195 protein-coding genes, 1 tRNA gene, 6 pseudogenes and 1 riboswitch (2 of these 203 cut by a window edge) are annotated in these 224,872 nt (G+C 70.1%); of the genes and pseudogenes, 81 read left to right on the top strand and 121 right to left on the bottom strand.

Annotation, left to right across the window (positions count from 1 at the left end; genetic code table 11):
• On the bottom strand, positions 1-74 hold the start of the coding sequence (locus tag KYK13_RS33265; RefSeq protein ID WP_223638051.1) for a LysR family transcriptional regulator. 880 nt of this gene lie to the left of the window's left edge; only the first 74 of its 954 coding nucleotides appear in the window; the start codon lies at positions 72-74; its stop codon lies off the left edge, out of view.
• 133 nt (positions 75-207) lie between these two features.
• On the opposite strand from KYK13_RS33265, the gene KYK13_RS33260 reads away from it, so the two are divergent.
• On the top strand, positions 208-921 hold the full coding sequence (locus KYK13_RS33260) for an SDR family oxidoreductase (RefSeq protein ID WP_223638048.1): 714 nt from the start codon (positions 208-210) through the stop codon (positions 919-921).
• A 98-nt stretch (positions 922-1,019) separates the two neighbouring features.
• Here the strand turns inward: KYK13_RS33260 and KYK13_RS33255 are convergent, their stop codons facing one another.
• Positions 1,020-3,218 (bottom strand): M4 family metallopeptidase, encoded by a 2,199-nt coding sequence (locus KYK13_RS33255; RefSeq protein WP_223638045.1) that lies wholly within the window; start codon positions 3,216-3,218, stop codon positions 1,020-1,022.
• A gap of 289 nt (positions 3,219-3,507) precedes the next feature.
• Between KYK13_RS33255 and KYK13_RS33250 the strand changes: the two genes are divergently transcribed.
• Positions 3,508-4,401: an AraC family transcriptional regulator gene (locus tag KYK13_RS33250; protein ID WP_223638043.1), complete on the top strand. Its 894-nt coding sequence runs from the start codon at positions 3,508-3,510 to the stop codon at positions 4,399-4,401.
• 61 nt (positions 4,402-4,462) lie between these two features.
• On the opposite strand, the gene KYK13_RS33245 is transcribed toward KYK13_RS33250, so the two are convergent.
• Both KYK13_RS33245 and KYK13_RS33240 read right to left on the bottom strand, forming a co-directional pair.
• A complete protein-coding gene (locus KYK13_RS33245; protein ID WP_223638041.1) occupies positions 4,463-6,766 on the bottom strand; it encodes a glycosyltransferase family 39 protein in 2,304 nt (767 codons plus the stop codon).
• A 61-nt stretch (positions 6,767-6,827) separates the two neighbouring features.
• On the bottom strand, positions 6,828-8,291 hold the full coding sequence (locus KYK13_RS33240; RefSeq protein ID WP_223646883.1) for an ERAP1-like C-terminal domain-containing protein: 1,464 nt from the start codon (positions 8,289-8,291) through the stop codon (positions 6,828-6,830).
• A 221-nt stretch (positions 8,292-8,512) separates the two neighbouring features.
• On the opposite strand from KYK13_RS33240, the gene KYK13_RS33235 reads away from it, so the two are divergent.
• Entirely contained in the window at positions 8,513-9,199 is a 687-nt protein-coding gene (locus KYK13_RS33235; protein ID WP_223638040.1) for a penicillin-binding transpeptidase domain-containing protein, read from the top strand.
• A 345-nt stretch (positions 9,200-9,544) separates the two neighbouring features.
• Here KYK13_RS33235 and KYK13_RS33230 read toward each other — a convergent pair whose 3' ends face one another.
• Positions 9,545-10,021 carry a hypothetical protein gene (locus KYK13_RS33230; RefSeq protein ID WP_223638038.1) on the bottom strand — a complete coding sequence of 159 codons (477 nt, stop codon included), beginning with the start codon at positions 10,019-10,021 and terminating at the stop codon, positions 9,545-9,547.
• A 299-nt stretch (positions 10,022-10,320) separates the two neighbouring features.
• Between KYK13_RS33230 and KYK13_RS33225 the strand changes: the two genes are divergently transcribed.
• Complete coding sequence (locus KYK13_RS33225; protein ID WP_255654082.1) at positions 10,321-10,782, top strand: helix-turn-helix domain-containing protein; 462 nt, start codon at positions 10,321-10,323, stop codon at positions 10,780-10,782.
• Positions 10,770-11,357, top strand: coding sequence for a transposase (locus tag KYK13_RS33220; protein ID WP_370645454.1), 588 nt, complete (start codon positions 10,770-10,772; stop codon positions 11,355-11,357). Before KYK13_RS33225 ends, KYK13_RS33220 begins: the two co-directional genes overlap by 13 nt.
• A gap of 604 nt (positions 11,358-11,961) precedes the next feature.
• Here the strand turns inward: KYK13_RS33220 and KYK13_RS33215 are convergent.
• The 4 genes from KYK13_RS33215 to KYK13_RS33200 all read right to left on the bottom strand — a co-directional run bounded on the left by KYK13_RS33215 (position 11,962) and on the right by KYK13_RS33200 (position 14,453).
• The gene (locus KYK13_RS33215; RefSeq protein ID WP_223634905.1) at positions 11,962-13,461 is read right to left on the bottom strand and encodes an IS66 family transposase; all 1,500 of its coding nucleotides are present in this window, start codon (positions 13,459-13,461) and stop codon (positions 11,962-11,964) included.
• Between the two features lie 46 nt (positions 13,462-13,507).
• Positions 13,508-13,873 carry an IS66 family insertion sequence element accessory protein TnpB gene (tnpB, locus tag KYK13_RS33210; RefSeq protein WP_223634903.1) on the bottom strand — a complete coding sequence of 122 codons (366 nt, stop codon included), beginning with the start codon at positions 13,871-13,873 and terminating at the stop codon, positions 13,508-13,510.
• Positions 13,874-13,877: 4 nt separating this feature from the next.
• Complete coding sequence (locus KYK13_RS33205; protein ID WP_223634902.1) at positions 13,878-14,189, bottom strand: IS66 family insertion sequence element accessory protein TnpB; 312 nt, start codon at positions 14,187-14,189, stop codon at positions 13,878-13,880.
• Positions 14,190-14,255: 66 nt separating this feature from the next.
• Entirely contained in the window at positions 14,256-14,453 is a 198-nt protein-coding gene (locus tag KYK13_RS33200; RefSeq protein ID WP_223638034.1) for a hypothetical protein, read from the bottom strand.
• Positions 14,454-14,837: 384 nt separating this feature from the next.
• Here KYK13_RS33200 and KYK13_RS33195 point away from each other — a divergent pair, with 384 nt between their 5' ends.
• The 4 genes and pseudogenes from KYK13_RS33195 to KYK13_RS33180 form a co-directional block, all read left to right on the top strand.
• A complete protein-coding gene (locus KYK13_RS33195) occupies positions 14,838-15,152 on the top strand; it encodes a hypothetical protein (protein WP_223638032.1) in 315 nt (104 codons plus the stop codon).
• An 8-nt stretch (positions 15,153-15,160) separates the two neighbouring features.
• Positions 15,161-15,421, top strand: coding sequence for a hypothetical protein (locus tag KYK13_RS33190; RefSeq protein ID WP_223638029.1), 261 nt, complete (start codon positions 15,161-15,163; stop codon positions 15,419-15,421).
• 633 nt (positions 15,422-16,054) lie between these two features.
• On the top strand, positions 16,055-16,900 hold the full coding sequence (locus KYK13_RS33185) for a GC-type dockerin domain-anchored protein (RefSeq protein WP_223638026.1): 846 nt from the start codon (positions 16,055-16,057) through the stop codon (positions 16,898-16,900).
• A gap of 179 nt (positions 16,901-17,079) precedes the next feature.
• Positions 17,080-17,556: pseudogene (locus KYK13_RS33180) on the top strand (IS3 family transposase); the annotation flags it as partial.
• Here the strand turns inward: KYK13_RS33180 and KYK13_RS33175 are convergent.
• From KYK13_RS33175 to KYK13_RS33165, 3 genes are all read right to left on the bottom strand, one after another.
• Positions 17,535-17,870 carry a hypothetical protein gene (locus KYK13_RS33175; protein ID WP_223638021.1) on the bottom strand — a complete coding sequence of 112 codons (336 nt, stop codon included), beginning with the start codon at positions 17,868-17,870 and terminating at the stop codon, positions 17,535-17,537. The pseudogene KYK13_RS33180 and the gene KYK13_RS33175 sit on opposite strands and share 22 nt — an antisense overlap.
• Positions 17,871-18,012: 142 nt before the next feature.
• Positions 18,013-18,645 carry a glutathione S-transferase family protein gene (locus KYK13_RS33170; RefSeq protein WP_223638018.1) on the bottom strand — a complete coding sequence of 211 codons (633 nt, stop codon included), beginning with the start codon at positions 18,643-18,645 and terminating at the stop codon, positions 18,013-18,015.
• A gap of 302 nt (positions 18,646-18,947) precedes the next feature.
• Positions 18,948-19,958, bottom strand: a complete 1,011-nt coding sequence (locus KYK13_RS33165) for an NAD(P)-dependent oxidoreductase (RefSeq protein WP_223638014.1) — start codon at positions 19,956-19,958, stop codon at positions 18,948-18,950.
• A gap of 136 nt (positions 19,959-20,094) precedes the next feature.
• Here KYK13_RS33165 and KYK13_RS33160 point away from each other — a divergent pair, with 136 nt between their 5' ends.
• The 3 genes and pseudogenes from KYK13_RS33160 to KYK13_RS33150 all read left to right on the top strand — a co-directional run.
• Entirely contained in the window at positions 20,095-20,685 is a 591-nt protein-coding gene (locus KYK13_RS33160; RefSeq protein WP_223638011.1) for a TetR/AcrR family transcriptional regulator, read from the top strand.
• A gap of 844 nt (positions 20,686-21,529) precedes the next feature.
• Positions 21,530-22,897, top strand: coding sequence for a delta-60 repeat domain-containing protein (locus KYK13_RS33155; RefSeq protein ID WP_223638008.1), 1,368 nt, complete (start codon positions 21,530-21,532; stop codon positions 22,895-22,897).
• Positions 22,898-22,949: 52 nt separating this feature from the next.
• Positions 22,950-23,096 (top strand): annotated as a pseudogene (locus KYK13_RS33150) (deoxyhypusine synthase family protein); the annotation flags it as partial.
• A 513-nt stretch (positions 23,097-23,609) separates the two neighbouring features.
• Here the strand turns inward: KYK13_RS33150 and KYK13_RS33145 are convergent.
• A complete protein-coding gene (locus tag KYK13_RS33145) occupies positions 23,610-24,518 on the bottom strand; it encodes a LysR family transcriptional regulator (protein ID WP_223638006.1) in 909 nt (302 codons plus the stop codon).
• A 118-nt stretch (positions 24,519-24,636) separates the two neighbouring features.
• On the opposite strand from KYK13_RS33145, the gene KYK13_RS33140 reads away from it, so the two are divergent.
• The 3 genes and pseudogenes from KYK13_RS33140 to KYK13_RS39405 form a co-directional block, all read left to right on the top strand.
• Positions 24,637-25,380, top strand: coding sequence for a type 1 glutamine amidotransferase domain-containing protein (locus tag KYK13_RS33140; protein WP_223638004.1), 744 nt, complete (start codon positions 24,637-24,639; stop codon positions 25,378-25,380).
• 24 nt (positions 25,381-25,404) lie between these two features.
• Positions 25,405-26,055, top strand: a complete 651-nt coding sequence (locus tag KYK13_RS33135; protein WP_223638002.1) for an NADPH-dependent F420 reductase — start codon at positions 25,405-25,407, stop codon at positions 26,053-26,055.
• A 71-nt stretch (positions 26,056-26,126) separates the two neighbouring features.
• A pseudogene (locus tag KYK13_RS39405) lies at positions 26,127-26,277 on the top strand (NUDIX hydrolase); the annotation flags it as partial.
• 2 nt (positions 26,278-26,279) lie between these two features.
• Here KYK13_RS39405 and KYK13_RS33125 read toward each other — a convergent pair.
• Positions 26,280-27,467, bottom strand: coding sequence for a kelch repeat-containing protein (locus KYK13_RS33125; protein ID WP_223638000.1), 1,188 nt, complete (start codon positions 27,465-27,467; stop codon positions 26,280-26,282).
• 319 nt (positions 27,468-27,786) lie between these two features.
• Here KYK13_RS33125 and KYK13_RS33120 point away from each other — a divergent pair, with 319 nt between their 5' ends.
• Complete coding sequence (locus KYK13_RS33120) at positions 27,787-27,924, top strand: hypothetical protein (protein ID WP_223637998.1); 138 nt, start codon at positions 27,787-27,789, stop codon at positions 27,922-27,924.
• Between the two features lie 122 nt (positions 27,925-28,046).
• Here the strand turns inward: KYK13_RS33120 and KYK13_RS33115 are convergent, their stop codons facing one another.
• Together KYK13_RS33115 and KYK13_RS33110 are read right to left on the bottom strand one after the other, a co-directional pair.
• A complete protein-coding gene (locus tag KYK13_RS33115) occupies positions 28,047-28,526 on the bottom strand; it encodes a hypothetical protein (RefSeq protein ID WP_223637996.1) in 480 nt (159 codons plus the stop codon).
• A 13-nt stretch (positions 28,527-28,539) separates the two neighbouring features.
• Positions 28,540-31,365, bottom strand: coding sequence for a hypothetical protein (locus KYK13_RS33110; protein WP_223637994.1), 2,826 nt, complete (start codon positions 31,363-31,365; stop codon positions 28,540-28,542).
• Between the two features lie 235 nt (positions 31,366-31,600).
• On the opposite strand from KYK13_RS33110, the gene KYK13_RS33105 reads away from it, so the two are divergent.
• Positions 31,601-31,981, top strand: coding sequence for a hypothetical protein (locus KYK13_RS33105; protein WP_223637993.1), 381 nt, complete (start codon positions 31,601-31,603; stop codon positions 31,979-31,981).
• 19 nt (positions 31,982-32,000) lie between these two features.
• Here the strand turns inward: KYK13_RS33105 and KYK13_RS33100 are convergent, their stop codons facing one another.
• The 3 genes from KYK13_RS33100 to KYK13_RS39400 form a co-directional block, all read right to left on the bottom strand.
• Positions 32,001-33,077, bottom strand: coding sequence for a peptidylprolyl isomerase (locus KYK13_RS33100; RefSeq protein WP_223637991.1), 1,077 nt, complete (start codon positions 33,075-33,077; stop codon positions 32,001-32,003).
• Positions 33,078-33,202: 125 nt separating this feature from the next.
• Entirely contained in the window at positions 33,203-34,231 is a 1,029-nt protein-coding gene (locus tag KYK13_RS33095; RefSeq protein ID WP_223637989.1) for a hypothetical protein, read from the bottom strand.
• 132 nt (positions 34,232-34,363) lie between these two features.
• On the bottom strand, positions 34,364-34,498 hold the full coding sequence (locus KYK13_RS39400; protein ID WP_370645202.1) for an MYXO-CTERM sorting domain-containing protein: 135 nt from the start codon (positions 34,496-34,498) through the stop codon (positions 34,364-34,366).
• Between the two features lie 143 nt (positions 34,499-34,641).
• Here KYK13_RS39400 and KYK13_RS33090 point away from each other — a divergent pair, with 143 nt between their 5' ends.
• Together KYK13_RS33090 and KYK13_RS39395 are read left to right on the top strand one after the other, a co-directional pair.
• Entirely contained in the window at positions 34,642-34,851 is a 210-nt protein-coding gene (locus KYK13_RS33090) for a hypothetical protein (RefSeq protein ID WP_223637987.1), read from the top strand.
• Positions 34,848-34,934 (top strand): annotated as a pseudogene (locus KYK13_RS39395) (NUDIX hydrolase); the annotation flags it as partial. The gene KYK13_RS33090 and the pseudogene KYK13_RS39395, both read left to right, overlap by 4 nt.
• A gap of 73 nt (positions 34,935-35,007) precedes the next feature.
• Here KYK13_RS39395 and KYK13_RS33080 read toward each other — a convergent pair.
• Positions 35,008-36,168 carry a hypothetical protein gene (locus tag KYK13_RS33080; protein WP_223637985.1) on the bottom strand — a complete coding sequence of 387 codons (1,161 nt, stop codon included), beginning with the start codon at positions 36,166-36,168 and terminating at the stop codon, positions 35,008-35,010.
• Between the two features lie 39 nt (positions 36,169-36,207).
• Complete coding sequence (locus KYK13_RS33075; RefSeq protein WP_223646879.1) at positions 36,208-37,779, bottom strand: serine hydrolase domain-containing protein; 1,572 nt, start codon at positions 37,777-37,779, stop codon at positions 36,208-36,210.
• 71 nt (positions 37,780-37,850) lie between these two features.
• Here KYK13_RS33075 and KYK13_RS33070 point away from each other — a divergent pair, with 71 nt between their 5' ends.
• From KYK13_RS33070 to KYK13_RS33060, 3 genes are all read left to right on the top strand, one after another.
• Entirely contained in the window at positions 37,851-38,147 is a 297-nt protein-coding gene (locus KYK13_RS33070) for a sterol desaturase family protein (protein ID WP_223646877.1), read from the top strand.
• A gap of 366 nt (positions 38,148-38,513) precedes the next feature.
• A complete protein-coding gene (locus KYK13_RS33065; protein WP_223637983.1) occupies positions 38,514-39,089 on the top strand; it encodes a hypothetical protein in 576 nt (191 codons plus the stop codon).
• A gap of 164 nt (positions 39,090-39,253) precedes the next feature.
• Complete coding sequence (locus KYK13_RS33060) at positions 39,254-40,096, top strand: alpha/beta fold hydrolase (protein WP_223637981.1); 843 nt, start codon at positions 39,254-39,256, stop codon at positions 40,094-40,096.
• Between the two features lie 11 nt (positions 40,097-40,107).
• Here the strand turns inward: KYK13_RS33060 and KYK13_RS33055 are convergent, their stop codons facing one another.
• Together KYK13_RS33055 and KYK13_RS33050 are read right to left on the bottom strand one after the other, a co-directional pair.
• A complete protein-coding gene (locus KYK13_RS33055; protein WP_223637979.1) occupies positions 40,108-40,848 on the bottom strand; it encodes an SDR family oxidoreductase in 741 nt (246 codons plus the stop codon).
• A gap of 164 nt (positions 40,849-41,012) precedes the next feature.
• On the bottom strand, positions 41,013-42,341 hold the full coding sequence (locus tag KYK13_RS33050) for a DUF418 domain-containing protein (RefSeq protein ID WP_223637976.1): 1,329 nt from the start codon (positions 42,339-42,341) through the stop codon (positions 41,013-41,015).
• 92 nt (positions 42,342-42,433) lie between these two features.
• Between KYK13_RS33050 and KYK13_RS33045 the strand changes: the two genes are divergently transcribed.
• Positions 42,434-42,784, top strand: a complete 351-nt coding sequence (locus KYK13_RS33045; RefSeq protein WP_223637973.1) for a zinc-binding dehydrogenase — start codon at positions 42,434-42,436, stop codon at positions 42,782-42,784.
• Between the two features lie 28 nt (positions 42,785-42,812).
• Here the strand turns inward: KYK13_RS33045 and KYK13_RS33040 are convergent, their stop codons facing one another.
• Both KYK13_RS33040 and KYK13_RS33035 read right to left on the bottom strand, forming a co-directional pair.
• Entirely contained in the window at positions 42,813-43,217 is a 405-nt protein-coding gene (locus tag KYK13_RS33040) for a hypothetical protein (protein ID WP_223637970.1), read from the bottom strand.
• A gap of 173 nt (positions 43,218-43,390) precedes the next feature.
• Complete coding sequence (locus tag KYK13_RS33035; RefSeq protein ID WP_223637967.1) at positions 43,391-43,795, bottom strand: S46 family peptidase; 405 nt, start codon at positions 43,793-43,795, stop codon at positions 43,391-43,393.
• A 124-nt stretch (positions 43,796-43,919) separates the two neighbouring features.
• On the opposite strand from KYK13_RS33035, the gene KYK13_RS33030 reads away from it, so the two are divergent.
• Positions 43,920-45,428: an aldehyde dehydrogenase family protein gene (locus KYK13_RS33030; protein WP_223637963.1), complete on the top strand. Its 1,509-nt coding sequence runs from the start codon at positions 43,920-43,922 to the stop codon at positions 45,426-45,428.
• Positions 45,429-45,430: 2 nt separating this feature from the next.
• Here KYK13_RS33030 and KYK13_RS33025 read toward each other — a convergent pair whose 3' ends face one another.
• The 4 genes from KYK13_RS33025 to KYK13_RS33010 all read right to left on the bottom strand — a co-directional run bounded on the left by KYK13_RS33025 (position 45,431) and on the right by KYK13_RS33010 (position 50,628).
• Positions 45,431-46,036, bottom strand: a complete 606-nt coding sequence (locus KYK13_RS33025; RefSeq protein ID WP_223637961.1) for an HMA2 domain-containing protein — start codon at positions 46,034-46,036, stop codon at positions 45,431-45,433.
• A gap of 9 nt (positions 46,037-46,045) precedes the next feature.
• Positions 46,046-46,294 carry a hypothetical protein gene (locus KYK13_RS33020; RefSeq protein WP_223637960.1) on the bottom strand — a complete coding sequence of 83 codons (249 nt, stop codon included), beginning with the start codon at positions 46,292-46,294 and terminating at the stop codon, positions 46,046-46,048.
• The gene (locus KYK13_RS33015) at positions 46,291-49,272 is read right to left on the bottom strand and encodes a cation-transporting P-type ATPase (RefSeq protein WP_223637958.1); all 2,982 of its coding nucleotides are present in this window, start codon (positions 49,270-49,272) and stop codon (positions 46,291-46,293) included. Before KYK13_RS33015 ends, KYK13_RS33020 begins: the two co-directional genes overlap by 4 nt.
• Before the next feature lie 153 nt (positions 49,273-49,425).
• Positions 49,426-50,628, bottom strand: coding sequence for a hypothetical protein (locus KYK13_RS33010; protein WP_223637956.1), 1,203 nt, complete (start codon positions 50,626-50,628; stop codon positions 49,426-49,428).
• Between the two features lie 400 nt (positions 50,629-51,028).
• On the opposite strand from KYK13_RS33010, the gene KYK13_RS33005 reads away from it, so the two are divergent.
• Both KYK13_RS33005 and KYK13_RS33000 read left to right on the top strand, forming a co-directional pair.
• Positions 51,029-52,132, top strand: a complete 1,104-nt coding sequence (locus KYK13_RS33005) for an efflux RND transporter periplasmic adaptor subunit (protein ID WP_223637954.1) — start codon at positions 51,029-51,031, stop codon at positions 52,130-52,132.
• A gap of 20 nt (positions 52,133-52,152) precedes the next feature.
• Entirely contained in the window at positions 52,153-55,260 is a 3,108-nt protein-coding gene (locus KYK13_RS33000; protein ID WP_223637952.1) for an efflux RND transporter permease subunit, read from the top strand.
• A gap of 296 nt (positions 55,261-55,556) precedes the next feature.
• On the opposite strand, the gene KYK13_RS32995 is transcribed toward KYK13_RS33000, so the two are convergent.
• Positions 55,557-56,417, bottom strand: coding sequence for a class I SAM-dependent methyltransferase (locus tag KYK13_RS32995; RefSeq protein ID WP_223637950.1), 861 nt, complete (start codon positions 56,415-56,417; stop codon positions 55,557-55,559).
• Between the two features lie 75 nt (positions 56,418-56,492).
• Between KYK13_RS32995 and KYK13_RS32990 the strand changes: the two genes are divergently transcribed.
• Positions 56,493-56,921 carry a helix-turn-helix domain-containing protein gene (locus tag KYK13_RS32990; protein WP_223637948.1) on the top strand — a complete coding sequence of 143 codons (429 nt, stop codon included), beginning with the start codon at positions 56,493-56,495 and terminating at the stop codon, positions 56,919-56,921.
• A 4-nt stretch (positions 56,922-56,925) separates the two neighbouring features.
• Here KYK13_RS32990 and KYK13_RS32985 read toward each other — a convergent pair whose 3' ends face one another.
• The 3 genes from KYK13_RS32985 to KYK13_RS32975 form a co-directional block, all read right to left on the bottom strand.
• The gene (locus tag KYK13_RS32985) at positions 56,926-57,558 is read right to left on the bottom strand and encodes a glutathione S-transferase N-terminal domain-containing protein (protein WP_223637945.1); all 633 of its coding nucleotides are present in this window, start codon (positions 57,556-57,558) and stop codon (positions 56,926-56,928) included.
• Between the two features lie 56 nt (positions 57,559-57,614).
• A complete protein-coding gene (locus KYK13_RS32980) occupies positions 57,615-58,841 on the bottom strand; it encodes a serine hydrolase (RefSeq protein ID WP_223637942.1) in 1,227 nt (408 codons plus the stop codon).
• A 368-nt stretch (positions 58,842-59,209) separates the two neighbouring features.
• The gene (locus KYK13_RS32975; protein WP_223637939.1) at positions 59,210-60,004 is read right to left on the bottom strand and encodes an AraC family transcriptional regulator; all 795 of its coding nucleotides are present in this window, start codon (positions 60,002-60,004) and stop codon (positions 59,210-59,212) included.
• A gap of 77 nt (positions 60,005-60,081) precedes the next feature.
• On the opposite strand from KYK13_RS32975, the gene KYK13_RS32970 reads away from it, so the two are divergent.
• Positions 60,082-60,573 (top strand): DUF1772 domain-containing protein, encoded by a 492-nt coding sequence (locus KYK13_RS32970; RefSeq protein WP_223637937.1) that lies wholly within the window; start codon positions 60,082-60,084, stop codon positions 60,571-60,573.
• Positions 60,574-60,663: 90 nt separating this feature from the next.
• A complete protein-coding gene (locus tag KYK13_RS32965; protein WP_223637934.1) occupies positions 60,664-62,211 on the top strand; it encodes a putative metal-binding motif-containing protein in 1,548 nt (515 codons plus the stop codon).
• 1 nt (position 62,212) lies between these two features.
• Here the strand turns inward: KYK13_RS32965 and KYK13_RS32960 are convergent, their stop codons facing one another.
• Positions 62,213-62,620, bottom strand: coding sequence for a DUF3224 domain-containing protein (locus tag KYK13_RS32960; RefSeq protein WP_223637931.1), 408 nt, complete (start codon positions 62,618-62,620; stop codon positions 62,213-62,215).
• A gap of 142 nt (positions 62,621-62,762) precedes the next feature.
• On the opposite strand from KYK13_RS32960, the gene KYK13_RS32955 reads away from it, so the two are divergent.
• Positions 62,763-63,563 (top strand): intradiol ring-cleavage dioxygenase, encoded by an 801-nt coding sequence (locus KYK13_RS32955; RefSeq protein ID WP_223637928.1) that lies wholly within the window; start codon positions 62,763-62,765, stop codon positions 63,561-63,563.
• 107 nt (positions 63,564-63,670) lie between these two features.
• Complete coding sequence (locus KYK13_RS32950) at positions 63,671-63,841, top strand: hypothetical protein (RefSeq protein WP_223637925.1); 171 nt, start codon at positions 63,671-63,673, stop codon at positions 63,839-63,841.
• Between the two features lie 14 nt (positions 63,842-63,855).
• Here the strand turns inward: KYK13_RS32950 and KYK13_RS32945 are convergent, their stop codons facing one another.
• Positions 63,856-64,299, bottom strand: a complete 444-nt coding sequence (locus tag KYK13_RS32945; protein ID WP_223637922.1) for a DUF4437 domain-containing protein — start codon at positions 64,297-64,299, stop codon at positions 63,856-63,858.
• Between the two features lie 102 nt (positions 64,300-64,401).
• On the opposite strand from KYK13_RS32945, the gene KYK13_RS32940 reads away from it, so the two are divergent.
• Positions 64,402-65,325, top strand: a complete 924-nt coding sequence (locus KYK13_RS32940) for a LysR family transcriptional regulator (protein WP_223637919.1) — start codon at positions 64,402-64,404, stop codon at positions 65,323-65,325.
• Positions 65,326-65,714: 389 nt separating this feature from the next.
• On the opposite strand, the gene KYK13_RS32935 is transcribed toward KYK13_RS32940, so the two are convergent.
• The 6 genes from KYK13_RS32935 to KYK13_RS32910 all read right to left on the bottom strand — a co-directional run bounded on the left by KYK13_RS32935 (position 65,715) and on the right by KYK13_RS32910 (position 70,753).
• The gene (locus tag KYK13_RS32935; protein WP_223637917.1) at positions 65,715-66,269 is read right to left on the bottom strand and encodes a hypothetical protein; all 555 of its coding nucleotides are present in this window, start codon (positions 66,267-66,269) and stop codon (positions 65,715-65,717) included.
• A 23-nt stretch (positions 66,270-66,292) separates the two neighbouring features.
• Complete coding sequence (locus KYK13_RS32930; RefSeq protein ID WP_223637913.1) at positions 66,293-66,877, bottom strand: hypothetical protein; 585 nt, start codon at positions 66,875-66,877, stop codon at positions 66,293-66,295.
• A gap of 110 nt (positions 66,878-66,987) precedes the next feature.
• Positions 66,988-67,746: an ABC transporter ATP-binding protein gene (locus tag KYK13_RS32925; protein ID WP_223637911.1), complete on the bottom strand. Its 759-nt coding sequence runs from the start codon at positions 67,744-67,746 to the stop codon at positions 66,988-66,990.
• Positions 67,743-68,714 carry an iron chelate uptake ABC transporter family permease subunit gene (locus KYK13_RS32920; RefSeq protein ID WP_223637908.1) on the bottom strand — a complete coding sequence of 324 codons (972 nt, stop codon included), beginning with the start codon at positions 68,712-68,714 and terminating at the stop codon, positions 67,743-67,745. The genes KYK13_RS32925 and KYK13_RS32920 overlap by 4 nt, the downstream gene beginning before the upstream one ends.
• The gene (locus KYK13_RS32915; protein WP_223637905.1) at positions 68,704-69,777 is read right to left on the bottom strand and encodes an ABC transporter permease; all 1,074 of its coding nucleotides are present in this window, start codon (positions 69,775-69,777) and stop codon (positions 68,704-68,706) included. Before KYK13_RS32915 ends, KYK13_RS32920 begins: the two co-directional genes overlap by 11 nt.
• Positions 69,740-70,753: a siderophore ABC transporter substrate-binding protein gene (locus KYK13_RS32910; protein ID WP_223637902.1), complete on the bottom strand. Its 1,014-nt coding sequence runs from the start codon at positions 70,751-70,753 to the stop codon at positions 69,740-69,742. Before KYK13_RS32910 ends, KYK13_RS32915 begins: the two co-directional genes overlap by 38 nt.
• A gap of 161 nt (positions 70,754-70,914) precedes the next feature.
• On the opposite strand from KYK13_RS32910, the gene KYK13_RS32905 reads away from it, so the two are divergent.
• Positions 70,915-72,504, top strand: coding sequence for a family 43 glycosylhydrolase (locus KYK13_RS32905; protein ID WP_223637899.1), 1,590 nt, complete (start codon positions 70,915-70,917; stop codon positions 72,502-72,504).
• A gap of 30 nt (positions 72,505-72,534) precedes the next feature.
• Here the strand turns inward: KYK13_RS32905 and KYK13_RS32900 are convergent, their stop codons facing one another.
• The 4 genes from KYK13_RS32900 to KYK13_RS32885 all read right to left on the bottom strand — a co-directional run bounded on the left by KYK13_RS32900 (position 72,535) and on the right by KYK13_RS32885 (position 75,500).
• A complete protein-coding gene (locus KYK13_RS32900) occupies positions 72,535-72,771 on the bottom strand; it encodes a hypothetical protein (protein ID WP_223637896.1) in 237 nt (78 codons plus the stop codon).
• A gap of 188 nt (positions 72,772-72,959) precedes the next feature.
• Positions 72,960-73,598 carry a hypothetical protein gene (locus KYK13_RS32895; protein WP_223637894.1) on the bottom strand — a complete coding sequence of 213 codons (639 nt, stop codon included), beginning with the start codon at positions 73,596-73,598 and terminating at the stop codon, positions 72,960-72,962.
• Positions 73,599-73,758: 160 nt separating this feature from the next.
• Entirely contained in the window at positions 73,759-75,174 is a 1,416-nt protein-coding gene (locus tag KYK13_RS32890; protein ID WP_223637892.1) for a hypothetical protein, read from the bottom strand.
• A gap of 53 nt (positions 75,175-75,227) precedes the next feature.
• Complete coding sequence (locus KYK13_RS32885; protein ID WP_223637890.1) at positions 75,228-75,500, bottom strand: DUF2277 domain-containing protein; 273 nt, start codon at positions 75,498-75,500, stop codon at positions 75,228-75,230.
• A gap of 135 nt (positions 75,501-75,635) precedes the next feature.
• Here KYK13_RS32885 and KYK13_RS32880 point away from each other — a divergent pair, with 135 nt between their 5' ends.
• The 3 genes from KYK13_RS32880 (at position 75,636) to KYK13_RS32870 (ending at position 77,815) form a co-directional block, all read left to right on the top strand.
• A complete protein-coding gene (locus KYK13_RS32880) occupies positions 75,636-76,040 on the top strand; it encodes a hypothetical protein (RefSeq protein WP_223637888.1) in 405 nt (134 codons plus the stop codon).
• A 98-nt stretch (positions 76,041-76,138) separates the two neighbouring features.
• Positions 76,139-76,558, top strand: a complete 420-nt coding sequence (locus KYK13_RS32875; RefSeq protein ID WP_223637886.1) for a hypothetical protein — start codon at positions 76,139-76,141, stop codon at positions 76,556-76,558.
• 189 nt (positions 76,559-76,747) lie between these two features.
• Positions 76,748-77,815: a ferrichrome ABC transporter substrate-binding protein gene (locus tag KYK13_RS32870; RefSeq protein ID WP_223637884.1), complete on the top strand. Its 1,068-nt coding sequence runs from the start codon at positions 76,748-76,750 to the stop codon at positions 77,813-77,815.
• On the opposite strand, the gene KYK13_RS32865 is transcribed toward KYK13_RS32870, so the two are convergent.
• Together KYK13_RS32865 and KYK13_RS32860 are read right to left on the bottom strand one after the other, a co-directional pair.
• Positions 77,809-79,128: a hypothetical protein gene (locus tag KYK13_RS32865; protein WP_223637882.1), complete on the bottom strand. Its 1,320-nt coding sequence runs from the start codon at positions 79,126-79,128 to the stop codon at positions 77,809-77,811. The genes KYK13_RS32870 and KYK13_RS32865 overlap by 7 nt on opposite strands.
• A gap of 78 nt (positions 79,129-79,206) precedes the next feature.
• Positions 79,207-79,836 (bottom strand): histidine phosphatase family protein, encoded by a 630-nt coding sequence (locus KYK13_RS32860; RefSeq protein ID WP_223637879.1) that lies wholly within the window; start codon positions 79,834-79,836, stop codon positions 79,207-79,209.
• Between the two features lie 393 nt (positions 79,837-80,229).
• On the opposite strand from KYK13_RS32860, the gene KYK13_RS32855 reads away from it, so the two are divergent.
• From KYK13_RS32855 to KYK13_RS32845, 3 genes are all read left to right on the top strand, one after another.
• Entirely contained in the window at positions 80,230-82,110 is a 1,881-nt protein-coding gene (locus tag KYK13_RS32855; protein WP_223646875.1) for a nucleoside-diphosphate sugar epimerase/dehydratase, read from the top strand.
• A gap of 755 nt (positions 82,111-82,865) precedes the next feature.
• Positions 82,866-84,194: a hypothetical protein gene (locus KYK13_RS32850; protein ID WP_223637876.1), complete on the top strand. Its 1,329-nt coding sequence runs from the start codon at positions 82,866-82,868 to the stop codon at positions 84,192-84,194.
• 123 nt (positions 84,195-84,317) lie between these two features.
• On the top strand, positions 84,318-85,469 hold the full coding sequence (locus KYK13_RS32845) for an aminotransferase class I/II-fold pyridoxal phosphate-dependent enzyme (RefSeq protein ID WP_223637873.1): 1,152 nt from the start codon (positions 84,318-84,320) through the stop codon (positions 85,467-85,469).
• Here the strand turns inward: KYK13_RS32845 and KYK13_RS32840 are convergent.
• The 6 genes from KYK13_RS32840 to KYK13_RS32815 all read right to left on the bottom strand — a co-directional run bounded on the left by KYK13_RS32840 (position 85,390) and on the right by KYK13_RS32815 (position 93,381).
• Entirely contained in the window at positions 85,390-86,136 is a 747-nt protein-coding gene (locus tag KYK13_RS32840; RefSeq protein WP_304504072.1) for a sugar transferase, read from the bottom strand. The genes KYK13_RS32845 and KYK13_RS32840 overlap by 80 nt on opposite strands.
• A gap of 68 nt (positions 86,137-86,204) precedes the next feature.
• Complete coding sequence (locus KYK13_RS32835; protein WP_223637870.1) at positions 86,205-87,524, bottom strand: lipopolysaccharide biosynthesis protein; 1,320 nt, start codon at positions 87,522-87,524, stop codon at positions 86,205-86,207.
• Positions 87,521-88,744 carry a glycosyltransferase family 4 protein gene (locus KYK13_RS32830; RefSeq protein ID WP_223637868.1) on the bottom strand — a complete coding sequence of 408 codons (1,224 nt, stop codon included), beginning with the start codon at positions 88,742-88,744 and terminating at the stop codon, positions 87,521-87,523. Before KYK13_RS32830 ends, KYK13_RS32835 begins: the two co-directional genes overlap by 4 nt.
• A 1-nt stretch (position 88,745) precedes the next feature.
• Positions 88,746-90,029 carry an O-antigen ligase gene (locus KYK13_RS32825; RefSeq protein WP_223646873.1) on the bottom strand — a complete coding sequence of 428 codons (1,284 nt, stop codon included), beginning with the start codon at positions 90,027-90,029 and terminating at the stop codon, positions 88,746-88,748.
• A 32-nt stretch (positions 90,030-90,061) separates the two neighbouring features.
• Complete coding sequence (locus tag KYK13_RS32820) at positions 90,062-92,239, bottom strand: polysaccharide biosynthesis tyrosine autokinase (RefSeq protein WP_223637866.1); 2,178 nt, start codon at positions 92,237-92,239, stop codon at positions 90,062-90,064.
• Between the two features lie 17 nt (positions 92,240-92,256).
• Positions 92,257-93,381 (bottom strand): polysaccharide biosynthesis/export family protein, encoded by a 1,125-nt coding sequence (locus KYK13_RS32815; RefSeq protein WP_304504071.1) that lies wholly within the window; start codon positions 93,379-93,381, stop codon positions 92,257-92,259.
• Positions 93,382-93,738: 357 nt separating this feature from the next.
• On the opposite strand from KYK13_RS32815, the gene KYK13_RS32810 reads away from it, so the two are divergent.
• Entirely contained in the window at positions 93,739-94,587 is an 849-nt protein-coding gene (locus KYK13_RS32810; RefSeq protein ID WP_223637862.1) for a GNAT family N-acetyltransferase, read from the top strand.
• A gap of 30 nt (positions 94,588-94,617) precedes the next feature.
• Positions 94,618-95,484 carry a hypothetical protein gene (locus KYK13_RS32805; protein ID WP_223637860.1) on the top strand — a complete coding sequence of 289 codons (867 nt, stop codon included), beginning with the start codon at positions 94,618-94,620 and terminating at the stop codon, positions 95,482-95,484.
• Here KYK13_RS32805 and KYK13_RS32800 read toward each other — a convergent pair.
• On the bottom strand, positions 95,460-95,672 hold the full coding sequence (locus KYK13_RS32800; RefSeq protein ID WP_223637858.1) for a hypothetical protein: 213 nt from the start codon (positions 95,670-95,672) through the stop codon (positions 95,460-95,462). The genes KYK13_RS32805 and KYK13_RS32800 overlap by 25 nt on opposite strands.
• A 143-nt stretch (positions 95,673-95,815) precedes the next feature.
• On the opposite strand from KYK13_RS32800, the gene KYK13_RS32795 reads away from it, so the two are divergent.
• Together KYK13_RS32795 and KYK13_RS32790 are read left to right on the top strand one after the other, a co-directional pair.
• A complete protein-coding gene (locus tag KYK13_RS32795) occupies positions 95,816-96,661 on the top strand; it encodes a helix-turn-helix transcriptional regulator (RefSeq protein ID WP_223637855.1) in 846 nt (281 codons plus the stop codon).
• A gap of 66 nt (positions 96,662-96,727) precedes the next feature.
• The gene (locus KYK13_RS32790; RefSeq protein WP_223637852.1) at positions 96,728-97,930 is read left to right on the top strand and encodes a hypothetical protein; all 1,203 of its coding nucleotides are present in this window, start codon (positions 96,728-96,730) and stop codon (positions 97,928-97,930) included.
• A gap of 13 nt (positions 97,931-97,943) precedes the next feature.
• Here the strand turns inward: KYK13_RS32790 and KYK13_RS32785 are convergent, their stop codons facing one another.
• A complete protein-coding gene (locus KYK13_RS32785; protein ID WP_223637849.1) occupies positions 97,944-98,348 on the bottom strand; it encodes a hypothetical protein in 405 nt (134 codons plus the stop codon).
• 76 nt (positions 98,349-98,424) lie between these two features.
• A complete protein-coding gene (locus KYK13_RS32780; protein WP_223637847.1) occupies positions 98,425-99,747 on the bottom strand; it encodes a hypothetical protein in 1,323 nt (440 codons plus the stop codon).
• A 228-nt stretch (positions 99,748-99,975) separates the two neighbouring features.
• On the opposite strand from KYK13_RS32780, the gene KYK13_RS32775 reads away from it, so the two are divergent.
• Positions 99,976-101,001: a serine hydrolase gene (locus tag KYK13_RS32775; protein ID WP_223637845.1), complete on the top strand. Its 1,026-nt coding sequence runs from the start codon at positions 99,976-99,978 to the stop codon at positions 100,999-101,001.
• Between the two features lie 6 nt (positions 101,002-101,007).
• Here the strand turns inward: KYK13_RS32775 and KYK13_RS32770 are convergent, their stop codons facing one another.
• On the bottom strand, positions 101,008-101,997 hold the full coding sequence (locus KYK13_RS32770) for a hypothetical protein (RefSeq protein WP_304504070.1): 990 nt from the start codon (positions 101,995-101,997) through the stop codon (positions 101,008-101,010).
• Between KYK13_RS32770 and KYK13_RS39155 the strand changes: the two genes are divergently transcribed.
• Positions 101,987-102,541, top strand: a complete 555-nt coding sequence (locus KYK13_RS39155) for a hypothetical protein (protein WP_304504069.1) — start codon at positions 101,987-101,989, stop codon at positions 102,539-102,541. The genes KYK13_RS32770 and KYK13_RS39155 overlap by 11 nt on opposite strands.
• Before the next feature lie 116 nt (positions 102,542-102,657).
• Here KYK13_RS39155 and KYK13_RS32760 read toward each other — a convergent pair whose 3' ends face one another.
• Positions 102,658-103,563, bottom strand: coding sequence for a HEAT repeat domain-containing protein (locus tag KYK13_RS32760; RefSeq protein ID WP_223637839.1), 906 nt, complete (start codon positions 103,561-103,563; stop codon positions 102,658-102,660).
• Positions 103,564-104,394: a C80 family cysteine peptidase gene (locus tag KYK13_RS32755; RefSeq protein ID WP_223637837.1), complete on the bottom strand. Its 831-nt coding sequence runs from the start codon at positions 104,392-104,394 to the stop codon at positions 103,564-103,566.
• Here KYK13_RS32755 and KYK13_RS32750 point away from each other — a divergent pair.
• Complete coding sequence (locus KYK13_RS32750) at positions 104,372-104,743, top strand: hypothetical protein (protein WP_223637835.1); 372 nt, start codon at positions 104,372-104,374, stop codon at positions 104,741-104,743. The two genes, KYK13_RS32755 and KYK13_RS32750, sit on opposite strands and share 23 nt — an antisense overlap.
• 238 nt (positions 104,744-104,981) lie before the next feature.
• A complete protein-coding gene (locus KYK13_RS32745) occupies positions 104,982-106,502 on the top strand; it encodes a chitinase (RefSeq protein WP_223637832.1) in 1,521 nt (506 codons plus the stop codon).
• Between the two features lie 56 nt (positions 106,503-106,558).
• Here the strand turns inward: KYK13_RS32745 and tal are convergent, their stop codons facing one another.
• Positions 106,559-107,677, bottom strand: coding sequence for a transaldolase (tal, locus tag KYK13_RS32740; RefSeq protein WP_223637829.1), 1,119 nt, complete (start codon positions 107,675-107,677; stop codon positions 106,559-106,561).
• 209 nt (positions 107,678-107,886) lie between these two features.
• Here tal and KYK13_RS32735 point away from each other — a divergent pair, with 209 nt between their 5' ends.
• Entirely contained in the window at positions 107,887-109,794 is a 1,908-nt protein-coding gene (locus KYK13_RS32735) for a transketolase (RefSeq protein WP_255654079.1), read from the top strand.
• A gap of 163 nt (positions 109,795-109,957) precedes the next feature.
• Positions 109,958-111,307: a cytochrome-c peroxidase gene (locus tag KYK13_RS32730; protein WP_223637823.1), complete on the top strand. Its 1,350-nt coding sequence runs from the start codon at positions 109,958-109,960 to the stop codon at positions 111,305-111,307.
• Between the two features lie 10 nt (positions 111,308-111,317).
• Here KYK13_RS32730 and KYK13_RS32725 read toward each other — a convergent pair whose 3' ends face one another.
• Together KYK13_RS32725 and KYK13_RS32720 are read right to left on the bottom strand one after the other, a co-directional pair.
• Positions 111,318-111,857 carry an ankyrin repeat domain-containing protein gene (locus KYK13_RS32725; RefSeq protein WP_223637820.1) on the bottom strand — a complete coding sequence of 180 codons (540 nt, stop codon included), beginning with the start codon at positions 111,855-111,857 and terminating at the stop codon, positions 111,318-111,320.
• Positions 111,858-111,875: 18 nt separating this feature from the next.
• Positions 111,876-113,345 carry a catalase gene (locus KYK13_RS32720; protein ID WP_223637817.1) on the bottom strand — a complete coding sequence of 490 codons (1,470 nt, stop codon included), beginning with the start codon at positions 113,343-113,345 and terminating at the stop codon, positions 111,876-111,878.
• 131 nt (positions 113,346-113,476) lie between these two features.
• Between KYK13_RS32720 and KYK13_RS32715 the strand changes: the two genes are divergently transcribed.
• Positions 113,477-114,415, top strand: coding sequence for a LysR substrate-binding domain-containing protein (locus KYK13_RS32715; RefSeq protein ID WP_223637814.1), 939 nt, complete (start codon positions 113,477-113,479; stop codon positions 114,413-114,415).
• Here KYK13_RS32715 and rraA read toward each other — a convergent pair.
• Positions 114,390-114,887 (bottom strand): ribonuclease E activity regulator RraA, encoded by a 498-nt coding sequence (gene rraA / locus KYK13_RS32710; RefSeq protein ID WP_223637811.1) that lies wholly within the window; start codon positions 114,885-114,887, stop codon positions 114,390-114,392. The two genes, KYK13_RS32715 and rraA, sit on opposite strands and share 26 nt — an antisense overlap.
• 361 nt (positions 114,888-115,248) lie before the next feature.
• Between rraA and KYK13_RS32705 the strand changes: the two genes are divergently transcribed.
• Positions 115,249-115,431, top strand: a complete 183-nt coding sequence (locus KYK13_RS32705) for a hypothetical protein (RefSeq protein ID WP_223637810.1) — start codon at positions 115,249-115,251, stop codon at positions 115,429-115,431.
• A gap of 16 nt (positions 115,432-115,447) precedes the next feature.
• Here the strand turns inward: KYK13_RS32705 and KYK13_RS32700 are convergent, their stop codons facing one another.
• From KYK13_RS32700 to KYK13_RS32690, 3 genes are all read right to left on the bottom strand, one after another.
• Positions 115,448-116,503 carry an alcohol dehydrogenase catalytic domain-containing protein gene (locus tag KYK13_RS32700; RefSeq protein ID WP_223637809.1) on the bottom strand — a complete coding sequence of 352 codons (1,056 nt, stop codon included), beginning with the start codon at positions 116,501-116,503 and terminating at the stop codon, positions 115,448-115,450.
• A 19-nt stretch (positions 116,504-116,522) separates the two neighbouring features.
• Positions 116,523-117,818 (bottom strand): universal stress protein, encoded by a 1,296-nt coding sequence (locus KYK13_RS32695; protein ID WP_223637808.1) that lies wholly within the window; start codon positions 117,816-117,818, stop codon positions 116,523-116,525.
• Between the two features lie 97 nt (positions 117,819-117,915).
• Positions 117,916-118,485, bottom strand: a complete 570-nt coding sequence (locus KYK13_RS32690; RefSeq protein ID WP_223637807.1) for a flavodoxin domain-containing protein — start codon at positions 118,483-118,485, stop codon at positions 117,916-117,918.
• A gap of 214 nt (positions 118,486-118,699) precedes the next feature.
• Between KYK13_RS32690 and KYK13_RS32685 the strand changes: the two genes are divergently transcribed.
• The gene (locus KYK13_RS32685; protein ID WP_223637806.1) at positions 118,700-119,902 is read left to right on the top strand and encodes a cation transporting ATPase C-terminal domain-containing protein; all 1,203 of its coding nucleotides are present in this window, start codon (positions 118,700-118,702) and stop codon (positions 119,900-119,902) included.
• Entirely contained in the window at positions 119,899-122,736 is a 2,838-nt protein-coding gene (locus tag KYK13_RS32680; RefSeq protein ID WP_223637805.1) for a PAS domain-containing sensor histidine kinase, read from the top strand. Before KYK13_RS32685 ends, KYK13_RS32680 begins: the two co-directional genes overlap by 4 nt.
• A 7-nt stretch (positions 122,737-122,743) precedes the next feature.
• On the opposite strand, the gene ppsA is transcribed toward KYK13_RS32680, so the two are convergent.
• Entirely contained in the window at positions 122,744-125,095 is a 2,352-nt protein-coding gene (ppsA, locus tag KYK13_RS32675; protein WP_223637804.1) for a phosphoenolpyruvate synthase, read from the bottom strand.
• Positions 125,096-125,204: 109 nt separating this feature from the next.
• Between ppsA and KYK13_RS32670 the strand changes: the two genes are divergently transcribed.
• The 3 genes from KYK13_RS32670 (at position 125,205) to KYK13_RS32660 (ending at position 130,056) form a co-directional block, all read left to right on the top strand.
• The gene (locus KYK13_RS32670) at positions 125,205-127,103 is read left to right on the top strand and encodes a bifunctional acetyl-CoA hydrolase/transferase family protein/GNAT family N-acetyltransferase (RefSeq protein WP_223637802.1); all 1,899 of its coding nucleotides are present in this window, start codon (positions 125,205-125,207) and stop codon (positions 127,101-127,103) included.
• Between the two features lie 117 nt (positions 127,104-127,220).
• Positions 127,221-128,579, top strand: coding sequence for a universal stress protein (locus tag KYK13_RS32665; RefSeq protein ID WP_223637799.1), 1,359 nt, complete (start codon positions 127,221-127,223; stop codon positions 128,577-128,579).
• Positions 128,580-128,589: 10 nt separating this feature from the next.
• Complete coding sequence (locus tag KYK13_RS32660; RefSeq protein ID WP_223637796.1) at positions 128,590-130,056, top strand: glycosyltransferase; 1,467 nt, start codon at positions 128,590-128,592, stop codon at positions 130,054-130,056.
• On the opposite strand, the gene KYK13_RS32655 is transcribed toward KYK13_RS32660, so the two are convergent.
• The 3 genes from KYK13_RS32655 to KYK13_RS32645 form a co-directional block, all read right to left on the bottom strand.
• Positions 130,049-132,865, bottom strand: coding sequence for an HAD-IC family P-type ATPase (locus KYK13_RS32655; RefSeq protein ID WP_223637793.1), 2,817 nt, complete (start codon positions 132,863-132,865; stop codon positions 130,049-130,051). The two genes, KYK13_RS32660 and KYK13_RS32655, sit on opposite strands and share 8 nt — an antisense overlap.
• A gap of 178 nt (positions 132,866-133,043) precedes the next feature.
• Positions 133,044-133,460, bottom strand: a complete 417-nt coding sequence (locus KYK13_RS32650) for a DUF1036 domain-containing protein (protein WP_223637790.1) — start codon at positions 133,458-133,460, stop codon at positions 133,044-133,046.
• A gap of 28 nt (positions 133,461-133,488) precedes the next feature.
• A complete protein-coding gene (locus KYK13_RS32645) occupies positions 133,489-133,800 on the bottom strand; it encodes a hypothetical protein (protein ID WP_223637787.1) in 312 nt (103 codons plus the stop codon).
• Between the two features lie 420 nt (positions 133,801-134,220).
• Positions 134,221-134,293, top strand: a riboswitch (S-adenosyl-L-homocysteine riboswitch).
• A gap of 88 nt (positions 134,294-134,381) precedes the next feature.
• On the opposite strand from KYK13_RS32645, the gene ahcY reads away from it, so the two are divergent.
• Complete coding sequence (ahcY, locus tag KYK13_RS32640; RefSeq protein WP_223637784.1) at positions 134,382-135,812, top strand: adenosylhomocysteinase; 1,431 nt, start codon at positions 134,382-134,384, stop codon at positions 135,810-135,812.
• 67 nt (positions 135,813-135,879) lie between these two features.
• Here the strand turns inward: ahcY and sthA are convergent, their stop codons facing one another.
• On the bottom strand, positions 135,880-137,277 hold the full coding sequence (sthA, locus tag KYK13_RS32635; protein WP_223637782.1) for a Si-specific NAD(P)(+) transhydrogenase: 1,398 nt from the start codon (positions 137,275-137,277) through the stop codon (positions 135,880-135,882).
• A gap of 272 nt (positions 137,278-137,549) precedes the next feature.
• Positions 137,550-137,999: a cupin domain-containing protein gene (locus tag KYK13_RS32630; protein WP_223637781.1), complete on the bottom strand. Its 450-nt coding sequence runs from the start codon at positions 137,997-137,999 to the stop codon at positions 137,550-137,552.
• 83 nt (positions 138,000-138,082) lie between these two features.
• Between KYK13_RS32630 and KYK13_RS32625 the strand changes: the two genes are divergently transcribed.
• Positions 138,083-139,525 (top strand): PLP-dependent aminotransferase family protein, encoded by a 1,443-nt coding sequence (locus tag KYK13_RS32625; protein WP_223637779.1) that lies wholly within the window; start codon positions 138,083-138,085, stop codon positions 139,523-139,525.
• Between the two features lie 62 nt (positions 139,526-139,587).
• On the opposite strand, the gene KYK13_RS32620 is transcribed toward KYK13_RS32625, so the two are convergent.
• On the bottom strand, positions 139,588-140,601 hold the full coding sequence (locus KYK13_RS32620) for an NADP-dependent oxidoreductase (RefSeq protein ID WP_223637777.1): 1,014 nt from the start codon (positions 140,599-140,601) through the stop codon (positions 139,588-139,590).
• Complete coding sequence (locus KYK13_RS32615; RefSeq protein WP_223637774.1) at positions 140,598-141,191, bottom strand: DUF2239 family protein; 594 nt, start codon at positions 141,189-141,191, stop codon at positions 140,598-140,600. The genes KYK13_RS32620 and KYK13_RS32615 overlap by 4 nt, the downstream gene beginning before the upstream one ends.
• Positions 141,192-141,298: 107 nt before the next feature.
• Between KYK13_RS32615 and KYK13_RS32610 the strand changes: the two genes are divergently transcribed.
• From KYK13_RS32610 to KYK13_RS32600, 3 genes are all read left to right on the top strand, one after another.
• Entirely contained in the window at positions 141,299-142,807 is a 1,509-nt protein-coding gene (locus tag KYK13_RS32610; RefSeq protein ID WP_223637772.1) for an acetyl-CoA acetyltransferase, read from the top strand.
• A 110-nt stretch (positions 142,808-142,917) separates the two neighbouring features.
• Positions 142,918-143,454: a DUF4833 domain-containing protein gene (locus tag KYK13_RS32605; protein WP_223637770.1), complete on the top strand. Its 537-nt coding sequence runs from the start codon at positions 142,918-142,920 to the stop codon at positions 143,452-143,454.
• Between the two features lie 273 nt (positions 143,455-143,727).
• Positions 143,728-143,804: transfer RNA gene (locus tag KYK13_RS32600), tRNA-Asp, on the top strand.
• A gap of 354 nt (positions 143,805-144,158) precedes the next feature.
• Here KYK13_RS32600 and KYK13_RS32595 read toward each other — a convergent pair.
• From KYK13_RS32595 to KYK13_RS32580, 4 genes and pseudogenes are all read right to left on the bottom strand, one after another.
• Positions 144,159-144,536 (bottom strand): annotated as a pseudogene (locus KYK13_RS32595) (transposase); the annotation flags it as partial.
• A 63-nt stretch (positions 144,537-144,599) separates the two neighbouring features.
• Entirely contained in the window at positions 144,600-144,818 is a 219-nt protein-coding gene (locus KYK13_RS32590; protein WP_223637768.1) for a hypothetical protein, read from the bottom strand.
• Entirely contained in the window at positions 144,805-145,044 is a 240-nt protein-coding gene (locus KYK13_RS32585; protein ID WP_223637765.1) for a hypothetical protein, read from the bottom strand. The genes KYK13_RS32590 and KYK13_RS32585 overlap by 14 nt, the downstream gene beginning before the upstream one ends.
• Positions 145,045-145,432: 388 nt before the next feature.
• Complete coding sequence (locus KYK13_RS32580) at positions 145,433-147,271, bottom strand: glycoside hydrolase family 15 protein (RefSeq protein ID WP_223637763.1); 1,839 nt, start codon at positions 147,269-147,271, stop codon at positions 145,433-145,435.
• A 520-nt stretch (positions 147,272-147,791) separates the two neighbouring features.
• On the opposite strand from KYK13_RS32580, the gene KYK13_RS32575 reads away from it, so the two are divergent.
• The gene (locus KYK13_RS32575; RefSeq protein WP_223637760.1) at positions 147,792-148,130 is read left to right on the top strand and encodes a putative quinol monooxygenase; all 339 of its coding nucleotides are present in this window, start codon (positions 147,792-147,794) and stop codon (positions 148,128-148,130) included.
• A 39-nt stretch (positions 148,131-148,169) separates the two neighbouring features.
• Here the strand turns inward: KYK13_RS32575 and KYK13_RS32570 are convergent, their stop codons facing one another.
• The 5 genes and pseudogenes from KYK13_RS32570 to KYK13_RS32555 all read right to left on the bottom strand — a co-directional run bounded on the left by KYK13_RS32570 (position 148,170) and on the right by KYK13_RS32555 (position 152,310).
• Entirely contained in the window at positions 148,170-149,132 is a 963-nt protein-coding gene (locus KYK13_RS32570; protein WP_255654076.1) for a DJ-1/PfpI family protein, read from the bottom strand.
• A pseudogene (locus KYK13_RS39390) lies at positions 149,133-149,240 on the bottom strand (hypothetical protein); the annotation flags it as partial.
• A 49-nt stretch (positions 149,241-149,289) separates the two neighbouring features.
• Positions 149,290-150,360 (bottom strand): GlxA family transcriptional regulator, encoded by a 1,071-nt coding sequence (locus tag KYK13_RS32565; protein ID WP_223637756.1) that lies wholly within the window; start codon positions 150,358-150,360, stop codon positions 149,290-149,292.
• A 96-nt stretch (positions 150,361-150,456) separates the two neighbouring features.
• Positions 150,457-151,416 carry a hypothetical protein gene (locus KYK13_RS32560; RefSeq protein ID WP_223637755.1) on the bottom strand — a complete coding sequence of 320 codons (960 nt, stop codon included), beginning with the start codon at positions 151,414-151,416 and terminating at the stop codon, positions 150,457-150,459.
• A 93-nt stretch (positions 151,417-151,509) separates the two neighbouring features.
• Positions 151,510-152,310, bottom strand: a complete 801-nt coding sequence (locus KYK13_RS32555) for a hypothetical protein (RefSeq protein WP_223637754.1) — start codon at positions 152,308-152,310, stop codon at positions 151,510-151,512.
• A 531-nt stretch (positions 152,311-152,841) separates the two neighbouring features.
• On the opposite strand from KYK13_RS32555, the gene KYK13_RS32550 reads away from it, so the two are divergent.
• The gene (locus KYK13_RS32550) at positions 152,842-153,984 is read left to right on the top strand and encodes a hypothetical protein (protein WP_223637753.1); all 1,143 of its coding nucleotides are present in this window, start codon (positions 152,842-152,844) and stop codon (positions 153,982-153,984) included.
• Positions 153,981-154,217 (top strand): hypothetical protein, encoded by a 237-nt coding sequence (locus KYK13_RS32545; protein ID WP_223637752.1) that lies wholly within the window; start codon positions 153,981-153,983, stop codon positions 154,215-154,217. The genes KYK13_RS32550 and KYK13_RS32545 overlap by 4 nt, the downstream gene beginning before the upstream one ends.
• An 8-nt stretch (positions 154,218-154,225) precedes the next feature.
• Here the strand turns inward: KYK13_RS32545 and KYK13_RS32540 are convergent, their stop codons facing one another.
• Together KYK13_RS32540 and KYK13_RS32535 are read right to left on the bottom strand one after the other, a co-directional pair.
• Positions 154,226-155,506 (bottom strand): amidohydrolase family protein, encoded by a 1,281-nt coding sequence (locus KYK13_RS32540; RefSeq protein ID WP_223637751.1) that lies wholly within the window; start codon positions 155,504-155,506, stop codon positions 154,226-154,228.
• Positions 155,507-156,309: 803 nt separating this feature from the next.
• Positions 156,310-157,911: a cell wall anchor protein gene (locus tag KYK13_RS32535; protein WP_223637749.1), complete on the bottom strand. Its 1,602-nt coding sequence runs from the start codon at positions 157,909-157,911 to the stop codon at positions 156,310-156,312.
• Positions 157,912-158,106: 195 nt separating this feature from the next.
• Between KYK13_RS32535 and KYK13_RS32530 the strand changes: the two genes are divergently transcribed.
• Positions 158,107-158,700, top strand: a complete 594-nt coding sequence (locus tag KYK13_RS32530) for a DUF938 domain-containing protein (protein ID WP_223637747.1) — start codon at positions 158,107-158,109, stop codon at positions 158,698-158,700.
• Positions 158,701-158,748: 48 nt separating this feature from the next.
• Here KYK13_RS32530 and KYK13_RS32525 read toward each other — a convergent pair whose 3' ends face one another.
• The 5 genes from KYK13_RS32525 to KYK13_RS32505 all read right to left on the bottom strand — a co-directional run bounded on the left by KYK13_RS32525 (position 158,749) and on the right by KYK13_RS32505 (position 163,265).
• On the bottom strand, positions 158,749-159,327 hold the full coding sequence (locus KYK13_RS32525; protein ID WP_223637744.1) for a hypothetical protein: 579 nt from the start codon (positions 159,325-159,327) through the stop codon (positions 158,749-158,751).
• Between the two features lie 147 nt (positions 159,328-159,474).
• A complete protein-coding gene (locus tag KYK13_RS32520; RefSeq protein WP_223637742.1) occupies positions 159,475-161,262 on the bottom strand; it encodes a tetratricopeptide repeat protein in 1,788 nt (595 codons plus the stop codon).
• Between the two features lie 337 nt (positions 161,263-161,599).
• Complete coding sequence (locus KYK13_RS32515) at positions 161,600-162,046, bottom strand: hypothetical protein (RefSeq protein WP_223637740.1); 447 nt, start codon at positions 162,044-162,046, stop codon at positions 161,600-161,602.
• On the bottom strand, positions 162,043-162,633 hold the full coding sequence (locus KYK13_RS32510) for a hypothetical protein (RefSeq protein WP_223637738.1): 591 nt from the start codon (positions 162,631-162,633) through the stop codon (positions 162,043-162,045). Before KYK13_RS32510 ends, KYK13_RS32515 begins: the two co-directional genes overlap by 4 nt.
• Positions 162,630-163,265: an RNA polymerase sigma factor gene (locus KYK13_RS32505; RefSeq protein WP_223637735.1), complete on the bottom strand. Its 636-nt coding sequence runs from the start codon at positions 163,263-163,265 to the stop codon at positions 162,630-162,632. Before KYK13_RS32505 ends, KYK13_RS32510 begins: the two co-directional genes overlap by 4 nt.
• Positions 163,266-163,408: 143 nt before the next feature.
• On the opposite strand from KYK13_RS32505, the gene KYK13_RS32500 reads away from it, so the two are divergent.
• Positions 163,409-164,416 (top strand): hypothetical protein, encoded by a 1,008-nt coding sequence (locus KYK13_RS32500; protein ID WP_223637732.1) that lies wholly within the window; start codon positions 163,409-163,411, stop codon positions 164,414-164,416.
• A gap of 61 nt (positions 164,417-164,477) precedes the next feature.
• Here KYK13_RS32500 and KYK13_RS32495 read toward each other — a convergent pair whose 3' ends face one another.
• A complete protein-coding gene (locus KYK13_RS32495) occupies positions 164,478-165,236 on the bottom strand; it encodes a DUF1338 domain-containing protein (RefSeq protein WP_223637729.1) in 759 nt (252 codons plus the stop codon).
• A 158-nt stretch (positions 165,237-165,394) separates the two neighbouring features.
• Between KYK13_RS32495 and KYK13_RS32490 the strand changes: the two genes are divergently transcribed.
• Positions 165,395-165,544: a hypothetical protein gene (locus tag KYK13_RS32490; RefSeq protein ID WP_223637727.1), complete on the top strand. Its 150-nt coding sequence runs from the start codon at positions 165,395-165,397 to the stop codon at positions 165,542-165,544.
• Between the two features lie 175 nt (positions 165,545-165,719).
• Here KYK13_RS32490 and KYK13_RS32485 read toward each other — a convergent pair whose 3' ends face one another.
• Both KYK13_RS32485 and KYK13_RS32480 read right to left on the bottom strand, forming a co-directional pair.
• Positions 165,720-167,267 carry a hypothetical protein gene (locus KYK13_RS32485; RefSeq protein WP_223637725.1) on the bottom strand — a complete coding sequence of 516 codons (1,548 nt, stop codon included), beginning with the start codon at positions 167,265-167,267 and terminating at the stop codon, positions 165,720-165,722.
• Positions 167,268-167,439: 172 nt separating this feature from the next.
• Positions 167,440-170,190 (bottom strand): pitrilysin family protein, encoded by a 2,751-nt coding sequence (locus tag KYK13_RS32480; RefSeq protein WP_223637723.1) that lies wholly within the window; start codon positions 170,188-170,190, stop codon positions 167,440-167,442.
• Positions 170,191-170,463: 273 nt separating this feature from the next.
• Here KYK13_RS32480 and KYK13_RS32475 point away from each other — a divergent pair, with 273 nt between their 5' ends.
• Both KYK13_RS32475 and KYK13_RS32470 read left to right on the top strand, forming a co-directional pair.
• Positions 170,464-171,000 (top strand): hypothetical protein, encoded by a 537-nt coding sequence (locus KYK13_RS32475; RefSeq protein ID WP_223637720.1) that lies wholly within the window; start codon positions 170,464-170,466, stop codon positions 170,998-171,000.
• A 70-nt stretch (positions 171,001-171,070) separates the two neighbouring features.
• Positions 171,071-171,607 (top strand): hypothetical protein, encoded by a 537-nt coding sequence (locus KYK13_RS32470; protein WP_223637717.1) that lies wholly within the window; start codon positions 171,071-171,073, stop codon positions 171,605-171,607.
• 7 nt (positions 171,608-171,614) lie between these two features.
• Here the strand turns inward: KYK13_RS32470 and KYK13_RS32465 are convergent, their stop codons facing one another.
• Together KYK13_RS32465 and KYK13_RS32460 are read right to left on the bottom strand one after the other, a co-directional pair.
• Positions 171,615-172,367, bottom strand: coding sequence for a ferritin-like domain-containing protein (locus KYK13_RS32465; RefSeq protein WP_223637714.1), 753 nt, complete (start codon positions 172,365-172,367; stop codon positions 171,615-171,617).
• A gap of 108 nt (positions 172,368-172,475) precedes the next feature.
• Entirely contained in the window at positions 172,476-173,420 is a 945-nt protein-coding gene (locus KYK13_RS32460; protein WP_223637712.1) for an AraC family transcriptional regulator, read from the bottom strand.
• A 149-nt stretch (positions 173,421-173,569) separates the two neighbouring features.
• Here KYK13_RS32460 and KYK13_RS32455 point away from each other — a divergent pair, with 149 nt between their 5' ends.
• The gene (locus KYK13_RS32455) at positions 173,570-174,310 is read left to right on the top strand and encodes an SDR family oxidoreductase (protein ID WP_223637711.1); all 741 of its coding nucleotides are present in this window, start codon (positions 173,570-173,572) and stop codon (positions 174,308-174,310) included.
• Between the two features lie 267 nt (positions 174,311-174,577).
• Here the strand turns inward: KYK13_RS32455 and KYK13_RS32450 are convergent, their stop codons facing one another.
• From KYK13_RS32450 to KYK13_RS32410, 9 genes are all read right to left on the bottom strand, one after another.
• Positions 174,578-178,045, bottom strand: a complete 3,468-nt coding sequence (locus tag KYK13_RS32450; protein WP_223637710.1) for a methylmalonyl-CoA mutase family protein — start codon at positions 178,043-178,045, stop codon at positions 174,578-174,580.
• A gap of 75 nt (positions 178,046-178,120) precedes the next feature.
• Positions 178,121-179,104 carry a methylmalonyl Co-A mutase-associated GTPase MeaB gene (gene meaB, locus KYK13_RS32445; RefSeq protein ID WP_223637709.1) on the bottom strand — a complete coding sequence of 328 codons (984 nt, stop codon included), beginning with the start codon at positions 179,102-179,104 and terminating at the stop codon, positions 178,121-178,123.
• Positions 179,101-181,287: a methylmalonyl-CoA mutase gene (gene scpA / locus KYK13_RS32440; protein ID WP_223637707.1), complete on the bottom strand. Its 2,187-nt coding sequence runs from the start codon at positions 181,285-181,287 to the stop codon at positions 179,101-179,103. Before scpA ends, meaB begins: the two co-directional genes overlap by 4 nt.
• Complete coding sequence (locus KYK13_RS32435) at positions 181,287-183,170, bottom strand: methylmalonyl-CoA mutase family protein (protein WP_223637705.1); 1,884 nt, start codon at positions 183,168-183,170, stop codon at positions 181,287-181,289. Before KYK13_RS32435 ends, scpA begins: the two co-directional genes overlap by 1 nt.
• Positions 183,171-183,253: 83 nt before the next feature.
• Complete coding sequence (locus tag KYK13_RS32430) at positions 183,254-183,454, bottom strand: agmatine deiminase family protein (protein ID WP_223637703.1); 201 nt, start codon at positions 183,452-183,454, stop codon at positions 183,254-183,256.
• A gap of 32 nt (positions 183,455-183,486) precedes the next feature.
• Complete coding sequence (locus KYK13_RS32425; RefSeq protein WP_223637701.1) at positions 183,487-184,926, bottom strand: efflux transporter outer membrane subunit; 1,440 nt, start codon at positions 184,924-184,926, stop codon at positions 183,487-183,489.
• 21 nt (positions 184,927-184,947) lie between these two features.
• On the bottom strand, positions 184,948-188,049 hold the full coding sequence (locus KYK13_RS32420; protein ID WP_223637698.1) for a multidrug efflux RND transporter permease subunit: 3,102 nt from the start codon (positions 188,047-188,049) through the stop codon (positions 184,948-184,950).
• On the bottom strand, positions 188,046-191,150 hold the full coding sequence (locus KYK13_RS32415) for a multidrug efflux RND transporter permease subunit (RefSeq protein ID WP_223637695.1): 3,105 nt from the start codon (positions 191,148-191,150) through the stop codon (positions 188,046-188,048). Before KYK13_RS32415 ends, KYK13_RS32420 begins: the two co-directional genes overlap by 4 nt.
• Complete coding sequence (locus KYK13_RS32410; RefSeq protein ID WP_223637693.1) at positions 191,150-192,484, bottom strand: MdtA/MuxA family multidrug efflux RND transporter periplasmic adaptor subunit; 1,335 nt, start codon at positions 192,482-192,484, stop codon at positions 191,150-191,152. The genes KYK13_RS32415 and KYK13_RS32410 overlap by 1 nt, the downstream gene beginning before the upstream one ends.
• A gap of 149 nt (positions 192,485-192,633) precedes the next feature.
• Between KYK13_RS32410 and KYK13_RS32405 the strand changes: the two genes are divergently transcribed.
• Positions 192,634-192,900 (top strand): hypothetical protein, encoded by a 267-nt coding sequence (locus KYK13_RS32405; RefSeq protein ID WP_223637689.1) that lies wholly within the window; start codon positions 192,634-192,636, stop codon positions 192,898-192,900.
• Here the strand turns inward: KYK13_RS32405 and KYK13_RS32400 are convergent.
• A complete protein-coding gene (locus KYK13_RS32400) occupies positions 192,865-193,713 on the bottom strand; it encodes an NmrA family NAD(P)-binding protein (protein WP_223637687.1) in 849 nt (282 codons plus the stop codon). The genes KYK13_RS32405 and KYK13_RS32400 overlap by 36 nt on opposite strands.
• Positions 193,710-194,144: a nuclear transport factor 2 family protein gene (locus KYK13_RS32395; RefSeq protein WP_223637685.1), complete on the bottom strand. Its 435-nt coding sequence runs from the start codon at positions 194,142-194,144 to the stop codon at positions 193,710-193,712. The genes KYK13_RS32400 and KYK13_RS32395 overlap by 4 nt, the downstream gene beginning before the upstream one ends.
• Positions 194,145-194,250: 106 nt before the next feature.
• On the opposite strand from KYK13_RS32395, the gene KYK13_RS32390 reads away from it, so the two are divergent.
• Positions 194,251-195,210: an AraC family transcriptional regulator gene (locus tag KYK13_RS32390; protein WP_223637681.1), complete on the top strand. Its 960-nt coding sequence runs from the start codon at positions 194,251-194,253 to the stop codon at positions 195,208-195,210.
• Between the two features lie 438 nt (positions 195,211-195,648).
• Here the strand turns inward: KYK13_RS32390 and KYK13_RS32385 are convergent, their stop codons facing one another.
• A complete protein-coding gene (locus KYK13_RS32385) occupies positions 195,649-196,239 on the bottom strand; it encodes a TetR/AcrR family transcriptional regulator (RefSeq protein WP_223637678.1) in 591 nt (196 codons plus the stop codon).
• A 96-nt stretch (positions 196,240-196,335) separates the two neighbouring features.
• Here KYK13_RS32385 and KYK13_RS32380 point away from each other — a divergent pair, with 96 nt between their 5' ends.
• Positions 196,336-197,208: an oxidoreductase gene (locus KYK13_RS32380; RefSeq protein WP_223637676.1), complete on the top strand. Its 873-nt coding sequence runs from the start codon at positions 196,336-196,338 to the stop codon at positions 197,206-197,208.
• Between the two features lie 3 nt (positions 197,209-197,211).
• Here the strand turns inward: KYK13_RS32380 and KYK13_RS32375 are convergent, their stop codons facing one another.
• Entirely contained in the window at positions 197,212-197,586 is a 375-nt protein-coding gene (locus tag KYK13_RS32375) for a GFA family protein (RefSeq protein ID WP_223637673.1), read from the bottom strand.
• Between the two features lie 181 nt (positions 197,587-197,767).
• On the opposite strand from KYK13_RS32375, the gene KYK13_RS32370 reads away from it, so the two are divergent.
• From KYK13_RS32370 to KYK13_RS32360, 3 genes are read left to right on the top strand one after another with little or no spacing between them, the layout of a single operon-like run.
• Positions 197,768-198,055: a hypothetical protein gene (locus KYK13_RS32370; RefSeq protein ID WP_223646871.1), complete on the top strand. Its 288-nt coding sequence runs from the start codon at positions 197,768-197,770 to the stop codon at positions 198,053-198,055.
• On the top strand, positions 198,052-198,339 hold the full coding sequence (locus tag KYK13_RS32365; RefSeq protein ID WP_223637671.1) for a hypothetical protein: 288 nt from the start codon (positions 198,052-198,054) through the stop codon (positions 198,337-198,339). Before KYK13_RS32370 ends, KYK13_RS32365 begins: the two co-directional genes overlap by 4 nt.
• Positions 198,336-199,892: a PepSY domain-containing protein gene (locus KYK13_RS32360; RefSeq protein WP_223637668.1), complete on the top strand. Its 1,557-nt coding sequence runs from the start codon at positions 198,336-198,338 to the stop codon at positions 199,890-199,892. Before KYK13_RS32365 ends, KYK13_RS32360 begins: the two co-directional genes overlap by 4 nt.
• A gap of 1,597 nt (positions 199,893-201,489) precedes the next feature.
• Here the strand turns inward: KYK13_RS32360 and KYK13_RS32355 are convergent.
• The 7 genes from KYK13_RS32355 to KYK13_RS32325 all read right to left on the bottom strand — a co-directional run bounded on the left by KYK13_RS32355 (position 201,490) and on the right by KYK13_RS32325 (position 213,047).
• The gene (locus tag KYK13_RS32355) at positions 201,490-203,721 is read right to left on the bottom strand and encodes a TonB-dependent siderophore receptor (protein ID WP_223637665.1); all 2,232 of its coding nucleotides are present in this window, start codon (positions 203,719-203,721) and stop codon (positions 201,490-201,492) included.
• Positions 203,722-203,912: 191 nt separating this feature from the next.
• Positions 203,913-207,656, bottom strand: coding sequence for an isoleucine--tRNA ligase (ileS, locus tag KYK13_RS32350; protein ID WP_223637662.1), 3,744 nt, complete (start codon positions 207,654-207,656; stop codon positions 203,913-203,915).
• 130 nt (positions 207,657-207,786) lie between these two features.
• Entirely contained in the window at positions 207,787-209,373 is a 1,587-nt protein-coding gene (locus KYK13_RS32345; RefSeq protein WP_223637660.1) for an SDR family NAD(P)-dependent oxidoreductase, read from the bottom strand.
• Positions 209,374-209,451: 78 nt separating this feature from the next.
• Complete coding sequence (locus KYK13_RS32340) at positions 209,452-210,618, bottom strand: hypothetical protein (protein WP_223637658.1); 1,167 nt, start codon at positions 210,616-210,618, stop codon at positions 209,452-209,454.
• A 39-nt stretch (positions 210,619-210,657) separates the two neighbouring features.
• The gene (locus KYK13_RS32335; RefSeq protein WP_223637656.1) at positions 210,658-211,569 is read right to left on the bottom strand and encodes a hypothetical protein; all 912 of its coding nucleotides are present in this window, start codon (positions 211,567-211,569) and stop codon (positions 210,658-210,660) included.
• A gap of 183 nt (positions 211,570-211,752) precedes the next feature.
• Positions 211,753-212,178 carry a YciI family protein gene (locus tag KYK13_RS32330; RefSeq protein WP_223637655.1) on the bottom strand — a complete coding sequence of 142 codons (426 nt, stop codon included), beginning with the start codon at positions 212,176-212,178 and terminating at the stop codon, positions 211,753-211,755.
• 107 nt (positions 212,179-212,285) lie between these two features.
• Complete coding sequence (locus KYK13_RS32325) at positions 212,286-213,047, bottom strand: SDR family oxidoreductase (RefSeq protein WP_223637652.1); 762 nt, start codon at positions 213,045-213,047, stop codon at positions 212,286-212,288.
• Positions 213,048-213,149: 102 nt separating this feature from the next.
• On the opposite strand from KYK13_RS32325, the gene KYK13_RS32320 reads away from it, so the two are divergent.
• Both KYK13_RS32320 and KYK13_RS32315 read left to right on the top strand, forming a co-directional pair.
• The gene (locus KYK13_RS32320; protein WP_223646869.1) at positions 213,150-214,178 is read left to right on the top strand and encodes an AraC family transcriptional regulator; all 1,029 of its coding nucleotides are present in this window, start codon (positions 213,150-213,152) and stop codon (positions 214,176-214,178) included.
• The gene (locus KYK13_RS32315) at positions 214,171-214,758 is read left to right on the top strand and encodes a regulatory protein RecX (protein ID WP_223637650.1); all 588 of its coding nucleotides are present in this window, start codon (positions 214,171-214,173) and stop codon (positions 214,756-214,758) included. Before KYK13_RS32320 ends, KYK13_RS32315 begins: the two co-directional genes overlap by 8 nt.
• A gap of 12 nt (positions 214,759-214,770) precedes the next feature.
• Here the strand turns inward: KYK13_RS32315 and KYK13_RS32310 are convergent, their stop codons facing one another.
• Entirely contained in the window at positions 214,771-215,520 is a 750-nt protein-coding gene (locus KYK13_RS32310; RefSeq protein ID WP_223637648.1) for a hypothetical protein, read from the bottom strand.
• A gap of 282 nt (positions 215,521-215,802) precedes the next feature.
• On the opposite strand from KYK13_RS32310, the gene KYK13_RS32305 reads away from it, so the two are divergent.
• Positions 215,803-216,339, top strand: a complete 537-nt coding sequence (locus KYK13_RS32305) for a YceI family protein (protein ID WP_223637645.1) — start codon at positions 215,803-215,805, stop codon at positions 216,337-216,339.
• Positions 216,340-216,436: 97 nt separating this feature from the next.
• Here the strand turns inward: KYK13_RS32305 and KYK13_RS32300 are convergent, their stop codons facing one another.
• From KYK13_RS32300 to KYK13_RS38955, 4 genes are all read right to left on the bottom strand, one after another.
• A complete protein-coding gene (locus tag KYK13_RS32300; protein WP_223637642.1) occupies positions 216,437-218,887 on the bottom strand; it encodes an acylase in 2,451 nt (816 codons plus the stop codon).
• Between the two features lie 135 nt (positions 218,888-219,022).
• The gene (locus KYK13_RS32295) at positions 219,023-220,213 is read right to left on the bottom strand and encodes a lanthionine synthetase C family protein (RefSeq protein WP_223637640.1); all 1,191 of its coding nucleotides are present in this window, start codon (positions 220,211-220,213) and stop codon (positions 219,023-219,025) included.
• Between the two features lie 38 nt (positions 220,214-220,251).
• A complete protein-coding gene (locus tag KYK13_RS32290) occupies positions 220,252-221,739 on the bottom strand; it encodes a hypothetical protein (protein ID WP_223637638.1) in 1,488 nt (495 codons plus the stop codon).
• Positions 221,740-221,822: 83 nt separating this feature from the next.
• Positions 221,823-221,948 carry a hypothetical protein gene (locus KYK13_RS38955; RefSeq protein WP_255654071.1) on the bottom strand — a complete coding sequence of 42 codons (126 nt, stop codon included), beginning with the start codon at positions 221,946-221,948 and terminating at the stop codon, positions 221,823-221,825.
• Positions 221,949-222,201: 253 nt separating this feature from the next.
• On the opposite strand from KYK13_RS38955, the gene KYK13_RS32285 reads away from it, so the two are divergent.
• Positions 222,202-223,173: a DUF4440 domain-containing protein gene (locus tag KYK13_RS32285; RefSeq protein WP_223637636.1), complete on the top strand. Its 972-nt coding sequence runs from the start codon at positions 222,202-222,204 to the stop codon at positions 223,171-223,173.
• A 9-nt stretch (positions 223,174-223,182) separates the two neighbouring features.
• On the opposite strand, the gene KYK13_RS32280 is transcribed toward KYK13_RS32285, so the two are convergent.
• Entirely contained in the window at positions 223,183-224,070 is an 888-nt protein-coding gene (locus KYK13_RS32280; RefSeq protein WP_223637634.1) for an HNH endonuclease, read from the bottom strand.
• A gap of 219 nt (positions 224,071-224,289) precedes the next feature.
• Here KYK13_RS32280 and KYK13_RS32275 point away from each other — a divergent pair, with 219 nt between their 5' ends.
• Positions 224,290-224,872: the 5' portion of a glycoside hydrolase family 6 protein gene (locus KYK13_RS32275; protein WP_223637632.1), read on the top strand. It continues 860 nt past the right edge of the window; the window shows 583 of its 1,443 coding nt (coding positions 1-583); the start codon lies at positions 224,290-224,292; its stop codon lies off the right edge, out of view.

The following is a 224,872-nucleotide window of genomic DNA, read 5'->3' as shown; positions in this document are numbered from 1 at the left end:
GCGTCGGTGAAGCTCCCCGTGTCGCCCAAGGCGACAAAGGCGCGGATTCCAGCCAGTGCGCTCTGCGTCAGCATCCGGTCTCCTTTGGGTTCGCCGTCGAACGACGGAAGGGTGACACTTTGTCACGTTGGAGGCGACCTCCCCGCACGCCACCTGCTCGGTACATTGAGGTCTCGACGCAGCTCAACCCGTCATCGAGGAGACAGGATGTCACGCGACAAGACGTTGGTGGTGATCGGCGGCAGCTCCGGCATCGGCTTTCGAACCGCGCAATTGGCGGCCGAGCGCGGGCTCAACGTGGTCATCGGGGGCCGTTCTCAAGACCGACTCGACAGTGCACTGGCTCGGTTGGGCGCCGGCGCGCGCGGCTACACCGTCGATTCAGCGTCGCGCGAGTCGCTGGCGGCGTTCTTCGGCCACCTCGACAGCGTCGACATGCTCTTCACTCCTGGGGCGAGCTACCGCGTCGGAAGCTTCGCCGACAGTGCGCCCGAGGTCGCGGAGAGCCCGTTCACGCACAAGTTCTGGGGACAATATTGGGCCGTGCACGCCGCGCTGCCGAAGTTGACGGAGCGTGCATCGGTGGTGCTGATGTCGGGTGCCGCTGGCGCCCGGCCCGTCAAGGGGGGCGCGGCCTACGCCGCCTGCAACGCCGCGGTCGAAGGGCTCGCGCGGGGGCTGGCCACGGAGCTCGCGCCGCGTCGGGTCAATGTCATCGCGCCGGGCACCGTCGACAGCGACCTGTGGCGTCGGCGCCCCGCCGAGCTCCGCGACGCCGCCTTCAGCGGCTATCGCGCCGCCACGCTGCTCGGTGAGGTCGGGCGCGTCGACGATGTCGCGGATGCGGCCCTGTTCTTGCTCACCAACAGCTCCATGACCGGCTCGACACTCTTCGCCGATGGCGGCTACGTGTTGCGCTGAGCCTGGTGCTTGTTTCGGTAGGCGCGGAGGGTTGAGCCGGGTTGGAGCGAGGCGCAGGAGGGCGCCTCGCTCCGTGGAAGACCTGCTGTCCTCCGGCCCTACGGAATGTTGTACGTCAAGGTTAGGTCGTAGGTGCTCGCGGTGTAGCCCCGCACCATGAGGTAGACGCGTTGCACGCCGGACGGAACCGTCATCAGGCACGACTCGGAGGCACCGGCGAGGTAGGGGCGGCAGTCGTAATCAGTGAGCGTGGGGGGCTGGTTCCAGCGGACGTACAGGTCCGGGTCCCCCGTTCCCGTCATCACCGCGGTGAGCTTCCTGCCTGGAATGACGCAGAAGGGGCCCATGGGGTGCTGATCGCCAAGACTGAGGCTTCCCTTCATGTTCACCGTGGGCGGGTCGTAGGTGGCAGGGGTGTAGGTGGCCTTCAGGGAGACGCCGGCGAAAGCGTTCTTGCCATGCAACATGACGTACCACCTGCCAGGGGACGGGCTGGGGAACGTGCAGGTCTCTTCATTTCCGGGAAGCATCGACCGGCAGTCGAAGTTGACGAGCGTCGGCTGCGAGTCGAACTTCACGTACAGGTCCGCGTTCCCCGTGCCGCCGCTGGTGCTGATGGTGAGCTTGCTCGGGGTGGCCAGCGTGTTGACCGCGCCGTTCCCACCCTCCATGAGCGAGAGGCAGTTTCCGCCGCCCGGTTCACTCGGCACATCGAAGTAGGCGTATTGCGTGCTGTCCGGGGCGCCTCCCAGGCCTGGGAGCGGCACGCCGTTGATGAGCTGCGGCATCTCGAGCGAGGACACCCCCACGGCGGTCCATGCGTTCTCGACCGACTGTGTCGTGGCCGCGTCGTAGCCGAGCGCCTGGGCGGCCTGCACCGTGTACAGCCTTGCCTGACGGAGGGTGGTGGTGGAGGTGAAGTAGTTCGTGTTCGCCCAATAGAAGATGCGTCCCGCCTTCTGGATGCCAATGCCCGACACGACCGTGGTCGTCTTGCCGCGTGGGTGGGTGCCACCTTGGGCGAGCAGGTAGAAGGCCAGGTTGGGAATGCCGGAGCCGTAGTGCACATCCGTGCCGGAGGAGTAGTTCGGGTAGTAGTCCACCGACGCCCCGTCCAGCACGGGGTCGTTCATGTATCGGAGCGCGTCGTTCGGGATGCTCGGGGTCCAGACGTCGTCGCCAATCATGTAGACGCCGCTGTCGATGCTCCACCCTTTCGCCCACGCTTCGCAGTAGGCGGAGAAGATGTCGCTCAGGGACTCGCTGAGCGCCCCGGACTCGTTGGCGTAGACGAGGTTCGACTCGAGCTCCGTCACCGCATGCGTCAGCTCGTGCGCGGTCACGTCCCGCGACTTGCCCAGCGCGGTGGAATTCACGCCGTCCCCATCGCCGTACACCAACTGCACGCCATTCCAGTAGGCGTTCACGTAGTTGGAGCCGTAGTGCACCGTGCTCCTGAGCGGTGCGCCCGCGTTGTCGAAGGAGTCGCGGCCGAAGTTCTGGAGGTAGCACTGGTAGATGGTGCTCAGGTGGCCGAAGCTCTCGTCCACGTGGGAGTCGCCCGTGGCCGCGCTTCCCTCAAAGCGCCTGAGGGTGCCGGGGAGCGTGGTGCCGTTGTTGGCCGAGTACACCTGGCGATTCAGCGCCGTATGGATGCGCGAATGGACCGCCAGCCGCGCTCCCGTCTCCGCGTCCACGTACACCTGCTCGTCCGCTGGCAGGTCGCCGCGGTCGCCTGTGACGTGTACCTCGTAGGCCAGCGTCGTCGGACGCGCGCCTTCGCCCAGCAGATACACCAGCCGCGCGGGACGCTCCGCCACCGCGTCGCGGACCCCCAGGTCGCGGACCGCCGCGCTCGCCGCCATGGCTTCTGACAGCGCCGGCGACACCTCCGCCTTCGCCCCGTCACGTGCTGAACCGTTGGCCGCGTAGATGAGGCCCGTGGTGTCCGCGTGGAGAATCAGCTCGCCGCCCACCACCTTCAGCCCGTTCTTGAACTGCTGGAAGCGCAGGTGGCTGTGGCCCTGTTCGTCCACCTGCACCCGCGACAGCATCAGGTCTTCGCCACGCAGGCGAAACGCGGGCGCGATGCCTCGCAGCGACTCCTGCGTCCGCGGCCCTCCTGGGAGCAGCCGCGCATCCGCCCCCAGGTCGATTTGTCCCAGCTCTCCACGGATGAAGTAGGGAATCCCTCCCTCCGCTCCCACGCTCCGCGCATCATGCAGGTTGCCTGGCGCGGCCCGGAGGTCGTTGTCGTCCTGCTCCACCGGAGCCGCCGCGGCTTCCCCGCCGGTCATGCTGCATCCGCAAAGCGAGAGGCCAGCCCAGACGGCGCAAAGACTCCTCAATAGGCTTTTCATCGGAGAATCCCCCACTTCAAATGGAGTTAGGATTTTACCACGAGCGCTGGCAATTACATGCTTGGGGGCGCCCTGTCCGCCAGGCGAGGCTCGCCAGCGCGCAAGATTCTCCAAGCGCGGTGCGTAGGGCGTGACCAGGGTCGCGCCGCGTCATGACAGCGCACGGGGCGGCCCTCCTGGATGCGGCGGCTGGCGGACGGGGAGAACGATGGCGGCGACGACGGTCATGAAGTGCGATTCGCTCTCGGTGTTCGACTACCGGTGCCACGCGGGTCCCTGGGACACGCCGTTCACGGAGCAGCACACGGGCTTCTCCATTGCCTATTTCAGCTACCACACGCGGGGGAACACGTTCGAGCTGGTGGCGGGCTCGCTGCTGATTGGCCACCCTGGTGACGAATACCAGTGCACGCACGAGCACGTGGTGGGGGACGAGTGTCTGTCATTCGGGCTCTCGGAGACGCTGGTGGATGCCCTCGGTGGTCGGCAGGAGGTCTGGCGGACGGGCCCCGTTCCTCCGCTGCCGGAGTTGATGGTGTTCGCCGAACTCGCGCGGGCGGCGGTGGAGGGCAGGCGCGACCTGGGGCTCGATGAGCTGGGGGGCCTGTTCGCTGCACGCTTCGTGGACGTCGCCACTGGAAGGAAGCTCAGGCCGGTGGACGCCCGGCCGCAGCATCGCCGCCGCGCGGTGGAGGCGGCGCTGTGGTTGGACGCGCACTCGCACGAGCCGGTCGTGCTCGAACGGGTGGCGCGGGAGGTCGGGCTCAGTCCGTTCCACTTCCTCCGGCTGTTCTCGAAGGTCCTGGGCGTCTCTCCGCACCAGTACTTGATCCGCTCCCGCCTGCGCCACGCGGCCCGACTGCTGGCCGACGATGCTCGCTCCATCACCGACATCGCGTTCGACGTCGGCTTTGGTGACCTCTCCAACTTCGTGCGCACCTTCCACCGCGCCGCGGGCGTCCCGCCCAAGCCAATCGCGGCGTGCGCTCCTTCGCCGACTCCACTGTCGCAGCCAGGGCCGGGCTCTCCTCCTCCAGCCCCGGCTCCACCCCCGCTTGAGGGAGCGCCCCCCTCACCCGGCGTCTTCTGCGAGGACGGGAACTTCCAGCGGGCACGCTGAATGGCGCCATGGCCGACCCTGGCCCGCTTTCCCTGCGCGCGCTCCTGCGCTGGGATACCGCTCAGTCGACGGTCACCAGCACGAACTTGTTGTTGATGTCCCGGTCCACGGGCGTCACCACGTGGTCCGGCCCCACCGCGTCGCGCACCAGGTTGAGGCGGTTGTGCTCCACCAGCACCCACACCCGGCCCGGCCGCGCCGCCAGGTTGCGCATGCGTGTGCTGGCGTCGCGGGCGCGGAACTGCTCCACCGTGTTCTGCGAGTAGAACGTCTCACCGCGCCAGTTCATCATGTACGCGACGATGGGCTCGTCCGCCTTGCGCTGCTCGTAGTAGCGCCAGAAGAGGTCACGCTGCGTCCAGTGGTGGGCCAGGTCCACCCAGTGGCTCCAGTTGAACCAGAGGGCCACGCCCGCCGCAAGCGCCCAGAACGTACCGAACAGCATCACCCGCGTGCGCCTGAGGGCCGCCACCACCGCCAGCGCTCCGGCCACCGCGAAGGTGAAGCCCAGCGTCCTCTTGATGTTGACGGGCTCGGACAGCGCCTTGAGCAGCGAGTCCTCCGCCACCGGCTGGCGGAAGCCCCGCACCGCGAGCGCCACACCTACCACCGCGATGAGCCCCGCCACCGTCCTCAGCGACGAGCGGCCCTCCGTGCCCGGCCGCGAGGACTGCCAGCCCAGGAAGCCGGCCACCGCCAGGAACGCCAATCCCAGCAATACCTCCGCGGACACCTGCGCCCGCGACGCCACCGCGCCCAGCGTGGCCACGCCGGACAACAACAGCAGCAGTGCCACCGCGCGCGCCCCCGGTGATGCCTTCTCCTTCGCGCGGGGAGCGAACACGTCGAACGCGAGGTACACGCCGAAGGCCAGCAGCACCAGCGTCACCAGGTCCCCCGCCCACAGCGGGCGCGCGGCGAAGAAGGCGATGGGCTTCGTCACCAGGTCCTGCGGGTACGGGCGGTCGTAGTTGAAGACAAACAGGTCCGTGAAGTTCTTCGGGTTCTCCGCCAGGTCCTTGCCCACCAGGACGAAGAGCACGAACCCGAAGATGAGGCTCACCGCGTGCGCGGAGATGCCCTCCTCCCACAGCCGGTCCGCGAAGAGGGCCAGCAGGATGGCCAGGCCCGGCAGCACGGGGAAGACGTAGTGGTGGAACTTCGTGGCGCTGGAGGACAGCAGCCAGAATGCGAAGGCCACCCACAGCACGGCGATGAGGGCCAGATGATCCGCCTTGCTCGCCGAGCGCAGGCGCAGCCGCGACACCACGGCGAAAGCGCCGGGCAAGAGCGCCACCCAGGGGAAGATGGCGAAGCCGCCCTGCTCGATGAAGTAGATGAAGGTGCCGCCCGGCGTGGTGGTGTAGACGCCCGCCGTGAGGCGGTTCAGGTGGTCGTGGATGAAGAAGCGGTACCAGAAGAGCTTGCCCTCGTCGTCCACCTCCTTGAAGAGAGACAGGGTGAGGTACCAGGGCACCGCCACCGCGAGGAACACGAGGATGCCCGTGCCCAGGTGCATCCGATACATCTGCCCCCACAGCACGGGCATGGGCATGCGGCCCTCGCGCACGTCCTTGCGGAAGTCCTTGTCCGACAGCCAGCGCAGGTGCTGCTCCACGCTGGCGCCGTCCCAGGGAATGACGGCCAGCGCCGCGTACAGCACCAGTATGACGGCGGGCAGGCCCACGCCGAGCAGACCCTTGGCCAGCGTGGCCAGGCCGGCGAAGAAGTAGAAGCCGTACCACCACGCGGCGCGGTGCTTCGTCGTCTCATCCAGCTGACCGATGAGCGCGCACGCCATGGCGCAGCTGAAGGTCGTGACGAAGGGCGTGTCCGTCACCGTCTGCCGCGTGAGCAGGAAGTACAGCGGCATGGTGGCCAGGATGAAGCCCGTGGCCAGGCCCGCGCGGTGGCTCACCACTCGCGACACCGCGAGCGAGAGGAGCGCCACCGCGGTGATGCTGAGGAGGGCGAAGGGGATGCGCATGCCCCACTCGGTGTAGAGGGCCACCGCGCCGCTGCCGCGCACGGTGCCCACCACCTGCATGCCCAGCGCCTGCATCCACATGGTGAGCGGGGGCTTGGAGAAGAAGTGGGCGCCTTCCCAGAAGGGATACACGTAGTCGCGGCGCTCGATCATCATCCGAGCCACCTCGCCATAGTGCGTCTCCCAGCAGTCCCACAGCCCCACCGCTCCCAGGTACGGGAGGAACAGGAGGGCTGCGAAGCCGGCGCTGGCCACCACGACGCGCGTACTGAAAGGCAGCCGAAGCCACCGCTTCATCCAGGTCGCGGAGAGGGTTTCCTTGCCGAGAATGGCCTCGGTGAAGGTCTGCTCCGGCTGCTGTTCGCCTGCGCTCGCCACGGACTGAAGCTCCTTGAGTCGTTTCGGCCGGGTGGCCCGTGCAGGCCACCCTATCCCAGACTCACCGGGTGCGGAGGAATGCCTTGACGCTCGGGGCGTGGACCTCCTGGGCCTTGATGCACAGACGGATGGACTCCAGGGCCCGGGCGAGCGCTCGTGGTCCGCCTTCAATCTTGTCCACGCGGGGCGTGAGGAACGTCTCCACCTGCGCGAGGTCGATCTCGTTGCAGCGGTTCCCCGTCTGTCCAATCAGCCGGCCCAGCTCATCTGAGCGCAACCGCTGGCTCAGTGCATCGAAGTGCGTCTGGTAGAAGTTCCACGCCAGCGCTTGTGACTCCGGCGACATCAGCGCCATGCCGAGGATGACCTGCGAATCACGCCCGTCGAAATCGGGTGACACCACGAGCCCCAGCGCGCGCCACAGCAGGTCCGGGTTCCGGAAGTACGCCAGCGATGTCAGCAGCCGGGAACGCTCGCTGCGGTCCTGCTCCTTCTTCGCCGCCTCCAGCAGCGCGTCGAACAGCGCCACGTCGCCATGCGCCGCCGCCCGGGGCAGCGCGCTGCCGAATGCCTCCGGATCCACCGACTTCCGGTCCGCCAGCCACGCGCGCACCAGGGTCAGCGCTTCCTTCGCCAACTGCGGATCATCCCCGGTCCCACCGGCCAACTGGAGGAACAGCGAGCGCGACTCCTTCACCGAGTCGTCCTCGCCCGGCTTCGGCACCCAGCCCATCGCCCTCGCGCGTGCGGAGTAGAGCGACGCCACCCACGCGCGGAAGCGCTGGCGCTCCTCCTGCGTGAGCTGATCCACGGGCACCTGCCCGAGCAGCGAAGCACCACTCTGCACCACGAGCCGGTTCGTCGACTTCGCCGAGGCAGGCACCGCCTTCAAGGCCTCCCCCAGCGGCAGGTCGCCCCGCTCCACCGCCGCGTCCACGTCCGCCGACGGTCCCTGCAACATCGAGCACACCCGCGACGACTGCGTGCCCGTCCCCACGCGCAGAGACACGGGCACCTGCCACTCCTGCTTCGCGTCCGCCTTGGACCCGACGGGCAGGTAGCGCTCCTGCGACAGCTTCACTGTCGGCGCGCCGCCCGCCGGGCACGACAGCTGCGCGGTGATGCGCGGCGCTCCCTTCTGGACGATGAACCCGCCGAAGGACCGCGCCACCTCCGGCCCCGCCGACTGGGACAGGTCCGCGAGGAAGTCCTCCATCGTCGCGACCTTCCAGGCGTGCTCGCGGAGGTAGCCCCGGATTACGTCGCGGAAGCGCTCCGGCCCCAGCCAGGCCTCGTACATGACGATGACGGACGAGTCCTTGTCATACGTGGTTCCGTTGTCGAACGAGCCCACGATGTCGTCATTGTTCTCCACCGGCTTGCGCACGGGCAGCGCGGCCTCCAACGCATCCGACTCCAGCGCGGACCGCGTCGCGGACATGGCGCGCTCCTGCTGGTAGTCCCAGGACGGCTCCAGCCGGTCCACGGTCTGCCGGTCCAGCCATGCGGTGAAGGACTCGTTCAGCCAGACGCGGCCCCCCGACCGCGCTCCTGGAGGGACGACTGCTGGCGCGAGGTTTGCCGTGCCCCGCCCCCATGTCCCAACTCCTTCCTCTCAGGTGGCGGCATGCCGGCTGGCTCCTGCTGCTCACGTCCCTCGCGTGCGCGGGTCATCGCCCCACCCCGCTCCGCATCTTCTCCCGTCATCCCGGCTGCTTCGGCCTGCTGAACCTGGAAACAGACCAGGTGGCCTTCAACGACAGCAGCCTCTGCCAACAGCGCCTGGCTCCCGCCTCCACCTTCAAGATTCCGCATGCGCTCATCGCGCTGGAGGAGGGCGTGTTGAAGCCAGACGAGGTGGTCCGATGGGACGGCACCCCCTATGGCAACCCGGCATGGAACCAGGACCAGACACTGGACACGGCCATGCGCTGCTCGGCCCTGTGGGTCTTCCAGGGACTCGCGACCCGGCTGGGTCGTGAACGCGAGGAAGCCTGGATGAAGCGCCTCCATTACGGAAACGCGGAGGCTTCGGGAGACATCATCCGGTTCTGGCTGACTGGACCGCTTCGCATCTCCCCCGAGGAGCAGCTCCACTTCCTGGCACGGCTCTACAGGGGACAGCTCCCCGTGAGCGCGGGCACGCAGGAAACCGTGAGGCGCACCCTGGTGCAGGGTCCCCAGACCGTGGCGCATGTCCGGGATGCCATCGACATGGGAGGCCCCTGGAAGGAGGGCGCGGTGCTCAGCGCGAAGACAGGCGCGCTCACGCTTCCAGAGGAGAATCTGACGTGGCTCGTGGGGCACGTGGCCACGAAGGAGGGCGCGTTTGTCTTTGTCAGCACGGTGCGCTCCCCGCCGGGCGCATTGCAGTCACCCCATCCCGCGCTGGCCGCCGCCATCGACGCATTGAAGGCCCAGGGGTTGCTCTGACAACGACGTGCGGGACCTGGCCGCGGAGGCCCTTCAGTAGGACTTCGCGCATTCAGCCCAGTCGGCCATGTAGCACTGCCCCTTGTGGAGGCGGCCGACGCCGCCAGGGCACTTTCCCGGCTCGGATGACTTCACCTTCACCCAGCACCCCGGGCGCCGATCCAGGTCCGCGTCAAAGTCGTCGCCTGGCTCCGGGGCGGAGCGGCCTCGAAGCACAACACCGGCCACTGCCGCCCCGGTAAAAAGGACAGCCACTCCAATCGCGAACACCCGCATCCGATTCATGCCGCCTTCCCGGGAGGCCGCAAGGATACAGCGGTTCGGCGGAGGATGACCACGCCTGGCTCAGTCGGAGCTCAGGCAGATGGCGGGCATCACGCGGCTGGCGCGCAGCTCGGGCACCCAGCACGCCACGAGCGAGCAGAGGGACAGCCCCCCGCCACGCCCGCGAAGACGGTCGGGTCGCGGGCCTCCACGCCGTACAGGAGGCTGGCCATCAGCTGGGTGCAGCCGACCGCCGCCACCACGCCCGCGCCCACGCCCCAGAGCGTCAGCCGAAGGCCCCTGGCCCAGCACCAGCGCACGGAGCTGCCGCGGATGCGCGCCCAGCGCCGCGCGGATGGCCCCGTCCCGCTGTCGCGCCAGCGCGCGCACCAGCATCAGGTTGGCCACGTTGGAGCACGCGATGAGCGGCACGAAGCCCACCGCCGCCCACAACGTCCAGAGCACCGGCCGCGTGGAGGCGGTGAGTGACTCCTGGAACGGGAGCAGGAAGGCCCCGTGCGCTCTTTCGCCGGCGTCCGCGGGCCTCCTGGAGGACACCCGCGAAACCTCCGCGCGCCGCCTCCACCGTCGTCCCCGTCGCCCTCCTGCCCAGCACGTGCAGGTGGTGGTTGCCCCAGCGGGGCGCTGAAGATGACGGACCACGGCATCCAGGCGCTCGGGGCCTGCGAGGCTCCGGGATGTCGCGTCCCGGAAGCGGACAGAGGTGCCTCCCCTGATTCACGGCTCGGATGAATCCGTCAGTGGTCGCGGGTTGAACCTGCATGAGCCGGCTGGAGCTGAGTGAGAAGCAGAGGAGCGAGCTGGAAGCGTGCTTCCGAACAACGGAGGACCGCCGATTGCGCGACAGGTGCCAGGCGGTGCTGATGACCGCCCGGAGCCGGCCCCAGCAGCAGATTGCCGAGGACCTGGGCACCACGACGCGCAATGTGCAGCGCTTCCTGGCTCGCTACCGCGCTGGCGGCCTGGAAGGGCTGAAGATTCAGTGGGCGCCAGGCAAGACGCCCCTCATTCCCGAGCACCTGGCGCCCACCCTGCTGGATTGGATTCGCCAGGGCCCTCGGGCATGCGGCCTCAAGCGCGCCAACTGGACGCACGTCGCCCTGGCCGACTTTCTCCACCAGCAGACAGGCATTCGCGTGCGTGAGACGGCCATGGGCGACTTCTGCCGCCGCCATGGCGTCCGGCTCTACCGGCCTACCTACCGCTTCCTGCGCGCAGACCCGGCTCGGCAGCAGCAAGCCCAGCAGGAGTTGAGCGAAAAAAACGCCAGGCGGCGGCAGGCGAGCTGGTCCTTCTGAGCCAGGACGAGGCGCGGTTTCCCATGGTGCCCACGCTGACGGCCACCTTGGGCCTCAAGGGCGAGCGCCCCGTGATTGGAACCCGCGATTGCAAGGACGTGGTGCACACGTTTGCCTCGGCCAACGTCACCACCGGCGCGGTAACGAGCCGACTGTACGGCAGCCGCCCCCAGAAACGCCGCAAGGATGGGCTGTCGAAGACGAGGCGGATGCAGGTGGCCTTTGCCCACCATTTGCTCAACGTCGCTCGGGCGTACCCTGCCGACGCGTACCCCGAAGTCCTTCTCGTCATCGACAACGCGCCTTGGCATCGCGGACGTCCGGTGGACTGGGCATTGGGGCGCTACCCACACCTGACGCTGTATCGGCTGCCACCCTACAGTCCGCAACTGCAGCCCATTGAGCGACTGTGGCGCCCTCTGCGCCAGCGTGCCACGCACAATGTCCTCTTCGACGAGATGGCCGAGCTTCAGAATGCGCTGCGCTCGGGGCTGGGCTACTACCGCGCCCGGCCCCAAGCCGTGCTCAATCTTCTCGGCTCACTCTGGAGCCCGACCCAATCAGCCGAGGCGTGAATCAGGGTGCGTCGAAGCTCTTCGGTCACGGCATGGGGCGCACTCATTGATCAGAGCCTCGCCCCTGGGGGCACATGACGAACCGCAGGCAAAGAAAAAGTCCAGCAACCTGTTGAGATTGCCGGGCTTCGCACTGTGGAGGCGGAGGGAATCGAACCCTCGTCCGAAAGCCGTCGGCTCAAGTATAGGACGGATAGGAGCGCTGTTGAGGGCGGCGGGCTGGTGAAGAGGGGCCAAGAAGGGCCGCTGGAGGGTGCCCCGCGGGCTGTGCGCCGGGCCGGAGCAGAGGCTGTGCCGCCCCTGCGCATGAACCAGGCCCCGTGTTCAGGGCGGCCCTCACGAAGTCATGCACGGCGCTGGCTTCATCGAAGCCTCGTGGCAGCACCCACGACAGGTACAGCTCCGGTGTCGCTACGGCGGCCGAGTACACCGGCAGCTTCTTCGCGGGCGGCCCGGTGACGGGCAGCGTGGGCTGCTCGATCAGGCGCGGAGCCTGGACCGGGGGCGGCAGTGCCCACCCAGTAACCGTCCGGCCAGTGACGTGCCGGAAGGATTGAAGACGGACCACGACCGTGCTCAGCGAGCGCCGCGAGGAGCGAGTTGGTCAGGGACTGGGCTGGAGGGGTGACTCGGGCGGGTCAGCGGCGCGTCGCCGCATCCACTCGTGAGGTAGCAACTCACCGATGCGCGAGTACGGGTGCGTCTGGACGCGCAACAGGACATCCGCGAGGTAGGCCTCGGGATTGACCTGGTTGGCCTCGCAGGTGGCGACGAGAGCGTAGAGGCCGGCGAGGTTCTGCCCTGCGGCCTCGTGGCCGACGAAGAGGAAATTCTTCCGGCCCAGGGCGGCCTTGCGCAGCGCCGCCTCGGAGCGGTTGTTGTCCAAGGGCAGACGCGCGTCAGAGACGAAACGCGCCAGGGCGTCCCACTGCTTGAGCGCGTAGGAAAGGGCCTGGCCCATGGGGCCCCTGGGCAGGTGGCGTGGGGCCTGGGATTCCATCCACGCACGCAGCGCAGTGAGGACGGGGAGACTTTGCTGCTGGCGCAGCGCTTGGTGCGCGTCCGTGCGCACGACGCCCGCGTCGCGGGCCAGCGCCTCCACCCGGTAGAGGGCCAGAATGAAGTCCAAGGCCTCGCGGGCCTCGGGCGCGGTGGGCAGCGCGTCGAAGAAGCGACGCCGCACATGCGCCCAACACCCGACGCGGACGCGCCCTTCGGGCAGCGTCACCGCGTTGTAGCCGGTATAGGCATCCACGACGAGGGCGCCCCGGGTGCCGCCCAGCACGTCCTCGGGCGTCGTGCTGGCCCGGCCGAGGCTGAAGCGGTAGCCGATGAGCCACTCGCCCGTGGGCGTCTGGGTGAGGAAGGTCCAGAGGTAGCCCTGGCGTGTCTTCTTCACGTCCAGCACGCGCATGGGCGTCTCGTCGGCCCACACCACGTCCGCGGACGCAATGCACTGCAGGAGGTGCTGCGAAAGAGGAAGCAGCACCGAGGCGGCCTGGTGGAAGAGGTCCGTCAGCGTGCTGCGACTCATGGGCACGCCGCCTCTCTCCACCCGCTGGGCCAGCCGGTGCAGGGGCATGGCGTCCGCGCACTTGGACGTCACCACGTGGGAGAGGAAGCCCGGGCCGTACTCGCCCCTGTCCACCACCCGGGCCGGAGGCGGGGCGGTGACGACGCCCCGGCCGCACGCGCACGCCAGCACCTCCTGCACGTGCACCTGCTTCTCGAAGCGGGCGGGCACGTACTCGTACACCACCGAGGTTTTGCCCTTGCCCAGGGGCCTCAAGTCCTCGCTGCCGCACGCCGGGCAGTGGCGCTCCTCGGCCGGCACCGCGTGGCGAATCTCCCGCGCCGGGGCCCCCTCGGCCTTGCGGGCGGCTCTCTCTTGCCGCTTCTCTTTCGCGGCCTCGGCCTGGGCCGCCGTCGAGTCCGTGGCTCCACGCAACTCGGCGGCCACCGTCGGCAGCTTCTCCGTCCTCCTGCCGAAGACGTGACGCTCCAGCGCCGCCATCTTCGCCTCCAGCGACGTCAGGCGCTCCTTGAGCTCTTCGGCCTCTTCGCGCCAGGGGCAGAAGTGGTCTTGGGGAAGCTCACGGGGCACCGGGCTTCAACACCCCGCCGCCGCGCCGTGTCCCGGGCCGGGCACGTCAGGTGCCCGGACGCCCGGGAGGCGTCCAGGCGGGCTGGCGCCTCACCTGGGCCACGTCGATGCCGTCCAGCAGCATGGCCAACTGCGTGGCGTCCAGCGTCACCGCCTGCGCGCCCGCGTCCACCGGCGGCAGCCGGAAGCGGCCCGTCTCCAGCCGCTTGTACAGCAGCACGAAGCCGCCCCGGCTCCACGTCAGTACCTTGATGCGGTCGCCCCGCCTGGAGACGAAGGCGAAGAGGTGCCCCGAGTAGACGTCCTCGCCCCATGCCGTGCGCACCAGCGCCATGAGGCCGTCAATCGACTTGCGCATGTCCACCGGCTCCATCGCCAGCACCACGCGCACCGACGCAGGCAGGGCGAACATCACTTCAGCGCCCCAACGCGGCGACGAGCCGGGCCACGTAACCGACGTCGGTACCTACCGCGAATCGCACCCGCGCTCCGCTCGTGGCCACCACCACCAGGGACTCCGGCGCCGCGGGGGCGCTCGCCACTCGCACCGGCAACAGCCGCACGGCTTCCGCTCGCGATGGAGCGGACCGCCGATGCCGGTACACCCACGACTGCAACGTGCTCAGCCGCATGCCGTGCGCCAACGCGAACTCCCGCTGCGTCTGCCCGCTCGCCTCAAAGGCCTCCGCGATGCGCGCCCACTCCGGCTTCTCCACCTGCTTCGCCATGCCCAGCAGCGTCCGCCGCGCCCCGCTACCCCGGCAATCCCTCACGGCACGTCGTTGGCCGGACGGTTACCCCACCCAGTCGGCCGGCAGGTTGTTCAGGATGATGGACTCCACCTCCGCCAGATCCACGTCCCCCGGTCCTGCTCCAGGAGCAACGCGGCCTTGCGCCATCAGGGCTTCGCCGCCCGGGTACACCTGCGCCACCTGTGGCCTCAACGACGACAGCGGCGAGTCCAGCGCCCTGACCACCCGGGCCGTTGTCATCCGCTTCTCCCAGCATCAGACGCTCTACCTGGCCTCGAACGCGTTCGTGTAGCGACGTGACGGGTATCGCGGCTCCCTCATTTCCTCCCTGTCGGACGCCTCGCCTTCTCCTGTTTCGGCGTCTCCATAGGAGAGCAGGCCCGCCTGAAGCGCATCCTATCCGCTCAACCCCATAGGCAGGACTGATTGGGAAAAGCTGGCTGTCCCCGACAGGTTTTGAATTTGAGGTGTAGAGTACAGCCGAAGGGCGTCCCTGTTTTTCCGGGTGTGGATTGTCTATTGTTGTTTCGGTCGCTGGGTGCCAATCCATTCCGTCCCAATTGGCACGCAGTGGCTCCCGGAACGGCAAGGCGGGATGTCTTTGCCTGGTTTGAGGAGGGTGAGATGGCTACTGTTCAGTGTTTCAGGAATCATTTTGTTGCCTGGATCCCGCTTGACGGCACCTACTACTACGTCCTTGGGCCTGACAGTCGATTGGCGACAGGCTCAATCAATGTCACCGTGCATGCCGTCGAGGCCGTGGATGGATTGGCGACCCGGTATGTCGAGGTCATCCAGATGGCGACCCGCCGGCAGAGTCGATCGGGAGGAGGGTACGACTCGATGCTTGATATTGTCGTCAGGAACAATGGCCATGTTGGTGGCTCAGGGACTGGCTTCAGCGAATGGGATGCCTACACGTCAGTGATTACGCCGTAGCGATCGCAGTGAACCGCCGCAAGGAGGGTCTTGATATGCGAGTTGTCATGATCTGTGATGCCGAGGGCAACATCCTGGGTGCCGTGACATCGCCGGAAGGTGGCCTGCGGCCAGCTTTCGCTGGATTGCCGCCGCATCAGCGCCAGGTCGAAATCGACGCGCCAGACATCCCGGAGGACCTGGACGATGCGGAGATCCGTCGTCGATTGAAGGACCTGGGAACCCGATACAAGGTGGATTCCGCGGGTAGGAAGTTCGTCGCGCGTTGACCTCAGGTGCGCGTGTCGCCCTGGCTGGATAAGCAGTGGGAGCAATTCGCTCCCACTGCTCGTCTGTTCGTCAGGGCTCCGTCCCCTATTCGCGCGGCAGGAAGAACGTCTTGGGCCGCTTGGCCTCGGGCCGGAAGAGCGACTCGACTCCACCGTCGCAGCCTGGGCCGAGTTCTCCTCCTCCGTGCCCGGTGAAGGGGGGCCACCACGGTGCGCGGCGGCTCGGCCTGCGCGAAGGCCTCCTCGGGGAAGTCCACGTAGCGCTTCTAGGAGGTTGTGGCGCATGCACGCGCACAGCCGCTCCACCGGGTCTTCGATGCCTTGCACGCGCGAGAGGATCTGCTCCTCGAACACGTCCATCCCGTAGTTCATGATGGCGAAGAGGAGCCGCGCCGACGTCTCAAGGATGGCCCGGTACCGCTCGCCCTCATCCGGCTTCCGCCCGCTGTTCGACACGGGTGCTCCTTTTCGTGGAGACTGTAAAAGTATCGACTCCCAATACCTGCCGACCGGTAGGCAATGTGTTTCGCGGAGTTACGAGGGCAGGCGGGCTGTCACCGGATTGGTAGGGAGGCCGTCAGGCAGGGAGCCTAAGTTGCGCGCTTGACCCCGTCACGCACCTTGGAGGTTTCCATGCGTCGCATTCACATGCTGGCTGGTGCTGTTCCCCTCTTCGCGGCCACGTCCGCGCTCGCGCAGGCGCAGTTCATCACTCCGTCGGAGGGCACCCGCTCGGTGTCCGCCACCGTCATCGCGAAGGACGCCGGCATCACCAACGTCAACGCGTCCGACTCGCGCCGGACGAATGGCTTCGAGGACTTCAACGAGAGCCTGGAGCTGAAGGCCAGCAAGCAGCCGCAGTACGACGACACGCACAGCCACGCGGACTCGAATGGCTCGGGCACGGAGACGTCGAGCATCACCGGCTCCCGCATCAGCGCCGAGGTCCGGGCCACCGCGAATGGCTGGACGCAGGCCACCGGGCGCGGCTACGCCACGGGCAACGCGGACTTCTACCTGACGTTCCAGCTCAACCGCTTCGCGCGTTACGCGGTGTCCGGCGATGCGGCGGCGGACACGACGGCGGGGGTGTACGGCGGCTCCACGTCGCTCGTGTACATCGCGAGCCTCACCACCGGCGAGCCGGTGCTGTCCATCGACATCGGCAACACGGACTCGGACTCGGTGCGCCGCAAGGGCTGGCTGTTCCCCGGGCCCTTCACGCTGCAGGGGGACGTGTCCGCGCTGGTGGACGCGCGCGAGGGCACCGCGGGCACGGCGACGTCGTGGTGGAAGATGGACATCCAGTTCTTCTGCCCGGCCGACTACGACACCAACGGCACCGTGAATCAGGCGGACCGCGACGCGTTCCTCAACGCGTGGAACGCGGGCAGCCTGGACGCGGACGCGGACGGCAACGGCGTGGTGAACAGCACGGACCGCACCACGTTCCTGCTGGCGTACGGCTCGGGCTGCTGAAGCAGTCGCTTGAAGCACCGGTGCGGGAGGACGATATCCCGCACCGGTGTCCCAGCACGTCTAGCAGACGCACTGGCAGACGCCGCCGATGCACCGGCCGAAGCTGGCCCCCTGGTCCATGCAGTCGCTGGCGCAGACGCCCGTCGTGCAGGAGGCGAGCGGCTCGCCAGGCGTCGGCGCGAGTGGCCCCCAACGTGCTCGCGCGCGACTTTTCGGTCGACGCGCCCAACCGCACGTGGATGACGGACATCACCTCCGTCTGGACGAGGCAGGGCTGGCGCTACCTGGCCGTGGTGCTCGACCTCTCTCTCGGCTGGTGGTTGGCTGGGCCATGGGGGCGTTCATCGACCGCCACCTGGTACTGGGGGCGCTCGACATGGCACTCAAGGCGCGTCGGCCTCCACTGGGGTTGCTGCACCACTCGGACCGGGGGCAGCCAGTACGCCAGCGAGGACTACCAGCAAGCCCTGGCCGTCCGCGGAATCGAGTGCAGCATGCGGCGCAAGGGCAACTGCTGGGACAACGCCGTGGCCGAGAGCTTCTTCAGCACCTTGAAGATGCAACTCGTTCACGGCGCGGATTTCGCGACGCGCGACCAGGCCCGTGCTGCGCTCTTCGAGTCCATGGAGGTTTGCTACAACCGGCAGCGCCGCCACCGGCGCGGAGACTCCCGGCTGGTGAAAAGCGGAAACCAGGCCGCGTAGAGGGGCAGCACGAGCGCCCAGAACGCGCCATGAGGGTCGGTGGCATCCTGACGGAAGGCCCTGACCGTGCGGAGGCACGCGCCCCCGACGGCGGCGAGCAACACGACCACGAAGAGCAGCCCCGCGATGCGCAGCGCCAGCGGCGGCACATACCCGAACAGCCGGCCGTAGAGCACGTCGTTGCCAAGGACGCCCAGCAGCCCGATGCCGTGCCTGATGACGAACGGCACCAGCGCGACCCTGAGCCAGACGTGGGGCCTGCGCACGCGCGAGCCCTCGAACGAGGACTGCTCGGGTACCCATCACGCTTCCGCTGCCAGAGCGCGCAAGCTGGCGCACGCCTTCGCGAACTGTCGACTCCCCGCGCGAGCCACGACACCCGCCTGGGGGGCCTGGGAGTTCAGCCTCTCAGGCCCACTCCGTCAGCCCCTCACGCTGGTACAGGGTCGCGAACGAAGGCCGCGCCTTCAATTGGGTGGCGACCGCGGCCAGGTGCGGCCACGCCGTGGCGGGCTTGGGCATGGCTCGGGACCAGCGCATCAGCATGACGAGGTAGAAGTCCGCGACGCTGAGCGTCTTGCCCAGCAGGAAGGGGCCGTTCGCGGCGAGGTGCGCATCCAGCACCTGCCACGCGCGGTCGATGCGGCCCGCGACGGTGGCGCGCACGGCTTCGGCATGGGCCTCCCCCGCGGGCTCGTGGGGGTACCACCACTGCCGGAACAGCGGCTGCACCATGTTCGCCAGGTGGAACATCCACTGGTAGTAGGCCATGCGCGCCGCGCTTCCCGGCGCGGGAGCCAGGCCCGCCTCCGGATGGCGGTCCGCGAGGTACATCGCCAGGGCCGCGGCCTCGAAGTGCGGCTTTCCGTCAATCAGCAGGGTCGGCACGACGCCATTCGGGTTGAGCGCCAGGTATTCGGGGCGCTTCTGCTGTCCGGCGCCGGTGTCAACGCGTTCCAGCGAGTGCGGCTGGCCGAGTTCGAGCAGCACCCAATGCACCAGCATGCTGGCGGCACCCGGCGAATAGTAGAGCGTGTACATGCGGTCTCCGTGCGAACGGGGTAACGGTCCTGGAGTGTGGCCAGCGGGCCCTGCGTCCGTCCAGGGGAGCGTGGCCTTCCGGAACGGCTCATGGCATCGCGGCTCTTTCCCCAGACCCTCGATGAACTGCGCCACCGGGTGGACCTGCCCGGCCTCATCTCACGTCACGTGGCGCTCACTCCGAGCGGGAAGGAGCTTCGCGGGCGGTGCCCCTTGCAGGAACAGGGCTCCTATCCGTCCTATGCTTTGGAGGTTCAAGGACATGACGATTGTGCTCCTCGGGTCGGGCTGTGCCTGCGGGGCTACGCGCGGCGGATCCGCATGCCGAAGGTTTCCAGCCGCTGGACGAAGTCGGCCGGGTCGAGGAGGACGTGGGGCATGTAGAGCCCGGGGGCCACGGGGGGCGCACCGGCGAGGCCCAGCAGCCGCTCGACGGCGACGGCGACTCCCAGCGCGGTCACGGGTGCCTGGCCCCCGGGATGGACCAGCTCGTAGCGGCTGCGTCCCCGCGTTCCATCCGGCTTCACCCCGGACAGCTCGATGATGATCTCCGTCGAATAGGGCTCGCCACGCCGGCGCGTCGCCGACTCGCCTACCACGAGGTCGAAGCGGATGGAGCGGGCCTCGGTCGCGGCCGCGAGGCTCAGCACGTCGAGCGGCGAGTACGCCTGTCCCTCCAGCCGGGTCCCGTCCACGCCGGTGAAGGTGCGCATCGCGTCCGCGCCGTGGACCCAGCGCCACCTTCCATCCTGGAGCTGCGGGGCCCGGGTCGCGATGGCCGTGAGGCGCTCGAGGTCGGCGTGGGCCGCCGGTCCCCCCACGTCCTGCGTGTCGAGCACCGCCGCGAGCTCGATGGCTTCGAGCGTCTTGAACTCGCGGGCGAAGTGGAGGACAGGCAGGGTGGCCGCTCCCACCAGCCAGTGGCTGGCCATGAGGATGGGCGCGCTCGCGGGCTGGTGGATGAAGTGCGCCACCTCGGGCCCCACCTCGAACACGCCGGTGGAGATGCTGAGGTACGCCGCCCCCTTCGCCTGGGCGTACTTCAAGGAGTGGAGGGTGTCGTCCTGCACGAACATGACGACGGCGCTGTAGGCCCTCCCGTCAGGGAGGCCCAGGTCCGGGCGCCCCAGGTCGACGCGCACCGCGTCCGCGCCGCCGACCTCCTTCGCGACGGCCTCGGCCCGGACCAGGTCCCGGCCGCCAAGGGTGAGGGGCAGCGTGGGGTGGAGGCGACGAAGCACCTTCGCGGCCTGGGAGCCGACGAGGCCGGAGCCTCCCACGATGAGGACGGGGCGCTGGGGATTCATGGACATGACGAAGCAACTCCTCTGCCGGGCGGGCAGGGCGGGTGTGGATTCAGCCTTCCCTTCAAGTAGTAAGTTACTGTTGGTAGGTTCGCCACGTTTTCTTGGAGGGGCCCTTCCGGGGCGTTACGAACCGGTGCGAGCCATGAGCAAGACCCCCAGCAAGAAGCTGCCGAAGGCGCAGCGACGCGAGCAGCTGCTCGACATCGCGCTCTCCATCGTCCGGGAGGAGGGGACGGACGCGTTGACGCTTGGCTACGTGGCCGAGCGCGCGGGCGTCAGCAAGCCCATCGCCTACGAGCACTTCCAGACGCGGGCGGGGCTGTTGATTGCGCTCTACGAGCAGATCGACGCCCGGCAGGTCCAGGCGCTCCTGGACGCGCTCCAGCGCACGCGCAAGCGGCTGGAGGACGTCGCCCGGGTGATGAGCGCCGCCTACATGCACTGCTACACGTCCGCCGGTCCGGAGTGGCATGCCATCTCCGCGGCGCTGAGGGGCGCGGAGGAGATGGAGGCCGTTCATCTCGACCTGCTCGACAGGTACGTGGCCATCTACCGCGAGGCGCTCGCGCCCTACTCGGACTTGAAGAAGGACGCGCTGCACCTGCGCTGCGTCGGCATCATCGGCGCGGCGGAGGCCATCTCCCGCGACATGCTCCGGGGCCTCGTCGACGAGGCCCAGGCCGCGGAGACCCTGGCCTCGCTCATCGTCAGCTGGCTCTCCAGCAAGTCCTAGTTGCCGCCGAGTTCCGAGCCCTCATTTTCTTCGTGAGGGGGTGAGGGGAATTTCCTCCGGGCTTCGGTGAGGGGCCAGGGCCGGAAGAAGCGCACGGTGAACGCCGCGCGCCTCCAGCTGCATCAGGCCATCCACACGCCCCTGACGGGGCGGAGGCTCGGACCATGCAATTCCGGAAGCCGACCCAGCCGTGGCGGAGCGCGGCGCTCGCGGGAGCCCTGCTCCCCCCACGTCGGCTCTGGAGATTCGGCGGTACCGGGCACGGAGCATGGCCGCCACGCGCGGCCTGTTCGAAGCATTCGGTACAACACATCGGGTCATCCCAGACATGGGAGAAGCGGATGCAAATGCAGGGCTGGATGTGCCGTGGTGTGTGGATGACGGCCCTGGTCGGGTCGCTGCTGGCGAGGGGCGGGGACGCGCCTGTCGTCGACAGTGGAGTCCCGGAGGACTCGCCTGCGGGCACTGTCCCTGGAGCTCCGTCTCGTCCTTCGGAACGAGCTGCAAATTCCGGCCCTGAGCGGCGCTGAAGAGCGCTCATGCTTCTCGCGGGAGCTGTGACTTCCGCTCCGCTGTGCCTGGGCCTCATCCCGCTCCGGATGGAGGAGGCGGGGCACGCTTCCTGGATGTGCATGACAGTGGCGGCGCAAATGATTGGCAGTTCTGAAATTTTCGTGATTGTCTTTGAAAATTAACAATTGAGAGGTTATTCTCGACGAGCGCCTTTTGCTGTTCCTGGGTTGTCTTGGTGGGAGACAGACGTCCAAGCGAACGCCGCTCCTGCATCACCCGTAGCCGCCTTGAGGGAATGTCCATGTCGAGAGAAAATATGCCGTTGCTGGCAATGGCAGCCTTGTTCTTGTCCGCGCCCGTGACGACCGCCTTCGCGGGGGCGGCGCCGCTGACCCTCAATGCGGGCGCTCCGTCCCAGGTCGTGGACCTGAGCGCTTCCTCCGACGTCGCGAGAAGCGGCCCTTCCCTGGCCTCCCTCGTGGCGCCGGGGGACTTCGATCCATCGTTCGGCGCGGGGGGCATCGCCCTCTACCAGGTCAGCGGCGCGACGCTGATTCCCGACTCGGTCCTGGTGCAACCGGACGACCGGATCGTGGTCACTGGAAACGTCCGGACGAGCACGAACTGCGGCGTGTTCGCCTCCCGGTACAACGCCGATGGGACAATCGACACGACCTTCGCTGGGGGGCTGGTGACGACGATGCTCAGCTCGGGCGTCTGCAACGCTCCTCCCGCGCGCGCGGCGCTTCAGCCGGATGGGAAGATTGTCATCGCGGCCACGCGGGACCCGGGGGGAGCGACGGACTTTGCCTTGCTCCGCTATACGGCCAGCGGTGCCCTCGACACGACGTTCGGGTCGGGAGGATTGGTCATCTACAATTACGTGATGTATGACCAGTCCCGCGACGTGGTCATCCAGCCGGACGGTCGGATCCTGCTGTCGGGGACATCCTCCAACAACACCAACAGTGACTTCGTGGTAGCCCGGTTCACGAGCACGGGCGCACTGGACGGTACGTTTGGAGTCGGGGGCCGGAGCGTCTACGGTTTCGCATCGGGCAGCAATGACAGCGTGACGGACATGGCCCTGCAGCCGGACGGCAAGGTGCTTGTCGTGGGGCTCACCTACTCCCCGGGGACGCTGCCGGACATTGGCCTGGTGCGCTTCACCGCCTCAGGGGCGCTCGATTCGACTTTCGGAGGCGGAGGCGCCCTGAAGATCAACGTGTTCGGAAGCACCGACCAGCCCCAGGCGGTGGCAGTGCAGACCGATGGGAAGATCCTGGTCGGGGGCAACGCCTACTACCCCGCGGGAAGCCAGTACTACATGACGCTCTTCCGGCTGAACGCGAACGGCACCGCATTCGATACGACCTTCAACGGTACGGGGCAGGTCTTCGTCAGCTTCGGCCCCGTCTACAACATGATCTCCCAGTTGGCGATCCAGGCGGACGGGAAGATCGTGGCGGATGGCTACACGAGCCTCACCGCGCGCGCGAACAACTACGACGCGGCCCTGCTGCGGTTCCTCCCGACGGGAGGCCTGGACTCCTCCTTCCTGGGCGGTGGTGCGTTCACGTTCGAGGGCTTCACGGACAGCGATGACCGGGGCGCGGGCATCGGCTTCCAGTCGGATGGGAAGATCATCGAGGGGGGATACAGCGGCGGCTACATCCGTCTCTCCCGCCACGGGAACTGAGGCCTGAGCCGAGGTGCGCTCTGTCCCCGGCGCTCACGAGCCCGCGCTCCCGACGACGCGCTACGGCTCGTACTCCGGCGCGGTGCCCCACGAGAAGAGCACGTGGGGCAAGCTGGGCGTCGGCACGCCGAAGCACGTCGTGGAGAGCGATGCGTCCATCGTCGCGCCGCTCAGCTTCGGCGATGTGCTCGACGTGTGAAGCCGCGGTGAGGGCTGTTGCCCGAAGGGGGAGTCGTGTGTCGAGCGCGACTCCCCCTCAGGGACGGGACACTACTTCGTGAGCACGTCCACGCGCGGATTGCAGGTGAAGTCGTTGCTGACGCCCTCGACCATCAGGAGGGGCGAACCCTGGACCGCTTCCCCGGGCTTGGTTCGCGACCAGGTGGCGGCAGCTTCAGTCCCTCACGCCTCGCCCATAGAGGGGCTCAGTGAGCCCGTGGCTTCGTCTCCAAAATGTCTCCAAGACGGGAGGGGACTCCGGGTGACAGGTGGGACTGGCGAGGATTCACCCGTGGACTCGAAGTGCCCGGCTTGACTCACGACTCAGCGAAAGGCGTGTGCCGTCGCGGGTTTGGGGCACCCCGTGTCCACGGGTTCAAATCCTGTCTCCCCGACCAGACGATGAAGCGGGCTGGAGCTCTTCGGATCTTCAGCCCGTTTTCATTTTCGGGCTCCGCCATCACACCTGGGTGGTTGAACACGGGAGGGTCCCTCACGGCGCGGCGGCGCGAGCGGCGCGGACGAACACGTCGCGCAGCCAACGGTGCGCGGGGTCGGCGTCCTCGCGCGGGTGCCACAGCAGTGTGAGAGTATAGGGCTCCAGGGGCAGCGGCGGCGGCAGCAGCTTGAGCTTCAGCCGGGGCGCCACCGCCTTCGCCACCCGTTCGGAGATGGTGAGGACGTAGTCGGACCCCTCCACCAGTTGCAGCCCCGCGAGGAAGTACGGCACCGCGCGCGCGACGCGCCGGCGCTGGTTGCGCACCGCCAGCATGGTGTCCACGTAGCCGCCGGGCCTGCCGCGCGGGGCCACCTGCAGGTGCTCGAGCGCGAGGAACTGCTCCAGCGTCAGCGTGCGCCTCACCGTGGGATGGTCCCTTCGCACCACGCACACGAAGCGGTCGGTGAACAGCTTGCGCGTGCGCAGCTCCGGCGGCAGGTCCACGTAGACGCCCACCGCCAGGTCGATGCTGCCCTCGCGCAGCATCGCGCCGTCGTCCGGAGAGTTGGGCAGGAACTGGAGCGTCACCGCGGGGGCTTCGCGCCGCACCAGCCGGTCCAGCGCCGTGCCCAGCACCGTCAGCACGTGGTCCGTGGCGTGGATGCGGAAGGTGCGCTCCAGCCGCGCGGGCTCGAACGTCCGCGCGGGTGACAGCACCGCGCCCACCTCCGACAGCAGCGCCTGCAACCGGGGCCGCAGCGCCACCGCGCGCGGCGTCAGCACCATGCCTCGGCCCGCGCGCACCAGCAGCGGGTCGTCCAGTTGCGTGCGCAGCCGCGCCAATGCGTGGCTCATGGCCGGGGTGCTCAGCCCCATGCTGAGCCCCGCCTTCGTCACGCTGCCCTCGCGCAGGAGCGCCTCCAGCGCCACCAGCAGATTCAGGTCCACCGACGCCAGTTTCATGCGGTGAAACATAACCTTGCAGGGGATTCACTGGCGTGAAACCCGCGTCCCGCCACATCTTGACGTCCACGAGAGGCCCGGGGCGTGACGCTCCGGGCCCAGGCGGCAGGAGCGGACGATGCAAGAGCAGGGTTCCCAGGCGAAGGTGTCCTCCCAGAAGCGGGTGTTGATGGTCGTGGCCAACCCCGCCGTCTCCACCACGCTGGGCGGGCCGGTGGGCTTCTGGGCGTCGGAGTTGGCGCACCCGTACATGGAGCTGACGGAGGCCGGCTACGCGGTGGACCTGGCCAGTCCCCAGGGCGGCCGGGTGACGCCCGACGCACTGAGCGACCCGCGCGACCCCAGCGGCTACTCCGCGCATGACGTCCTCAGCCTGGGCTTCCTGAGCAGCCCCCGGCACGCGGCCCTGCTGGAGACGACGCGCAAGTTGTCCGACGTGCGGGTGGCGGACTACGACGCCATCCTCGTCTGCGGCGGCCAGTCCCCCATGTTCACCTTCCGCGAGGACCGCGCGCTGCAAGAGCTGCTGCGCGGCTTCCTGGAGGCCGGCAAGGTCACTGCCGCGCTGTGCCACGGCACGGCGGCGCTGCTGGACGTGACGCTGTCGGACGGACGGCCCCTGCTGGAGGGGCGGACGGTGACGGGCTTCGCCAACGTGGAGGAGGATGCGGCCGACCAGATGGTGGGGCGCAAGGTGATGCCCTTCCGCATCGAGGACGTCGCCCACGAGCGGGGCGCCAACTTCGTTCGCGCGGGGGCCTGGAAGCCGTTCGCCGTGCGCGACGGCCAACTCATCACCGGGCAGCAGCAGAACTCGGGGCGGGAGACGGCTCGGCTCGTCATCCAAAGCCTGGGACACTGACGGACGAACACGCGGAGGCAAGCCATGGCGGACGTGAAGATTGCAATCATTGGAGTTGGGAACGTGGGCGGGAACCTGGGCGTGCGGCTGGCCCGGAGCGGCTTCCCGGTGCGCTTCGGGGTGCGGCCCGGCGCGGACGTGAAGGCCCTGCTGGAGCGGTGCGGCGGCCAGGCCCAGGCGGGCAGCGTGCGGGAGGTGGCGGCCTGGGCGGACGTGGTCTTCTTCGCGGTGCCCTCCACGGCCGCCGTCGCCGCCGCGCGGGACGCGGGGGACCTGACGGGAAAGGTGGCCGTGGACTGCAACAACCCGGTGGCCTTCGACGCGAGCGGCCCCACCGTGGCTCCGGTCCCCGAGGGCTCCCTCACCGCGGCGCTGGCGAAGGCGGTCCCGGGAGCGCGCTGGGTGAAGGCGTTCAACACCTTCGGCGCGGAGTTCCACGGCGACCCGGCGCTGTCGGGCAAGGCGGTGGACGTGCATCTGGCCGGTGACGACGCGGCGGCGAAGGCCACCGTGGCCGCCATCGCGAAGCAGGCGGGCTTCCAGCCCTTGGACTGCGGCCCGCTGCGCAACGCGAGCCTGCTGGAGCACCTGGCCGTGCTGTGGATCCACCTGGCGCTGAAGGGCGGCCAGGGCCGGCAGGTGGCCTTCAAGCTGCTGCCGCGCGCGGCGTCCTGAACACACCCTTTGCCGGCACCGTGTCGTCTGGACGCGATGCCGGCCGGAGGGTTTCTCCACGAGCCACACCACAGCGGCTCAAGGGCAAGGTGCGCTACCAGCCCATCGGGTTCGAATTGCTGCCGCCCAAGTTCACGCTGTCGCAGCTCCATCGGCTGTACGAGACGGTGCTGGAGCGCGCTCGCCATGGACCTGCTGGAGGAACTGGACGAGGTGGAGCAGGGTCAGCGCTTCAGCCAGGTCAGCTTCCAGAGATCGTCGTAAAACTCGCTCGCGCCGCCGTCGGATGAGGCCCCACCGTTCAGGTACAGCTCGTAGGCGGTGGGCGTCTCACGCACGAAGGAGATGCCTCCGACGCGGGCCGGGGGAACGGGCGAGCCGGAGGCGAAGGCCACCTCGGTCCACCGGTTGTCCTTCACCGAGTAGAACCACAGGTCGCTGGAGAGGCCGTCGAAGCGCTGCCCACCGAAGACGACCAGCCCACCATGGAGGGTGTCGAAGAATGACACCGCGTTGTCGCGCGGCGCAGGCAGGGGCCCCGCCGGCTGGAGCCGGGTCCACGTGAGCGTCTCGAGGCTCAGCGACCAGAGGTCGTTCTCATAGTTCGTCGGACCGAAGAGTTCCCCGGCCGGCGTATCGGGGCCTTGATCCGCTCCGAGGCGGTAGCCCCCAAAGACAATCAGCGAGTGGCTGTCCGGGTCGTACCCGCCCGCGACCCAGGCGCGAGGCGCGGGCTTCTCTCCGGTGGTCGTGACGAGTCTCCAGCCCGTGTCCTCGTCATGGATGGCGACATCGTTGCGAAGACCGGTGGACGTCGTGGCGAAGCGCGGAAGCGTGTTGCCCACGCCGCCAAACGCATAACGGGTCTTCTTGCCGGAGTGGCCTGCCCGGGGCAGCTCCACCACCAGGGCGGAGGAGCGGCGCACGGCGAACGGATCTCCCAGGTTCTCGGAGGACACCTGCTCCCATTGCTGGCTCTGCACGTGGTAGGCCCACATCTCGGGGAACATCAGGTCCGAGCCCGTCCGGAACCGGCCCCGCCCACCCACGATGCTCACGCAGTCGTCGCACGGACCGGGAATCATCAGGGCCTCGGCGCGAGCAGCGGGCGGCGGCCAGGTCAGCTTCCTCCAGGTGGCCGTGGCAATGTCGAAGGCATGGAAGTCATTGACGGTGAAGTCGTCCGGGAAGTTCCCGCTCTGGCCGCCGAAGCGGTAGACGACGGCCGGATCCCCGCTCGTGCGGGAGAACGACGCACTGGCCTCCCAGAGCGCGGGCGGAACGTCTCCGTGCTGTTCGACGGCCTCCCAGCGCGGGCTCTCGCAGCACCTGGGCGGCGAAGGCTTCTCTGAACCACAAGCGGTCAACACGAGCACGGCGGTGAGGCCGCAGCCGCGGAGAAGCAGGGCCATGCGGGAGCGTGCGTGGGAGGTTGACGGTGTCTTGAGGGGCATGGCCGCTGAATAACCCCGGAGCGCTCAGTTGCCGAGGAGGTTCGCCACGATCTCGTACGGTCCGCCGCTGTAGTTGTTGTCGTCGAAGTAGCCTCAGCAACCGCTCCACCTCTGCTCGCGTGGGTGGCGGCAACGCCTCGAAGCGCACGCCGTCCTCCCCTGGCACGAAGACGTCGTCCGGCGCCAGCGAGTGGAAGTGCGGCGTCACCTGCAAGGCCGAGCCGAAGAACTGCTGGGAGCACGCCGGCCTCGCGGCTGTCTATGAGCGCGCGATGGCATGTCGCTGGACATTCTCGATGACGGCAAGCCCAACAACGTGCCCATCCTCGCCAGGACAGGCGACTGTGATGGGCAGCTGTGGAAGGGGGTCCCCGTCCCCCCGAGCCTTGAGCCTGAAGTGAAGGATCCGCCGTGACTCCGGTCTGAAAATGTGGACGCGGTGATGGCCGCCCCGGCGTTGGAGGCCGGACGTGAAAAGGGCGCGGGCCCTCCCCCCATGAGAGGAGGCCCGCGCCCGGAGTCAGCACTGCCTGAGGCTCAGGGCAGCATCTGGCGGGTCAGCGTGGCCGGACGGCTGGAGCGCGTCTGGGCCTCGTTGCCCAGCCAGGCCACCGTCACCTCGTTCGCATCCTTGAGCGACGTGGCGTCCGGCAGGAAGACGAAGAGGCGGTCGGGCGGCACCGCCCAGGTGTCACCGACGCGCTCGCCGTTAATATAGATCTCCGGCGAGGACGAGCGCTCCAGCGAGCCCAGGGGCTCCTGGGTCTGCACCTCGATGGCGATCGGATCCGTCGCGCGGCCGAGCAGGGCCGGCCCGGCCATCCGGGTCAGCTCTGCGTCCCCGCGCACCTTGCGCGCGGACACCCGGAGCACCTCCACCGGACGGGCCGCGTCCGGCGAGGTGGGCTCCGCGCGGATGGGCGCGGGGGCCTGGGTGGCCGGAGCCGCGGCGGGCGGCTCGGCGGCGCCCTTGGGCTCCTCCGTGCAGCCCGTCAGCGCCAGGCATGCCGCTGCCACGAGGAAGAGACGGCTAGCGGGAGAATTCGACGTCGTCGACATAGATGTCTCCAGTGGAAGGGCTGTTGAAGCGCAGGCGCACGGTGTCGATGTCGTTCAGCGTCACCCCGTTGCCGTTCATGATGAAGGTATGCAGGGGGATGCGCACGGTGGTGAGCACCGTGTGCAGGACGATGTTGCCCGGCCGGACGTACGGCTTGGGGATGACGTCGAACAGGGAGGTGGAGGTGGCCTTGACGGTCGCTCCGGTGGCCAGCTCCACCCGGAAGTCCTGGGTGCCGCTGGCGGGGTTGGACGCGGACGTCGTCTGGGCCACCCGGAAGGACAGCACCTCGTGACCGGTGGTGTCACGCTGGGCCAGCGGGACGGTGAAGGTCGCGGTGGCGGTGTTGCCCGTCCAGGTGGCGCGCATGACGCTGGTGCTGTGCGGCGCGGGGTTGTTCACGGTCGCCAGCGTGATGGGCCCCGACGGGGTGAAGCCGGCGGAGGAGCCGCTGTTGAGCCGCGTGTGCGAGTTCTCGTGGTGCGTCGCGTAGATCTTGAAGCCCGCGGTGGACGGGAACGTGAGCTGGCCGCGCATCATGTCCGCGTAGACCGTCTCGTTCTTCAGATAGAGGCGGGCGAAGGCGGACAGATAGGCCTCACCGATGCGCTGCTGGTTGGGCGCGGTGATGTAGTCGTTGCGCGTGCTGGGGGAGTCATCACCGTCCGCCGCCCAGACCGTGTTGAAGAGGTTGTGGCTGGCGCCATACACGTCGATGGAGCTCTTGGTCCCCAGCGCCCGGTCGTAGATCTTCGCGCCGGAGAGCGTCGTCACGTCGCCGTCCGCCGCGGGCAGGATGACGAAGTAGGGCACGCTCGCGGGCAGCGTGTAGAGCTGCCCATCCACCGGCGCGATGGAGGACACGGAGCCGATGTTGAACGCCGTGTTCTGCATGTACGCGGACACTGAAGCTTCACCGCCGCGCGAGTGGCCCGACACGGAGATCTTCGACATGTCCACCTTGCCGGTGAAGCGCCCGGCGAAGAAGTTCGGGTAGCTGGGGTAGGTGGCGGCGTTGTTGAGGTGCGACCACTGCTCCAGGTGCTTCAGGATGAGCTGGCCGCGCTCGGGGATCCACTGAGGCACGGCCCCGGACAGGTCATACGCGTCGATGGAGACCGCGATGATGCCGTGGCTCGCCAGCGTGTCGAGCAGCCGCATGTAGCCCTGGTGATTGGGCACGCGGTTGGTGCAGGTGGCGTGGGTCTGCCCGGAGTTGTAGCAGATGCGGTGGTTGCCGTGCTGGATGACGAAGAGGGGGAAGGTGCCCGCGGCGACGGCGGTGCCCACGCCCGGGGCGACGGCCGGGTAGCGCACGACGGCGCGCAGGTCGACGTTGGAGGCGGCGCCCAGGGTGGGGAAGTAATCGTCGATGGAGTAGCTGTCCTGCCCGATGGGATAGGTGCCCAGCGCGTACGGGTCCTTCGCCACCTGGAAGCCAATCTGGTTGGAGCCGTCCAGGAAGTCGACGGTGTCGTTGTAGTTGCCGTCGGTGGAGAAGGAGCCGGGCGAGGTGGCCACGGTGGAGCCGAAGTCCACGACGACGTCGTACTGGCCCGGCACGAGCGGCGGCTGCCAGATGACGACGTCGGTGCCGTTCACGCATCCCGCCTTGACCTGCTGGATTTCAATGCCGCCCGACACGTCCACGAGGCTGGTGTTCAGGGCCCAGCCCAGCACGCTGCGGTGGTTCACCACGTAGTAGGCCGCCCACGTGCCGCCGGGGTGGCCGGCGGGCACGTAGGTGGGATCCACCGCGCCCCATACCGGGTCGGAGGTGTCCGCGAACGAGTCGGCGAACTCGAAGTAGGGGAAGCTGTTCAGGGGCCGGCCGGCGATGTCCATCGTGGGGCCGCCCACCGGGTAGAGCAGGTAGAGCACGACGCCCGTGTCCATGCCGTAGGACACGATGTCGCTGGCGCTCAGCTGGCCCACCTTCGGGTCGAACAGGGGGCGGCGCGCGATGATGTCGTAGACGCCACGGCGCTGGAGGGTTTCGCTCCACGCGGGAACGGTGAATCGGCCGGAGGCGTCGGTGACGACCTTCTTGGGGGCGGAGGAGAAGCCGTCACCCGTCACGTCCGCGAAGGCGTCGCCCTCGCGCCAGGCGCGCTGGTTGGGGACGATGTAGACCTCCACGGTCTCGTTGCCCCGGAAGCCGGAGCCTGTCACGTACAGGTCGCCCCGGCCCGTCTCATGGGCATTGAGCAGACAGCCGTCGGCGGTGGACGGGTAGACGCGCGGGGCGCTGCCTGCCTTGATGGGGAGGTTGAACGCGGCGACCGGCTCGCCCACGGGAAGCTCCATGGGCGGAATCTTCCCGCTCTTGTCCGCCGCCACGGCCTGCGCGGTGACGAGCAGCGTGCGGCCGTCGAGCGCCGCCTGGGCGCGCTCGAAGCTGGGGAAGCGGTACGGCGACTCAGGCGGGGCCGCGCGCTCCGGGCAGCCCACGACACCGGACTGGAACCAGAGGATGTGCGGCGCGAGCGTGCCCTTGGCGTCCGTCGTCGCGCGGGCGAAGCCGACGGCCTCCTTCAGCGTGGGGATCCGCTCCGCGTCCAGCGCGAAGCGCAGCTCGTAGACGGTGTTGGGCTGCAGCCCCTGGGCGCCGACGGTCAGCGAATCACCCACGGGCAGGACTTCGATGGGCTGCCCCCGGTCGTCCACGGGGGTGAAGACAGCCGCCCGGTTGGCGGATGAGATGAGGTTGGGAGGACTGCCTTTCGGATTCGTGCTGCCCAGGGCCGCGGTCGAGAACGCGGTGAGCAGCACGAAGGGCCATGCAAGACGTTTCACGGGACCTCCGATGCGGGGGTGACAATCCCTCCGTTGCACTCACGGTGCCACGCGAGGACGAAGCAGCCGCTCAGAGGAACGACGCAGGAGGAGGACGCGCGGCTGAGAGGGATTGTAACCGGCGAGGCCACAATTTATAGCTATGCTGGTTACAAAGACATTCATGGTGGGCTGGAATGTTATTTTTGAGCTGGATTCAGGTCCGGGGCCGGCCACCGTGCTAGAAAAGGCGCCCGTGTTCCCCGACAAGCCCCAGCGTCCCCCCGAGCCGCCTCCTGAACCGCCCCGCGGCTGGTGGCGGCGCGTCGTGGACTACCTGGAGCTGAACACCTGGGAGGGGCGAGGGGCCTTCTGGCTCGTGCTGGGCGTGCTCGTCGTCGGCTTCTGGCCGCTGGGGGTACTGGCGGTCTCGGACGTGAGCGGCACGGCCCGCCGGATGCTGGTCGCCGCCGGGCCCGTGTCCATCTGCCTGGGGTTCGCCGTCCTCATCCTGTGGTGCGGCCACCGGTACGGCGAAGGGCTTCAGTGGTCGCGCCGCCAGACGTGGGGACTGGCCGTGATGTTCCTGGGCCTGGGCCTGCTGGGCGGCCTGGGCTTGTGGTTCAGCGAGGGCTGAGCCCCGAAGCGGGGCCGCCTCAGCCCTGCTCCGCGCCCTCGAAGGTGACCTTCGCCTTGTTCATGACGTGCTCCACGGCGAGCAGGTACCAGCCCAGCTCGGCCAGGCGGCGTGTCGTCTCGGGCGACTCGCGCAGGGCGGCGTGGGCGTCCTCCGCGGTCAACCCGAAGGGCTCCACGTAGTCGCGGATCAGCTGCTCCAGCTTCTCCGGCGTGAGCTGCAGCTTCTCCGCCTCGGTCACGGCCTTCAGCGCGAGCCCGATGCGCAGCCGGCGCTCGGTGTCCGCGCGCGTGGTGGGGTCCGTGAGCCAGCCCTGGAGGGCTTCCTGCTGCTCATCCACGTCGTAGTTGTAGGCGACCATGGCCTGGCCCTCGGCCTGGACCCAGCGGCGGCGGAGCTCCTCCTCCACCAGCACCCGGGGAAGCTCCACGGGCGCGCGCCGAGCCACCTCGTCCAGGACCATGTCCTGGGCCCGGGCCCAGAGCTGCCCCGCGACCTCGTCCTCCAGCTCCTCGCGGATGTTGCTGAACACCTCTTCCAGCGTGCTGCCCATCCCCAGCTTCTGGAGGAGCTCCGGGGAGCTGTCCGGAAGCATCGTCACCTGGTGGGCGCCGACGATGTCCACCAGGAAGCGGGCGGGCTTCCCCTGGAGGCCTTCGACCGGGTAGTCCGCTGGGAGGTCCAGGGCGATCTGAATGGACTCGCCCACCTTTCCGCCTTCCGCCAGCGCTTCGCAGAACCCGGGCAGCGCTTCAATGGGCGCCAGCTCCGTCGTCATGCCGAAGCGCGCGGAGAAGGGGATGAGCTTGCCGTCGCAATAGCCCACGATGTTGAGCTGGACGTCGTCGCCCGGCTCCAGCGCTTCGCCCTTCTGACGCTCGCGCGTGGTGGCCACGGCGCGGCGCTTCTCATGGAAGGCGCGCAGCAGGTCCTCTTCCGTGAGGTCGTCCGGGGTGGGGACGCGCACGGCGATGCCCTCCAGGGAGGGGGCCTGCACGCTGGGAAGCTTGAGGGCTTCGGCGGAGACGCTGCTCACCACCGGGCTCATCTTCAGCAGCCGCTCGACGCCGCGGCCAGGCCCTTGAGGAGGGGTCACGAATGCTCCCGGGAGATAGACGACGAGTCCGCGTCCGCGCCAATGAGGAACAAAGCGACGGCTCGGCATGGACTGAGATCTAGTCCAGCCGAGCCGCTCTGACAAACCGGGAGGGTTTTGAATGCCTACTTGAAGAAGGCGCCCACGATGCTGGACACCGTGGAGACCGCGGCGCCCACCTGGCTGACCACCGGGATGTTGGTGGCCGCGGCGATGGAGCCCACCGCGGTGATGACCGACGTCACCTTCTTGCCGACGCCCGCGTTCTTGTCCATCAGCGTCGCGCCCGCGTTGGCCACGTCCACCGCGGCGATGGCCACGTTGACGCCCGGAGCGAAGCGGCCCAGCGCCTTGGCGGCGGTGCCCGCGGCGGCCTTCGCGCCCTGCTTGAGGGCGGCCTCACCCGCCTCGCGGCCCACCGTGGACAGCGCGGCCTTGGCGGCGGAGCGCGTCCCGCTGCCCAGGATGCCCTTGGCCAGCGTGCCGCCCGCCTTCGCGGCGTCGCCCGCGGCGGTGGTGACGGCGCGGCCCACGTTCTTCAGGGACGCGCCCTCCATGATGCCCTTGGTGGCGGCGCCCTTGACGGCCTTGAGCACGTCGTCGCTGGCGTTGGGGAGCGCCTTCTTGAAGGTGTCGAAGGCCGCCTTGCCGGCGTCCAGCTTGCCCTTGAAGATGCTGCCGCCCAGCACGCCGCCCATCACCTTGCTGCCGACGATGCCGCCCGTCGCGGCGGAGATGGTGGACTTGGCCGCGTCCAGGGAGGAGCGCGTCGCGGTGATGATGTCGTCCTTGCTGCCGGAGCGGATGGCCTGGCGGACGTCCTTGAAGGCCGTGGCGCCCGCGGCCACCGCGCCGGGGATGCCCGCGTAGCGCATGGCGGCGCCCATCTGCGCGCCGAACTTGGTCAGCCCCTTGAAGCCCTGGGTGAAGGTGGGGTTGCGCACGAAGTCCAGGTTCGTCTTCCCGAGGATGCCCTGGGCGCCGGTCTGGATGTTCTTGATCTGCTGGAAGGCGTCCTTGCTGAAGTTGATCGCCTTCGAGGCCTGGGTGGCCACCGCGATCCCGCCCTTCACGAGCTGCTTGTTGGCCTCGAAGGTCTGCTGGACGTTGGTGCGGACGGCGTTGAAGGTGCGCTTGATGTCGGGGAAACCCATGGTGGGCCTCGTAGGTTTGGAATGGGCGGAGCTTGAAATGATTATCGGACGCGGAGTGCGCGAGTTGCTTGAGATTGGTTTTCCCAGCCTACACGCGCGGGTCAGGCGTGTTGAAGCGCCAAGTTCCTGAAATCATTGTGCTTTCTTTCTCGTCCGGCGCCGGAGGACTCCCGTCAGCGTCAGCAGGAGCAGGAACGACGTGCCCGCCGCGCCAGGGCTGGTGGTGCAGCCGCAGCCAGATTCCTCCGGCGGGTCGTTCTTTGGCACACAGGCTCCCGCGCGGCACTCACCCGTGTCGCCGACGGTTCCGTCCGGCGCCTGCGTGGTGGGGGAAGTCCCCGGTTTCGGGATCACACACCGGGGGGATGACCTGACACGGGCCGGGCTCGGGCGCGCTCTTGGGGGCTCCGATGCGGCTCGCGCCCTCGCAGCGGTCGTTCTGCGTGCACGCCTCTCCGTCGTCGCAGGTGGCGTTGGCCGCCCGGGGGCCGCAGTCCCGTCCGCCGCCGCAGGCGGAGTCGCAGCACACGCCGTCCACGCAGAAGCCACTGCCGCAGTCGGCAGCGGTGCCGCAGGCCGTGCCCAGGACGGCGCGGGTGAGTCCCCGCGCCCGGCGGTGACGGTGGACTGCGTCGTCTTCGGGTTGGACGAGGAGGACCTCAAGGTGCTGCTCATCCAGCGCGGGGTGGAGCCGTACCAGGGCTGCTGAAGATCTTCGGGTCTCCAGCCCGTTTTGATTTTCCGGGCTCCTGCTTCGTCCCTGTCTGCGCTGCCGCTCAGGGGCCCGCGAGCCGCTCCGCGCAGGCAGCCCTCTGGTACGGCAGCCCGGCCTTCCGGAACCACATCCCGGGATTGCCGAACGTCGGATCCCAGAGGTCCGCGTTCGCGACCAGCTCGGAGAGGAAGCGCCGCTGCGCGTCCGTCCGCACCTGTCCATCTCCCGCCGGGAAGGCTGCGGCCAGCAGAGGGCCCCACTCCATGTCAACGCACTGCTTGACCGTGACGCGCGCCAGGGTGACAGCCACGGGGAGGAGCCGGTCGAAGTCCTTCACTCGCTCGAGCAGTCGCTCCAGCATGTAGAAGCGGGGGCGCATCTTGAACGGGGGCGGGCGCACCTTGAACCAGTCGTCCATCTGGGCAGCGTGGTGCTCCAGCGCTTGGAGCAGCTCCCGGGTCGCTGCCTCGTTCGTCTCCAGCCCCTTCGCCATCGCGGCGCAGACGCGCACCGCTGGGGAGGCATCCTCAAGGAACTCCGAGGGGGCTACTCCCAGTTCGCCCAGCATGAGCACCAGCGTGGAGCGCTCATCGGTGTTGGGGGTGGCCCGGGCCAGGGCGCTCAGGCGCAGCGCGAGCGCCTGCCGCTGTGCGTCCCCGAACACCTCCGGCAACCGGGCGAGCTGGGCCGCGGTCGTCGCGGCCTGGGCGCGGACACTGGAATCCGGGTGGTTGAGGCTTGCGAGCACCGGTTGGACCAGGAGCGGCACGGCTCCGGCACACCCGAGGAGCGCCGCGGCGTAGAGGGCGTCGGCGGCCTCCGCGTCCTCGTAGAGGGCGTCGTCGTCGTCAGCGTCGAGGAGCGGCGCCAGGTCGTAGCGGGCCTGGCGTTCCAGTTCCTGCCTGGAGGCCCACGGGACTCCGACGGCCTCGACGACGCCCGCGAGGAACGCGAGCACGCGCACCCGGAGCCAGGGCCCTCCGGAGTCAATCCGGGGATCCGCGAGCAGCCCCGCGAGGACACACGTCACCGGGCCCGTCGCGGTCCAGGGCGTGCCCTGATGGAGGATGGCGGAGTTCAGGTAGGTCAGCGCCGCGTTCCGGGCCGCTTCATCGCCTTCCACCAGCGCGCGCAGGTGGCCGGGCGCGTCCGTGGCACGGCCATAGGCGTGGAGCAGGCGGGACCAGTCGGTCGTTTCGAGGGCGGAGAGACCCGTGAGCATGCGCGAGACTGTAGCGCCTGCAGGCGAGGCGCACGGCGCTCACTTCCCGGTGGTCACGCCAAGCTTCTCGAGGACCTTCACCGCATTGGCATTCCCCGCGTCCAGTGCGAGTGACTTCCTGTAGTTCGCGATGGCCTCCTCCTTCTGTCCCAGTTGGAGCTGTGCCTCGCCCAGGCTGTCGTAGGCATTCGCATCCGTGGGGAAGAGCTTCACGTTCGCTTCGAACACCCGCACCGCTTCCGCGCCCTTGCCGTCTCCCAGCAACCGGTAGCCGAGCTGGTTCAGGTGCCCCGGCTCCAGTCCCTTCATGCCCTCGCGATGCTTCGCGGTGTACCAGGCGAGCGCGGTGTCGACGCCCTTGAGCCTCATGAGCACATCCGCCTGGGCGGACGGTGACATGGGCTCGGGCTTGAACGCGGTCCAGCCATACTCGGCCGCCACGCTGGCGATGAGTCGGTCGAAGAGCAGGAAGCCGTTGTCGGAGTTGGCCATGACGACCACGCCGCTGCCCGTGTCACTGAAGGCCATGAACGCGGCCTGGAACCCTTCGTCCGACCCTCCGTGCCAGAAGCGGTCGGTGCCGGGCTCCACCTGGAAGCCCAGCCCGAACCACTCCGACTGCCGTGTCAGCATCTGCTGCGTCATCGCTTGCGACAGCACGCGCTTGGACTTCCCCGCTTTCGCGTTGGACACCTCGAGGGCGACTCGCGCGAGGTCGGATGGCGTGGTCCAAAGTCCGGCCGCGGCCATCTCCGGGTACACGTGCCAGCGGCCCGCGACGCTCTTCCCGCTGGGGTACGTCCCGGTCGCCGTCCTGGCGGCGAGGGCTGGAGGCAGCGGCTGCTCGTAGGAACTGCTGCTCATGCCAAGCGGCTTCAGCACTGTTTCCCGCATGACCTGGGGGAACGGCTTCTGGAGCTGATCCACCATCATCAGCTGGACGATGGACGTGCCACCGCCGCTGTAGCGCGTCTTCGTACCGGGGACGAGGTCGACGCGCACCGGCGCGGTGTTCGCGGGCGCCACGCCCTCCAGCACCTGCACCAGCGTGGGCATGGGCGCGTCGACGGCGTACCCGGGGAAGCCATGCACGGTCGTCCCCGCGCTGTGGCTGAGCAGCCGGCGCAGGGTGACCTTCTGCTCCTTCGTGAAGTCGTTCTCGGGGACATTCCACGAGCGCAGCCTGTCATTGATGTTCTCATCGAGCGACCATCTGCCGGCCTCGGCGAAGTGCAGCGCCGCCAGGGCCGTCACCGGCTTGCTGATGGAGCCGGCCTGGAACAGCGTCTCCAGGGTGACGGGCTCCGAGCCACCCGCCTCCCTCACGCCATAGGTCCTGGCCCAGACGATGGAATGCTTGTCGAAGACGGCGATGCTCAGCCCGGGGATCCGGTACAGCGCCATCCACTGCGGGAGCGTCAGGCTCTGGGGTTTCTCGCCTTCGATGACGACCGGGGCCAGCCCCGCCTCCACTCGCGCCGCGCGGGCCGCCTGGTCAGGGCTGGCCAACCATTGCGTGGCGGGCTTCTTTGTCCCCTCCGCCGCGAGGGCTGCACCTCCCGGGCTGAACAGGATGGCCGTGAGCACGAGGCGGGACAGGAAGCGACGCATGGGTTCACCGAAGAAGGGGGGACGCAAGGTGTACGCCTGCCCCTCCTTTCGATTGCCGGTCCGGGGGCAGGCTGAGCAACCTCCCAGTCGACTTCCTTTTCGACTGGTTCCACCGCTTCGGGCACCGCACCAACATTGGCTGGGCGGCCCAGTCGCCGCACCATTCCACCGAGGAGTTCAATTACGCGGTGGCCTTGCGCGCGAGCGTGACGCAGCGCCTCTTCTCGTTCCTCATCTATTGGCCACCGGCGCTGGTGGGCTTCCCGCCGCAGGCGGTGCTGGCGATGGTCGCCTTCCACCTGGTGCTCCAGCTCATCCCCATACGCGGGTCATCCCCAAGCTTCCGGGGTGGGGGGAGTCGTGGCTGAACACGCCATCGCACCACCGCGTGCACCACGCGCGGAACGACGCGTACACCGACAAGCACTATGCGGGTTTCCTCATCATCTGGGCCCGGATGTTCGGCACCTACGCGGAGGAGACAGCGCCGTGCTCGTATGGCCTGACGACCCCGGCGAACACCTGGGATCCGACGGTCATCAACTTCCAGGCGTGGAGCGCGCTCACGGCGGTGTGGCTGATGGTCTCACGGGTGTGGCTGCGCGCGACGCGTGGGGCCGCCGGGAGGTCCCATTCCAATCCCTTCCCTGGCTGTGATGCCTGCGAGCCGGGCCCCGGCTGTTCGCCGTGTCGCCGGACCTGCTGCTATGAATGCGTGACGCTCAAGGAGTCACATGGGAAACGCATCCGGCAGGCAGAAGCAGAAGCCGCTCATCCTCGGTCCAGCTCCCGGCTCCGGCATGGGGGCCTACTCGGTGGCGTTCGACACCCTGAGCGACCACGAGCTGGCCACGCTCAAGGAGAGCAAATCCCCCGATGCCTTCTACCTGCCTTGGAAGTCGGGTGACGTCACGGAGGGCGAGATCGATCTCACGAACCACGACCTCACGTACTTCTTCACCGCGAACCTGAGCGGTTGCAGCCTCTGGTACAAGTTCCAGGATGACCGCATCGTCATCCGGCATGAGGCCCGCACCGACGGCGGCTCGCAGAACCTGCACAAGCTGGCCGGCTTCAAGTGCGTCGTCGACAGCAGCCTGAACCCGGACGACGTCCAGCTCTCGGTTGATCAGGAGACGATGATTCGCAAGGCGCGGTACTACGTCGTCTACGCGCTCTTCGACCACGAGGCGCGGCAGGTGGAATTCCGCGCGCAACTGGTGGCGCAGGAGACGAACCTGCTCAACCGGCAGGAGTCCTACGACCTCGTCAAGGTCACCGCCGTCGTCGTCAAGTTCCCCAGGCGTTAGTCTGGAAGCGGAGTGTGTCGCGCGCGCCGCATCCTTCATGAAGGTTGGGGCGGGGTGTGGTTTCCACTCGAATCGTTCATCGGGCCCGGACCCCGGTCCGGGTTGTCGCGCTCATGTCGGCCGTCCACCTTCCGCTCCATCTCGTGCCACGCCTGGAGAGGTCGATGAACGCTCAGCGCTTCACCTCACAGAACGTACGACGGCTGGGCCTGCTCTGTGCCGCCTGGACGCTGTTGGCGGCCGGCGCCATTCCCTCCCGGGCCGTTGCCTCCGAAGACGTCGGGGAGGCACGCTGTCGCCGCAAGCCCACCATCGTCCTTGTCCACGGCGCTTTCGCAGATACCTCCAGTTGGGCTGCGGTGACCCCGCGGTTGCAGAGGCAGGGCTATACGGTCTACGCGTTCGCCAATCCCTTGCGCAGCATCTTGGGCGACGCGGAGTACCTGCGGTACTTCCTGGGGACCCTCACCGGGCCCATCGTGCTGGTCGGCCACTCCTACGGCGGAGCCACCATCACGACTGCGGCCACTGGGAACCCGAATGTGAAATCGCTCGTGTACATCGCCGCCTATGCACTCGATGACGGTGAGACCATCACGGAGGCCAACGCCCTTGGCGGCGGTCATTCCGAGCTCAGCGAGCACCTCATCTTGCGCCCGCTCCCTGGGAGCGGAACGTCGGACGCCGATGCATATGTCGACCCCGCCTTCTTCCAGGAACTCTTCGCGGCGGATATCCCTGACACGGACGCGGCGGTGGCGGCCGCCAGTCAGCGTCCGGCCGCCGTCTCCGTGTTCGACGAACCCTCCGGCCCTCCGGCGTGGAAGACCCTTCCGTCCTGGTACCTGGTCGCCCATGACGACAACGCCATTCCGCCCGTCGCCGAACGCTTCATGGCCCGGCGTGCTCACGCCCATACCTTCGAGATCCGCAGCTCACATGTCGCGATGCTCAGCCACCCCGATGTCGTCACCCAGCTGATTGTCAAAGCGGCTGGCTGCCGCTGATAACTGATGGCTTATCCCTCGACGAGCTGCTGGCCTCCGTCGATGTCGAGGGTCGCGCCGGTGACCGCTGTGTTCGTCATGAGATGGACGGCCAGTGCGGCGATGTCGGCCGGACCGACGACGCGCCGGATCGGCAGCGCCGTGCGGAGTTGCTCGCGACGCGCGTCCAACTGCTCGCCCATGAGCGTGGCCGACAGCGGCGTGTCCACGAACCCTGCCGCGAGCAGGTTCACCCGGATGGGCGCGAGCTCGAGCGCGAGGTTCTTCGTCAACGCGGGAAGGGCGGCCGTGAGCGCCGTGATGAGCGCGCCGGCGGCCGGACGGCGGCCGCCCGTGCCGCCCATGAAGAGCAGGGTTCCTCCCGGGCGAACCCTGCCCATCGCGTGCCTGGCGACCTGCAGCGGCAAGAAGAGATGCGCTTCGACACTGTGGCGTGCCTTGTCGAAGTCGAGTTCCGCTACCGGCGCGTAGTAGGGACCGGGGCCGGTGACCATCACGTGGTCAATCGGCTTGGGCAGCTCGGCAAAGAACCTCCCGAGCTGCTCGAAGTCGGTCGCGTCGAAGGCCGCGGTGCGGGCTCCGAGCTCGAGGCCGACGGAGCGCAGACGCTCCGGGTTACGCGCGGTGAGGACCACGGCGGCTCCCTCCTCGTGCGCACGCCGGGCCGTCTCGAGCCCGATGCCCGCGCTGCCTCCGATGACGACCACGGTTTGCCCGCGCAGCGTTTGATTCCGGGTCGCGGTGGTGCTCATGGCTGCCTCCTCAGCGCTGAGAGAGCAGGTCAACCCTGTGCATGGACCCGGAGGAAGACAAAGGCAGGCGTCCCAAGGCGAGCGCTCGGGGACGGCTCGCTGCTCAGTCGTTCCGCTCACGGCTTCGGCGTGCAGGGCAGCGACAGCACCTTCGCTGGTCCGCGCTACGCCGGAGCCGTCGTGCGCTGGCCCGCGGCGTCATCCCGGCGCATCGGCTGGGCCTTTCCATACGTCAGCGACCGCCACACCCACTCCGCGGGACCGAAGCGGAACCTCGACAGCCACACGTGGCTCCCCACCACCTGGACGCCATAGACGGTCAGGCAGTACGCCACGCACGCCGCGGGGCCCAGCTTCGTGATGAAGCCCAATCCATACCCATAGAAGAACAGCACGCTGATCATGGACTGTGACAGGTAGTTCGTCAGCGCCATGCGCCCCACCGGCGCGAGCAGGCCCAGCACCCGCTGCCACGTGGCGCGTTGGAAGAGCAGGGTGATGCCAGACACGTAGACGGCCGCGAAGCCCAGGTCACCCAGCTGCCGCAGCGGCGCCATGACGAAGGGCACCCACGTTGGCAGCGTCTCCGGGGTGAAGACCTGCTTCACCATGAGCTGCTGCAGCACCAGGCCGCTGCCGCTGCCAATCACTCCGGCCACGAACCCCCACCCGAGGAGCCGGCGGAACAGCCGCAGGTGCTGGGGGACGTCGTGGAACATGCGGCGCCGACCCGCCAGGAGGCCCACCAGGAACCGGCCAAACGTCGGGAGCAGGATGGCCAGCAGCAGCGGCGCGTAGTCGCGAACGACGAAGTGAAAGGTCGCCTTCGTCACGTCCAGCCAGCTCCCGCTCATGTAGGCCGCCAGCGTCTGCGCCTTGATGGCCGCGGACTTCTCCGTCGCCGCCTTGACGATGGCCGCGCCGGCCTCCGGCGTGGCCGCCATCAACTGCGGGAGCCTCGCGATGACCACACCGACGACGGAGCCCCCCAGGGTGAGCAGCACGGCGCTGATGAGCAGCGTCCGGTCCGAGCGCCCCCGGAACAGGAGCAGGCCGAATCCCAGCACCGCGTAGGTGCTGAGGATGTCTCCGTACCAGATGATGAACAGGTGGGAGAGCCCCATCACCAGCATGATCCCCAGCCGCCGGACATAGAGAGGCGTGATGGAGGCCCCTCGCGCCTCGGCGCGGCCCAGCTGCACCGCGAAGCCGAGGCCGAAGAGGAACGAGAAGAGGGTGATGAACTTCCCGCCCACGAACATCACGAACGCCTGCCAGGCGATGGTGTCGGGGAGCGACGCTGTGTTCATCGCCGCGAGGACCTCCTCTCGGGGCTGAAAGGCCATGCCGCTGAACCACGCCATCACATTGGAGATGAACACGCCGCACAGGGCGAACCCTCGTAGCGTGTCGAGCAACGCCAATCGCTCGCTGGAATCCACGGGACCGGCCTCGGCGCTGGGATGTGATGCTTCGGAGCCGACTGGGGGCATGCCTGCCATTATTTCATACGAGCTTGTCACTCGAACGACGCTCGCCCTCATCGGGGGGATGCCTTGCACGCCTCCTCGTAGGACGCCGTCCCATGCGCGCCAGGGTCCTCCCCCGCTTCGGCGAACCTGAGCTGTTCGAAGCTCGCGACGTCCCGGTTCCAACGCCTGGCCCCGGCCAGGTGCTCGTCCGGGTGATTGCCACCATCCTCGGCTTCAGTGGCGACATCTCCTCCGCCTTCGACCCTCGCAACCCCGCCCTGCACGGTGTCTTCCTCACGCGCGAGCGGCGCCAGATGGAGGAGATGACCGTGCTCATCGAGAACAAGCAGATGCGTCCGCTCGTCGAGCGCGTGCTGCCGCTGGAGCAGGTCGCAGAGGCCCACCGTCAGCTCGACTCAGGACATGGACGCGGGAGGATCGTGCGGTCCGTGTCGAGGAAGTAGAGCCCGGCGAGCCTCGCCGGTGGCGGGGCTACCGCTTCCTTCCCTTGCCCTTGCCCTTGCCGCCCTTGTGGTGGTCGTCGTGGTGATCATCATGAGGGTCCCGGTCCTGGTGGTGGTCGTGCTCATGGTACGACGCAGGCACCACCACGACCCGCTTCTTCGGATGCTTCCACCGCTTGTAACGACCGGGAGGCATCCTGACGACGGTGACGGGGACCCGCCGCTCCTCCACGACCTCCCAGCCGCCGTGGTAGTCGCGCGCCCGGAACCACCGCCCATCGCGGCGCACCCAGTACACGTCGTCCACGACGTAGAGGTCCTCGTCGTAGTCCTCCACCACCTGCACGCCGGGCTCCACGACGACGAGGGGCGGGGGGGCCTTGAAGACGATGTCCGGCAGCTTCACATCGATGCGCACCTGCCCGAAGGCCATCGAAGGAAGAAGGATCAGGGCTGCAAGCAGTCGGGTCATCCGGCGAGCGTAGAGGCGGGCATGCTCGCCAGACAACCTGCATCTGTCACTGGCGGATGGCTGAAAACTTTGGCTCTGATTGTATCAGGCTTTCACCAGGCGTCCTGTCAGTCGAAGTGCCCCCGTACTGTGTGTCATTGCATCGGGGCCCACTTTCCCCGCGCGGCTCGCACCTCTTCCAGCGGCCTGGACGCGCCGTACACCTTGTCCAGCGCCTCCAGCAGGGCCGTGCTGTCCACTCCGATGGTGCGGTTTCGGCGCGCGTCGAAGCCGTACTCGCCGCCGAGCGAGTGGATGTTGCTATCGAACACCACGCCCGTCAGCTCCGCGTCCTGGTTGAACATGGGCGAGCCGGAGTACCATCGGATCCGACGAAGCATCCGGGGCCGCTTGGATTGAGCGGGGCCTGAGTCGCCCTCCGGCATGCGGTACGCGTCGTGGGTGCGGCGCAGCCCCTCCTGCGCGCGGGCCACCTCGTCCCAGGCCGAGCCGTCCTGCGCCTTCAGCAGCGCGGAAAGAGAGCAGCACGGCCTCCCCACGGCCTCACGCCCGCCTTCGCGGGCAGATGGTCCACGCGTGATGACATTCAGCCCGTGCCGCGCCTTGTCATGAATCGCGGCCTCAACTGAATCGGAACGAATCCGACGCGCAAGGAGGTCATCCGTGCTGAATACCGAAGTCGTTGGCGAGCCCCTGCGTCACCTGGAAAGCCGTCGTCTGCTTGCCGAGGCCCGAAGGGCTGTTCCGGAAGCCTTCGACGCCCAGGGCCGGCTGCTCTCTCCTGTCGCGGGGCGGTGGATCCACCCGCCCGCCTGGTTCAAGGCCATCTCGCCCATCGACGGCCGCGTCCTCGCGGAGCTGCCCCTGCTGGGGGCCTCCCAGGTCGAGGAGAGCGTCGAGCAGGCCGCGGCGGAGTTCGCCCCCTGGGCCGCCCGTCCGCTCGATGAGCGCGCCCGGAGGGTCACGGAGGCGGTGGTGCAGCTGCATGCGCACCGCGACCTGCTCGTCCGGCTCCTGGCGTGGGACATTGGCAAGACGCTGCCCACGGCCTCCAACGACGTGGACCGCTGTCTCGCCGGCATCGCCTGGTACCTGGAGCAGATGGGGCGGATGATGGATGGCCGCAAGCCGCTCGGCCTGATCTCGAACATCGCGTCCTGGAACTATCCGTTCTCCGTCCTGCTGCTCAACGTGCTCGTGCAATCGCTCGCGGGCAACTCCGTCATCGCGAAGATTCCGACCCAGGGGGGCGGTGCCTCCCTCACGGTGGCCTTCGCCTTGCTGCGCCGCGCGGGCCTTCCCGTCTCGCTTGTCGGCGGGCGCGGCAGGGACCTCTCCGAGGCGCTCGTCGGCCATCCCCGCATCGCGGGCGTCGCGTTCATTGGCGGCCGCGCCAACGGCGGCGAGGTCCACCGCCGCCTGCGCAGCACGAACAAGCGCTACGCGTTGGAGATGGAGGGCGTGAACGCCTACGCCATCACGCACTTCACGGACTGGGACGGGCTCGCCGCACAGATTCGCGCGGGCTTCGACTTCGGCAAGCAGCGCTGCACGGCCTACACCCGCTGGGTCGTGGAACAGTCGCTCGTCCCCAAGTTCGTCCGGACGTATGTGGATGCCGTCTCGGCGTTGCGCGTGGGCAATCCGGTCCTGGGTTCGCACGTGGACTTCGGGCCCCTCATCTCCTCCAGCAAGGCCGAGGAGCTCCGCTCCCTCATCGCCCAGGTGCGCGAGCAGGGCGCGGCGGTGCTGCATGAGGGCGAGCTCGCGGAGGACGCCTTCGCCGCGAGCCAGGAGCGGGGTGCATACCTGGCGCCCGTCCTGCTCTTCGGCGTCCCCCAGGACAGTGAGCTCTATCTGCGCGAGCCCTTCGGTCCCGTCGACGTCCTGGTGTCGGTGGACTCCGAGGAGGACCTGGTGCGGGAGGCCAACGTCTCCAACGGCGCGCTCGTGGCCTCGGTGGCGACGGACGAGCCGGAGCTTGCCCGGCGCATCGCCTCGCGACTCCATGCCTTCAAGGTCGGCATCAACGGACTGCGCTCGCGGGGAGACCGCGAGGAGTCCTTCGGCGGCAAGGGCGGCTCATGGGCGGGCGCCTTCGTTGGCGGCACGCATCTGGTGCGCGCCTTCACCGACGGCCCCCATCCCCTGGAGGGCAACTGGCCGGAGTGAAGTCAGTCCACGCTCTCCGGAACAGGCGGGGGCATGGCGTCGCCATTGCCATCGTGGCGCATCCGGACCGGGGTGTTCCGGATGGCCACGGTCTCCATGGTGACGAAGGTGCGGAAGGCCCACCAGCCCAGGCTGAACCACGGTGGAGCGGCCAGCTTCCCCTTCGCGGCCACCTCCACCGCTCCCGCCGCCGCGAAGCCCAGCGTCGCCAGCACGCCCAGGTCCATGCGTCCCTCGGTGGCGCGCAGGACGTCCAGGTTGACGCCCTTGACGAACAGGCTGGCCGCTCGCGCCACGCCGCTGCCCTCGGCGAGGGAGCGCAGCAGCTCCTGCTCCTCCTCGGGCGGCTCCTCGCCGGGGTGGACCACCGTGTCCACGCCGGTGTGCAGGCGCACCGCCTCCAGCACGCGCTCGACGTCCGGGTCCCTCGGGTCGTGGAGGCACAGCACGCTGCCCGTGAAGGGACGCACCTGCACCTCCTTCATGCCCTTCAACTGCAGGAGCGCGTCCGCCAGTGACGCGGCCTGCTTCGCGTCGTGCCGCAGCCATGGCAGCCGCAGGCGCGTGCGTCCCGGCGAGGCATGGATGACGTAGATGATCCGCAGCATGTGCGCTCCCTAGCCCTGGGCCGCCTGGGCCTCTGCCACGGGCCGTGCTCTCTGCGACCCGCGGGCCCGGGCCTTCGCCTCGGCCAGCAGGTCCTCGATGTCCTCCTGCTTCATGGCGGCGCGGGCGGCCATCATGTCGAGGAAGCGGTAGGCCGCGGTGGCGAGCTCCACGGCGAGCGGCCGCAGGTGCTTGGTCGCGAGCACCGTGCCCGCGCCCGCGCCATAGCCAAGAAGAAAGGAGGGAAGGTCGAACTTCATGGGGATGTCTCCAGAAGGGAAGAGGGGGGCATCACAGGTCGTGGCTCGGCAGGCCGTGGCTCGCGGCGGCGCACCCGGCGCACCGCCTGGCCACCCCACGCGGGCGCCGCGCCCACCAGGGACGGCAGGGCGAGGCCCAACGCCAGCCCGCCGAACGTCAGCAGCGTGGGCGCTGGCAGTCGCAGCACCCGCCGCAGCGGCGGGAAGGTGAGCGCCGCCGTGTGCAGGGCCGCGGCCCCGCCGACGAAGGCGGGCAGGCGCCACTCGCCGTCCTCGGGGACATTGTGCCGCGCCTCCCGTGGCGCCCGGCACACGGCCGAGTAGCCGAGCTGCACCGCGGTGAGCGTCCCGAACGCCAGCGGCGGGCCTCCCAGCGCCATCCCCACCCCTCCGACGCCCGCCATCAGCACTCCATCCCGCACCAGGCGCTTCACCGCCGGCCGCGAGAGCAGCGGCAGCCCTGGCGGCGCGGGGGGCCGGTCGAGGATGGCCGGGTCTCCCGGCTCCAGCGCCAGGGCGATGCCCGGCAGGGTGTCCGTGAGGAGGTTGATCCACAGCAGCTGCAGCGGCGTGAGCGGCTCCTGCAGCCCCAGCAGGCCCGCGCCCAGCACCAGCGCCATCTCCGAAAGGTTGGTGGCGAAGAGGAAGCGCAGCGCGCGGCGCAGGTTGTCCTGGACGATGCGGCCTTCGCCCACCGCGGACATGATGCTGCGCAGGTCCTCGTTGGCCATCACCACGTCGGCCACCGCGCGCGCCATGTCGCTGGAGCGCACACCCACCGCCACGCCCACGTCCGCCGCCTGGAGCGCCGGGGCGTCGTTGATGCCGTCTCCCGCCATGGCCACGACCGCGCCCCGCGCGCGCAGGGCCTTCACCAGCTTGCGCTTGTCCTCCGGCGTCACGCGCGCCAGCACCGAGGTCTGGTCGAGCCTCTTCGCGAGCTCCCCGGCCGGCAGCTCGAGCATCTCCGCCAGCTCGAGCGGGGTGAGGGTGTCGCCTTCCAGGCCCACCTGCCGGGCAATGGCCTCGGCCGTGCGGGGCTGGTCTCCGGTGAGGATCACCGTGCGGATGCCCGCGCCCCGCGCCTGGCGCACGGACTCCGCCGCGCCCTCGCGGAGCGGGTCCCTCAGGCCCACGAACCCGATGAAGGTGTAGCCATCCGTCGGCGCGGCGCCTTCGTCCCCGGGGAGCCGCCGCCAGGCCAGCGCCAGCACGCGCAGCCCGTCCGCCGCCAGCGCGTCGTTGCGCCTCGCCAGGTGCTCCCGCTTCCGCGCGTCCAACGGGCCTTGCGTGCTCCGTTCGCACATGCCCAGGACCTGCTCGGGGGCGCCCTTGATGAAGGCCACCACGCCATCGCCGGGCGCATGGTGGACGCTCACCACGTAGTGGATGCCCTCGGAGCGCTCGCGGAGGTCGCGGCGGGGAAAGTCGCGGCGCAGCCTGGCCCCGTCCAGCCCCGCGTCGTGCGCGGCGGACACCAGCGCCTTCTCCGTGGAGCTGCCGGCCACCTCCAGAACCTTGCCGCGGTGGTGGACGTCCACGTCGCTGTTGAGCAGTCCCAGCGCCAGCGCCAGCGTGGGTGCATCCTCCAGCACGGCATCGGGGCGCAGGCGCAGCGAGGACAGCTCCAGGGCGCCATCCCCCACGTCCAGCACCTCCAGCCGCATCTCGTTGCGCGTGAGGGTGCCCGTCTTGTCCGCGCAGATGACGGTGACGCCTCCGAGCGCCTCGGCCGCCGACACGCGCCGCACCACCATGCCGCGCGCGTGCAGCCGCTGCATGGCGCGCACCAGCGCCGCGGTCGCCACCAGGGGCATGCCCTCGGGGAGTGCCGCCACGCCCAGCGCCACCGCGCCGCGCAGCACCTGGGGCCCGGTGCGGCCGTGCGCCAGTCCCACCATGGCGGACAGCGCCGCCGCGCCCACGGAGGCCACCGCCACGCGCCGGTCCAGCTGGCCCAGCTTGCGGGTCAGCGGCGTGGACGGCGCGGACTCCTGCGCCACCAGCTCCCGCACGTGCGCCATCTCCGTGTCCGCTCCGGTGGCCACCACCATGGCGCGCCCATGGCCCGACGCCACCGTGGTTCCCGCGAACAGCAGCGAGGCCCGCTCCGCCAGCGGCGCCCGCTCATCCACCGGCGCGGCCTGCTTGGGTTGCGGCTCGCTCTCGCCGGTGAGGGGCGCCTCGTCCGCGGAGAGCCGGTGCGCCTCCAGCACGCGCATGTCCGCGGGCATCACGTCCCCGGCGCGCAGCAGCACCACGTCCCCCGGCACGAGCTCCGCCACCGCCACCGTGAGGAGGATGCCGCCGCGCAGCACCTGCGCCGCGCCCGCCTCCAGCTTCTGCCACGAGGCGAGCAGCTCCTGGTTGCGGCGCTCGATGCGGTAGCCGATGCCCGCGTTGAGCCCCACCACCGTGAGGATGGCCGTCGCCTCCAGCCTGTCTCCCGCCAGCACCGAGGCCCCCGCCGAGCCCAGCAGCAGCGCCGTGGGCACGGTGGCCAGCTGCGAGCCCAGCATGGCCAGGCGCGAGCGCCGCGCCTCCTCCTCCATGACATTGTGCCCAAAGCGCTTGAGCCGCCGCGCCGCCTCCTCCGAGGTGAGCCCGTGGTCCGAGCCGTCCAGCCGGGCCAGCACCGCGTCCACCGTCATCGCGTGCCATGGCTCCTGGGGGCGCGGCTGTCGGCCTTGCGTCGGGAGGCGGGCCTTGCGCGATGGGGAGGGAGGGGCGTCGGGTTCCTGGCGCAGCCGCGCCAGCAGCGGGGCCTCCGGCGCGTAGCGCACCAGCAGCCGTCCGGTGCGAGGCTCCGCGTTCACCTCTTCGACTCCGGGCCAGGTGGCGAAGGTGCGCTCCAGCCGCTCGCCGAGGGCTTCGTTCCACTGCAGGTTGGGGACCTCCAGGCGCAGCCGGCGCGCAGCGGTCGCGTGGCGCACCACCCTCGCTGGCGCGCTCTGCCCGTCCATGAGGAACACCACCATTCGCACCCCCCTTGACCCGCCCCCCGAGACGTGGGGATGGCGGCCCGCCGGAACAAGGCGGCCCGGCGGGCCAGGGGACGCTGGCGCGGTGACATCCGTGCGCGGGCCCTTCCACGGGCCAACACCCCGCTCGTTCTTCAAGGCGGGGAGGACTCAGTGGATGGGGGCTGGCCCCTCCCTCCGCGCTGCCTGGCGGGCACGCGGTTCGGAGGCGGGGACCGGGTGCGGGTGGGCCACGCCCTCCTTGCGGTAGCGCCGCACCAGCTTGTCCAGGTGCCCGTTGTCCAGCGAGGTGTGCAGCGCGTGCGCGGCCTTCTGGAGCAGGGCCCGCTCGGGGCCGGTCACGGCGAGGTCCGCCGCGGCGAGCGCGTTCAGTGCTCCCTGAAGGACTTCACGCGACTCGGCGGGTGCCGAGCGCAGGCGCTGGAGCCAGGCCGCCGTATCCTCCACGAAGTGCTCCAGGGTCTCCCGTCGCTGTGGCCGCGGGAGCCGGGCGAGCTCGTGGGTGAGCACGGCGGACTCCTCCGAGCGGAGGCGGCCGTCGGAGACGAAGATGAACCAGGCGCTCTCCAGCAGCAGGCTCTCGGTCCGCGGCGCCACGCGGCGCAGGGCCGCGTCGGCGTCCTCCAGCGCGCGGCGCAGCCGCACGTAGCGCAGCATGGAGTCGCCCAGCCGCCGGGTGCGCCGCCAGTTGGTCAACGAGGACGTCGCCACGTTCAGGAAGGGCACGAGGTTGCGCGACACGCTGTCGCCCAGCAGCTTCGCCCCCACGTCCTCGCCCACGCCGGTCGCCTTCGCTTCCGCGAGGTGCTTCACGCGCCCCAGGCCGAGCGGATCCTCGTCCGTGTCCTGCTCCTCGCCGCCGCGGAGGATGGCGTAGAGGCGCGAGAAGTCGGCGGGATCCTCCGGGTCGAAGCGCACGTGGAAGGCGCTGGCCAGGTCGCACGCCAGCCGCAGGTGGATGAGGGCCCGCACGAGCATCTCCGACGAGATGATGACCGCCGACGCGGGAACGGCCACCATCAACCCCGCGGGGCCCGCGTCCGCCGAGGCCACGGTGAGGCCGGTGGTCATCGAGCCACTCCCCGCGCCGGTGAGGAAGGCGGCCTCGCAGGCCCTCCGGATGAGGGCCTCCGTGGTTCTAGCGCCCGTCCCCTTCGCGGCCGCGGCCTCGTGCAGCCGATGCGCGTCATAATGCCGCAGGTAGGTGGACAGCAGCTGGGTGAACCAGCGCCCCGTGCGCAGGTCCCTCGGGGACAGCTCGCGCGCCAAGGTCCTCGTCAGTTGCCAGGAACGCTGGAGGAGCGCCTCGCCTTCCGCGTCCTCCCGTGGGTCCAGCTCCAGTGTCTCCGTCATGGTTCCTCCTCGAGGACTCACACCCGTGAAGTGGGTGCCATGCATTCGTGTGTCGCATGGCCTCACGGAACGATGGACACGCGCCCAAGGTCTGGCAGACACCCGCGACAAGGGGCCCTGTGAGCGGACCTGTCACGGCCCCGTCACGTGTTTTCCTGACATTTTCCTGACACGCCCCCATGCACCAGCGGATGCCCACCCGCTGGGTCACAACCTGAACAGATTTTCAAGGGGGCAAATCCAGGGCAGTTCAGCTAGGGGGCTGTACACTCCCTGACACCGCTGCGCTGTCCAGCTCGGTCGAGTGCCCACGATGCATGATTCGCTCTCTGCCCATTCCCCTGAAGTGACTTCCCCCACACCGCGCCGTGCCAGCCGCGCCAAACGCTGGGTTGTCGGCGTGGTGCTGCTGCTCGCGATCTTCGTCGGGCTCGCCGCCGTCAAGGCAGGCCAGATCATCGCGATGATCAAGGCCGGTGAAACCTTCGTTCCGCCGCCAGAGTCCGTCACCTCCACGCAGGCGGAGGCCTTTGGCTGGCAGGGGACGCGGAGCGCCGTCGGCTCGGTCATCGCGCTCCGGGGGGTGACCCTCAGCGCGGAGCTGCCGGGCGTCGTCAGCGACATCCGCTTCGAGAACGGCGCTTCGGTGAAGAAGGGCCAGGTGCTCGTCCAGCTCGACACCTCCAGCGAGCTGGCCCAGCTGACCGGCGCCGAGGCCGACGCGGAGCTCGCGCGGCTGACCCGCGACCGCGTGGAGAAGCTCCACGCCCAGGGCGCCAACACCCAGTCGGACCTCGACACCGTCCGCGCGCGGGCCATCCAGTCCGCCGCCACCGTGGCGCACCTCAAGAGCCTCATCGCGAAGAAGACCATCCGCGCGCCGTTCGATGGCCGCATCGGCATCCGCCAGGTGGAGCTGGGGCAGCTCGTCTCCCCGGGCAACCCCATCGCATCGCTGCAGTCCTCCAACCCCGCCCTGGTGGAGTTCCAGCTCCCCCAGCAGGCGCTGGCCCAGGTGAAGCAGGGGCAGAAGGTGCGCCTGAGCGTGGACGTCTTCCCGGGCGAGTCGTGGGAGGGCGAACTCACCACCATCAACCCGGAGGTGGAGCTGTCCTCGCGCAACGTGCGCATGCGCGCCACCGTGCCCAACGCGGACGGCCGGCTGCTGCCGGGCATGTTCGCCAGCGTGCAGGTGCTCTCCGACGCCAGCGAGCAGGTGGTGGCCATCCCCGCCACCGCGGTGCTCTTCGCCCCCTACGGTGACTCCGTGTTCACCCTCTCCGAGGGCAAGGACGCCGCGGGCAAGACGGCCCTGCTGGCGCGGCAGCAGTTCGTGCGCCTGGGCGAGCGCCGGGGTGACTACGTCGCGGTGACGTCCGGCCTGAAGCCCGGGCAGACCGTGGTCAGCAGCGGCGTCTTCAAGCTGAAGAACGGCGCGGCCGTCGTCGTGAACAACGCGCTGGCACCTCCCGTCGAGGCCGCGCCCCAGCCGGTGAACCCGTAAGGGACGCGGAAGGCGAACCCATGAACTTCACCGACCTGTTCATCCGGCGCCCGGTCGTGGCGCTGGTCGTCAACCTCGTCATCATCATCGCCGGCCTCCAGGCCCTGCGCTCCCTCAACGTGCGGCAGTACCCGCGCAGCGAGAACGCCGACATCACCGTCACCACGGTCTACGTCGGCGCCAACGCGGAGCTGGTCCGCGGCTTCATCACCACGCCGCTGGAGCGCGTCATCGCCGCGGCGGACGGCATCGACTACGTCGAGTCCACGAGCTCGCAGGGCGTCTCCCTCATCCGCGCCCGCCTCAAGCTCAACTACGACTCCAACCGCGCCCTGAGCGAAATCAGCGCCAAGGTGGACCAGGTGCGCGGCGACCTGCCGCCCGAGTCCCAGGTGCCGGTGATTGGCATCGAGTCCGCGGACAGCCAGTTCGCCATCGGGTACCTCACCTTCACCTCGGACTTCCTGGAGCTGAACGAGCTGTCCGACTACCTGGTGCGCGTGGTCCAGCCCCGGCTGTCCTCCGTGGAGGGCGTGCAGCGCGCGGACATCCTCGGGGCGCGCACGTTCGCCATGCGGGTGTGGATGAAGCCGGAGCGGATGGCCGCGCTCAACGTCAGCCCCATCCAGGTCCGTCAGGCGCTCTCCGCCAACAACGCGCTCGCCGCGGTGGGCCAGACGAAGGGCTCGCTCGTCCAGGTGAACCTCACGGCGAACACCAGCCTGCGTTCGGTGGAGGAGTTCAAGCAGCTCATCGTCCGCAAGGACGGCGGCGCGGTGGTGCGCCTGGCGGACGTCGCGGACGTGGTGCTCGGTGCAGAAGACTACGACACCGACGTGACGCTCAACGGGAAGACGGCGGTCTTCGTCGGCGTCTGGTCGCTCCCCAACGCCAACTCGCTGGACGTCATGCAGCGCGTCCGCAAGGAGATGGACTCGCTCAAGAAGGACCTGCCCGAGCAGATCCACGGGGGCGTCGCCTTCGACGGCACGGACTACATCCAGAACGCCATCGACGAGGTGGTGCGCACGCTCAGCGAGACGCTGCTCATCGTCGTCATCGTCATCTTCCTGTTCCTGGGCTCCGTGCGCTCCATCCTGGTGCCGGTGGTGGCCATCCCGGTGTCACTCATCGGCACGGTGTTCCTGATGCAGGTCTTCGGCTTCACGGTGAACCTGCTGACCCTGCTCGCGGTGGTGCTGTCGGTGGGCCTGGTCGTGGACGACGCCATCGTCGTGGTGGAGAACGTGGAGCGCCACCTGCGCGACGGACTGCGCCCGGTGGACGCCGCGCTCAAGAGCGCGCGCGAGCTGGTGGGCCCCATCATCGCGATGACGCTCACGCTCGCCGCGGTGTACGCGCCCATCGCCTTCCAGGGCGGTCTCACCGGCTCGCTGTTCCGTGAGTTCGCGCTCACGCTGGCCGGAGCGGTGGCCCTGTCGGGCGTGGTGGCGCTGACGCTCTCCCCGATGATGTCCTCCGTGCTCCTGAAGGCGGGCCACGAGGACAAGGGGTTCGCGGGCGTCATCAACCGCACCTTCGAGCGCCTGCGGGCCGCGTACGCCCGCTCCCTGGACAGCTCGCTCCTCGTGCGCGGGCCCGTCTACGCGGCGTGGATCTTCCTGAGCCTGCTCGCGCTGATGATGTTCAGCCAGTCGCCGCGGGAGCTGGCGCCCGTGGAGGACCAGGACTTCATCATCGGCGTGGTCAGCACCCCGTCCAACGCCACCCTGGATCAGCTCAAGCCGTCCGTGTCCAAGGTGAGCGAGTCGCTGATGGAGATGCCGGAGTCCAGCTTCAACTTCCAGATCATGCAGCCGAGCAACGGCTTCTGGGGGCTGGTGTTGAAGCCGTACAAGGAGCGGCAGCGGACCACCGCCCAGGTGCTGGCGGAGGCGCAGCAGCGGGTGAGCACCATTCCCGCGGTCCAGACGTTCACCCTCCAGCCCCCCGCGCTGCCGGGCGGCGGCAACTTCCCGGTGGAGTTCGTCATCGCCTCCACGGCGGAGGCGGATGAAATCCTGGGCTTCGCGCAGCAGCTTCAGGAGAAGGCGGCGGCGAGCGGGTTGTTCGCCTTCCCGCCCCTCATCGACGTGAAGCTCGACCAGCCCCAGTCGGAGCTGGAGATCGACCGCGAGAAGGTCGCGCAGCTGGGCCTGAACCTGGGGACCGTGGGCATGGACCTGGGGTCCGCCGTGGGCGGCAACTTCGTGAACCGGTTCAACATCGCGGGCCGCAGCTACAAGGTCATCCCGCAGGTGCTGCGGACCTCGCGACTCACCCCGGAGCAGCTCAAGGACATCCAGATCACCGGGCCGGACGGCAAGCTCGTGGCGCTGTCGTCCATCGCGTCCATCAAGGACAAGGTGTCGCCCCGGTCGCTCAACCGCTTCCAGCAGCTCAACGCGGTGAAGCTCAGCGGCGTGGCCATCCGTCCGCTGGACGAGGCGCTCACCTACCTGGAGACGGAGGCCGCGCGCATCCTGCCCGCGGGCTACCGCCTGGACTACACGGGCGAGTCCCGGCAGCTGCGCCTGGAGGGTGACTCGTTCGCTCCGGCGTTCGGGCTGGCGGTGGTGCTGATCTTCCTGGTGCTCGCGGCCCAGTTCAACAGCTTCCGGGATCCGTTGATCATCCTCGCCGGGTCGGTGCCGTTGGCGCTCTTCGGCGCGATGGTGACCACGTTCCTGCGGATGCCGAACCCGACCATGCCGTACTTCACGGACAGCTTCACCACCACGCTCAACATCTACTCGCAGGTGGGGCTGGTGACGCTGGTGGGGCTCATCGCGAAGAACGGCATCCTCATCGTGGACTTCGCCAACCGGCTCCAGGAGCAGGGCCTGTCGAAGCTCGAGGCGGTGAAGGAAGCGGCCTCCGAGCGTCTCCGTCCCATCCTCATGACGACGGTGGCCACGGTCGCGGGCCACTTCCCGCTCGTGCTGGTGTCGGGACCGGGCGCGGCGGCGCGCAACAGCATCGGGCTCGTGCTGGTGACGGGCATGGCGCTGGGCACGATGTTCACCCTCTACTTCGTGCCGGCGCTCTACCTGCTCATCGCGAAGCAGCGCACCGTGACCGCCCCTGAAGCCCCGGCGGCCCAGGTGCAGCCTGGCGTCGCCGCCTAGGTGGCGGGGCTGGAGGCCGTGCGGCTTCATGCGCACGGCCTCCGTGAGGGGCGTTCCAGGAATTCAAACTGGCTCGTGGGGGAGGGCACCCGGGGGCGGAACTTCCAGGCGCGCTCCGAAACAATCCTTTCGCCGAAGAAGCAGGATCCGCTGGGCCTCCAGCGTGGCTCTGGTGGTCCGTGATGCCTGACGCGTACCGCTTCCGCGTGGACGGCCACATCCCCGTCCTCAAGGTGCACGGCGAGCCCCGGCCGGGTCCCGCCGTCGGCGCGCTTCACGGGTTGTCCCCGAGACTTTCAGCGCCCTTGTCCAGCGGGCGCACGGGCGCCAATGCTCCAGCAGGCGGCGGTGTAGCGGACCTCGGGACCGTGCACGAAGGGCTCGAACGCCGCGCGGACCGTTTCGATGATCCGGGCGCGAGTCCGTTCATCCACCGTGGGAAGGTACCGGCTGAGGACGCCGAATCGGGACAGGTAGTGCACCAGCTCCTTCTCGGGGAGGGTGCAGGTCACATCGACGGGGCGGATGTCGATTCCGGTCCAGCCGCTGTCCTCCAGGATGCGGTGGACCCGGCTCCCATCCGCGAAGCCGAACTGCCCGGGGGCGCCGGGCTTGCGAGCGGGAAGGTCCGGCAGGAGCGGCGCCGCGGCGCGCTCGGCGGTTGTCATGAAGGGATTGTCCGAGGGGCTCCGCCACGCGATGGCCAGGAGCCGGCCGTCCGCCCGTGAGGCGCGCCGCAGGTTGGCGAAGGCCTGGACCGGGTCCTCGAAGAACATGACGCCAAAGCGCGAGATGATCATGTCGTAGTGGGCGGGCTCGAAGGCGTGCAGCTGCGCGTTCGCGCGGACGAAGCGGGCCGGAGTGCCCTCCCGTTCGGCCCGGGCGCGTGCTGCGTCGAGCATCGGCTCCGAGATATCGACGCCGGTGCAGTGGCCCTTCGAGCCCAGCCGCCGCGCGACGGCGAGCGTGGTGCTGCCCGTGCCACAGCCGATGTCGAGCACCTGGCTCGCGGAGCCCGCCATGACCGCTTCGACGAGCAGGTCTTCAATCGGCTTGAACATCCCGTCGAGCACCTCCTGCGTTTCGACCCAGGCGCGTCCGGCGGGGCCGTTCCAGAGCTGCGACTGTTCATCATCAGGTGGGCGGGTGGCATCCATGAGCGTCTCCTCCAGCTTGTCTTCGAGGACCGGAGGCCGCACTGTGCCAGTTCAAGTCGACTTGAGGTCAAGCGCGTGACGGAGCTGGACATCACGGAGGTGGCACGGCGCTCGGGCGTCCCTGCCTCGACGCTGCGCTTCTACGAGGAGAAGGGGCTGATTGCCTCCGTCGGCAGGAGGGGGCTCCGCCGCCTGTTCGACCCCGACGTGCTGGAGCGCCTGGCGCTGATTGCCCTGGGCCGCGCCGCGGGCTTCTCGCTGGATGAAATCGCGCGCGTGTTCGCGCCGGGCAGGCGGCCGAGCATCGACCGGAAGATGCTCGCGGCCCAGGCGGAGAAGCTGGACCGAAAAATCCATGAGCTGAGCGCGATGCGAGACAGCCTGCGCCACGCCGCATCCTGTCCCCACCCGAACCACCTGGATTGCCCCACCTTCCGGCGCCTCCTCCAAGGCGCCGTGTCAGGTGGGAGGAGCGCGCGAAGAAAGCGGGCTCCACGGTCGTGATGTTTCAGGTGTCGAAGCGGAAGGAGGTTTCGCTGGCGGAGGGGCGCTTCGAGAACTGCTGGCAGAACTCATTCAGCGCCGCGTAGGGCTTCGTGGGCAGCACGTCCCGGAACTCCAGGTGGGTCACGAGGCAGAAGAGGGTGACCTCCAGGTAGCTCAGCGCCCGTTCAGGAGGGAGGGCGGCGAGCGCGGCGTTCGCGTGCTCCTCCAGCCACGCCATCATGTTGAGCAGGGATTCGCGCAGCTTGCGCGCATGGCGCGTGTCGTCCCCTGCGCCGGCCATCTTCTCCATGACGAGCGTCACCTCCGTCGCCATGGCTTGCAGGGTGAGCTCCTGCATGTTCGCCAGCAGGGGCACGTCCAGGTCCTCCGGCCACACCACCCGGGGCCGCGGACTCGACCGTCGCCACAGCTCACGAGAGACATTGAGCGCGCCGAACCACGCACCCTGGGGCGTCTTCAGGACGGGAATCCGGAGCGCGGGATTGCCGCCGTAGTCCACGGGATTGGTGGACAGCAGGTCCCGCACCACCTGGAAGGAATGGTGGACGCGCAGCTCCGCCGCGAAGAGCCGCGCGATGCGTGTGAAGTGCGAACTGGACCGGCCGATGATGACAGGCGTTTCGAGTGCGGACATGCGGAGGCCTCCCTTCAACGTGGCGAGGCAGGCTACCGCACTCCAGACCTGGGGACTCAGGGGCCGGTCTGGAGGGCCGCCGCGATGATCCGCGAGGCGATGGCTGGCTGCTCGCCGCCCATGTGGAGTGTGTTGACCGAATAGACGAGGCGACGGCGCAAATCCCGCGTGGCGCCCATCCCGTTGTTGTAGCCGTGCCGGTCGCCGCTCTTGCCCCAGAGCGTGATGCCGTTGATGTCGAAGCGGGTGAGGCCCGCGCTGTAGCTGGCACGGCCGCCTCCCACCGCGGGCACGTCCGGGACGGTGAACAGCTCCTCCTGCTGCTTGCGAGGCAGCAGCCGCCCCTGGAAGAGCGCGACGAGGAAGCGGTCCAGGTCCTCGGCGGTGGAGATCATCTCACCGGCGGCCCAGGGCACGGACTGGCTGGCTTCGGTGATGTCCACCAGGCAGCGCGAGCCATGGGTGATGGCCCCTGCCGGGCAGCCCGTCTCTTCCGGCGCGACCTCTTCGTAGCCTCGGGCATGGCGCCCGGGAATCGTCACGTCGTTGCCGGGCACGAAGGTGTCCCGCAGGTGCAGCGGCCGCAGGATGCGCTCACGCACCGCGTCCGCGTAGGGCCTACCCGTCACCTGTTCAATGAGCAGCCCCGCGACGATGTAGCCGATGTTGCCGTACTCCTGCTGCGTTCCCGGAGCGAAGCGGGGACCCTGCGGGAGTGTCATCGAGACGAGCTCCCGGGGGCTGAAGCGCCGGTAGCGGTTTTCGAAGAACCAGTCGGGGTCCTTCTGCGGCACCGGCACGCCGGGCAGGCCATGGGTGTGATTGAGCAGCTGTCGCACGGTGATGGGCGCGTAGACGCCCGAGGGCAGCAGGCGCGGCAGGTAGTCCTGGACGGGCCGGTCCAGGTCCACGCGTCCCTCGGCGGCGAGCTGGAGCACGACGGTGGCGGTGAACGTCTTCGTCATGCTGCCGATGCGGAAGTGCGCGTCCACCGGGACCGGGGCGCCGGTGCGGATGTCCGCCACGCCGGACGTGCCCAGCCAGCGTCCGGCCGCGCCGCTCACCCGGACCAGCGCGCCGGACGCCTCCGCGTTTGGAAGCCCCTCGATGGCCTGCCGCAGCGCCTCGCGGTTCAGGGGCGGCAGGGATGGATGCGCCGTCTCCAGCTCCCACTCGCCGACCTCGAGCGAGGTCCCCGCCGGTGCCTCCGGCCCGCATGCGGGGGCTGCGAAGCTCGCGAGCAATGCCATCCCCAGCCGTAGGCCGCGGTGCAGGACCGCCATGTTCCAGCTCCTGTGAAGGTAGGGCCGGCGCTTCCGGCCGGCGGGTGGAACACCGGTGCCCCCTGGCGGTGTCACCAGGCCAGGAGGGAATGTCAGTCCACCGAAACGTACGGCTCGCCATTCTGGCCCATGGCACCCGGTGCCAGCGATCCGCCGCCGTTGTCGCGCATCAGGCAGAGCGTGCGCTTTCCATCCGGCGGTCGTGGTTCACGCTCCAGGTGCCCTGGTCGCTTTCGGATCCGGACTTCATGGCGCCCGCCGGTGAGCAGGAGCCAGAAGAGGGGACTCTTGGGACGGGCCATGGTGGGGGGCCTGGAAGGGGCTCACCCGCTTCTACGTGCTGCGGGTCGGAGCTTCTCTCCCGGCCCTCATGAGGGATGTCCCGAGCGCCGCAGGACGGCCGGCGTGAGTCCCGTCACCCGGCGGAACACCGTGGTGAAGTGACTTTGTGAGCTGAAGCCGACCTCGAGCGCGATGTCTCCCAGGGAGCGGGTCGTGTGGCTCAACAGGCTCCGCGCTCGCTCCACCCTCCGCTGCTGCACGTAGGCATGCGGCGTCATCCCCATGGACTGGCGGAAGGCGCGGGTGAAGTAGAAGACGCTCAGCCCCGAGCGCCGGGCCAGCTCACCCACGCGGATCCTCCTCGCGAGGTGCGCCTCGACAAAGAGTCGCACGCGGTGGAGCGCGGCCGCGGAGAGGCCACCCCGCCGCCGCGCCGCGCGTGGCCCTCCGGGCTCCTGGAGCAGCTTCGCCACCCGGGCCGCATGGGCATCCTGCACCTTCCGCGCTTCGCCCAGGAACCGGGCGATGACCTTCAGCTCCGCCTCTGGCAGGGGCGCCATCAATTGCAGGCCATCCGCCTGGAGGGGGCCCCAGAGGGTGTCAATCCATTCGCGTGCATGCGCCGTGAGCGCGAGCCGTCTGCCATTTCCGGTGCCCTCCCGCTGGACGTAGCCCGCGAGCACCAGCCGCTCCACGTCGGCGTCTCGTGAGACTGCCTTCTGGGGCGCGGGGCCACCGAAGTGCAGCTGTGCCAGGCAGGTCAGCTCCGCGCGGCCCAACGCCAGCACCTCGCCCACGGTGGCGTCGAACTCCGCGGAGGCTTCCTGGAAGCGGACGACGTCGGCGCCAATCTGGGCGAGGAGGGAGTGACGGGGGCTCATGGAGAACACCGCAGGATTGAGAAAAACACCACAAGGGCGCGAAAGACGCTCGCGGATCCGGGACGCATGCTGACCCCATGATGAACCTGAAGCCTCCCGTGGCGGAAATCGTCTTGTGGCTCTTCGTGCTCAACCTGGGCGTCGCATTCGGAGCGGGGCTCTACGAGCACCGCGTCTCGCTCCCCCGGTGGCTCGACGTGACGGGTGCGCACTGGTCCGCGGAGGAGGCGCGGCGGGATGACGTGGGGCGGCGCTTCTGGGGTTTCGTCAGCACGGGGCCGCTGACGCTGCTCACCATGGCCAGCCTCTATTGGGCCACGCGGGCCACGGGGCCGCTGCGCCCCTGGTGGCTCGTGGCCGCACTGGTGGTGCTCGTGGACCGGCTCCTGACCTTCTCGTACTTCATCCCCACGATGATCCGGCTGATGCAGTCGCCCGATTCAATGGCGGCGGTGGAGACCGCGACGCGGTGGGTCCGATTGAACCACCTGCGTCACGTGCTCATGGGGAGCGCATGGCTCGCGGCTCTTCAAGCCCTGTCATGGCTCCGGATGAGAGGGAGTGAATAAACTATACATCCCTGGGTTTGGAGTGGATTTGGCTTTGTCCCCAGGCGGGGCCAATGTCAGCCAGCCAAAGAGGGGATGATGGAAGTCCGGATGAGATGGGCGAGGCTCTGGACGGTGGTGCTGGCGGTGGGCAGCGGGGCGCTGGGGGGATGCGATGATTCGGATCCGCAGACGCATCCGCTTCCCGATGCAGGGGCCGTGGACGCGGGGACCTCGGATGCGGGCGGCACGCAAGGCGATGATGGCGGCACGCAAGTGGATGCCGGAGCCGACGCGGGCTCCCTGGGGGAGCCGCTGCCCTGTGAGAAGACGCAAGGTGTCTGCGCGGGCGCCCGGCGCGCCGTGGTGGATGGGGCCTACGAGCCGGTGTGTACCGCGCTGTCGTATGGCTCTGACTACGAGGCCACGGAGACGCGCTGCGATGGTCTGGACAATGATTGCGACGGAGTGACGGACCCTCCGACCTGGTCGCAGGTCGCGCCGCTCGGATTGCCTCCGCATGCGGGACGGATCAGCAGCGTCCGGGTGACGGACGGCATCCTCGCGGCGGTCTTCGACAGAGCGGCGGTGACCCGGGTCATCCGGCTGGATGTCGCGCTGACTCCGCTTGGCACCACGGAGATTCCGGTGGAGGTGATGGACGAATCCCTGGCGCTGGACACGGTGAGCAGCCGTCTGCTGCGCACGTCCCAGGGGCCCGCGCTGTACTACTCGTCAGCGGGGACGACTGGCGACCACACGCGGGGCCACCTCCTCCTGCTGGACGAGCAGGGCCATCGCGTGCCCCGCCAGGGTGAGCCCGAGGGCGGCGCGCTCCTCTTCGACCAGGCCGTGGGGGACAGGGCCACCGCGGCGGCCGTGTCGGCGGACGGGACCCGGGTCTTCGCGGCCTGGCGGAATACCTCCATGTTCCGTTCCGGTGGCAGCAAGCTGTGGGGCACGCTCACGGAGCTGAACGGCCAGACCGTGGTGGCTCCTCGCGTGCTGATGCAGGTGCTCGCGCAGGACAAGGTCCTCTATGGCGTGGACGTGATGGGGCTGCGCGACGGTGGCTTCCTGGTCCTGGCCCAGGAGCTCAAGGATGGCGCTTCCGAAGGGTTGCTGCGGCTCCAGCACTTCGATGCCAGCCTGCAACCCGTGGGCGATGAGCGGACCATCACCGCGGAGGCGAATCCGGAGACCCGGCTCGTGGACCTGGGCGCTGCGGCGGGCAGTGCCTTGGAGTCCCCGGTCATCGTGCTGCGCGGCCCGGCGGGCGGTGAGCGCGCGCTGACGGTCCTGGGGGACCTTTTCGGGGAAGGGACCACTCGCACCCTGGCCGTGACGACCCCGGGCGAAGCTCCCTGGTACGGGACCGCGGTGACCTCGCGAGGCCTTGAGGCGGCGTGGCTCTCCGTGTCCTCGGACCCGCAGGAAGGCAGCTCCGGGTTCGGGTGGCGGGGCCGGTTCTGGGCCCTGGGGCATGACGGCGTCCCGGCCGACTTGTCGCCCGGGTCCGGCTACATGCCCCTGCACCGGTACGCGCAGTGGGTCCAACTGGAGGAACTGCCGGAGCACTGGATGGGCGCGCTGGTGATGACGTCCACCGAGAGCCCGGAGTCCCACACCCTCCAGGCGGTCCGCTACTGCGCACCGTGAATCACGGCGCGTCGGGCAGGGAGTACTGGAAGTCGTAGGAGTGCTTCCCGCCCGGCGCGATGTCGATGGTCATCGAACCGGCGAGCCCTGTGAGCTCGCCGGTTCCGGAGTCCGGCACCACCGTGATGACCAACCGCGCCGCACCGCGCGTCATGGTGCCGGAGTGCTGCAGCGCGAAGGTGCCACTGCGGCCGTCCAGCGTCCCGCTGACGCGCTCCATCGCCACGTACCCCGCGGACCCCTCCACCGGCGTTCGCACGGCGATCATCTGCCCCTGGCTGGTGGCGTCCAGCCCCCCGTGAAAGCGCTTGTCGAGCAGCATCCGGCCCGGGGCCGCCTCCACCGCGCCCGCCTCCGGCGCCATGGGGGTGAGCTTGACGTCGAATGGGCCACTCGCGCGCTTCGTCATGGGTGTCTGCTCCCTTGTCTGGTGGCCGGACAGATACGCCAGGAGCCCGCGCCTGGATTGCAAAAACGCGTCACCCCCCGGGCCTTAGGACTCGCTTAAGACTCTTCCCCTACCGTCATGGTCACTCCATGGGGGCACACGCATGAGTGACGATGAACGGAACCACCACGAGGGACTCCCGCAGGACCTGCGGGTCCTGGCGAAGCGCACGGACCGGCGGGAGCTGCTGCGCTGGATGGCCTTCACCCGCCTCATCCCCCTCGTCGGCTGCGGCGGGTCGGACGCCAGCGGCAGCAGCGACGACGCTTCCGGCTGCGCGCGGATTCCAGAGGAGACGGCCGGCCCCTATCCCGGCGACGGCTCCAACGGCGCCAACGCCCTGGTGCTGTCAGGCATCGTCCGCAGCGACATCCGCTCCAGCATCGCGAGCGCGAGCGGCGTCGCGGCTGGCATCCCGCTCACCATCACCCTCACGCTGGTCGCCAGCAACGACAGCTGCGCGCCGCTGCGGGGCTACGCCATCTACCTGTGGCACTGCGACCAGGCGGGGCGCTACTCGATGTACTCGTCGGGTGTCACCAGCGAGAACTACCTGCGCGGCGTACAGGTGACGGACGAGGAGGGCAAGGTGACCTTCACCAGCATCTTCCCCGCCTGCTACAGCGGCCGCTGGCCGCACATCCACTTCGAAATCTATCCCTCGGTGGACGCGACCTCCTCCTCGCGCAACAAGGTGGCCACGTCCCAGCTGGCCCTGCCGGAGGACATCTGCGACGCCGTCTACGCGACCTCCGGCTACTCGCAGAGCGTCCGCAACCTCAGCCAGATTTCGCTCTCCCGCGACAACGTGTTCAGCGACGGCGCGTCCACGCAGCTGGCGACCGTCACGGGCAACACCACGGATGGCTACACCGCATCCCTGGTGGTGCCCATCCAGGTCTGAGGCTCGGGCCCGGCTGCCCGCCCGCGCTCCGTGCGGGAGGGATGGCAACCCTCCGCGAGGTGCTGCATCTTCAGGGGGCAGCCCCCTTCCGGACAGGAGTCTCGCCCATGTTCCAGCCGCCGAAGGAGACCACCTCGAAGAAGCACCGGGGTGGTTCCATCCAGCAGACGAAGGACTTCCAGAAGATCCGCAAGCCCACCCAGGTGACGGGCAAGCGCATCGGCGGGGCGCTGCGGGCCGAGTTCGCCCGGCAGCAGAAGCGCCGCGACTCGCGCTGAAGGCCGCCTTCGCGTCACTTCGCCTTCGCGGGCGCGAAGTCGAAGGGCTTGTCCTGGGCGATGAGCAGCACGCACTCGCCGTCCGCCGAGCACTGGTTGCGGTGCACCACCTTGCCGGGCTGGTCCCAGGTGCTGCCAGCCTCCACGGCGCCCGCTTCGGCGGCGCCCTCGCTGGTGTTCGTCATGCGGCCCTTCACCAGCACGCCGTGATAGCCGGCGGAGTGGGTGTGCGGCCCGGAGTCGAACCCGGCGGGGAACTTCATCAGCAGGGCGTACGGGCCCTTCTTCATGTCGCCCCAGAGGACGTGCACGGACGGGCCGCCGGGCATCAGCTCCGTCCAGGTGAGCTTGTCGTAGGCGGTCTGCTGGAACGCGGCGGACTCCTTGCCCTTGGCGGCGGCGAAGGTGAACGCGGAGACGACGGCGACGGCGGCAACGAGCTTGGGAAGGGTCTTCACGGGAGGGACTCCTCGGTGGAAGGAAACGCCGGGGAGAATGGCCGTGGACCGGGTCTGCGAAAATGCCCGAAACCGCAGAGCGCCTCTGCGAGAATGCAGACCATGCCCGAATGGAGCGACCTGCGGCACTTCCTGGCCATCGCGAGGGAGGGCAACCTCTCCGCTGCGGCGCGGCGGTTGAAGGTGGACCAGACCACCGTGGGCCGGCGCCTGGCCGTGCTGGAGAAGGAACTGGGGGCGCGGCTCTTCGACCGGACCCCCACGGGCCTGCGGCCCACCGCGGTGGCGCTGCGCATCCGTCCGGCCGCGGAAGCCGTGGAGGCGGAGGCGCTGCGCGTGGAGCGGCTCGCCAGCGGCGAGGACCTGCGCCCCTCCGGGCCGGTGACGGTCACCGCCACGGACTCGTTCCTCATCCACAACGTGATGCCGTACCTGGTCGCGTTCCAGGAGCGCCATCCGGAAATCGAGTTGCAGCTGCTCTCAGGTTACGAGTCCCTGTCGCTCGTGCGGCGAGAGGCGGACGTCGCCATCCGGCTGGTCCGGCCCCAGGAGGCATCACTGCGGGCCCGGAAGGTGGCGGCCATCGGGGTCGTGCCCTTCGCGTCGAAGGCGTACCTCGCCCGCCGGGGGCCGGTGCGCTTCGACACGGGGCTGCAGGGGCACGCGGTGGTGGGCTACGCGCAGGACTCGCGGCGCTGGCCGGAGTCGAAGTGGCTGGACGTGCACGCGGCGAAGGCCACCGTCGCGGTGCGGCTGACGTCCATCGTGGGGCTGCTCCAGGCCGCGCGCGAGGGACTGGGCGTAGCGCTCCTGCCGGCGTTCTTCGGGCACCTGCACCCGGAGCTGGTGCCGCTCCGCGACGCGCTGCCGGAGCTGGAGCGCACGGTGTGGCTCGTGTTCCACGAGGACCTGGCCCACAACGCGCGGGTGCGCGCGGTGGTGGACTTCCTGGCGGAGACCATCGGTGCGCAGGCGGAGGCGCTCGCGAAGCCTCCCGTCAGGTCCCGGAAGAAGCGCGCCCGGTGACGCGGCCGCGTCACCGGGCGTCCCGGCTCATGGCGCGCCGAGCCGCTCTCCCGTCCCCCGCTCCAGGATGGCAATCCAGGTTCTGCTCACGCAGCTCCGTCGGCCTTTCTGGGAGAGGAGCGGGCAGGCCTTCACTCTCCGTGGACGAAGAGCAACCCAAGACACCCCAGGCCGGCATCACCGTCTCCAGTGCCAGCGCTGCGAGCGCCGCGTCGGTTTCGGCGGCGGGCACCACGGCCCAGCACAACGCCAGCGCCCAGACGGCCAATGCGTTCCTCCAGCAGGGGGAGTCTGCCATCGACCTGCAGGGAAGGCGTTGCGCGAGCCTGCGCGCTCCTCGGCTCGCCCCGGCGGAGCCGGACCCCGCCGCTTGGTGCGCGGGCCGCGGCTCAGAGCCGCGTGAAGGTGATCTCGAAGTCGCGCATGTCGCTTGAGAGGGTCGACATGCTGACTTCACTCGACCAGTTGACCTCGATGGTGCCCTCGGAAGGTGTCCCCTGCCGCTCGAACTCGAGCCGGTAGGTGGCTTCGAAGCGCTCGGTGTCGTCGTCCAGGTTGATGTGCGGCGACAGGGGCACCATCCCGACCGGCCGCGGCACGTCGAAGATGACGGAGCTTTCATCCAGGACCTGCTCGTCGCGCTCGTCCACGAGCCGGGCGCGGTACCAGGGATGGACCTCCCCGCTGTCTGTCCCGGAGAGCTGCCAGCGGGGCTCCGCAGAGAAGCCGACATTGAGGCCGGAAATCTTCGCGCCCGTGCCCTTCCTGGCCGCGACGACCATGTGCATCCGCAACCGGGTTCGGGTGTTCGCCGGGGTCAGCGAGAACGCGCCGGCCGGGCCGGTTCGGCTCATCGAGGCAGGTGCGATGAGACAGGCGGAGGGCAAGAGCAAGAGGCCGCCGAGCAGCAGGCGCCGGGCGAGAACGGGAAGGGACGTGCGCATGAGGGGCTCCAGGGAGTTGGGGTTCACGGCTCCGAGACGGTCACGGTGAAGTCGTTGGGCGTCTGGGTGGTGTCCACCACGTGCGCCTGGCCCGTCGCCGTCCACTCCACCGTCACCTCGCCGGCCGCGGCGTTGGGCTGCAACTCGAGGTCCAGGTTCGTGGTCCAGTCGCAGCTCGTGCCCAGCGTGCAGTGGCCGTCGAGGTACTGCTGGACATCCATTTCGGTCGGCTGTCCCGCCACCAGCACGCCGCCAGCCTGCGGACCAGAGTCCAGATCGCCCGTCACCAGCATGGCGCGGAGCCAGGGGCTCACCGCCTCGCTGGGGTCCGCGGGTGTCCACGTGGCCGATACCCGCACCTGCAGCACCGCCTCGACGGGCTTGTCCGGAGACTGCGAGGCCGTGACCCGCATGACGACCGGGATGCGGGTCTTGGGCGCCTTGGTCGTGAGGGTCACCGGCCTGCCGGAATACGGGTCGGAGTTCACGTCCTCGGATGTCGGGGTCTTCGATGTCGCGACGACGCTGGCACATGCGACCAGCAGGAGCAGCCGGGAGGCCCAATGACGCAGACGTGAACTCGGTGCGGCTTCGCGGGAGAGGGACATGGTGCTCGAGCCCCTGAGCAATCCCGATGCCAGGATTTCCCAGAGGGAGCCGCCGTCCCGAGATACCGAGGTCTCAGCCTGAGCGCGACATGAATGTCACATCCCGGGCACTACCGGTAATGGACCGCGATGCGCTTCCCCTTGAGGACGTGGATGTCGATGTCCATGTCATAGATGTCGCGGAGGACGTCGGGGTGCATCAGCGCCTCCGGCGTCCCCTGGAAGGCGACCTTCCCGCCGCGCATGGCGATGACGTGGTCGGAGTAGCAGGAGGCGTAGTTGAGGTCGTGCAGCACCAGCACCACGCACTTGCCCAGCGTGTCCGCCGCGCGCCGCAGCTCCTTCATCATGGCCACGGCGTGCCTCATGTCCAGGCTGTTGAGGGGTTCATCCAGGAGCACGTAGTGCGTGTCCTGGCACAGCACCATGGCCACGAAGGCGCGCTGGCGCTGACCGCCGGAGAGCTCATCCAGGAAGCGGTGGGCGATGGGCTCCAGGCCCAGGTGATGGAGCGCTCCCTCCACGAAGGCGCGGTCCTCCACCGTCGGGCGGCCCTTGGAGTGCGGATAGCGGCCGAACGTCACCAGGTCGCGCACGGTGAGCCGGGAGGTGACGGCGTTGTCCTGCCGCAGGATGGCCAGCCTTCGCGCCAGCGCGTCGCCGGGCGTCCGGGCCACATCCATGCCGTCCACCAGGACGGCACCGGAGGACAGCGGCAACAGGCGGCTCACCATGGAGAGCAGGGTGGATTTGCCAGCGCCGTTGGGCCCGATGATGGACGTCACGCCCGTCTCCGGAAGCTGGAGCGTGACGTCGTCCACCACCAGGGTGTCTCCGTAGCGGCGGGAGACGTTCCGGGCTTCGATCATCGCAGCGCGCCTCGCATGAGCAGGGAGATGAACATGATGCCGCCGAGGAACTCGATGATGACGCGCAGGTTGGCGCCGAAGGAGAAGACGCGCTCCAGCACGAGCTGACCGCCCAGGAGGCCAATCACCGCGAGGAACACCGCGGCCGGAAGCACGTGGACGTGCCGGTGCGAGCGCACCAGCCCATGCGCCAGGTTCGCCACCAGGAGCCCGAAGAAGGTCACCGGCCCCACCAGCGCCGTGGACACCGACACCAGCACCGCCACCACGGCCAGGAGCCGCGACACCGTACGCCGGTGGTCCACGCCCAGGTTGATGGCCACGTCGCGCCCCAGGCTCAGCACGTCGCAGGCGCGCAGCAGGGGGAACCCCAGGACGGACGCGCCCACTGTCAACACCGCGGAGACGAGGAGCAGGTCCGGATCCGGGTTGTTGAAGCTGGCGAAGAAGCGGTCCTGCAGGAAGTCGAACTCGCCCGGCGCGATGAGGCGCTGCAGGAAGCTGGACAGGCTGCGGAACAACACGCCCAGCACCACGCCCGTGAGCAGCAGCAGGTGGACGCTGCGCCGGCCGCCCTCGAACAGCCAGCGGTGCAGCGCGGCGGAGAAGACCGCCATGATGGCGACCTCCACCGTGAAGAGCAGCCGCGCGTCCAGGCTCGCCAGGGTGCGCGAGCCCAGGAAGAAGAGCAGGCTCGTCTGCAACAGCAGGTAGAGCGTGTCGAAGCCCATGATGGCGGGCGTCAGGACGCGGTTCTCCACCACGGTCTGGAACAGCACCGTGGAGACGGCGATGGCGTAGCCCACCAGCAGCACGGTGGCGACCTTGCGCGCGCGGAACGGCAGCACGAAGTCCCACCTGCCGCCCGCGTCCACGGTCATGAACACCACGACGCAGAAGAGGGCCAGGCCCCCCAACAGGAGCAGCCGCCGCCCGGGGGCCTCCCATTGCAACGCGCTAGCCGACACGGCCGTTCCTCCGCAGGAGCAGGTGGAGGAAGGCGAGGCTGCCCACCACGCCCGCCACGGTGCCCACCGGAATCTCATAGGGCTGGCGCACCACCCGCCCCACGATGTCGCACAGGAGCACGAAGCCCGCGCCCAGCACCGCCACCCACGGGATGGAGCGGCGCGCGTTGTCGCCCACGATGAGGCTGACGACGTTGGGCACCACGAGCCCGATGAACGGAATCATCCCCACCGTGGCCACCACCACCGCGGTGACCATGGCGACGATGGACAGTCCCAGCGCCACGATGCGCGGGTGGCTCAGCCCCAGGTTGGTGGTGAAGGCCTCGCCCAGGCCGGCGACGGTGAAGCGGTCCGCGACGACGTAGGCGACGACCGTCAGCACGAAGGCGCCCCAGAGCAGCTCGTACCGGCCGCGCAGCACGCTGGAGAAGTCCCCCGTGGTCCAGGCCATCAGCGACTGCAAGAGGGAGAAGCGGTAGGCGAAGAACGTCGTCGCCGCGTCGAAGATGGCGCCCAGCACCAGCCCCACGACGGGCACGACGAGCGCCGAGCGCAGCGGGATGCGCCGGAGGATGAGCAAGAACAGCGCTGTGCCCGCCATGGCGAAGCCCGCGGCGACCGCCGTCCTCGCGAGGATGGGAAGGCCGGGCGCGAGCAGCGTGACGGCGAGCAGCCCCAGGCTCGCGGACTCCGCCGTGCCCGCGGTGAAGGGCTCCACGAAGCGGTTGCGCGCGAGCATCTGCATGATGAGGCCTGCGACGGCCAGGGACATGCCCGCGAGCATCAGGGACAGCGTGCGTGGCACGCGGCTGATGATCAGCACCTGCACGGCGCGCGGGTGCTCCGCCGGCGCCAGGAGCGCGTCCCACGGCACGTCGCTCACGCCAATGAGCAGGCTGGTGCCCGCGAGCACCAGCACCGCGAGCCCGGCCGCGGCGAGCCGCAGCAGGGCGCCGCCGTTCGCGGGCGGCTGCGCCGGCTGGGGGAGCGAGACCGCGGGGGCGCGCGGTGTGAAACCCGGCTCAGGGAGCGACGGGCTGTCGGGGCCTGGCGTAGACATCGGAGAGCTGCTCCATCAGGCGCCGCACGGACTGGATGCCGCCGCCGATGAGGTAGGTGTTCGCCGGCTCCAGGTACACGACCTGTCCCTGCTTCCAGGCCGCCGTCTGGTGCACCATCTCGTTGTCCAGGAGCCGCTGCGCGCCGCCGCCCTCTCCGATGGCCGCGTCCCGGTCGATGACGAACAGCCAGTCCGGGTTGGTCTCCAGGATGAACTCCGACCCGATGGCCTCTCCGTGCAGCGACGCCTTGAGGCCCGGCGCCGCGGGCGGGATGCCGAAGGCGTCGTGCAGCACGCCGAAGCGCGAGCCCGGGCCATAGGCGCTCATCCGCCCTCCGGACGTCAGCACGATGAGCCCCTTGCCCCGGTGGGCGGTGGTGCCCTTCAGCCTCGCGATGGACCGGTGCATCGCCTCCACCAGGGCGCGCGCCTGTTCCTCCTTGCCGAAGACGGTCGCCAGCCGCTGCGTGTTGCCCACCACGGTGTCCAGGAAGTGCGCGTCGTCCGTGGTCTGGTCGATGGTGGGCACCAGGGCGGCGAGCTTCGCGTATCGCGCGCTGGAGCGGCCACCGGTGATGACCAGGTCCGGCCGGGCCGCGTGGAGCGCTTCGTAGTCGGGCTCGAAGAGCGTCCCGAAGCGCGGGTACCTCTTCGCGTCCCCGTACTTCGCCAACTGGCCGGGGAAGTACTCACCCGCCACGCCCTGCACGTCCACTCCCAGCGCGTCCAGCGTGTCCAGCGCCGCCAGGTCGAACACCACCACCTGCGCCGGGTGCTCGGTCACCACGGTGCTGCCCTGCGCGTGGGCGACGGTCCGGCCCGCTCCCGGTGCAGGGGCTGCCGGAGCCGCGCCTCGCGGCACAGGCGCCTCGGCCGGGGCGCGCGAGGCCCGCCAGCCGAAGACCGCGAGCGCAATGACCGCGACCCCGACGAGGGCCGCGAGGAGGGGAGGGAGACGCCGGGGAGGGGGACTCACGGGAAAGGCAATCCAGGGAAAGTGATATCAAATGAAATTGATTCTCAATATCGAAGTGGCGGATATAGCGGATCGCCGCCGGACGGTCAAAACCCATCGGCCTTGCGTGGCCCGGCCCTTCCCTGGAAGCTTGGATTTCAAGACTTCCATGGAGAGGCCACATGAAGCCCGTCCGAGCCGTCCTGCTGTTGTCCCTGCTCACCACGACGTTCGCCGGGAGTGCCCACGCGCAGGACAACTCGCGCACGCTGCTCATGCAGTGGCTGGCGGATCCGGACGTCTACAAGGAGAACGACGACCTGTTCTTCCTCACTGGCACGGGCAACGGGGTGGTGCTGCCGCTGTATGAGTCCAACGACCTGACGGCGTTCCGCTTCAAGCGCGACTACAACCCGTCCGCGGCGGACCCGGCCTACGACTACTGCTACCTGTGGGCACCGGACCTGAGCAAAGTGGGGAGCGTCTACCAGCTCCACTTCTCCGGCCACCGGGTGCCCAACGGCGCGGCGTGTCCGCCGGCGGGCCAGGAGGTGACGACCTTCGTGGCCACGGCGCCGGACCTGAACCTCGACTTCGGCGCGCCGCAGCCCATCAACGCCAACACGACGTGGCCGCGCACCACCACCGGTACGGCGTGCCTGCCGCAGGGGTGCAACCGGAACATCCGCATCGACTCCGCGACGTTCTACGACGGAGTGGATCGCTGGCTCTTCTATGTGTGGTTCCAGAACGGCAACAACATCTCCTCGTTCAACCTGGCCGCACCCGGCACCGTCTACAACCACGCGGGCCCGGCGGTGTTCGCGACGCCGGCCTACGAAGAGGGCATCAACGAGGCGCCGGAGCTCTTCAAGCGCGACGGGCGCTACTACCTGCTCTTCAGCGGCGGTTGGTACAACAGCCAGTACGCCATGTATTACGTGATGGCGGACTCCATCCCGCAGTTGACGCGGGCGCGGGCGGTGCGGCGGCTGTCATTGCCGCTGAAGAACTCGGCGGGCCGGCTGGTGCAGTCCCACGGCCACAACGTCATCGTCGAGCGGCGGGGTGAGTACTTCAACATCTTCCACGTGGGGGCCTTCGACAGCGCGGGAAACCTCACCTCGCGCAGCACGTACAAGCAGCGCGTCGCGTTCAAGCCGGACGGGGCGATGACGTCGCTCAACCAGGTGAACGTGCGTTGGAGCCGGCTCGCCGGGTACAGCTATTCGTTGGACGTGGTGCTGCGAGACGGGTCGGTGGTGGGGCCGTGCACGTCCGTGGTGCTTCTGGGGCAGTCCAACAAGACGGTGTTCGACGGCGTGTGCCGCAGCGCCGGGGACCGGGTGGTGACGAAGGGGGAGATCGCCGCGTTCCGCATCTTCTACTCGAACAACAACGTCTGGGGGCCCTTCGTGGAGAAGGCCTATGACGGCATCTCCGACGACGTGTCGCTGGAGCTGCCGGGCGGCGTCACGCCCTTCGTGGACCTGGAGTGGAGCGAGGAGGAGACGACGGCGCAGTACTCCATCGACGTTCAGCGGCGGGACACGGGTGCGTGGATTGGGCCGTGCATTGGAGTCACGTCCGTGAACAAGAGCCTCGCCTGGACCTACCAGGGGCGCTGCGACACGCCGGGCATCAACGTGCCGTTCTCCAACATCCAGGCCTTCCGCATCTGCTCCGCGGTGAACGGCGACTGGGCCCATGCCCGCTGCGGCGCCGCTGCGTACGACGGCCGGAGCATGTCCTCGCGCATCAACATCCCCTGAGCCGGGGCTGGCGTCATGGCCGGCGGCCTCTTATCGCTGTTGAGCGACAATGAGGCCGCGCCGCGCATCGACGGCGTAGAGCCCCCCGGCCTCCGTGGCGGTGTCGTTCGGGTCGCAGAGTTCAGTGCGTGCGTAGATGCCCACCAGGAAGATGCCGTCCGGTAGCCGCTCCACCGTCACCTGATAGATGTCGCGCCGGAAGAGGCACGACTCGACCGGCGTTGCGTCCTTGGGGGGCTTGCGGTCCAGGGGGAGAAAATCATCCATCGCGAGCTGGACGGCAGTAGCGACGTCGCCACTGAGGAGTGTTGTCCGGCCTTCCTGGAAGGGAGGGGATGGGAAGACGAATCTCTGGGCCTCTTCGGGAGGCGCATGGGGTGGGCGCGCCGTGCGCTGAAAAAGGGAGCATCCGCTCAACGCAGCAAGCGACAGAACGAGCAGGGACGCGCGTGTCATCAGGAGCCCTCCGGTTCGGGCAGAATGATGCCGTTTACCTTGTCCATGACGCGCCCGATGAGCACCCAGCGACGCCCCTGGCGCACGTAGACCTCTCCGGGACGTTCCTGCCCGATGTGCGGAATGTACATCTGCACGGTGCATGTCGCGGCCATCTGCACACGGAATGAGTACCGCTGACGAGATTGCCAGCGGTCTTGAATGGACAGCGGCGAGTAGCGCCACGGGTGGGTGTGGTAGTCCGCGAGGATTGCCGTCCGCCCCCGCTCATCCACTACTTCTTGGGGCACGCGGCAGTTCTTGAAGTCCTTGTTCTCCGCGCTGAGGCGCGGCGTCTCCAGCGCAGCAGGCCAGGATGCATGGTAGCGGCCCTCATAGGAGTAGATGACCCCGCAGTACTCCTGACCATCGTCGCCTCGCGGTGGCGCAGCGGCGGGCAACTCCATGAGCGGAACGCACAGTTGGTCGATGATGGCGTCCGCTTCGACGGAAGCTGCGATGACAGGCCACGGCCCACGGACCCACGGAATCTCGCGTCCATCGCGGACCTCAATTCCGAAGGACGTCCCGTTGCCATCCCGGAGATACGAGTAGCCGCCGCACGCCGCGAGCATCGCGTGCGCTACCAGCCAGCGCAACGGCGCCACTCCTCCCCTGGGGCCTCGTGAGACGTGGGGATCGGGATCGCTGACGTCATGCAAGAGGTGGCGGGAGGCTGGCGTGGAACAACATGCCAGCTTTGGAAATCTTTGAGAAGAAGGCGGAGAGCCTCGGGCGCTTGTAACGTCCCCGTGGACGCTAGCGGTCACAGGTGAAGACGAGGGGCGCGAGCGCGCCCTTCACCTTGTAGGAGAAGGAGTGGCCGTTCTCCGCGGCCGAGGCGAATTCGAGGTCGGGCTGGTCCTTCAGCCACTTCATCGTCGCGGGCAGGTCGTCGCAGGGGTCGTTGAACTTCGCGTCGAAGCGCTTCTCGAAGGCGTCCAGCTTCGCGCGAGCCTCGATGACCTCCCGGCGCCGTGCCTCCAACTGCGCCTGGGAGACGATCTCCCGCGTCTGTGGCTCCGTGAGCCGGGTGCTCCCGTCGGCGTAGCGCACCTCCACCGCCAGCCTCACGGTGCGCGCCGCCGTCGTGTCCAGCGCGACCTGGACCTTCGTGCTTGAGTCGTGGGTGCTCTTCGCGATGGGGACCGGAGACAGGTGCCGCGTCACCTTGCCGTCGGCATCCAACTCCACGATGGCCACTTCGGCGGGACGAGGAATGAGCGTCTGCGTGGCCACATCCACCTCGAGTGGAGTCTTGTCTCCCTCCATGAACTCCCACGGCTGCCCCAGGAACATCAGCCACCGGGTCACCGGGGCGGGCACGTCGCAGCGCACGGCCAGCTTCACGGTGGCGTCCTGCTCCACCGGCGGCTTGCCCTTGCAGGTGAGCCTGACGTGCAGGGAGTGTTCGAGGGGCTTGGTGGCGCCGTCACATTGCTCGAGGACCTGCGGGACCGTCCAGAGCGCCGGGGCCAGCTCGAAGGGCGCCCCGGGGTGGCGGGCATCCTCGGGCCGAAGCGTGAGGTTCAGGTCCTTCGCGGTGCTGCTCAGCTCCAGCTTCTCCATGCCAGAGCGGCAGTCGGTCTTCAGCGCAATGCTTGGATGGAGCTTGAGAGGCGTGGCGCCGCCACCCTCCACCCCTGCGAGCTTCCCCTTCATCACGTAGGCGGTGGTTTCCTGCTCGAACTTGAGCGGAGGCCCCTCCTGCTGCTCTCTGGCGGCCTGCATGAGCCGCACTTGATAGTGACTTAACTGCATTGGGGTCAGGCGTTGCTGCTGGGCCAGCGTGAGCGGGATGACCGGGAACGGGTTGTCGGGGACGGGCTCCCGGCTCTTGAGGATGGCCTGCTCGGCGCCCTTCGCCGTCTCCACCAGGAGCCCGAGGACTTCGGCGGGCTGGGGCGTCAGGGCGTCCTGCAGGTCTGTCGCGCCGAGCTGGGCCAGGGGCACCACCTGGGTGAAGGCCCTGTAGGGCAGGAAGATGCTCGTCACCTTCATGCCCTTCTTCAGGCCCGCCTCGGCGGCGACGCTCTTGGGGGCCACCTGGGTGACGGTGACCGTCTTGCCATCCGAGCGGGCGGAGTAGCCGGCGGACTTCATCGTGACGGTGAACGGCGCCGCCGCGAACATCCAGGCACCGGCGAACACGGACAGCAGCGAGGCGAGGAACATCCGGAAGGCTCCCGGGACGGAGGGGCCCCCATCCTAGGCGAACGCGGTGCCCTTCAGCGTGGGGCGAAGCGCTTCGCGGACCGCAGCTTCGCCTTCATGGCCTCCATGTCGCGGTTGCGCGGCGGGGCGGTGGTCACCAGCGAGTCCACCAGCCGGCGCGCGACCTCGGTGATGTCCTCGACGGCGCGGTTGAACACCTCTTCGTTCGCCTTGGAGGGGGCGCTGGTGCCGCTCAGCTTCCGCACGAACTGCAGGGCCGCCGCGCGGACCTCCGCGTCGGATGCGGGCGGCGCGAAGTTGAACAGCGTCTTGATGCTCCGGCACATGGGCGGTCCCTCTTCGTGAAGTGCCGCCAGCGTACTCCATGCCCACGCCCCTGCCTTGGCCTTGAACCCTATCTAAACACGTCTTGCTTGGATAGGCTGTGGAGCCGGTCGTCTCTGCAAGAAAGGATGAAGCCCATGAAGCTTGTATCCGGTGTGTTCGCGGCGCTGGTCATCGCGACGCTGGCGGCTTGTGGTGGAACGGAGCCCGGTGAGGTGTCGGAGGCGCTGGGACAGGCCACCAGCGCCCTGTCGTCCTGTTCGACGGATTGTGCGTCGGGGACCACGTTGTCGTGCACGGGAGGCTCGTGCTCCTCCGTCGACGGCCAGTATGTGCAGTGCGACGGCGCCTATCAGTACTGCCCCTCGAACCCGCCGCCCCTCACCTGCACTCGCGCCAACACGTGCACGTTCATCGAGGGCACCTCCTGTCCCTCCACCGGCGTCTATCGCGAGTGCTGCCTGAGCGGACTGCCCACGGGCAGCTGCTACTGCAAGTTCGACAACACCTGGATCTGCACCCTGCCCCCCGACGGGCCGTGAGCATGGCTTACGGGTCCATGGCCGCGAGAATGTGACTTGGCCCATCCGGGCCGAAGTGGTTCTCTCCGGACTCCCCCTTCTCCTGGAAAGGTTCTCCCATGCGGAAGCGCTTCGCCGTCCCCGTGTCCCTCTTCTCGTTCGCGATGCTCGCCTGTGGCGGCGCCGTGGCCCCCGAGCAGCAGCCCCCCGCCCCCACGCAGCAGGAGCAGGGCCTGAACGCCGTGGGCCAGGGCTGTTCGGCGGATACCCAGTGCGCCACGGGCCTGTGCTGGACGGAGGCGGACTCGTACCCGCTCTACAACCCGCGGTGGATCAGCGCGGACCAGTGCACCGAGGAGTGCGGTGGCCCGGCCGACACCTACTGCCAGCAGCTGGCCGCGGAGTTCAACGCGCCCAATCCCAGCCAGGCGCGCTGCATCCCCGCGCGTGGCGTGTATGACGACTACCCGTACGACGACATCTTCTACGTCTGCGACCTGATCCCCGCCGGCCTGGGCAAGGTCCACTGGGTGCAGTGATGCCGTGACCCACGCCGTCCGGACGCGGCTTGCTTCCGGACGGCGCGGGAGTTGCTCCTGCCGCCGCTGGAGACCAGGACACCGGCGGCGCCGTAGCGGGCGAGGAGGAGGGGCAGGGGAGCGTGGAGGTCCCACACCCACGCTCCGCGCCCCTTCTCTCGCACGGCCGGACGGAGCAAGCTGACCTTCGTGTCCCGCCGCTCACAGCTCCTTCTCCTGCTCGGGGTGTCCGGGCTCCTGCACGTGGCACTGCTCGTCGCGCTGTCCCGGAGCCCGTCCGACCGCGTCCGGCACCGGGAGCCGCCCCAGGCCATCGAGATGGAGATTGTCACCCGGGACGCACGCCCCGCGCCTCCTGCGTCCAAGGAGGAACCGCCCGCACCGCGCCCGCCCGTGCATCGGCCGGAGCCGCATGACCGCGCCACGAGCGCTCGGAAGAAGGATGAGGCGCCAGCGCCCGTGGCGGCGCGCGAGCAGGAGAAGGACGAGGCTCCCGGGCCTGTCGCGGATGCCCCCAAGGTTCAGGACGCTCCTGTCGCTTCAGCGCCTTCGCTCAAGCTCGACCCTCCGGGGCTGCTCGGCGGTGGGCTCCTGAAGGGTCCTCCGTCGACGGGGCGGACGATCCGCAACGTCCCGGGCTCGGAGCCCGACCCCAAGGAGCTCCTGGCCCGTCAGGGGGAGGAGGCACGTCAGCGCGTGGATGGCTGGGCCAGGGACGCGACCGCGTCCGCGCGGGCCACGGGCGCGACGCCTCCCTACTTCGCGAAGCTGCGCCAGGGCTTCGCCAACCGGCTGGTGAACCCGCCCTCTCCCAACACCGACGTGCTCGTGAGGCGACTGAAGCGCGAACAGCTGGAGGCCATCGAGCGGTTCGGCAAGACGGGCACGCCCTTCGCTCCCCAGGCGCGCGACGTCCGCCGGGAAACGTCCGACCGGATGCGCGCGGCCGTGGAGGCCGGACGTGCGGCGGACGTCTACATGATGGACGTCACGGCCCCCGTGCTCGCGCTCGTCGCCATCGTGGAGGTGCGGCAGGCGCGCGACGGCAGCCTCATCGACCTCCAGGTGCTGGAGGGCTCCGGAGACCCGAAGTTCGACGACTGGGCGGTGGCCCACCTGCGGGATGCGCTCGCGAGCGCGGAGGCTCCCCCGGACGGAGGCATGGGCATCCGAGAGGACGGCATGCGGACCCGCTGGCGGTTGGAGGAGTACCTCGGCAACCCCCGCGTGCGGGTCCACCTCATCTCCATCTACTGACCCACGGCGCCGATGCGCTGCCCCGTCGCGGCGTCCAGCACGTCGAGCCTGCCCCATTGCGGCACGTACACCCGGCCCTCCCGGACCCAGAGGGCCGTCAGCTCGGAGAAGGGACCGGACCCGGGCAGGGCCACGTCCCAGGCGACAGCGCCGGTGCGCAGGTCGCGCCGGATGAGCCGCGGGCCGCCCTTCTCCAGTTCATAGACGACGTAGACGGCGTCCTGGGTGATTTCCCCCACCTCGGGCGCCCTGTCGCGCAGCTCGAGCGCGTCCCGCTCCGCCACGACGCCGTGCCACAGCGGCTTGCGGTTGCCCGGCGCGTACAGCGCCACCAGGGGCACCTGCGTTCCCGGCCACCGCGTGCCCAGCGACAGGGTGTAGCCGTTGGAGCGGTAGAGGTACTTCGTGGAGAAGCCGCGGATGTCGGAGGGCGGATAGCTGGAGCGCTCGCAGGTGGTGGGGTGCTCCGGCGGCCGGCTCATGTTGCACGTCTGGGGACTCAAGGGCGGCGTGGCGCAGCCTTTGGGCGCGCGGGGCGCGGGCTTCGTGGTGGCCGTGCGCGTGTCGAAGATCAGGTGTTGGTGGTCCACCACCTCCACCCAGACGGACGTCGTGTCCCCCGGAGGAATGCACAGCCGGCGCGGCGAGTCCGACAGCGGCGCGCGCCCCAGCCGCTTGCCGGTCTCCAGCTCCAGCAGGTCCACCGCGCGCTGCTCGCTCATCACCAGCCGGCCATTCTGGGCAATGACCTTCGTGACCCTGGAGGCGTCCGGCCCTTCCGACGGCAGCGACTCCCAGAGCTTCTGGAACGTCCGGCCGTCGAACGCCGCGATGACGTGGCTGAAGCTGGGGCCTCCTTCGTGGCGGCTCACATGGCCGATGAGGTCCTCCGTCCCATCCCCGTTGACGTCCACGAACGTGGGCGCGCGGTCCGCCCACTGGAGGCGCTCCGGCGCGGGCGCGGGCTCGGGCGGATGCGGGATGACGGGCGGCGGAACGGGGCGGGTGACGACAGGGGGCGGAGGAGGCTGGGGCCGCGGGGGGCGCTCCGCGGGGGCGCCGGTGAGGAAGGCGACCGCCGCGCCCGACATGCCCAGCACGACGAGCGCCGCGACCCCCACCACGATCATCGTGGCCTGCAGCCCCGCCGGGGAGGCCGGCACCGGGCGCGGGAGGGGATGCCCTGGAGTCGAGCCCTCCATGTCGAACTCGCCGCCGCAGTAGCCGCAGACGCCGTGCGTCTGCCCGGCCTGGACGGGGAGGGGCGCGTTGCAGTGCGGACAGCGGAAAGCTCTGGGGACGGGCCGGGCCATGACCCCGGGTGTAGCACTCCGCGCACCTGCGGTCGCTGAAACACGGGCCAGGTGATGGCCCCGGCGCCGGGGCCGGGTTCAGGTGTCGTCCAGGCTGAGCGCGCGCAGGTGGCTGACGTCCCCCCAGGTCACCATCCGCAGGGCCCCCTCGTGGAGGTCGAACTGGTTCCAACCCGCGTTGAGGACGGAGAAGGTGCGCGGCGCGGTGGCGGGGATGCCCAGGCAGTGGCGCAAGAGGGCGCTGAGGACGCCGCCATGGGTGACCACCACGACGCGGGCCTTGGGGTGGCGCGCGCCCAGCTCCTCCAGACAGTGCAGCGCCAGCCGCAGGCGCTGCGACGCGCTCTCGCCCTCAGGCACCACGTAGTCGGCGTGGCCCTGGGTGTACGCGGCGAAGACGTCCGGGTGGCGCTCGCCGGCCTCCGCGCGCGTCAGCCCCTCGAGCACGCCCAGCCCCCGCTCCCGCAGGCGCGCGTCCCGCTGGAGGTCATGGCCCGTCCTCGCCGCGATGCGGGAGGCCGTCTGCACCGCGCGGTCCAGGTCGCTGCTGTAGAGGGCGTGGAAGGGGTGGGTGGCGAGCCGCGCCGCGAGCGCGTCCGCCTGCCGGAGCCCCTCGCGGCTCAGCGTGCTGTTCAGGTGCCCCTGGAGGCGCCCCGAGGCGTTCCACTCCGTCTCCCCATGCCGGAGCAGGATGAATTCGGTCGTCATGGCCCCAGCGTGGCGGGCATGCCCCGGGGGAGCAAGGCTCGCGAAAGTGTCAGCCCGGTGCCTGGAGCGCGCGACGATGCATGTGTTTTCACCCCTGGGGGCAGGACGCCTGCTCGATGGCAGGCAAGCGCCTGGGAGGAGGGTCTGACGGCACTTACGGACGGCTGTGGCGCCACCGGGCGTGCGTCCACCTTCTTCCGCAATTCCGAGCTTGGGCGTGTCTTCCTGTTTGCGCGACCAGGAGGATGGACGCCTTCCCGTGGACGCCGGGCCGGAAGGGGGGAGACATCAATGAAAGACAGTCAGAATCTGGATGCGACGAGCCTGGATGTGGGGGAGCGACAGGCTCCGGAGCATGCCCCTCGAAGGGCGCCTCGTCTCGGCCTGCCGCGGATGCTTGGCGTGGACTCGGTCCTCATCGCCGGTTCGCTGCTCGTCGCCACGATGCTGCACTACGGGGACGGGCTGCCCATCTCCTGCAAGGACATCCTGCCGCGGGCCGTGGCGATGCTGGTCGCCGTGCGCCTGGTGACGCTCGTCGGGATGGGGCTGCACCGCTGGTCCTTCCATCGCTCCGGCATCCATGAGGCGGTCCGGTTGGAGCTGGCTGCTCTCGCGGGCACCATCGTGTTCGAATTCGTGCGCTCCATCTTCTTCATGGACACGCTGCCCGCGCAGGTGGTCGCGCTGGAGTTCTTCATCACCACCACGCTCCTGGGCTTTCACCGCTTCGCCCCGCGCATGGCGCGGCAATGGTACCTGGACCGGCGGCGCGCGCGGGCGCGGGGTACCCAGCGCACGCTCATCGTGGGGGCGGGCAGCGCGGGGGACCTGCTCCTGCGCGACCTCCTGCGCGACCGCGAGAGCCCGTGGCACGTCATCGGACTGGTGGATGACGACCCCGGCAAGCAGGGCACCTTCCTCAACGGCAAGCCGGTGCTCGGCGTGCTGGACGCGCTGCCGGAGCTGATGAAGAAGCACCGGGTGACGCAGGTGCTCATCGCCATCCCGCGGCTGTCCCCGGACCGCACCCGCCACCTGTTGAGCCTGTGCCGGCACCAGAGCGTCAGCTTCAAGATCATCCCGGCCTCGTTCGCCTTCCTGGACGAGAAGATCACCGCCGCCATGCTGCACGACCTGGCCCCGGAGCACCTGCTGCCGCGGGACGCCATCTCGTTCGACCACGAGGAGGTGCACCGGCTGGTGTCGGGCCGCCGCATCCTCGTCACCGGCGGCGCGGGCTCCATCGGCAGTGAAATCGTCCGGCAGGTCGCGGGGCATTCTCCCGCGTCGCTGGTGGTGGTGGACATCAACGAGAACGAGCTCTACCTGCTGGTGCGCCAGTTGCAGTCGCGGCACCCGCACGTGCCGGTGCACTCGGTGGTGGCGGACATCCGCGACCTGGACCGGATGATGCGCATTGGCCAGGAGTTCTCCCCGCAGTACGTCTTCCACGCGGCCGCGCACAAGCACGTGCCGCTGATGGAGGAATCGCCGGAGGAGGCCATCAAGAACAACGTCTTCGGCACGCAGAACGTGGCGCGCATGGCGGACGCCTGCGGAGCGGAGCGCTTCATCCTCATCTCCACCGACAAGGCGGTGAGGCCCTCGTCGGTGATGGGGGCCTCCAAGCGGCTGGCGGAGATGGTCATCCGGGACATCGCCAAGACGTCGCGCACCTCGTTCTGCGCCGTGCGCTTCGGCAACGTGCTGGGGTCCGCGGGCAGCGTGGTGCCCCTCTTCAAGCAGCAGATCCAAGCGGGGGGCCCCGTCACCGTCACCCACCCGGATTGCACCCGCTACTTCATGATCATCCCGGAGGCGGTGGGCCTGGTGGTGCTGGCCGGCCTGGGCGGCTACGGCGAGCTGTGCATCCTGGACATGGGGGCGCCGGTCCGCATCGCGGAGCTGGCCGCCAACATGATCACCATGACGGGCCTGGTGCCGGACAAGGACATCCCCATCATCTACACGGGGCTGCGTCCGGGGGAGAAGCTGGAGGAGACCCTCCTGTCCGAGGAGGAGGCGCTCACGCAGCAGGTGCGCAACCGCATCAAGGTGGCGAAAAGCCCCGCGCCGCCCGCGGACTTCCAGCTCCAGCTGCGGCGCCTGGACCGCGCGGCCAAGGCCGGTGACGCCCTCGACGTGAAGCGCGCCCTCCAGGACCTCATCCCCACGTATACCCCTTCGAGGATGCCTGGGACGGTGGCCAAGGTGCTGTCCGTCTTCCCCCCCGCGAAGGCATCCACCGGCGAGCAGAACGTCAGCGCTTGACCCCACGCGGCCCCGGCCGTCTACGAGAAGCCCCGGTCTCCCGCGCCCTCTCCGGCGGGAGGCCGGGGCTTTTCGTCGTGACCGGCGCGGCGTACACGGCCGCGTCGCAGCCCCCATGGAGCGGAAGCCCCAGCTGGAGGCCCAGGAAATCATCTCTCCCAAGACGTTCTGCGCGGGCGTGCGCGACAATGCGAACAGCGCCTCGAAACGAAGAGGCCGACAGGCTCCGTGCCCCGCCAATCCACGGCATGTGCGGGCACGTGGCTCAAGCCGTCGGTCGCTCCGCCTGGAAACCCATACGGAGAGAGGGTGTCCCGGCAGGGCGTCTCGTCAATCACTCGCACGGCGAGTGAGGAGCACGCCGTCCCGGATGTATCGCTTTGGACAGCCAGCGGATGGGTCACCTGCTCCATACGCAGACGATGCTCGGAGCGGAGGGGTTCACCGGACAGCGCCGGGGTGCCCGCGGCGGGTATCCGCATGGCGTTCGCCTGTCTTTTCCTTGTCATTCATCCCCCCCAGTCCTGACGCCGCCCAAGCGACTCAGGTGGACAGCCCCAGGGTGTCTTGCGCCAGCTTCACACAACCGGTCGGAGTAATAAGTTTCGTCTAACCACAAAGGAATTCCGGAAGCCGCAAATGATTGTTGCAGCCCGTGAACGCACTCCGGCGTTCCCGCAAAAGGGTAGCCCCCGGGTAGTCGTCCGGTGCTGCCCTACAGGAGCCCCCTGATGTTGGAATCCCGTAGCCGCGACATGTCTGGTCGCGCCTTGTCATCCCTGTTGTCGCTTGCCCTGCTGGTGGGTGGTGCTTGTGGGCTCAACCCTGAGCAGGGCAAGTCCGGCACAACCCATCCCCGCAGGGACAGCGCCGCTGGCAACACCGGTGTCCCTGCCCCTGGCGCGGCCACGCTCGCTCGCCCCTCCCCTGAAGAGGCCGTCGCCGTTCCCGGGAAGCCCGGGGCTGAAGTGGACTCCTGTGTCGCCGCGGAAGCGCGTGCCACCTCCACCGAGGCGAAGCGGCGGGGCACCACGGCCCGGGCCGCTACCGGCCTGCGCACCGTCGTGGACTGGGAGACGCTCTTCCTGAGCCGCTGGAACGCGGAGCACACCTCCAGCTTCCTCCCCATGAGCAACTCGCTGGACAGCTGGCAGTTCTACGACCTGTCCTACGGCATCGACGGCAACACCGCGATGTATCGCGCCACCGGCAAGACGCAATACATGGACCGGGCGCTGCTGTATGTGAACAACATGGTCAACCACGCGAGGGTCTCTTCTTCGCTGCCCAGGAGCCAGTTCAAGGACAGCTACCTGGGCTGGGCGTCGGCGCGCTCGGACACGCTGGGCCAGGAAGTCCCCCTGTTCGAGAGCTACTGCTGGCGCTACGTGACGCGCATGCTGCGCACCATCCGTGAGACGCCCGCGCTCTACAACGACAATGCGTACAGGGCGGAGTACAACAAGCTGCTGGCGTTCACCGAAAAGAACATGTTCGAGAAGTGGTACACGCGCAGCCCCAACAGTTACATCTATCGCGTGAATACACACATGGCGTCGCACTGGGCCTACATCGCCATGGACCTGTCGATCATGACGACGGACGCGACGAAGAGGGTGCAGTACCTGACCGTCTTCAACAACATCAACCATGGCATGCCCAACAACGACAACGGGTCGCTGCGCGGCCAGCTGATTCCCAGCCCCGTGGACCCCAGGGCGTACTTCTGGGCCGCCGAGTGGGGCTCCACGTCCCGCCCGGGGCAGGACGTGGCGCACGGCAACGGCGTGCTGTCCTACATCGTGGAGGCCCACGACGCGGGCATGGAGTGGACGGACGAGGACATGCGCAAGTTCGTCGCCACGCTGAACAACGTCATCTGGCCGTCCGCCACCCGGTTCGCCAACTACGTGGATGGCACGGGCAGCGGCACAGGCTGGTTCAATGACGGCCTGATGAAGCTGGGCCGCTACGACGCCGCCGTCCAGCAGCGCCTGGAGTCGCACCCCGTGGGCAACAACACACAGTTCTACGGCAACGGCGCGCTCAACGCGATGCTGCTGTCCCAGGGGTCGGCGCTGTAGCCCGAGTTCCACAATGCGGACAAACACCCCCTCCTTCCGCCCGAGCGCGCGGGGGGAGGGACTGTGCGAACGCTTCAGGCACCGCCCGGGGCCGCATGCCCGGTCCTGCCTGGAGCCCTTGGCATGTCCTCCCGCATCTACCTGTCGTCTCCCCACATGGGGGCGTTCGAGCGCGGCTACGTCGACGACGCGTTCCTCAGCAATTGGATCGCGCCCCTGGGCCCCCACGTCGACGCCTTCCAGGAGGAGTTCGCGCGGTGCGTGGGCAGCCCGCACGCGCTGGCGCTGAGCTCGGGCACGGCCGCGCTCCACCTGGCGCTCCAGCTGGTGGGCGTGGGCCCCGGCGACGACGTGCTGGTGAGCACGCTCACCTTCTCCGCGTCGGTGAATCCCATCCGCTACCTGGGCGCCTCACCCGTCTTCATCGACAGCGAGCGCACGTCCTGGAACATGGACCCCGCGCTCCTGGAGGAGGAGCTGACGACGCGGGCCCGCCAGGGCCGGCTGCCTCGCGCCGTGGTGGTGGTGCACCTGTACGGCCAGAGCGCGGACCTGGACCCCATCATGGCCGCCTGCGACCGCTACGGCGTGCCCGTGGTGGAGGACGCGGCGGAGGCCCTGGGCAGCACGTACAAGGGGAAGGCCCCCGGCACGGTGGGCCGCGTGGGCATCTACTCCTTCAACGGCAACAAGATCATCACCACGTCCGGGGGCGGGATGCTGGTGTCCGCGGACGGCGAGCTGGTGCAGCACGCCCTCAAGCTGGCCACGCAGGCGCGCGACACGGCGCCGCACTACCAGCACTCGGAGATTGGCTACAACTACCGGATGAGCAACGTGCTGGCCGCCATCGGGCGGGGGCAGCTGCACGTGCTGGAGGAGCGGGTGTCCGCGCGCCGCGCGAACCACGCCTTCTACGCGGAGGCCTTCCGGGACCTGCCGGGCATCGCGTTCATGCCGGAGGCGCCATGGGGCCGGCACACGCGCTGGCTCACCACCGTCACCATCGACCCGGAGGTGTTCGGCGCGGACCGGGAGGTGGTGCGCACCGCGCTGGAGCGGGAGAACATCGAGGCGCGGCCGGTGTGGAAGCCCATGCACCTGCAGCCCGTCTTCGCGAGCTTCGAGCGGCGGCGGGGCGCCGTGGCGGAGGACCTGTTCCGTCACGGCCTGTGCCTGCCGTCCGGCTCCAACCTCACGCCCCGCGAGCTCGAGCGGGTGGTGGAGGTGGTCCGAGCCGTTCCACGGAAGCAGGGGCTGCGGACTGCGGGCTGACCGGGGCGGCCTCCGGCTGCCGGAGCGCCGCGCGGTGGGGCTCCGACGGCGCGCTCCCCATGAACTTGTGCAGGGTGGCCTCGCTCGCGAAGGAGACGCCCTGGCGCTGCAGCACGCGCACCACGGTCAGGGCCAGCACCTTCAAGTCCAGCGCCAGGCTCCAGTGCTCCACGTACCAGACATCCAGCCGGAAGCGCTCCTCCCAGCTGAGCGCGTTGCGGCCGTTGACCTGCGCCCAGCCGGTGATGCCGGGCATCACGTCGTGGCGCCGCGCCTGCTCCGGACTGTAGCGCGGCAGGTACTCCACCAGCAGCGGGCGGGGCCCGACGAGGCTCATGTCGCCCTTCAGCACGTTCAACAACTGGGGCAGCTCATCCAGGCTGGTGGAGCGCAAGAGCCGCCCGGCCCAGGTGAGGCGCTGCTCGTCCGGCAGCACCTGGCCGTCCGCGTCCGTCGCGTCCAGCATGGTGCGGAACTTGAAGAGGGTGAACAGCTGTCCGTTCCTGCCAGGGCGCTGCTGCCGGAAGAGGACGGGGCCGCCCATCGTCAGCCAGACGAAGAGCGCCGTGACGGCCATCACCGGGCAAACACATATCAGCCCGAGCGCCGCCGCCAGCACGTCGATGCAACGCTTGAGGAACAGCCCGGTTCCTGCCTGTCTTTGCATGGGGACGTCGCTCCTTGAAGCCAGGAAGCCTAGAAATGCCTTCTTCCCGCCACCACGACCCCCGGGACTCAGCCTGTTGTTGGCTCCCGTGCATCCACCCGGGCGGGGGGGATGGCGTGGAGCACGGGTGCCGGGGCCGTCAGCCGCCGCCAGACGCGCCAGGTCAGCCAGGCGCTGCACGCGAGTTCCGACAGCCAGCCCAGCCCCAGGGCCCAGGCGGCCCCCACCGGCCCCACGCGCGGCACCCACACCGCGCTGCCCAGCGCCACGACGACCACGGAGACGGCGAGCTGCACCACCTGGCCCTTGAGCTCGCGCGCCGAGGTGAGCCCCACCGCGAGGCTCAAGCAGACGTACTCCAATGCCGCGGCGGCCATCAGCCAGACGAACAGCTCCAGGTTCCGGGCGTAGGCGGCGCCGTAGAAGAGCGTCAGCGCCCACCGGCCCAGGAGCGCCGAACCCGCGATGGCGCACAGGCCCACCCCCGCCGCCGCGGCCACGAAGCCCGCCAGCACCCGGCCGTAGCGGCGAGCCTCCCCCGCCGCGTGGTAGCGCCCCAGCCTCGGGCTCACCGCCTGCCCCAGCGAGTGCACCACCCGGCCGCCCAGCGCGGCGAAGTACGCGAGCGCGGCGTACATGCCCAATTCCGCCTGGCCCGCGTGCGCCTCCAGCAGGTAGCGGGGGATGTTGGGCCTGAGCGCGCCCAGCAGCGCGGTGACGCCCAGCACCCAGCACAGGAGGAAGAGGGCCTTGAGGCGGACGCCCTCCTGGCGCCAGGGCGTGCGCCACAGGGTGCTCCAGGGGCGCACGGCGGGGAACTCTCGCCGGAGCGCCCGCGCGTCGAAGACGAAGAGGACGATGGCCCACGCGAACGCCAGGGCCGCCGCGCCGGCGGTGGGGCTGTGCGTGAGCCGCAGCGCCAGCGGCACCAGCACCACCGACAGCACGCTCTTGGCGATGGTGGACCGGGCGATGAGCTCCAGCCGCTCCACCTTCTGGAGCGCGCCGTAGAAGACCTCGCTCAGCGCCTCGAAGCCCTTGGCCAGCGCCACCAGCGAGATGACCCAGCCCTCGTGCAGCGTGTCCGCCTTCAGCGAGGCGATGGCGCAGCACAGCGCCACGCCCGCGATGACGTTGAGCACCATCAGGCCCAGGTAGTGCTGGAAGCCGAAGGCGCTCCTGGCGTCCGTGGCCTGGAGCGTGCGCAGCTGCATGCGCGCCATCAGCAGCACCGGGGCGGTGATGGCCAGGGCGAGCGCGAACTCGCCCACCTCCTCCATGGTGGCCAGCCGCGCGAAGGCCACCAGGACGCCCCACTGCGCGAGGGCGTAGATGAGCCCGGCGGAGAGCGACCAGATGAAGTTGCCCCCCACCGAGCGCTCCGTCATGACCGGCCCATCGCCGCGCGCTGCAGCACCTCCGACAGGCGCTTCGCCGCGATGTCCGCGGAGTAGCGCTCCCGGCCCAGCTTCCCGGCCAGCGCGCCGGCCTCCGCCAGCCAGCGCGGGTCACGCAGCCGCCTGGCCAGCATGGCCGCCGCGGCGACGACGTCCTTGGGCGGCAGCCGGAGACCGAAGGGCTCCCGGTCCAGCATCTCCGCCTGCCAGCCGCCGTAGTTGAGCGCCAGCGGCCGGCCCGCGGCGAGCGCGTCGAAGAACTTGTTGGCGGAGTTGTCCTGCATGCCCGGCACGTCCGTGAACAGCGACGTGGCGATGGTGGCCGCGCTCAGCACCGCGGGCACCTGCGCCTTGGGCACGCTGGGCAGGAAGAAGAGGTTCTCCCCCTTCACGCCCAGCCGGTCCGCCAGCGCGTGGAGCACGGCCTCCTCGCGGCCCTGGCCCATGATGACGAAGCGGACCTCGGGGTCCAGCTTCTTCATCTCCGCGGCCACCCGCACCAGGTAGCCCACGCCATTCACCAGCCCCAGCGAGCCCGCGTACAGCACCATGGGCCGGTCCCCCAGCCACTCGTACTTCTGACGGAACTCCTGGCCCGCGGACGCCGGCACCTGGAAGCGCTCCGGGTCGCAGAGGTTGGGGATGACGGTGATCTTCTCCGCCGGCACGCCCGCCGCCTCCACGCCCGCCTTCATGCCCGGCGACAGCGCGACGATGTGCTCCGCGCCCGCGTAGGCGGCCTTCTCCAGCAGCTGCGCGGCCATGATGGCGGAGCGGCTCTTGAGCGCGCCCACCGCGATGGGGATGGCGGGCCACAGGTCGCGCACCTCGAAGACCATGGGGCGCTTGTTCCACCTGGACGCGGCGATGCCCGGCACCGCGATGGTGAGCGGCGTGCTGGTGGCGAAGAAGACGTCCGCGGGCAGCTGCGCGGCGCGGCGCGTGGAGTTGACCGCGAAGTGGCTGAAGGCCCGGATGCGGTCCGGGTAGCTCATGGCGTTGTTGTAGGGCACCGGCAGCCAGTGCACCTGGATGCCGCTCTCGTTCGTCTCGCGCCAGCCCTTGCTGGAGTCTGCGTCCGTGCGCGTGTCGGAGGTCACCATGTGGACCTCATGGCCCATGGAGACCAGGCGCCGCGCGAGCTCATAGGAGCGTGTGCCGCCGTGCATGGTGGGGGTGTTGAAGTACTGGTGCAGGTAGACGATGCGCATTTCAGACGGCTCCTGTGAGTGACGGTTGGGACAAGGTGTGGGGAAGGGGAGGGCCGGACTGCGCGGGCTTGCGTCCGGGGACCGCGGTCACCGAGGCCATCACCATCAGGAGGAAGAGGGCGCGGCCGTCGTAGAGGTCGCCGCTGGACTGGGCGCCCAGGAGCACCAGCACCGCCGCGCCCACGGTGGCGCCGTCCAGTCCCTGGCGCCTGAGGAGCGCCGAGCGCACGAAGGTGACGACGACGCCCGCGAGCAGCAGCAGGCCCACGACGCCGCCCTCGCAGAACACTTCCAGGAACATGTTGTGCGGGTACACGCCCAGGCCCAGCGCCGGGAACGCCGCGAGCCCCGCTCCGCTCAGCGGGTGGTCCTTCCCCAATTGGATGGCGGCGGCGTAGAGCACGTCGCGCCCGGACAGGTACACCTTGCCTTCGTTGCTTCCCGCGCCGCCCGCGCCCGCCTCGTAGTTGAGGGTGAGGCGCAGGAAGCGCTCGTCCACGGAGTGGCTGAGCGCGTCTCCCAGCGGGGTGAGCGTGGCCACCACGGTGATGGCCACCGTCGCCAGCAGCGTGAGCAGCAGCAGCCGGCGCAGCGGGATGCGCGCCACCACGAGGAAGGTGGTGATGCCCGCGAGGATGGCGGCGGAGCCCCCGCGCGAGCCCGTGAGCAGCGCCAGCATGACGCCGGTGGCGGCCACCGGGATCCACAGCCACGCCTGTCCCTTCCAGTACCAGAAGTAGAGCGCGCCCATCGCCATCAGCCCCATGAGCCGCGCGAAGATGTTGGGCCCGCCGCCCATCACCGCGAGCCGCGCGCCCCCGCCGCCGGCCAGCAGCTGCGCGATGCCGGTGAGCGCCAGCAGCCCCGTGGCCATGACGACGGCGCCCCAGAACCCATCCAGCACCCGGGGCGCGGGCTGGCGGAGCGCGGCCAGCCCGAAGCCCACGCACATCACCCCCACCAGCGTGAGGTCGTAGACCTTGGTCAGGGAGAAGTCCGCGTCGGGCGACCAGGAGGCGCTGGCGCACATGTAGCCCAGGAAGCCCAGCAGGGCCGCGATGAGCGGCGGGTCGAAGCGCGCCTCGCCGGGACGCGCGTCGCGCAGGGCGCGGTGCAGGAGCCCCGCGGTGGCGAGCAGCGTCCCTCCCAGGACGAGCCACAGCCGCAGCTCCAGGAGCAGATTCGGCTCCACCTCTGCGTTGGGCGCGGCGGCCAGCCGGTGGAAACCCCACCGGCCCGCGAGCACGTAGAGCGCAGAGATGAGGCCCAGCCCTGTGCATCGCATCCGGCTCACGGCGCGGTCCTCCCGGTGGGCCTTCAGCCCGCGGACGGGTACTCGTATTGGTAGATACCGCTCACCGCGCGGCCCGAACGCGAGCGCGACACGCCATTGAGGACCACGCCCTGGACGGGCCCGCCGCTCTGCTCCAGCTGGTGCAGCGCGGTGGCCACCTCACGCAGGGACTGGGTCTGCGCGCGCACCACGGCCACGCGCACGCCCGCGTGCCGGCCCACGAGCGCCGCGTCCGTCACCGCGAGGATGCAGGGCGTGTCGAAGAGGACGACGTCGTATTCCGCCGCCGCGCGGGCCACGAACGTGTCGAACGCCGCGCCGGCCAGCAGCTCCGTGGGGTCCGGGGGAAGCTCGCCCGCGCCCAGGAACGACAGGCCGGGCGCGGCCTCCTCCAGCAGGGCCTGCTCCAGGGCCGCGGTGCCGCGCAGCACCTCCTGAAGGCCGGGGATGCGCGCCTCGCGGAAGCAGCGGTGCAGCCAGCCTCCGCGCAGGTTCGCGTCCGCCAGCAGCACGCGCTGGCCCGTCTCCGCCAGCACCCACGCCAGGTTGAGGGCGAGGAAGGACGTCCCCGCGCCAGGGGCCGTGCCGGTGAGGGTGATGACGTTGCGCCCCGCGGCCTTCATCGCCAACTGGAGCCGGGTCCTCAGGCCGCGCACGCTTTCGATGGTGATGTCGCGGGGGGCGCTCCGCGCGAGGACGAGGGACGGCGCGCGAGGGTTCATCGCGCGGCGGGGGCCCACGGGCACGCTGGCGAGGACGGGCACCGCGAGCGCGGACTCCAGGGCCGCGGGGTCGGCGACGCCCGGGCGCAGCGCCTGCCGCGCGAAGGCCAGCGCGACGCCGAGCGCCAGCCCCAGCACCCCGCTGACCGCGAGCACGCCCGGCTTCGTGGGGCGCACGGGCAGCTTCGTCACCACGGGGGGATCGATGATGCGCGCGTGGGTGAGGGTGCTGGACTTGAGCACCCGGTACTCCTGGGCCTTGTTGTGCAACTGGAGGTACAGCTCGTTGGCGACCTTCACGTCGCGCGTGAGCTGGGCGGACATGCGCTCGGCGTCGGGCATGCCCTTGAGCCGGGTGTCCAGGGCGGTGCGCTCCATGCGCAGCCGCGCCAGCTTGCGCTCCGTGGCCACCAGCAGCGGGTGGTGTTCGGTGAAGCGCTGCCGCAGCTCCGAGCGCTCCAGCGCGAGCGCGGAGATGTCCTTGTCCAGGTCCACGCTCCGGTTGAGGACGGCCTGCGCCTCCATCCCCAGGTCCACGCCGCCCTTGCCGGTGCGGTAGTCGCGCAGCGCGGCCTCCGCCTGGTCCAGGCCCTGGCGCAGGCCGGGCAGCTGGCTGTCCAGGAACGACAGGGTGCGGCCCGCCTCCTCGCTGCGGCGCTCCACGTTGGTGCGCACGTACGCGTCCGCGATGGTCCGCAGCGTGGTGGTGGCCTGCACGGGGTCCGGCCCCTCCAGGGCCAGCGTGAGGACGCCCGTGCCGGGGCCCTTCTCGCTCATGCGCAGCGTGCGCTGCAGCTCCTCCACCACCGCCAGCTTCGAGCGCCGCGTCACCTGGAAGCGCGTCCCCGGCCGGGCATGCAGCTCGGTGACGAACAGCTCCACCTCGTGCGACGCGCCTTCCTCCGTGCGGGCGCCGGTGCCCGCGACGCCGTGGATGATGGCGCGGGCGTCCGGGTCCCAGAGCGTGTACGCGCCGTCCTCCCCCGCCACGAGCGTCAGCGGCACGTCCTCCCACGCCGGGGGCACGCTCAGCCGCTCCACCTGGAGCTGCTCGCCGCCCCAGGCGTAGCCCGCCAGGCCCCACCAGGGCACCGCCGCCAGCTCCGGCCCTTCGTGCGCGCGGGCGTACGCCGCGCCCACGAAGGGGAAATAGCGCGGCTCCACGCTCACGCCCAGGTTCAGGGAGTCCGCCACGCGCCCCAGCAGGGCGCGCGAGCCCAGGACCTCCATCTCCGTGGCCGCCACGCCGGGCGCGTCGGCGAGCAGCTCGTCCAGCTGGCCCAGGCCGCTGCCCTTCTGCTCAATCTGCAGGACGGCGTTGGCCCGGTACACGGGCGGCGTGGTGAGCAGGTACAGGGCGCCCAGGCAGAGGGACAGCGCGACGGACGCCGCGATCGTGCCGCGGCGCTCTCTCAGGATGGCCAGGTATCGGCCCAATCCCAACTCATCTTCGGGTGTGGCGGGGCGCGGGGATGCCATGCGTTGGGTGGGGCTCGTCATGGTTCGTTGATGATGATGGTTCTGTCTCCGATATCCACTGCCTGCCAGAGCAGCTGAACTGTTGGCTGGATTTGTTGGATGATGCGATTCCAGCGTGTCAGGTCGTAGGCGGAGACGAAGATGACGTCGCGCGGCTGTAATTGGAATTGTGTCGCCAGGAGCAGCGCGTCCGGCGACTTCGCGTTCAGCTTGAAGATGGAGGGCCGGTCGAAGCTGCCGCGGATGACATACACGCGGGCCGGGTTGGAGGTGAGCGGGTCGAAGCCCTCGGTGTCGCCAATGGCTTCCGCCAGCGTCATCCGCCCCTTCACCATCACGCGCGAGGAGGGCTTGCGGACCTCTCCCAGCACGAAGACCTTGTTGCGGCTGCGGTCCATCACGTTGACGATGTCGCCGTCCTGGAGCAGCCAGTTCTGGCTCACGTCTCCCTGTTCGTAGAGGGCCTGCAGATCGAGCGTGAAGGTGGCGCCGCCCCGGCTGAGGGTGACGGCGCGCAGGTCCGCCTCCGCGGAGAAGCCCCGCGCCTGGCTGATGGCGTCCTGCACGCGCATGGGCACGTCGGTGATGGGCAGGGTGCCGGGGGCCACCACCTCCCCCGTCACCTGCACCTTCTGCCCGCGGAAGCCCACCACGCGCACGTCCAGCTGGGGCTTCTCGATGACGCTGGCCAGCCGCTGGGTGAGCAGCTCGCGGATCTCCCGCAGCGTCTTGCCCGCGACGGAGATGACGCCCACGTGGGGATAGAAGATGGTCCCATCCGCCGCCACGGGGTGGCCGGTGGCCTCCGCGGGGCGGAACTCGCCGGCCGGGATGGTGAGCTCCGGGTGGTCCCAGACGATGACGCTCAGCACGTCGTGCGCCGCCACCCGGTAGTCATAGTCCGCGGCCACCCGGGCCAGCGGATCCACCAGCGGCATGGGCCGCAAGTGCTTGCGGGCCTCCTGCTGCTGGTGGCGGATGAGGGCCGCGTCGATGGTAACGATTTCGTACGCGCCAGCCGTGCCCGCGTCTGCCATTCCCGAGTAGCGCTCCCGGAAGGCATCCTCGTCCATATGCATTCCCGGGCCCCAGGCGCATGCGCTCAGGCAACACACCGTGGCCAATAACAGGAAGTGTTTCATGGGGAGTCAATCATCGGGATGAGGGCTGCGATCGTAAACCCGATTAATGACAAATGTCTGGAAGGTGCTAGGGCTCGCTGGCGAGGTGACACAGGCCCCGCCCTGGAGGGCCGGGCGCGGCGGGAAACGCTGGAATCATGACATCCGCGCCGTACTCCGGGGGGCGATGACGGCCCTGGGTTCAATCCCCATACCCTTCTGTCTGTTTCCAAGAATCATCCGGCACGCGCGTTCCTGCCTGGGGGAGCATTCATGAATTCGGCGAGACCGTGGCGTGCCGTCCTCATCCCTGATGGCGGCCAGCGGGCTGTTTCGTCTGACTATTTTCGCTCCGAGCAGCACCTGCGCGCGGAAGGGGTGACTCACAGTCTCGTCGTGGAGGACGGAGAGGGGCGGGGCCTGCGGGTGCCGCTCATCGTGCGGCCCATTGAAGGGACGCACTACCGGGATGCGGTTTCTCCGTATGGCTTTCCCGGGGCGGAGCTGAGCGGGCTCTCCGGGGTGCCGGTGGACGGCATTGACTGGCGGGGCACGGAGCTGGTCAGCATCTTCCTGCGCGACCGCATTGGCGGGCCGTATTGCTTCTCCGGGGGCCACCTGCGCTCGGAGGTGTGTCTCATCGACCCGAAGCGGCCGGTGAAGTTCCGCAGCGACCACGGCGCGGACATCCGCCGCAACAGCCGGCGCGGCTATCTCAGCTCGGTGGTGCCCGCGAGGGACTCCACGCGGGAGCAGCGCGAGGCGCTCAAGTCCATCTACCGGCAGACCATGGCCCGCAACCAGGCCGGGGGGCGGTACTACTTCACCGACGACTGGTTCGCGGAGGTCTTCACCAGTCCCCTGGCGTGGCTGGTGACGACGCTCGCGCCGGACGGGACGGTGGCCTCCGCCGCGCTGGTGGTGCTGAGCGACGGGTTGTTGCACAACTTCCTTGGCGGCACGGTGGACGCGCACCTGGTGCACTCGCCGGCGAAGAACGAGTTCCCGCTGATGGTGGAGCTGGCGGCGAAGCTGGATGCCTGCGTGCACCTGGGCGGCGGCGTGCGCCCGGGGGACGGCATCGAGCGGTTCAAGCGCGGCTTCGCCAACGCGACGTCCCACTTCTACACGCACGACCTCATCTGCGACCCGGTGGCCTACGCGCAGCTGTCCCAGGGGCACGCGGGCGAGGGCTTCTTCCCGGCGTACCGGGCGCCGCGTTCCTGACGTTTCCGAGAGGTTGGTGGAGGGGTGCCCATGGTCCTGTCACTTCCCCAGCTCCGCGATGTCGCGGAGGCCCGCTTCACGTGTCTCACGGAGCGGGAGCTCGCCGAGTGCCGGCGCGAAGAGGGCGTTCGCGTCATCGCCCACCGGGGGCATTTCTGGGAGCAGTCCGGCGCGCCCGGCTTCTTCCAGCCGGTGCACCTGCTGGCGCGGCTGACGCCGGACGAGGCCACGCCGCCCACGCCGCTGGCCTGGGGCTACCGCGCGGCGCTGACGCCGGAGACGGCGAACGTCGCCACCGGCAGGGTTCCCGTGGTGCGGCTGAAGGACCTGGACACGTATGACATGGGCCGGCTCCACTCGAACCGGCGCAGCAAGCTGCGCAAGTGCCAGCGCACGGTGCGCATCGTCCAGCTCACGGGGCCGTCGCTGCTCCTGGAGCAGGGCTACCCCGTGGTCCGTGATGCCCTGACGCGCACGCAGCACAAGAAGGTCCCCACGCTGGACGAGTACCTCAAGAACCTCCGGCAGTACTTCATGTCCGACCACTGGTGCGTGCTGGCGGGGCTGGTGGACGACAAGCTGGGAGGCTACCTGGACGGGTACATCGTGGATGGCATCGCGTATGGCTTCAGCGCCTATTACGCGACGTGGGCGCTGCCCACGAACATCTCCACCGGCCTCATCTACGAGTTCGCGCAGCTCTGCCGCCGGCTGGGGGCGAAGACGCTGGTGGGCGGGCTGCATACGCGCGAAGCGGCCCAACTGGAGCAGTTCAAGGACGAGCTGGGCTTCGTCGTGGATCCGGTGCCCATCCAGTGGGGCATGAACCCGCTGGCGCGCGCGTTCATCCGCTGGCACCGCCCGCACGCGTACTACCGGCTGACGGGCCAGGCCTGAACGGGCTGCGGCGTCATCACGACCTTGATGCAGAAATCCTCCTTGTCGCGGAACTGCTTGTAGAGGGCGGGGCCGTCCGACAGCTTCGCGCGGTGGGTGTGCGGCTGGCCCGTCTTCATGGTCCGGCCCTTGTTGACGAAGGCGCCCATGGGGACCTTGTCCAGGAAGCCCACGTAGGCGCCGGGCACGGAGGCGGTGCCGCCCTTGCGGCAGCAGGGGAGGGCCTGGCGCGGCGCGTGGGGCCGGGGGGATTGCGTCAGGCCCGGCGGGGACAGGGCGGAATCAACGTCCGGGGATGCAATGGCCCCCCTGGACGATGCAAAGAAGGGGTGTGAGCCCTTCCGCGCGCGTCCTCGACCTCGGCCGTTATCTGGGTACGCCCCTCCAGCGTGTGGAGGTGGCGGGGCTCGTGCTCACGGAGAGCACTTACGCGCCGGGTGTCCGGCTCCCGTCCCACCAGGACCGGCACGCGGGCTTCCGGCTGACGCTGGAAGGAGGCTTCACGGACGTGGTGGAGGGCCGCGCGCGGGAGTGTCCGGCCCGGTCGGTCGCCTTCCAGGCGCCCGGGCTGGAGCACGCGCAGCGCATCCGGGACGTGCGCACGCGCACCTTCAACATCGACTTCTCCGAGGAGTCCTGGCGGTCGCGGAGCGCGCTCGCCTCGGGGTTGGATCCGCGGGTGGACCTGACGTCGGCGCGGCTGTCCGCGCTGGGGGCGCGCGTGTACCAGGAGTTCCGGCGCGCGGACGACGTGGCGGCGCTGGCCATCGAAGGGCTGACGCTGGAGCTGCTGGCGGAGGCGGTGCGTGCGTCGGCCCCTCCGCGGGAGTCCGGTGTCCCTCCGTGGTTGGGGCGAGCCCGGGAGCTGCTGGACGCGGTGAGAGGGCCGCCGCCCACGCTCGCGGCGCTGGCTCGGGAGGTGGGGGTGAGCCCGCTGCGCCTGGGGCGGGCCTTTCGCCAGGCCTGGCGGTGCAGTCCGGCGGAGTACCTGCGGCGGTCCCGGCTGGAGCGCGCGAGCCGGGCGCTGCGCGAGACGCAGCAGCCGCTGGGCGACATCGCGCTGGAGGCGGGTTACTGCGACCAGAGCCACCTGACGCGCGAGTTCCGCCGCCGCCTGCACGTCACCCCGGCGGAGTACCGGCGGATGGCGGGACGTGCATCCGGTTCCACGCGGTAGGTTTCGTCCAAGACGGCGCCAGGCGGTTGGTCCTATCTGCCGGGCATGACCCTGGAATCGTCTTCCTTGCGCCGCGCCGTGGCCCTGTTCGCGGCGCTGATGTGGACCGCCTGCGCGGGCTCCCGGCCCGCCCCTGTGTCTTCGGAGCCGGCCGTGCGTCGCGTGGGCTCCGGGCGCACGCAGTGGGTGCTGCGGCCGTCCGAGGCCTACGACGCGCTGTGCCTGGTGAACGTGCTGCGCGGCGATGCGTTCTACACGCGCTTCCATCCCGCTGAGTTCCAGCGCTTCTCCGCGCTGTTGGACGCACGGGAGCGGGCGGCGCTCGCGCACCTCACCGAGCGCATGGCGAAGCGGGGCGGGAAGATGGTGGGGCCGTTCCTGACGCTGGTCTTCTCCGTCACGGGACCCTCCACGGTGCAGGACCTGGCGCGGACGGTGGCGGATGACGCCGCGTGGCGCCGGATGCGGGAGGACTTCCTGGCTACGTCATATGGTCGGGAGGACGGCTTCGCGGAGATGGAGGACGTGCGGGAGGACCTGGGCGTCCTGCTGGCGTTCCTGAAGCGCGTGGAGTTCCCGCGCATCTGGAGGACGGAGTACCTGCCGCAGGTGGAGCAGGCCATCGCGGGGCTGGCGGAGCGGGTGGCGCCGCACGACGTGGTGGGCTGGGACGAAGCGGTGCTGGGGCGGGAGCTCCAGGTGCCGGCGTTGAGCGCGCACGTCCTGAAGTTCGCGAAGCCGCACGGCATCCGGGTGACGGGGTGGAACTTCCTCACGGACGCGACCTATCCGGCGGATGTCACCGTGAAGACGGCGGTGCATGAGCTGTTGCATCCGCCGTTCACGCGCGAGGGTGCATTGGACGCGAAGCTGACCGCGCTGGAGGCGGACCCCTACTTCCAGCGGCTCCTGCGCGAGCATGATCCCGCGTTCGGCTACACCACGGCGCGGGGCCTGACGGAGGAGGACTGCGCGGAGGCCATCGACGTCTACGTCAGCGAGCGGGAGGGCCTGCTGCGCGACCGGGACGGCCGGCCGCTCACGGGGGCGGAGTTCTTCCGCGACCACGATGACGGCCTGCACGTCCTGGCCTTCGTGCTCTACGAGGAGCTGAAGCGCGCGGGCCCCTCACGGGGAGGGACCTACGAGGCCTTCCTGCTGGGGCTCTTCGAACGGGGCGTGCTCGAGCCCGGCGCGCTGGAGCGCCGCTTTCGCGCCTCCCCGGGCCACTACCCCGTGAAGGCGCTGGGCGAAGCGGCGGCTCCGTGATGCCGGCGATGGCTCAGAAGCACTCGCGCGCGTCGGTGAAGGCCGGGCAATAGGTGTCCTGGCCATTGCAGGACACGCCGCCGCACACCTTGGAGTTCAGCGGCTGGAGCATGTGGGCGTTGAGGCCCGTGCAGCTCAGGACCGTGTTGTTCGCCTCGCAGTAGAAGGTCACCGTCTGCGGCGACGGACAGTTCGTCCACTGCCCGTCGCACTTCACCGCCTGGCCCTCCACCGCCTCGCAGTGATTGCCCGAGCAGGACACCGACGTCCCGCCAGGACACGACGCCGTGCAGACGGCCATGGCCGTGACCTCGGAGCCTTCTTGTGGCTGGAGCGCCTCCTCCGCCTCCATCGGCCCTCCACATGCCACGGTCTGAAGGCCCAGCACCGCCATCGCAGCGAACAGGAAACGCTTCATCTCAGACTCCTCCATGAGAAGGTTGTAAAACCGAATATACCGGAAGGGTCGTCGAGGCAGGCGTCGCACGCTGGATTCACGGTGGGGTGTCCTGGGCGGTGGCCCTGTTCACTCGTTCCTGGAGCGCCTTCCAGCCGCGGTCGCCCGCTTCACGGGCCCGGTCGAGGGTCTCGCCCGCGCCCTGGGCCAGCTGCTCCGGAGAGAGCCGCGCCGTGCGTTGGCGCACGCGGTCCATCCAGACGAGCGGGGCGTAGAGCTGCTTCGTCCGCTCCGGGCCCAGCAGCACGGTGAGCACGTGCTCCAGACCTCCGGCTCGCGCGAGCAGCGTCCGGCCCAGGAGCAGCGTCGCGCCTGTCTGCAGGAACAGCGGCAGGCTGTCGCCGTGCTTGCGCAGGGACTCCGCGGTGTCGTGCACCTCGCGTCGCTCCGCCTCCTCCAGGTAGGGGCTGGCGGCGAGCTTGTCGAGCGACGCCGCGGCCTCCTCGTAGCGTCCTCGACGCGTGTGGATGAAGGCCCAGCCCCACCACGTCAGCTCGTTCTCCACGCCCAGCGACTGGAGCGCGCGCAGCCCCTGCTCGATGTCGTCCTCGGCGGCGCGCTCGCGCTTCAGGCCCATGCGGTTCCACGCGCGCAGGAAGTGCCCGGTCGCGAGCAAGGCCTCCCGCGATTGCGCGGGCGTGCCCTGCTGGATGGAGGGGAAGGCTTCGGGTGGCAGGCGCTCCGTCTCGGTGAGGAAGCCGGTCAATTCCTCCTCGGCGGCGTAGTGGTAGCCCGCCAGGCAGAAGGAGACGCCCCGGCTCGCCTGCACCGCGGCGCGCAGGGGCGCGGGCCAGGTGGGGGCGGGCGTGGCGCGCGACAGTTCATAGAAGACGAGCTCCGTGGCCGGGACGCGGTCCGACTTCTCCGTGATGTCCAGCGCCAGCAGGACAGCGGCGAGGGCGGCGTGCTCCTGGCCCGCGTCGTAGGACGGCAGCGGCGGGGGCTTGCCGGAGGCCCACCGGTTCCACAGGAGGGGGAACTCGTCCTCGTCGCGCGTCTGGAGGGTCTTGCGCGCCTTGTAGAAGGCGATGCCCAGGTCCAGGTACGTGCGGGCCGCCGCGCGCGTCGCTTCGTCGGTGAGAGGCTTGTCCGGCAGCGAGCGCGTTTCGGCCAGGGCCTTCCAGAGGAGGGCGACCTCCTCCGGGGCCTTGGGGTCCCCGTCCGCGCGCACGGTGAGCTTGAGCGCGCGGTAGGGTACGAGCGCGATGGAGTCACGAAGGCGCTGGTCGATCTCCGCGCGCTCCTTCGCGGCGCGTTCGGCGTCTGTCTTCTGGCAGCCGCCGCACGCGGTGAGTCCCACGAGGACGATGGCGGCGATGCGGTGGATCAGTCCCCGGTGTGCACGGGCGGAGTCCTTCATGCCCGCGCACGGTAGCATCCGCCCTCCCGAGGCCGGAGCCTCCTTCCTCGCCGTGCGGACTAACGCAGGTCGAGCAGCGCGGCGAAGAGCTCGCGCGGCTCCAACCCGGGCGGCATGTCTGGAGGAAAGGGCCTTCCCGCGGCCCGACTCGCTCTCGCGGTGATGCCTGACGGAGCTGTTTCGGGAAGGCTTGCCTCAGTGGGGGGCGGACCCGTAAAGCGCCACTCCATGTCGAACCCTTCCGAACTCCTCCGCGCGGAGCTGCGGCCCTATCTGCGCGGCCATCCGACGGCGTCCGTGTGCGCGGCGATGACGTGGCGAGGCGCGCTGCACGTCGAAGGCTTCCGCGGCAAGGGGACGCCTCCGGCCACGGATGCCCTCTTCTCCCTGGGGTCGCTCACGGAGGTCTTCACGGCGGCGCTGCTGTCGGTGATGGTGGAGCGGGGCGACGTGCGGCTCGACGAGCCCCTGGGGAACCTGATTCCCCAGTCGCTGTTGAATGACGAGGTCGCGCGGGGCATCACGCTGGAGCAACTGGCGACGCACACCTCCGGGCTGCCGCACCTGCCGCCGAACCTGGCCTCGGCGCCCCAGAATCCGGACGACCCGTTCGGCCAGTACTCCGCGAGCCACTTCGGCGAGTTCCTCCGCGGCTACCACCCCCGGCAGCCGCCGCCGCGCCCGTCCTCCGAGTCCTTCCTGGGCATGGGCGTGCTGGGGCACGCGCTCTCCCGGCGCATGGCGCTGAACTACGGGCACCTGATGCGGGACGTGCTGTGCAGGCCCATGGGGCTCGTGGACACTTCAGTGCGCGTGACGGAGGAGCTGGCCCCGCGCCTGTTGCAGGGCCACACCGCGCGAGGCAAGCCCGTACCCGCCTGGACCTTCCCGGCGCTCCCGGGCGGTGGCGGCCTGCACTCCACGGTGGGAGACGTGATGCGCTTCCTGGAGACGAACCTGGGGCGCGGTGAGAAGTCCTTCACGAAGGCCCTGTACCGGATGCAGGCGCCCCGGGTGAAGGCCGGAGCCTTCCAGCGGGGCCTGGGATGGAACGTGTCCCAGGTGCGTGGGAAGGACGTGGTGTGGCGCTCGTCGGTGATGGGGGGCTACGTGGGCTTCATGGGGCTCAGCGTCGCGGCGGACGCGGCCGTGGTCCTGCTCGCGGACCACGGCTGGTCGTTGTTCGCAGCGCTGCGGGGGCGCGTGCCCCTGGAGGCGCCGGGGCTCACGCTGCTGTCGCGGTTCCTGCCCTGAGCGGGCTCAGGGGATGGTGAAGCGGTAGACCTGGAAGCCGCCCGAGGACGCCATCTCGAAGTCACGCATGTTGCGCGGGGCGCCGTTCTCACCGCGCTGCGCGAGCTTGAAGTCGCCGGTGCCGTTGCTGGCCTGGAAGCGGAACTCGTACGAGCCCGGTTCGGTGGGCAGCGGGAGCGCGGACATCTTGGTCACGGCCAGGTTGGTGAAGCCCGGCAGCGTTTCACCGTCTGGACGGCGCACGGAGCCGATGGCGCGCAGGAAGGGCGAGCCGCCGGTCAGGATGAGGTACTGCGGGTCGGCGGTGCGCGCGGGCTTCACCGGTGTGGCGGGGGCGGGCTCGGGCTCCTCGGTGGGGCGGGCCGCGCCCTTGGCGCCGCGCTTCGACTTCGAGGGCTCTTCGCTGGGAGGGGCGGACGTCTCTTCAGGGGCCTCGGTGGGAGTGGCTTCGGCTTCGGAGGCCTTCTTCTTCGCGGCGCGGCCTGATGCCTTGCGCGAGGGAGTCTCGGCGGGAGCGGCTTCCGTGGCGGAAGGTGTTCCTTCCACGGTGGGCGCGGTGTCGGTGGTGCCCGTCTCCGCTTGCGGCGCGGGTGGGGCGGATTCCGTGATGCTCTCCGCGGAAGGCGTGGAGGCGGGAGCGTCTTCGGCGGAGGTCTTCTTCGCGGAGGAACCCTTGGACGTCTTGCCTGCGCGCTTCGATGGCGCGGCGTGGGTGTCAGCCTTCAGCTCCGACGTCTCCGCGCTCGCGGCGGTCGGCTCCGGGGCTTGAGGAAGCTGTTCGGCGGGCGGCGGCGCGGGAGCCTTCTGGCTCTCCTCCGTCGGCGCGGATTCAGTAGAGGGAACCTTGGAGGACTTCGAAGGAGCGGCCTTCGGGCCCTTCTTGGCCGAAGCAGGCTCCGCCGCAGGCGCCTTCGGGGCTTCCGAAGCAGGAGTCTTCGCCGACCGGGTAGAGGACTTCGCGGTAGCGGCCTTGGGAGTCGGCTCCGTGGACTTCACGGCGGAAGTCTTCGGAGCCGTTGCCGCGGCCTTCGTCGAACGCGCCTTCGTGGGCTGCGCAGCAGGCTTCGCGCCTCCGGCCTTCGGAGCCTGCACGGCCGGCTTCGCGGTCGAAGCCTTTGGAGCCGGTGCGGAGGACTTCGTGATGGCGCCCTTCGATGCCGGTGCGGCAGGCTTCGCGGCGGAAGCCTTCGGCGCCTTGGCCGTGGATGCCTTTGCGGCGGGCTTTGCGACAGGCTTTGCCTTGGTGGCCGGAGCCTTCGTCGCCGCGCTCTTCACCTCCTTCGCGGCCTGCTTCAGCTTCGAGGTCGCGGCCTTCAGGGCCTGCGCCACCGGCTTCGCGATCGCGGCCTTCTTCACCGGAGCAGGGGCCTTGCCCCCGGCAGGACGGCCCCCGGACTTCGTGGCGGCCTTGCCGGCAGCACTGCGGGACTTGGACGTATCGGAGGAGGCGGAGGGTCGGGTCGGGCGGCGCTGGGCCATAAAGTCATCCTCGGAGGACCCGAGCGGTCGGCGCCGTCGGCCCTCGTCCCCCGATGGCTAGTGCAGCCACCGCCGCGCTGCAAGGCAGACGTGCGGCGCGCGCACGCTTCCTGTCGCCCGGAGGTCTCACCGGCCTCGTGACCGCCGCACTGCTTGCCCTCTCCACCGCCCATGGCTTCATCGAGCCAACCCTTCCAGGTGGGCGATGGCGTCGGCGAGCACGTGGCGGAAGTAGCTGTCCGCATTGCCAGGTGGGTCCTGGAGGCGACGGAGCAGCGGCAGGAGCGAGAGGTCCTCCAGCGCCTGGGCCGCCTCGACGGCCAGGACGACGACCTCCTTCCCCTCCAACTCGCGGCGCAGCGGCTCCAGGACGCGCGGGTCCTTGCGCATCGCCAGTCCCACCAGGGCCTCGCCGCGAAGCTCCATGTTGGACTCCGTGAGTCGGTCGAACAACGCATCCCGAAGCTCGGGCGTGTCTACCTCCTCCGCCTGGCTGCCCAGGCTGAAGGTCGCCCAGTTGCGGACGTCCTCGTCGCTGTCTCGGGAGAGTTCAATCAAGGTCTGGATGGCGACCGGATCCCGGTGGGGCATCATCCCCATGACCACGCCCATCCGGACGTCCTCGTTCGGGTGGTGCTTCAGCGACTGAAGGGCGGGAACCGCCCGCGCATCCCGGAGGTGCCCCAGGGCCACGCCCATTGAACCCAGGACGGCGGCATCCTGCTCCGTGGCCAGTGCGGACAGGACTTCATCCGCGCACTTCGTCCTGAGTGCGTCGCTGCGTCTCCGCCCGCCCAGTTGCGCGAGGATGTCCGTGCCGCGTCCACGCTCGCGTGAAGACGCGGAGTGCAGCAACCTGACGGTGGCCTCGAACACCTCCTCGCCACCCCGAAAGTGTAATTCGAAGATGGCTTCCCAGGCCGTTTCATCCTCCTCGTCATCCTGTAACGCGAGGTCAATCAGTTCCGGGATGGGGCGGTCTTTCACGGCGCGCGACCTCATCAGACTGTCGATGGCGAAGTTGATGGCGTCCTCGAAGGCTTCGTCCATGAGGTAGGCCGTCGCCCGGGCGGGAATCTCCACTCATGTGAGGTCTTGCGGCCAGGCGCTGGTGTCGCCATCCGAGTACACGGGGGCCACCTTCTGTGTTTCACCGTCCCAGTAGAAACGGAACTTCGACCAGGGCGCCTTGTGGCCTGTGGCGTCGAACCGGTTGAAGGACGGATCGAAACGCGTCCCCTTGCCCAGGGTCTTGGAGTCGGTGTTCACGTTCGCACGACGCGCCAGGACCTCCGTGCGCAGGCCCTTTTCCTTGAGCTCGCGGTGGAACACCGCCGCGAAGGACCTCGTGTCCATGGGCGCCCGCCGGGCCGCGTCGATCCGCTGCTCGTTCACCTCCTGGGACTCGCTCGCGTTGTAGAGGGGCGGGATGTAGCCCGCGCCGTAACAGCTCACCACGCTGATGCAGGTGACCTGGCTGATGCGGAGGGTGTTCCTCACGAAGACAGCCATGTGCGCGCCAGGAAGGCCCGCGAAGTTGAAGCCGTCATCGCCGTGGGCCACCAGGTACAACCGGCAGGGCGCCTTCTTGGTGTTGATCACGAAGCACTTCTCGACCGTCGCCGCGTTCTCGGTCTGGTTCTCCGCCTTCTTGGCGTTCTGGATGGCCAGCTTGTCACTGGGGGAGATGGCCATGAGGTCATGCGTGGCGGGCTCGAAGATATTGCCCTTCCTGAGATGGACATGGATGAGGCTGGAGATGTCCGGATGCTTGCGCTGCAGGTCCTGCGCGATGGTCTCGATGGCCGCGTCCCCGGTGCCCGTGAGGACGGCGACGACGAGCTGGTGCGTGAAGCGCTTCGACTTGCGCTGAACGCTGGGAGGGCTGCTCGTGGAAGAGGCGCCGAAGGACAAGCCCGGAAACGAGCCGAAGGAGAACGGTGAGGGGGAAGGCGTCGACCCTCCGGTCGAGCCGGACGACGAGGATGAGGGCCCGAACGTGAAGTTGAAGGTCGGCGGCGGGGAAGAGGACGGGGGGAAGGTGAAGGTAAAGGTCGGTGTGGGGGAGGAGGACGGAGGGTCGGAGATGACGGTCGTCGGTGGCGGCAGCTGGGGCGAGGGCGTCGGCCCGAAGCTGAAAGAGGGTTGCGGAGGAGGCGAGGGCAGCAGGTGGAACGGCGATGGGGACGGAGGAGGCAAGGGCGGCGGTGTGAAGCCGCTCGACCCGGAGGTTCCACTGCCACCCCTCTTCTTGGGGACGTAACCCGTCCCGCTGTAGTCCACCTTGAAGGCGGGCTGGGTCTGCGCGCCACCACACTGCGGGCAGTAGGCGTGCACGTCGCGGTCGAAGAGGGAGCCACACAGCAGGCACTTGAGGATGACGGGCATGGAAGCGGCTCCGAGGCCAGGCTCCCATCGTAATCCCAAGGGAGGGTTTGACCCGAATGGCCCGGTCCTTCCCTCCATGCCTTCGGACCCATTTCCGGGAGGCTTTACCCCCAATGCATCCCCCTCGTTCGTCGTCCCGTGCGGCGCTCGCCGTGCTCCTGCTGCTTTTGCCCACCCTGGCGCTGGCCGCGGACCGGGGCGCCTGGGCACCGGGCGTCGCCTACGCCGTGGGCGACATCGCGTCCTATGGCGGCAAGGGCTACGACTGCCGGCAGGCCCACACGTCCCTGGTAGGCTGGGAGCCGCCCAACGTGCTCGCCCTGTGGCTGGAGCGCACGGGCACGCCCCCTCCCGCCGACACGCAGGCCCCCACGGCGCCGGGCTCCCTGCGCTCCACGGGCGTGACGGCCTCCAGCGTGTCCCTGGCGTTCAACGCGTCCACCGACAACGTGGGCGTCACCGGCTATGAAATCTTCATCAACGGTGGCACCAGCGCGGCGGCCACCACCACCGCGACCAGCGTCACCGTGACGGGGCTCGCCGCCAACACCGTCTATACGTTCACCGCGAAGGCACGCGACGCTGCCGGCAACCGCTCCGTCGCGAGCAACACCGTCGCCGTGACGACAGGCAACACCGCGCCCTCGGGCAGCAAGGTGCTGGTCGGCTACTGGCACAACTTCGACAACGGCTCCACGAACATCCGGCTGCGCGACGTGTCCTCCAAGTTCAACGTCATCCAGGTGGCCTTCGCGGAGCCGGTGGCGGGCGCGCCTTCGGGCACCATGGGCTTCACCCCCTACAACGCCACCGTGGCTGACTTCAAAGCGGACATCGCCACGCTGAAGGCGCAGGGCCGCAAGGTGCTCATCTCCCTGGGCGGCGCCAACGGCACCATCCACCTGGATGACGCGGCGGCGCGGCAGGCCTTCGTCACCAGCATGCAGGGGCTCATCAACACGTATGGCTTTGACGGCCTGGACCTGGACCTGGAGGGCGCGTCGCTGGCGCTCAACGGCGGGGACACAGATTTCCGCAACCCCACCACGCCGCGCATCCAGAACCTCATCGCCGGCACGCGCCAGTTGCTCAATGACAACGGCGCGGGCTTCCTGCTCACCATGGCGCCGGAGACCGCCTACGTGCAGGGCGGCTACGCGGCCTATGGCGGCCCGTGGGGGGCGTACCTCCCCGTCATCCACGCGCTGCGCGACCGGCTGACGTACCTGCACGTGCAGCACTACAACACCGGCACCGTGATGGCGCTGGACGGCCGCGCCTACGCGCAGGGGACGCCGGACTTCCACGTGGCCATGGCGGAGATGCTGCTCCAGGGCTTCCCCGTGGGCGGCAACGCGAGCGCCATCTTCCCCGCGCTCCGGCCGGAGCAGGTCGTCATCGGCCTGCCGTCCTCACCGCAGGCCGCGGGCGGTGGCTATACGACTCCCGCCAACGTGCAGAAGGCGCTGGACTACCTGATGAAGGGCCAGTCCTTCGGAGGCACCTACGTGCTGCGCCAGCCCGGCGGCTACCCGGGCTTCAAGGGGCTGATGACCTGGTCCATCAATTGGGACGCCTTCACGAACTTCGAGTTCTCCAACAGCCACCGCGCCTACCTGGACACCTACCGGTAGGCAGGTGGGGCCCTCCGTCCACCGGCGCGCGGCCGGTGGACGCGCCGCTCGTGCGCTCAAGTCTTCTTCAGCTTCTCACCCACCGCGGAGAGGAGCTGATCGAAGGACTCGGTGAACAGGCGGATGCCGTCGGTGGACAGCTCGTCGGTGACGGCCTTCATGGAGATGCCGGCCGCCTCCAGCTGGCGCATGGTCGCCTCCGCCGCGGGCAGGTCCTCCTCCAGGCTGGGGCGCACCTTGCCGTGGTCCCGGAACGCGTCGATGGTGGCCGGCGGCATGGTGTTCACCGTGTCCCGGCCGATGAGCTCCTCCACGTAGAGCACGTCGCGCAGCTTGGGGCTCTTGGTGCTGGTGCTCGCCCAGAGCACGCGCTGCACCTTCGCGCCCTTCGCCGCGAGCGCCTTCCAGCGCGCGCTCCCGAAGACCTCCTTGAAGGTCCGGTAGGCGAGCTTCGCGTTCGCGATGGCCACCTTGCCGCTCAGCCCCTCCAGCGCCTTCTGCTGCTCCGGCGCGGCGCCCGCCTTCCGCTTCTCAATCTCCTTGTCCACGATGGAGTCGATGCGGCTGACGAAGAACGACGCCACGCTCGCCACGCGGCTCACGTCCCCGCCGGACGCGGCGAGCTTCTCCAGCCCGGAGACGTAGGCCTCCGCGATCTGCTTGTAGCGCTCCTGGCTGAAGAGCAGCGTCACGTTGACGTTGATGCCCTCGGAGGTGAGCTGCTCGAAGGCCGGCAGGCCCGGCAGCGTGCCGGGGACCTTGATCATCACGTTGGGCCGCGCCAGCGTCTTCCACAGCCGCCGCGCCTCCTCCAGCGTGCCCTTCGTGTCCAGCGCAAGCTTGGGTGACACCTCCAGCGACGCGAAGCCGTCCTGTCCCTTCGTCGCGTCGTAGACCGGCTTGAGGATGTCCGCGGCGCCCTGCACGTCGCGTACGGCCAGCTTCTCGTAGAGGTCGTTGCCGGAGAGGCCCTGGCCCTTCGCGGCGTCGAAGAGGTCCTGGTAGTCGTCGCTGCCTGAGACGGCCTTCTGGAAGATGGTCGGGTTGGAGGTGAGCCCCTTGAGCCCGTCCTCGTCGATGTACTTCTTCAGCGTGCCCTTCGTGATGTAGCTGCGCTGGAGGTTGTCCACCCAGACGGATTGGCCGAACTCGGCGAGCTGTCGCAGCGGATTCATGGATTCTCCCGGCGGGGGCGCGAGGCGCCCGGATGACGTTTCCCAAACGTGCGCATGGTCCGCCCCGCGCGTCCGGCCGGGCGGGCAGGCACTCGCGGATTCTGCCTGCGAACAGGGCCAGCGGGGGGCGACGCTTCTCGCGGGGCCGGGCAGTCAACACAGTTACCCGCGGGGCAACCCCGTCCCACTCCAATCCCGGGAGCGAAACGATGGCGGATACCTTGGCGGACCTCGCGGCGCAGCTGCGCATCGACAGCATCCGCTGCACCACGGCGGCGGGCTCGGGCCACCCCAGCTCGTCCATGTCCGCGGCGGACATCATGGCCGTGCTGTTCCAGAAGTACCTGCGCTTCGACTTCCAGCAGCCGAAGGCGCACAACAACGACCGCTTCGTGCTCTCCAAGGGCCACGCCTGCCCGGTCCTCTACTCGGCCTTCAAGGCGGTGGGCGCCATCGATGACCGGGAATTGATGTCGCTGCGCAAGTTCGGCAGCCGGCTGGAGGGGCACCCGAACCCGCATGTGCTGCCGCTCGTGGACGTGGCCACCGGCTCGCTCGGACAGGGGCTGGCCATTGGCGTGGGCATGGCGCTGAGCGCGCGCATGGACGGGCTGCCCTTCCGCACCTACGTGCTCATGGGCGACAGCGAGACGGCGGAGGGCTCCGTGTGGGAGGCGTTCGACAAGGCCGGCCACTACAAGCTCGACAACCTGTGCGCCATCATCGACGTGAACCGCCTGGGACAGAGCCGTGAGACGGAGCTGGGCTGGAACCTGGAGGCCTACGCGGCCCGCGCCCGCGCCTTCGGGTGGAACGCCATCACGCTGGACGGGCATGACCTGGAGGCCATCGACCGCGCCTTCGCTGAAGCCCAGGCGAAGAAGGGCCAGCCTACCTGCCTCGTCTGCAAGACGGAGAAGGGGCACGGCTCCTCGCTCATCGCCAACGAGGACGGCTGGCACGGCAAGGCGCTGCCGGAGGACAAGGCGAAGGACGCCATCCGCGAGCTGGGCGGCGAGCGAAACGTCCGCATCCAGGTGAAGAAGCCGGAGGCGGTGAAGGCCACCGTGCACGACAAGCCCTCACCGTTGCAGTTGCCCACGTATGAAGTCGGCCAGAAGGAGGCCACGCGCAAGGCCTACGGCGACGCGCTGCTGGCGCTGGGCAACGCGCGGCCGGACGTGGTGGCGCTGGACGCGGAGGTGTCCAACTCCACGTACGCGAACGAGTTCCAGAAGGCGCACCCGCGGCGCTACTTCGAGATGTTCATCGCGGAGCAGAACATGGTGTCCAGCGCGGTGGGCATGGCGGTGCTGGGCAAGAAGGCCTTCGTCAGCACCTTCGCGGCCTTCCTGTCGCGCGCGTTTGATCAGGTGCGCATGGCGGCCATCTCCAACGCCACGGTGCACCTGTGCGGCAGCCACGCGGGCGTGTCCATTGGCGAGGACGGCCCGTCGCAGATGGCGCTGGAGGACCTGGCGATGATGCGCGCGGTGGGCGGCAGCACGGTGCTCTACCCGAGCGACCCCAACCAGACCGCGAAGCTGCTGGCCCAGGTGGTGGAGCGCCAGGGCATCACCTACCTGCGCACCACGCGGGAGAAGACGCCGGTGCTCTACCCCGCGACGGAGGACTTCCCCATTGGCGGCAGCAAGGTGGTGCGCCAGTCCGGCCAGGACGTGGCCACGGTGGTGGCCGCCGGCATCACGCTGCACGAAGCGCTCAAGGCCTACGAGACGCTGAAGAAGGACGGCGTCGCGGTGCGCGTCATCGACCTCTACTCGGTGAAGCCGGTGGACGCGAAGACGCTGCGCAAGGCCGCGCGCGAGACGCAAGGCCGGCTCATCGTGGTGGAGGACCACTGGGCGGAAGGGGGCCTGGCGGACGCGGTGCTGGAGGCCTTCACTGGCGAGCGCGAGCGGCTGCCCACGGTGGTGCGGCTCGCGGTGACGAAGATGCCCGGCTCCGGCAAGCCCGCGGAGCTGCTGGACGCCGCCGGAATCGACGCCGGGCACATCGTGGAGGCCGTCACCTCGCTGGTGGAGGAGGCGGCGGCCCAGGGTGGGGACGGCAGGGGCCGTCCGTCCGAGAACGCCTGGGGCCACACGAACGCGTAGCCCCGCGGAAGCGAACACGGGGGGATGACCGTGGGGTGCCCTTTCAATTCCAAAAGGGCAGTCCCCTCCTCGGAATACGACAGCCGTCCGCGCTCGCGGGCCCATGTCCGGGGCCCGGTGGCAAAGGCACCCTGGCCGCCGCTCCCAATCCGAGGTGCCGGGAATGCACGGGTCACGGTCGTGGTGGAGGGTGTTCCTGCCGCTGATGCTGGGCGGGGCGGTGGCGTGCGAAGTCGTGCCGGCCCCGGGAGCGTGGTCCGCGCAGGCTCCGGCGGATGAGGGCACCGGTGCCAGGAGGGCGCGGGAGCGGGTGGGCGCCCTCCAGGCCTCGGCCACCTTCGAGGCCACGTTGCGTGAGGAGGCCGCGCCGGAGCGCGGAGGGCTGAAGCCCGTGGAGCGGCTCGGCAAGCTGCTCTTCTTCGACCGCCGGCTCTCCGAGCCCACGGGCCAGGCCTGCGCCTTCTGTCATGACCCCGAGGTGGGCTGGACGGGCCCCGACCCGCGCATCAACGCCTCCGGAGCCGTGTACGAGGGCGCGGTGCAGGGGCGCTTTGGCAACCGCAAGCCGTCCTCAGCCGCCTATGCCGCGCAGGCTCCCATCCTCCACCGGGTGACGCCCGGGGAGGCCGACTTCGTGGGCGGCAACTTCTTGGATGGCCGCGCCACCGGCGAGGCCTTGGGCAACCCCGCCGCGGACCAGGCGCGGAGCCCCTTCCTCAACCCCGTGGAGCAGGACAACCCCAGCGAGGCCGCCGTGGTGGTCAAGGTCTGCGAAGGCCCGTACGGGGAGCTCTTCCGGACCGTCTGGGGGGCCCGCATCTGCGGCGACGTGCCGCGCGCGTATGACAGCATCGCGGGGTCCATCGCCGCGTACGAGGGCTCTCGCGAGGTCAACGCCTTCTCCTCGAGGTACGACGCATACCTCGCGGGCCGCGCGCGGCTCACTCCCCAGGAGCAGTGGGGGCTGAAGCTCTTCGAGGGCAAGGCCCATTGCGTGAACTGCCACCCGAGCCAGCGCGGCGCTCGCGGCGAGCCGCCGCTCTTCACGGACTCCACCTTCGACAACCTGGGCGTGCCGCGCAACCTGCTCAATCCCTGGTACTGGCAGCTCCCGTTCAACCCGGACGGCCCCTTCTGGATCGACCCCGGCCTGGGAGGCTTTCTCCAGACGCGCCAGGACTCCGCGCCCCTCGCGCGCGCCAACCTGGGCAAGGTCAAGGTGCCCACCCTGCGCAACGTGGACAAGCGCCCGTTCCCCGGCTTCACCAAGGCCTATATGCACAACGGCTCCTTCAAGAGCCTCGAGTCCGTCGTCCACTTCTACAACACGCGAGACGTCCTGCCGGTCTGCTTGGGGAGCGCGTCGGGGAGTCCCGGCGTGGACTGCTGGCCCATGCCGGAGGTGGGGCTGAACATCAATACGGAGGAGCTGGGCAACCTGGGCCTGTCGCCGCAAGAGGAGCAGGCCCTCGTCGCCTTCCTGCGCACGCTCTCGGACGGCTACGTCGAATGACAGGGGCGGCTCAGGGCTTCGGCTCCAGCCGGCTGGCCGTGCGCCACGCACCGAGCGCCCGCGCATAGTCCAGCGCGGTGCGCCGGTCCGCGTCCCGCTGCTCCGGGTTCGCGCCGCGCTGGAGCAGCAGCTCCATCACCTCCAATTTGTCGAACATGGCCGCGAACATCAGCGGCGTGCGGCCGTCCGGGCCCGCGCCGTCCACCTTCGCGCCCGCATCCAGCAGCACCGTGGCGACGGCCGCGTCGCCCTTGAAGGCCGAGCCCGCCAGCGGCGTCTGGCCGGAGTCGTTGGTCTGCTCCGGGGACGCGCCGCGTTCGAGCAGCAGGCGGGTGGCGTCCACGTGGCCGTGGTAGCTGGCCAGCATGAGCAGCGAGTCCCCCCGCTCGTTGCGCAGCCCCACCGGAATCCCGGCGTCGAGCATCCCGCGCAGCTTCGCGGCGTCGCCCGCGCGAGCGAACGTGAAGGCGGTCCTCGCGAGGTCCAGCAGGGCGGCGTCCCCGGCGCCCGGGGCCGCGGCGGTGTTCTTCGTGACGGTCGTGGAGCGCATGGTCGGCGGTCCTCGTGGCTAGCGCGCGCTGCGCTTCTGCTGGACGGAGTGGGCGATGCGCGAGCCGTACTCCTCGTCGGCCGCGCGGAAGTGGGCGATGGCCCGGGTGATGATGTCGTCGCGGCTCACCTGCGCCAGGCTGCCGGCGATGTTCTCCACCAGCCGTGCCTTCGCCGCCTCGTCCATCAGCCGGTAGAGGGCCCCGGCCTGGACGAAGTCGGTGTCCTCGGCGTGCCTGCCGTGGACGAAGGTGCCCGTCATGCCGCTCACCGCGTAGCCCGTGCCATCGCCCTCGTCCGTCTGCGCGGGGCCGTTGAAGCTGTTGGGCTCGTAGTTGGGGCCGCGTCCGCCGTTGCTGTCGAAGCGCATGGCGCCATCACGGCCGTAGTTGCGCGCGCCGCCCTTCACGCCCCTGGGCGCGTTCACCGGCAGCTGCGTGCTGTTGATGCCCAGCCGGTAGCGGTGCGCGTCGCCGTAGGCGAACAGGCGCGCCTGGAGCATCCGGTCCGGGGACGGGCCAATGCCGGGCACGAAGTGCGCCGGGTCGAGGGCCGCCTGCTCCACCTCCGCGAAGAAGTTCTCCGGGTTGCGGTTGAGCGTGAGCCTGCCCACCTCCATCAGCGGGTAGTCCTGGTACGGCCACACCTTGGTGAGGTCGAACGGGTTGAAGCGGTAGTTCGCGGCGTCCGCCTCCGGCATCACCTGCACCTTGAGCGTCCACGAGGGGAGCTCGCCCCGGTCGATGGCCTGGTACAGGTCACGCTGGTGGTGCTGCGGATCCCTGCCGCCAATGGCTTCCGCCTCCTGGGTGGTGAGGGTGCGGATGCCCTGGTCCGTCTTGAAGTGGAACTTCACCCAGAAGCGCTCGCCCTTCGCGTTCACCCACTGGAAGGTGTGTGAACCAAAGCCATCCATGTGGCGCAGCGTCGCGGGGATGCCGCGGTCGCCGAAGAGCCAGGTGAACTGGTGCGTGGCCTCCGGTGAGTAGGAGAAGAAATCCCAGACGTTGTCCGGCTCCTGGCAGTTCGTGTACGGGTCGTACTTCTGCGAGTGGATGAAGTCCGGGAACTTGATGCCGTCGCGAAGGAAGAACACCGGCGTGTTGTTGCCCACGAGGTCCCAGTTGCCGTCCTCCGTGTAGAAGCGCACCGCGAAGCCGCGCGGATCACGAGCGGTGTCCGGCGCGCCCTTGGAGCCTGCCACGGTGGAGAAGCGCAGGAAGGCTTCCGTCTTCTTGCCCACCGCGCTGAAGACCTTCATGCGGGTGAAGCGGGTGATGTCCCGGGTGACTTCGAAGGTGCCGTAGGCGCCGGAGCCCACCGCGTGCACCACGCGCTCCGGGATGCGCTCGCGGTTGAAGCGGGCCAGCTTCTCCAGCAGGTGGTGGTCCTGCAGCAGCACCGGACCGTTGGGGCCGGCCGTCTGCGAGTGCTGGTTGTTGGAGACCGGGGCGCCGGCTTCCGTGGTCAGGGTGGGACGCTGGGACATGGACGCTTTCCTTTGCGTGAGGCCTTCAGGGCGCTTCGACGGTGGGAAAGGTAGAGAGGTCCCGGTGATTGGGCCAAGACATCGTCTGGATGGGAGTGATAGTCAGGGCCTATCGGTTCCAAGGGAGGACCATGGCCTCGCTCAACGACCTCACCCTGCGGCAATTGGAGTACCTGGTGGCGGTGGCGGACACCCTGGGATTCCGGCGTGCGGCCGAGCGGTGCCACGTCTCCCAGCCAGCCCTGAGCGCGCAGGTGCAGCAGTTGGAGTCGGTGCTCGGCGTGAAGGTGTTCGAGCGGGACGCGCGCCGGGTGATGGTCACGCCCGAGGGCGGGGAGCTGGTGGCGCGGGCGCGGCGGGTGCTGACGGAGGCGGAGGACCTGCTCACGGCGGCGGCGCGGATGGGGGACCCGTTCGCGGGCCCGCTGCAGTTGGGCGCCATTCCCACGGTGGCGCCGTATGTGCTGCCGGAGGTGGTACCCGCGCTGGTGAGGCACTACCCGAAGCTCCAGCTGCGGCTGCGCGAGGAGAAGACGGCGGCCCTGGTGCGTGACATGGAGGAGGGCCGGCTGGACGCGGCGCTCCTGGCGCTGGACGCGGAGCTGGGGCGCAAGGTGGAGCACGCGGTCATCGCGGAGGATCCGTTCGTGGTCGCGGCTCCGCCGGGACATCCGCTGGAGAAGAAGAAGCAGGTGCAGCTGCGCGACCTGGATGACGAGGACGTGCTGCTCTTGGAGGACGGGCACTGCTTCCGCAGTCAGGCGCTGGCCCTGTGCACGCGCGTGGGCGCGCGAGAGGTGGACTTCCGCGCCACCAGCCTGACGACGCTCGCGCAGATGGTGATGGCGGCGGGCAGCGTTACGCTGTTACCCCGGCTGGCGGTGCCCACGGAGAACCGGCAGGGGCAACTGGTGGTGCGGCCCTTCGCGCCGCCGGCTCCGGGCCGGACGCTGGTGCTGGCGTGGCGTCCGGGGCACCCCCGGGCAGAGGCGCTGCGTGCCATCTCCGCGACGCTGCGCTCCGTGTGGCCCGGGAAGGCGAAGGTCAGCGCAGCGGCTTCTCCGAAGTGACGATGCCGTCCGCGTCCGCGTAGAGGTGGTGGCCGGGGATGAAGGTGACGCCGGCGAAGCGCACCTCCACGTCGCGCTGGCCCTCGTTGCGCTTGCCGCTCTTGAGTGGATGGGTGCCCAGCGCCTTCACGCCGATGGCGGTGCGGCCCACGTCCTCCGCGTCGCGGATGCAGCCGTTGACGACCACGCCGGCCCAGCCGTTCTTTTCACCCAGGGCCGCGAGCACGTCGCCCACCAGCGCGCAGCGGCGGCTGCCTCCGCCGTCCACCACCAGCACGCGCCCCTGGCCGGGCTCTTCCAATGCCTTGCGCACCAGCGAGTTGTCCTCCGGCGCGCGCACGGTGCTGATGGGTCCGAAGAAGCTCCGCCGCCCGCCGTAGTCGAGGAGGCCGGGCTCGGCGACCTGGAAGTGGGGCGTGCCCGCGTGGGCGTCACAGAGGTCGGCGGTCTTGAGGTCAGCGGTGTCACTCATGATTCGTAGGATGCACGCGCCGATAGGGGATGGCTGTGATTGTGCGCGCGGAGCTGTCTGTCCTGGCCGGGCGTTGTTCAAAACCCTATCGTCGGCGCCTTCCTGGGGGGAGTCCATGCACATGTGGTGCTCCTGGCCGGGACGTACTCCATCCAGATGAACGGCGAATGGCATGTGGAGCGCACGGACGCGCCGGGCGCCGCGCTGCCCGTCACCTTGGTGTCACCGAACCCGCTGACGTTCACCCTGGGCGACGGCGAGACGCGGCCTGCGCGCTTCCTCTTCAAGGTGCCGGGGGAGGCCTCCGCGAACGTGAGCATCGGCGTGGACACCGGCGGCTTGGATTTCTGGAACCATCGACATGGAGTCCGGCACCAAGCCGGTCCAGGTCCAGACCGCACCTGTGACGTTCCAACTGGGAGGCGCGGTCCCCGCGGTGGTGCTGACGCAGGTCGTGGCCCTCCTCCAGGGCCATTCGATGAACCCGGGCAGCTTGGGGTCCATCTCCGGCGCCGTCAGCAACGGCACCTTCTCGCCGCGGTAGCCCCTCACCGGCGTGCTCAAGGCCGGATGGCGACCTTGATCACGCCGTCCTTCCGCTGGCTGAACATCTCATACGCTTCGCGGATGTCCTTGAGCTGGAAGCGGTGCGTGAACATCGGCGTGAGGTCCATGCGCTTCGCGCGCACCACCTCCATCAGGCGCCGCATGCGCTCCTTGCCGCCCGGGCAGAGCGTGGTGACGATGCGGTGGTCCCCCAGCCCCGCCGCGAACGCGTCGTAGGGCATCTGCAACTTCCCGGAGTACACGCCCAGGCTGGACAGCGTGCCGCCCGGGTTCAGCGTGCGCAGCGCGCTCTCGAAGGTCTGCTGCGTGCCCAGCGCTTCGATGGCCACGTCCACGCCGCCGCCGGTGAGCCGCTTCACCTCCGCCACCACGTCCTGGTTCCGGAAGTCGAGCACCACGTCCGCGCCCAGCTTGCGCGCCATGGACAGGCGCGTCTCGTCCCCGTCCACGCCGATGACGAGCGAGGCCCCCATGAGCCGCGCCCCCACGGTGGAGCACAGGCCAATGGGCCCCTGCGCGAACACCACCACCGCGTCTCCAATCTTCACGCCGCCGGACTCCGCGCCGCTGAACCCCGTGGACGCGATGTCCGCCAGGAGCAGCACCTGCTCGTCCGTCAGTCCGTCCGGAATCGGGGCCAGGTTCGCCTGCGCGAACGGTACGCGCACGTACTCCGCCTGCACGCCGTTCATCGTGTTGCCCAGCCGCCAGCCTCCCGCCGCCTGGATTCCCTCGCCGTGGCCGCATTGGGCCGCGTGCCCGGAGAGGCAGCCCCGGCACTGGCCACACGGCGTGATGGCGCCCACCAGCACGCGCTGACCCACCTGGTAGCCCGTCACGCCCGCTCCCAGTTCGTCGATGACGCCCACCATCTCATGGCCCACGGTGAGGCCCGGCTTCACCGGGTACTCGCCGCGCACGATGTGCACGTCGGTGCCGCAGATGGTCGTGAGCGTCACCCGGATGATGGCCTCACCCACGGCCGCCTTGGGCCGCTCCACCTCTTCAATGCCAATCTTCCCGGCTCCCCGGAACACGGTTGCCTTCATGGTTCACCTCGTCTGTCCTTCAGGCGCGCGGCATGCGCACCGTCACCGCGGGCCGGTCGCTGCGGGCCATCACCTGCTGCGCCACCGAACCCATCACCAGCCGGCTCACCCCTGTGCGGCCGTGGGTGCCCAGGCACACCAGGTCCACGCAGTGGCGTTCGGCCGCCTGGGTGATGACCGCCGCGATGTCGTCGCCTCTCAGCACCGACAGCTCCACCTTGTGGCTGCCATCGTGTTCCGGGCCCGGCACGCGCTGCTCCAACTGCTGCCATGCCGCCTGGATGGCCTCGGGGGGCGCCTCCTCCGGCTCCACGTGCAGCAGGTGCACCGTGCCACCCGGTGGGGTGATGGCGAAGGCGTACGCGATGGCCCGGTCTCCGGCCTCGCCGAAGTCCGTGGTCGCGAGCACCGTGCGCACCCGCGGTGGTTCCTCCTCCAGCCCCTGCTCCACCGCGCGCACCGGCACGCTCACCACCGACATGGACGCCAGTCGCCGGGCGGACTGGGACACGCTCCACAGCTTCGCCAGCGCCCTGCGCTGGTGCGTGCCCACCACCAACAGGTCCACCTGCTCCTCCTCGGCCAGGGCGATGAGGTGGTCCGCGATGCGGCCCAGCCCCGGCTCCAGCCGCGACCGCACGCGCAGCCCCGCGGCCCGCAGCGGTTCCAGCAGTGCGTCGGACTCGCGCTCCAGCGCCTCGCGCAGCTCCGGGGACATGTCCTTGTAGCTGTGCGGATGCTTCATCCCCAGCCGCTCCGCCTCGCTGCCCACCCAGATGATGCGGCCACCCACGACCTCCACGGGGCCCACCCTCGCGAGCGACTTCACCCACTCGCGCGCGACCTCGAAGGGCCTGGAGCGGTCCACGCCCAGCATGAGCCGCAGGGGGCGCTCACCTCTCGCCCAGGCCTCCAGGCCGTCCCCCCCGCGGACCACCAGGAAGGGGACCCCCAGCAGCTGCGCCATCCGGTCCACCGTGCCCCCCAGGCCCCGGAAGGGCGTGTTCTCGTGGGGGGCTCCCGCCACCACCGAGGTGAAGCCTCGCTTCACCACCAGGTCCCGCAGCTCCACTTCGGGCTCCCCCGTGAGGAGCACGGAGTCCACCTGGGCGCCGGTGGCCCGCAGGCGGTCGCGCTCGTCGCGCAGCGTGGCTTCGGCGGTTTCGCAGATGGCATCGCCGAAGGTCCGCACCAGGTTCCCGGTCAGGACGTGCACGAGGCACAGGGGGACCTCCAGCCGCCGTGCGAGCAGCGCCGCCGTGTCACAGGCGCGCCGGGCGTCATCCGAGAAGTTGGTCGCGCAGGCGATGGTCATGGCCCCTCCTTGCAGTCACCCCTCCAAGCTAGTCACGGCGTGAACGCGGCATGCCCGTATGGAGCAGCGGATGCGGCGCACGGCAGGTGGCCCCGCGTCATCGCGGGGACTCCTGGCGCGTGGACTCGACGGCGACCCGCGGCGGCGCGGTCTCCATCAGCTCCGCGGCCACGCTCCGCGCCCATCGGGCGACCTGTTCGGGGTCGCGCCAGTCGCCCGCGTGCTCGCGCGCCATGGACCGGGCGATGAAGCCCCGGGCGTCAGGCTCCAGCCTTCCCCCGAAGGTCGCGTGGCCCCGCGCACCCACCCGCTCCATGAGGGCCTGGACCTGGGCGATGGGCGGAATGCGCTCATGCGCCGCCGAGTCGTCGAGCGGTCCGCTGGAGAAGAACCACACGGGCCGCTCGCGCAGCTCGTGGAAGTGGCGGTGCACGAAGCGCCGGGCCTTGCGGTGCCAGTGGTTGGCGTAGAGCCCGCCTCCGACGATGACGGCGTCGTAGGCGCGGACATGCTCGACGGCTTCCGGGGGGAGCACCTCCGCGGCGAGGCCCTCGTCCCGCAGGACGCGGGCGAGCAGCTCGGCGATCTCCCGCGTCCCGCCCAGCTTGCTTCCATAGGTGATGAGGATCCGCATCCGCACGCCCCCCTGGACGAAGTCCTGCGTCATGCGTGGAGCGGCTGGAGGGGGGCCGCAAGGAGCCTTCGGCCGGGCGCCCCTTCTGTCGGCGCGGAGGGTCGACGGCTTCGCGCCGCGCTGCCCGCGCCCGTGGGACGCACGGAACAGGGCGCATTGCCTACGGCCATGCAGGACCCCAGCTTCTTCCGGGGGAGTCATGCGAGTCCTGGTTCCAGTCCATCGCCTGCCTCATGGCTGGGAAGACGTGCGCGGTCTGGGGGCGGAAGAGGTGCTGGCGCGCCGGACGCATTACGGCCGCAACGACGTGCGAGGCCGGCCTCCCCGCTCCGCGCTCCAGAGCCTGCGCGAGGCCCTGGGCGACCCGATGCTCTGGTTCCTCGTGGGCACGAGCGCCCTCTACTTCGGCCTGGGGGAGCGCGTGGATGGCGCGGTGATGCTGCTGGCCCTCGTCCCGCTGCTGGGCATGGATGTCTTCCTGCATCACCGGACGCAGGCCTCCACCGAGGGGCTGCGCGGACGCCTGGCCGAGCGCGCCACGGTGCTGCGCGACGGCCGTGAAGACGAGGTGCCGGCGGAGGACGTGGTGCCGGGAGACCTCATGCGCGTGGAGGCGGGTGGCACGTTCCCCGCGGATGGGCTGGTCGTGCAGGGCCTGGGATTGCAAGCCGAGGAGTCCTCGCTCCCTGGCGAGTCGCTGCCCGTGCGAAAACGGCTGCTGGAGCGCCTGCCGCCCGGAGCGGAGCCGGCCGTGGACGGGGTGCATTGGGGGCTCGCGGGGACGCGGAGCGCTCGCGAGGCGTCCTCCATCGTGCTGTTGAACGACGACTTCGGCACGCTGGTGCGCGCCATCGCGGAGGGCCGGCAGCTCTTCTCCAACCTCCAGCGCTGCTTTCTGTACCTGCTGCTCATCCACATCGTGTGGCTGGAGCTCATCATCCATCCCAGCGCCATGCTGGCCTTCCAGGCGGCCGCGAGGCCCGGGCGGCTCACCCCGTTGGGCGCGAGGGCCGCCGCGCGCATCTTCTCCCCGCGCGAGTGGGCCCTGCTCACGGGAGTGGGCGGGCTGATGGCGTGCGGGCTCGTCTGGGCCTGGGCGCGGTGCCTGTCGGAAGGGCACGACGTCCAGCGCGCGCGGGCGGTGGCGATGGCCTCGCTCACGCTGGCGAGCGCCACCTTCGTGGCCGTGCTCACCGGGCTGCGGACCCGCACCGCGCGGTGGGGCTGCGCCCTGTCGCTGGGCCTGTCCGTCCTGCTCCTCCAGGTGCCCGCGCTGGCCGCGCTCGTGGAGCTGCACCCGCCCCACGCGCGTGACTGGGGCCGGGTCCTCGTCGCCGTGGCCGTCGCGCTGGTGCCCCTGCTCGTCGCGGGCCCTCATGCGCGCGGAGGCCTGTTCCGCGGCCACCGGCTGCGGGCCGGCCGGTCCGCGCCTCGCGCGGGGACTTCATGACGCACCCGCCTCCCATCACCCCGTCCGCGACGCCTCCCCGGCGTGTGCCGCCCTGGTTCGCCAGGGGGCTCGTGGGGTTCGTCGCCATGGCGAGCGCGTTCGCGGTCGTGGTCGGCGCGCTCCGGGTGGGCGCCTGGGCCCTGTCTCCCTCCATGGCTCCAGGCCATCCACCCTGGGGCGGAGGGGGCCTGCTCTTCGCGGGAGGCGCGCTCTGGCTGCTCTACGCTCCCTCGGCGGGCCGCGCGCGGCGCGGCGTGGGGCGGGCGCTGGCGGCCGGGGCCGTGGGCATGGGCATCGCCCGGCTCACGCGAGAAGCACCGGGAGGTGGGCTGGGCCTGCTGCTCATCGGCCTGTCGCTCTGGACGCTGCACCTGCGCACGCGCCGGGGCGCCTACCCCGCGCGGTGGCTGGCCACCGGCTCCGCGCTGCTCGCGGTGTGGGGCCTCGTCGGAGGGCTGTACCAGGGGCATTGGTTCGGGTTGCCCCCCTTGAACACCGTGACGGGCGCCTCCAGGGCGCCGGGACTCGCCCTGTCGCTGGCCCTGCTGCTGCTTTCCGGAGGGGTGCTGTCGCTCCATCCCGACCGGGGGCTGACGGGCGCGCTGCTGCGGGAGGACTTCGGGGGGCACTCGGCACGGCGGCTGCTGCTCGCGGTGCTGCTGTTCGTGCCCGCAGCGGGCGCCGTGCGGCTCCTGGGCGAGCGGCTGGGGCTCTACGGCACCACCGAGGGCGTCACGCTCTTCGTGCTCCTGACGATGGCGGCCTTCGTCTCCGTGGTCCTCTGGAACACGAACGCCCTCTCCCGGCTGGACGCGAGCCGGCGACGGGTGGAGCAGTCGCTGCGGCTGTCGGAGGCGCGCTTCGGGGGCATCGTCACCCATGCCGCGGACGCCATCATCTCCATCGACGCCGAACAGCGCATCGTCCTGTTCAACGCGAGCGCCGAGCGCATCTTCGGCTACTCCGCGCAGCAGGCCCTGGGCCAGCCGCTGGGCATGCTCCTCCCCGAGAACCTGCGGGGCGCCCATGCAGGGCACGTGCGGCGCTTCGCGCAAGGCAGGGCGACGTCCCGGCACATGGGCGAGCGGCTGCCCATCCTCGGGCTGCGCCGGGGGGGAGAGACGTTTCCGGCGGAGGCCAGCATCCTGAAGCTGGAGGTGGAGGGCACGCTGCTGCTCACCGTCATCCTCCGGGACATCAGCGAGCGGCGGAGGGCGGAGGACCTGCTGCGCCTGAGCGAGGAGCGCTTCCGCACCTCGTTCGAGGGCGCGCCCGTGGGCATGGCGCTGGTGGGGCTGGATGGCCGCTTCCTCCATGTGAACGCGGCGCTCTGTGGGCTGGTGGGCTATTCGCGGGAGGAGCTGCTCCACCAGTCGTTCCAGGACCTCACCGCGCCGGAGGACCTGGCGCTGGATCAGGAACTCGCAGCCAGGATGCGCCGGGGGGAGATGGACTCCTTCCAGCGGGAGAAGCACTACGTCCGCAAGGACGGCCGGCGCATCTCGGTCCTCGTGTGGGGCGCGGTGATGCGGGACGCGGAGGGGAGGCCGCTCCACTTCATCTCGCAGATGCAGGACATCACGGAGCGCCAGGAGCTGGAGCGGGCCTGGCGCTTCCTGGCGGACGTGGGGCCGCGGCTCGCGGTGTCGCTGTCGTCCCGGACGACGCTGGCCACGGTGGCGGCGCTCGCCGTGCCGGCGCTGGCGGACTGGTGCGCGGTGGCCTGCCTGGATGGGAGCGGCCGCATCCAACGGATGGAGCACGCGGCCGCGGACCCGCGCATGGCGGAGCGGCTGCGGGCGCTGGAAGCGGCGTCCGGACCGGAGTCCGTGCTTCCGGCCTCCCTCATCGCCGCCGTGCGGCGCACGGGGAGGCCGGTGCTGCTGCCGGAGCCCGGGGCGGACGCGGGGGATGCCGCGCCCTGGGAACCCCTGCGCCCGCTGGCGCCCCGCTCGGCCATCCTCGTGCCGCTGCGCGGCCGGGAGCGGGACCTGGGCGTCCTCCTCCTCGCGACGTCCGAAGCCAGCCGCCGCTACGGAGCCCGGGAGCAGGCCCAGGCCGAGGAGCTGGCCCGCCGCGCGGCGCTCGCCATCGACAATGCCCGCCTGTACGAACGGGCCGAGCAGGCCATCCGCATGCGCGAGGAGGTGCTGCGCATCGTGGCGCACGACCTGCGCGCCCCGCTCAACGTCATCCAGCTCAGCGCGAGGATGCTGGAGAAGCACCTGCCCCCCGGCGACGGCCCCCGGCGGCGGCTGGAGACCCTCCAGAAGTCGGTCCAGCGGGCCAACCGGCTCATCCAGGACCTGCTGGACGTGGCCCGGATGGAGGGCGGGAGCCTGGCGGTGGAGCGCAGGCCGCTGGAGGTGGCGCCGCTCATCCTGGAGACCCTGGAGCAGCACCGGGGGCTCGCGGAGTCCCGGTGCCTCCAACTCCAGGCCCATGTGCCGGACGGGGTGCCCCGCGTCCTGGCGGATCCAGAGAGGTTGTCGCAGATCCTCTCCAACCTCCTGGGCAACGCGCTCAAGTTCACTCCCGAGGGGGGCCGCGTCCTCCTGCGCGTCCAGCCGGAGGCCGGCCAGGTCCGCTTCCTGGTGAGCGACACGGGCCCTGGCATCGCGGCGGAGGACCGGCCGCGCATCTTCGAGCGCTTCTGGCAGGCCGGGCAGAAGCGCGGGGAGGGCGCGGGGCTGGGGCTCGCCATCGTGAAGGGGCTGGTGGAGGCCCATGGCGGCCAGGTCGGCGTGGACAGCACGCCCGGCGCGGGCAGCACGTTCTTCTTCACGCTGCCCACGGCGGAGGGTGCCCGGGCGCACGCCGGGGCCCATGCCTGAGCGCGGCCTACCGGCGCAGGGCGGACTCCAGCAACAGCCGCCGCTCCGCCGCCGCCACCACCGCCCGGGTCGCGCCGACGGCCGCGGGGTCCACGGAGATGGAGGTGATGCCCGCGCGGACCAGGTGCTCCGCGAAGCCAGGCCGGTTCGACGGGGCCTGGCCGCAGAGGGAGCACGTGATGCCCGCCTCGCGGCTGGCCCGGATGATGCGGACGATGGCGTCCAGCACCGCCGCGTCCTCCTCGTCGAACAGCTCCGCGCACGACTCCGAGTCCCGGTCCACGCCCAGCATGAGCTGCGTGAGGTCATTGGATCCGATGGACACCCCGGTGATGCCCATCCGCGCGTACTCCGGGACGCGGTAGACGACGGAGGGCACCTCCGCCATCACCCAGCGCTCCATGCCCCGGTGGTGCCCCAGCGGGCTTCTCTCCACGGCCTCCAGGCACGCCTCCAGCTCCCATTTCGTCCTCACGAAGGGAATCATCAGGTGCAGGTTGGGCGTCTCGTCCCGCACGCGGGCGAGCACCTCCATCTCCAGCCGGAACACCTCGGGCTCGCGCAGGTAGCGGTAGCAGCCCCGGAAGCCAATCATCGGGTTGGACTCGGCGGGCTCGAACGCGTCGCCGCCCTCCAGCCCCCGGAACTCGTTCGTGCGGAAGTCCGTGGCGCGGTACACCACCGGGCGGCCCCGGAAGGCGCGGGTGATGGACAGGAGCGCCTGGGACATCCGCTCGGCGAACTCGCGGCTCCGCCCCTGCGCGATGAGCTTGCGCGGGTGTACGCCGCCCAGGGCCTCGGTGAGCATGAACTCCGCCCGCAGCAGGCCCACGCCGTCCACCGGGAGCGCCGCCGCCTCCCCGGCCTGCCCCGGCAGGGCCAGGTTCACGTAGAGCCGCGTGCCCAGCGCCTCCGTCGCGGCGACCTGCCCGGGTTGGGGAGCCGCCTGGGGGGTGTGCGGCTCCCCTGCCGCCTGGGACGGCGCCTCCCGGATGAGGCCCTGGCGCACGGTGCCGGCGGCGCCGTCCACGGTGACCTCCTCTCCGTCGCGCAGGACCTTCGTGGCGGTGCGCGTGCCCACCACGCAGGGCTTGCGCAGCTCGCGGCTGACGATGGCCGCGTGGCACGTCATGCCGCCGCTGTCGGTGACGACCGCGGCCGCGCGCCGCATCGTGGGGACCCAGTCCGGGGAGGTCATGGGCGCGACGAGGATTTCACCCGCCTCCAGCCTGGCGCCCTCCCGGGCGTCGCGCAGCAGCCGCACACGGCCGGAGGCCACGCCAGGGGACGCGCCCAGCCCGCTCACCCGCGCCTGCTCCGGCTCCGGATGGGGCTCCCCCTGGGACTCCGGCGGCTCGGAGCGCCCGGTCGTCACCGGCCGCGACTGGACCAGGTAGAACCGGCCGTCCTGCTCCGCCCACTCGATGTCCTGGGGCGCACCGTAGTGCCGCTCCACGCGCAGCCCCAGCCGCGTGAGCTCCAGCACCTCCACGTCCGTGAGCACCCGCGCGCGGGCCCGCTCCGGCGGAAGGTCCTCGCGCTTCTCGCGGCCCACGCCGTCGCGCACGAGCTGGAAGGTCTTCATGCCCACGCGCGCCTCCAGCAGCCGGGGCCCCTCGCGGTCCACGACGTAGGTGTCGGGCTCCACCTGTCCGCCCACGACGACCTCGCCCAGGCCGAAGGCTGCCTCGATGATGAGGTGCCCGCGGTCTCCGGTGGTGGGGTCCACGGTGAACAGGACGCCCGAGCGCGTCGAGTCCACCATGGCCTGCACCACCACGGCGATCTCCGGCACCTCCGTGAGCCCATGTGCCTTGCGGTAGGCCACCACGCGCGGGCTGAAGGCCGAGGCCCAGCACGCACGCACGCGGTCGATGAGCGCGTCGTCGCCCACCACGTTGGTGAACGACTCGTGCATGCCCGCGAAGGACGTGGTGGTGGTGTCCTCCGCGGTGGCGGACGAGCGCACCGCCACCGCGGAGCACTCCCAGAGCCGGTGGTACGCGGCGATGATGGAGGCGCGCAGCCAGTCCTTCAGGGGCGCGTGAAGCACCAGGTCTCGCAGGGACTCCGTGAGGCCGGTGAGCGTTCGCGGGTCATCCGGATCCACGCGCTCCCACAGCCCATGCAACCGGGCCTGCACGGGCTCCATCGCCTGATGGAAGGCGGCGGCGGTGATGACGAAGCCGGGGGGCACCGGCAGCCCGGCGCGGGTCAGCTCTCCCAGGTTGGCGCCCTTGCCTCCGGCCTGGGCCCCGTCCTCCCGGGACAGGGCGTCGAACCAGAGGATGGTCGCGGGAGAGGCGGGGGGGGCTTCCAGTTCCTGGGAAGAGGGCTCTGGGGGAAGGGACGGGTCCATGGGCTCGGGCTCCTCGCGCTCCTTCCAAGCTGGGGCCGGGGCCTTCCTGGCGTACACCGTCAGGGAGGCAGGCACCCCGCGAGCCGGTCCGTCGCGGCGCGCGTAGGGCGTGCTGCGTGCTTATCCGGACGGGATGGACAGCTGGATTGAACGCCACGCGGACCGGGTGAGGACGGCCGGGGAGGCCCTGCGCGCCGTCCCGCCGGGAAGGCGCATCCTCATCGGTTCGGGCGCGGCCGAGCCGGTGACGCTGGTGCGGGCCCTGGTGGACGAGCGCGGCCCCTACCTGGCGGACAACGAGGTGGTGCACCTGCTGACGCTGGGGCCCGCGCCCTACGTGGAGCCCTCGCAGGCCGGGCGCTTCCGCCACGTCGCCTTCTTCATCGGGCCCAACGTGCGCCAGGCCGTGCAGGAGGGGCGCGCGGACTTCATGCCGGTGTTCCTCTCCGAAATCCCGGAGCTCATCCGCAGCCGGCGGATCCGCATCGACGTGGCGCTCATCCAGGTCAGCCCGCCGGATGCCCACGGCTACGTCAGCCTGGGCGTCTCCGTGGACATCGTGCGCGCCGCGGTGGACGCGGCCTCGCTCATCATCGCGGAGGTCAACCCGCACATGCCGCGCACGCACGGGGACTCGTTCCTGGACGTGCGCCGCATCCACCACCTGGTGCCGGTGACGCTCCCGTTGCTGGAGGTCCACCCCGAGCCGCCGGACGCGGTGTCCAGGAGCATCGGTGAGCACGTCGCCCGGCTCATCCCGGATGGCGCCACCCTGCAGTCGGGCATCGGGAGGATCCCGGACGCGATCCTGGCGGCGCTGGAGAACCACCACGACCTGGGCATCCATACGGAGATGCTCTCCGACGGCGTCATGCGGCTGGTGGAGGCGGGCGTCATCACCGGGAAGCGGAAGACGGTGCTCGCGGGCAAGCTCGTCACGTCGTTCATCATGGGCAGCCAGCGGCTCTACGCCTGGGCGCATGACCACCCGGCCATCGAGATGCGGCCGAGCGACGACACCAACGACCCGGCGGTGGTGGCGCGCAACGCCCGGATGGTCGCCATCAATTCCGCCCTGGCGGTGGACCTCACCGGCCAGGTGGCGTCCGACACGCTGGGCGGGTGCTTCTACTCCGGCATCGGCGGACAGGTGGACTTCATCCGGGGCGCCAGCCGCAGCCCTGGAGGCCGGGCCATCATCGCGCTGCCCTCCACGGCGCGGGGGGGCGCGGTGAGCCGCATCCAGCTGGCGCTGGAGCCCGGCACCGGCGTGGTGACCAGCCGGGGAGACGTCCACTCCGTCGTCACGGAGTACGGCGTCGCGGAGCTCTGGGGCAAGAGCATCCGCGAGCGCGCGCTCGCGCTCATCAACGTCGCCCACCCGGACTTCCGGGCGGAGCTGATGGCCCGGGCCAAGGGGCGCCGCTGGGTGATGCCGGACCAGGTGGTGCCCCGCGCGCGCTACCCCTGGGCGGAGGAGCGGCTGGAGCACACGCTGGCACACGACGCGCTGGTCATCCGCCCGGCCCGCGTCACCGACGAGCGCGCCCTGCAGGACCTCCTGTACGCCCTGTCGCGCGAGAGCGGCTACCGGCGCTTCATGGGCTTCAAGAAGGAGCATCCGCACGCGGAGATCCAGCGGATGGTGGACCTGGACTTCGAGCACGACATGGCGCTCGTCGCGTGTCCGCCCGGAACGGAGGAGGTGGTGGGCGTGGTGCACTACCTCGTGGATCCGGCCACGGGCCTGGGGGACGTGTCCTTCGTGGTCCGCGACGACTGGCAGGGGCGGGGCGTGGGCACGGTGCTGATGCGGCGCATCCGCGAGGCCGCCATGGCCCGGGGCATCCCCGGCTTCCAGGCGGACGTGCTGATGACGAACACCTCCATGCTGGACGTCTTCCACGAAAGCGGCCTGCCCGTGCGCAGCCGCCGCGAGGACGGCGTGTATCACCTGGAGCTGCTCTTCCCGGAGGCGCCCGCTCCGCCGGCTCCCGGACCCGGGTGAGGGGCCGCGCGCCGCGGGGCCCGGAGCTCTTGCGCCCTCCAGGCCCGGCCCCCACGTTCCACGCGAGGGGCGCGTCCTCGCGGCAGCGGGGCATGACAGGGCCCCCGGGGGGACCCCATGGCCATCGTCGTCGGCACGGACTTCTCCGACCATTCCCGGGAGGCCGTCCGCGTCGCGGCCGCCATCGCGGAGCGGACGCGCACGCCGCTCGTGCTCGTGCACGCCGCGGAGCCCGGCATGCTCCGGCGGGATTGGCCGGCCGGTCGCGGCAGCGCCATCACCGAGCTGGAGCAGCGGCTCGCCGCCGAGGCCGACGGACTGCGCCGCGAGGGCCTGAGCGTGGAGCCCCAGGTGCTGCTGGGCATGCCGGACGAGGCCCTCGTCGAGCATGCCGCGAAGATCCAGGCGCGGATGATCATCACGGCGGCCCTGGGCTGGCGCTCGGAGACGCGCTGGCGGCTGGGCGGCGTCCCGGAACGCATCGCGCAGCTGTCGCGCACCCCCTTCCTGATGGTCCGCCTGTCCGGGCCGTTCCTGGAGTGGTGCCAGGGAGGGCGCCCGCTGCGGGTCACCGTGGGCGATGACTTCTCCCACAGCGCGGAGGTCGCGCTGCGCTGGCTTCCGGAGCTGCGCCGGGTGGGGCCGGTCGAGCTGACGGTCGCCCACGTCTACAACCCGGGCACGGAGTCCGGACGGCTCGGGCTGTACCGCGCGAACCCGGGGGCCGAGGGCATCGAGGCGCTCCTCGAGCGCGACCTTCGCGAGCGCCTGTCCCGCGTCGGAGAGCCTCACGCGGAGCTGCGGTTGGCGGAGTCCTACGGGAGCGTGGTGGAGCCGCTCTCCACGCTCGCGGAGGCGGCGCGGGCGGACCTCCTCCTCCTGGGCAGCCACCAGCGCCGGGGGTTGCGGCGCGTGCGGCACGGCTCGGTGTCGCTCTCCGCCCTCCAGCTCGCGCAGGTGACGGCGGTCGCCTGTGTCCCGGTCGCCGCGACCCCGGAGGCCGAGGTGCCCGTGAGCATCCCGTCCATCCGGCGCGTCCTCGTCTCGACGGACTTCTCCCGGCTGGCGAACCTGGCCATCCCCCATGCCCTGTCGCTCCTGCCGCGCGGCGGGGAGCTCATCCTGGCGCACGTCATCGAGTCGCCCGTCCCCATCGTCTACGCGGACTTCTGGCCCGCGGTGGCCCTGGGCGGGGACGATGACCTGGCCGAGGCCGAGCTGCGGCGCCAGTTGGAGGCGCTGGTTCCCCGGGACGTGGCCGGCCGGGACATCACCGTCCGGATGGAGCTCTTGACCGGGGTCCACGCCGCGCAGGCGCTCTGCCAGGCGGCGGAGCGGTACGGGGTGGACATCTTCTGCGTGAGCTCCCACGGGAGGACGGGCGTGCGCCGCGCGGTGCTCGGGTCCGTGGCCCAGGAGGTGGTGGCCCGCAGCCGCCGGCCCGTGCTGGTGGTCAAGCATCCCGCGCTGCCGTGACGGTGTCCCCATGCTCAAGCCCTTCGAAGTCCATGTGCAGGCCAGCGCGCTGGCGGCCTTCCGGCCGCAGCTCACGGGCGTGGAGTGGGAGGCGCTCCAGGCGAACGCGGTGCAGGCCCGGGACCTCATGGCGGGCCGCACGTGCTGGAACGTGAGCTCCACGGCCCGGGGCGGCGGCGTGGCGGAGCTGCTGCCCCGGATGCTCGCCTACGCGCGCGGGGCGGGTGTGGACACGCGCTGGATGGTGGTGCGGGGCACGCCCGCCTTCTTCCGCATCACCAAGCGGCTGCACCACGCGCTGCATGGCTCGCGGGGGGACGGCTCACCCCTGGGGGCCGCCGAGCGCGCCTGCTACGAGGAGGTGCTCCGCGACAACGCGGAGGAGCTGCTCGTCCTGGTGCGGCCGGGGGACGTGGTGCTGCTGCACGACCCGCAGACCGCGGGGCTGGCCCCGACGCTCACCGCCGCGGGCGCGCGCGTGGTCTGGCGCTGCCACATCGGGAGTGACACGCTCGACGCGGAGGTGGCGCGGGCGTGGGGGTTCCTCGCGCCGGACCTGGCCGCCGCGCGGCTCGCGGTCTTCTCGCGGGCCGCCTACGTGCCGCCCCTGCTCGCGGACCGGTCCGTCGTCATCGCGCCCTCCATCGACATCTTCGCGGTGAAGAACCAGCCCATGGCGCCGGAGGTCACGCGCGCCATCCTGGGCCACACCGGGCTCGTGGGGCTCGCGCCGGACGCGTCCGAGCCCATCTTCACCCGGACAGACGGGGTCCCGGCCCGCGTGTCGCGCGGGGCGGACATCGTGCGGCTGGGTTCGGCGCCGGCCCCCGACATGCCGCTCGTGGTGCAGGTCTCCCGGTGGGACCCCTTGAAGGACCCGGTGGGGGTGCTGCGAGGCTTCGCGCTGCTCCTGCGCGAGTCGCCCGGCCTGCGCGCGGAGCTGGTCCTGGCCGGGCCCTCGGTGACGTCCGTCGCGGATGATCCGGAGGCGGCGGCGACGCTCGAGGCCGTCATCGCCGCGTGGCGCGAGCAGCCGCACTTCCTGCGCCAGCGCGTCCACCTGGCGTGTCTGCCCATGGTGGACCCGGAGGAGAACGCCGCCATCGTCAACGCGCTCCAGCGTCACGCGGCGGTGGTGGTGCAGAAGAGCCTGCGGGAGGGCTTCGGCCTCACCGTCACGGAGGCCATGTGGAAGGCGCGCCCCGTGGTGGCGAGCGCGGTGGGAGGACTCCTGGACCAGGTCCGTCACGAGGTGGACGGCCTGCTCGTGCGGGACCCCGGCGATCTGCCGGCGCTCGCCGTCGCGGTGCGGAGGCTCCTGGATGATCCGGTCCTCGCGGCCCGCCTGGGGACCCAGGCGCACGAGCATGTGCGCACCCGCTTCACCGCCGCCCGCCACCTCAGCGACCTCGTGGCCCTGCTTCAGCGGCTGGACGCGCGCGTGGAGCGGGGGGCCTGGGCCGGACACCTCATGTAGCGCCCACGCTCCGGCCCTGTCCTTCGCGCTTCCGCGAACGCAGCCACTTCTCCAGCCCCACCACGGGCAGCACGCAGGCGCCCGCCAGCACCGACCGCGCGATGGCCCCCGGCGACAGCGGCGCGGAGCCGAAGAGGCGCTGGAGGAAGGGCACGTACATGAAGGCCGCCTGGAGCAGCACCAGCGCCGCGATGCCCGGGAACACGGTGGGGTTGCTCGCGACGCCCACCTCCCGCGTGCTGCCCGTCAGCGTGCGGCACAGCCACAGGTAGAAGATTTGAAAGCTGACCACGGTGTTGACGGCCATGGTGCGCGCCTCGGCCAGGGCGCGGGTGTTGGAGGCGTCATGGTCTCCGCCCTGGCGCGCGAACTCCCAGAGGAACAGGCCGATGGCGCCCGCCGCCATCAGCACCGCGACGAGCCCCGTGCGCATCACCACGAAGTGGTTCAGGACGGGCGTGTCCGGCGCGCGCGGCGGACGGCGCATCACGTGGCGCTCCCGGGCCTCGAAGGCCAGGGGCAGCGCCAGGGTGACGGTGGCCACCAGGTTGATCCACAGGAGCTGCGTGGGGCGCATGGCCAGCAGCGGCTCGCGCACGCCGCCAGCCTCCTGCAGGGGGAAGAACGTCACGCCCAGCATGAGGATGAGGGCGAGCCCCAGGTTGGTGGGCAGCACGAAGGCGAGCGACTTGACCAGGTTGTCATAGACGCGGCGGCCCTCCTCGACGGCGGCGACGATGGTGGCGAAGTTGTCGTCCGTCAGCACCAGGTCCGCGGCCTCGCGGGCCACGGCGGTGCCGGTGACGCCCATGGCCACGCCGATGTCCGCCTGTTTGAGCGCGGGCGCGTCGTTGACGCCGTCGCCCGTCATCGCCACCACGTGCCGCTGCGCCTGGAGCGCGCGCACCAGCCGCAGCTTGTGCTCCGGAGCCAGGCGCGCGAACACGTTCGTCTCCTTCACCGCCACGGCCAGCTCCGCGTCGCTCATGCCGGACAGGCGCGCGCCGGTGAGGCCCGGCTGCCCCGGGGAGTGGATGCCCAGCCGCAGCCCGATGGCCTCCGCCGTGGCCAGGTGGTCGCCGGTCATCATCTTCACGCGGATGCCGGCGGCGTGGCAGTCCTTCACGGACGCCAGGGCCTCCTCGCGGGGCGGGTCGATCATCCCCTGCAGTCCCAGCAGCGTGAAGCCCTCCTCCACGTCCTGGGGGAGCAGCCCTCCCTTCCGGAGCAGGTCCTTGCGCGCGAAGGCGAGCACGCGCAGCCCCTGACGCGCCATGCGCTCCACCTCCGCGAGCACCGCGCCCCGGTCCGTGTCAGGCCCGCAGCGGCGCAGCACCACCTCCGGCGCGCCCTTGAGGAAGAGCTCGGAGACGAAGCGCTCGGAGGAGAAGAACTCGCCGCGCGCCTGTCCGCCCGCGTGGAGCGTGGCCATGAACTGGTGCTCGGACTCGAAGGGGATGGCGTCCAGGCGGGGATGGCGCTCGCGCAGGTCCGTCACGCCCAGGCCCACCTTCTTCGCGGCGAAGAGCAGCGCGCCCTCCGTGGGGTCGCCCGTCATGCCCCAGCGGCCCTCTTCATGGGGCTGGAGGTCCGCCTCGTTGCAGAGCACGCCCGCGAGCAGCAGCGCGTGCACGTCCCCCGGCAGCTCGTCCACGGGGTGGCCCGCGCGCAGGAGCCTCCCCGTGGGGGTATGGCCCACGCCGGTGAGCGCGTAGTGCCCGCGCCAGGTCCACAAGGCCTGCACGGTCATCTCGTTGCGGGTGAGGGTGCCGGTCTTGTCGGTGCAGATGACGGTGGTGCTGCCCAGGGTCTCCACGGCGGGCAGCTTGCGGATGACGGCGCGGCGCAACGCCATGCGCTGCACGCCAATGGCCAGGGCGATGGTGACGATGGCGGGCAGCCCCTCCGGGATGGCGGCCACCGCCAGGGTGATGGCCACCAGCACCGCGTCGCTGAAGGTGTAGCCCCGGAGCATCCCCACCCCGAGCAGCACGGCGGACAGCGCGACGATGCCGGCCGAGATGACGCGGCCCATCCGGGCCAGCTCGAGCGTGAGCGGCGTGCTCAGGTCCGCGGTCTGCTCCATCAGGTGCGAGATGCGGCCCAGCTCCGTGGCGCCGCCGGTGGCGACGACGACGGCGGTGGCGGTGCCGGAGGTGACGAGCGTCCCGCCGAAGGCGAGGCTCGCCCGGTCTCCCAGCTCCGCGTCCGCGGCGACGGCCGCGACGTGCTTGCTGGCTGGGACGGATTCGCCGGTGAGCGCGGCCTCCTCCACCTGGAGGTTGTGCGAGCGCAAGAGCCGCAGGTCCGCGGGCACGCGGTCACCGGATGCAAGCTGCACGACGTCCCCGGGCACGAGCTCCGCGGAGGGGCGCGCCACGAGGTGTCCATCTCGCAGCACGTGGGCCGTCTCCGCCACCATGTAGTTCAAGGCCTCGATGGCCCGGCCCGCGCGGTACTCCTGCACGAAGCCGATGAGCGTGTTGAGGACCACCACGGCGGCGACCACCAGCCCGTCGGTCACCTTGCCCAGCAGGATGGCCAGGCCCGCGGAGGCGATGAGGACCCAGATGAGCGGGCTGTCGAGCTGCCGCCACAAGAGCTTCCACGCGCTCACCGGCCGCGAGCGCTCCAACGCGTTGGGGCCATGGCGCGCGAGCCGCTCCCGGGCCGCCTCTCCTGTCAGCCCCTGCTCCGTGGCGGAGAGCCGCTCCAGCACGGCCTCCGGGAGCAGCGCATGCCAGGGAACGGCAGGTACGCCGGGGGCACGAAGGCCGGCCTGCCTTCTGGGCTGTGACGGCTGCTGCATGGCGTGGCTCCGCTGGGAAGGTGGCCACGGGCAGGGCTGCCCGTCAGCGTGGGGCGAGCAGCCGTCGCGCCCCATCCACCGTTCCCAGCTCACCCGGCACCGCGAGGGCCGGGCCCCCGCGGTGCTCCCTGTCCGCCGCCAGCGCCCAGGTCAGCGCATGGCCCATCCCTCGGTGGAGTCAGGGATTGAAGGTCAGCGTGTAGTTGGACGCGCTGCCGGTATCGAGCTCGCGGTAGCCCAGCTGGCGCGAGTTGGTGCTGCAGGTGTTGTCACACCAGTCGAACGCGGTGGACGGGGTGCACGTGGAGTACTGGCCGGCCCAGACCTTCCCGCCGCCCTCCGCGTAGTAATAGGAGTAGCGGCCCGGCAGGCTTGCGCCATAGACAATCTTGCACTCGCCCGGGTTGAGGGACCACCAGCCCTTCTTCCGCCACTCGCTGCCATCCTCCGCCTTGCAGGAGGGCGCGTACCACTCATACGTGGTCCAGATGGTCACGCTGGTGGCATTGCAGTACTGCATCCACGCATGGGCCGGACCCGCCGTGCCCAGCCCCAACGCCAGCGCCGTCATTGCTGCGAGCTTTCGAATCGACACGAGAACCTCCTTGAAGGTGCGGGTGGGACTACTTGAGGGCACGCCGGGGATTGGCCGAGGAGTCGCGTTCAGTGGACGGCGCCCGCTGCGCGGACTCCGTGCCAGCGGAAATGCGGAGCTGGGGCGCGCTTGAGGGATCCACGACGTACTTCACCGGGACCGCCGTCACCGGGGCCTGGGTCCGGGTGGCCGCGAGCTGCTCCGCGGACGGCAGGTCCTGCGACGGAGCGGCCTGGAGCTCCGGGACCGCGGCCGGGGGCGCCTCCTCTCGCAATGCCTCGCCACAGCCCATCAGCAGCGCCGTCAACCCCAGCGCCATGAACGTTGCATGCTTCTTCATCATGCTACCTCCATTGGAATTGCCGCCCCGCGCGTGAGGCGGACTGTCTTGTCTACGCGCACGCCCAGCTCTATTCGCCGCGTCCGACAGGGTTTCGCTGCGATTGGATGTTTGTGATTGCCGTGGTGTCTTCCCCAGGGCCACTCCCGTTCAGCGGGCCGGGGAGGCAGGGACGGCGAGCGCGGTCAGCGCCCACCGCAACCGATGCAAGGCGGACATCATGGCTCCCGGGAAAGAAGCAATGCGGAAATTTCCTGAAAGTCCACCCGCGTGACCATTGCCTCGAAGGGCAGGGCCTCCCACCCCTCGGGACACGCCCTCCGGCTGTCCGCCAGGACACCTCCAGGTGCGACTTCCGGCAGGCCCCGGAGCGCCAAACACCCTTTGAAATTCGGGGCGCCTTCCCGTAGTTTCCCCCGCGACTTCGAGGAGCGTTGCGAGGCCTTCCCGGCCCCAGGCTCGAAGCCGATTGACCCAACGGCGCTCACCTGTCCGCGTTTCTTGCGAGGGTGAGGCGGCCTTTCCAGGGCTCGCCCTCTCCCTTGCCAGCACAGCGCGCCACCTGGATCCGGAGACACACCATGACCGCGGTGACCCAGCAGAAGAATCAGGACTACTCCATCGCCGACCTCAAGCTCGCCAGCTGGGGCCGCAAGGAGATCCGCATCGCCGAGAGCGAGATGCCCGCGCTCATGGCGATCCGCGAGGAGTACGCGAAGCAGCAGCCGCTCAAGGGCGCTCGCGTCACGGGCTCGCTGCACATGACCATCCAGACGGCCGTGCTGGTGGAGACGCTCCAGGCCCTGGGCGCGCAGGTGCGCTGGGCGTCCTGCAACATCTTCTCCACGCAGGACCACGCCGCCGCCGCCCTGGTGGAGGCCGGCACGCCGGTGTTCGCCCACAAGGGCGAGTCCCTCAAGGAGTACTGGGACTTCACCCACCGCATCTTCGAGTTCGGCCCCGCCGGCAGCGACCACGAGGGGCCGAACATGATCCTCGACGACGGCGGTGACGCCACGCTGCTCATGCACCTGGGCAAGCGCGCGGAGAAGGACCCGTCCGTCATCTCCAACCCCCAGAGCGAGGAGGAGCGCGAGCTGTACGCCTCCATCAAGGCCAAGCTCGCCGAGGACGCCACCTGGTACACGCGCAAGAGCGCGAAGATTCTGGGCGTCACGGAGGAGACCACGACGGGCGTGCACCGCCTGCAGGAGATGTCCCAGAAGGGCACGCTCCTGTTCCGCGCCATCAACGTCAACGACAGCGTGACGAAGAGCAAGTTCGACAACCTCTACGGCTGCCGTGAGTCCCTGGTGGACGGCATCAAGCGCGCCACGGACGTGATGGTGGCCGGGAAGATCGCCGTCGTCGCGGGCTACGGCGACGTGGGCAAGGGCTCCGCGCAGGCCCTGCGCGCGCTGTCCGCCCAGGTGTGGGTGACGGAGATCGACCCCATCTGCGCGCTCCAGGCCGCGATGGAGGGCTACCGCGTCGTGACCATGGACTACGCCTGCGACAAGGCGGACATCTTCGTCACCGCCACGGGCAACAAGTCCGTCATCACCCATGAGCACATGGTCAAGATGAAGGACCAGGCCATCGTCTGCAACATCGGCCACTTCGACAATGAAATCGAGGTCGCCTCCCTGGAGCAGTACAAGTGGGAGGAGATCAAGCCCCAGGTCGACCACATCATCTTCCCGGACAACAAGCGCATCATCCTGCTGGCCAAGGGCCGCCTGGTGAACCTGGGCTGCGGCACCGGCCACCCCAGCTACGTGATGTCCAGCTCCTTCGCGAACCAGACCATCGCGCAGATCGAGCTCTACTCGCACAGCGAGAAGTACCAGGTGGGCAAGGTGTACGTGCTGCCCAAGCACCTGGATGAGAAGGTCGCCCGGCTCCAGCTCAAGAAGCTCAACGCCCAGCTCACGGAGCTCACCCCCGAGCAGGCGAAGTACATCGGCGTGGAGAAGAGCGGCCCCTACAAGCAGGACACCTACCGCTACTGAGCGCGTCCTGACGTGACACACCCGGGGCACCGCGGGCCTTCCAGCGCTCGCGGTGCCCTTCGTGTTTTCAGAACAGCCGGTTGAGGCCGTTGAGCGCCGCCACGCGGTACGCCTCCGCCATGGTGGGGTAGTTGAAGGTGGTGTTGATGAAGTAGTCGATGCCGTTGCCCGGCCAGTCCTGCGCCATGATGGCCTGGCCGATGTGGATGATTTCGGACGCGTTGTCCCCGAAGCAGTGGATGCCCAGGATCTCCCGCGTCTCCCGGTGGAAGAGCAGCTTGAGCATGCCCACGGTGCGGCCGGTGATCTGCGCGCGCGCCAGGCTCTTGAAGAAGGCGTGGCCCACTTCATAGGGGACGCCCGCCTGGGTGAGCTCGCGCTCGGTGCGGCCCAGGCTGCTGATTTCGGGGCTGGTGTAGATGCCGGTGGGGATGTCCTTCACCAGCTTGTGCTCCATCCGCCCCTCCACGATGTGCGTGGCGGCGAAGCGGCCCTGGTCATAGGAGGCGCTCGCCAGGGACGGGGCGCCCACCACGTCGCCCACCGCGTAGATGTGGGGGACGGACGTCTGATAGCCGTCGTTCACCTGGATGCACCCGCGCGAGTCCACCGCGATGCCCAGCGCCTCCAGCCCCAGGTCCTGGCTGTTGCCGGAGCGGCCGTTGGCCCAGAGGAAGACGTCCGCCCTCAGCCGCTTGCCGCTCTTCAGGTGGAGCACCACGCTGTCGTCGTGCGGCTCCACGGAGACCATCTCCTCCTGGTGGCGGATGAGCACGCCCTGTTCGCGCAGGTGGTAGGAGAGGGCGTCGGAGATTTCGTCGTCCAGGAAGGACAGGAGCCGGTCGCGGGTGTTCACCAGGTCCACCTTCACGCCGAGCATCCGGAACATGGAGGCGTACTCGCAGCCGATGACGCCCGCGCCGTAGATGATCATCGACAGCGGGGACTCGCGCAGCTTGAGGATGGTGTCCGAGTCGAAGATGCGCGGGTGGCGGAAGTCCACGCCCGCGGGCCGGTAGGGACGGGAGCCCGTGGCGATGACGAAGGCGTCCGCGTGGAGCAGCTCCACGGAGCCGCGGGGCTCCGTGACCTCCACGGTGTGCGCGTCCCGGAACTTCGCGCGGCCCGTCACCAGCTCCACCCGGTTGCGCTCGTAGAACGTGGTGCGCAGCTGCACCTGCTTGTTCACGACGGTGGTCGCCACGCGCATCATGTCGTTGAGCGTGGTGTGACGGGCCAGGTCCGCCCGCAGCTCCGGGTGGTCCTGCTGCACGTCCAACAGCCGCTGGATGGCGTGGCGCAGGGCCTTGGAGGGGATGGTGGCGGTGTGCGTGCAGGCGCCGCCCACCAGGGCTCCCTGCTCCACGGTGCACACCTTGCGGCCGGACTTCACCGCCTTCATCGAAGCCCCTTCACCCCCCGGACCGGAGCCGAGGACCACCACGTCGAACCGCCGAGCGCTCATGGGGCCGGAGTGTTCCCCCAACCCCGGTCCCGAGGGAAGAAATCACCACGGGGCCGGGCACTGCTTCACACATCAGGGCCCGCGCCCCCCCCCGGTAGGCCGCCTGCAGCGTCAGCCCGGGAGTCGCTGTCCCCCGGTTCGTGAGAGCACGCTCACAAAGGCGTCTGATATTTCCGGTGAGTGCTGGCTTCACCCCGGGCATGGACCGGGGCGGATTGGCGGCGGAAGGTTTCCGCGACGCGGTGGCCGCGCGTCCGTCCACCTCCTTCACGCTACTCGCAGGTGGCGAGGAACGGCTCGCCATGCTCCTGGCACCAGCGGCGGTATGTCTCCAGCCGGTCCGTGGACGACACGCTCTTGAGCACCTGGCCGTCATCCCCCAGGTACTCGACGGCGCCCTTCACGTTGATGAGCAGGACCACGGGCTCGTCACCCACGACCTGCCAGCTGTCGACATTGCCGGCCGGCTCATAGACATACGTGCCCGGGCCAATCACCTCGCCGGTGTCGAGCAATTGGCGGCGCCCGGAGATGTTGAAGCCGTGCACCTCGCCGGTGTGGCGGTGCCGGGGGATGCGGGTGCCGGGCTCCAGGCGGAAGAGGTACATCCAGCCGTCGCGGAAGAAGCGCAGCGGCTTGAACGCGAGCCCGGGCGGGCCCATGGGGATCCACGGCATGCGTTCAGGGTCGACGGGGTGGGAGGCATACGCGGAATGGGTCATGCCCGCAGGATGGTCCTCCGCTGGCCCGGTCACCGGACCAGGATTGACGAATTCCATTGGGCCAATCCGTGGGAGCATGCGGCATGGACTTCCATGTCGAGCTCCGGGGGCGCCGGGACCTGGCCGGGCAGATCTACCGGGGGCTGCGTGCCGCCATCCTGGACGGGCGCTTGCGGCGCGGAGATCGGCTGCCGCCCACACGCGAGCTGGCCCTGCGCCTGGACGTGGCGCGCAACACGGTGGGCGTGGCGTATGAGTGGCTCACCGCCGAGGGCCTCATCGCGGGGCGCACACGGGCGGGCAGCTTCGTCCAGGGCGAGGCGTCCCGGCCGCGCGGCAGGGCAGGGCGGGAGGCCCTGGTGCCACTGCGGGCGAGGGCCTTCTGGCGCTCGCTGCCGGACCTGCCCGCGCCGCTGGCTCCCGCCGCGTATGACTTTGGCGTGGGCAGTCCGGACGTCTCGGGCTTTCCCTTCGAGTCCTGGCGTCGGCTGGTGGCGCGGCAGCTGCGGGCCGCCACGGTGTCCGGGGGCTATGTGGACGCGGCCGGGCACCGGGGGCTGCGGGAGGCGGTGGCGCGGCACGTGGGCGTCGCGCGGGGCGTGCGTGCGGAGGCGGAAGACGTGTTCATCACCAATGGCGCGCAGCAGGCGTTGGATCTCGTGGGGCGGGTGCTCATCGAGCCGGGGGACTGCGTCGCCATGGAGGAGCCGGGCTATCCGCCCGCGCGGCAGGTGTTCCAGTCGCTGGGAGCGCGCGTCGTGCCCGTGCCGGTGGACGCGGAAGGGCTGGACGTGGCGGCGCTGCCAGATGCCGCGCGGCTCGTCTATGTCACACCATCCCACCAGTTCCCGCTGGGCATGCCCATGTCTCCCGCGCGCAGGGGGGCGCTGCTGGAGTGGGCGAAGCGGCGGGACGCAGTGGTGATTGAGGATGACTACGACAGTGAGTTCCGTTTCGGCGGCCGGCCCCTGGAGACGTTGCACGGGATGGACCGCTCCGGGCGGGTGCTCTACGTGGGGTCGTTCTCGAAGGTGATGGTCCCCGTGCTGCGTCTGGGATTCCTCGTCGCGCCGCCATCGCTCCAGCGGGAGCTGCGGTGGGCGCGGCGCGTGATGGACTGGCACAGCCCCGTGCCGGAGCAGGCCGCGCTCGCGCGGTTCATCGACAGCGGGCTGCTGGCGCGGCACATCCGCAAGATGCGGCGGGACTACGAGGCGCGGCATGAGCGCGTGGCGGAGGGGCTTGCGCGCCACTGCGGTGATTGGCTCCAGGTGGTGCCCTCCGTGGCGGGCCTGCACCTGAGCGCGACGTTCCGGCGAGGGGGCATGGCGTTGGAGCGGGAGGCGGTGGCGCGGGCTCGGGCAGCGGGCGTCGGACTCATCACCCTGTCGCGCTACTTCATGGGACCGCGCGCCCGGCCGGGGCTGGTGCTGGGGTATGGTGGCATTCCCGCCGCACGCATTCCGGAAGGGCTCCGGCTGCTGGGCGCCAGCCTTGCGGAGGCGGAGGGGCGGACGAGGGCCTGAGCCACGCGAGCTGCTTCGACGGCCGGGTCGCGTGGCTTGCTCGAAGACGCGGTGACACAACCTCAGACAGGGGCCGCGACGCGGACCAGCTGCTTGCCCAGGTTCCGGCCCTCGAACAATCCGCGCAGGGCGGACGGCGCCTGCTCCAGCCCCTCCGCGATTGTCTCCGCCTGGACGAGCTCTCCCCTGGTGGCCCAGGTGGACAGCTCGCGGAAGGCCTCGGGGAAGCGCGCGACGTGGTCCAGGAAGATGAAGCCCTCCATGCGTGCACGCTGGAAGGCCAGCTGCATGTAATTGCGGGGCGTGGCGCCGTAGTCGCGGTCCTTGTAACCCGAGGACACGGCGCCGCAGAGCACCACGCGGGCGCGCACCGCGAGGCACTCCAGCGCCGCCTCCAGCACGGGGCCGCCCACGTTGTCGAAGAAGACATCCACGCCCTTGGGCGCCAATGTCTGGAGCCGCGTCCGGACGTCCTCGGACTTGTAGTCGATGCAGGCGTCGAAGCGGGCGACGCGGGTGACCCAGTCCGCCTTGTACGCTCCGCCCGCGATGCCGATGACACGGCAGCCCCGGAGCCGTGCGACCTGTCCGGCGATGGAGCCCACGCTGCCCGCGGCGCCGGAGACCAGCACGGTCTCACCAGGGGCGGCGCGGCCGACGTCGGTCATGCCAATCCACGCGGTCAGTCCGCTGGCGCCATAGAGATGCAGCATGGCCCTGGGGTCGATGCCGTCCGGCACCTTGTTGAAGCCGAAGAGGCCCGCGTCACCGGCCAGCGCGTACTCCTGCCAGCCCGTCATGCCCGTCACCCAGTCGCCCACGGAGAGCCGTTCCGAGCGGGACGCGATGACCTGCCCGACGCCTGCCCCGCGCATGACCTCGCCGAGTTCGACGGGCCGGATGTAGGTCGCGTGGGGATTGAGCCACGTACGCTGGGTGGGTTCGATGGCGAGCCAGATGACCCGCACGAGCGCTTCGCCGGGACCCGGGGTGGGCACCGGGGCCTGACGCCACTCGAAGCAGGCGTCGGAGACCGCGTCGAGGGGACGCGACTTGAGAACCCACTGGTGGTTCATGGCGTCTCCTTGGAGAAGGCGGGGGCGGCGAGCTTCCGGGCGCAGTCGCGGATGTCGTCCGGCCAGCTCCGGGTCCACTTGTTGAAACGGGTGCGGTCGCCCGCGTAGAGCGCGCGAGCGGCCTCCTCGTAGCCCGGCGCGTTGCCGGCCATCGTGGTCATGAAGCGGTCCGCGGCGGCCTGGGCGCGACGGACGCGGTCGGCGTCGCCACTGTTGGCACGAGCGGCCTCCACCAGCCTGCGCAGGGCCACGGAAGCGCCGCCGGGTTGCTCGGACAGCCACTCCCAGTGGCGGGGGAGCAGCGTCACCTCGCGGGCCACCACGCCCAGCTTCGGGCGCCCGGGGCCTCGGGGCTCGGAGGACTCGGCGGCCGGGTCCGGCGCGGGCTGGAGGCGGGCGAGCACCTCCTCCAGCGTGCCGCGCAGGTGGAAGTCCACCGTCCGGCCCGTGGCGTCGTCGAACAGGAGCAGTGATTCCGACTCGCCCGCGTCGAGCGCGGCCTTGGCGGCGGTGACGACCTCGGCGGGAGAGCCGGAGGCAAGCAGGCGCTGGCCGGCGAAGGCGGTCCAGGTGGCGGCAGGTGACGGCATGGAGAGGATATTACCCGGATAGAAGTGAGCGTCAATTCTACCCGGGGAATATGGGCGCATTGACCGGGATGGCGGGCCGTGGGAGCAGGTCGGTCAGGAGGCGAGGCATGAAGGACGCGAACAGGATTCCCGTCGTCGTGGGCGTGGGGCAGATCAACGATCGGTCGGAGGATCCGCTGCGGGGCCTGGACTCGCTGGGCTTGATGGAGGCCGCGCTGCGGGCGGCGGACGCGGATGCGGGCGGTGGGTGGCTCGTCCGGCTGGATTCGCTGGCGGTGGTGGATCAGCTTTCGTTCCGGCAGATGGGGCCGTTGCCGCTCGCACTGGCGGAGCGTCTGGGCGCCCGGCCGCGTCTCCATGAACAGACGGCGGAGGCCAGTGGCGACAGCCCGGTGCGGCTGCTCCATGAGGCCGCGAACCGCGTTGCCTCCGGTGCGGTGGAGGTCGCGGCGGTCGTGGGAGGTGAGGCGCTGCGCACGGCGGCGCGGCGTGCGGCGCTGGCGGCGGGGGATGCACCCTCCGCGCACAACGCCGCGACCCACATCGGCATCCAGGCGCACGCGGCCTACCGGAAGCGCTACGGCCTCAACTCGCCGGTCGATGTCTATCCTCTCTATGAGAACGCGGGCCGCGCCGCGTATGGCCAGACGCTGGCGGAGGCGCAGCGAGAGAGCGGCGAACTCTGGTCGCGGTTCTCCCAGGTCGCGGCGGGCAACCCGGGTGCGTGGCTCCGCGAGCCTTTGTCCGTGGAAGCGATTGTCACGCCCTCGCCGTCCAACCGGCGCATCGCGTTTCCGTACTGCAAGCGGATGGTCGCGAACAGCGCCGTCAATCAGGGCGCGGGGTTCCTCGTCACCAGCCTGGCGAAGGCCCTCGCGCACGGCGTGCCGGAGGATCGGCTCGTATACGTGGGGCGGGGCGTGGCTGCGCACGAGCCAGAGGACTTCCTCGCTCGGGATGGCTACGCGCGCTCACCGAGCATGGACGTGTCGCTGCGCCGCACGCTGGAGCTGAACGGGCTGACTGTCGACAGGCTCGACTTCGTGGAGCTCTACAGCTGCTTCCCCTGTGTGCCGAAGATGGCGCGCCGGGTGCTGGGCTGGCCGCTGGAGAAGCCGGCCACGGTGTTCGGCGGCCTCACGTTCGGCGGTGGCCCAATCGCCAACTACATGAGCCACGTGGTGGTCAGCATGGTGCAGCGGCTGCGCGAGCAGGGACGCCATGGCCTGCTCTTCGGCAACGGTGGCTTCGCGACGTACAACCACAGCCTCGTGCTCACGCGCGAACCGCAGCTCGCCGGAACACTGCCCCAGGCCTTCGAGCATCAGGCGGAAGCGGACGCCGCGCGTGGCCCCGTGCCTCCGTTCGTGGAGGGCTTCACGGGCCCCGGTCGCATCGAGACGTACACGGTGCTGTACGAACGCGACGGCCGCCCGAGGTTCGGCGTCATCGTCGCGCGGGGCGCATCCGGTGAGCGCTTCCTCGCGAAGGTCCCTGCTCACGATACAGCAGGCATCGACTTCCTGTGCGACGGCAAGGAGGAGCCCGTCGGCAGGGAGGGGCATGCCGTCGCCGGACCCGGCGGGGACATCCTCTGGCACGGGGCTTTCTCCTGAAGCGGTAAAAAGCGTCCAGAGGGGTGACAGCGCCGGGGGACAGGGGTATTCGTCCTCCCGATTCGGCCTCGCGGGCGACCCCCGTCACTGCGCCATAAGGGGGGACTCCCATGTTTCCTGAATCCAGGCTCAGCAACCTCACCGTCGTTGCGCTGGCGACCGCCGCGACCCTGGCCTCCGCGGCCGAGGCGCCCCTCTCATCACAGTCCGCGTTCTTCCTGACCCGGAGCGAGAACCGGAACCAGGTCCACTACGCCCTGCGCCTGGACGAGGCGTGCCGCCCCGTGGGGGCGCGTCCCGTGCAGGTGTATTGGCGGATGTTGGAGCGCGGGCCATCGGAGGTGGAGGAACTGCTGGGGATCGAACAGCCCGTGTATGGGTTGGAGGATCCGCAGACGGTCGAAGCCACCGAGGATGGCTGGCGGGTCCGGGTGCGCCTGCGGGCCTTTCCCTCGCGCCCCATCGACATCACCACCGCGCGGGCCGAGGGCAAGTGCCAGGTCCAGGCGTGGACGAAGCTGGGCGACAGCGTCTCCCGGCTGGAGCACGTCTTCGTGAAGACGTCCTGGCCCTTCTCGGTCGACTTCGTACGGCTGGATGGGGCGGGCCCGGATGGGCAGCCAGTCCATGAGCTGATCCGCCAGTGAGGCGGGATGCCCTTCGCTTCCGTGGGCGCGGCCGCGCTGGGGCTTGACCACGGTGCCGTAGGCGTCCGCCTCCAGGACGACCCGAACCGTTCAACCTGCTGGAGCCCGACCCAAGCAGCCGGGGCGTGAAGCCGTGCTCCGCGCAGGAAAGCCCCCTTGCCCGGGCATGGTGGAGCGCTTCTTGCTGTACTTATCCTCTGAGCAGCGGTAGAGCGGCGCCGCCCACGCGGCGGCGGCCAGGTTCAGTGCCTGATCCGCCCATGGGCATTTTGTGGGGAGTTAGTTCAGTTGGTTAGAACGCCGGCCTGTCACGCCGGAGGCCACGGGTTCAAGTCCCGTACTCCTCGCCACTAAAAGCCCAGCAATCCTCCGGGGTTGCTGGGCTTTTGTTTCTTCTCCGTACTGAAGTTGCCCCGGTTTCGTGGAGTCCCACCCGCTGTGCGAAAAGGGTTCCACGATGCCGAGGTCACGCCCCCCTACCCGCCGGAGTTCCGTGAGCGGGTCGTCGAACTGCTGAAGGCCGGCAGGTCTGGCAAGAGAGTTCGGCTGCACCGAGCAGAGCATCCGCAACTGGAAGAAGCAGTTGGAGGGGAGCGTGACATCCTAAAAAAAGCTGCGGTGCACTCAATGGGTCGACGCAACAGCACCTGCGCCAGGGCGGAGATGAGCAGCAGCCGGTCTCTGCGGTCCGGCGTCTTCACGCACACCTGCTTGAGTCCCATTCCAAACTTGAGCTCCTTCACGTCTCGGAAGGACTCCTCGATGGTGAAACGGCGGGCGTAGACGTCCATCACTTCCTGGGCCGTCGACTCGTGGAAGCGGGTGGCGAGGCACCAGGACTCCTTCATCCCTTTGCGCTTCACACACACCACCGCTCCGACTTGGGCCCCTACCGCGGTGACACGCGCTCCCCGGAGCACCTTCGCCCGGCCACCCTCCGGCACCCACTGGGTGGCAGGCCTCGTTTCCCCTTCCTCGGACGTGACGAGCACGTCCGAGCGGAAGCGCACGACGTACTCGAAGTCCAACTGCTTCAAGAGCGCGTAGAACTTCGCATCCGCGAAGCCCCGGTCTGCGAGCACCGTCACCTGCACGTGGGAGGGAATCAACTCCCGCAGCCGCTGGAGGACCAGGTCCTCGGTGAGTTACCGGTTGCCTGCGGAGGCCGATTTCACCAGCGTCGTCCATGGCAGCGGCGTCGCGCGTCCATGGCGAGTGACGAGGCTTGCCACCAGCGACTCCTGGTCATCCTTCTCGAAATCCGTCCAGTCCAGTGCGATGACGGCCTCCGTGCGCTCCTCCAGCACGAAGGGCACCCAGGCTCCGAAGAGCTTCCAGACGTTGAAGCCCCTATTGGACAGCAACCGGTCCACCTGCTTCACCGCGTGCTTGGAGGTGATGTCCTCGCCTCTCGCCTCTCGCCCACGCCATGGCCTTGCCGAGCGCCGCCACAGACAGGCTCGCCGCCTGCACCGCGCCCAACGTCGCGTGCGAGAGGGACAGGATTCGTTTGACGTGCAGGTCGTCCTCGAACACCTCCGTCAAGAACGACCGCACCTGCTCTTCGTTGATGGCCACCTTGCGCGTCATGGTGGCTCGACTCTCTGCCCAAACGCCAGAGCCCCCGCACGCGGCTGCCGAGCGAACGACTGCTGATCAACTTGCTAAATGAGGGGATCCCTCAGGCGGGGGATGTTCGAGGTGTTGTCGGACCGGCCGCGGCTCGTCGCGCGTGCGAACGGCGCCATCGTGGACCCGCAGGACCCCGCGGGACCAGGCCGCCGGAACGCGGCTCGGGTACGAGGGCGCGCTCGGTTTTCTGCTCGCGTGGGGATGGAGTGGCACGGCCTGGACGCCCGCGCCCTGGAGTGGCTCCTCTACGAGCAGTCCGGCTTGCTGGTCGTCTCCGGCGGCTCCAGCGCGAGCTCGGGCTGTCACATGACGAGGGGCCTCCACCAGGGCAGGGGCCAGAGGTAGGTCAGGCGCGGGGCTCGGTGATGGTGTAGGCCGCGTTGACGAGCGAGAAGTGGCTGAACACCTGCGGGAAGTTGCCCAACTGCGCGTGCAGCTTGGGCATGTACTCCTCGGCGAGCAGGCCCAGGTCGTTGCTCAAGGACAGCAGGTGTTCGAACAGCCGCCGGGCATCCTCGAAGCGCCCCATCATCTGATACGTGTCGGCGAGCCAGAACGAGCACGCGAGGAAGGTGCCTTCCTCTCCGGTGAGCCCGTCCACGGAGCCGGTGGCGTCCGGCTTGAAGCGGAGCACCAGCCCATCCTGGAGCAGTTCGCGCTCGATGCACTCCACCGTGCCCCTCACCCGCGGGTCCGTTGCCGGAAGGAAGCCGGTAAGCGGGATGTAGAGCAGGCTCGCGTCCATTTCCTTGCCGCCGTAGTACTGCACGAAGCTGTTCAGCTCGCGATTGAACCCCTGCGCGCAGACCTCCTCGAAGATGCTCTCCCGGGCTTCCAGCAACTGCTCCATCGGGGCCGTCAACTTCGTTTCATCCGAAGCCTTGATGGCCCGGTCGATCGCCGCCCACGCGGCCACCTTGGAGGCGGTGAAGTGGCGATCGGGCCCGCGCATCTCCCAGATGCCCTTGTCGGGCTTCTGCCAGGCCTTCATCGCCTGCTCGGCGACGTTGATCAGCGCGCGCTGCGCGACGGGGCCGACCTCGCCGAAGTATTTCGCGCCCGCGTAGAGCACCGCGGCCACCTCGCCGAGCACGTCGAGCTGGAACTGGTTGTATGCCCCGTTGCCGATGCGCACGGGCTTCGCGCCACCGTAGCCGTCGAGCCAGTCCAGCTCGGACTCCGTGAGACGGCGCTCGCCGCGGATTCCGTACATGATCTGCATCTGGGCGGGGTCTCCCGCGATGGCACGCATCACCCACTTCCAGAACGCGGTCGCCTCGTCGCTCAGGCGCGCGCGCGTCAGGGCGTTGTGCGCGAGTGCGGCGTCGCGCAGCCACGTGAAGCGGTAGTCCCAGTTGCGTTCGCCTCCCGGCGTCTCCGGAAGCGACGTCGTGGGCGCAGCCACGACTCCGCCCGTGCTCTCGTAGCTGCAAGCCTTGATGGTGATGAGGGAGCGGACGACCTCGTCACGGTATCTCGGCGGCGGGACGATCTTCGACGCCCACTGGGTCCAGTAGCGCTCGGTCTCCTGTTCGGCGTGGTCCGGATCCAGGTTCGGCGGGAGCTGATCCAACCACGAGTAATTCCAACTCATCACCCAGGAGAACCGCTGCCCCTCCGTCACCTCGAAGTTCGAGACCAGCGGGGACGCGGTATCCCTGTCCGTGCGCCGGAGGAACAGCGCGTCCGGGCCGGCGAACGCACGGAGCGAGCCGCCCACGCTTTCGACCCTGGGGATGGAGCGGCCGAAGGAGAAGCGGGGCGTCAGCTTCGAGTGCATCGCCACCGTCCCCTTCAACCCCACGACAGTCCGGACGAGCCTGGGGGACTCCTGGCCGACGGGCATGAAGTCGATCAACCGGACGGACCCCGAGGCGCAGGTGAACTCCGTCTCGAGGAGCAGGGTGTCCTTCCGGTAGCGGCGGGTGATCTTCTGGACGGACTCCCTCGGTGCGAGCGCCCACTCGCCGTTCTCCTCCGTCCCGAGCAGGCTCGCGAAGCAGGCGTCCGAGTCGAAGTCTGGCAGGCACAACCAGTCAATGGTTCCGTCCCGGGCAACCAATGCCGCCGAGCGCATGTTTCCGATGAGCGCGTGATCCTCGATCTTGCGGTTCGACTGGACCCCGGGCTGCGCCGGGATGACAGGCTCCTGGGCCTGCTGTTGCTGCGTGATGTGTTCCGCCATTGCCTTGGCTCCCATATGCCACGTGATCAACCCTTGACGCTGGAACCCGGGGCGAGGAGGCGCAACCGCAGCGGTGGAGGGCGAGCGACCGACGGGTGCTCCGAGGGCGCGGAGGCCTTCGAAGCACTCCTGGACGAAGCGCCAGCTCTCGTCGGCGGGCTCAAGGTTCGAGGCCTGGACGACTGCTCCACCTCACCGTGCGCTCTTGTCCGACGGTGATGGCGCCGCGAGCCTTCAACGAGCTGAGCCGACAAGCTGCGCCAGAGCTTCTTCCGACCGAAGCGCAAGGCCCTCCAGGCCAGCCCCCTGGGCGGTGCCGGGGAAGGGCCGGAGGACCTGAACGAGGCGCTCGGTCCGCCTTCTCCGTCTTGAGGCAGCCGGTCTCACCGGTCCTGGTGTTCGCGGGGCCCCATGAACGTGAGGGTGGCAGAGGCCATGCAAAGGGTGTGGGCCGAAGCGGACGCCACGCGTGGATCCGTTCCTTCGTTATGGATTGTGCCCCCTGTCGTATCCTCGCCGAATGACACTCTTGGTGCAGTGTGAGTTTCGGGTGCAGCGGCCTGACAGTGAGTCGGAGTTCATCCGGATCGCCCGCGCGTTGGCTTCCGCCGCCGCGTCCGAGCCGGGAACGTTGCGTTACCAGTGGTTCGTCACACAGCGGCCGGGGCACTACTCGATACTCGAGGAGTACGCCGACGCCGACGCGGCCGAGACCCACAACGGCAATGTGGGAGCGCTGCTCGCCGAGCTTTTTTCCGTGGCCGAGCTGGTGTCGGTGTCGTTCTACGGCGAGCTCAACAAGTACTTGCGAGACTGGAGCGCCGGCCGGGCTGGAGTTTCGGTCAACGTCCCGTTGTGACTCCCGCCTTTGAGTGCGGGGACGAATCGCGGAGATTCGTCACCCCGCGCGGGTGATGGCCAGCTTCGCCGTGTACCGGCCGGTCGCGCCGGGCACGGGCTGGAGGGTCAGCACGCCGGTCCAGGGCTTGCCATCGCGGTCGCTGAAGGTCCAGTCACTGCCCAACGGCGAGGCCGGGCCGGCGGCCGCGGGCTTGACGCGCGTCCACCGCCCCTTGGCTTCGAGTTCCTTTCCGACGCGGTCCATCACCTGTCGCGCGCTCAGGCGGGTGACGCCCTCGAGGACCTGCTCCCAGTGATCCGTTCCCCCCTCGGTGCGTGTGATGTCCCACGTGCCGAGCGTCTCCACGTCCAGCGCCGGAATGAGGCGGTCCGCGAGCGCGGCACGCACGAAGGGGGCCTGAGGCCGCCAGTCGTACTCCTCCGCGAGGGCGACCTGCTGCGCGAGCCCGATGCCGCCCAGCCGGGAGAGCACGTGCAGCGCGCCGTCAATGCCCGCGGAGAGCCCGGCGGCGGTGACGATCTTGCCGTTGTCGACGAAGCGCTGGTCGTCGACGACCTTGATGCCGGGGAACGCATCCCGCAACTTCTGGATGTTGCCCGCGGTGGTCGTCTCGGTGAGGCCCTCGAGCAGTCCCGCGCTCGCCAGGATGAAGGCGCCGTTGCAGACGGACAGGGTCCGCTGGGCCCGGGCACTCTGGTCGGTCACCCACTTCAGGGTCGCGCTGCTCCGCCGCGCGTCCGTCACGCTGCCGCCGGGAACGACGATGACGTCCGCCGGGGGGGCATCGGCGAAGGAGTACTTCGGCACGACGGTCATCCCCATCGTCGTCGTCACCGCCTCCTTGGTCTCAGCCACCGTGTACACGTCGAAGTCCGCGGCGCCGAACACCTCGTAGGGGCCGGTGTAGTCGATGATCTGCACGCCGTTGAAGATCAGGATGGCGACCTTCCTGCGCGCCTGGGCGGCCTTCTTCACCTCTTCCTGTGTGACCAGCTTCATGCCGCAGTGCGGACACATGCCCGGCTTGTCGAACACCTTCGCGTCGCAGGCATGGCCGCACGGAGGACAGCTGTAGTGCGGCGGATCCGCCGGGGCGGCCGTACCCAAGAGGAGGCCGAGGCAGAGCAGCAGGGGGCGGCGCGGCGGGAGAAGCGACTCATCGACGGCTCCGGGGGGCAGGGGTGGTGGGGATGGTGGGATGACGGTTGAAGCGCTCGCGGTACTCGCCGGGAGGGATCCCCACCGCGTGGAGGAAGGCCCGGCGCATGGCCGCGGGGGTTCCCAGCCCGCTCCTGGCGCAAATCGCCTCGAGCCCCTCCGAGGACTCCTCGAGGAGGCGCCGCGCCGTCTCGACGCGGGTCGACGTGACGAAGCGCGCCGGGGGCATCCCCACCTCCCGGGTGAACACCCGCGCGAAGTTCCGCGGGCTCATGGCCACGCGGCGCGCGAGGGACTGGACCGAGAGGTCCTCGCGTGGATGCTCGAGGATGTACGCCTGCAGCTCCCGCAGGGGCTCCTGCTCCGCGAGCTGGACCGAAAGCTGCGCGCTGAACTGCGCCTGACCGCCCGGGCGCCGCAGGAACATGACGAGGGCCCGGGCCACCTCGAGCGCCACCTCGCGCCCATGGTCCTCTTCGACCAGCGCGAGCGCGAGGTCCATTCCCGCGGTGACACCGGCGGTGGTGTAGAGCCGTCCCTCCCGCACGAAGATGCGGTCGGGCTCCAGCTGGATGCCTGGATACTTTCGAGCGAGCTTCGCGCACGAGGCCCAGTGCGTGGTGGCCCGGCACCCTTGAAGCAACCCCGCCTCCGCGAGGAAGAACGCTCCGGTGCAGATGGAGGCGAGCCGCCGGACCCCACGCGCCTGCTGCCTTATCCAGCGCACGAGCGGCGGGTGCGCGTGGTAGCGCTGCGCCCCCACGCCTCCCGCGATGAGCAGCGTGTCGAGCCCACGTCCCACCTCATCGAAACGGCGATCCGCATGGAGCCGCAGGCCGGATGACGCTGGGAAGGCACCGCGCTTCAGCCCGAGGAGCTCCACGCTGTAGACGTCGTCCTCGCGAAGCCCCTGCTCCTTGAGCCAGCGGGACGTGCGCGCGAAGACCTCGAGCGGGCCCGTCACGTCGAGCATCTGGACGTCCGGGTAGGCCAGCATCGCCACCCGCCGCGTCTTCGCGGGAGGCGCGCGACCGCGGAGCGCCTTGGGGGAGGGGAGTCGCGCCGACATCGCGGAACCATGTGCCGCGACGGCGCAGGAGACAATGACAGCGTTCGAACGTTTTCTGCCAACCTGGCTGCCGGTTCCGTCCCCGCACCTGGAGCGCTACTTCCTCCGGCGCCAGAGACGCAGCGTGGTGACGAGCCCCAGCATCGTCAGGCCCCCGCCCGCCTGGGTGCAGCCGTCACTCGACGGGTGGCGGATGGGGCCCGGGTCGAGCGGACCGCCGTCCGTGGGGCCATCGTCAGCTCCGGTGCCGCCGTCGGCGCAGCCTCCGGCCAGGCACCGTGGGGCGCAGCGGAGCTCGAAGTCCACGCTCAGCGGCGGCAGCGTGAGGTCCGCGTGCTCCAGCGTCCCCTTGAGCGTGGCCTGGTGGCGGCCGGGTGTGAGGCCCAGGTTGGACGGCGGCGGGTTGTACGTCGTGCAGACCGTGTAGAGGGTCAGCAGCTGCCGGTTGTACTCGTACTTGTGGCTGTCCGGGTTGTCCTCGCCCGTCGTGGTCAGTCCGTGGTGATTGCTGAACGACCAGGGCTGTCCGTCCACCTCCACCTCCCAGCGCATCCAGGGCATGAACGGCACCAGCTCCGCAGAGGGGGTGAAGCGCAGCGTGGTGGAGTCCCCCTCCTGCGGGCTGCCGCAGTTCGAGTCCCCGAAGACGGAGAACACTCCGCGGTTCGGCGTGTCCACGCTCAGCGTGCCCAGGGTCGTGGGCAGGGGCAGCGCCGGGCCCGCGGTGAAGGTCGCGGACTGCGTCTGGGTCTCCCGGAACTGGCAGCGGCCCTTCGCCTCGATGTGGTACTCCGCGCCCGGCACGAGCGGCGACTTCGGAACCACGACGTGTGTCCTGCGTGCACCCTCCGCCAGCGTGAAGGGCACCTCGGTGCCGTCCGCCTGGGTCAGCTTGAGGGTGGAGACCTCCGTGTCCTCCAGGAGCGGCGGCACCACCACCAGCCCGGGGACGTTCGCGGGGACCGGCCCTCCGTCCTCGGGGAGCGGGAAGCGGACATCCACCATGCAGTTGGGCGCGACGCACGCGTCCGCCGAAGCGGGAACGAGCGTCCCCATCACCAAGAAGAACATCCCTACCGCGCCGCATTTCCAGTGGGGTCCGTGCATTTGCTTCATCAGACACCGGAGCCCTCGAGGCTGGGACATTCCTCAGGGACGTTTCGCGCGCGGCCCGCGCCGCCAGAGCTGGAGCGTGGCCAGGAGTCCGAACGCCGCGAGGCCTCCGCCCGCCTGCGAGCACCCCCTGCCTTCCGAGGTATCCGGCTCGGGCTTGGGAGCGTCCTTCGGGCAGGTCAGCTCGAAGGAGACCTCCAGGGGCGGGAGCGGCGTCCCGGACTGTTCGAGCACGGGCCGCAGCGTGGCCACGTGCCGGCCTTCGGGGAGGCCCTGGTCCGTGGGGGCCTGCTGGCCAGGCCGGACTTCGCAGACCGAGTAGACGCTGAGCAGGTCATGCGGGTACGCGAACCGGTCCGGTGGCATGACGTTGCCCGTGGCATCCACCGCGCCATGCGGCGCCCTGGCCCACAGCTTGCCATCCACCTCCAGCGTCCAATGCACCCACGGGAGGAACGGCACCAACTCCGGCGCGGGCGTGAAGCCCAGGCTCACCGTGCGCCCCTTCACCTCCACCGAGCAGAGCGGGCCGCCCCAGACCAGGAAGGACGCGGACTGCTCCGGCGCTGCTCGCAGGGTCCCGGACATCGCCGGAAGCGCGACCGCCGGCCCCGCCGTGAAAGACGTCTCCAGCGTGCCAGGGGTCTGCGGGAAACCGCCGCAGAGGTTGCTGGCCTCCAGGTGATAGCGGGTTCCGGGAACGAGCGGAGCCGTTGGAATGACGAGCCCGCTGTCGTGCGGGCCCGTCAGGAATTGCGCCTCCACGTCGGTGCCGTCCTCCGTGCGCAGGCGCAGGTCTCCCGCGTCCACGCTGAAGAGCGGGGACGGTAGAATCACCAATGCCGGCACATTCGACGGGACGTCCGCGCCCGTGGGAAGTGGGACGTGGAACCTCCCTGGGTCGCACGCGGGACCGCCGCATGCCTCCGCGGGAGGGGGGAGGGCCAGGCCGGCTCCCACCAGGAACGTTCCCACCGCCAGGGCCTTCCATGCGTGTGTCGTCATGGCCTTGAGACACGCGACTTCGAAAGGATGGGACACGCTCACGCCTTCTTGCGACGCCAGAGGCGCAGGGGCGCGAGCGCGCCCAGCATGGAGAGTCCGCCTCCCGCCTGCGAGCAGCCCTTGGCCTTGGATGGGATGGCGTCGCCGGGGGCAGCGCCGTCCCCGACAGTTCGAGCACCGGGCGCAGTGTGGCCTTGTGCGTGTCTTCACGGCCCTTGGGACACATGGACCCGGAAGATGGGGGCATGCCCCCTTTCCGGAACGCGCCGGTTCGGACGGGACCGCGACCGTTCAGCGAGTGGGGCCGACCGTCCGGCCCGTGGGGGCGGAGGGTGCTCCTGCCTCCGGCGAATACTGCCGGCCATGCGACGCAAACTCGTGCTGCTGGTGCTGGCCGTGGCGGTGTGGCTGCCGGCGCTCCATTGGTTGTTCCGGCCGTGGGACCGGGGGGAACTGGCGGCGGCACTGGCCTCCCGTCAACGCGTGTTCTCGCTCCAGGAGTCGAGCGCGGAGCGCGACGTGCTCCACCGCACGAACCCGGAGTGGGACCTGATGGTCCGCACCTTCTCCGTGCTGTCGTTCGCGAACCTCGCGCTGTCGGAGCCCGCGCGGAAGGCGGAGCACCTGGCCGTGGTGGACGTGCTCATCGACCGGACGCTGCGCGACGAACGGAGGGCGCATGAAGCCTTCTTCCTGCCGTATGTGCACGCGGCTCCCTTCAAGGACCCGGCCGGACGCAGCCTCTTCGTGGACGGTGAGCTGGCGTTGATGCTGGCCGCGCGCCAGATGGTGGAGCCCCGCGTGGACTCCGCGCCGCTGTTGCGTGAGCGCGTGGACCTCATCGTCGGACAACTGGAGCGCGCGCCGGTGCTGGCGGCGGAGAGCTACCCCGACGAGGGCTGGACCTTCTGCAACACGGTGGCGCTCGCGGCGGTGCGCCTGTCGGACAGGGTGGACGGGCGGGACCATGGGGCGCTGCTTCGCCGCTGGGTGGCCTCCGCGAGGGAGCACCTGTCCGACCGTCGGACAGGGCTGCTCGTGTCGAGCTTCACCTATGACGGCGTGACGAAGGACGGGCCGGAGGGCTCCACGCTGTGGCTCGCCGCGCACATGCTCCAGGTGGTGGACGCGGACTTCGCGCGTGACCAGTACCAGCGGGCCCGCGCCGCGCTCCTGGGGCATACGCTGGGCTTCGCGTGGGCGGGCGAGTGGCCCGCGGAGACAGCCGCGATGCAGGACATCGACTCCGGGCCCACCATCCCGTGGGTGAACGCGAACGCGGGCTCCAGCGGGCTCGCGCTCGTCGGGGCGGCGGCGTTCGATGATGAGGAGGCCCTGGACGGGCTGCTCACCAGCCTCCACTTCGCGGCCTTCCCGGTGCACGACGACACCGGCCTGCGCTTCGCGGCGGGCAATCCGCTCGCGGACGCGGTGCTGCTGTACTCGCTCGTCGAAGGGCCGCTCTGGCGTCTCGCGCAAGCGCCGCACCCGGAGGCACACCGATGATGCGTCACCCGTTCATCCTCGCCGCGCTGGGCATCGGCGCGGTCTTCCTGGCGCTGCATCTTTCCGGTGGCCGCGAGTTCGTGGGCGTGCTGTCCGGGACCATCGTGGGGGGCCCCGGGAGCATGGGCTTCGGGGTCGTCTATGCGCTGTCCTGGTTTGGCGCGGTGCTGGTGGCACCGGTGCTGCTGCTGGCGGGGATGGCGGACCTCCTGCTCGGCCGTGTGAGGCGTTGAGCGCCGCGTCAACGCCGGTACAGCGTGCCGCCCTTCATCACCAGCCGCACCTGACGCACGGCGGAGATGTCCTGCGTGGGGTCGCCCTCCACGGCGACGAGGTCCGCGTAGAGCCCGGCCTTCACCTGCCCGACGCGGTCCTCCCAGTGCAGCATGCGCGCGTTGCCGGAGGTGGCCGCCTGGAGCGCCTGCGCGGGCGTCACGCCGCTGGCCACCAGCAGCTCCAGCTCGCGCGCGTTCTCTCCGTGCGCGAAGACGCCCGAGTCTCCTCCCACGCACAGCGGCACGCCCGCCGCCAGCGCGGCCTTGAGGCCCTCGCGCTTCTTCTTCGCGGACTCGGGCTCCGGATCCACGCCGCGCTTCCAACCGCGGTACTGGAGCATGGCGTCGCCCGCCGCCAGCGTGGGGCACAGGAACACGCCCCGCTGGGCCATCAGCTTCCACACCTCCGGCGTGCCGGCGTCGCCATGCTCGATGCTCTCCGCCCCGGCCAGCACCGCGCGCTTCATGCCCTCCGGCGTGCTGGCGTGCACGGCCACCGGACGCCCGCCGCTTCGCGCCGTCTCCACGATGAGGCGCATCTCCTCCTGGGAGAAGGTGGGGAGCGCCTCGCCGTGCGGGCCCCAGCGGTAGTCGCCATAGACCTTGATCCAATCCGCGCCGCGCCCCATCTGCCCGCGCACCGCGCGCAGGAGTCCCTCCACGCCGTCCGCCTCCTCGGCGCCCTGGGGCACGGTCCATTCCGAGACGAAGCCCTTGGGGCCATAGCTGCCGGTGGCCACCAGCGCGCGCGTGGTGACGACCATGCGGGGGCCCGGGATGATGCCCTGGTCGATGGCCTGCTTGAGGCCCACGTCCGCGTCCCCCGCGCCCTCCGTGCCCAGGTCTCGCGTGGTGGTGAAGCCCGCGAGCAGCGCCGCCTTCGCGTGGTTCGTGGCCCGGGCCACGCGCAGCGCCAGGGGCTCCTTGAGCACCTGATCATTCCAGCTCGCCTCGTTGTACGGATGCAGGAACAGGTGTGAGTGGCCCTCGATGAGGCCGGGCAGCAGCGTCGCGTCCGGCAGGTCGATGACCTCCGCGCCCTCGGGCACCTTCACGCCCTGCGCGGGCCCCGCCGTGACGATGCGCTCGCCGGTGACGACCACCACCCATCCCGCGTGGGGCCTGGGCGTGGTGCCGTCGAAGACGCGCGCCGGGCGCAGCACGTAGGAGCGGGCAGGGGCCTGGGCCCGCGCGGACGCGGAGCCGAGGACCACGAACAGGAGGGTGGCGAAGAGGAGTGCGCGCATGTCGGGTGCGCAGTCTGCGCGCGCTCCGCCGCCCGGGACCACGGGTTTGTGGGGCAGGCCTGCTGGGGTGCGTTTCTTCGCACCTGGAGGCAGGTTGTTGGACCCGGTGCGTCGAGGGCCGGCTTCCGAACGCCGCACCCATCAAGGGCAGCCGGCAGGCCACCCTCACCGGCCGCGTGACGAGCCTTTCTAGAGGCCGGGCGCAGGTGCGCGTGGCGGGAGAGGGGCGGACCGTCAGCAACCTGATCATCCCGCTGGATCTGCGGCTGCCCATGGAGGTGATGAACCTCCAACCCTCCGGAGCGCTGACGGATGTCACCGCCCTCTTTACGCCCGGGTCGGAGTACCTCTTCACCCCCCCACACCACGGGGGCGCGCCCATCCAGGTCCCTGTGGTCCCAGCAGGGCGAGACGCAGCTCGAGTGGTACGTCACCGCCCCCGCGACCGCGAGCGGCTTCCCCCCTCCCGGCGGCCCTCGGAGGTGTCTCCGCTGCGGGAGTTGCGCGCGGGCCGCTACATCGTGAACGGGTCCTCTCATTCCCTGGGCGCGGGTCTCCGTCCAAGTCCGCGAAGGACACGCGCATGCCCTCGCTGGTGGTGGACCCGGTCATGCTCGTCACCACGGCGACGAAGGACACCGTGCCGTTGCACTTCGAGAGGTGAACACGGGGACAGCGCGGCGGCGCGCGCGAGACGGGAACGGAAGCATCGCATGGATGTGATTGTGCGTGTGAAACATGAAATGGCTTCCATCCCGTGACGGCGGCCGCCGGGATGTCTCCTGCCGCGTGAAGGTCGCTCGCTACTGGCGCACGACGCGCTTGAGTTTGAAGGGCGAGGGGGACTCGCTCATCGTGTAATAGGCGGTGCCGGTCGGGTCATACTCGATGGCCTCGCCCTGGCCCTCCACGGTGTCCGTCAGGGAGATGGGCGCGGCGGCGAACGCGGTCTCGAAGGCGGCGCCGGTGGCGGCGCGGAACTCATACACCTTGCGGTAGGTGCGCAGCAGGAAGCGGTTGGCGCACGGGTGGATGGCGCCGGAGGTGGCGGCGCCGTAGTTGGTGTCCGTGGTGGTGGGCAGCGGGAGATTGGCCACGAACACGAGCGTGCTCATCGTGCCGGGCGTGGGCAGCGGCTGGGGGAACTTGTAGACCTTGCTCGCGCCCGCGTAGGACTTGGTGATGATGTAGATGTCGCCCGTGGTGGGGTGGACCATGATCGTCTCCGCGTCCTTGGGCGTGTCCGGGTACTGGAAGGGAAAGGCCTCGGCGGTGAGGTTGCCGCTCGTCTGGCCCGCGCCGATGTCGGGCTCCGGGATGCGGTAGACGGCGAAGGTGGAAGGCGGCGTGGGGAAGTTGGCGCTCGAGCGCCCGATGTCGCCCATGTAGATGCACTGGCCCGCGGGGCAGGGCCCGGTGGCGACGTCCTCCCAGTCCGCGGGCGTCACGTTGGACACCGTGAAGGTGCCCTTCGTGCTCGCGTCCGCGGTGCTGATGGCCACGATGTCGGGAGTGTCCTCGTTGTGCGTGTAGAGGACGCCCGGGGTGAGGCGGCTGGCGGCGAGCCCCGACGGCTCCACCAGCGCGGTGGCCGTCACGGTGCCCTGGGTGGTGAACGCGGTGGAGAAGGTGTCCCCCACGGAGCAGGAACTGGAGGCATTGGCCGCCCGCAGCGCGACGACCTGCGCGATGTTCGTCTCCGCGTAGGGGGACGAGCCGTTGAACGAACCCTGCGCGCCCGCCGCCCCCAGGTCCTTGTAGGCGACGTCGTAGAGGAGTCCGGTGGATGAGGACACGAGGCAGGTGTCCACGGGCTCGGTGAAGTCCGGGGGCGGGACGATGGGGCTCGCCGGGCACGCGGAGCCGGTCCACAGCTGCGAGCCGAACCACACCGCGACGCCGTTGGCGGTGCTGGTGGTGAGGGCGGGCGTATTGAAGCTGGCGGTCAGCCCGTTCTTCTGGCCCGTGTGCGCGTCGATGGGGTGGGCCGTGTCCACGCCGGAGAACGCGGAGATGCTGCCGGCCATGTAGCTGGCGATGTCGATGTCGAACGCGTACGAGGACGGCTCGGACGCGGTGGCGACCTTGGTGAAGAGCCACGCCTTGATCTGCGACGCGCTCTGGTCCGAGCGCACCAGCGTCCAGCCCGAGGGCGGCGTGGCCACCGCGGCCACGTTGTTGCGGTTGATGATGCGCGCCAGCAGCACGTCACCCACCGCGGTGCCCGCGGGCTTCGCGATGCTCAGCGACGTGCGGGTGCTGCCGCCCGCCGTGGCACTGCTCCGGTACGCGATGGTGGACACCGCCTGCCGGGCGGTCACGGTCTCCTGCGCCGGGGGCGAAGGAGGGCCAGCCTCCTGCGGCCCACATCCCGCGAGCGCGAACAGCGACACCGAGCACAGCATTCGTGAAACATTCCGGTTGAAGAGATGCAAGGTCACTCCTGCCTGGGAGATGAGGCGGGTCAAAGGCAGGAGGTTTTCGACACGGCCCGGAAAGTGTTGCGGATTCCCTGCACGAAAGGTCCAAGCGTTGGCTGTGATTGCAATCTTCCGCGAGCGGCCTTTCCTCGCGTGCGCGGGTGTGGAAGAGGGTGGGGCATGAAGCGTCATGCGCCCGCCACCGAACGCAACCGCGAACCACTCCTCGCCGTCCTCCGGGAGGTGCTGCCCTCGGAGGGCACCCTGCTGGAGGTGGCGAGCGGCACCGGTCAGCACGCGGCCTTCTTCGCGCGGGCCTTCCCGGGGCTGACCTGGCAGCCAACGGACGGCGACCCGGCGGCGCTGGAGAGCATCGACGCGTGGCGTACGGAGGAGGGACTGTCCAACGTCCTGCCCGCGCGCATGTTGGACGCGAGCTCGGACCGCTGGCCGGTGGCGCACGCGGACGCCATGCTCTGCGTGAACATGATCCACATCGCGCCGTGGGCGGCGTGCCAGGGATTGATGCGGGGCGCGGCGCGGGTGCTGCGCCCGGGCGGACGGCTGGTGCTGTACGGGCCCTACTTCGTGGAGGGGAAGGAGACCGCGCCGAGCAACCTCGCCTTCGACGAATCGCTCCGCGCCCGCGACCCGTCCTGGGGCGTGCGCGAGCTGGGCGCCGTGACGGCCGAGGCCGCGCGTCACGGGCTCCAGCGCGAGCGCGTGGTGGAGATGCCGAGCAACAACCTCACCGTGGTGTTCCGCCGCGAGTAGGGCCTCCACCGGCCGGCATGTGCCGCGCCGTCCCGGAGCGGCCCAGGGCTACAGGCCGGGGCAGTAGCCGCGTTGCAGCTTGCGGGCCGTATTATGGACCTCGTCGAAGAGGTGGCGCTTCTGCATCTCATTCTGGGCGGTGTAGATGATGGTGATGCCGTTCGGCGTGTCCTGCGCCACGGCCGTGGAGGGGACGGTGGGCGCTCCGGCCGTGCCCTTGTTGCCGGCGCCGCCAGTGCCGGCGTTGTTGCGGCCGCTCTGTATCTCCGTGGAGCTGTCTCCCAGGTCCCGTGCATTCGCCAGGTCCGTGGCGGACTCGGCGTTGCTGCGCTCGGACTGCTCCTGGAGCATCCGCCGGGCGCGCATCTGGAGGTCCGACACCTGCGACGGGTCGGACGTGGTGAACACGAGCTCCGTCCCGTCGGGCGTGTCCTGCACCTGGACCTGCGTGCCCGGCACCGACATGGGGCAGCGCTGCTCCTTCGCGGAGGGCGCCGCGGTGGACTGGGCGGAGGCGGACATCGGCGGGTTCGACGTCTCCCTGTGCATCCCCTTCTTGGAACAACCCGCGGAGAAGCAAAGCGCCGCGGCCGCGGCGAGCGTCAGCGAAAGGCGTGACATGGGCATGGTGTGCCTCCTCTGTCGTGGGTTCGTCGTGCGCCAAGGTGGAGGGGCGGCCGGGCCCCTGCAACACGTTGCCCACGCCGCTGTGCCTGAAGGCCCCACCCCGGAGAGGGGTCCCTTCATCGCGGAGCCGACACACCCGCGACAGGCTCACCAGGCGGCTTCGAGCTGGAGCGTCACCCCGTGCTTCTCGTAGTTGCCGTTCGTGGCGTCATACGCGTGGCACAGGTGCGTCGAGCCCTCGCACGCGGCCGGGTCATCGTCCGTCAGCCGCATGTCGATGTTGGAGCGGTTCACCAGCAACTCGTAACGCGCGAGGAGCCGCAGGTGGCTGGACAGCCGGGCGCTCACGGTGGGGATGAGCACGAAGCGCGTGTCGTGGCGGCGGCGCGCGTTCCACGTCTCGGTGTCGCCCGTGGCCGTCACGACGCGCAAGGCGTTGTCCTCCTGGTAGCGGCGCCACTCCAGGTCCGCGTCCAGGCTGGCGGTGAGCCAGGGCAGGAGTTGCCACCGGCCGGAGGCGCCCACGGCGTGGCCCGTGAACCCGAATGGAATGACATACGTCTGCGAAACGAGGGCCTCGTCCGAGCTGGTGAAGGACTGCTCCAGCGTGCCGATGCGGTCCTGCCGGTAGCGGTACCACGCCGTGGCGCCCGCCGGGCCCAGGCGCCATTCCTGGGACAGCGTCGCGTCCAGGCGGGGGCCGGTGAGATACGCGAACTCCTCGCCGAGCCCGTCCTTGGCGGCCACGCCCAGGTCCAGCCGCGTGGTGGTGCGTTCGGTTTCATCCCAGGCAAGCCAGGCGTTGGCGTTCACGGAGGCCTGGAGCCCCCGGAAGTCCTCCAGGCCGGTGAAGAACAGGTCTCCGCCCGCGAGCAGCCCCGCGCGCACCTGACGCGCGGCCTCCCACTCCAGGGCCGCCGTGGCGCGGTGCAGTTGGAGCGAGTAGTCCCGCACGGACGCATGGGCATAGACGCGCTGGCTGCCGCCGTAGGACAGGGCCGCGACGAGCCTGTCGGACAGGCGGAGGCGGGTGGTGAGGCCGACGGTGGCCTCCGCGAAGGCGCTCGCGGTCACCACGTCCGCGTTCGCGCCGGACACGTCGCGGGCCGCGACGCCCACCTGGAGCACGTTGCTGTCGAAGCCCGGCCCCGCGCTCGCGGAGACCCAGAAGCCCGGGCCGCTGGAGCGCAGCCCGTAGGAGAGCAGGTCCAGGTACTGGTGCGCCGTCTCGCGGTCCAGCGGGCTCAACGTCAGCGCGAGCGCCGCGAGGAGGGCCTCGCGGGCTTCGGTGCGCAAGCCCAGGCGCCAGGCTGATGCGCCCGCCATGAGCCGGGCCCTGCCGGAGTCGGGTTGGCGTGCCGCCGCGCGCAGGAAGTGCGCACGGGCTTCATCGAAGCGGCCAGCGTCGAAGGACGCGAGTCCCTGGCGATAGGCCTCATCGCCTTCATTCACGATGGGCGCGAGCAGGGCGCGCAGCTGCTCGACCTGGAGGGCCTCTTCCCTGGATGCGCCTGGGGCGGCGCGCTCGGCCCACCGCGCGGCGCGGTCCGGGGCGCCCGCGTCGAACGCGGCGAAGCCCGCGTTGAGCCACGCCACGCGGGCGAGCGGCGCCCCTTCACGGACTTGCGCGAAGGACTCCTCCGCTTCCGCGAAGCGTCCGAGGGCGTAGAGGCACGCGCCCCGGTTGAAGTTCCAGGCATCGGGCTCCGGCGCATCCGGAGCACTCCCCGCGGCATCGAGGGACTCCAGGGCCTCCGCGGGACGGCCCAGGCGGAAGCGGGCCAGGCCCACGAGGTACAGCGAGGCGCCGGAAGGTGGGGCCTGGAGCGCCTGTTGCTCGGCTTCCGCGTACCGGCCCGCCGCGAAGGCCTCGCGCGCGTCCTCCAGCGGCTCCCCGGCCGCGAGCGCCACCAGGAGCAGCAGGCCCGTCCACACGCCCTGCGACGTAGCGCATTCCCCGCACGGGGGCGAGGGCGGCGCACCGCGCCATCCCGCACGGAGGGATGGAGGGAGGTCCCGGTTCGCGCAGACCCAGGCCCGTTCCCACGGAGCCGCCAGCGCAACCCTGCTGGAGCCCGCCGTCCTCGGGGGCCGCAAGAACCTGTCCGACAGTCGGACAGGTCTGGACCCTCAAGGCCGAACCCCCTTGTCCCCGGCGGATCCGCGGAAACCTGTCCGACAGTCGGACAGGTTTTGGAAGACCGGGGCCAGGACCTCGCGAGTGTGAACGCCTCCCCCTGGCCATCCTCCGGCCCCCGGCTCCCACCGGCCTTCAGCGCCGGGGCTGTTGATGGGGGGGCTGCTGGTTGGGCGGAGGTGGTGCGCCGTCGGTCCTCGGTGAGGGCGAGCGCATGCGGCCCTCTTCCCCTGGCGGGCGCGGCCCGTTGGGACGGCCGTCCTGTCCCGGGCCTCCCGTGGGGCCCCGACCCTCCGGGCCGGAGGGTGGCCGGACCGTGTCGCTCCGGGGCGGTGGGGCAGGGCGCTCCATGTTCCGGCGGCCCAGGATGGTGTCCACCTGCTCCCCCGGCGCGATGACGTCCACCGTGTGCGAGCTGCGCACGTGCGCCTGCTGTGCGCCGGAGGGGGGCGGAGGCGCGGGGGCCTCGGGTGGCCGCACGGCCTCCGATGGCGGCGGTGCCGGCGTCTGCTGCGCATGCGCGGTTCCGCCTCCCAGCCACAGGAGACCGACGAGCGCCGGTGTCGACAGCCAGGTCTTCATCCGCCCGTGACCTCCAGCACGACATCGTGCTCGATGCGCTGGTCGCCCGCGCGCGCCAGCGCCGTCACCAGGTAGCGCCCCGGCCGCTGGCCCCGCACCGCGATGGGAATCACGTTGCTGCCCGCGCTCAACGGCTGCGTCCATTGATAGGAGCGCAGCGGCAATTCCTCTCCATCCGCCCAGAAGGACAGCCCCTCCGGGAGGCTCACCTGGAAGTCCGCCTGCTCCACGGCCACGTCCGCCGTGAAGTCCAGCTTGATGACCGCCACCTTGCTCACCGGCACCTGCGTTCCGGGCCGCTCAAGCCCGGCCATCGCCGGAGCTTCCGTTCCAGGCGTGCCACGGACCGCGCCCAGCACCAGGAAGGTGGCCACGCCCGCTGCCACGCCCACCGCCGGCCAGAGCACCGGCGCGCGCCGCCGCCAGAAGTCCCGCACCGCATCCCACCCTGATGCCGGTATGGGAGGGCCGGCTTCTACCAACCGCCGGTGGAGCAGGGCCTGGAAGTCGGGCCCGGGCACGTCGTCCCGCAGCGCCGCCAGACGCTCGCGCAGCGCGCGGTCCTCCCTGTCCTCGGGCTCACTCATCTCCGGCTCCTTGCTGCATGCGACGAAATGTCCTGACTGGATGTTCCCACCGGCGCATCCTCTTCCGGGCGCTCAGGGCCCTGGCCCCCCGCCAGCAGAGCCTTCAGGTGCGCCCGGCCTCGCGACAGGCGCGACTTCACGGTGCCCACCGGCACCCCTTCGATGGCCGCCACCTCTTCATAGCTGTGCCCTTCCACGTCGAAGAGCACCACTGCGGTGCGGAACTCCGGCGGCAGCGCCCGCAGCGCCCGCCACAACCGGTCCCGCTCCTGGGCGCGCATCATCCCTTCGTCCGCGGACTCGGCGTCCGACGGCGCCTTCGCGTGCTCCTGCTCCAGCGGTTCCTCGCGCGAGCGCTCGCGGCCAGCGCGGCTGCGGGTGGCGTCATAGAACGCGTTGCGCACCACCGAATAGAGCCACGTCTGGAACGCGGACTGGAAGCGGAACGAGCGCAGGTTCTTGTAGACCTTCACCAGCGCTTCCTGCGCCAGGTCATCCACATCCGAGTCCGACGCGGCGAATGCCCTCGCGAAGCGGCGCACGCGCGGCAGGTGCGACGACACGAGCAACTCAAAGGCACGCACGCTGCCGTCCTGGGCTTCGAGGATGAGTGCGCGCAGCTCGTCGTTCACGGTGGGCGGCACTCTAGCCGGGGCAGGTGCGCGTTCAAAAAGCCGCGGGAAATTCCCCGCGGGGAACACGGCGGAAATTCATTTCGTCTCACGGGGGCGGACGGACAGCGGCCGGGCACCGGATGACAAGGGAGCACGCACTCATGAGGCACTGGAGCAAGGGCAGTCAGTGGCTGGGGGCAGTCGCGCTGATGATGGGAACCATGACGGTGGGCTGCGGAAGTTCGTCGCAGTCGTCGACCACGGACGCCACGTCGGATGTGTCCCAGGCCGTGGAGGCCACGTCGGACTCGAGCGACGCGGTGGAGGTGGCCAGCCTCCTGCACGGCCTGGACAAGCTTCGCCCCCAGGCCATCGAGGGCTTCCACTGTGACTCGACCCCGGACATCACCACCGTGGTGGTGTGCGGCAAGACGCTGCCCGCCACCGTGCACCTGGAGTGGACGGACTGCGCAGCCCCGGCGCGCCCTGAAGGCGGACGCGGCGGGGGACAGCCACCGGGCGGTGGTCACGGACAGCCACCGGGCGGCGGTGGCGGCCAGCCTCCTCCGCAGGAGGGCGCGGGCGGCGGCGGGAGGCCGGACGGCAAGGGCCCCGGCGGCCCCACCCGCGGCACGGTGGACATCGTGAACGCGTACGAAGCGTCCGAGGACTGCACGGGCGCGGTGACGCAGAACCAGACCGTCACCTTCGAGGTCTCCGGCACCAACTCCGACGGCGAGGTCTCCACCGTGAAGGGCACCACCGCCTCCACCGCGGAGCTGGTGGACGGCGCTCCGCCCCGCCAGAAGAGCACGCAAGCGGATGTGACACGCACGCGCACGGCCGCCGACGGCACGGTGGTGCAGTCGGTGCGGCTGGAGGGCTCGCTGTCCGTCGCGTTCTCCAGCGACACGCCGCCGGTGCGTACCATCGACGGTGCGTACACGGAGACCTCGCTCGATGGCTCACAGGGCACCGTGACGCTGGCGGGCATCGTCCGGCCGTCGCGCGACGTGTGCCCCTGGCCCACGAGCGGCACGCTCACGCGCACCACCGCGGACGGCACGAGCCACGTGATCACCTTCGGCCCGGAGTGCGGCGACGGCGCGCTCGACGGCGCGGAGCTGAGCCTGCCCGACCGCTGCGAGCGCGGCGGCGGCCGCCACTGAGTCTCACGAGGCGTCGCGGTCCGGGGGCGCCACCTCCAATCCCGTCCCCGGGCCGCGAGCCTCAGCCCCGCTTCGTCATGTCGAACAGCGCGCGGGCCTGCGGCCCCAGGAACCCGTCGAACCCTCCCGAGCGCTGGGCAATCTCGAAGTACGCATACGGCCATGCGCGCGTGCCACCGCCCCGAAGCGTCAGGGGGAGCGGGGCCGCGTGCGTGGCCGTCTGCCTCAGCGACGTGCCGGGCGCGCCCTCGATGTCCGCCTTCATGGGCACGCCCGCGTCGCGCATGCGCCGCTGCCAGGCCTCCACGTCGTCCACCGAGCCGGTGAAGTGATTCACCTTGCGGCCGAAGGCCAGCAGCCACGCGCCGTACTGCGTCTCCTTCTCCAGCTCCAGCAGCGCGGCCTCGTCCGGAGGCGGCGGCGCCGTGAACCAGGCCGCGAGCGCCTCCACGTCCTCCGGAGGAGGTGGATCCACCGGCAGCGCGGCGAGCAGCTCACGGGCGCGCGGCGAGAGCTCCTCCTGCTTCAGCTCGGACACGAAGACGCGCGGAAGTCCTTGCGGGTGGGACAGGTAGATGGCCGACAGGTGCGCGTCCGGAAACGTGTACGCGCCCGCGGGCCGCCAGCCGAGCCGCTCGAACACACGGGAGAAGAGGGCGATGCCGCCTTGCGGCCGCGCGAGGGTGCGGAACGCGACGTGGTCGTTGCGGAAGTGCCCTCCGGACAGCGCCACGAAGGTGCGCGCGAAGGGGACTTCGGAGGCGTAACGCTCCCACAGCAGGTCCAGCAGCCGCGAGGCGTCGGAGGCGGAGGTCGTCATGCGCGGCATCCTATGTCGCGGGTCCCTTCCCTCAAGACCCACGCGGAGTATCACCGTGTGACGCCGTTGCCCCCCGCACAGCGCATTCCATGCCTCCGTGCGTATCGGGAGGTGACTCCACGCGGGACTCCCTTCGTTCCGCCGCAGGGGACCTTCTCATGACCCATGATTCCCTCCGGCGCCTGGGGCGCTGGCTTCGAGGCATCTCCCTGGGGGCGGCCGCGACGCTCGTCTCCACCGCCGCCGCGCAGGTCACCAACGTCGGTGGGGACGACTCAGCCTGGGCGCGTACCACGGCGGCAGCCTGAAGCTGCACGGCAGGCTGGGCTGTTGGGGCAACGGCTGAGATGACGTCTGCTGCGGAGAGAGCCCTTCCAGCTGTCCGCAGGACTGCCTCTTCTCGGCGAACTACTGCGACGACGCGCCTGTCTATTGAAAGGCCCCTCGGGGGGCCCGCACCCGCGGGAATGCCCGGAGGGGTCTTCAGCGCAGCTCCACCTCGAGCCCGCCGAAGGTCATGGCCTCCAGGTGGCCGCCGTCCCCGGTGTGCGTCATGGGCGCCTCCGCGAGTCCCACCGCCACCAGCGATTCGGCGTCCGCGTCCACGCCCAGCAGATGGAAGTGGCGGTCCTGCCCCTGGGGGCCGGGCCGCAGCGTGCGCACCGGCTGACCGTCCGCGGACGCGAGCGCCAGCAGGGCTCCGGCGCCGCGTGAAACACTCATCCCGCCATACCACCGGTCCCATCCGGAGGCACCCGCGGCCACCCAGCCCGCCTCCGTCCAGCGCAGCGCGGAGAAGTGGTCCGCGCGGCCCGTGTCCACGCGGTGCTCGAAGCGCAGGGCGCCCGAGTCGAGCGACACCACGCCCAGGTAGCCGTCGTAGGGCGTCATCCGGTCCTGCACGCCCGGCGCGGACGGATAGTAGGCGATGGTGCCATCCGCGCCCTCCGTCACCACGGTGCCCGCGAGCGCCACCTCGCCGTCGCGCACCGCCATGTCGAAGACGACGAACTCCGCCGCCCGGGCGGGGACGAAGACGTGCGTCCCGATGCGGGTGCCCACCGGCGTGAAGGTCGTCACGGCGAAGGGCTGGCGTTCGGTGTCCACGGGCGAGGCGACGTCCTCACCGGAGCGGCAGTGCACGGAGGTGAAGTCGTTGAACGCGCGGCTGGAGGCCAGGCAGCGGGAGCTGTTCCACGTGCGGCCCACCACCAGCCGCCCGTCCGAGTCCACCGCGAGCAGCGGCCGGAGCGCGGCCTCGCGCCAGCGGAACTCGTCGTAGGCCCAGGCCGCCGGCTGCGTGGAGTGCCGCCCGTCGATGACTCGCGTCCACTGCTCGGTGTAGCGCCCGTCCGTCCACTGGAGCGTCATCAGGCCCGACGCCAGCTCCCGCGTACCGGGCCCGCCTTCCGGCACGGCCACGAGCGACAGGAAGGCCACGGCCACGTCCTCGCCGCGCGCCTCCATGCGAAGCCAGCCGTCGGTGAGGGCGTGGACCTCGGCTGACTTCATGCGGAACGCGGGGGAGGGCAGGGTGCCGCCCAGGTCCGCTTCCGGCACCGTCGCGGGCGCGGGCAGGGCGTTCCGCGAGAGCACCTGCCCCTCGGCGGACAGGCGCACCAGGTCATACGCGTCCGCCGCCGCGCCAGTGCGCTCGATGCCCAGGGTGACCTCGCCGGACGGGTGCACGGTGAAGTCGCTCAGGTGTTCACCGGCCGCGGCGTCGAACCGCCACGCCAGCGTGCCGTCCCGCGTGGACACGGTGAGCCGGCGCGTGTCCCGCCCTTCCGCGTCCCGCATCGTCTCCAGCACGAAGGTGCGTCCCGAGGCCCGCCGCACCTTGAGCCCACCGAAGCGCGTGCGCGGCTGCACCTGGGAGGACGCCGTCCCCTGTGCGAAGGCCCGGGTGAGCCCGGGCACGGGGCAGTCCGTGTCCTCGCCTGGGAACGCGGGCTCATGGCAGGCGCAGGCGCCCCACGACAGCAGGGCGCCCAGCAGAGCCCGCATCCGGCGGAGGTCGATGACTCGCATGCCCCGTCATACGGAGGCGCGGACCCGGATGGGTCGTGCCGCGGATGGCCTCCGAGGGCCCCAACGCTCCTCCAGGCCTGAGGGCGGACAGAGGGCGCCCGGCCGCGCCTCACCCGGCATCGACGCCATGGGGCGGGGCGCACCCGTCCCGCCCCACGGAGCGCCTCCCCCGCTACGGCACCGACACCGCCTGGAGCGCGGCGCGGCCGGGCGTCTCATCACCCGTGACGCTCACCACGAGGCGCTGGAGGCAGCCCGCGAACTCCTGCTTCAGCGCGTCCGCCGTCACCGCCTGGAGGTGCGCCGGACGCTGCGCCACGGCCTCCACCGGGAAGCCCCGCACGCGCGCCTGGAGCAGCGCCTCCACCCACGCGTCCGTGGAGATGAACGACACCGCCTGCTGCGCCAGCAGCCGCGCCCGGACGCGCGCCACGTCCGCTTCGGACACGTCCTTCGCGAGCGCCGCCAGCGTCCCGCGCAGGGACGTCACGCCCTCGCTCATCCGCTGCGCGTCCAGGCTGCCGCCCAGCAGCAGGTGCGCCGCGCCGCCCCGGCCAATCCAGGGAGTGGCGTTGAAGCCGTACGACGCCCCCGTTCCCGCGCGCGTGCCCTGGTATGCCTCCACCTCCAGCAGCTCCGCCATCATCGCGTAGCGCGCCTCCCGCTCCGGCGTGGCCGTGGGCAGCCGGCAGGCCACCTGCACCTGGCCCTGGGTCGCCCCGGGACGCGGGGTGAAGAGCGTGCTCACCTTCGCCGCCGCGGGCAGCTCCGGCGCCGGCGGCACGGCCACCGGCAGCGGCTTGCCCCGGCTCCAGCCCCCCAGGTACTTGCGCACCAGCGGCTCGACCTCCTTCACGTCGAACTCGCCCGCCACCACCACCGTGGTGTTGCCCGGCCGGTAGACGTCCTCCAGCCACGCCTGCGCCTCCGACCAGGACACCTGCGCCATCTGGGCGCTCGTGGCCTCCTGGGCGTAGGGGTGCGTGCCGTAGAGCGCGTGCATCAGGTCCCGGTGCGCCAGCACCTCCGGCCGCGTGTCCACCGCCTCGCGCCACGGCTGCACCTGCTCGCGCCAGTAGCGCACCACGTCCTCCGACGTGCGGGTGCTGGACAGCTCCTCCGCGAGCATCGCCAGCATGTTGCCCACGTTGCCCGCCGTGCCGGCCATGTCCACGCGCACGTGGTCCAGCTTCGTGCGCGAGCCCTCATGCAGGCCCCAGTCGCTCGGGCGGCCCTCGAAGTAGGACTCGCGGAAGGCGCCCCACTTCGCCAGGTCCGCCACGCCCGGCTTCGCGCCGTGCGACGTCCCGCCGCCCATCGCCGCGCCCATGCGCACCACCGGCAGGCCCGGCCGGGGCGCCAGCAGCACCTCCATGCCGTTCTCCAGCTTCAGCACCTGCACGGGCGCCGACGTGGCCGCCAGCATGGACGGCGTGACGCGCTCGCCGCCCTCCACCGCCGGCTCGCCGCCGGGCAGCTTCGCCAGCACGGGGGGCGCCACCTGCGTGCCGCTCTCCCCAGGCCGCACGAGGATGGCGTGCGCCCGGCCGCGCTGGAGCCACTGGTACGCGAAGTCCGTCACCTTGCTGCCGCCCAGCCCCATCAGCGCCATCTGCGAGCGCGTGTACGAACGCACGTCCGTCGTGAAGTGGGTGAGCAGCGCGCGGCTCCGCGTGCGCGCCAGCAGCTGCTCCGACTCCAGCACCATGCTCGTCACCACCTGGCGGCGCAGGGCCTGGAAGTTGAACTCCTGGCCCAGGACCCCGCTGGCTTCAATCTCGCCGCTCCAGGTCTTGTGCACCTGGTCCAGCACCTTCTCCGCCGAGCGCTCCGGGTGGTCCCCGCGCGACAGGTTCACGCGCACGATGAGCAGCGACGCCCGCGTGCCGCGCACCAGCCCCGTGGAGATGCCCGCGATGTCGCCGTCGCTGCGCACCGCCTCCCAGAGGTTGTTGTCCAGGCTGGTGCCCACGAAGTCATGCACGGCGCTGGCCTCGTCGAAGGAGCGCGGCAGCACCCAGGACAGGTACAGCTCCGGCGACGGCACCGCCGCCGCGTAGACCGGCAGCGTCTTGGTGACGGGGGCGGCCGGAGGCTCCGGGCGCTGCGCCGGCATGCGCGTGTCCAGCGCCAGCGGGGCGCCGGTGCCCACCCACGCGGGCGGCAGGTTCTGCAGGAGCGTGGCCTCCACCTCCGCCAGGTCCACGTCCCCGGAGATGACCAGGGTGACGTTGTCCGGGCGGTAGTGGGCGCGCGCGAAGCGGTGCGCGTCCGCCAGCGTGAGGGCGGACAGCGACTCGTGCGAGCCCACCACGGGCCGCGAGTACGGGTCCCCCGCCGGGAAGGACGCCGCGTGCACCCAGCTGAACACCTGGCCCACGTAGCCCGTCTCGTTGCGCTGGCGCAGCTCGTTGCGCACCACCTCGCGCTCCACCGCGAAGACCTCCGGGCTGATGTTGGAGAGGGGCGACGCCAGCCGCTCCCCCTCCAGCTTCACCAGCGAGGCCAGCGACTCCTTGGGCGCGAGCTCCTCGTAGGCGGTGTAGTCCAGGCTGGTGCTGGCGTTGGAGTGGCCCGCGCCGGAGGCGTTGAGCCGCGCCTGCACGGAAGGGCCGTTGGCGGGACGCGCGCGGAAGGCCAGGTGCTCCACCAGGTGCGCCAGGCCTTCCTTGCCGCCCGGATCGCTGGAGCCGCCCGCGCCCACCACCGCGACCACCGCCACCACGGGCGCGCGCGCGTCGCGCTCCACCACCACGCGCAGACCGGACGGCATGCGGAAGTCGCGCAGCGGGAAGGACACGTCGCGCATCACGACCTGTCCTCGCGGCGGAAGCGTGGCGCAGCCGCCCAGCGTCAGGGACAGGGAGGTCAGCGCGGCCACGGCCAGCCGCGACGCGCGGAAGGGACCCGACTGAAAAGACATACGACTCCAGGCACGAACCCGGAGGTGGCCCACGAAGGGCGCACGGCCCCACGCCTCCCCCGGGCGGGAAATGAACGATGTGGATGGTGGAACGGCAGGGGAGACAAAGCCTGACGGAAAGCAGGCCGGAGCGGCAAAGGCAGACGGCGCCAGGTTCATAGCACCCCTGCCCGTGTTTCGTCATCCCTCCCCCCCGGCAGGAACAGGGGGGGCAGGAGTTGCTGGGAGACCGTGCTCCGCTTCAGGCGCGGCCTTCCAGATACGATGAGGGCCATGGCCCTTCCTGCGCGCACCGTGCTGCCCCTCCTGGCCTGCGGTCTCTGCGTCTCCTCCTGCTTCTGGCTGGACAACCTGCCCAGGGCCACGGGCGAATGCCGGGGCACGCACCAGGGGCGGCGCGTGCGCTGGCCGCTGCAGGAGTCCTCCGCGCTGGTGCACCGCTCCGAGCAGGGCGAGCTGCCGGACACCTTCATCGACCTGGACTACACGCCCGAGGACGAGCCGGTCCTGGAGGGCTTCGGCGTGGACATCCACCTGGTGGAGGACGCCCGGGTGAAACAGGACCGGCGCGTGGGCCTCACGTCCCGGGAGGCACAGCTGGTGCCCACGGAGTCGTCGCTGGTGACGCGGTGGGTGGGGAACATCGGCTCGGGGGCCGGCTATCTCTCTCCGCCCGGCGTGCCGGTGGAGGGCTCGGTGACGCTGGAGGACTTGACGGAGTTCGCCGCGCAAGGGCGCTTCGTCTATCGCTACGCGGATGGCGGCGAGCTGACGTGCACCTTCGACGTGATGAAGGACGTCGAGGAATGAGGGCGCAGGGGCTGCTAGCCTCCCGGCCATGGGCGTCCACGACTACCGATGCAGTGTCTGCGGTCCCCCCATGTCGTTCGCCTGCGGGGAGAAGGCCGGCAAGGAGTGCGAGGAGGACGGCTTGGGCGACGACGAGGCCGTGCTGGAGCTCTTCTTCTTCGCCGCCGGCGAGGCGCCGGAGGATGCCGGTGCCTTCGAAGCGGCCCGCGGCCGCGCCCGGCGCACGCGGACGCAGGCCTTCGGTTACGACTGGGGGGAGTGGGAGTTCGTCCCCAGCCTCAACTACCGGCAGCTGCTCATGGATGACGATGACGCCACGGGCGTCTGGCGCATCGAGCCGCTCGACGAGGACCTGAGCGACGGCAACCCCGTCTCCCTGGAGATTCCCAAGGACGAGCGCGTCTGGGTGGTCAATTACTGCTCCACCTGTCATCCGCTGTTCGCGGAAGGCAAGACGCCAGAGGACGAGCCCTGTCTGGAGTACCTCCGGGCCATCGCGGAGAACCTGGACCTGGACTTCGACGGCGTGAAGGGGAGCGCGGACAAGCCGGCCTTCATCGCGACCGTGCGCGAGCGGGTGGCCCGCAGGCGGCCCGTGTCCCGCTGAGTGCTTTTCAGCTGACGGAGACCCGCGCGTTGCCGGCGTGCAGGTCGTCCGGGAGGTTGGCGACCCAGGTCGTCACCTCGTCCAGGTGGAGCGCCTCCTCGCGCAAGACCTCGCGGAAGGCGCCCGCCAGGTCGGGCGGGCCCAGCTCCTCGGCCAGGTCCACGAGCATCGCCCAGCCCGCGTTGTTGAGGATTTCGGAGATGAGGACCGCGCACAGCGCGTCCTGCAGCGTGGCGCACGGGTCGTCCACGGCCCGGAGCAGCCCGTGCGGCCGTGGATCCGCGCCGTCCCCGAGCGGGGCCATCTGGGGCACGTCCGCCCCGAGCCGGTAGATGCACTCGCGGACGAGGTTCAGGTGGTCCAGCTCCTGGTTGTGCAGCTCCACCAGGCGCTCCGGCGTGGGGCCTCCCGGGTAGCTGCCCAGGGCATGCGTCTTCACCAGCAGGCCCGCATAGAGCCGCGAGCTGGTCCGCTCGAAGGCGAGCCGCTCCCGCAGCTGGGCCACGAAGAGCAGCGGCGCGGCGCCCTCCACGGCCTGGAGCGCGCTGCCCACCACCTCCTTGAAGTCCGGCAGGTGCAGCTCGCCCAGATGCCCCGAGATGCGCGAGAGCTGCGCCCGCAGGAACCGCACGGCGCTGCCCGAGTGCCGCCGCGTGGAGTCGTGGAGCGGCTCCTCGCGAGCCACGTGCTCCAGCTCCTCGACCGTGAGTTGCTCCGCCGTGCGCCTCAGGCCCCAGTCTCCGCCTTCACCAGCTGACATCGCGCCCCTCCCGCCGGGGATGCCTTCCGGGCAATGGCGGATGCCAGGGGCCGGAAGGGAGGCACAACGTGCAAACGCAACGCCGCATCCGCCATTCGCCCCGAGGGGCTAGCGCACCGCCGCCGGTGAGGAGCCCAGCGACTCGCGCAGCCTCGCGATGTCACGGGTAGGTGGCGCACCGAACATCCGGCTGTACTCGCGGCTGAACTGGGACGGGCTCTCGTAGCCCACGGAGTGGCCGGCCATCGCCGCGTCCATGGCCTGGGCCAGCATCAGCCGGCGGGCTTCCTGGAGCCGCAGCTGCTTCTGGTACTGGAGCGGGCTCATCGCGGTGACGGACTTGAAGTGGTGGTGGAGCGCGGACGGGCTCATGTGGACGGCGCGCGCCAGCCGCTCGATGCGCAGCGGCGCGGCGTAGTGTTCCTTGAGCCAGTGGATGGCGCGGGTGACGGACTCCCGGCGGCTGTCCGCCACGGCGATGCGCCGCAGCCGTTCGGAGTTCTCGCCGGACAGCAGGCGGTAGAGGATCTCGCGGATGACGAGCGGCGCGAGCACGGGGATGTCGCGCGGCGTGTCCAGCAGCCGCACGAGCCGCGCCGTCGCGTCCATCAGCGGCGTGCCCACCGGCCCCAGCGCGAGCCCCCGGACCCCGTCCGTGGCGCCGGGCGCTTCCAGCCGGGCTTCCATCATCAGGCTGCCCAACTGCCCGGGCTCCAGGTCCAGCCGGAAGCAGAGGTAGGGCGCGTCGGGCGAAGCCTCCACCACCTGTCCCGTGATGGGCAGGTCCACGGACGCGACCAGGCACTGGTCCGGGCCATAGACATACAGCTCGCCGCCCAGGAGCACCTGCTTGCGGCCCTGCGCGACGATGCACAGCGCCGGCTCCTGCAGCGCGTGCAGGGGCGCGGAGGGGCGGGAGGCGCGGATGAGCACCATGCGGGGGATGGCGGTGGCGTGGATGCCGTCGGTGGGCGTGTGGCGCTCCAGGAGGGTCGCCAGCTCGGACAGGGGCGAGCTCGGGATGGACGCGGTGCGGTCGGTCGGCATGCGCATCCGTCATAACTCCGGTGGGAGGGCGGTGTCCGTGCAGGAATGGGCAAGAGTCCGCGAGCATCCGGATACCGCCGTTTCCCTCTTCCTTGAGAGGGTGTCGCCATCCCCGGTGCCCTTCTGGCGCCGGGCCTTCGAGCGAGGAACAGGCAATGACGACGAACATCCAGGGCAAGGTGGTGGCCATCACCGGAGCGAGCAGCGGCATTGGCGAGGCGACGGCCCGCCTGCTCGCCGGTCAGGGGGCCAGGGTGGTGCTGGGCGCGCGCCGGACGGACCGGCTGGAGGCGCTGACGGGAGAGCTGCGGAGCAAGGGCGGCGAGGCGCGCTACCGCGCGTTGGACGTGACGAAGCGCGAGGACGTGGAGGGCTTCGTGGCCTTCACGTTGAAGGAGTTCGGGCAACTGGACGTGCTCATCAACAACGCGGGGGTGATGCCGCTGTCGAAGCTGGAGGAGCTGAAGGTGGACGAGTGGAACCGGATGATCGACGTGAACATCCGGGGCGTGCTGCACGGCATCGCGGCGGGGCTGCCGGTGATGAAGCGTCAGAAGTCGGGGCAGTTCATCAACCTGTCTTCCATTGGAGGGCACGCGGTGAGCCCGACGGCGGCGGTGTACTGCGCCACGAAGTACGCGGTGATGGCCCTCTCCGAAGGGCTGCGCCAGGAGGTGGGCGCGGACATCCGCGTGACGGTGATTTCCCCGGGAGTCACCCAGTCGGAGCTGGCGGACAGCATCAGCGACCCGGCGTCGCGCGAGTACATGCGCGAGTTCCGCAAGGACGCGATTCCAGCGGACGCCATCGCCCGCGCCATCCGCTACGCCATCAGCCAGCCGGCGGACGTGGACGTGAGTGAAATCATCATCCGCCCCACGTCGAGTCCGTACTGACAGTGAATGGGCAAGGGTTGTTTGGCGAAGCGTCAGTCATCGCATGGGGTGGGAGCCCGCCGGAGTGGGGGCTCATCCAATGCCCGTACGGAAACGCCCGCTGTCTGTCTTCGTACTCAGCGCCTGTCTGTCCGCACTGGGCACCTGTAATTCCAAGGACGACCCAGCCCCTGACGCGGGAATCACGCGCTCCAGTTCGACGTGCTGCCCCCCTGACGCACCCACGCCACGGTCCCGGGACACCTGCCCGGGACCGCGGCGCTCGCATCACATGTTGCGCCGGTACTGACCGCCCACCTCGTACAGCGCGCGCGACAGCTGGCCCAGCGTGCAGACCTTGCAGGCGTCCATCAGCGCGCTGAACACGTTGCCGTTGTCCAGCGCCGCGCGGCGCACCGCCTCCAGGGCCGCGGGCGCCGTCTTCGCGTTGCGCTTCCAGAAGGCGTCACGCGCGGTGATGGCGTAGTCCTTCTCCTCCTTCGTCGCGCGGATGACCTCCGGCGGCGTCACCGTGGGGGAACCCTTCGGATCCAGGAAGGTATTCACCCCGATGATGGGCAGCGTCCCGTCGTGCTTGAGCGTCTCGTAGTAGAGCGACTCCTCCTGGATCTTGGAGCGCTGGTACATGCGCTCCATCGCGCCCAGCACGCCGCCGCGCTCGGAGATGGCGCGGAACTCGTTGAGCACCGCCGCCTCCACCAGGTCCGTCAGCTCCTCGATGATGAACGCACCCTGGTTCGGGTTCTCGTTCTTCGACAGGCCGAATTCCTTGTTGATGATGAGCTGGATGGCCAGCGCCCGCCGCACGCTCTCCTCCGTGGGCGTGGTGATGGCCTCGTCGTAGGCGTTCGTGTGCAACGAATTGCAGTTGTCGTTGAGCGCCAGCAACGCCTGCAACGTGGTGCGGATGTCGTTGAACGCAATCTCCTGCGCGTGCAGCGAACGGCCGGACGTCTGGATGTGATACTTCAGCTTCTGCGACCGGTCGTTGCCGCCGTACTTGTCCCGGATGGCCTTGGCCCAGATGCGGCGGGCCACGCGCCCCAGCACCGCGTATTCGGGGTCCATGCCGTTGGAGAAGAAGAACGACAGGTTGGGCGCGAAGTCGTCGATGTGCATCCCTCGCGACAGGTAGTACTCGACGAAGGTGAAGCCGTTGGCCAGCGTGAAGGCCAGCTGGGAGATGGGGTTCGCCCCGGCCTCCGCGATGTGGTACCCGGAGATGGACACCGAGTAGAAGTTCCGCACCTTCTGGTCGATGAAGTACTGCTGGATGTCGCCCATCACCCGCAGGGCGAACTCCGTGGAGAAGATGCAGGTGTTCTGCGCCTGGTCCTCCTTGAGGATGTCCGCCTGCACCGTGCCGCGCACCGCCTGCAGCGTGGACGCGCGGATCTTCGCGTAGACCTCCGGCGGCAGCACCTCATCGCCGGACACGCCCAGCAAGAGCAGGCCCAGCCCGTCGTTGCCCTGGGGCAGCTCGCCCTGGTAGCGCGGACGCGGCAGGCCGCGCTCCCGGTAGAGCGCGTCGATCTTCTTCTCCACCTCCTCCACCTTGCCGTTGGCGCGGATCCACTTCTCGCACTGCTGATCCACCGCGGCGTTGAGGAAGAAGCCCAGCAGCATGGGCGCAGGGCCGTTGATGGTCATGGACACGGACGTGGACGGGTCCGCCAGGTCGAAGCCGGAGTAGAGCTTCTTCGCGTCGTCCACGTTCGCGATGGACACACCCGAGTTGCCCACCTTGCCGTAGATGTCCGGCCGGTGGTCCGGGTCCTCGCCGTACAGCGTCACCGAGTCGAACGCCGTGGACAGGCGCTTCGCCGGCAGGCCGCGCGACACGTAGTGGAAGCGCTTGTTGGTGCGCTCCGGGCCTCCCTCGCCCGCGAACATGCGCGCGGGGTCCTCGCCCTCGCGCTTGAGCGGGAAGACGCCCGCGGTGAACGGGAAGGCGCCCGGCGCGTTCTCCCGCAGCAGCCACGTCAAGATGTCGCCCCAGTCCTCATACTTGGGCAGGGCAATCTTGGGCACGCGCAGGTGCGACAGCGTCTCCGAGATGAGGTCCAGCTCGATGACCTTGTCGCGCACCTGGAACTGGTACTTGGACGCGGCGTAGCGCTTCTTCGTCGCGGGCCACTCGGCCAGCAGGCGCCGGCAGTCCGCGTGCAGGCGGCTCTCCAGGTCCTGGTACAGCGCCACCAGGTCGCCCAGGTACGCGGGCTCGCCCTCCACGCGCTCGGTCACCTGCACCACGTCGTCCGCGCCCTTCGGCTCGACGATCTCCAGCTTCTTCTTCCCCACGTTCTGGCGCAGGGCCTGGATGGTGCCGTGCAGCTGGTACATGCGCCGGGCGATGGCGGCCTGGGCGCGCACGAAGCCGTCGTAGCCCTCGCAGGCCTCGACGATCTCCGCCAGGTAGCGCGTGCGCTCCGGCGGGATGATCCACTTCTTCTCGCTCATGCCGGGCGTGAGCTGGAAGCGGCTGTCCAGCTTCGCGCCCGTCTTCTTCACCAGCGCGTCGATGATGGCCCGGTACAGCGTGTTCATGCCCGGGTCGTTGAACTGCGACGCGATGGTGCCGTACACGGGCACCGCGTCGTCGGACAGCGTGAAGGCGTTGTGGTTGCGCTTCCACTGCTTCTTCACGTCGCGCAGCGCGTCCAGCGACCCGCGCTTGTCGAACTTGTTGATGGCGATGACGTCCGCGAAGTCGAGCATGTCGATCTTCTCGAGCTGCGTCGCCGCGCCGTACTCGGCCGTCATCACGTAGAGCGCCACGTCCGAGTGCTCGGTGATTTCGGTGTCCGACTGCCCGATGCCGGAGGTCTCCACCACGATGAGGTCGAAGCCCGCCGCCTTGCAGACCTCAATGGAGTGGGCGACGTGCCGGGACAGGGCCAGGTTGCTCTGGCGGGTGGCCATCGAGCGCATGTAGACGCGCGGATTGTCGATGGCGTTCATGCGGATGCGGTCGCCCAGCAGCGCGCCGCCGGACTTGCGCTTGGACGGATCCACGGAGAGCACCGCCAACGTCTTGTCCGGGAAGTCCGCCAGGAAGCGGCGCACCAGCTCGTCCACCAGGCTGGACTTGCCGGCGCCGCCCGTGCCGGTGATGCCCAGCACGGGCACCCGGGGGGCGTCCGCGACGGCGGTCTTCAGCGCGGCGCGCAGCTCTTCCCCTGCGTCCGCGAAGTTCTCCGCGATGGTGATGAGCGACGCGATGCGCTCCGGCTCGCGGGGCAGCGGCTGCTTCAAGAGGCCCTTGAAGTCGGACGGGCGCTTCTCGAAGTCGCATTGGGCGATGAGGTCGTCGATCATCCCCTGCAGGCCCATGGCGCGGCCGTCGTCCGGGGAATAGATGCGCGCGACGCCGTACTGGTGCAGCTCCTCAATCTCCGTGGGGAGGATGGTGCCGCCGCCGCCGCCGAACACCTTGATGTTCGCGCCGCGCTCGCGCAGCAGGTCGATCATGTACTTGAAGTACTCGACGTGGCCGCCCTGGTAGGACGTGAGGGCGATGCCCTGGGCGTCCTCCTGGATGGCGCAGTCGACGATCTCCGCCACGGACCGGTTGTGGCCCAGGTGGATGATCTCCGCGCCGGAGGACTGCATCAGGCGGCGCATCACGTTGATGGCCGCGTCGTGTCCGTCAAAGAGGCTGGCGGCCGTGACGATGCGGACGTGGTGGCGGGGCCGGTACGGCTGGGGAGCGGTGTTCGGTTGGGGGTGTCGCACGGGCGTACACTAGGAGTGCGGTGCAGGCCCGGCAAGCGATTGAGACAGGCGTTGCGCTCTGGACGACGCGCTTTGTCAGGACTGCGATTGCGGCAGGAACGCGCCCAGCACACGCAGTGCGGCGGAGGTGGGCGTCGCGCGCCCTTCGCGTACGGCCTGCTCCAATTCCGGCACCAGGGCAGCCACCTCGGGGTGCGCCCGCAGGGCCGCTCGCAGTCCGTCGTTCACCATGGCCCACATCCAGCCCACCTGCTGCTGGGTGCGCCGGTGCGACAGTTCCCCAGAGGCCTGGCGCTTCGCGAGGACGTCCTCCACGGAGCCCCACAAGGTGTCGATGCCGGTGCCCTCCAGGGCGCTGCACGTGGTGACGACCGGCTCCGCGCCAGGGCGCATCAGGTGCAGGGCGGCGCGGTATTCCGCGCGGGCCCGCGTGGCGCGCGGCAGGTTGTCGCCGTCCGCCTTGTTGATGGCCACCATGTCCGCCACTTCGAGGATGCCGCGTTTGATGCCCTGCAGCTCGTCACCGGCGCCCGCGAGCATCAGCACCAGGTAGAAGTCCACCAGGTCCGTGACCATCGTCTCGGACTGGCCCACGCCCACCGTCTCCACGAGCACCACGTCGAAGCCGGCGGCCTCGCAGAGCAGCAGCGTCTCCCGCGTCTTGCGCGCGACGCCGCCCAGCGTGCCGCTGGAGGGGCTGGGGCGGATGTACGCGGCCTCTTCGCGCGCCAGCCGGTACATGCGCGTCTTGTCGCCCAGGATGCTGCCGCCCGTGATGCTGCTGGACGGGTCGATGGCGAGCACCGCCACCTTCTGGCCGCGGCCCACCAGGTGCATGCCCAGCGCGTCGATGAAGGTGCTCTTGCCCACGCCCGGCACGCCGCTGATGCCCACGCGGCGGCTCCGGCCGGTGTGGGGCAACAGCCGCGTGAGGACCTCCTGCGCGAGCACGGCGTGGCGCGGGTGCTCGCTCTCCACCAGCGTGATGGCGCGCGCGAGCACCGCCCGGTCACCCGCGCGCACGCCGTCCACGTAGGTGTCCGCGGGCAGCAGCTTCACGCCGCCTCCTGCTCGGCGGCCAGCTTGTCGAGCAGCTCGATGGCGGCCTTCGCGATGACGGTGCCCGGGCCGAAGATGGCCGCGGCGCCGGCGGCGCGGAGCGCGTCGTAGTCCTGCGGCGGGATGACGCCGCCCACCACGACCATGATGTCCTCGCGGCCCAGGGCCTTGAGGGCGTGCTTGAGCTGCGGCACCAGCGTGAGGTGGCCCGCGGCCAGGGACGACGCGCCCACCACGTGCACGTCGTTCTCCACCGCCTGGCGCGCGGACTCCTCCGGCGTCTGGAACAGCGGCCCGATGTCCACGTCGAAGCCCAGGTCCGCGAACGCGGTGGCGATGACCTTCTGCCCGCGGTCATGGCCGTCCTGGCCCATCTTCGCGATGAGGATGCGCGGCCGGCGGCCGAAGCGCTTGAGGAAGTCGTCCGCCTTCGCCCGCGCCTCGGAGATGCCCTGCGCCTGTCCCGCTTCCGCTGAATACACGCCCGTCACCCCGCGCACGGTGGCCTCGTAGCGCCCGAAGACCTTCTCCAGGGCGTCGCTGATCTCGCCCACGGTGGCCTTCGCCCGGGCCGCGTCGATGGCCAGCGCCAGCAGGTTGCCCTCGTTGCGGCGGCCCGCTTCGGTGAGCGCGTCCAGGCGGCGGCGGACCTCTTCGCCATTGCGCTCCGCGCGCAGCTCGCGCAGGCGGGCGATCTGCGCCTCGCGCACGGCGGAGTTGTCCACCTTGAGGATTTCGAGGGTGTCCGGGCGCTCCGGCGGGTACTTGTTCACGCCGATGATGGCCTGGCGCCCGGAGTCGATGCGCGCCTGCGTGCGCGCGGCGGCCTCTTCGATGCGCAGCTTGGGCAGGCCGGCTTCAATGGCCTTGGTCATGCCTCCCAGCGCCTCCACCTCCTGGATGTGGCCCCAGGCCTTCCGGGCCAGCTCGTGGGTGAGGCGCTCCACGTAGTAGCTGCCGCCCCACGGGTCGATGACGCGCGTGGTGCCGCTCTCCAGCTGGAGGTACAGCTGCGTGTTGCGGGCGATGCGCGCGCTGAAGTCCGTGGGCAGCGCGATGGCCTCGTCCAGCGAGTTGGTGTGCAGGCTCTGCGTGTGGCCCTGCGTCGCGGCCATGGCCTCCACGCAGGTGCGCACGACGTTGTTGTAGACGTCCTGCGCGGTGAGGCTCCAGCCGGACGTCTGGCAGTGGGTGCGCAGCGCCAGGCTCTTGTCGCTCTTGGGCTGGAAGCCCTTGATGAGGCGGGCCCAGAGGAGGCGGGCCGCGCGCATCTTGGCCACCTCCATGAAGAAGTTCATCCCGATGGCCCAGAAGAACGACAGGCGCGGGGCGAACGCGTCCACGCCCAGGCCGGCGGCGAGGCCCGCGCGCACGTACTCGACGCCGTCCGCGAGCGTGTAACCCAGCTCCAGGTCCTGCGTCGCGCCGGCCTCCTGCATGTGGTAGCCGCTGATGCTGATGCTGTTGAATCGCGGCATCCGCTCCGCCGTGAACTTGAAGATGTCCCCGATGATCCGCATCGAGGGGCCGGGCGGATAGATGTACGTGTTGCGGACCATGAACTCCTTGAGGATGTCGTTCTGGATGGTCCCGCTGAGCTGCTCGGGCTTCACGCCCTGTTCCTCGGCCGCGACCACGTAGAGCGCGAGCACGGGGAGGACGGCGCCGTTCATCGTCATCGACACGCTCATCTGGTCGAGCGGGATGCGGTCGAACAGGATGCGCATGTCCTTGATGGAGTCGATGGCGACGCCCGCCATGCCCACGTCACCCGCGACGCGCGGGTGGTCGCTGTCGTAGCCGCGGTGCGTGGCCAGGTCGAACGCGATGGACAGGCCCTTCTGACCGGCCGCGAGGTTGCGGCGGTAGAAGGCGTTGGACGCCTCCGCCGTGGAGAAGCCCGCGTACTGGCGCACCGTCCACGGCTGCTGCACGTACATGGTGGAGTAGGGGCCGCGCACGAACGGAGGCAGGCCCGGCAGCGAGCCCAGGTGCTCCACGCCCTCCAGGTCCTCGCGGGTGTAGAGCGGCTTCACCGGGATGCCCTCGGGCGTGTCCCAGCGCTCGGCGGCGGCCGTGGCCTCTGTCGCCTTCGCGCGCTGCTGCTCCAGCATGGAAGCGGGCGTCTGGGTTTCGGGGGCGTCGAAGGCGACGCGGGAGAAGTCCGGAACGGTGGGGCGCATCAGGCCACTCCGAGCTGCTGGTGCAGCGTCTTCAGGAGCTGGACCAGGTCCGCTCCCGCGTAGAGGAAGAGGTCCACGCCGGCCGCGCGGAAGGCGGCCTCGTGGTCACCGGGACGGCCCGCGACGGCGACCGTGCGGGCGCCCTTCGCCTTGAGGGCCGCGACATAGGCCGGCACCGCCTCCGGGTAGAGCGCGTCCGGACCGGAGATGACCGCCAGCGACGTGTTCGCCTTCGCGAACAGCTCCGCGGCGGCGTTCGCGTCCGCGAAGCCGTGGTGCTCGTCCGCTTCGATGCCGCCCACGGCGAGCACGTTGGCGATCCACGTGGAGCGCGCGGTGTGCTCCGCGACGGTGCCCAGGTTCGCCATGAAGGCGCGAGGACGGACGCCGTGCGCCGCGTGGTAGCGGTCGCTTGCGTCGCGCAGGGACTCGAAGGCCTCCGCCAGGCGCACGGGCTGGGGCGGCGTGACGGCGCCCTCGGCCTTCGCGGGCGCGGCGGGGCGGGCCTCGCGCTGCACGGGGGCCTCGTGGAGGTGGGGGAACTCGCTGACGCCCACGATGGGCAGCTTGCGCGTGCGAATGGCCTTGTCGCGAGCGGTGCGCGTCTCCGTGAGGACGCGGGCCACGTCGCCCTGCGCCATGGCGCGCGAGATGCCGCCCAGCGCTTCGATGCGCTGGAGCTCCGCCCAGGCCGCGCGAGCGAACTCGTGGGTGAGCTGCTCCAGGTAGTAGCTGCCGCCCGCGGGGTCCGCGACGCGGTTGAGGCTGGACTCGTCACGCAGGATGAGCTGCGTGTTGCGCGCGAGGCGCCGGCCCTGTTCGTCGGGCGTGCCCAGGGGCTCGTCGAAGGGAGAGGTGCTCACGCTGTCCGCGCCCGCGACGACCGCGGCGAAGGACTCCGCGGTGCCTCGCAGGATGTTCACCCATGGGTCGCGCCGCGTCTTGGTGGTGCTGGCCGTGCGCGCGTGCAGCTGCATGGCCTGCGACTCCGGCGCGCCGCCGGAAGCGGCGACGACCTTGGACCAGAGCAGCCGCGCCGCGCGCAGCTTCGCGATCTCCGGGAAGAACTGACCGCCCACGGACAGGGCGAACTGCATGGACCGCGCGGCGTCACCCGGCGACACGCCCGAGCGCTCCAGCTCGCGCAGGTACTCCACGCCGGTGGCGATGCTCCACGCCAGCTCGTGCACGGAGGTGGCGCCCGCGTCCGCCCAGGGGCGCGAGGACACCAGCAGCGCGCGCAGGCCCGGCGCGTCCTTGAGCAGCGACGTGACGATGGGCGCGGCCTCCGCCAGCGTGCGGGCCACGTCCACCCTGGAGGCGCCGTGACGCGCGAGCGCCGCGATGGGGTCGATGCCCAGGCCGCCGCGCAGGCCCTGCTTCGCGGCGTGGGCCTTCTTCGCCAGCACCTCCAGCAGCAGGGACGCGGGCCGGAGCACGTCCGAGGTCGGCTCCAGGTGCACCGGCGTGCGGTCCAGCGGCACGTGCTGGAGCAGCCGCTCCAGCGTGGACGCGTCCTTCACGTCCAGGCCCAGCGGGACGTCCAGCACCAGCCACACGCCCTGCGTCCCGCGCTCCAGGTCATCGCGGAGCGCGCCCGCGGTCGCGCCCACGTCCGGACCCGCGTACTCCTGGCACAGGAGCCATCCACCCTCGGTGTGGCCCAGGGCGTGGGTGCCTCGCACGTAGGGTGCGACGCCGGGAGGCTCCGAGGGCGCCGGGGCGTCCTGGGACGTGTAGAGGGGCTGGAGGGACAGGCCGCCCTCCAGGGGCGACTGGAGCACCGTGAAGGGCTTTCCCTTGAGGTCCTTGTCCACCAGCCGGCGCCACTCCTCGACGGAAGGGGGCGGGAAGTCCGCTGCGGTAAGAGGCACGTCAGCCATGCTCCTCCCATAGGCGCATTGCCCTACCCGGGGCAATGGGCTGGTGACGCCGCCCGCCCCGAGTGCCCGGCAGTCTCCATGCGTCAGCGGAACGTCTTCGTGATGCAGTGCAGGGAGCCCTGGCGGGGGATGACGGTGTCCGAGGGGATGGGCACGGCCTTCACCGCGCCCGCGCCGAACTCCCGATCCAGCGCCCGCTGGTAGGTGGCCAGGGCCTCCTGCTCCTGGCCGTGGTGCCGCCAGGCCAGAGCGGGGGGCACCCAGCGGAACACGGGCACGGCCATCACGTCCCCCAGGCGGAGTTGGAACCCAGGGCTCAGTCAGCCGGTGGAGGGGGCGGGTCCCAGCCGCCGCCCAGGGCCTTGATGAGTCCCACCGCCGCCACCATCCGCCGTCCGGCGATGTTCGCCAGGTTCTGTTGGGCGGAATAGAGGGTGTTCTGCGCGGTGACGACCTGAAGGTAGGTCACCGTGCCGGCCTTGTACTGGTTCATCACGACCTCCAGCGTCTGCCGCGCGTAGCTGACCGCCTCCTGCTGGATGACGACCTCCTGCGCCAGCACGCGCAGCGAGACGAGGTTGTCCTCCACGTCCTGGAACGCGGCCAGCACCGTGGCCCGGTAGTTGGCGACGGCCTGGTCGTACTCCGCGCGGGCCTGCCGCGTCTGTGCCGCGCGCAACCCGCCGTCGAAGAGGCTCGCCACCAGCTGCGGTCCCAGCGACCAGACCAGGTGGGGGGCCGACAGCCACTGCGACAGGGCGGAGCTGACGAAGCCTCCGGACGCGCTCAGCGTGAGAGAGGGAAACCACGCGGCGATGGCCACGCCGATCCGCTCGTTCGCGGCGGCGGCCCGGCGCTCCGCCGCGGCGATGTCCGGCCGGCGCTCCAGCAACGTGGAGGGGAACTCCAGCGGCAGCGGCGGCGGCGCCGCGGTCAGCGGCACGCGGGGCACGGAGAAGGTGGACGCGGGTTGGCCCACGAGGACCGCGATGGCGTGCTCGTAGGTGGCCCGGGCAATCTCATTCTCCGTCGCGGAGGCCTGCGCCAGGGCGAGCTGCGTCTGGGCCTGGAGCACGTCCGGCCGCGCCGCCACGCCCTGGGCGTAGCGGTTCTGGGTGAGCTGGAGGGACTTCTGGTAGCCGGCGACGGCGTCGTTCAGCAGCAGTTGCAGGGCATCCAGCGCGCGCAGCTGGAAGTAGTACTGCGCGAGCAGCCCCTGCGCGGCCAGCTTCGCGTTGTCCAGGTCGGAGCCCGCGGCTTGAGCGGAGGCCTTCGCTTCGGAGAGCTGCCGGCGCACGCCGCCCCAGAGGTCCGGCTCCCAGGACGCATCCAGCGACAGGTCCAGGATGTTGCCCACGGTGCTGGTGCCCGCGTTGACGCCGGCCGGGGTGTTGGTGGTGCGGCCGGCGCCCTTCGCCCGAGACGCCGACACGGAGGCGCCCAGGGTGGGGAACAGCGACGCGCGGGCCTGGGCCACCAGGGCGCGCGCGCTGCGATACGCGGCCTCGTAGCTGGCCACCGTCTGGTTGGCGCTCGCGACCTTCGTCTCCAGCGCGTCCAGCTCCGCGTCTCCGAAGCGCTTCCACCAGGCGCCCCGGTCATGTCTGTCATTGGGCTCGGCGGGCTTCCAGCCCTCCGCGGCCTCCTTGAAGTGCGCGGGCACCACGACCTTGGGGCGGTGGTAGGTCGGGCCCACCGCGCACGCGGGCAGGAGGCCCAGGGCGGACAGGACAACGGCATGGAAGCGAAGGCGCATGGTCGGCTCCAGTTCCGGGCCTCAGGCCGTGCCGGGCCCGCGGGGCGCGAAGCGGCGCGCCCGCCACTCGCGGACGCGCCGGCCCATCCGGTCCAGGGTCATGTAGATGACCGGGGTGGTGTAGAGCGTCAAAAGCTGGCTGAGGCACAGCCCCCCCGCGATGGCGATGCCCAGCGGCCTGCGCAGCTCGGAGCCCACGCCGGTGCCCAGCGCCAGCGGCAGCGCGCCCAGCAGCGCCGCCATCGTCGTCATCAGGATGGGGCGCAGCCGCAGCCGGGCGGCGTGGAAGATGGCGTCGCGTGAACCCAGGTGGCCCTCGCGCTCCGACACCAGCGCGAAGTCGATCATCATGATGGCGTTCTTCTTCACGATGCCGATGAGCAGGATGATGCCGATGAGCGCGATGATGGACAGGTCCAGCTTGAACAGCAGCAGGGCCAGCAGCGCGCCCACGCCCGCGGACGGCAGCGTGGACAGGATGGTGATGGGGTGGATGAGGCTCTCGTAGAGGATGCCCAGCACGATGTAGACGGCGAACAGGGCCGCGGCGATGAGCATGGGTTCGGAGGACAGTGAGGCCTGGAACGCCTGGGCCGTGCCGCTGAAGCTGCCCTGCACCTCCGAGGGGAGGCCCAGCTCGCGCACGGCGGCTTCAATGCGGGTGACCACGGTCCCCAGTGACGTCCCCGGCCCCAGGTTGAAGGACACCGTCGCGGACGGGAACTGGCCCTGGTGGTTGACGGACAGCAGCGTGCCCGCGTCCACGAAGCGGGCGAACGCCGACAGCGGCACCTGCTGGCCGGTGGCGCTCGTCACGTAGATGCGGCGCAGGCTCTCCGGCCGCTGCCAGAAGTCCGCCAGCACCACCATCACCACGTGGTACTGGTTGCGGCTGGTGTACAGGGTGGACACCTGCCGCTGGCCGAAGGCGTCATACAGCACGCCGTCGATCTGCTGGGCGGTGAGGCCGAAGCGGGCCGCCGTGTCGTAGTCGATGACGACGTTGGTCTCCAGCCCGTGGTTGCGCTGGTCGCTGTTGACGTCCAGCAGCCCGGGCACCCGCTGCAACCGCGCCAGCACCCGCGGCGCCCACGTGTTCAGCGCCGGCAGCGTGTCCGAGGACAGGGTGTACTGGTACTGCGCGCTGCCCGCCCGCCCGCCAATCACCAGGTCCTGCGCGGACTGGAGGTACACCATGGCGCCGGGCACGGCCATCACCTTGCCCCGGAGCCGCGCGATGACGGCGTCCGCGGACAGCTTGCGCTCCTCCAGCGGCTTGAGCGTGATGAACAGCGTGCCCGCGTTGGACGAGCCGCTGGGGCCGGAGCCGCCAATGGACCCCGCCACCGCCTGGACGGCCGGGTCCTCGCCGATGATGCGCACGTAGGTGGTGAACTTCTGGCGCATCGCCGCGAAGGAGATGTCCTGCTCCGCCTGGATGCTGGCGGTGATGCGGCCGGTGTCCTGCTGCGGGAAGAACCCCTTGGGGATGACCACGAACAGGTAGCCGCTGAGCGCGATGGCGGCCAAGGTGAGCAGCAGCAGCAGCACCGGGTGCCCCAGGGACCAGGACAGGCTGCGGGCATAGCCCGCGTTCAGCCGCGCGAAGGGGTGGAAGGCGGAGCGCGAGCGCCGGGGCTTCTTGGGCCTCAGCAGCCGGGCGCACATGGTGGGCGTCACGGTGAGCGACACCACCAGCGACATGAGGATGGCCACCGACAGCGTGATGGCGAACTCGCGGAACAGCCGGCCCACGATGCCCTGCATGAGCAGCAGGGGGATGAAGACGGCGATGAGGGAGATGCTCATCGACAGCACGGTGAAGCCCACCTCGCGCGCGCCGCGCAGCGCCGCGTCCATGGGGGACAGGCCTTCCTCGATGTGCCGTTCGATGTCCTCCAGCACGACGATGGCGTCATCCACCACGAAGCCGGTGGAGATGGTGAGCGCCATCATGGACAGGTTGTCCAGGCTGAACCCCAAGAGCTTCATCACCGCGAAGGTGCCCAGCAGCGACAGCGGCACGGCGACGCTGGGGATCAGCGTGGCGCGCAGGTTGCCCAGGAAGGCGAACACCACCAGGATGACCAGCCCGATGGAGATGAGCAGCGTCATCTCCACGTCGCGCAGCGACGCGCGGATGGTGGTGGTGCGGTCCATCATCACCGTCAGGTCCACGTCCGCGGGCAGGATGGCCTTGAACTCGGGGAGCCGCGCCTGGAGCGCATCCACCGTGTCGATGACGTTGGCCCCCGGCTCCTTGAAGATGATGAGGATGATGGCCTCCTTGCCATTGGCGAGCCCCAGGCTGTGCACGTCCTCCACGTTGTCGTCGGTGACGTGGGCCACGTCCTCGAGCCGCACGGCGGCGCCGTTGGAGTAGGCGATGACGAGCGACCGGTACTGCTCCGCGCGGATGAGCTGATCATCCGCGCGCAGCAGGTAGGCCCGGGGCCCGTCCTCCAGCTGGCCCTTGGGGCGGTTGGCGTTCTGCGCGCCCAGCGCGGTGCGGACCGCGTCCAGCCCCAGGCCGTACTTCTCCAGCGTGGTGGGGTTCACCTCCGCGCGCACCGCGGGCAGCGCGCCCCCGCCCACCAGCACCTGTCCCACGCCCGTCACCTGGGACACCTGCTGCTGGAGGACGGTGGACCCCAGGTCATAGAGCGCGCCGCGGCCCCGGTGGGGCGAGGTGAGCGCCAGCAGCATGATGGGCGCGTCCGCGGGGTTCACCTTCCGGTAGGAGGGGTTGTTGGGCAGGTTCGAAGGCAGGTTGCCCCGGGCGGCGTTGATGGCGGCCTGGACGTCGCGCGCCGCCCCGTCGATGTTCCGCGACAGGTCGAACTGCACGACGATGCTGGTGGCGCCCAGGTTGCTGGACGACGTCATCTGGGTGATGCCCGCGATGCGTCCCAGTTGCCGCTCCAGCGGCGTCGCGACCGACGTGGCCATGATCTCCGGGCTCGCGCCCGGAAGGGCCGCCTGCACGCTGATGGTGGGGAACTCCACCTGGGGCAGCGGCGCGACCGGCAGGAGCCTGAAGGCCAGCGCCCCCGCCAGCGCGATGCCCAGCGCCAGCAGCGACGTGGCCACGGGGCGCCGGATGAAGAGCGCGGAGGGGTTCATGCCGGGCTCCGCGGCGCCGTGGGGGAGGAGTGCCGCCGCAGGTGCTGGAGCCGGCGCGACAGCCCCGCGAAGCCCAGGTAGATGACCGGCGTGGTGAAGAGCGTCAGCAGCTGGCTGACCATCAACCCGCCGATGATGGCGATGCCCAGGGGCTGTCGCAGCTCTCCGCCAATGCCTCCGCCGAGCGCCAGGGGCACGGCGCCCAGCATGGACGCCATCGTGGTCATCAGGATGGGACGGAAGCGCAGGAGGCACGCCTCGTGGATGGCGTCCCGGGGGGCCTTGCCCTCCAGGCGCTCCGCCTCCAGCGCGAAGTCGATCATCATGATGGCGTTCTTCATCACGATGCCGATGAGCAGGATGATGCCGATGAGGGCGATCATCCCCAGCTCCAGCCCGAACACCCTCAACGCCAGGAGCGCGCCCATGGCCGCGGACGGCAGCGTGGACAGGATGGTGAGCGGGTGGACGTAGGACTCATACAGCACGCCCAGCACCAGGTAGACGACCACCACCGCCGCCAGCACGAGGAAGCCCTCGTTCCTGAGCGAGTCCTGGAACGTGCGCGCGGTGCCCGCGAAGGCGGTCTGCACGGAAGGGGGGATGTGGAGCTTCTCCCGCACCCCGTTGAAGGCGCTCACCGCCTGGGACAGCGACACGCCGGGCGCGGGGTTGAAGGAGACGTTGGCGACGGGGAACTGGTCCTGCCGGTTGATGCTGAGCGGCCCCAGGCCCGGCGTCACGCTGGCGATGGACGCGAGGGGCACGGCGCCGCCGGTGGCGGACCGCAGGTAGACGGACTTCAGGGCGGTGTCCACGCGCTGGAGCGAGGGCGGCACCTCCAGCACCACGCGGTACTGGTTGAGCTGGGTGAAGATGGTGGACACCTGGCGCTGGCCGAAGGCGTCGTAGAGGGCGTCGTCGACCTGCAGGGCCGTGATGCCCAGCCGGGCGGCGGTGTCCCGGTCCAGGATGACGTTGAGCCGCAGGCCGCCGTTCTGCAGGTCGCTGGAGACGTCCCTCAGCTCGGGCTGCTCGCGCAGGTGGTTGACGAGCTGCTGGGTCCAGGTCTCCAGCGCCACGGCGTCCGGCGAGCTGAGGCTGTACTGGTACTGGGTGCGGCTCACGCGGCTGTCCAGCGTGAGGTCCTGCACGGGTGACAGGGCCAGGGAGATGCCGGGCACGCCGTCCAGCGCCGGCTGGAGGCGGCGGATGACCTCCGTGGCGGAGGCGTCGCGCTCCGACAGCGGCTTGAGGGTGACGAGCATCCGGCCGCTGTTGGATGTGGTGTTGGTGCCATCCACGCCGATGAACGACGACAGCCCCTCCACGGCCGGGTCTTCCAGCACCACCCGGGCCAGGGCCTGCTGGCGCTCCGCCATGGCGGAGAAGGAGATGGACTGGGGCCCCAGGGAGATGCCCTGCAGCACGCCGGTGTCCTGCACGGGGAAGAAGCCCTTGGGGATGGTGTAGAGGAGCAGGCCGGTGAGCACGAGCGTCACCCCGGCGATGAGCAGCGTCAGCGCGCGGTGGCCCAGCACCCACGTGAGCGCGACGTCGTAGTGGCCCACCAGGCGGTCGAACGCGCCGCCCACGGCGCGCTCGAAGCGGTTGGCCTCTTCGGGCGGGCGCCGGCGCAGCAGCCGCGAGCAGAGCATGGGCGTGAGGGTCAGGGACACGACCGCGGACAGCAGGATGGTCACGGCCAGGGTGATGGCGAACTCGCGGAACAGGCGCCCCACCACGTCCCCCATGAAGAGCAGGGGGATGAGCACGGCGATGAGCGACACCGTGAGGGAGACGATGGTGAAGCCGATCTGCTTGGAGCCCCTGAGCGCGGCCTCCAGGGGCGGCGTGCCGCCTTCGATGTAGCGGCTGATGTTCTCGATCATCACGATGGCGTCGTCGACGACGAAGCCCGCGGCGATGGTGAGCGCCATCAGGGTCAGGTTGTTGAGGGAGAAGCCCAGCAGCGACATCGCGGCGAAGGTGCCCACCAGCGACAGCGGCACCGCGATGCTGGGGATGAAGGTGGCGGAGGCGTTGCGCAGGAAGAGGAAGATGACGAGCACGACGAGCGCGACGGAGAACATCAGGTCGCGCTGCACGTCGCGCACGGAGGCGCGGATGGTGGTGGTGCGGTCGCTGAGCACGGACACCTTGACCGTCGCGGGCAGGGTGGACTGCAGCTGGGGCAGCAGCTTGCGGACGCTGTCCACGACGGCGATGACGTTGGCGCCCGGTTGGCGCTGCACGTTGAGGATGACGGCGGGCGTGGTGCCGGCCCAGGCGGCCTGGCGTACGTTCTCCGCGCCGTCGAAGACGTGCGCCACGTCGGACAGGCGCAGCGGGGCGCCGTCGCGGTACGCGATGATGAGCGGGGCGTACTCCGCGCTCGACAGGCGCTGATCATTGGAGTTGAGGGTGTAGGCCTGGCGGGGGCCGTCGAAGCCGCCCTTGGGGCTGTTCACGTTGGCGGCGGCGATGGCGGTGCGGACGTCCTCCAGCGTCAGGCCCCGCGCGGCCAGCGCGAGCCCGTTGGCCTGGATGCGGACGGCGGGGCGCTGGCCGCCGCTGATGCTCACCAGCCCCACGCCGGACAGCTGTGAGAGCTTCTGCGCGATGCGCGTATCCGCCAGGTCCTCCACCTGGGTGAGCGGCACGGTGTCGGAGGTGAGGGCCAGGGTGATGACGGGCGTGTCCGCGGGGTTGACCTTGTTGTAGATGGGCGGGTTGGGCAGGTCGGTGGGCAGGAGGTTGTTGGCGGCGTTGATGGCGGCCTGGACCTGCTGCTCCGCGACGTCCAGGCTCATCTGGAGCGTGAACTGGAGCGTGATGACGGACGCGCCGCTGGAGCTGGACGACGTCATCTGGTTGAGGCCTGGCATCTGCCCGAACTGCCGCTCCAGGGGCGCGGTGACGCCGGAGGCCACCACGTCCGGGCTCGCGCCAGGCTGGAAGGTGAGGACCTGGATGGTGGGGTAGTCCACCTCCGGAAGCGCGGACACGGGCAGCAGGCGGTACGACAGCACGCCGCCCAGGAGCAGGGCCATCATCAGCAGGGACGTCGCGATGGGCCGCAGGATGAAGGGTTCGGACATCAGCGCCCACCGTCCGCCGCCCCCGGGCCGCCGTCGGCGCCTCCGGCTCCGCCGCCACCCACTCCGGGGCCCGTGCCCAGGGCGTGCTGGCGCCGGATGGCGGAGCCGTTGGTGAGGGTGTCCGCGCCCTCCACGACCACGGTCTCCCCCGGCCGCAGGCCCTGGGTGATGACGGTGTCGTCGCCGTCCGTCGGGCCCGTCATCACCGCGCGCTGGCTGACGGTGTTGTCGGGCTGCGCGACATAGACGAACGTCCCCTGGACGCCGTGCTGGAGCGCCGCGGTGGGCACCACCGTGGCGCCGCGCAGCGTGTCGACGATGAGCCGCGCGTTGACGAACTGCTGGGGGAACAGCCGCGAGTCGCGGTTGGAGAACGTCGCCTTGAGCCGCACGGTGCCGGTGTTGGGGTCGACCTGGTTGTCCGCGGTGTCCAAGGCGCCGGTGGCCAGCAGGCGTTGGGCGCTGCGGTCATAGGCCTGGACGACGAGCGGCGTGTGCGTGTTCAGCTTCGCCAGGATCTCCGGCAGGTTGTCCTCCGGCACGGAGAAGATCACGTAGATGGGCTGCAGGGTGTTGACGATGACGATGCCGTTCGTGTCCGCTGCGTGGACGATGTTGCCGGGGTCGACGAGCCGGAGGCCGACGCGGCCGGGGACGGGCGCGATGATGCGTGTGTAGATGAGGTTGACCTCGGCGGCGGCGACCACGCCCTTGTCCGCCTTCACGACGCCCTCGTACTGGCGCACGAGCGCGCGCTGGGTGTCCAGTTGCTGGCGCGCGATGGAGTCCTGCTCCACGAGGATGGTGTAGCGGCGCAGGTCCAGCCGGGCGTTCTCCAGGTACGCCTCGTCGCGCATGAGCTGGCCGCGGGCCTGCTCCAACTGGCTCTGGAAGGGGCGCGGGTCGAGCTCCGCCAGGAGGTCGCCTGCGTTGACGAACTGGCCCTCCTGGAAGGCCACGCGCATGAGCTGTCCATCCACCCGGGTGCGCACGGTCACGGATGCGGAAGGGATCACCGCGCCCAGGCCCACGAGCGATACCGGCACGTCGCGCGTCGTCGCCTCGGCCGTCACCACGGGCTTGGGGCCATGAGCGCCCGCGCCTCCATCCGCGCCGCCATGCCCACCCGCGGCCGTGGCCCCAGAGGCGTGGGGACGGTGAGCCCGCGCTGCGACGATGGCCGCGATGACCAGACCAGCGAGCAGCAGGAGCCAGCCCCAACGGATGTGGCGGCGCCGGGGCGGGGGGGCCTCGGTTGACGTGGTCTCCCCTCCGTCGGGCCGCGACGACACCTCCGAAGAGGGGGCCGTATCGGGAGGAGGAGGCGTGGGCATGCGAAGGACCGCCAGGGAACCCACCGAGGAGGAGCCGCTGTTTCGGGGCCCCCAACGTGTGTCTTGTCGCGAGCGCCCTCAACCAGTCCGAAGGGAGGGGGGGCTGCCCTCCAGCGGACGTCCTCCATGGGCCAGGGGGAGTGCGCGCGATGGCGGACGGCGGCGGAAGGCCCATCGAGTCATGGGCCATGGGCCCCGAGCCGAAGTCCTCCGAGCGCGAGCCCGGCCGCGAAGCACACGGCCTCCTGACGGGGCGCCCGTGGGACCGCACGCCCTTCTGGGTGAAGCTGCCGAGGATGATCCTCGGCGCCGTCATCGCGCTGACGGCGTTCATCGTCATCGGTGTCGTGGGCGTGGGCGCCCTTGGCTCGGACACGGACTCAACGCCAGACGTCCAGGCGGGCCCGGGCGAATGACTCGAAGTCCCGCGCGGGCCGGCCGGTAACCCGCTGCACGGTGTCCGTCACGCGGTCCTCCGCTCCGTCGCGGATGCGCATGTCGAGCATCGTGAGGAAGCGCGCGTAGGCTTCCGGCATGCCGGAGTCCTGATGGCGCCGTGTTGCCTCCTCGGGCGTCGCGTGCACGTGCCGGATGGAGCGGCCCGACACCCGGGACAGGATGGCCGCGAGGTCGTCATGGCTCAGCGCCTGGGGGCCGGTGATGACGTGCGCGGTGTCGTGCGGCTTCGCGTCCGCGAGCGCTCTGACCCCCACCGCCGCGATGTCCTCCGCGTCCACGAAGCCCACCCGCCCATGCCCCGTGGCCGTCACCAGCGTCCCGTCGCGGCGGAGGCTGGCGCCGTGCGTGTGGCCGGGGGCGGCGAAGTTCTGCATGAACCACGAGGGCTGGAGCACGCTCCACTCCGGCGCGCGCGTGCGCAGGAAGTGGTGCACCTGGCCCAGGCCCGGCCCTTCCTCCGGGACGATGGACGCGGAGAGCAGGACGACCCGCCGCACGCCGCCGGCCAGCCCCTGCTCCAGGACGGGAAGCATGAGGGTGGACGGGTCGTCCACCAACGCGGGGGCCAGGGCGTACATGCGGTCCACGCCCTCCAGCGCGGCCCCGTGTGTGGACGGATCCGCCCAGTCGAAGCGCACATGCTCGGCGGCGGCGACGGGCGGCCGCGGTTCGCGCGTGGCGGTGCGCACCGTGAAGCCCTCGGCCGTGAGGCCCTGTGTGATGGAGCGCCCCGTGTTGCCGGCCGCGCCAATGACGAGGATGCGCGTCATGCCTGCTGCTCCTTCGCGAAGGACTCGAAGGTGCCCTGGGGCGCGGCCAGCGGGTTCCAGTATTCGCGGTAGTGCACGATGCGGCCGTCGCGCACCTGCACGCGCATCACGTAGTCCTGTTCGTAGGGGATGTTCCCGGGCTGCAGCGTCGCCGCGCCGTGGACCTCCATCCAGCCCACCTCGGGGTCCGTGGTGGTGTAGCGCTGGAGGCGCGTACAGGTGAGCCCCTGGAAGTGCTTCGTGATGGGGACGAAATAGGCGCGGATGGCGTCGATGCCCTCCAGCCGTGAAGGCCCACCGAGCGAGGGGGCATAGGGGAACTCGACGACGGCGTGCTCGTCGAACAGGGCGAGCCACTGTTCGACGTCCGTGGCGATGAGCGCCAGGTGCGCGTCCATCAGCCGGATGAGGTCAGGGGAGGTGCGGTCCATGTACGGCCTCCAGCGAGAGGAGATGGACCAGGGATAGGCCGCCCGTTATGGACGCTCCATGCCACTGCGTCCAAAAGAACTGTCTTTCCGTCCAATGCCTCCGGACGTGAAGACCGACGTGGTCTCCGACGTGCTGGAGACGCTGCGGTTCAAGACGCTGCTCTTCGGCCGCTTCGAGCTGGGCGCACCCTGGGCGGTGCGCCTGCCCCGCAAGGCCAATGCATCCTTCTACGTGGTGGCGCGCGGGAGCCTGCGCCTCCAGGTGGAGGGCACGGCGAAGCCGGTGTTCCTTTCCGCCGGTGACGTGGTGCTGCTGCCCCGGGCCCCCGCGCACGTGCTGGATGACGGCAGCCGCCGCAACCCCGTCGCGAGCGACGATGTCCCGGCGCAGTCGCTGCGTCCGCCCACCACGCGGCTGGGCGGTGCGGGGCCGCTCACCACGCTCATCACCGGCTGCTTCCAGTTCGGCGTGGACTCCGCGCATCCGCTGCTGCGGACCTTCCCCTCCATCATCCGCCTGTCCACGCAGGAGGGGCAGGGGACGCCTTCGCTCGCCGCCACCGTGCAGCTCATCACCGCGGAGACCGCCATGCCGGGCGCGGGGAGCGCGCTGGTGCTGGGCCGGCTGGCGGACGTGCTGCTCGTGCACGCGCTGCGGGCCCAGACGGCGCTCGGGGGGGCGAAGCAGGCGGGGTGGAAGGCGCTGGCGGATCCGGCCATTGGCCACGCGCTCTCGCTGATGCACGAACAGCCCGGCGCGCCGTGGACGGTGGCGCGGCTGGCGCAGTCCGTGGGCGTGTCCCGCTCCGGTTTCGCCGCGCGCTTCCACGCGCTGGTGGGAGAGACGCCCCTGCACTACCTGGCCAACTGGCGGATGATCCGCGCCGCGCGCTGGCTGCGTGAATCCAACGACAGCGTGGACACCATCGCCGAGCGCGCCGGCTATGAGAGCGCGCCCGCCTTCAGCAAGGCCTTCAAGCGCCGCTGGGGCGTGGGCCCCGGCGCGTATCGGCGCACGTCAACCGAGGGGAATCCAGCGGACTCCGTGTTGACCCATGATTTGTAGCTCCTGGGGCGTTGGAAATGCCTTGCCTCCTCTCCGGGAGCGTCCCCCCATGCAGCCGCGCCTCCCGCGCTTGTCCTACTCCGTCACCTCCTCACTGGTCCTGATGTCCACGCCGTGCGCGGGGGCTGACCGTGTCGGCGGAGCCGCTGTGGCAGTTGGGCTCGTGGCGTAGGTGGGGGAAGGCGGGCCAGCGCTGGCGAAGTTCAAGGCCTCCGCCCGGGCCCACGACAAGTAGCTGTCCGTGCCCGAGTGGGGCGTACACGAAACAGGCCTTCACTTGCGGGCCAGGCGCGAAGCTGCGCGTCCGCGTTCACCCTCCCTGTATCGCTGAGCGCGGGCACCCGCCGCGTGGACACGCTCGCCTGCACCGCGGACGGGTCGCGGGCGCTGCTGTACGGCGACGGCACGACGTTCACCGCGAACGGAGGCGGGTCCGGCTCAGGCCTTCTCCTCCCGGACGGGCGTCACCAGCAACCGGACCGCCTCCACGACGGCGCGGCGCCGTCTGCGGAGCTCCGCCGGCGAGGGCGGGGTGGCCGTGGCGCAGTACGACAGCGGGAAGGCCCACGTCTTGGAGAGCGCCAGCACGAGCGCGAGCACCTCATCCGCCGAGAAGTGCTTGGACACCAGCCCCTCCTTCTGCGCCTTCGCGATGGCGGCCGCCTTGTGCTGGTTGCTGCGCGCGACCGGCTCCGGGATGGCCACCGTGGGGCCGTGCTCCAACTCGTACCAGGTGGCCAGGCGCAGCACCTGTGGGCGGGCCTGGAAGCCGTCGAACAGCCTCCCCGCGTAGGCGGGCAGGTCCGCAGCGTCGATGGGCGTCTCGCGCGCCACCTCCGCGACGTGCGCCTCGAAGACCGCGTCGAACAGCTGCTCCTTGCTGCCGAAGTACGAATAGATGAGCGCCTTGTTGCAGCCGGCCGCCGCCGCGATGCGGTCCACGCGCGCGCCCGCGATGCCCTTCTCCGAGAACTCCGCCGCGGCCGCCTCCAAGAGGCGCTGCCGGGTCTTCTGCGCGTCGCCAGCCATGCCACCCCAACATGCCTCAGCCCACTCCAGGTTGCACCGGGAGAGGTCGCCGTTTATATCCATGTAACCAACCAGTTAGTTGAGAGGAATCCCGCCATGAGTGCTCCCCATGAGACGTCCCGCGTCTGGCTCATCACCGGCTCTTCCCGAGGCCTGGGGCGCAGCTTCGCGGAGGCCGTATTGGAGGCCGGGCACCGGCTGGTGGCCACCGCGCGCAAGCCGGAGCAGCTGGTCGCGCTGGTGGAGCGTTACGGGGACCGGGTCCGTGCGGTGGCCCTGGACGTGACGAACCCCGAGCAGGCAAGGGCCGCGGTCCGGACCGCCGTGGATGCGTTCGGCCGCCTGGACGTGGTGGTGAACAATGCGGGCTACGGCAACCTCGCGCCCATCGAGCAGGTCACGGACGAAGACTTCCGCTCGCAACTCGACACGAACCTCTTCGGCGTCATGAACGTCACACGCGCCGCGCTGCCCGTCTTGCGTCAGCAGCGCTCCGGGCACGTCATCCAGGTGTCGTCCGTGGGAGGGCGCCTGTCCACGCCAGGGCTGGGCGCGTACCAGGCCGCGAAGTGGGCGGTGGGAGGCTTCTCCGAGGTGCTGGCGAAAGAGGTGGCCCCCTTCGGCGTGAAGGTGACGGTGCTGGAGCCGGGCGGCTTCCGCACGGACTGGGCGGGCGCGTCCATGACCATCGCGGACTTCCTGCCGGAGTACGCGCCCACGGTGGGCGTGGTCGCGCGGAACTTGCGTTCGCGCACAGGCAAGGAGGCGGGGGATCCGAAACGAGCGGCCCAGGTGCTGCTCCAGGTGGCGGCGATGGAGCAGCCGCCGCTGCACCTGGTGCTGGGCAGCGACGCGTTCGAGCTGTCGCAGCAGAAGCTGGACGCGCTCAAGGCGGAGGACCAGACGTGGAAGGCCCTGTCGCTGTCCACCGACTTCCCGGACGCCCACGCCCCGGCTCCACGCTCGTGACGGCTACCAGAGGTTGCGGCCGTCCACGAACACCACGCGCACCGCGTCCAGGTCGAAGTCGTCGAACAGGCGCGCGTTGAGGCCCACCTTGAACCTGCCGGGCACAGGTGCGTTGTTCTCCCAGACGGGAATGTCCGTCCACGTGCCGCAGCCGCACTGCTCGCAGTGGTGGTGCACCACGGGCTCGTTGCGCGCGTAGGTGCCCACGTTCTCCCGGCGCGTGAACGTCACGTGCTCTGGCGCGTAGTAGGCCCAGAGCACACCGCGCTTGGAGCAGAACGTGCAGTTGCAGCGGGTGATGTCCTTGGGCGGCGCGGCCACCTCGAACCGCGTCGCTCCGCAGTGACAGCTTCCCTTCAGGGACTGGGTTCCGGTCATCCCGCCATTATCCAGCGCACGACATTTCCTGGAAGCGGGGGGCGCGGACGGTGTTCGTGCGCCGACGCTCGCACCGCGAGCATGGGGCCCTCTCGCCTGCCTTGACACGCCCGGGGGCTCTCGTGAGGATGCAAATCATTATCAACTTTGAGCCAAGAGATGGGGTCGCGCGGTGGCCGCGATGCTGAGCCTCGCCGCGCTGTGCTTCTGCGTGTCGGCGGTGTCGTGGATGGGCGCGGGCGGCCGAGCGCGGTGGGGTGCGGCCGTGCCGGGGCTCGCGTCGATGGCGTGCTGCGTGGGTGATTTCGGGTGGGTGGCGGGGCTGCTGGTGTTGGGCGTCCTGGCGATGACGGCGGCCTCGGGGCTGGTGCTGGTGCTGGCGCCCCGGCCCTCCCGTGCGCGCACCTTCGCGTGGGTGAGCGGCGTGGCGGGATTGGTGCCGGTGGCGCTGATGGGCGTGGCCCGATGAGCGAGGGGCGCGCAGACAAGGCGGCGAACCACTCGGTGGCGCGCACGCTGGCGGTCGTGCTGGGGGCGCCGCTGGCGGCGTTCGCGGCGGGGGCGGCGGTGATGGCCTTCCTGCCGGTGTCCGGGCCGTGGGCCTTCGTGCTGGGCTTCCAGGCGGTGCTGCCCGTGTGGGTGGGGCTCGCGTGCGCGCTGCCGCTGACCCGGAGTGGTCGGGTGGCGTGGGGCGTGTGTCTGGCGGTGGTGCTGCCGGTGGCCGTGGCCCTGTTGCTGCGGGGGCCGCGATGAAGCTGTCGCCCCGGACGTTCCGCATCCAGTTCGACCTGCATGCGTGGGCCGGTGTCGTCGCCAGCCTGTTCCTGTTCGTCATCTTCTTCTGCGGCGTCTTCGCCATGTTCCGCGAGGAGCTGGAGGTGTGGCAGGAGCCCGCGCTCCACGTCGCGCCGCCCTCGGAGTCACCGCCGTCGTTCGACGCGATGCTCGCGCGCGTGCGGGAGCGGGGGCCGTTGCCGCGAGGCGCTCACGTGGGCCTGCTCACGCACGAGGAGACGCGGTTCATCACCGCGTACCTCTTCGAGCCCACGGGGATGCGCGTGCTGTGGCTGGATCCGCTCACCGGCACCGCGCTGCCCGAGCGCAGCCGGCTGGCGAGCGAGCTGTACTGGATGCACTTCTTCTATCGGGTGCCCTGGGGCATGGAGCTGACGGGCCTGGTATCGGTGGCGCTCCTGGTGGCGCTGGTCAGCGGCCTGTGGATCCACCTGAAGGACCTGCGCACGCAGTGGTGGCGTTTCCGGCACACGGCGAAGCCGCGCTTCTCCGCGTCGGACGCGCACAAGGTGCTGGGCGTCTTCGGGCTGCCGTTCACCGCGATGCTGGCGTGGACGGGCGCGGTGCTGTGCCTGGCGGGGCTGGCGGCGCAGGGATTCGGGAGCACGGTGTACCGGGGGCAGGCGGACCGGGTGACGCAGCTTCGCGGCTACAGCACGCCCGTGCGTGAAGCGGCGAAGCAGGACGCGCCCATGCTTTCCCTGGACACGGTGGTGGACCGTGCGCGCGCGTCGGTGCCCGGAGCGGAGGGGACGCCCCGCTACGTGGAGCTTCATGACTACGGAGATGCGAAGGCCTGGGCGGGCGTGTACTTCCAGTTGTCGCCACTGGGGCCGGACCATTTCACGCATGTGGATACGGTGACGGGGGAGACGTTCGGGTCGAGCGTGGAGTCGCGCACGCCGAACTTCACGGTGGAGCGGCTGCTCTTCGACCTGCACGCGGGCCGGTTCGCGGAGGAGTTGATGAAGCCGCTCTACGCGTTGCTCGCGCTGGCGATGTGCGCGGTGCTCATCACCGGCAACCTCATCTGGCTGGAGCGCCGAGACCCACTGCGCACGCGCCGTGGGAACCGAGTGCTGGAGCGGCTGACGGTAGGTGTATCCGCCGGGCTCGTGTCCGGCACGGCGGTGTACTGCGCCGCGAACCGCGTGCTGCCGTGGACGCTGGCGCGGCGAGGAGACTGGGAGTTCGGCGTCTTCCTGGGCGCGTGGGCGCTCGGGGTGGTCATCGCGCTCGTGCCGCGCGGGTCATCGCGCCGGGTGGGCAGCGTGCTGAGCGCCGTGGCCGCGGTGCTGTTCGGTACGGTCGTGGTGGGCGACGTCCTGACGCAGGACGTGAACCTGTTCACGGCGCTGTCGCGCGGCTTGCCCCGGGTGTTCGTGGCGGAGGCATTCCTGGCCTCCATGGCGCTTGGCTGCGGCGGGCTCGCGTGGGGCCTGCGCAGGAGGAAGACAGCGGAGCCCGTGCCTGGTGGCGCCGCGCCCGAAGGCCCCCTCGTCAAGGCGTAAGGCCGAGCAGTCACGAAGCGCGGCGAGGCACCCGACGGACTTCCCAGCAGCGCGCGGCTTGAGGCCCGAAGTGCACGATGTGCGCCAGGCCCCCGGATGACCATGCGATCCACCTCGCCTCTATCCGAGGCGGGCCCCCTGGGTGCGGTCGTCCAAAACCTGTCCGACAGTCGGACAAGTTCGTGCAGGTCGGATGAGGCGGCAGCCCTGTCGCGGCGGGCCTCCAAAACCTGTCCGACAATCGGACCGGCTTCCGCTACCCGTGCGGAGCGAGGCCCCGCGCCACGGAGTTCCGAACCCGTCGGACAGTCGGACCGGCTTCAGCCGCCCAGGCGGAGTGGAGCTCTCGCGCCACGGACTTCCAAACCCGTCGGACAGTCGGACCGGTTCTACTGTCCGGGCGGAGTGGAACTCCCGCGCCACGGACTTCTGAACCTGTCGGACAGTCGGACCGGTTCTGCTGTCCGGGCAGAGCGGAGTCCACTTCCACGGACACTCAAAGCCTGTCGGACGGTCGGACCGGTTCTGCTGCCCAGGCGGAGCAGTGGCTCCTCCTTGGTGCGGACGTTCAAGACCTGTCCGACAGTCGGACAGGTTCCCTCTGCCCGGGAGGAAGGGCCCGTGCGCCACGGACTTCCAAACCTGTCCGACAGTCCGGGCTGGTTTCCTCGGTCTGGGAGGAAGGGCCGTGCGCCGCGGGCACTTCCAGACCTGTCCGACAGTTGGACAGGTCCCCACGGCGCCGATGAAGGGCCCCTCGCCACGGACGGGCAAACTTGTCAGACGGTCGGACAGGTTCATGCGGCCTGGGCGGCGCGGTGGCCCCCCTCGCCATGGACTTCCCAACCTGTTGAACAGTTGGACGGGTTCATGCGGCCTGGGCGGCGCGGTGGCCCCCCTCGCCATGGACTTCCCAACCTGTTGAACAGTTGGACGGGTTCATGTGGCTTGGGCGGGGCGGTGGACCCCATCACCGTGGGCTTCGAAACCTGTCGGACAGTCGGACAGGTTCGGGCTGCTGGGGACGGTCCTCCCTGAGTGGGCTTCAAAACTTGTCCGACAGTCGGACGGGTTCGTGCGGTCCGGCTGGCCCTGTGGTCCCTCTTTTGTCACGGGCTTCCGCACTTGTCGGACAGGTTCGTGCTGCTGGGGCGGCCTTCCCCGGAGCGGGCTCGCAGAACCTGTCGGACAGTCGGACAGGTTTCGGTTCGTTGCCCGGCCAGAGCGGCGCGCCCCGAGCCACGATGGATGACGAGGTCGGTCGGAGGATTTCATCCGCCCTCGGAGGCCGCCGCCATCGTCCAAACGTGTCCGACAGTCGGACAGGTTTTGGTGCCGCGCCTCCGACGGGGGCGTCCTGGCCGGGTTCTCGGCTTCTCACCCATGGGAACGCCTTTCGTGTCCGAGGGACTGGGCTGGGAGAGGCGTCTCGTCAACGTTTGACCGTGACGCTTCCGGCGTTCCGAGACGTGGCGGCCGGGCATGATGTGAGGCCCTTGCTGGCGGAAGCCGTGCCAGGTGCGGGCCCCATGGGTGCCGCGGTGGGGGATGGCTTCAGGCCCTCCCAGCGAAAGGGCCTTTCACTCGTGTGTCTCGACTACCAGGTGTAGCCGACCGTGGCGGACGCGCGGCGGCGCTCGCCGTAGAAGCAGGCCGTCGCGGAGCTGCACGAGGACACGTAGGTCCTGTCTCCCAGGTTGGAGGCGTTGATGGCCGCGCGCCACGGGCCGCGCTCGTAGTGCACGTTGGCGTCCACCAGCGTGAAGCCCGGCACGTCCAGCGTGTTCTCGCGATCCGCGTAGGAGCTGCCCACGCCGCGCACGCCCGCCGCCGCGCCGAAGCCGCGCAGCGCTCCGTCCTGGAAGGTGTAGTCCAGCCACAGCGACGCCAGCACCTCCGGCACACCCACCGGACGCTTGCCCAGTTCGAAGTCCGCGCCCTCGGTGATCTCCAGCGAGTAGAACGACGCGGAGCCAACCAGGCTCAACCCGTGGATCAGCGTGGCGTTGGCCTCCACCTCGAAGCCTCGCGAACGGACCTCGCCAATCTGCAGCTGGTTGAAGGCGCCGTCCGTGGTCACGAAGTTCTTTCGCTTCAGCTCGAACACCGACAGGCCTACCAGCACCGGGAACGCATCTGGCTGGTACTTCACTCCCGCTTCGAGCTGCTGGCCCTTCTCCGGCTCGAACAGCGAGCCGTCCGACTTCGTCCCCGCCACCGGGTTGAACGACTTCGAGTAGCTCACGTACGGCGCGAGGCCGAAGTCGAAGTGGTAGAGCAGGCCCGCGCGACCGCTGAAGGCGCTCTCGCTGCCCTCGTAGCTGGAGGTGGGAAAGAGCTTGTTGTCCACGTCCATCCCCACCCAGTCATGACGCCCGCTCAGCGTCAGGCTCAGCCGGTCCGCGAAGCGCAGCTGGTCCTGGAGGTAGACGCCCAGCTGGTCCTGCGTGGAGCGGCCCAGCGTGTAGCGCGTCTCCGTGGGCGTGTAGTCGCCGCGCACGGGGTTGAGCAGATCCAGCGGTGCACCCGCCTCGTAGCCCTGTTCGTCGTCCAGGCGGTAGTTCTTGAAGTCCACGCCCGCCAGCACCGTGTGGCGCACGGGGCCGGTGGAGAAGCGCGCCTCGCCCTGCGTGTCCACCGTGAAGAGGTTCGCGCGCGGCCGGGTGACGAAGTTGCCGCGGGAGAGCTGCGCGTCCGCCGGCTCGCCCTGGTAGCCCACGCCGTAGAGCGTCTGGAAGTCCAGGTCCAGGTGCGCGAAGCGCAGGTTCTGCCGCAGCGTGAAGGTGTCGTTGAAGCGGTGGGAGAACTCGTAGCCCGCCCAGGACTGGTTGCGCTGGAAGTGGTCCAGGCTCTTGTCACTGGTGAAGAGGTCGGTGGGGATGCGGCCATAGGGCGCGTCCACCACGGTGCCCACGTACGGCAGGAAGTTCTGCCCCTGCGTGCGGTCCGCCAGGAAGCTGCCGTGCAGCGTCAGCGAGGTGTTCTCCGACGGCGCCCAGGTGAGGGCCGGCGCGATGAACAGGCGGTTGTTGTCCGTCTCATCCACCTGCGTGCCACCGCCGCGCGCCAGCGCCGCCACCCGGTAGCGCCAGTGGTTGCCCGGGTCGATGGCGCCGCCGAAGTCCACGGCCGCGTAGCCGTTGGCGAACGTGTTGCCGCCCACCTCCACGTGCCGCACGGAGCCTTCCACCGGCGGACGCTTGCCCTCCATGTCGAGCAGGCCGCCCGGAGACGTGCCGCCGTACAGCACGGAGGCGGGGCCGCGCACGGCCTCCACGCGCTCCAGGCCGAAGGGCTCGATGCGCCAGGTGGCGAAGCTGCTGGAGTACAGCTGGAGCCCGTCCAGGAAGTAGCCGGCCTCCTGCGACGTGAAGCCGCGAATGAGGAACCAGTCGTTGCGCGGATCCGCGCCGAACGTGTCCGAGCGCACGCCCGGCGTGTAGCGCGTGGCCTCCATCACGGTCTGCGCCTGCTGCGCGTCCATCTGCTCCCGGCCCACCACCGACACCGACTGCGGCGTGTCGACAATCGCGGTGTCCGTCTTCGTCCCGCTCGCGCTGCGGCGCGCGGTGTAGCCCCGCACCGGGCCTGTGGCGCGCTCGCTCTCCACCGTCACCGTGGGCAGGTCGAAGACCTCGTCGTCCCCGGGCGCGGCGGCGGATGACTCCGGATTCGGAGCCTGCGCGGGGGCCGGGGACTCCGGAGCCGGAGACGTCTGGGGCGCGGCGGGCTCCTGTGCCAGGGCAGGCGCTGCGACGACGGAGAGGGAGGCGCCAAGCAGCGCCCCCGGGACCAGGCGGAGCGGACGGCTGCGGAACGAGATGGGCATGTTGAGAATGATTTGCGAAATCAGGGGGCCGTCCGCGTAACACGCGTCCCCTGACCCGGCAAGCCGGGAGTGTCCCGGGAGGCGCCCACGTCCTCCCGGTCCTCGGGCCGGTACACCTGATGTCTGCATTCAAAGCCCCGGGTAGGTGTCTACCCGGAGCTGTCTTTCCCTGCTCTCCGGAGGTCCGGGATTCAGGCGCGCTCGACGCGGAGCTTCGCCGGGAGGCCGTTGAGGTTGGCCTCCTCCTCCGAGCCGGTGAGCCCCTGCGGGCCCACGTGGATTTCGGAGGCCAGGGTCTCGCGGGCGATTTCGTCGCGAGCGGCGTCGACGACGCGCTTCACGCGCTCATCGCCGTCCACCCACAGGCGGATGCGGTCGGTGTAGCCCAGGTCCATGTCCTTGCGGGCCCCCTGCACGCGCGCCAGCAGCTCGCGCACCAGGCCTTCGTCCACCAGGGCTTCGGTGAGCTGCGTGTGCATCACCACCACGCCCACGCCTCCGCCCGCGGCGGCGTAGCCCGGCTGGGCCTCCACCAGCGTCTCCAGCTCCTCGGCGGGGAAGACCATGTCCTCGCCGCCCACGTTCAGGGCCACCTTGCCCGTGGTGAGCAGCTCGTGGTGCAGCGCGCGACCGTCGCCCGCGTCGAACGCCTTGCGCACCGGCGCGAGCTTGGGGCCCAGCCGGCTGCCCATGGCGCGCAGGTTGGGACGCACGCGGTAGCGCACCACGTCCGCCTCCGGGCTGCCCGGCTCCACCAGCTTCACGGTGTGCACGTTGAGCTCGTCGGAGATGAGCGCCTGGTACACCGCCACGCGCTCCGTCAGCTCGCGGCGCGACAGGATGACGTCCGCGCGCGCCAGCGGCTGGCGCACCTTGAGCCGGTTGTCCGTGCGGACCTTGAGGCCCAGCGACACCAGCTCGCGCACGGCGCCCATCTCCGCGGCCAGGCCCTCGTCGATGAGGCTTGCGTCCACGTCCGGGAAGCGCGCCAGGTGCACGCTCTCCGGCTGCGCCGCGCCCCACGGCTTGCCCACCAGGTTGCCCCACATGTCATCCGCGAAGAACGGGATGAAGGGCGCGGACAGCGCGGTGATGGTCGTCAGCGCCTCGTAGAGCGTGAAGTACGCGTCCTGCTTGTCCTGCTCGAAGCCCGGCGCCCAGAAGCGCTCGCGGCTGCGGCGCAGGTACCAGTTGGACAGCGCGTCCACCAGCGCCACCATCCGCTGGGCCGCGTCGTACACCTGATACGTGTCCAGCGCCCTGGCCACGTCGCGCAGGGTGAGCTGCACCTCGGAGAGGATCCACCGGTCCAGCACCGGCCGGGCCTTCACCTCGCGCCAGCCCTGGCTCTTGCGGATGGCCAGCCACGGGGCCTCCGTGGAGCCCGCGTTGCCCTTCGCCGGGTTGAAGCCGTCGATGTTCGCGTAGATGGTGAAGAACGAGTAGACGTTGCGCAGCTTGACCTGGAAGTCCTTCTGCAACAGCCGCACGTTCGCCAGCGAGTGGCGCGTGTTGGACCAGGTGGGGCTGGCCGCGTAGAAGAACCACCGGAACGCGTCCGCGCCGGGCGCCTTGGTGGCGGGGTCCTTGAGCACCACGCGCTCCGTGGCAGGCAGCCGGGGCACCTCCACCGGCATCACGTCCACGCCGCGCGCGGAGGCCTTCACGTCCAGCTGCTGCAGCTCCTGCGGCGCGAGCAGCACCACGCGGCGCTTGAGCTTCTTGTGCACCTTCAGCGTCACCGTGACGGGCGCGCCCGGCCGGTCCGGGCGGAAGAGCTGCACCTTCGCGCCCTCCTGCGTGTCCAGGCCCTCCAGGTCCTCGCGCGCGATGAGCGCCACGCCGGGCTCCGCGGGGACGCCGGCCTCCGCGGCGGTGAGCACCGCGAAGTCCATGCGCACCTCGTCCAGGATGATCTCCGGCGGGGTGTAGTTGCCCTTGGACTTGGACTCCTTCTTGCCCTCCTTGTCGGAGACGTGGCCCAGCACGATGCAGCTCTTGTACGGCATGGGCCAGTCCCGCTTCGGCGTCAGGCCGATGCGCTTCTGGGTCTCCTCGTCGAAGAGGAGCGTGCTGACCATGAGCAGCGAGTAGAACCAGCCGCGCGTCTGGTCGATGGCCTCCGAGATGAAGTCCGCGGGGAACGCGCGGTTGAACGTCTCACGGCTGCCTTCCGCGTGCGGGAAGCCCCACTGCGCGAAGGGCATGCAGCCGGAGTCGAACCACACGTCCACCACTTCCGGGACGCGCTGGAACTTCCCGCCGGAGCCGGGCTTCTCATACGTCACCTTGTCGATCCACGGCTTGTGGACCAGCAGGTGCTCCGCGTTGGACTCGTGCGGCTTGCCGGCGAGGAACGCCTTCAGCTCCGCCTCCACGGCGGCCACGTTGTTGCCCGGCTTCTGGCGCAGCTCCGCGATGGAGGCCACGGCCTCCGTCTCCCCCGTCTCCGAGTGGATCCACAGGGGCAGCGGCGTGCCCCAGTAGCGCTCGCGCGACAGGGCCCAGTCCACGTTGTTGGCGAGGAAGTCGCCGAAGCGGCCGTCCTTGATGTTCTCCGGGATCCAGTTGACCTGCTGGTTGTTCGCCTGGGCCTGCTCGATGACGGAGGTGGTGCGGATGTACCAGGCGGGGCGGGCGTACTGGATGAGCGGGTCCTCGTCCGCGCGCCAGCAGAAGGGGTACTCGTGGCGGTACTGCTCCGTGTGGATGAGCAGCCCGCGCTCCTTCAGGTTGCGCTGCAGGTCCTTGTCCGCGTCCTTCACGAAGCGGCCGGCGACGAGCGGCACCTCCTCCGAGAAGGTGCCGTCCGGCTTCACCGCGCAGCGCATGCCGAGCGCGTCCGGATCCTGGAAGCGCGCGGCGTCCTTGCGGTAGGCCCGGTAGTCGTCCTCGCCGAAGGCGGGCGCCGTGTGGACGATGCCCGTGCCGCTGTCCAGCGTGACGAAGTCCGCCGGAATCACGCGCCAGCCCACCGTGTCCTGGCCGCCGTCCTTCAGCGGCAGCGTGGTGTCCGCATCCTTCGCGAAGTACGTGTCGAAGGGGGGCGTGTAGCGCTTGCCCACCAGGTCGCTGCCCTTCTGCGTGGCCAGCACCGGCAGGTCCTTCTTCAGCTTCTTGGCCAGCTCCTCGCGCAGCGCGGCGGCGAGGATGAGCTTGCGGTCGCCCGCGTCCACGGTGACGTAGTCCACGGACGGGTTGACGGCCGCGTACATGTTGGACGGCAGCGTCCAGGGCGTCGTCGTCCAGATGAGCAGCGCCGTGTCCGGCGCGTCGCGCAGCGGGAAGGCCACGTAGACGCTGGGGTCGTCCACCGTCTTGTAGCCCAGGCCCACCTCGGCCGCGGACAGCGCGGTGCCGCCGCGCGGCCACCACCACACGACCTTGTGACCCTGGTACAGCAGGCCCTTCTTGTAGAGCTCGGAGAGCGCCCACCACACGCTCTGCACGAAGCCCCGGTGGTAGGTGACGTAGGCCTCGTTGAGGTCCACCCAGAAGCCGATGCGCTCGGTCAGCTTCTCCCACTCGGAGGTGTAGCGGAACACGGACTCGATGCAGCGCTCCGTGAAGGGCTCCACGCCGTACTTCTCAATCTCCGCCTTGCCGTGGATGCGGAGCTCCTTCTCCACCTCCACCTCCACCGGCAGGCCGTGCGTGTCCCAGCCCGCCTTGCGCGGCACGTAGTGGCCTCGCATGGTCTGGTAGCGGGGGAACAGGTCCTTGATGACGCGCGTGAGGACGTGGCCGTTGTGCGGCAGGCCGTTCGCCGTGGGCGGGCCCTCGTAGAAGACGAAGGGAGGCTTGCCTTCGTTCGCCTGGAGCGACTTTTCGAAGATGCGGCGCTCCTTCCAGAAGGCCAGGATGCGGCGCTCCTCGGCCGGGAAGTCCATCTCCACGGGGACCGCGTTGAACAGGGGCGAAGGCGTTTCAGGCATGGTGGCGTGCTTGATACCACCGGCCCGGGCTTTTGGCAGTGAATCCAGGGCCTTGCGAACCTGCCCGCATGCCGGTGGACAGATTCGCAAAGCCTGGAATTCAATCAACCCATGCGGCGGCCCCGGGGCGTCACCAGTCCGTGGGGCGGTAGTCCTTGAAGAAGTTGCCCCAGACGCACTCGCCGGTGTTCACGGCGGTCATGACCGGGTCCACGACGCGCGCGGCCCCGTCCACGATGTCCAGCGGGGGCTGGAAGTCCAGCTCCTGCGTCTTGCGCTCGGCGAAGCGGGCGGGGTCTTCGTCGGTGACCCAGCCGGTGTCCACCGCGTTCATGAAGATGCGGCCCTTCGCGTAGTCCGGCGCGGAGGTGAGCGTCATCATGTTCAGGGCGGCCTTGGCCATGTTGGTGTGCGGGTGCCGGTCCGTCTTCGTCCAGCGGGAGAAGCTGCCCTCCATGGCGGACACGTTGACGATGTGGCCCGGTTTCGAGCGGTCCTTCAGCATCAGCGGCTTGAGCTTGCCGCACAGGATGAAGGGCGCCACCGCGTTCACCAGGTGCACCTCCAGCATCTCCGCGGTGCGCACCTCGGACAGCTTGAGGCGCCAGGAGTTCGTGGCCCGCAGGTCCACCTGCTGGAGGTCCGCGTCCAGCCTTCCTTCAGGGAAGAGGGCGCGCGTGTCCCCCTCCTGCTCCATGGCGTAGGGCACCAGCGACAGCGCCGCGGATGAGTGGATGCCCAGCGCCGGATCGTTGCTGCGCCAGCTCGCGACGGGCAGCGCCGGGTTGCCCGAGTCCCCCGGGCCCAGCGCGGGACGGAGCGCGGCGATGCAGGCCTCGTGTCCCGCGAGCAGCGGGCGCAGCCGGGGGGCCAGGGTGCCCACGTCGCGCAGCTCGCCGTCCAGGAGGTGCTGGTAGAAGCCCGGCGGCCGGCGCACGGTCTGCGCGGCGTTGTTGATGAGGACGTCCAGCCGCTCGTGCGTCTGTTCGATGTGGCGCGCGAACAGCTCCACGCTGGGCGCGTGCCTCAGGTCCAGGCCGTGCACGTGGAGCCGGTGGGCCCAGTCCGCGAAGTCCGGCTCGCGCGCGTAGCGGTGCACCGCGTCCTGGGGGAAGCGCGTGGTGGCGATGACCGTCGCCCCCGAGCGCAGCAGCATCAGCGACGCCTGGAAGCCAATCTTCACCCGCGCGCCGGTGATGAGCGCCACCTGGCCGGTGAGGTCCGCGCGCTGCGTGCGCCGGGCGTAGTTCAGGTCCCCGCACGGGATGCACATGGCGTCGTAGAAGAAGTGGACCTTGCGGAACTCCTCCTTGCACACGTAGCACTTGCGCGGCACCTCCAGCAGGCGCTCGGGCGCGGCCTCCGGTGGCGGCGCGGGAAGCACGGGCAGGGTGAGCACGGGCGCCTTGCGCAGCACGCGGATCTCCGTGCTGGAGCGCACGGCGCGGTCGTTGGCGCGCAGGACGTCCTTCTTCTCCTTGCGGAGCGCGTTCACCATCCGCGACTTCGTGGCCTTGTCCGGGTGGATGAGCCGGCCCGCGGCGGCCATCAGCGCGTGGTGGTCCTCCTGGGGGAGGTGGTGCAGGAGCACGCGGTGCTCGGCGACCGTGCTCAGGAGCGCCGTGGCGCGGCGCACGTCCTCCACGGAGACGTCGGGCGGCAAGGCCGTGTCGGTGTCGGACGGGGGCGGGAGGTTCTCGGCGGCCGGAGTCTTCACGCCCTGGTGCTTACCCTCCCGGGCGGCGCGGGAAAAGGCGGGGCTCACGCGAAGCCTGGAGGGCGAGCGGGGAGGCTTTCAGCCCAGGCCCAGGCGGGGGAGCGTCACCTCGCGCACGCGGGGGATGCGGAAGCGGTAGAGGAACGCGTCCGCGAAGTAGTGCGCCAGCACCACCCCGTTGGTGGCGATGACGCCCAGCGACCACAGGGGCTGCTGCCTCAGGAAGAAGGCCGTGGCCGCGCCGTGCGTCACGCCATCCACCAGCGTGACGAAGGGGCTGTTGGCCACGCCCACCAGGATGATGGGCGTCATGATGGCCACCATCGCCGCCCACACGCGCGGGCCCCGCAGGCGGGCCGTTGCTTCCGAGGGCGTGGGCTGGAGCATCCGGCCGGTGAGGAAGAAGTACTCCAGGCCGTGGATGCCCGCGCTCAGGACCGCGCCCCACAGCGGCCACACGAGGTACACCGCCACCACCGCCACGTGCGACAGGAGGTACACGCGCCGGGGGCCGCTCTGTCCCGGGGGCCCGCGCAGCGCGAGCACCAGCCTCGCGGCATAGACGCCCCAGGCGGCGAGCAGCACCCAGGTGAGGCCGTGCGGCAGGGAGCCGGCTTCCGCCTGCCCGATGTTGATCATCGGCCGCGAGCCCAGGGCGCTGGTGACGGGCAGGCCCAGCGAGCGGATCATCATCAGCGTCAGCGCGACGGGGACGAACTGGCGCTGGAGCGTGCGCTCGGCTTCGGAGAGGGGCGGGGCGCCCGCGGCGCGGGCCCGGAGGCCGTGCAGCGCCCACAGCCCCTTCACCTGCGACAGCGTGTGGTGCGCGGCGAGGACGTGGATGCCCGCGCCCAAGAGCAGCGCGAGGAGCGGCGCGTGGGCGTCCGCGTACCAGAGCAGCCCGGTGGTGAGCGCGAACACCGCCGACGAGCCGCCCACGAGCAGCCGGAACTGGGAGGGCGTGGTGTGCAGCAATTCGCGCCGGGTGCCCACCAGCAGGAAGGTCAGGATGACGTGGGTGCCGTTGAGGAAGACGTACTGCGACGTCCACCGGCCGAGGAGCTGGGCGAACCCCTGCGAGCCCTCGCCGGTGACGCCCGCGAGCCACACGCAGGCGAGGAGCAGCAGCGCGGGCAAGAGCAGGATGCTCAGGTCCGCCCGGGGCGAGAAGAGCCACAGCCCCTGGAAGCGCAGGGGGGCCGGGGCCTCGGAGGCTTCGAGCGCGGGGGCGGGCAGGGTGGCCATGCGCGCGACAGTATAGACGCGGCCCGGGGCGGGGAGGCGTCAGCGCGCGGGCGCCTGCGCCACCGGGCGGCCGATGGAGATGCGCCCCTGGTTCGGCGGCTTCGGGTGGAAGTCGTCCCGGGGCCCGAACTGGAAGCGCAGCGGGGCGCCCCGCGCGTCCACCTGGAAGTAGATGGCGCCCGGGCCCACGCCGCCGCAGGTGGGCGTCTGGCCGGGCTGGTACGCGTGCGCGTCGTAGTCCTTCGCGCCCGCTCCGCAGCCGTCGTAGCCGCGCACGGCCTTCAGGGGCAGCACGGACGTGCCCTCCGCCGCGTGGTGCTTCAGGTCCGACGCGTCGAGCACCGGCACCGCGTAGACCGCGGGCGTGCCGTCGCTCGCGGGGGACACCTGCTTCGCGGGCCCCATCACCAGCACGACGTGGCCGGTGTCCTTGTGCAGGCCCCTGGCGCTCTTGAGCGCCTGGAGGCGACCGGCGTCACACCAGTCCCCCAGACACCACGCGATGACGTCTCCCGGCCGCGTCCGCCGGAGGTCCGTCACCTGCGTGAAGGCCGCGCCCGGAGCCGGCGATTCGCCCAGGGCGTGGAACCAGGCCTCCCAGACGAAGGCGCGCGGCCAGCTCCGTCGGGTCTCGCGCGGGAACTGCTCCGCCTTGAACTTCATCACCGCCGCGTACTGCGAGGGCAGCGCCTTGCCCATCAGGTAGCTCACCCATCCCGAGCAGTCCGTGTACGCCGTCCAGCCGCCGTCCTGCTTCTGGACGAGCGGCTGGCCGTCCGGCGCCTGCGTGTACGCGTAGCTCGTCTGGGTGAGCCCGTTGTTGATGGCCTGCGCGGTCTCCAGCAGGGGCCTCACCCCCGGAGCAATCTCCGAGGAGGAGGCCGCCTGCGCGGTGACGCTCGCGCAGAGGAGGCAGATGGCGGTGAGGGGCTTCGGGAGGCGGTAGGGCATGACTCCTGGGAGTCGTAGACGGAGGAGCCCTTCAGCACGATGACCTTGCGCGAGGCCGGGGCGTCGAGGACGGCGCGCATGTCGAACTCATGGCATTTGAGCGACGTGGCCGCCACGTCCGCGCTGCCTCGGTACCTGGGCGCATCAAGGCCATTCACCACGCAGCGGGGCGTCACGGCCGGGTCACGACTCCTTGAAGGTCTGGCTCCAGGTGGGCGCCACCTTTTCGATGAGCGCCACCAGCTCCGGAGGGATGTCGCTGGCGCCGGTGAGGGGGCGGATCTCCATCACGTCGTCGTTGCCCATGCCGCCCGGATAGCGGCGGGCCCATTCGATGGCCTCTTCCTTCGACTTCACCTCCAGCACGTAGAAGCCGCCGATGAGCTCCTTGGTCTCCGCGTAGGGGCCATCCTTCACCGTGGACTTGCCGCCCTTGAAGATGACGTGCGCGCCCGGGGAGGGGCTGAGGCCCTCGGAGGCGATGAGCACGCCGGCCTTGTGCATCTCCTCGTTGTACTTCATCTGCGCGATGAAGACGGCCTCGTCGAAGGGCGCTTCCGAGTGCGTGGGCTCGAGGGTGGAGGGGCGGGGGATGAGCATGAAGCGCATGGCGATGACTCCTGGCGTGGGGTGCTCCCACCGCACGACGAATGGCCGCGCGGTGGATCGACACGGATATCCCAGGAATCATTGCGCTTGAAGCACGTCCCCCGGGCTCAGTTCGCCCCGGCCGCCATCGCCACGGCGTCCGCGCCCGCGGGCAGCCGGACCGGGCTCGAGGGGTCGTTCACCGCGCGCCAGATGGCCTCCACCACGTCGAGCGACCGGGTGACCGGTCCCGAGGCGTGCGCCGTCCTCTGCTCGAAGATGCTCCGCACGAAGCCGGCGTACGCCTCGGGGACGGTGACGCCCTGGTCCTGCGTCCGGGCCTGCGCGTTCTGGGCGAAGGGCGTCTCCGGGGAGCGCCCCGGAATCACCAGGCTCACCCTCACGCCGAAGGGCTGGAGCTCCAGCGCGAGCGACTCGGTGAACGCGTTGAGGGCGGCCTTGCTCGCCGTGTAGACGGACAGCAGCGGGAGCGGCCTGAACGTCGTGCCCGACGAGACGTTCACGATGACCCCCGCCTTCTGCTCCCGGAACCGGGGCAGGAACGCCTGCGTCAGGGCCATCGCGCCGAAGGTGTTCGTCTCGAAGGTGTTGCGGACCGTCTCCATCGGCGTGCCTTCGAAGATGCTCATCAGGCCGACCCCCGCGTTGTTGACCAGCACGTCGATGGGGCCGGCGGCCTCCACCAGCGCGCGGATGCTCGCCGGGTCGGTGACGTCGAGCGGGAGCACGCGCAGGTGCTCGGAGCGGGGCAGCACGTCCTCGCGAGGCGTGCGCATCGTGGCGATGACCCTCCATCCGCGCTCGAGGAAGGAGCGGGCGGTGTCGAGGCCGAAGCCGGACGAGCAGCCGGTGATCAAGACGGTCTTCATGGCGGTTCCTGTCAGTGAGAGGGTCGGCGACAGGTATAGGGAGCCGGGTCCGGACCTGCTACAACAGGAAGTCCAGACTTCATTCGAAGGAGTCCGAGCTTGGTGGATCCGCTCGCGGAAGTGGTCTCGTTGCTCCAGCCGGGCGCCCCGTTCTCGAAGCTCGTCAGCGGTGCGGGCCAGTGGCGGGTCAGGCGCGCGGAAGCCGGGCGGCCCTTCTATTGCGCGGTCCTCATGGGGCGAAGCCGCCTCGCCATTGATGGACGCGAGCCGGTGATCCTCGAGAAGGGTGACTTCGTCCTGGTCCCGGCGGCGTTCAACTTCACGACGACGAGCATCGAGCCGCCGAGGGGAAGGCACGAGACGCCGCGCATCGTGTTGCCCGATGGTGAAATCCGCAACGGCGTCCACCACGGCCCGCCGGATGTCCGGATGCTGGTGGGGTACTGCGTCTTCGCCTCCCCGGACGCCAGCCTGCTCGTCTCGCTGCTCCCCCAGTTCGTGCACGTCCGCGGCGAGCCGCGGCTGGCCGCCCTCGTGGAGCTCTTGAGGGAGGAGTCGCGCGAACGGCGGCCCGCGCGCGAGGTCATCCTCGCCCGCCTCATGGAGGTGCTGCTCATTGAAGCGCTCCGCTCCACCGCGGGCCTCGCGGCGTCGCCGGGCCTCTTGCGCGGGCTCTCCGACGAGCGCCTGTCCGTCGCGATCCGCCGGATGCACGAGCGCCCCGCCGGGGCGTGGACGGTCGCGCAGCTGGCGAAGGAGGCCGCGCTGTCCCGCTCGACGTTCTTCGAGCGCTTCAGCCGCGCGGTGGGCGTGGCCCCCATGGAGTACCTGCTCGGCTGGCGCATGGCCCTGGCGAAGGACCTGCTCCTGCGCAAGGACGTCACCGTCGCCGAGGTCGCGGCGAAGGTGGGCTACAGCTCCGCGAGCGCCTTCAGCGTGGCCTTCACCCGCCACGTCGGGTTGCCGCCCACGCATTTCGCGCGGGAGCAGCGGCAGGCCTCCGGCGCCGCGGACCTGGACCCGTCACGGGGAACCACCGGGCAGCCGGGCCCCGAGCCGGCCACCCGCCGGGGCGCCGGACGCGTCCCCTCGGGTCGGACCCCGGTGGTAGAGCTGTCCCGCAATGGATGACCCCACCGACAGGGACCCGGAGCGCCGCCGGGAGCCCCGCAAGCCGAAGCCGCCCCGGAAGGTGTCTCCGCGCTACCTGGAGAACGCGGCGCTGCACTACCTCAAGCGGTACTCGGCCACGGTGAGCCAGCTCAAGCGCGTGCTGATGCGCCGGGTGGACCGGTCCGTGAAGTTCCACGGCGGAGACCGCGCGGAGGCCGTGGGCTGGGTGGACGCGCTGGCGGAGAAGCTCATCCGCAACGGCCTCATCAATGACCGGGCCTACGCGGAGACGCGCGTGCACTCGCTGCGAGCGTCCGGCCGCAGCGCGCGCGTCATCACCCAGAAGCTGCGCATGAAGGGCGTGGCGCCGGAGCTGGTGCAGGAGAAGCTGGCCGAGGCCACCCAGGACGTCCCCGAGGACGCCGCCGCCCGCATCTGGGCGCGCAAGAAGCGGCTGGGCCCCTACCGGCGCGACCCGAGCACGCGCGAGGAGAACCGCAAGAGGGACCTGGCGGCGCTCGCTCGCGCGGGCTTCTCCTTCGCCATCGCGAAGCGCGTCATCGACGGGACGGCGGACGAGCTGCCGTCCCGCGACTGAAGGCTGGGTGCCTCAGTACATCTTCAGGTCGTACTTCGGAGTGGGCGTGTAGTCGTACCCCGCGGGCTGGTTTCGCCGGTCGGTGATCTTCACCGCGTAGACGCCATTGGCCACGACGTTCGCCGTCGCGCGGTAGATGAGGCACGAGGAGATGGGCTGCGAGCAGATGGTGGTCGACGTGCTGCCCAGGAGCGCGCCCAGCGTGCGGGTGGCGTAGTTGTACGCGTAGATGTCGATGCGCATCGTGGGGCCGTTGCGCAGGTTGTAGGTCTCCACCGTCATCACCTGGTTCACCGGCGTGGCCACCAGCACCCAGTCCACTTCGTTCTGACGGTGGAACGAGTGGTTGAGCTGAGGGGTGCCCAGGTATGAGGACGCGGTGGTGTGCGTGTTGTCGCTCTCGTACGAGTCCGGAGGCGCCAGCAGGCAGTTGGCGGGCGGACCGAAGCCATCATTGACGCAGACGCCGCCCTGGCAGAGACAGCCGGACAAGCAGTCCGACCCCGTCGAACAGGCGCGCTGGGGCGGCTGGTCGCAGTAGTCCTGCGGAGGCGGCGGGCCGAACCCGTCCGGCACGCAGAATCCACTCAGGCACTCACAAGATGGCCGGCATCCCAGGTTGTTCGCACAGGCCAGGCCCGTCAGCGGCGCCTCCTGCGTCTCCAGGGCCGTGGGCGCGGGCGCCAGCTGCTGCTCCTCCACGGGGCCGCAGGCCACCGCGAACAGCGACAGCGCCGCCACGCCCCAAAGAAGGTTCCTCATGACTTGTCCTCCAGGCGGGAAACCCATCAAGGACGCGGGATTGCAATGCTTGAAGGGAAGTCCTCTTTTGCCTGGAGTGAAGTCTGCCTTTCGCGGATGGCTCTGACAATCCCTATCAGGTTTATCAAGCGGTGAGATTCGGGATGTCGGAAACCCCTTAGTGCCGAGGGGTCTTCCGAGGCGCGCGGGGCGTCTGGCCATGCATTGAGGGGTGCGGATGGGTGATGGCATTGCTACTTTCCGCCAGCAAGCCTCCCCCTCGTCCCCCGCGAGCCCCCTCACATGTCCCTTCCGTCGTGGACCATCGATCCGGCCCATTCGGCCGTGCTCTTCATTGCCCGTCACATGGTCGTCGCGCGCGTGCACGGCCGTTTCGAACGCGTGTCCGGCACCCTGCGCGTGGATCCCCAGTCCCCCACGCAGGGCGAGGTGGACGTGCAGGTGGAGGCCGCGAGCATCTACACGGGCCTGCCGGAGCGGGACGCGCACCTGCGCTCGCCGGAGTTCCTGGACGTGGAGGCGGCCCCGCACCTCACCTTTCGCGCCAGCCAGTCCCACGCCGTGGGGACCAACGCCTTCCAGCTCCAGGGCGAGCTGACGCTGCGCCGGGTGACGCGCCCGCTGCTGCTGGAGGTGCGCCACCTGGCCACCTCGAAGGACCCCTCGGGCCAGCCGCGGCTGCTCTACACGGCGCGCACGTCGCTGAATCGCTCCGAATTCGGCATCAAGTGGAACCGGGCGCTCGACAACGGCGGCTGGCTCATTGGTGAGAAGGTGGAGGTGGAGCTGGACATCCAGGCCTCGCCCTCGAAGGCCTGACGTCCCTGCCGCGTTGAAGACACCGCGGCCCGGCGCCGTTCCCCCGTGTGGTGGGGAGCGGGCACCGGGCCGCGAGGCCCTGACGTGCTGACGGTGCCTACTGCTGGAGCTGCGTGACGGTCAGCGCCGGGTCGGCGGCGATCTCCGCCTCCGTGTAGCGCCGGTCCACCCACTGCTTCTGGGAGAACATGGCCGTCTGGTCCGCGTACCAGGGCGAGGCCGGGTTCGAGGACTGCGAGTAGGTGAGCACGGACTTCGCCACGGGCCCTGCGTCCGTGAAGGACACGGCCATGACGAAGCTGGAGCCCAGGATGGGCTCATACGTGCCGTCCGGCAGGAGCTGGTTGGCGATCTGGTTGAAGCAGCCCTCGTCGTGGCTGCAGCCATGCACCGGGTAGAAGATGCCGTTCTTGCGCTTGCCCTGCACGGAGCCCGTGGCCGCGTCCAGGGCGATGCCGCGCGTGCGCAGCGTGCGGATGGCGGTGCCCAGCGCCTGGGCCACCTGCGGGTTGAGGGTGTTGAGCGTGCGCGGCGTGTTGACGGGGTCATTCGCGTTGAAGGGCACCAGGTACGGGCCGCCCGTGATGGCCACCGCGTTGAAGATGAACACGCGCCAGAGCAGCTCGCCCCGGCTGTCCAGGTCGCCCTTCAGGTCCCACGCGGCCAGCACGGGGCAGGCGGGGCGCAGGTCCTCGACGGTGAGGTCCGGCATCAGCACGAAGGGCGTGCGGCGGCACAGCGCCACCGCGGCGTCGCGCAAGAGCTCGCCGGAGTAGACGCGGTTGTTGAACGTCACCGTCTGCAGCTGCTCCAGCGTGAAGCCCTGGCCCTCCAGGCCGTCCGTGCCGGCGATGCGGCCCTGCACCATCTTCAGGCCCAGGCGGGTGCGCAGGCTGCGCACGTTCTTCTCTCCGCCCAGGATGCGCGGGAAGCCGGTGAGCGGCTGGGCGGGGTTGGGCAGCCAGTAGCTGTCGTTGGAGTTGGTGACGTAGTCCGCGCGGGTGAGGTGCGGCAGGCTGCCCGGGCCGAAGATGCCCGGCTCCACCGCGTCCGCGTCGCTGCCCAGCGCGCAGTCCGAGCGCGAGCCGTCCAGCACCGGCAGCCCCGCGGACTGGAGCACCAGCAGCGGGATGGGGGACAGCACGCAGCGCGCGAGCTTCGCGTCGGTGACGTGCGGCACCACGCTCATGTCCGCGTAGTACGCGCGGCCCTGCGCGTCCGCGGCGATGGTGTTCACCCACGGGATGCCCTGCCAGGTGTTCTGCGCCGTGCGCAGCTGGTCCACGTTCGCCGCGCGGTCCATGGCGAAGAAGGCGTCCAGCAGGCGCAGGTTGGACGCGTTGGCGTCATGGAACGCGTAGGCGGTGAGGCCGTTCCACGTCATCAGGCCGGACGGGTACTCGATGATGGGGCCCAGGTGCGAGCGGTAGAAGGTGTGCTGGCGCGGCGTGAGCGAGCCGTCCGCCTCCTTCGCCTGCACCGTGACGGTGCGGGTCGTCATGTCGCGAAGCTGGCCGTCGTACAGGTACTTCGTGGGGAAGCCCGGGACGAGCTTCAGCTCGAACGGGGTGAAGCGGTACGCGGTGGAGACGGTGTGGCTCCAGGCCAGCGTCTCGTTGTGGCCAATCAGGATGGCGGGCACGCCCAGGAGGCTCACGCCGGAGACGTTCAGCTTGCCCGGCACCGTGAGGTGGGCCTCGTAGAAGCGCTCCGAGCCCTCCCAGGGGAAGTGCGGGTTGGCCAGCAGCATGCCCCTGCCGTTGCGCGTGGCCTGGGCGCCCAGGCCGAAGGCGTTGCTGCCCAGGCCCAGCGTCTCGGAGCTGGGGAAGACCTTGCGGTCCAGCGACGCGGGCACGGGCAGCGGCAGGGGCAGCGTGCCGTCCGGCAGCAGCGACGGGGGCTTCGCGTCCACCAGCGCGTCCAGGAAGTAGAGCGAGCTGGCGAAGAGGCTCAGCTGGTAGTAGCGCCGGTACAGGTCGCGCTCGGTGATGGGGCGCACCCAGGCGGCGCCGCGGCAGCGCGGGTCCGTCAGCCCGTTCACGCCGACTTCATCCAGGTACCGGTTGAGGCCCGCCGCGTAGCCGCGCACCAGCTCGCGCGCGTCCTGGGAGGGGCCCAGGGGCGGCGGCTTCGCCAGCAGCGCGTCCACCGTGCCTTCGTCGATGATGGACTGGTAGAAGAAGTCGCTCTTCAGGTTGTTGTACTGGCTGCCCAGGGCGGCCAGGTACGTGGCGTCCGGCCCGAAGTAGCGCGAGCGCTCGGCGTTCACCGTCACCAGCGCGTCCATCAGCTCGCAGAAGTTGTCCTGCGCGAACGCGTAGCCGTAGCCATAGCCCACGCCGGCGAAGTCATCCGCCAGCACGTGGGGAATGCCGTGCGCCGTCCTGCGCACGGTGGCGGAGAGGCGGCCCTCGCCCTGCTTCACCGACGCGGTGGCGCCTTCCGGCGCCGGGGGCGTGGCGGTGCGCGGCTCGCAGGCGGTGGCCAGCAGCAGCGCCGTCAGCGGCAGCAGCCGTCCGCCGCCGGTCCTTCCGTTACGTCCATCCATTCGGGGAATTCCTTTCAAGGTGAAAAGGAAAATCCCTCATGATTGTAGAAACAGGCCGGTCGTGGATCGCGCTGAAACACCCGGAGGGGCCTGGGGGCCCCCGGTGCACGGTCGCGGTGGCCAGCGCGGGGCGGGTCAGCCCGTGCGGGGCGTGTCCAGGGGGAGGTCGTGGAACTTCCGTGGCTGGAGCTTGAGCACACGGTCCAGGAACAGCCCGATGCCCGCGCCGCCCACGCCGAAGTCATGGCTGATGCGCATGAGGTAGCGGCCAGGGAAGGCCAGGCCCTGGGGGCGCTCGATGCGATACAGCAGGCACTGGTGGGCCTTCTGCCGCGCCTGGTCCAGGTAGTGCTGCTCCCCCGTCACCCGGTGCATGTCCAGCAGGGTCTCCCCCATGGAGGCCAGGCCCTCGAAGAGGTGGGGAGCGGCGGAGAAGAAGGCGCCACAGGGACGGGCGCCCCGGCGGGCCAGGTGGAGGTAGCGCTCGTCCTGGAGGACCTCGAAGAAGCGGATGAGGGTGGAGGTCACCCCCGCGCCGCCGCGCAGCCAGTAAGGGCGGTGTCCCTCCGCCCCAGCAGTGGTCCCCCAGACGAGGTTCTCCCCCTGGGCCTGGGCGTGGGCGACATCGAAATCGAGTCCGTCCCGGGCGGCATCCAGGTACTTCCGCTCACTGGTCGCGCGCCAGAGGCAGAGCAGGAAGTAGGCCGCGCCGCTGTTGCCCAGGCCGAACCCCAGCCGGACGGCGCCGTCGAAGTCGTTGCGCCAGGACACCCCATGGGAGGAGCGCTCCGCCCGGGTCAGCAGGTATTGCCCCGCGCGGACGGCGTGCTCCAGGTAGCCCGGGTCCCGGGTGCGCAGGTGGAACGCCAGCGCGGCCATGCCCCAGCCGGAGGCCCCGTCGAACATGTCCACGGCGCGAAGGGCCAGTGGGGACTTCATGGCCAGGGCGAAGAGTTCCCGTCCGCGCTCCAGCAGGCCGACCTCGGCGAAACTCCAGGCGATGCCAGCGAGGCCCGAGTAGAGGCCTGGCGGGTAGTTCGCGAGGTCCACGGGCTGGGCCGCCAACCAGTCGCGCACCTGGGGCGGTAGTTCGCCCAGCACCGAGCGCAGGAAGAGCGCGGGACCGCTGGCGCCGTACGCCAGGTTGAGCGGGTTCGTCTGGAACCCCATGGCGTCCTGGGCGAAGAGCCTGTCCGAGCGCGTCATATCCAAGGTGGCGAGCATGTCCCGCGCCAGGTCCTGGAGCGCGCGGTGCAAGGGGGCCGTTTCAGGGGCGGCCCGCGGGGGGACTTCGTCCTGCGGAGCGCGAGCGGCGAGGGAGTTCATGAGGGTGTTCCTGGGAGGGGGGCGGCGGGGGGCGTGGCCTACGCGGCCGGGTTCCACGCGCGGGTGGACTGGCGGGCATCTTCGAAGCGTCCCTCCAGCAACAACTGGATGATTGCGCGGGTCTGCGAAGGCAGGCCGGCCTCAATGAAGTGGTCCAGCACCCGGAAGAGGGGGTGGGACTTGTCGAGCTCGAACAGGTTCTGGATGGGGCAGATAAGGTTGTAGAGCAGCATCCCCGTCGCGTAGTAGTCGTCCTCCGGCTCCAGGGAGCGGGCCGCACGCCGTTCGGGCCGGCGGAAGCCGGGGTTGAACCACTGGGCGGAGAACGGCGAGTGGCCGCCGCGGATCAACGCCCCCTCGAAATCGATGAAGCCCAGTGCCCCCGTGGGTCGATGAATGAGCACGTTGCCGGGGGAGAGGTCTCCCACGAGCACGCCCCTGCCGTGGATGGACTCCAGCGCGTCGAAGAGCCGCAGCGCGATGTCCCTCCACTCCACGCAGAAGCGGACCACGCGGGCCGGGTCCTCCATGTAGGTCATGATGATGAAGTCGTCCTGGGCCCGGAGCTTGGCCAGGGGGATGCCCTCGAAGAAGCTGACCGCCAGGAACGTGTGCTCCCACTCCTCGAACAGTTCGATGGGCTGCGGGACGCAGGGCAGGCCTTCGAGCCGGCGCAGGATTTCATGTTCCTGCCGCAGCGCCATGGTGGCGTCCACGGTGCGCTCCGCGCCCAGCCAGGTCTCCGTGTGGGGCCGCGCCTCCTTGAGTGCCACGAAGCTGCCGGTGCGCTGATCTACGGCCTTGTAGACGCCGCCCGTGTTGGTGAAGGCGAGCGCCTCCTGGACCGCGTAGCGGTTGTTCAGCAGTTCCGACTCGCCTTTCGCTTCAGCCTCCTCCATGTCCGCGAAGGGGTCCTGGACCCAGTCCGGGAGTTCGAAGTAGGGCAGGCGGAGGTCGTTGACCCAACTGCCGTCCGGCTTGCGCACCATCAGGTCTCGCATGCCGTCGATGCGCAGGTTGTACATGCGCTGGAAACCACCGTAGCGGTAGAAGATGACCTTGCTGTCGCGATAGCGCTTGTCTGAAAGGACATACGGGCCAACGAGGTCCCGGGTGTTCTGGTGAAGCGCTTCGATGAGGTCCCGAAAGGTGGCCTCGTCCGGCGGATAAATGGTGACGAACTTGCCCGACCCGCCACGTGAATAGCGTTTGGAATTCTGGAAGCGCAGCAGCATGGGCGCCGCGACGATCTTGAACATGACGCCCCGGCGGACGCACTCCGGTACGATGCGGCGCAAGGTCGTCTCGGCGGAAGCCACCGGCGACGAGACGTGAATCTTGAAGCCCTGGGGCTTGAGGACCGTGCGCTCCGACTTCGCCTGAAGGAAGACGTCGAACCGGTTCACCGTCCAGTCGGCAGGTAGCAATTGCTTCAGGAGCGAGGAGTACTGCTCGCCGCCAGGAAAGCGGCCCAGTGTCTCGAAATAGTCCGGATCCGACAGCGTGTAGGGGGAAATCTCTTCCATGGGAGGCTCCTGCGCGCCGGGGCCGGAAAACAGGAGGGGCCGGAACGCCGGCCCCTCCCGGCTTCAGCACTGCGAAGACAGGACTAGCAGCCGACGCTGCAGCCGCTGTTGCCACCGCCAATGGCGATACACATCACGCTGCTGGTGCTGTCGGCAACCGCAGTGGTGTCCGGAGCGGCCAGCTTCTGCAGGTCGAGGATCTTCTTCATGGTGTATATCCTTCGGGTTGGGGTGAATTCACTGCCTTGAAGCAGAAGAAATATAAAATCTGGAAGAATGAGAAATCAATGGGTCATTCCATATTCATCTGTTGTTGGGGTTTGTCTGGGTGGGTCAGCGTGTTGTTGCGCGCTGCGGTGGCGATGTGAGTCATTGGTGGTTGTGCGATGCGGCATTCCGTCTCACGGGATCCGGGCAAGGTCTGGCATGCTCCGGAGCTGTTCCAGGAAAGGAAACCAGCACATGAAACGGATGTTCGCGGGCGCGCTCGTTGTCGCGGCGTTGGGGACCATGGGGTGCAGCGGGGCGAAGGACGCAGGGCCGGGCGCGGAGGCGGGTGCAGGCACGACGCGGCAGTCGTTGGAGGACCTGCGCGCGGGCTTGAGGGTTGCGGACCAGGCCATGTCGGACGCGGCGGAGAAGTCCGGTTCGGCGCAGGCGTTCGCGGACTTCGCCGCGGACGACGCGGTGCTGATGGTGGATGGCGCGTACGCGCAGAAGGGCAAGGAGGCCATCCGCGCGTGGCTGGCCGCGCATCCGCTGGAGGCGGAGGGCAAGGTGCGCTGGACGCCCGTGCGCTGGGATGTCAGCGCGGATGGGACGCTGGGGTACTCGCTGGGCAACGCGTCCGTGGAGTCAGGCGGCACGGCGGTGCGGCCCAGCGGGCGCTACATCACCGCGTGGAAGCGCCAGCCGGACGGGCAGTGGCGCGTGGCGGTGGCGGTGCGCAACGCGGCCAAGACGGCGATGACGCCGCCCGCGGGCTTCACGCCGTCGTCCACGCTGCCAGCCGCGGAGCCTCGCGCGCTCGCCCCCGCGCAGGTGCTGGAGGAGGCGAAGGCCGCGGACCGGGCGTTCTCCTCTCAGTCCACGACGGAGGGCATGGGCAAGGCCTTCACTGCTTACGCCGCGGAGGACGCGGTGCTGCCGCTCGGGTCCGCCGGCATCTTCGGCCGGGAGGCCATCGCGAAGGCATATGCGCCGTTCACGCTGGAGGCCATCGATCTCCGCTGGGAGCCGGTGCTGGGGGACGCGGCGGGCTCCGGTGACCTCGCGTACACGGTGGGGCGCGCCGTCGCCACGAGCAAGAACGACCAGGGCCAGCCGGAGGTGGACCACGTGAAGTACCTCACCGTCTGGCGCCGCCAGGCCGACGGCCAGTGGCGCTACGTCACCGACGGCGGCAACTCCAGCCCCGGTCCCCAGGGGCCGTGAGGCTCGCGGTCAGCCCTTGAAGACGTGTTCGCGGTGCCACCTCAGGTAGCTGGGGTGGGGCCGCCATTCGGGCCGGTCCGGCAGCCGCAGCTGGCGGTGGGGCTGGACGAGCCGCCCCAGCTCCTCGGGCACGTCGCGGGTCGCGAGCAGGACGCGGTGCTCGTCGTCGACGGAGACGAGGCCCCGGTCGAACATCCAGTGCACCGTGCCTGTCAGGGCCAGTCCGTTGCGAACCGAGTCGGGGCCGTGGGACGCCACGGGCTGGATGTGCGCCGCCTGGACCTCGGGCCGCCCGCCGCCATTGATGAGCCGCAAGCCGGAGATGGCGCAGGTCTGTGAGTAGGCGCGGCGCACGTTGTGCCGGAAGGCGTCGTCCCGGAAGGGACGTGAGATGACCAGTTGTTCCAGCGGCCGCTCCGGATAGACGGGAGGCGGCTCCGCGACGCCAGCGGTGGGCAACTCCCACGGGGCATACTCGCGGCGGAAGCCCAGGCGCGTGATGAGCTCGAACTCCGAGTCCTCCAGGGGCCGGACGGCCCGGCCGAACGCGCCCTTGTTCGTGCTGCCATCCGCCTTGCGCAAGGCCTCCTCGTAGTAGCGGTCCCCCTCCCGGAAGGGCACGGGGTGGTCGAATTCAAGGAAGTCTTCGATGAGTGCGTAGAAGTGGCCGGGCTGTATCCGGTCCTCTTCCACGGCGCGGACCTTCGCGACGGCGAAATACGCCTGCCGTCCGTTCGAGCTCCCGGGGCCGCTGGCCCTGCGAGGCTCGTAGTAGAGGATCAACTCCCCGACGGCGGCCTCCACCTGCCGCAGATAGGTGCGCGGGAAGTGGTAGCGCACCTCGGGCTGATCGTCATACGCCGAGCCTTCCGAGGTGGTGAAGACAGCCTTCGTCATGGGCTCCCTGTCCAGGTCGCGGGAGCGCCAGGTTAGGGCCTTGGATCCAGGGTGTATATGCCTGCCCACGCTCCTGCTCGAGGCCCCCTGTCGTGGCCGGAGCCTCGCCGTGAGGGATTCGGAAATATTCCAGCAATAGACGAAATAACTGCTTAGTCTTGTATTCCCGGGCGGCGCGCATCAAGAAGGGAGCTCCCCGTGGTGAGGAGTTCTCCCTTCATGCGTACTCCCCGTTCCGTGCGCCGGTTGTCGTTCGTTCCGCTGCTCGCGCTCGCGGCCTGTGGCCCGGCCGCGCCCGTCACTCCGGATGTTCTGGCCCTGACGGCACAGGAGGCCGCGCTCACGGAGTTGCTCACCAACGGCACGTTCGACTCCGGCACGGTGGCGCCGTGGTGGGGCAACGCCAGCACGCAGTCGTTCGTGGAGGGCGGCCGGTGGCGCGTGGACGTGGCGGCGAACACGGCCAACCCATGGGACGCCATCGTCGGACAGAGCGGCCTGACGCTCGCGGGCGGGACGACGTACACGCTGGCGTTCACCGCCACCGCCACGGCAGCCATCACCGCGCGCGCCACCGTGCAGCAGGAGGTGGCGCCGTACACGGCCACGCTTACGCAGTCCTTCACGCTGGACGGCACGTCGCGCCGGTTCTCCTTCCCCTTCACGTCCTCGTTCTCGTCGGGGCAGGGGCAGGTGACGTTCCAGCTGGGCGGCCGCGCCAACGCCGTCACCGTGCGGTTGGATGACATCTCGCTCACCACGGAGAGCGGCACCGGCTCCGGCCCGGTGGCGATGACGAGCG

This window comes from Corallococcus sp. EGB (assembly GCF_019968905.1).
In the GTDB taxonomy this organism is placed as follows: domain Bacteria; phylum Myxococcota; class Myxococcia; order Myxococcales; family Myxococcaceae; genus Corallococcus.
This window is presented reverse-complemented; position numbering and strand designations above follow the sequence as displayed.

Coding starts and splice junctions, on each gene's coding strand:
- KYK13_RS32290 (WP_223637638.1), bottom strand. CDS start 221,739: ATGGAAGAGATTTCCCCCTACACGCTGTCGGATCCGGACTATTTCGAG.
- KYK13_RS32995 (WP_223637950.1), bottom strand. CDS start 56,417: ATGGATGCCACCCGCCCACCTGATGATGAACAGTCGCAGCTCTGGAAC.
- KYK13_RS32455 (WP_223637711.1), top strand. CDS start 173,570: ATGACGACGAACATCCAGGGCAAGGTGGTGGCCATCACCGGAGCGAGC.
- KYK13_RS32985 (WP_223637945.1), bottom strand. CDS start 57,558: ATGTCCGCACTCGAAACGCCTGTCATCATCGGCCGGTCCAGTTCGCAC.
- KYK13_RS32780 (WP_223637847.1), bottom strand. CDS start 99,747: ATGAAGGACTCCGCCCGTGCACACCGGGGACTGATCCACCGCATCGCC.
- KYK13_RS32655 (WP_223637793.1), bottom strand. CDS start 132,865: ATGCAGCAGCCGTCACAGCCCAGAAGGCAGGCCGGCCTTCGTGCCCCC.
- KYK13_RS33080 (WP_223637985.1), bottom strand. CDS start 36,168: ATGCTCACGGGTCTCTCCGCCCTCGAAACGACCGACTGGTCCCGCCTG.
- tal (WP_223637829.1), bottom strand. CDS start 107,677: ATGAATCCGCTGCGACAGCTCGCCGAGTTCGGCCAATCCGTCTGGGTG.
- KYK13_RS32545 (WP_223637752.1), top strand. CDS start 153,981: ATGATGCGTCACCCGTTCATCCTCGCCGCGCTGGGCATCGGCGCGGTC.
- KYK13_RS32280 (WP_223637634.1), bottom strand. CDS start 224,070: ATGACGAAGGCTGTCTTCACCACCTCGGAAGGCTCGGCGTATGACGAT.
- KYK13_RS32970 (WP_223637937.1), top strand. CDS start 60,082: ATGATGAACCTGAAGCCTCCCGTGGCGGAAATCGTCTTGTGGCTCTTC.
- tnpB (WP_223634903.1), bottom strand. CDS start 13,873: ATGTTCGCCCTGCCTGCGTCGGTGCGCGTGGTGCTGGCGATGGAGCCG.
- KYK13_RS32310 (WP_223637648.1), bottom strand. CDS start 215,520: ATGAGGAACCTTCTTTGGGGCGTGGCGGCGCTGTCGCTGTTCGCGGTG.
- KYK13_RS32745 (WP_223637832.1), top strand. CDS start 104,982: ATGCATCCCCCTCGTTCGTCGTCCCGTGCGGCGCTCGCCGTGCTCCTG.
- KYK13_RS32540 (WP_223637751.1), bottom strand. CDS start 155,506: ATGCGCGCACTCCTCTTCGCCACCCTCCTGTTCGTGGTCCTCGGCTCC.
- ahcY (WP_223637784.1), top strand. CDS start 134,382: ATGACCGCGGTGACCCAGCAGAAGAATCAGGACTACTCCATCGCCGAC.
- KYK13_RS32905 (WP_223637899.1), top strand. CDS start 70,915: ATGAAGCCCGTCCGAGCCGTCCTGCTGTTGTCCCTGCTCACCACGACG.
- KYK13_RS33090 (WP_223637987.1), top strand. CDS start 34,642: ATGCGGCTCGCGCCCTCGCAGCGGTCGTTCTGCGTGCACGCCTCTCCG.
- KYK13_RS32625 (WP_223637779.1), top strand. CDS start 138,083: ATGGACTTCCATGTCGAGCTCCGGGGGCGCCGGGACCTGGCCGGGCAG.
- scpA (WP_223637707.1), bottom strand. CDS start 181,287: ATGCGCCCCACCGTTCCGGACTTCTCCCGCGTCGCCTTCGACGCCCCC.
- KYK13_RS33260 (WP_223638048.1), top strand. CDS start 208: ATGTCACGCGACAAGACGTTGGTGGTGATCGGCGGCAGCTCCGGCATC.
- KYK13_RS32565 (WP_223637756.1), bottom strand. CDS start 150,360: ATGTCGGCGCGACTCCCCTCCCCCAAGGCGCTCCGCGGTCGCGCGCCT.
- KYK13_RS32785 (WP_223637849.1), bottom strand. CDS start 98,348: ATGAAGCGTTTCCTGTTCGCTGCGATGGCGGTGCTGGGCCTTCAGACC.
- KYK13_RS32420 (WP_223637698.1), bottom strand. CDS start 188,049: ATGAACCCCTCCGCGCTCTTCATCCGGCGCCCCGTGGCCACGTCGCTG.
- KYK13_RS32980 (WP_223637942.1), bottom strand. CDS start 58,841: ATGGCGGTCCTGCACCGCGGCCTACGGCTGGGGATGGCATTGCTCGCG.
- KYK13_RS32410 (WP_223637693.1), bottom strand. CDS start 192,484: ATGCCCACGCCTCCTCCTCCCGATACGGCCCCCTCTTCGGAGGTGTCG.
- KYK13_RS33140 (WP_223638004.1), top strand. CDS start 24,637: ATGCAAGAGCAGGGTTCCCAGGCGAAGGTGTCCTCCCAGAAGCGGGTG.
- KYK13_RS32830 (WP_223637868.1), bottom strand. CDS start 88,744: ATGCGCATCGTCTACCTGCACCAGTACTTCAACACCCCCACCATGCAC.
- KYK13_RS32965 (WP_223637934.1), top strand. CDS start 60,664: ATGAGATGGGCGAGGCTCTGGACGGTGGTGCTGGCGGTGGGCAGCGGG.
- KYK13_RS33020 (WP_223637960.1), bottom strand. CDS start 46,294: ATGAAGTTCGACCTTCCCTCCTTTCTTCTTGGCTATGGCGCGGGCGCG.
- KYK13_RS32630 (WP_223637781.1), bottom strand. CDS start 137,999: ATGACCCATTCCGCGTATGCCTCCCACCCCGTCGACCCTGAACGCATG.
- KYK13_RS32825 (WP_223646873.1), bottom strand. CDS start 90,029: ATGCGATGCACAGGGCTGGGCCTCATCTCTGCGCTCTACGTGCTCGCG.
- KYK13_RS32860 (WP_223637879.1), bottom strand. CDS start 79,836: ATGACGACCGAATTCATCCTGCTCCGGCATGGGGAGACGGAGTGGAAC.
- KYK13_RS32475 (WP_223637720.1), top strand. CDS start 170,464: ATGGCCCTTCCTGCGCGCACCGTGCTGCCCCTCCTGGCCTGCGGTCTC.
- KYK13_RS33205 (WP_223634902.1), bottom strand. CDS start 14,189: ATGGCGAAGCAGGTGGAGAAGCCGGAGTGGGCGCGCATCGCGGAGGCC.
- KYK13_RS32880 (WP_223637888.1), top strand. CDS start 75,636: ATGAAGCTTGTATCCGGTGTGTTCGCGGCGCTGGTCATCGCGACGCTG.
- KYK13_RS32530 (WP_223637747.1), top strand. CDS start 158,107: ATGAAGCGTCATGCGCCCGCCACCGAACGCAACCGCGAACCACTCCTC.
- KYK13_RS32430 (WP_223637703.1), bottom strand. CDS start 183,454: ATGGCCGTGCCCGTGTTCCGCTGGGTGCCCCCCGCTCTGGCCTGGCGG.
- KYK13_RS33170 (WP_223638018.1), bottom strand. CDS start 18,645: ATGTACACGCTCTACTATTCGCCGGGTGCCGCCAGCATGCTGGTGCAT.
- KYK13_RS32355 (WP_223637665.1), bottom strand. CDS start 203,721: ATGCCCATCTCGTTCCGCAGCCGTCCGCTCCGCCTGGTCCCGGGGGCG.
- KYK13_RS32660 (WP_223637796.1), top strand. CDS start 128,590: ATGCTCAAGCCCTTCGAAGTCCATGTGCAGGCCAGCGCGCTGGCGGCC.
- KYK13_RS32720 (WP_223637817.1), bottom strand. CDS start 113,345: ATGTCCCAGCGTCCCACCCTGACCACGGAAGCCGGCGCCCCGGTCTCC.
- KYK13_RS32855 (WP_223646875.1), top strand. CDS start 80,230: ATGCTTGGCGTGGACTCGGTCCTCATCGCCGGTTCGCTGCTCGTCGCC.
- KYK13_RS32615 (WP_223637774.1), bottom strand. CDS start 141,191: ATGCCGTCACCTGCCGCCACCTGGACCGCCTTCGCCGGCCAGCGCCTG.
- KYK13_RS32715 (WP_223637814.1), top strand. CDS start 113,477: ATGGCCTCGCTCAACGACCTCACCCTGCGGCAATTGGAGTACCTGGTG.
- KYK13_RS32885 (WP_223637890.1), bottom strand. CDS start 75,500: ATGTGCCGGAGCATCAAGACGCTGTTCAACTTCGCGCCGCCCGCATCC.
- KYK13_RS32620 (WP_223637777.1), bottom strand. CDS start 140,601: ATGAACCACCAGTGGGTTCTCAAGTCGCGTCCCCTCGACGCGGTCTCC.
- KYK13_RS32460 (WP_223637712.1), bottom strand. CDS start 173,420: ATGCGCATGCCGACCGACCGCACCGCGTCCATCCCGAGCTCGCCCCTG.
- KYK13_RS33120 (WP_223637998.1), top strand. CDS start 27,787: ATGTCGCTGGACATTCTCGATGACGGCAAGCCCAACAACGTGCCCATC.
- KYK13_RS33185 (WP_223638026.1), top strand. CDS start 16,055: ATGCGTCGCATTCACATGCTGGCTGGTGCTGTTCCCCTCTTCGCGGCC.
- KYK13_RS32415 (WP_223637695.1), bottom strand. CDS start 191,150: ATGTCCGAACCCTTCATCCTGCGGCCCATCGCGACGTCCCTGCTGATG.
- KYK13_RS32515 (WP_223637740.1), bottom strand. CDS start 162,046: ATGAAGACCTGGCTGTCGACACCGGCGCTCGTCGGTCTCCTGTGGCTG.
- KYK13_RS32305 (WP_223637645.1), top strand. CDS start 215,803: ATGTCCCTTCCGTCGTGGACCATCGATCCGGCCCATTCGGCCGTGCTC.
- KYK13_RS32730 (WP_223637823.1), top strand. CDS start 109,958: ATGCACGGGTCACGGTCGTGGTGGAGGGTGTTCCTGCCGCTGATGCTG.
- KYK13_RS32340 (WP_223637658.1), bottom strand. CDS start 210,618: ATGGCCACCCTGCCCGCCCCCGCGCTCGAAGCCTCCGAGGCCCCGGCC.
- KYK13_RS33050 (WP_223637976.1), bottom strand. CDS start 42,341: ATGCCCCCAGTCGGCTCCGAAGCATCACATCCCAGCGCCGAGGCCGGT.
- KYK13_RS32465 (WP_223637714.1), bottom strand. CDS start 172,367: ATGTCAGCTGGTGAAGGCGGAGACTGGGGCCTGAGGCGCACGGCGGAG.
- KYK13_RS32725 (WP_223637820.1), bottom strand. CDS start 111,857: ATGCGCTCCACGACCGTCACGAAGAACACCGCCGCGGCCCCGGGCGCC.
- KYK13_RS33010 (WP_223637956.1), bottom strand. CDS start 50,628: ATGACGGAGACACTGGAGCTGGACCCACGGGAGGACGCGGAAGGCGAG.
- KYK13_RS32775 (WP_223637845.1), top strand. CDS start 99,976: ATGTCGAACCCTTCCGAACTCCTCCGCGCGGAGCTGCGGCCCTATCTG.
- KYK13_RS32940 (WP_223637919.1), top strand. CDS start 64,402: ATGCCCGAATGGAGCGACCTGCGGCACTTCCTGGCCATCGCGAGGGAG.
- KYK13_RS33250 (WP_223638043.1), top strand. CDS start 3,508: ATGAAGTGCGATTCGCTCTCGGTGTTCGACTACCGGTGCCACGCGGGT.
- KYK13_RS33135 (WP_223638002.1), top strand. CDS start 25,405: ATGGCGGACGTGAAGATTGCAATCATTGGAGTTGGGAACGTGGGCGGG.
- KYK13_RS32875 (WP_223637886.1), top strand. CDS start 76,139: ATGCGGAAGCGCTTCGCCGTCCCCGTGTCCCTCTTCTCGTTCGCGATG.
- KYK13_RS32820 (WP_223637866.1), bottom strand. CDS start 92,239: ATGGCATCCCCGCGCCCCGCCACACCCGAAGATGAGTTGGGATTGGGC.
- KYK13_RS33160 (WP_223638011.1), top strand. CDS start 20,095: ATGAGCAAGACCCCCAGCAAGAAGCTGCCGAAGGCGCAGCGACGCGAG.
- KYK13_RS32375 (WP_223637673.1), bottom strand. CDS start 197,586: ATGACCGGAACCCAGTCCCTGAAGGGAAGCTGTCACTGCGGAGCGACG.
- KYK13_RS32325 (WP_223637652.1), bottom strand. CDS start 213,047: ATGAAGACCGTCTTGATCACCGGCTGCTCGTCCGGCTTCGGCCTCGAC.
- KYK13_RS32365 (WP_223637671.1), top strand. CDS start 198,052: ATGAGCGAGGGGCGCGCAGACAAGGCGGCGAACCACTCGGTGGCGCGC.
- KYK13_RS32950 (WP_223637925.1), top strand. CDS start 63,671: ATGTTCCAGCCGCCGAAGGAGACCACCTCGAAGAAGCACCGGGGTGGT.
- KYK13_RS32925 (WP_223637911.1), bottom strand. CDS start 67,746: ATGATCGAAGCCCGGAACGTCTCCCGCCGCTACGGAGACACCCTGGTG.
- KYK13_RS32605 (WP_223637770.1), top strand. CDS start 142,918: ATGTTTCCTGAATCCAGGCTCAGCAACCTCACCGTCGTTGCGCTGGCG.
- KYK13_RS32560 (WP_223637755.1), bottom strand. CDS start 151,416: ATGGGGACGCTCGTTCCCGCTTCGGCGGACGCGTGCGTCGCGCCCAAC.
- KYK13_RS32805 (WP_223637860.1), top strand. CDS start 94,618: ATGGTCCTGTCACTTCCCCAGCTCCGCGATGTCGCGGAGGCCCGCTTC.
- KYK13_RS33040 (WP_223637970.1), bottom strand. CDS start 43,217: ATGGCCTTCGGGCAGGTGCGCATCGATGTGAAGCTGCCGGACATCGTC.
- KYK13_RS32510 (WP_223637738.1), bottom strand. CDS start 162,633: ATGAGTGAGCCCGAGGACAGGGAGGACCGCGCGCTGCGCGAGCGTCTG.
- KYK13_RS32370 (WP_223646871.1), top strand. CDS start 197,768: ATGCTGAGCCTCGCCGCGCTGTGCTTCTGCGTGTCGGCGGTGTCGTGG.
- KYK13_RS32835 (WP_223637870.1), bottom strand. CDS start 87,524: ATGACGGAGCGCTCGGTGGGGGGCAACTTCATCTGGTCGCTCTCCGCC.
- KYK13_RS32645 (WP_223637787.1), bottom strand. CDS start 133,800: ATGAAGAAGCATGCAACGTTCATGGCGCTGGGGTTGACGGCGCTGCTG.
- KYK13_RS32400 (WP_223637687.1), bottom strand. CDS start 193,713: ATGACGCGCATCCTCGTCATTGGCGCGGCCGGCAACACGGGGCGCTCC.
- KYK13_RS32580 (WP_223637763.1), bottom strand. CDS start 147,271: ATGGCGGAACACATCACGCAGCAACAGCAGGCCCAGGAGCCTGTCATC.
- KYK13_RS33055 (WP_223637979.1), bottom strand. CDS start 40,848: ATGAGCACCACCGCGACCCGGAATCAAACGCTGCGCGGGCAAACCGTG.
- KYK13_RS32330 (WP_223637655.1), bottom strand. CDS start 212,178: ATGCGCTTCATGCTCATCCCCCGCCCCTCCACCCTCGAGCCCACGCAC.
- KYK13_RS33015 (WP_223637958.1), bottom strand. CDS start 49,272: ATGGTGGTGTTCCTCATGGACGGGCAGAGCGCGCCAGCGAGGGTGGTG.
- KYK13_RS33145 (WP_223638006.1), bottom strand. CDS start 24,518: ATGAAACTGGCGTCGGTGGACCTGAATCTGCTGGTGGCGCTGGAGGCG.
- KYK13_RS32485 (WP_223637725.1), bottom strand. CDS start 167,267: ATGCGAGTCATCGACCTCCGCCGGATGCGGGCTCTGCTGGGCGCCCTG.
- KYK13_RS32385 (WP_223637678.1), bottom strand. CDS start 196,239: ATGGCTGGCGACGCGCAGAAGACCCGGCAGCGCCTCTTGGAGGCGGCC.
- KYK13_RS33025 (WP_223637961.1), bottom strand. CDS start 46,036: ATGCTGCGGATCATCTACGTCATCCATGCCTCGCCGGGACGCACGCGC.
- KYK13_RS33060 (WP_223637981.1), top strand. CDS start 39,254: ATGAACGCTCAGCGCTTCACCTCACAGAACGTACGACGGCTGGGCCTG.
- KYK13_RS32960 (WP_223637931.1), bottom strand. CDS start 62,620: ATGACGAAGCGCGCGAGTGGCCCATTCGACGTCAAGCTCACCCCCATG.
- KYK13_RS32500 (WP_223637732.1), top strand. CDS start 163,409: ATGAGGCACTGGAGCAAGGGCAGTCAGTGGCTGGGGGCAGTCGCGCTG.
- KYK13_RS32955 (WP_223637928.1), top strand. CDS start 62,763: ATGAGTGACGATGAACGGAACCACCACGAGGGACTCCCGCAGGACCTG.
- KYK13_RS32570 (WP_255654076.1), bottom strand. CDS start 149,132: ATGAAGCTGGTCACACAGGAAGAGGTGAAGAAGGCCGCCCAGGCGCGC.
- KYK13_RS32425 (WP_223637701.1), bottom strand. CDS start 184,926: ATGCGCCTTCGCTTCCATGCCGTTGTCCTGTCCGCCCTGGGCCTCCTG.
- KYK13_RS32380 (WP_223637676.1), top strand. CDS start 196,336: ATGAGTGCTCCCCATGAGACGTCCCGCGTCTGGCTCATCACCGGCTCT.
- ppsA (WP_223637804.1), bottom strand. CDS start 125,095: ATGGACCCGTCCCTTCCCCCAGAGCCCTCTTCCCAGGAACTGGAAGCC.
- KYK13_RS33045 (WP_223637973.1), top strand. CDS start 42,434: ATGCGCGCCAGGGTCCTCCCCCGCTTCGGCGAACCTGAGCTGTTCGAA.
- KYK13_RS33065 (WP_223637983.1), top strand. CDS start 38,514: ATGGGAAACGCATCCGGCAGGCAGAAGCAGAAGCCGCTCATCCTCGGT.
- KYK13_RS33000 (WP_223637952.1), top strand. CDS start 52,153: ATGAACTTCACCGACCTGTTCATCCGGCGCCCGGTCGTGGCGCTGGTC.
- KYK13_RS32525 (WP_223637744.1), bottom strand. CDS start 159,327: ATGCCCATGTCACGCCTTTCGCTGACGCTCGCCGCGGCCGCGGCGCTT.
- KYK13_RS32285 (WP_223637636.1), top strand. CDS start 222,202: ATGAAACGGATGTTCGCGGGCGCGCTCGTTGTCGCGGCGTTGGGGACC.
- KYK13_RS32315 (WP_223637650.1), top strand. CDS start 214,171: ATGGATGACCCCACCGACAGGGACCCGGAGCGCCGCCGGGAGCCCCGC.
- KYK13_RS33075 (WP_223646879.1), bottom strand. CDS start 37,779: ATGCGTCGCTTCCTGTCCCGCCTCGTGCTCACGGCCATCCTGTTCAGC.
- KYK13_RS38955 (WP_255654071.1), bottom strand. CDS start 221,948: ATGAAGAAGATCCTCGACCTGCAGAAGCTGGCCGCTCCGGACACCACT.
- KYK13_RS32975 (WP_223637939.1), bottom strand. CDS start 60,004: ATGAGCCCCCGTCACTCCCTCCTCGCCCAGATTGGCGCCGACGTCGTC.
- KYK13_RS32890 (WP_223637892.1), bottom strand. CDS start 75,174: ATGTTCCTCGCCTCGCTGCTGTCCGTGTTCGCCGGTGCCTGGATGTTC.
- KYK13_RS32840 (WP_304504072.1), bottom strand. CDS start 86,136: ATGCAAAGACAGGCAGGAACCGGGCTGTTCCTCAAGCGTTGCATCGAC.
- KYK13_RS32705 (WP_223637810.1), top strand. CDS start 115,249: ATGGAGTCCGGCACCAAGCCGGTCCAGGTCCAGACCGCACCTGTGACG.
- KYK13_RS32480 (WP_223637723.1), bottom strand. CDS start 170,190: ATGTCTTTTCAGTCGGGTCCCTTCCGCGCGTCGCGGCTGGCCGTGGCC.
- KYK13_RS33095 (WP_223637989.1), bottom strand. CDS start 34,231: ATGGGTTTCCCCGACATCAAGCGCACCTTCAACGCCGTCCGCACCAAC.
- KYK13_RS32495 (WP_223637729.1), bottom strand. CDS start 165,236: ATGACGACCTCCGCCTCCGACGCCTCGCGGCTGCTGGACCTGCTGTGG.
- KYK13_RS32300 (WP_223637642.1), bottom strand. CDS start 218,887: ATGGATGGACGTAACGGAAGGACCGGCGGCGGACGGCTGCTGCCGCTG.
- ileS (WP_223637662.1), bottom strand. CDS start 207,656: ATGCCTGAAACGCCTTCGCCCCTGTTCAACGCGGTCCCCGTGGAGATG.
- KYK13_RS32360 (WP_223637668.1), top strand. CDS start 198,336: ATGAAGCTGTCGCCCCGGACGTTCCGCATCCAGTTCGACCTGCATGCG.
- rraA (WP_223637811.1), bottom strand. CDS start 114,887: ATGAGTGACACCGCTGACCTCAAGACCGCCGACCTCTGTGACGCCCAC.
- KYK13_RS33155 (WP_223638008.1), top strand. CDS start 21,530: ATGGCAGCCTTGTTCTTGTCCGCGCCCGTGACGACCGCCTTCGCGGGG.
- KYK13_RS32535 (WP_223637749.1), bottom strand. CDS start 157,911: ATGCTGTGCTCGGTGTCGCTGTTCGCGCTCGCGGGATGTGGGCCGCAG.
- KYK13_RS33165 (WP_223638014.1), bottom strand. CDS start 19,958: ATGTCCATGAATCCCCAGCGCCCCGTCCTCATCGTGGGAGGCTCCGGC.
- KYK13_RS33255 (WP_223638045.1), bottom strand. CDS start 3,218: ATGACCGGCGGGGAAGCCGCGGCGGCTCCGGTGGAGCAGGACGACAAC.
- KYK13_RS32295 (WP_223637640.1), bottom strand. CDS start 220,213: ATGAACTCCCTCGCCGCTCGCGCTCCGCAGGACGAAGTCCCCCCGCGG.
- KYK13_RS32700 (WP_223637809.1), bottom strand. CDS start 116,503: ATGAAGGCAACCGTGTTCCGGGGAGCCGGGAAGATTGGCATTGAAGAG.
- KYK13_RS32930 (WP_223637913.1), bottom strand. CDS start 66,877: ATGTCCCTCTCCCGCGAAGCCGCACCGAGTTCACGTCTGCGTCATTGG.
- KYK13_RS32575 (WP_223637760.1), top strand. CDS start 147,792: ATGACACTCTTGGTGCAGTGTGAGTTTCGGGTGCAGCGGCCTGACAGT.
- KYK13_RS33125 (WP_223638000.1), bottom strand. CDS start 27,467: ATGGCCCTGCTTCTCCGCGGCTGCGGCCTCACCGCCGTGCTCGTGTTG.
- KYK13_RS32405 (WP_223637689.1), top strand. CDS start 192,634: ATGGCGGACGGCGGCGGAAGGCCCATCGAGTCATGGGCCATGGGCCCC.
- KYK13_RS32470 (WP_223637717.1), top strand. CDS start 171,071: ATGTCGTTCGCCTGCGGGGAGAAGGCCGGCAAGGAGTGCGAGGAGGAC.
- KYK13_RS32490 (WP_223637727.1), top strand. CDS start 165,395: ATGACCCATGATTCCCTCCGGCGCCTGGGGCGCTGGCTTCGAGGCATC.
- KYK13_RS32395 (WP_223637685.1), bottom strand. CDS start 194,144: ATGGACCGCACCTCCCCTGACCTCATCCGGCTGATGGACGCGCACCTG.
- KYK13_RS32815 (WP_304504071.1), bottom strand. CDS start 93,381: ATGAAACACTTCCTGTTATTGGCCACGGTGTGTTGCCTGAGCGCATGC.
- KYK13_RS32735 (WP_255654079.1), top strand. CDS start 107,887: ATGGCGGATACCTTGGCGGACCTCGCGGCGCAGCTGCGCATCGACAGC.
- KYK13_RS32865 (WP_223637882.1), bottom strand. CDS start 79,128: ATGGCCCGGCCCGTCCCCAGAGCTTTCCGCTGTCCGCACTGCAACGCG.
- KYK13_RS32695 (WP_223637808.1), bottom strand. CDS start 117,818: ATGACCATCGCCTGCGCGACCAACTTCTCGGATGACGCCCGGCGCGCC.
- KYK13_RS32690 (WP_223637807.1), bottom strand. CDS start 118,485: ATGACGCAGGACTTCGTCCAGGGGGGCGTGCGGATGCGGATCCTCATC.
- KYK13_RS32435 (WP_223637705.1), bottom strand. CDS start 183,170: ATGGCTGACGTGCCTCTTACCGCAGCGGACTTCCCGCCCCCTTCCGTC.
- KYK13_RS33200 (WP_223638034.1), bottom strand. CDS start 14,453: ATGACAACGGCCCGGGTGGTCAGGGCGCTGGACTCGCCGCTGTCGTCG.
- KYK13_RS32845 (WP_223637873.1), top strand. CDS start 84,318: ATGTCCTCCCGCATCTACCTGTCGTCTCCCCACATGGGGGCGTTCGAG.
- KYK13_RS32850 (WP_223637876.1), top strand. CDS start 82,866: ATGTCTGGTCGCGCCTTGTCATCCCTGTTGTCGCTTGCCCTGCTGGTG.
- KYK13_RS32900 (WP_223637896.1), bottom strand. CDS start 72,771: ATGGATGATTTTCTCCCCCTGGACCGCAAGCCCCCCAAGGACGCAACG.
- KYK13_RS33195 (WP_223638032.1), top strand. CDS start 14,838: ATGGCTACTGTTCAGTGTTTCAGGAATCATTTTGTTGCCTGGATCCCG.
- KYK13_RS32935 (WP_223637917.1), bottom strand. CDS start 66,269: ATGCGCACGTCCCTTCCCGTTCTCGCCCGGCGCCTGCTGCTCGGCGGC.
- KYK13_RS32550 (WP_223637753.1), top strand. CDS start 152,842: ATGCGACGCAAACTCGTGCTGCTGGTGCTGGCCGTGGCGGTGTGGCTG.
- KYK13_RS32610 (WP_223637772.1), top strand. CDS start 141,299: ATGAAGGACGCGAACAGGATTCCCGTCGTCGTGGGCGTGGGGCAGATC.
- KYK13_RS32665 (WP_223637799.1), top strand. CDS start 127,221: ATGGCCATCGTCGTCGGCACGGACTTCTCCGACCATTCCCGGGAGGCC.
- KYK13_RS32680 (WP_223637805.1), top strand. CDS start 119,899: ATGACGCACCCGCCTCCCATCACCCCGTCCGCGACGCCTCCCCGGCGT.
- KYK13_RS32915 (WP_223637905.1), bottom strand. CDS start 69,777: ATGTCTACGCCAGGCCCCGACAGCCCGTCGCTCCCTGAGCCGGGTTTC.
- KYK13_RS32585 (WP_223637765.1), bottom strand. CDS start 145,044: ATGACGCGCAAGGTGGCCATCAACGAAGAGCAGGTGCGGTCGTTCTTG.
- sthA (WP_223637782.1), bottom strand. CDS start 137,277: ATGAGCGCTCGGCGGTTCGACGTGGTGGTCCTCGGCTCCGGTCCGGGG.
- KYK13_RS32335 (WP_223637656.1), bottom strand. CDS start 211,569: ATGCCCTACCGCCTCCCGAAGCCCCTCACCGCCATCTGCCTCCTCTGC.